The organism is Rhizobium sp. USDA 4016 (assembly GCF_056279705.1).
On record NZ_JBWCCY010000004.1, the window covers coordinates 3,786,597 to 3,975,000 of the forward strand.

169 protein-coding genes, 3 tRNA genes, 2 rRNA genes, 1 other RNA gene and 10 pseudogenes (2 of these 185 only partly in view) are annotated in these 188,404 nt (G+C 59.6%); 81 read left to right on the forward strand and 104 right to left on the reverse strand.

Annotated elements, in window-relative coordinates; translation table 11 throughout:
• The 4 genes from ACZ9DP_RS34585 to ACZ9DP_RS34600 all read right to left on the reverse strand — a co-directional run.
• A protein-coding gene (locus ACZ9DP_RS34585) for a type II and III secretion system protein family protein (protein WP_476205073.1) crosses the window boundary here: on the reverse strand, positions 1-292 show its 5' portion. It extends 1,214 nt beyond the left edge of the window; the window shows 292 of its 1,506 coding nt (coding positions 1-292); it begins with the start codon at positions 290-292; its stop codon lies beyond the left edge, outside the window.
• 10 nt (positions 293-302) lie between these two features.
• Positions 303-1,115 (reverse strand): Flp pilus assembly protein CpaB, encoded by an 813-nt coding sequence (cpaB, locus tag ACZ9DP_RS34590; protein WP_476205074.1) that lies wholly within the window; start codon positions 1,113-1,115, stop codon positions 303-305.
• Between the two features lie 110 nt (positions 1,116-1,225).
• Entirely contained in the window at positions 1,226-1,738 is a 513-nt protein-coding gene (locus ACZ9DP_RS34595; protein ID WP_476205075.1) for an A24 family peptidase, read from the reverse strand.
• A gap of 83 nt (positions 1,739-1,821) precedes the next feature.
• Positions 1,822-2,019 carry a Flp family type IVb pilin gene (locus tag ACZ9DP_RS34600; protein ID WP_283070301.1) on the reverse strand — a complete coding sequence of 66 codons (198 nt, stop codon included), beginning with the start codon at positions 2,017-2,019 and terminating at the stop codon, positions 1,822-1,824.
• Between the two features lie 413 nt (positions 2,020-2,432).
• On the opposite strand from ACZ9DP_RS34600, the gene ACZ9DP_RS34605 reads away from it, so the two are divergent.
• The 7 genes from ACZ9DP_RS34605 (at position 2,433) to ACZ9DP_RS34635 (ending at position 7,858) form a co-directional block, all read left to right on the forward strand.
• On the forward strand, positions 2,433-2,846 hold the full coding sequence (locus ACZ9DP_RS34605; RefSeq protein WP_194728655.1) for a pilus assembly protein N-terminal domain-containing protein: 414 nt from the start codon (positions 2,433-2,435) through the stop codon (positions 2,844-2,846).
• 77 nt (positions 2,847-2,923) lie between these two features.
• Positions 2,924-3,559, forward strand: coding sequence for a TadE/TadG family type IV pilus assembly protein (locus tag ACZ9DP_RS34610; protein ID WP_372414955.1), 636 nt, complete (start codon positions 2,924-2,926; stop codon positions 3,557-3,559).
• Positions 3,559-4,143: a TadE/TadG family type IV pilus assembly protein gene (locus tag ACZ9DP_RS34615; protein WP_283070299.1), complete on the forward strand. Its 585-nt coding sequence runs from the start codon at positions 3,559-3,561 to the stop codon at positions 4,141-4,143. The genes ACZ9DP_RS34610 and ACZ9DP_RS34615 overlap by 1 nt, the downstream gene beginning before the upstream one ends.
• Before the next feature lie 91 nt (positions 4,144-4,234).
• Positions 4,235-5,455 (forward strand): phosphopentomutase, encoded by a 1,221-nt coding sequence (locus ACZ9DP_RS34620; RefSeq protein ID WP_074066271.1) that lies wholly within the window; start codon positions 4,235-4,237, stop codon positions 5,453-5,455.
• Complete coding sequence (locus ACZ9DP_RS34625; RefSeq protein ID WP_476205076.1) at positions 5,452-6,420, forward strand: adenosine deaminase; 969 nt, start codon at positions 5,452-5,454, stop codon at positions 6,418-6,420. The genes ACZ9DP_RS34620 and ACZ9DP_RS34625 overlap by 4 nt, the downstream gene beginning before the upstream one ends.
• Before the next feature lie 109 nt (positions 6,421-6,529).
• On the forward strand, positions 6,530-7,159 hold the full coding sequence (gene upp, locus ACZ9DP_RS34630; RefSeq protein ID WP_022713305.1) for a uracil phosphoribosyltransferase: 630 nt from the start codon (positions 6,530-6,532) through the stop codon (positions 7,157-7,159).
• A 162-nt stretch (positions 7,160-7,321) separates the two neighbouring features.
• Positions 7,322-7,858 carry a TIGR02281 family clan AA aspartic protease gene (locus tag ACZ9DP_RS34635; RefSeq protein ID WP_476205077.1) on the forward strand — a complete coding sequence of 179 codons (537 nt, stop codon included), beginning with the start codon at positions 7,322-7,324 and terminating at the stop codon, positions 7,856-7,858.
• On the opposite strand, the gene deoA is transcribed toward ACZ9DP_RS34635, so the two are convergent.
• From deoA to ACZ9DP_RS34685, 10 genes and pseudogenes are all read right to left on the reverse strand, one after another.
• Entirely contained in the window at positions 7,859-9,166 is a 1,308-nt protein-coding gene (gene deoA / locus ACZ9DP_RS34640; RefSeq protein WP_476205078.1) for a thymidine phosphorylase, read from the reverse strand. It lies immediately after the preceding gene.
• Between the two features lie 2 nt (positions 9,167-9,168).
• Positions 9,169-9,945, reverse strand: a complete 777-nt coding sequence (gene deoC / locus ACZ9DP_RS34645; protein ID WP_074066267.1) for a deoxyribose-phosphate aldolase — start codon at positions 9,943-9,945, stop codon at positions 9,169-9,171.
• Positions 9,938-10,747, reverse strand: a complete 810-nt coding sequence (locus ACZ9DP_RS34650) for a purine-nucleoside phosphorylase (protein WP_476205079.1) — start codon at positions 10,745-10,747, stop codon at positions 9,938-9,940. Before ACZ9DP_RS34650 ends, deoC begins: the two co-directional genes overlap by 8 nt.
• Entirely contained in the window at positions 10,744-11,133 is a 390-nt protein-coding gene (locus ACZ9DP_RS34655; RefSeq protein WP_476205080.1) for a cytidine deaminase, read from the reverse strand. Before ACZ9DP_RS34655 ends, ACZ9DP_RS34650 begins: the two co-directional genes overlap by 4 nt.
• Before the next feature lie 3 nt (positions 11,134-11,136).
• Positions 11,137-12,108 carry an ABC transporter permease gene (locus tag ACZ9DP_RS34660; RefSeq protein ID WP_476205081.1) on the reverse strand — a complete coding sequence of 324 codons (972 nt, stop codon included), beginning with the start codon at positions 12,106-12,108 and terminating at the stop codon, positions 11,137-11,139.
• A gap of 10 nt (positions 12,109-12,118) precedes the next feature.
• The gene (locus tag ACZ9DP_RS34665) at positions 12,119-13,222 is read right to left on the reverse strand and encodes an ABC transporter permease (RefSeq protein ID WP_476205082.1); all 1,104 of its coding nucleotides are present in this window, start codon (positions 13,220-13,222) and stop codon (positions 12,119-12,121) included.
• Between the two features lie 7 nt (positions 13,223-13,229).
• Positions 13,230-14,741 (reverse strand): ABC transporter ATP-binding protein, encoded by a 1,512-nt coding sequence (locus ACZ9DP_RS34670; RefSeq protein ID WP_074070113.1) that lies wholly within the window; start codon positions 14,739-14,741, stop codon positions 13,230-13,232.
• Between the two features lie 71 nt (positions 14,742-14,812).
• Complete coding sequence (locus tag ACZ9DP_RS34675; protein WP_476205084.1) at positions 14,813-15,805, reverse strand: BMP family lipoprotein; 993 nt, start codon at positions 15,803-15,805, stop codon at positions 14,813-14,815.
• A gap of 174 nt (positions 15,806-15,979) precedes the next feature.
• A pseudogene (locus ACZ9DP_RS34680) lies at positions 15,980-16,162 on the reverse strand (hypothetical protein); the annotation flags it as partial.
• 115 nt (positions 16,163-16,277) lie between these two features.
• Entirely contained in the window at positions 16,278-16,595 is a 318-nt protein-coding gene (locus ACZ9DP_RS34685; protein ID WP_239596118.1) for a hypothetical protein, read from the reverse strand.
• 223 nt (positions 16,596-16,818) lie between these two features.
• Between ACZ9DP_RS34685 and ACZ9DP_RS34690 the strand changes: the two genes are divergently transcribed.
• Positions 16,819-16,908, forward strand: a tRNA-Ser gene (locus ACZ9DP_RS34690).
• Between the two features lie 41 nt (positions 16,909-16,949).
• Here the strand turns inward: ACZ9DP_RS34690 and ACZ9DP_RS34695 are convergent.
• Together ACZ9DP_RS34695 and ACZ9DP_RS34700 are read right to left on the reverse strand one after the other, a co-directional pair.
• Positions 16,950-18,194 (reverse strand): DUF763 domain-containing protein, encoded by a 1,245-nt coding sequence (locus ACZ9DP_RS34695; RefSeq protein ID WP_476205085.1) that lies wholly within the window; start codon positions 18,192-18,194, stop codon positions 16,950-16,952.
• A 115-nt stretch (positions 18,195-18,309) separates the two neighbouring features.
• Positions 18,310-19,350 (reverse strand): glutamine synthetase beta-grasp domain-containing protein, encoded by a 1,041-nt coding sequence (locus ACZ9DP_RS34700; RefSeq protein WP_074066260.1) that lies wholly within the window; start codon positions 19,348-19,350, stop codon positions 18,310-18,312.
• A gap of 407 nt (positions 19,351-19,757) precedes the next feature.
• Between ACZ9DP_RS34700 and ACZ9DP_RS34705 the strand changes: the two genes are divergently transcribed.
• Positions 19,758-19,949: a DUF2735 domain-containing protein gene (locus tag ACZ9DP_RS34705; RefSeq protein ID WP_039846570.1), complete on the forward strand. Its 192-nt coding sequence runs from the start codon at positions 19,758-19,760 to the stop codon at positions 19,947-19,949.
• Positions 19,950-20,003: 54 nt separating this feature from the next.
• Positions 20,004-20,975: a DUF72 domain-containing protein gene (locus tag ACZ9DP_RS34710; protein ID WP_476205087.1), complete on the forward strand. Its 972-nt coding sequence runs from the start codon at positions 20,004-20,006 to the stop codon at positions 20,973-20,975.
• Between the two features lie 6 nt (positions 20,976-20,981).
• Here the strand turns inward: ACZ9DP_RS34710 and pncB are convergent, their stop codons facing one another.
• The 7 genes from pncB to ACZ9DP_RS34745 all read right to left on the reverse strand — a co-directional run bounded on the left by pncB (position 20,982) and on the right by ACZ9DP_RS34745 (position 29,733).
• Positions 20,982-22,286, reverse strand: a complete 1,305-nt coding sequence (gene pncB / locus ACZ9DP_RS34715; protein ID WP_074066257.1) for a nicotinate phosphoribosyltransferase — start codon at positions 22,284-22,286, stop codon at positions 20,982-20,984.
• 165 nt (positions 22,287-22,451) lie between these two features.
• Complete coding sequence (locus ACZ9DP_RS34720; RefSeq protein ID WP_194728646.1) at positions 22,452-22,817, reverse strand: flagellar basal body-associated FliL family protein; 366 nt, start codon at positions 22,815-22,817, stop codon at positions 22,452-22,454.
• Positions 22,818-22,914: 97 nt separating this feature from the next.
• Positions 22,915-23,874, reverse strand: a complete 960-nt coding sequence (locus ACZ9DP_RS34725; protein WP_194728645.1) for a 2-hydroxyacid dehydrogenase — start codon at positions 23,872-23,874, stop codon at positions 22,915-22,917.
• A gap of 8 nt (positions 23,875-23,882) precedes the next feature.
• Positions 23,883-25,520 carry an ABC transporter ATP-binding protein gene (locus tag ACZ9DP_RS34730; RefSeq protein WP_074066254.1) on the reverse strand — a complete coding sequence of 546 codons (1,638 nt, stop codon included), beginning with the start codon at positions 25,518-25,520 and terminating at the stop codon, positions 23,883-23,885.
• On the reverse strand, positions 25,517-26,665 hold the full coding sequence (locus ACZ9DP_RS34735) for an ABC transporter permease (protein WP_074066253.1): 1,149 nt from the start codon (positions 26,663-26,665) through the stop codon (positions 25,517-25,519). Before ACZ9DP_RS34735 ends, ACZ9DP_RS34730 begins: the two co-directional genes overlap by 4 nt.
• Positions 26,665-27,750 carry a microcin C ABC transporter permease YejB gene (locus tag ACZ9DP_RS34740; protein WP_074066252.1) on the reverse strand — a complete coding sequence of 362 codons (1,086 nt, stop codon included), beginning with the start codon at positions 27,748-27,750 and terminating at the stop codon, positions 26,665-26,667. The genes ACZ9DP_RS34735 and ACZ9DP_RS34740 overlap by 1 nt, the downstream gene beginning before the upstream one ends.
• A 147-nt stretch (positions 27,751-27,897) precedes the next feature.
• Positions 27,898-29,733 (reverse strand): extracellular solute-binding protein, encoded by a 1,836-nt coding sequence (locus ACZ9DP_RS34745; protein WP_194728642.1) that lies wholly within the window; start codon positions 29,731-29,733, stop codon positions 27,898-27,900.
• Positions 29,734-30,029: 296 nt separating this feature from the next.
• On the opposite strand from ACZ9DP_RS34745, the gene mepA reads away from it, so the two are divergent.
• The 6 genes from mepA to ACZ9DP_RS34775 all read left to right on the forward strand — a co-directional run bounded on the left by mepA (position 30,030) and on the right by ACZ9DP_RS34775 (position 35,975).
• On the forward strand, positions 30,030-31,085 hold the full coding sequence (mepA, locus tag ACZ9DP_RS34750) for a penicillin-insensitive murein endopeptidase (protein ID WP_194728641.1): 1,056 nt from the start codon (positions 30,030-30,032) through the stop codon (positions 31,083-31,085).
• An 85-nt stretch (positions 31,086-31,170) separates the two neighbouring features.
• Positions 31,171-31,551, forward strand: a complete 381-nt coding sequence (locus ACZ9DP_RS34755; protein WP_022713281.1) for a methylglyoxal synthase — start codon at positions 31,171-31,173, stop codon at positions 31,549-31,551.
• 14 nt (positions 31,552-31,565) lie between these two features.
• Positions 31,566-32,591: a glucokinase gene (locus tag ACZ9DP_RS34760; protein ID WP_074066249.1), complete on the forward strand. Its 1,026-nt coding sequence runs from the start codon at positions 31,566-31,568 to the stop codon at positions 32,589-32,591.
• Positions 32,592-32,686: 95 nt separating this feature from the next.
• Positions 32,687-34,474 carry an ABC transporter ATP-binding protein gene (locus ACZ9DP_RS34765; protein WP_476205088.1) on the forward strand — a complete coding sequence of 596 codons (1,788 nt, stop codon included), beginning with the start codon at positions 32,687-32,689 and terminating at the stop codon, positions 34,472-34,474.
• An 18-nt stretch (positions 34,475-34,492) separates the two neighbouring features.
• A complete protein-coding gene (gene dapB, locus ACZ9DP_RS34770; protein ID WP_074066247.1) occupies positions 34,493-35,317 on the forward strand; it encodes a 4-hydroxy-tetrahydrodipicolinate reductase in 825 nt (274 codons plus the stop codon).
• A gap of 22 nt (positions 35,318-35,339) precedes the next feature.
• A complete protein-coding gene (locus tag ACZ9DP_RS34775) occupies positions 35,340-35,975 on the forward strand; it encodes a 2,3-bisphosphoglycerate-dependent phosphoglycerate mutase (protein ID WP_074066246.1) in 636 nt (211 codons plus the stop codon).
• Between the two features lie 50 nt (positions 35,976-36,025).
• Here the strand turns inward: ACZ9DP_RS34775 and phnF are convergent, their stop codons facing one another.
• Positions 36,026-36,763, reverse strand: a complete 738-nt coding sequence (gene phnF, locus ACZ9DP_RS34780; protein ID WP_194728637.1) for a phosphonate metabolism transcriptional regulator PhnF — start codon at positions 36,761-36,763, stop codon at positions 36,026-36,028.
• Between the two features lie 115 nt (positions 36,764-36,878).
• Between phnF and phnG the strand changes: the two genes are divergently transcribed.
• From phnG to phnN, 10 genes are all read left to right on the forward strand, one after another.
• Positions 36,879-37,355, forward strand: coding sequence for a phosphonate C-P lyase system protein PhnG (phnG, locus tag ACZ9DP_RS34785; RefSeq protein WP_476205091.1), 477 nt, complete (start codon positions 36,879-36,881; stop codon positions 37,353-37,355).
• Positions 37,355-37,963: a phosphonate C-P lyase system protein PhnH gene (gene phnH, locus ACZ9DP_RS34790; protein ID WP_283070273.1), complete on the forward strand. Its 609-nt coding sequence runs from the start codon at positions 37,355-37,357 to the stop codon at positions 37,961-37,963. The genes phnG and phnH overlap by 1 nt, the downstream gene beginning before the upstream one ends.
• Positions 37,964-37,966: 3 nt before the next feature.
• Positions 37,967-39,073 (forward strand): carbon-phosphorus lyase complex subunit, encoded by a 1,107-nt coding sequence (locus ACZ9DP_RS34795; protein ID WP_476205092.1) that lies wholly within the window; start codon positions 37,967-37,969, stop codon positions 39,071-39,073.
• Positions 39,070-39,948 carry an alpha-D-ribose 1-methylphosphonate 5-phosphate C-P-lyase PhnJ gene (locus tag ACZ9DP_RS34800; RefSeq protein WP_476205094.1) on the forward strand — a complete coding sequence of 293 codons (879 nt, stop codon included), beginning with the start codon at positions 39,070-39,072 and terminating at the stop codon, positions 39,946-39,948. Before ACZ9DP_RS34795 ends, ACZ9DP_RS34800 begins: the two co-directional genes overlap by 4 nt.
• Positions 39,945-40,721, forward strand: a complete 777-nt coding sequence (gene phnK, locus ACZ9DP_RS34805) for a phosphonate C-P lyase system protein PhnK (protein ID WP_194728633.1) — start codon at positions 39,945-39,947, stop codon at positions 40,719-40,721. Before ACZ9DP_RS34800 ends, phnK begins: the two co-directional genes overlap by 4 nt.
• A 12-nt stretch (positions 40,722-40,733) precedes the next feature.
• Positions 40,734-41,444, forward strand: a complete 711-nt coding sequence (gene phnL / locus ACZ9DP_RS34810; protein WP_476205095.1) for a phosphonate C-P lyase system protein PhnL — start codon at positions 40,734-40,736, stop codon at positions 41,442-41,444.
• Positions 41,441-42,058, forward strand: coding sequence for a DapH/DapD/GlmU-related protein (locus ACZ9DP_RS34815; protein ID WP_476205096.1), 618 nt, complete (start codon positions 41,441-41,443; stop codon positions 42,056-42,058). Before phnL ends, ACZ9DP_RS34815 begins: the two co-directional genes overlap by 4 nt.
• Positions 42,059-42,218: 160 nt before the next feature.
• Positions 42,219-42,914 (forward strand): DUF1045 domain-containing protein, encoded by a 696-nt coding sequence (locus tag ACZ9DP_RS34820; RefSeq protein WP_476205527.1) that lies wholly within the window; start codon positions 42,219-42,221, stop codon positions 42,912-42,914.
• Between the two features lie 11 nt (positions 42,915-42,925).
• A complete protein-coding gene (locus ACZ9DP_RS34825) occupies positions 42,926-44,065 on the forward strand; it encodes an alpha-D-ribose 1-methylphosphonate 5-triphosphate diphosphatase (protein WP_476205097.1) in 1,140 nt (379 codons plus the stop codon).
• Complete coding sequence (gene phnN / locus ACZ9DP_RS34830) at positions 44,062-44,661, forward strand: phosphonate metabolism protein/1,5-bisphosphokinase (PRPP-forming) PhnN (protein ID WP_476205098.1); 600 nt, start codon at positions 44,062-44,064, stop codon at positions 44,659-44,661. Before ACZ9DP_RS34825 ends, phnN begins: the two co-directional genes overlap by 4 nt.
• 6 nt (positions 44,662-44,667) lie before the next feature.
• Here the strand turns inward: phnN and ACZ9DP_RS34835 are convergent, their stop codons facing one another.
• Positions 44,668-46,947, reverse strand: a complete 2,280-nt coding sequence (locus ACZ9DP_RS34835; RefSeq protein ID WP_476205100.1) for a DNA translocase FtsK — start codon at positions 46,945-46,947, stop codon at positions 44,668-44,670.
• Positions 46,948-47,112: 165 nt separating this feature from the next.
• Positions 47,113-50,103 (reverse strand): DNA polymerase I, encoded by a 2,991-nt coding sequence (gene polA, locus ACZ9DP_RS34840; protein WP_476205101.1) that lies wholly within the window; start codon positions 50,101-50,103, stop codon positions 47,113-47,115.
• On the opposite strand from polA, the gene ACZ9DP_RS34845 reads away from it, so the two are divergent.
• The 9 genes and pseudogenes from ACZ9DP_RS34845 (at position 50,086) to ACZ9DP_RS34885 (ending at position 61,721) form a co-directional block, all read left to right on the forward strand.
• Positions 50,086-50,499: a hypothetical protein gene (locus ACZ9DP_RS34845; RefSeq protein ID WP_194728626.1), complete on the forward strand. Its 414-nt coding sequence runs from the start codon at positions 50,086-50,088 to the stop codon at positions 50,497-50,499. The two genes, polA and ACZ9DP_RS34845, sit on opposite strands and share 18 nt — an antisense overlap.
• A gap of 415 nt (positions 50,500-50,914) precedes the next feature.
• On the forward strand, positions 50,915-51,331 hold the full coding sequence (locus ACZ9DP_RS34850) for a MarR family winged helix-turn-helix transcriptional regulator (RefSeq protein ID WP_074066233.1): 417 nt from the start codon (positions 50,915-50,917) through the stop codon (positions 51,329-51,331).
• Positions 51,332-51,422: 91 nt separating this feature from the next.
• Positions 51,423-52,811: a M20/M25/M40 family metallo-hydrolase gene (locus ACZ9DP_RS34855; protein WP_476205103.1), complete on the forward strand. Its 1,389-nt coding sequence runs from the start codon at positions 51,423-51,425 to the stop codon at positions 52,809-52,811.
• A gap of 475 nt (positions 52,812-53,286) precedes the next feature.
• Positions 53,287-54,090: pseudogene (locus tag ACZ9DP_RS34860) on the forward strand (SH3 domain-containing protein); the annotation flags it as partial.
• A gap of 382 nt (positions 54,091-54,472) precedes the next feature.
• The gene (locus ACZ9DP_RS34865) at positions 54,473-54,766 is read left to right on the forward strand and encodes a hypothetical protein (protein WP_476205105.1); all 294 of its coding nucleotides are present in this window, start codon (positions 54,473-54,475) and stop codon (positions 54,764-54,766) included.
• Between the two features lie 60 nt (positions 54,767-54,826).
• Positions 54,827-57,112, forward strand: a complete 2,286-nt coding sequence (locus ACZ9DP_RS34870; RefSeq protein WP_476205106.1) for a transglycosylase domain-containing protein — start codon at positions 54,827-54,829, stop codon at positions 57,110-57,112.
• 278 nt (positions 57,113-57,390) lie between these two features.
• Positions 57,391-59,301 (forward strand): molecular chaperone DnaK, encoded by a 1,911-nt coding sequence (gene dnaK, locus ACZ9DP_RS34875; protein ID WP_476205108.1) that lies wholly within the window; start codon positions 57,391-57,393, stop codon positions 59,299-59,301.
• A gap of 78 nt (positions 59,302-59,379) precedes the next feature.
• Complete coding sequence (gene dnaJ / locus ACZ9DP_RS34880) at positions 59,380-60,522, forward strand: molecular chaperone DnaJ (protein WP_194728621.1); 1,143 nt, start codon at positions 59,380-59,382, stop codon at positions 60,520-60,522.
• A gap of 257 nt (positions 60,523-60,779) precedes the next feature.
• A complete protein-coding gene (locus ACZ9DP_RS34885; RefSeq protein ID WP_476205109.1) occupies positions 60,780-61,721 on the forward strand; it encodes an IS110 family RNA-guided transposase in 942 nt (313 codons plus the stop codon).
• Between the two features lie 343 nt (positions 61,722-62,064).
• On the opposite strand, the gene ACZ9DP_RS34890 is transcribed toward ACZ9DP_RS34885, so the two are convergent.
• The 3 genes and pseudogenes from ACZ9DP_RS34890 to ACZ9DP_RS34900 form a co-directional block, all read right to left on the reverse strand.
• The gene (locus ACZ9DP_RS34890) at positions 62,065-63,612 is read right to left on the reverse strand and encodes a DHA2 family efflux MFS transporter permease subunit (RefSeq protein ID WP_476205110.1); all 1,548 of its coding nucleotides are present in this window, start codon (positions 63,610-63,612) and stop codon (positions 62,065-62,067) included.
• Positions 63,596-63,815 (reverse strand): annotated as a pseudogene (locus ACZ9DP_RS34895) (isoprenylcysteine carboxylmethyltransferase family protein); the annotation flags it as partial. The gene ACZ9DP_RS34890 and the pseudogene ACZ9DP_RS34895, both read right to left, overlap by 17 nt.
• 36 nt (positions 63,816-63,851) lie before the next feature.
• Positions 63,852-64,244: a DUF2147 domain-containing protein gene (locus tag ACZ9DP_RS34900; RefSeq protein ID WP_194728619.1), complete on the reverse strand. Its 393-nt coding sequence runs from the start codon at positions 64,242-64,244 to the stop codon at positions 63,852-63,854.
• Positions 64,245-64,613: 369 nt separating this feature from the next.
• Here ACZ9DP_RS34900 and ACZ9DP_RS34905 point away from each other — a divergent pair, with 369 nt between their 5' ends.
• Positions 64,614-64,820: a hypothetical protein gene (locus tag ACZ9DP_RS34905; protein ID WP_039843519.1), complete on the forward strand. Its 207-nt coding sequence runs from the start codon at positions 64,614-64,616 to the stop codon at positions 64,818-64,820.
• An 80-nt stretch (positions 64,821-64,900) separates the two neighbouring features.
• Here the strand turns inward: ACZ9DP_RS34905 and ACZ9DP_RS34910 are convergent, their stop codons facing one another.
• Entirely contained in the window at positions 64,901-65,257 is a 357-nt protein-coding gene (locus ACZ9DP_RS34910) for a helix-turn-helix domain-containing protein (RefSeq protein WP_022713250.1), read from the reverse strand.
• 103 nt (positions 65,258-65,360) lie between these two features.
• Positions 65,361-66,404: a SagB/ThcOx family dehydrogenase gene (locus ACZ9DP_RS34915; protein ID WP_476205112.1), complete on the reverse strand. Its 1,044-nt coding sequence runs from the start codon at positions 66,402-66,404 to the stop codon at positions 65,361-65,363.
• A gap of 402 nt (positions 66,405-66,806) precedes the next feature.
• Here ACZ9DP_RS34915 and ACZ9DP_RS34920 point away from each other — a divergent pair, with 402 nt between their 5' ends.
• Positions 66,807-67,025 carry a hypothetical protein gene (locus tag ACZ9DP_RS34920; RefSeq protein WP_074066226.1) on the forward strand — a complete coding sequence of 73 codons (219 nt, stop codon included), beginning with the start codon at positions 66,807-66,809 and terminating at the stop codon, positions 67,023-67,025.
• Here the strand turns inward: ACZ9DP_RS34920 and ACZ9DP_RS34925 are convergent.
• Entirely contained in the window at positions 67,022-67,825 is an 804-nt protein-coding gene (locus ACZ9DP_RS34925) for a helix-turn-helix domain-containing protein (protein WP_074066225.1), read from the reverse strand. The genes ACZ9DP_RS34920 and ACZ9DP_RS34925 overlap by 4 nt on opposite strands.
• 165 nt (positions 67,826-67,990) lie before the next feature.
• On the reverse strand, positions 67,991-68,227 hold the full coding sequence (locus ACZ9DP_RS34930; protein WP_476205113.1) for a DUF2798 domain-containing protein: 237 nt from the start codon (positions 68,225-68,227) through the stop codon (positions 67,991-67,993).
• 218 nt (positions 68,228-68,445) lie between these two features.
• Here ACZ9DP_RS34930 and ACZ9DP_RS34935 point away from each other — a divergent pair, with 218 nt between their 5' ends.
• Positions 68,446-69,234: a YdcF family protein gene (locus ACZ9DP_RS34935; RefSeq protein WP_194728615.1), complete on the forward strand. Its 789-nt coding sequence runs from the start codon at positions 68,446-68,448 to the stop codon at positions 69,232-69,234.
• A gap of 4 nt (positions 69,235-69,238) precedes the next feature.
• On the opposite strand, the gene ACZ9DP_RS34940 is transcribed toward ACZ9DP_RS34935, so the two are convergent.
• On the reverse strand, positions 69,239-69,706 hold the full coding sequence (locus tag ACZ9DP_RS34940) for a hypothetical protein (protein ID WP_194728614.1): 468 nt from the start codon (positions 69,704-69,706) through the stop codon (positions 69,239-69,241).
• A 118-nt stretch (positions 69,707-69,824) separates the two neighbouring features.
• Between ACZ9DP_RS34940 and ACZ9DP_RS34945 the strand changes: the two genes are divergently transcribed.
• Positions 69,825-70,460 carry a trimeric intracellular cation channel family protein gene (locus tag ACZ9DP_RS34945; protein WP_022713243.1) on the forward strand — a complete coding sequence of 212 codons (636 nt, stop codon included), beginning with the start codon at positions 69,825-69,827 and terminating at the stop codon, positions 70,458-70,460.
• A 3-nt stretch (positions 70,461-70,463) separates the two neighbouring features.
• Here ACZ9DP_RS34945 and irrA read toward each other — a convergent pair whose 3' ends face one another.
• Positions 70,464-70,880 (reverse strand): iron response transcriptional regulator IrrA, encoded by a 417-nt coding sequence (irrA, locus tag ACZ9DP_RS34950; RefSeq protein WP_074066221.1) that lies wholly within the window; start codon positions 70,878-70,880, stop codon positions 70,464-70,466.
• A 298-nt stretch (positions 70,881-71,178) separates the two neighbouring features.
• Between irrA and fabA the strand changes: the two genes are divergently transcribed.
• The 3 genes from fabA to fabI are packed head-to-tail and all read left to right on the forward strand — an operon-like array spanning position 71,179 to position 73,788.
• Entirely contained in the window at positions 71,179-71,694 is a 516-nt protein-coding gene (gene fabA, locus ACZ9DP_RS34955; RefSeq protein ID WP_027510463.1) for a 3-hydroxyacyl-[acyl-carrier-protein] dehydratase FabA, read from the forward strand.
• Positions 71,695-71,753: 59 nt separating this feature from the next.
• Entirely contained in the window at positions 71,754-72,977 is a 1,224-nt protein-coding gene (fabB, locus tag ACZ9DP_RS34960; protein WP_476205115.1) for a beta-ketoacyl-ACP synthase I, read from the forward strand.
• A 4-nt stretch (positions 72,978-72,981) separates the two neighbouring features.
• Entirely contained in the window at positions 72,982-73,788 is an 807-nt protein-coding gene (gene fabI, locus ACZ9DP_RS34965) for an enoyl-ACP reductase FabI (RefSeq protein ID WP_476205116.1), read from the forward strand.
• 119 nt (positions 73,789-73,907) lie between these two features.
• Here the strand turns inward: fabI and ACZ9DP_RS34970 are convergent.
• From ACZ9DP_RS34970 to rimP, 11 genes and pseudogenes are all read right to left on the reverse strand, one after another.
• Positions 73,908-74,166: pseudogene (locus tag ACZ9DP_RS34970) on the reverse strand (nucleotidyltransferase); the annotation flags it as partial.
• 19 nt (positions 74,167-74,185) lie between these two features.
• Entirely contained in the window at positions 74,186-75,202 is a 1,017-nt protein-coding gene (locus tag ACZ9DP_RS34975; RefSeq protein ID WP_476205118.1) for a class I SAM-dependent methyltransferase, read from the reverse strand.
• 73 nt (positions 75,203-75,275) lie between these two features.
• The gene (gene pnp / locus ACZ9DP_RS34980) at positions 75,276-77,417 is read right to left on the reverse strand and encodes a polyribonucleotide nucleotidyltransferase (protein ID WP_074066216.1); all 2,142 of its coding nucleotides are present in this window, start codon (positions 77,415-77,417) and stop codon (positions 75,276-75,278) included.
• A gap of 338 nt (positions 77,418-77,755) precedes the next feature.
• Complete coding sequence (gene rpsO, locus ACZ9DP_RS34985) at positions 77,756-78,025, reverse strand: 30S ribosomal protein S15 (RefSeq protein ID WP_026283114.1); 270 nt, start codon at positions 78,023-78,025, stop codon at positions 77,756-77,758.
• A 156-nt stretch (positions 78,026-78,181) separates the two neighbouring features.
• Positions 78,182-79,032 (reverse strand): annotated as a pseudogene (locus ACZ9DP_RS34990) (alpha/beta fold hydrolase).
• A gap of 126 nt (positions 79,033-79,158) precedes the next feature.
• Positions 79,159-80,091: a tRNA pseudouridine(55) synthase TruB gene (gene truB / locus ACZ9DP_RS34995; protein WP_194728610.1), complete on the reverse strand. Its 933-nt coding sequence runs from the start codon at positions 80,089-80,091 to the stop codon at positions 79,159-79,161.
• 12 nt (positions 80,092-80,103) lie between these two features.
• Positions 80,104-80,511 (reverse strand): 30S ribosome-binding factor RbfA, encoded by a 408-nt coding sequence (gene rbfA, locus ACZ9DP_RS35000; protein ID WP_039843506.1) that lies wholly within the window; start codon positions 80,509-80,511, stop codon positions 80,104-80,106.
• A gap of 75 nt (positions 80,512-80,586) precedes the next feature.
• Positions 80,587-83,268, reverse strand: a complete 2,682-nt coding sequence (gene infB / locus ACZ9DP_RS35005; protein WP_074066214.1) for a translation initiation factor IF-2 — start codon at positions 83,266-83,268, stop codon at positions 80,587-80,589.
• Positions 83,269-83,367: 99 nt separating this feature from the next.
• The gene (locus ACZ9DP_RS35010) at positions 83,368-84,057 is read right to left on the reverse strand and encodes an RNA-binding protein (RefSeq protein WP_372415163.1); all 690 of its coding nucleotides are present in this window, start codon (positions 84,055-84,057) and stop codon (positions 83,368-83,370) included.
• Positions 84,054-85,658: a transcription termination factor NusA gene (gene nusA / locus ACZ9DP_RS35015; RefSeq protein WP_022713231.1), complete on the reverse strand. Its 1,605-nt coding sequence runs from the start codon at positions 85,656-85,658 to the stop codon at positions 84,054-84,056. The genes ACZ9DP_RS35010 and nusA overlap by 4 nt, the downstream gene beginning before the upstream one ends.
• A 59-nt stretch (positions 85,659-85,717) precedes the next feature.
• Positions 85,718-86,323 carry a ribosome maturation factor RimP gene (rimP, locus tag ACZ9DP_RS35020; RefSeq protein ID WP_194728608.1) on the reverse strand — a complete coding sequence of 202 codons (606 nt, stop codon included), beginning with the start codon at positions 86,321-86,323 and terminating at the stop codon, positions 85,718-85,720.
• A 234-nt stretch (positions 86,324-86,557) separates the two neighbouring features.
• Here rimP and ACZ9DP_RS35025 point away from each other — a divergent pair, with 234 nt between their 5' ends.
• The gene (locus ACZ9DP_RS35025) at positions 86,558-88,189 is read left to right on the forward strand and encodes an MFS transporter (protein ID WP_476205119.1); all 1,632 of its coding nucleotides are present in this window, start codon (positions 86,558-86,560) and stop codon (positions 88,187-88,189) included.
• Positions 88,190-88,201: 12 nt separating this feature from the next.
• Positions 88,202-88,657, forward strand: a complete 456-nt coding sequence (locus ACZ9DP_RS35030) for a GNAT family N-acetyltransferase (RefSeq protein ID WP_476205529.1) — start codon at positions 88,202-88,204, stop codon at positions 88,655-88,657.
• 5 nt (positions 88,658-88,662) lie between these two features.
• On the opposite strand, the gene ACZ9DP_RS35035 is transcribed toward ACZ9DP_RS35030, so the two are convergent.
• Positions 88,663-89,880: a lytic murein transglycosylase gene (locus ACZ9DP_RS35035; protein ID WP_476205120.1), complete on the reverse strand. Its 1,218-nt coding sequence runs from the start codon at positions 89,878-89,880 to the stop codon at positions 88,663-88,665.
• A gap of 168 nt (positions 89,881-90,048) precedes the next feature.
• The gene (recR, locus tag ACZ9DP_RS35040) at positions 90,049-90,654 is read right to left on the reverse strand and encodes a recombination mediator RecR (protein ID WP_039843500.1); all 606 of its coding nucleotides are present in this window, start codon (positions 90,652-90,654) and stop codon (positions 90,049-90,051) included.
• Between the two features lie 58 nt (positions 90,655-90,712).
• Here recR and ACZ9DP_RS35045 point away from each other — a divergent pair, with 58 nt between their 5' ends.
• Together ACZ9DP_RS35045 and ACZ9DP_RS35050 are read left to right on the forward strand one after the other, a co-directional pair.
• Entirely contained in the window at positions 90,713-91,342 is a 630-nt protein-coding gene (locus tag ACZ9DP_RS35045; protein ID WP_476205530.1) for an MOSC domain-containing protein, read from the forward strand.
• A pseudogene (locus ACZ9DP_RS35050) lies at positions 91,321-91,584 on the forward strand (Lrp/AsnC family transcriptional regulator); the annotation flags it as partial. The gene ACZ9DP_RS35045 and the pseudogene ACZ9DP_RS35050, both read left to right, overlap by 22 nt.
• Before the next feature lie 76 nt (positions 91,585-91,660).
• Here the strand turns inward: ACZ9DP_RS35050 and ACZ9DP_RS35055 are convergent.
• The 4 genes from ACZ9DP_RS35055 to ffs all read right to left on the reverse strand — a co-directional run bounded on the left by ACZ9DP_RS35055 (position 91,661) and on the right by ffs (position 94,672).
• The gene (locus ACZ9DP_RS35055; RefSeq protein WP_194728605.1) at positions 91,661-92,272 is read right to left on the reverse strand and encodes a LysE family translocator; all 612 of its coding nucleotides are present in this window, start codon (positions 92,270-92,272) and stop codon (positions 91,661-91,663) included.
• A gap of 34 nt (positions 92,273-92,306) precedes the next feature.
• Entirely contained in the window at positions 92,307-92,630 is a 324-nt protein-coding gene (locus ACZ9DP_RS35060) for a YbaB/EbfC family nucleoid-associated protein (protein ID WP_022713223.1), read from the reverse strand.
• Positions 92,631-92,651: 21 nt separating this feature from the next.
• Complete coding sequence (locus ACZ9DP_RS35065; RefSeq protein WP_476205122.1) at positions 92,652-94,529, reverse strand: DNA polymerase III subunit gamma/tau; 1,878 nt, start codon at positions 94,527-94,529, stop codon at positions 92,652-92,654.
• A 46-nt stretch (positions 94,530-94,575) separates the two neighbouring features.
• Positions 94,576-94,672, reverse strand: an RNA gene (gene ffs / locus ACZ9DP_RS35070) — signal recognition particle sRNA small type.
• An 89-nt stretch (positions 94,673-94,761) separates the two neighbouring features.
• Between ffs and ACZ9DP_RS35075 the strand changes: the two genes are divergently transcribed.
• The 5 genes and pseudogenes from ACZ9DP_RS35075 (at position 94,762) to ACZ9DP_RS35095 (ending at position 97,603) form a co-directional block, all read left to right on the forward strand.
• Entirely contained in the window at positions 94,762-95,172 is a 411-nt protein-coding gene (locus tag ACZ9DP_RS35075) for an HIT domain-containing protein (RefSeq protein WP_028739367.1), read from the forward strand.
• Positions 95,169-96,131, forward strand: a complete 963-nt coding sequence (nudC, locus tag ACZ9DP_RS35080; protein WP_476205124.1) for an NAD(+) diphosphatase — start codon at positions 95,169-95,171, stop codon at positions 96,129-96,131. Before ACZ9DP_RS35075 ends, nudC begins: the two co-directional genes overlap by 4 nt.
• Before the next feature lie 9 nt (positions 96,132-96,140).
• Positions 96,141-96,825, forward strand: a pseudogene (locus ACZ9DP_RS35085) (helix-turn-helix transcriptional regulator).
• Between the two features lie 169 nt (positions 96,826-96,994).
• Positions 96,995-97,126: a hypothetical protein gene (locus ACZ9DP_RS35090; RefSeq protein ID WP_257788093.1), complete on the forward strand. Its 132-nt coding sequence runs from the start codon at positions 96,995-96,997 to the stop codon at positions 97,124-97,126.
• A gap of 108 nt (positions 97,127-97,234) precedes the next feature.
• On the forward strand, positions 97,235-97,603 hold the full coding sequence (locus tag ACZ9DP_RS35095) for a VOC family protein (RefSeq protein WP_022713217.1): 369 nt from the start codon (positions 97,235-97,237) through the stop codon (positions 97,601-97,603).
• A 32-nt stretch (positions 97,604-97,635) separates the two neighbouring features.
• Here ACZ9DP_RS35095 and ACZ9DP_RS35100 read toward each other — a convergent pair whose 3' ends face one another.
• Both ACZ9DP_RS35100 and ACZ9DP_RS35105 read right to left on the reverse strand, forming a co-directional pair.
• Entirely contained in the window at positions 97,636-98,496 is an 861-nt protein-coding gene (locus tag ACZ9DP_RS35100; protein WP_194728601.1) for a prephenate dehydratase, read from the reverse strand.
• A gap of 11 nt (positions 98,497-98,507) precedes the next feature.
• Positions 98,508-99,263, reverse strand: coding sequence for a 3-deoxy-manno-octulosonate cytidylyltransferase (locus ACZ9DP_RS35105; protein WP_074066205.1), 756 nt, complete (start codon positions 99,261-99,263; stop codon positions 98,508-98,510).
• A gap of 155 nt (positions 99,264-99,418) precedes the next feature.
• Here ACZ9DP_RS35105 and ACZ9DP_RS35110 point away from each other — a divergent pair, with 155 nt between their 5' ends.
• A complete protein-coding gene (locus ACZ9DP_RS35110) occupies positions 99,419-99,997 on the forward strand; it encodes a c-type cytochrome (protein WP_074066204.1) in 579 nt (192 codons plus the stop codon).
• Positions 99,998-100,057: 60 nt separating this feature from the next.
• Here ACZ9DP_RS35110 and ACZ9DP_RS35115 read toward each other — a convergent pair whose 3' ends face one another.
• On the reverse strand, positions 100,058-101,005 hold the full coding sequence (locus ACZ9DP_RS35115; protein ID WP_476205126.1) for an AEC family transporter: 948 nt from the start codon (positions 101,003-101,005) through the stop codon (positions 100,058-100,060).
• Positions 100,986-101,225 carry a hypothetical protein gene (locus tag ACZ9DP_RS35120; protein ID WP_476205127.1) on the reverse strand — a complete coding sequence of 80 codons (240 nt, stop codon included), beginning with the start codon at positions 101,223-101,225 and terminating at the stop codon, positions 100,986-100,988. The genes ACZ9DP_RS35115 and ACZ9DP_RS35120 overlap by 20 nt, the downstream gene beginning before the upstream one ends.
• 201 nt (positions 101,226-101,426) lie before the next feature.
• On the opposite strand from ACZ9DP_RS35120, the gene ACZ9DP_RS35125 reads away from it, so the two are divergent.
• On the forward strand, positions 101,427-102,419 hold the full coding sequence (locus tag ACZ9DP_RS35125) for an adenosine kinase (protein WP_194728599.1): 993 nt from the start codon (positions 101,427-101,429) through the stop codon (positions 102,417-102,419).
• Here ACZ9DP_RS35125 and ACZ9DP_RS35130 read toward each other — a convergent pair.
• Positions 102,412-102,951, reverse strand: a complete 540-nt coding sequence (locus tag ACZ9DP_RS35130; protein WP_476205128.1) for an SH3 domain-containing protein — start codon at positions 102,949-102,951, stop codon at positions 102,412-102,414. The genes ACZ9DP_RS35125 and ACZ9DP_RS35130 overlap by 8 nt on opposite strands.
• Positions 102,952-103,137: 186 nt before the next feature.
• Here ACZ9DP_RS35130 and ACZ9DP_RS35135 point away from each other — a divergent pair, with 186 nt between their 5' ends.
• A complete protein-coding gene (locus tag ACZ9DP_RS35135) occupies positions 103,138-104,139 on the forward strand; it encodes a 2-hydroxyacid dehydrogenase (RefSeq protein ID WP_022713210.1) in 1,002 nt (333 codons plus the stop codon).
• On the opposite strand, the gene ACZ9DP_RS35140 is transcribed toward ACZ9DP_RS35135, so the two are convergent.
• The 7 genes from ACZ9DP_RS35140 to ACZ9DP_RS35170 form a co-directional block, all read right to left on the reverse strand.
• Entirely contained in the window at positions 104,136-104,609 is a 474-nt protein-coding gene (locus ACZ9DP_RS35140) for a GNAT family N-acetyltransferase (RefSeq protein WP_476205129.1), read from the reverse strand. The genes ACZ9DP_RS35135 and ACZ9DP_RS35140 overlap by 4 nt on opposite strands.
• Positions 104,606-105,430 (reverse strand): molybdopterin-synthase adenylyltransferase MoeB, encoded by an 825-nt coding sequence (locus ACZ9DP_RS35145; protein WP_074066197.1) that lies wholly within the window; start codon positions 105,428-105,430, stop codon positions 104,606-104,608. Before ACZ9DP_RS35145 ends, ACZ9DP_RS35140 begins: the two co-directional genes overlap by 4 nt.
• Entirely contained in the window at positions 105,427-106,551 is a 1,125-nt protein-coding gene (gene recF, locus ACZ9DP_RS35150; RefSeq protein ID WP_194728596.1) for a DNA replication/repair protein RecF, read from the reverse strand. Before recF ends, ACZ9DP_RS35145 begins: the two co-directional genes overlap by 4 nt.
• Positions 106,552-106,856: 305 nt before the next feature.
• On the reverse strand, positions 106,857-107,498 hold the full coding sequence (locus ACZ9DP_RS35155) for a PIN domain-containing protein (RefSeq protein WP_476205532.1): 642 nt from the start codon (positions 107,496-107,498) through the stop codon (positions 106,857-106,859).
• Entirely contained in the window at positions 107,428-107,874 is a 447-nt protein-coding gene (locus tag ACZ9DP_RS35160; protein ID WP_476205131.1) for a helix-turn-helix domain-containing protein, read from the reverse strand. The genes ACZ9DP_RS35155 and ACZ9DP_RS35160 overlap by 71 nt, the downstream gene beginning before the upstream one ends.
• Positions 107,875-108,118: 244 nt before the next feature.
• Positions 108,119-108,194, reverse strand: a tRNA-Ala gene (locus ACZ9DP_RS35165).
• Between the two features lie 147 nt (positions 108,195-108,341).
• Positions 108,342-108,725: a TIGR02300 family protein gene (locus tag ACZ9DP_RS35170; protein ID WP_022713204.1), complete on the reverse strand. Its 384-nt coding sequence runs from the start codon at positions 108,723-108,725 to the stop codon at positions 108,342-108,344.
• Positions 108,726-108,942: 217 nt separating this feature from the next.
• Here ACZ9DP_RS35170 and ACZ9DP_RS35175 point away from each other — a divergent pair, with 217 nt between their 5' ends.
• The 3 genes from ACZ9DP_RS35175 (at position 108,943) to rpsA (ending at position 111,748) form a co-directional block, all read left to right on the forward strand.
• On the forward strand, positions 108,943-109,230 hold the full coding sequence (locus ACZ9DP_RS35175; protein ID WP_476205132.1) for a hypothetical protein: 288 nt from the start codon (positions 108,943-108,945) through the stop codon (positions 109,228-109,230).
• On the forward strand, positions 109,227-109,871 hold the full coding sequence (gene cmk / locus ACZ9DP_RS35180; protein WP_476205134.1) for a (d)CMP kinase: 645 nt from the start codon (positions 109,227-109,229) through the stop codon (positions 109,869-109,871). Before ACZ9DP_RS35175 ends, cmk begins: the two co-directional genes overlap by 4 nt.
• Before the next feature lie 176 nt (positions 109,872-110,047).
• Positions 110,048-111,748 carry a 30S ribosomal protein S1 gene (gene rpsA, locus ACZ9DP_RS35185; RefSeq protein ID WP_022713201.1) on the forward strand — a complete coding sequence of 567 codons (1,701 nt, stop codon included), beginning with the start codon at positions 110,048-110,050 and terminating at the stop codon, positions 111,746-111,748.
• Positions 111,749-111,805: 57 nt separating this feature from the next.
• Here the strand turns inward: rpsA and ACZ9DP_RS35190 are convergent, their stop codons facing one another.
• The 3 genes from ACZ9DP_RS35190 to ACZ9DP_RS35200 form a co-directional block, all read right to left on the reverse strand.
• Positions 111,806-113,305: a hypothetical protein gene (locus ACZ9DP_RS35190; RefSeq protein WP_476205136.1), complete on the reverse strand. Its 1,500-nt coding sequence runs from the start codon at positions 113,303-113,305 to the stop codon at positions 111,806-111,808.
• Positions 113,306-113,539: 234 nt separating this feature from the next.
• Entirely contained in the window at positions 113,540-114,166 is a 627-nt protein-coding gene (locus ACZ9DP_RS35195; RefSeq protein WP_476205137.1) for a ribonuclease D, read from the reverse strand.
• An 85-nt stretch (positions 114,167-114,251) separates the two neighbouring features.
• Positions 114,252-115,061 (reverse strand): MerR family transcriptional regulator, encoded by an 810-nt coding sequence (locus ACZ9DP_RS35200; protein WP_194728594.1) that lies wholly within the window; start codon positions 115,059-115,061, stop codon positions 114,252-114,254.
• Positions 115,062-115,267: 206 nt separating this feature from the next.
• On the opposite strand from ACZ9DP_RS35200, the gene ACZ9DP_RS35205 reads away from it, so the two are divergent.
• Both ACZ9DP_RS35205 and ACZ9DP_RS35210 read left to right on the forward strand, forming a co-directional pair.
• Positions 115,268-116,548 carry a 4-aminobutyrate--2-oxoglutarate transaminase gene (locus ACZ9DP_RS35205; protein WP_074070105.1) on the forward strand — a complete coding sequence of 427 codons (1,281 nt, stop codon included), beginning with the start codon at positions 115,268-115,270 and terminating at the stop codon, positions 116,546-116,548.
• A gap of 21 nt (positions 116,549-116,569) precedes the next feature.
• Positions 116,570-118,051, forward strand: coding sequence for an NAD-dependent succinate-semialdehyde dehydrogenase (locus ACZ9DP_RS35210; protein WP_194728592.1), 1,482 nt, complete (start codon positions 116,570-116,572; stop codon positions 118,049-118,051).
• A gap of 45 nt (positions 118,052-118,096) precedes the next feature.
• Here the strand turns inward: ACZ9DP_RS35210 and ACZ9DP_RS35215 are convergent, their stop codons facing one another.
• The gene (locus tag ACZ9DP_RS35215) at positions 118,097-118,306 is read right to left on the reverse strand and encodes a SlyX family protein (RefSeq protein WP_039843476.1); all 210 of its coding nucleotides are present in this window, start codon (positions 118,304-118,306) and stop codon (positions 118,097-118,099) included.
• 168 nt (positions 118,307-118,474) lie between these two features.
• Here ACZ9DP_RS35215 and uxaC point away from each other — a divergent pair, with 168 nt between their 5' ends.
• Entirely contained in the window at positions 118,475-119,890 is a 1,416-nt protein-coding gene (uxaC, locus tag ACZ9DP_RS35220) for a glucuronate isomerase (RefSeq protein WP_476205139.1), read from the forward strand.
• The gene (locus ACZ9DP_RS35225) at positions 119,887-121,341 is read left to right on the forward strand and encodes a mannitol dehydrogenase family protein (protein ID WP_476205141.1); all 1,455 of its coding nucleotides are present in this window, start codon (positions 119,887-119,889) and stop codon (positions 121,339-121,341) included. Before uxaC ends, ACZ9DP_RS35225 begins: the two co-directional genes overlap by 4 nt.
• 181 nt (positions 121,342-121,522) lie before the next feature.
• Here ACZ9DP_RS35225 and ACZ9DP_RS35230 read toward each other — a convergent pair whose 3' ends face one another.
• From ACZ9DP_RS35230 to ACZ9DP_RS35260, 7 genes are all read right to left on the reverse strand, one after another.
• A complete protein-coding gene (locus tag ACZ9DP_RS35230) occupies positions 121,523-123,973 on the reverse strand; it encodes a GcvT family protein (protein WP_476205142.1) in 2,451 nt (816 codons plus the stop codon).
• A gap of 1 nt (position 123,974) precedes the next feature.
• Positions 123,975-124,850 carry a phosphotransferase gene (locus tag ACZ9DP_RS35235; RefSeq protein WP_476205143.1) on the reverse strand — a complete coding sequence of 292 codons (876 nt, stop codon included), beginning with the start codon at positions 124,848-124,850 and terminating at the stop codon, positions 123,975-123,977.
• Positions 124,851-124,919: 69 nt separating this feature from the next.
• Positions 124,920-125,996 (reverse strand): ABC transporter ATP-binding protein, encoded by a 1,077-nt coding sequence (locus ACZ9DP_RS35240; protein ID WP_074066184.1) that lies wholly within the window; start codon positions 125,994-125,996, stop codon positions 124,920-124,922.
• Positions 125,997-126,019: 23 nt separating this feature from the next.
• Entirely contained in the window at positions 126,020-127,093 is a 1,074-nt protein-coding gene (locus ACZ9DP_RS35245) for a Gfo/Idh/MocA family protein (RefSeq protein WP_476205145.1), read from the reverse strand.
• Positions 127,094-127,111: 18 nt separating this feature from the next.
• Positions 127,112-127,990, reverse strand: a complete 879-nt coding sequence (locus ACZ9DP_RS35250; RefSeq protein WP_372415170.1) for a carbohydrate ABC transporter permease — start codon at positions 127,988-127,990, stop codon at positions 127,112-127,114.
• A 1-nt stretch (position 127,991) separates the two neighbouring features.
• On the reverse strand, positions 127,992-128,954 hold the full coding sequence (locus ACZ9DP_RS35255) for a carbohydrate ABC transporter permease (RefSeq protein WP_039843468.1): 963 nt from the start codon (positions 128,952-128,954) through the stop codon (positions 127,992-127,994).
• Positions 128,955-128,959: 5 nt separating this feature from the next.
• Complete coding sequence (locus ACZ9DP_RS35260; protein ID WP_476205147.1) at positions 128,960-130,246, reverse strand: ABC transporter substrate-binding protein; 1,287 nt, start codon at positions 130,244-130,246, stop codon at positions 128,960-128,962.
• Between the two features lie 207 nt (positions 130,247-130,453).
• Here ACZ9DP_RS35260 and ACZ9DP_RS35265 point away from each other — a divergent pair, with 207 nt between their 5' ends.
• From ACZ9DP_RS35265 to ACZ9DP_RS35285, 5 genes are all read left to right on the forward strand, one after another.
• On the forward strand, positions 130,454-131,131 hold the full coding sequence (locus ACZ9DP_RS35265) for a TetR/AcrR family transcriptional regulator (RefSeq protein WP_074066179.1): 678 nt from the start codon (positions 130,454-130,456) through the stop codon (positions 131,129-131,131).
• A 132-nt stretch (positions 131,132-131,263) separates the two neighbouring features.
• Positions 131,264-132,412 (forward strand): Gfo/Idh/MocA family protein, encoded by a 1,149-nt coding sequence (locus ACZ9DP_RS35270; RefSeq protein WP_476205148.1) that lies wholly within the window; start codon positions 131,264-131,266, stop codon positions 132,410-132,412.
• Position 132,413: 1 nt separating this feature from the next.
• Positions 132,414-133,577 (forward strand): dihydrodipicolinate synthase family protein, encoded by a 1,164-nt coding sequence (locus tag ACZ9DP_RS35275; protein ID WP_476205149.1) that lies wholly within the window; start codon positions 132,414-132,416, stop codon positions 133,575-133,577.
• Between the two features lie 27 nt (positions 133,578-133,604).
• Positions 133,605-134,435 carry a sugar phosphate isomerase/epimerase family protein gene (locus tag ACZ9DP_RS35280; protein ID WP_476205150.1) on the forward strand — a complete coding sequence of 277 codons (831 nt, stop codon included), beginning with the start codon at positions 133,605-133,607 and terminating at the stop codon, positions 134,433-134,435.
• A gap of 37 nt (positions 134,436-134,472) precedes the next feature.
• Entirely contained in the window at positions 134,473-135,747 is a 1,275-nt protein-coding gene (locus ACZ9DP_RS35285; protein WP_476205152.1) for a Gfo/Idh/MocA family protein, read from the forward strand.
• Between the two features lie 2 nt (positions 135,748-135,749).
• On the opposite strand, the gene ACZ9DP_RS35290 is transcribed toward ACZ9DP_RS35285, so the two are convergent.
• The 3 genes from ACZ9DP_RS35290 to ACZ9DP_RS35300 are packed head-to-tail and all read right to left on the reverse strand — an operon-like array spanning position 135,750 to position 139,648.
• On the reverse strand, positions 135,750-136,760 hold the full coding sequence (locus ACZ9DP_RS35290; protein WP_476205154.1) for a hydroxyacid dehydrogenase: 1,011 nt from the start codon (positions 136,758-136,760) through the stop codon (positions 135,750-135,752).
• On the reverse strand, positions 136,757-138,610 hold the full coding sequence (locus tag ACZ9DP_RS35295; RefSeq protein WP_476205155.1) for a DUF2264 domain-containing protein: 1,854 nt from the start codon (positions 138,608-138,610) through the stop codon (positions 136,757-136,759). Before ACZ9DP_RS35295 ends, ACZ9DP_RS35290 begins: the two co-directional genes overlap by 4 nt.
• A gap of 9 nt (positions 138,611-138,619) precedes the next feature.
• Positions 138,620-139,648 (reverse strand): LacI family DNA-binding transcriptional regulator, encoded by a 1,029-nt coding sequence (locus tag ACZ9DP_RS35300; protein WP_476205157.1) that lies wholly within the window; start codon positions 139,646-139,648, stop codon positions 138,620-138,622.
• 139 nt (positions 139,649-139,787) lie between these two features.
• On the opposite strand from ACZ9DP_RS35300, the gene ACZ9DP_RS35305 reads away from it, so the two are divergent.
• Positions 139,788-141,077 (forward strand): ABC transporter substrate-binding protein, encoded by a 1,290-nt coding sequence (locus tag ACZ9DP_RS35305; RefSeq protein WP_476205158.1) that lies wholly within the window; start codon positions 139,788-139,790, stop codon positions 141,075-141,077.
• A 207-nt stretch (positions 141,078-141,284) separates the two neighbouring features.
• On the opposite strand, the gene ACZ9DP_RS35310 is transcribed toward ACZ9DP_RS35305, so the two are convergent.
• Genes ACZ9DP_RS35310 through ACZ9DP_RS35320 form a run of 3 tightly spaced genes read right to left on the reverse strand, consistent with a single transcriptional unit; the run spans position 141,285 to position 146,508 of the window.
• Positions 141,285-144,353, reverse strand: a complete 3,069-nt coding sequence (locus ACZ9DP_RS35310; RefSeq protein ID WP_476205160.1) for an efflux RND transporter permease subunit — start codon at positions 144,351-144,353, stop codon at positions 141,285-141,287.
• The gene (locus ACZ9DP_RS35315) at positions 144,350-145,435 is read right to left on the reverse strand and encodes an efflux RND transporter periplasmic adaptor subunit (RefSeq protein ID WP_476205162.1); all 1,086 of its coding nucleotides are present in this window, start codon (positions 145,433-145,435) and stop codon (positions 144,350-144,352) included. The genes ACZ9DP_RS35310 and ACZ9DP_RS35315 overlap by 4 nt, the downstream gene beginning before the upstream one ends.
• Positions 145,432-146,508, reverse strand: coding sequence for an efflux RND transporter periplasmic adaptor subunit (locus ACZ9DP_RS35320; protein WP_476205163.1), 1,077 nt, complete (start codon positions 146,506-146,508; stop codon positions 145,432-145,434). Before ACZ9DP_RS35320 ends, ACZ9DP_RS35315 begins: the two co-directional genes overlap by 4 nt.
• A gap of 124 nt (positions 146,509-146,632) precedes the next feature.
• Between ACZ9DP_RS35320 and ACZ9DP_RS35325 the strand changes: the two genes are divergently transcribed.
• Positions 146,633-147,250 (forward strand): TetR/AcrR family transcriptional regulator, encoded by a 618-nt coding sequence (locus ACZ9DP_RS35325; protein ID WP_476205164.1) that lies wholly within the window; start codon positions 146,633-146,635, stop codon positions 147,248-147,250.
• A gap of 255 nt (positions 147,251-147,505) precedes the next feature.
• Positions 147,506-147,715: pseudogene (locus tag ACZ9DP_RS35330) on the forward strand (SDR family oxidoreductase); the annotation flags it as partial.
• A 190-nt stretch (positions 147,716-147,905) separates the two neighbouring features.
• Here the strand turns inward: ACZ9DP_RS35330 and ACZ9DP_RS35335 are convergent.
• The 4 genes and pseudogenes from ACZ9DP_RS35335 to ACZ9DP_RS35350 all read right to left on the reverse strand — a co-directional run bounded on the left by ACZ9DP_RS35335 (position 147,906) and on the right by ACZ9DP_RS35350 (position 150,637).
• The gene (locus tag ACZ9DP_RS35335) at positions 147,906-148,190 is read right to left on the reverse strand and encodes a type II toxin-antitoxin system RelE/ParE family toxin (protein ID WP_476205165.1); all 285 of its coding nucleotides are present in this window, start codon (positions 148,188-148,190) and stop codon (positions 147,906-147,908) included.
• Positions 148,187-148,432 (reverse strand): CopG family ribbon-helix-helix protein, encoded by a 246-nt coding sequence (locus tag ACZ9DP_RS35340; RefSeq protein WP_372431957.1) that lies wholly within the window; start codon positions 148,430-148,432, stop codon positions 148,187-148,189. The genes ACZ9DP_RS35335 and ACZ9DP_RS35340 overlap by 4 nt, the downstream gene beginning before the upstream one ends.
• A 459-nt stretch (positions 148,433-148,891) precedes the next feature.
• Positions 148,892-149,284: pseudogene (locus ACZ9DP_RS35345) on the reverse strand (mobile mystery protein B); the annotation flags it as partial.
• A 168-nt stretch (positions 149,285-149,452) separates the two neighbouring features.
• On the reverse strand, positions 149,453-150,637 hold the full coding sequence (locus ACZ9DP_RS35350; protein WP_476205167.1) for a phosphatase PAP2 family protein: 1,185 nt from the start codon (positions 150,635-150,637) through the stop codon (positions 149,453-149,455).
• Positions 150,638-151,498: 861 nt separating this feature from the next.
• Between ACZ9DP_RS35350 and ACZ9DP_RS35355 the strand changes: the two genes are divergently transcribed.
• On the forward strand, positions 151,499-151,759 hold the full coding sequence (locus ACZ9DP_RS35355; RefSeq protein ID WP_476205534.1) for an adenylate/guanylate cyclase domain-containing protein: 261 nt from the start codon (positions 151,499-151,501) through the stop codon (positions 151,757-151,759).
• Positions 151,760-152,032: 273 nt separating this feature from the next.
• Here the strand turns inward: ACZ9DP_RS35355 and ACZ9DP_RS35360 are convergent, their stop codons facing one another.
• Positions 152,033-153,010, reverse strand: a complete 978-nt coding sequence (locus ACZ9DP_RS35360) for a nucleoside recognition domain-containing protein (protein WP_476205168.1) — start codon at positions 153,008-153,010, stop codon at positions 152,033-152,035.
• Between the two features lie 120 nt (positions 153,011-153,130).
• Between ACZ9DP_RS35360 and ACZ9DP_RS35365 the strand changes: the two genes are divergently transcribed.
• Positions 153,131-153,583 (forward strand): Lrp/AsnC family transcriptional regulator, encoded by a 453-nt coding sequence (locus tag ACZ9DP_RS35365; RefSeq protein ID WP_476205169.1) that lies wholly within the window; start codon positions 153,131-153,133, stop codon positions 153,581-153,583.
• Positions 153,584-153,839: 256 nt separating this feature from the next.
• Here ACZ9DP_RS35365 and ACZ9DP_RS35370 read toward each other — a convergent pair.
• From ACZ9DP_RS35370 to ACZ9DP_RS35400, 7 genes and pseudogenes are all read right to left on the reverse strand, one after another.
• Positions 153,840-154,084: pseudogene (locus tag ACZ9DP_RS35370) on the reverse strand (winged helix-turn-helix transcriptional regulator); the annotation flags it as partial.
• 109 nt (positions 154,085-154,193) lie between these two features.
• The gene (locus tag ACZ9DP_RS35375) at positions 154,194-155,201 is read right to left on the reverse strand and encodes a ScyD/ScyE family protein (protein ID WP_476205170.1); all 1,008 of its coding nucleotides are present in this window, start codon (positions 155,199-155,201) and stop codon (positions 154,194-154,196) included.
• Positions 155,180-155,914: a formylglycine-generating enzyme family protein gene (locus tag ACZ9DP_RS35380; protein WP_476205535.1), complete on the reverse strand. Its 735-nt coding sequence runs from the start codon at positions 155,912-155,914 to the stop codon at positions 155,180-155,182. Before ACZ9DP_RS35380 ends, ACZ9DP_RS35375 begins: the two co-directional genes overlap by 22 nt.
• A 22-nt stretch (positions 155,915-155,936) precedes the next feature.
• Positions 155,937-156,998, reverse strand: coding sequence for an ABC transporter ATP-binding protein (locus ACZ9DP_RS35385; protein WP_476205171.1), 1,062 nt, complete (start codon positions 156,996-156,998; stop codon positions 155,937-155,939).
• Positions 156,999-157,003: 5 nt separating this feature from the next.
• Positions 157,004-157,873 (reverse strand): carbohydrate ABC transporter permease, encoded by an 870-nt coding sequence (locus ACZ9DP_RS35390; RefSeq protein ID WP_476205172.1) that lies wholly within the window; start codon positions 157,871-157,873, stop codon positions 157,004-157,006.
• 2 nt (positions 157,874-157,875) lie between these two features.
• Positions 157,876-158,799 (reverse strand): carbohydrate ABC transporter permease, encoded by a 924-nt coding sequence (locus tag ACZ9DP_RS35395; RefSeq protein WP_476205173.1) that lies wholly within the window; start codon positions 158,797-158,799, stop codon positions 157,876-157,878.
• Positions 158,800-159,035: 236 nt separating this feature from the next.
• Positions 159,036-160,295 carry an ABC transporter substrate-binding protein gene (locus ACZ9DP_RS35400; RefSeq protein ID WP_476205174.1) on the reverse strand — a complete coding sequence of 420 codons (1,260 nt, stop codon included), beginning with the start codon at positions 160,293-160,295 and terminating at the stop codon, positions 159,036-159,038.
• 1,120 nt (positions 160,296-161,415) lie between these two features.
• Here ACZ9DP_RS35400 and ACZ9DP_RS35405 point away from each other — a divergent pair.
• Positions 161,416-162,087: a GGDEF domain-containing protein gene (locus tag ACZ9DP_RS35405; protein WP_476205175.1), complete on the forward strand. Its 672-nt coding sequence runs from the start codon at positions 161,416-161,418 to the stop codon at positions 162,085-162,087.
• Positions 162,088-162,279: 192 nt separating this feature from the next.
• On the opposite strand, the gene ACZ9DP_RS35410 is transcribed toward ACZ9DP_RS35405, so the two are convergent.
• From ACZ9DP_RS35410 to ACZ9DP_RS35440, 7 genes are all read right to left on the reverse strand, one after another.
• Positions 162,280-163,437 (reverse strand): glycoside hydrolase, encoded by a 1,158-nt coding sequence (locus ACZ9DP_RS35410; RefSeq protein ID WP_239597218.1) that lies wholly within the window; start codon positions 163,435-163,437, stop codon positions 162,280-162,282.
• Complete coding sequence (locus tag ACZ9DP_RS35415) at positions 163,412-164,584, reverse strand: polysaccharide pyruvyl transferase family protein (protein WP_183926743.1); 1,173 nt, start codon at positions 164,582-164,584, stop codon at positions 163,412-163,414. The genes ACZ9DP_RS35410 and ACZ9DP_RS35415 overlap by 26 nt, the downstream gene beginning before the upstream one ends.
• A gap of 39 nt (positions 164,585-164,623) precedes the next feature.
• Complete coding sequence (locus ACZ9DP_RS35420) at positions 164,624-165,802, reverse strand: polysaccharide pyruvyl transferase family protein (protein ID WP_074062619.1); 1,179 nt, start codon at positions 165,800-165,802, stop codon at positions 164,624-164,626.
• Between the two features lie 36 nt (positions 165,803-165,838).
• The gene (locus ACZ9DP_RS35425; RefSeq protein WP_239597216.1) at positions 165,839-168,517 is read right to left on the reverse strand and encodes a glycosyltransferase; all 2,679 of its coding nucleotides are present in this window, start codon (positions 168,515-168,517) and stop codon (positions 165,839-165,841) included.
• A complete protein-coding gene (locus tag ACZ9DP_RS35430) occupies positions 168,507-169,988 on the reverse strand; it encodes a DUF6212 domain-containing protein (RefSeq protein WP_239597213.1) in 1,482 nt (493 codons plus the stop codon). Before ACZ9DP_RS35430 ends, ACZ9DP_RS35425 begins: the two co-directional genes overlap by 11 nt.
• Before the next feature lie 182 nt (positions 169,989-170,170).
• Positions 170,171-171,418 (reverse strand): glycosyltransferase family 4 protein, encoded by a 1,248-nt coding sequence (locus ACZ9DP_RS35435; RefSeq protein WP_476205178.1) that lies wholly within the window; start codon positions 171,416-171,418, stop codon positions 170,171-170,173.
• Between the two features lie 44 nt (positions 171,419-171,462).
• A complete protein-coding gene (locus ACZ9DP_RS35440) occupies positions 171,463-172,035 on the reverse strand; it encodes a MarR family winged helix-turn-helix transcriptional regulator (protein ID WP_132553997.1) in 573 nt (190 codons plus the stop codon).
• Positions 172,036-172,230: 195 nt separating this feature from the next.
• On the opposite strand from ACZ9DP_RS35440, the gene ACZ9DP_RS35445 reads away from it, so the two are divergent.
• From ACZ9DP_RS35445 to ACZ9DP_RS35485, 9 genes are all read left to right on the forward strand, one after another.
• On the forward strand, positions 172,231-173,991 hold the full coding sequence (locus ACZ9DP_RS35445) for a type I secretion system permease/ATPase (protein WP_074062622.1): 1,761 nt from the start codon (positions 172,231-172,233) through the stop codon (positions 173,989-173,991).
• Positions 173,988-175,388, forward strand: coding sequence for an HlyD family type I secretion periplasmic adaptor subunit (locus ACZ9DP_RS35450; protein ID WP_183926737.1), 1,401 nt, complete (start codon positions 173,988-173,990; stop codon positions 175,386-175,388). The genes ACZ9DP_RS35445 and ACZ9DP_RS35450 overlap by 4 nt, the downstream gene beginning before the upstream one ends.
• 271 nt (positions 175,389-175,659) lie before the next feature.
• The gene (locus ACZ9DP_RS35455) at positions 175,660-176,319 is read left to right on the forward strand and encodes a calcium-binding protein (protein ID WP_239597206.1); all 660 of its coding nucleotides are present in this window, start codon (positions 175,660-175,662) and stop codon (positions 176,317-176,319) included.
• A 64-nt stretch (positions 176,320-176,383) separates the two neighbouring features.
• A complete protein-coding gene (locus tag ACZ9DP_RS35460) occupies positions 176,384-178,633 on the forward strand; it encodes a glycosyltransferase family 2 protein (protein ID WP_476205180.1) in 2,250 nt (749 codons plus the stop codon).
• A complete protein-coding gene (locus ACZ9DP_RS35465; RefSeq protein ID WP_476205181.1) occupies positions 178,630-179,469 on the forward strand; it encodes a class I SAM-dependent methyltransferase in 840 nt (279 codons plus the stop codon). Before ACZ9DP_RS35460 ends, ACZ9DP_RS35465 begins: the two co-directional genes overlap by 4 nt.
• Positions 179,466-180,728 carry a glycosyltransferase family 4 protein gene (locus ACZ9DP_RS35470; RefSeq protein WP_239597201.1) on the forward strand — a complete coding sequence of 421 codons (1,263 nt, stop codon included), beginning with the start codon at positions 179,466-179,468 and terminating at the stop codon, positions 180,726-180,728. The genes ACZ9DP_RS35465 and ACZ9DP_RS35470 overlap by 4 nt, the downstream gene beginning before the upstream one ends.
• Positions 180,725-181,456, forward strand: a complete 732-nt coding sequence (locus tag ACZ9DP_RS35475) for a hypothetical protein (RefSeq protein WP_074062627.1) — start codon at positions 180,725-180,727, stop codon at positions 181,454-181,456. The genes ACZ9DP_RS35470 and ACZ9DP_RS35475 overlap by 4 nt, the downstream gene beginning before the upstream one ends.
• Positions 181,457-181,542: 86 nt before the next feature.
• The gene (locus ACZ9DP_RS35480; protein WP_476205182.1) at positions 181,543-183,711 is read left to right on the forward strand and encodes a glycosyltransferase family 2 protein; all 2,169 of its coding nucleotides are present in this window, start codon (positions 181,543-181,545) and stop codon (positions 183,709-183,711) included.
• Positions 183,708-185,027 carry a glycosyltransferase family 4 protein gene (locus ACZ9DP_RS35485; RefSeq protein ID WP_239597196.1) on the forward strand — a complete coding sequence of 440 codons (1,320 nt, stop codon included), beginning with the start codon at positions 183,708-183,710 and terminating at the stop codon, positions 185,025-185,027. The genes ACZ9DP_RS35480 and ACZ9DP_RS35485 overlap by 4 nt, the downstream gene beginning before the upstream one ends.
• 243 nt (positions 185,028-185,270) lie before the next feature.
• Here ACZ9DP_RS35485 and ACZ9DP_RS35490 read toward each other — a convergent pair whose 3' ends face one another.
• The 4 genes from ACZ9DP_RS35490 to ACZ9DP_RS35505 all read right to left on the reverse strand — a co-directional run.
• Positions 185,271-186,227 (reverse strand): hypothetical protein, encoded by a 957-nt coding sequence (locus ACZ9DP_RS35490; RefSeq protein ID WP_476205183.1) that lies wholly within the window; start codon positions 186,225-186,227, stop codon positions 185,271-185,273.
• A 572-nt stretch (positions 186,228-186,799) separates the two neighbouring features.
• A tRNA-Met gene (locus ACZ9DP_RS35495) sits at positions 186,800-186,876 on the reverse strand.
• 110 nt (positions 186,877-186,986) lie between these two features.
• Positions 186,987-187,101 (reverse strand): 5S ribosomal RNA (gene rrf / locus ACZ9DP_RS35500).
• Positions 187,102-187,232: 131 nt separating this feature from the next.
• Positions 187,233-188,404, reverse strand: a 23S ribosomal RNA gene (locus tag ACZ9DP_RS35505) (it continues 1,771 nt past the right edge of the window).

Consider the following 188,404-nt stretch of genomic DNA (forward strand, 5'->3'; position numbering starts at 1 on the left):
AGATGCGGCGCGAGGTGCGCGTTACGGCATCCGCCATCGACGGATCGGAGACGAGGATATCATGTGCTTCTTCGGGCAGGTCGACGACGAGTGCCTTGTTGAGACCGAGTTTCAGGCGGCGGTGGGCGCCGGGACCAGTCCGCGAGATCTGGATGACGCCTTCCGATTCCGCATGCGCAATCCGTGCGCCAACGAGTGGCGCGAAGGCAGGAGGCGTCAGCCCCGAAACGACGATCGCCAGTGTGAGGAAGCCTGCGAGGAAAGATTTGGTGCGCCGCATTGTGTTGACCATTAAATTCCCCTCATTCGGCCTTTGGCGCACTGCTGTCTGTGACGATCGAACCGGACTTGATGACCTGAACCAACGCGCTTCCATTGTCTCCGTTCAGGAGATAATCGGCGGCACTCGTATCCTGCTCCTGCGCGTCGGCTACGGAACGCAAGGCAAGCGACAGCTTGTCGGCCATCTGTTGCGCGACCGTCAGAACCTTGGTTTGATCAGGCGTCAGTTCCAGGGTCGCCGTGGTGCCTACGACAGCCTTGGAACCATCGTCTTTTTCTTGGATCTGCTGATCGATGGCGAGCACGCGGACGTTGCTCAGCACGGCCTCGGTCAGGAACTTGTCGCTTCCCTGCGCCCTGCGGACCATGATGACGTCGACGCGGTCGTTCGGAAGGATGAAGCCGCCGGCGCCGGTTGCGACCGAGATTTCCGTTGCGACGGCGCGCTTGCCGGCGGGCAGAAGCGCCGAGAGTATACGGCTGTTGGAATCGGCGATTTTTTCCGGCCGGATCGGCTCGCCTTCGAAGATCGGCAGGCGGACCACCGCGCCCTGCATATCCTTGACCGCATCCGGCTTGTCGGCTTCGGTGATAAAGCCCTGAACGACAGCGCCCCGCGGCCAGGGCATCCAATGAACCGCCTTGTCGTCAATGCGGGCGCCGACCGGTAGATTGGCGCTCGAGACCAGCACATTGACCGTCGGTTCCTTTTCGACGACCGATTGCACCTGCGTGACGACACCGCCCCGCCCGGCAAGCTTCATCGCCAGAAAACCGGCGAGCCCAGCGGCAACGACGGCCACTGAAAGTATCATCAAACGGGCGGGCTTCATTATTCAGTCCTCGGGAGACGGCATGTTCACCCCGAAGAATGCTCAGGAATTGGTGTAATTATAGTTAACGGAACACTTACATTTTAAGTTAACGGACGTTTAAACCGCCGTTACTTCAACGTTTCCAGCGCATTGATCAGCATCGGCGAGTACGGGAACGCCATGAAGCCGCCAATCGCGATTGCGATGCCATAAGGAATCTTCTTTGCGAGCAGGAGTGAATTCGGAATAGGCAGACCGATAGCAAGGATCATATTGGATTGCGAACGTATCATCAAAATGAACAGCGTAAGAAAACCGCCGATCACGCCGACGCAGCCAATAAAGAAGATCAAGCTTTGATCGAAGCCGAACCAGAGCGTAGCAGCGCTGAGAAGCTTCGCGTCCCCTCCGCCCATTGTATTTAAGGCAAAGAGCGCGAAACAGGCGCATAACACGACGAGACCTGCAGAAAGATGCATGCCGATCACCGGAACTGACATCCCGGAAAGCGGCGCCACGATCAGAAATGAAATGACGAGAATAAGCGGTACACGGTTCGGGATTGTCATGGTGAACAGGTCAGAGAATGCCGCGATCGCGAGACAGAGAGGGAAAACCACAAAAATTGCTGCTGCGGTCATCCGCGCCTCCTGTGCGAAATATGAAAAGGCTCACCGCTTCGAGCTGTGAGCCTGATTTCATCACTCATTGCCACCGGCAACCATCACGGGATGGCGACGTTGCCCTTTGCGGCAGCACCGTTCATGGTCGTCGCAAGGCTGTTGAACGTGGCATTGATCTTGGTGCCGAGGCTGGTGGCGCCGGCGATGAGCGCTACGGAAATCAGCGCTGCGATCAGGCCGTATTCAATTGCGGTCGCGCCGGATTCGTCCTTCAGAAAACGGCTAAAAAGCTTGGTCATGGTCACTCCTAACTCCAGTTGAGGTTCAGCACGTCCGCCAACTGTTGCCGTTGATCGGATGCCACAACCTAGCGAGGGGCTGTTTCAATCGGCTTAAGGAAGAGGGTTACCAGATCGTAAATGCTAAAGTAGAAACTTCCATGGTAAGTATTACGTTACTCGGATATATTCAAATTTATCTATATTGCGAATCCTATAAAACATCTATCTTCGGGATGCACCAAAACATTACATAGGCTGCGTCATTACAGATCACGATGCCCCGGGAGATCCTCCTTGCCTGACCCAATTTGGATAAACACGTCCCATCATCAGGCAGGGCCGGCAATTCTTAAAGCTTCATTCACCATTTTTTTCCATTCTATCTTGAGATTTCTGCCGGACTCTGATCCGGATCCAATAAAGAGAACGCTATGCCATCGAGCGGCAAGACTATCTCCTTTACCGCGGCAGCCATCCTCGTGCTTTGCGGGCTTCAGGCTCCCGTGCGCGCCGAGGAAGACGTGCTGCGCGTCTATATGGATCACGCGCGTGTTTTGAAGCTCGACCGGCCAGCCAGCAAAGTGATCATCGGCAATTCCAAGGTTGCCGACGCGACCGTTGCCGATCCAAAGACCATCGTGCTGACAGGCCGCAGTTTCGGGACGACCAACCTGGTGCTGCTCGATGTCGATGGCAATGCGATACTCGACGAGACCGTCCTCGTTTCCATCGACGAAGGCAACACGGTTCGCGTCTACCGGCAGACCGATCGCTCCGTCCTTTCCTGCACGCCGAACTGCGAACAACACACGCAGCAGAACAATGCGGCAGATGCCGGCGGCTGACGCAGGATCGTCGTCATCCTTAAATTGTTGACCCGGCCTGAAACGGAAAATCAACGAACACACTTTACCATCGCTGCATGAACGTTCCATCGGATGGCGCCGTCGCGGCCAATGATCACCAGGCAGATAGCATGCCGCCCGGCAGGCGGGGCGGATGGCGGGCTTTTGCGCGCTCGCGCGACGGATCGGCAGCGATAGAATTTGCGCTGCTTGCCATTCCCTATTTCATGGTGATCTTCGCAATCCTGGAGACCTTCATCGCCTTCGCCGCGGAAGAACTGGTCTCCAACGCCGTCGACACGATGAGCCGCAAGCTGCGGACCGGACAGATCACCAATGTCGTCGGGCAGACGACCTATAAGGACCGGACGGCATTCCGGCAGAACTTTTGCGACGAAGTCTCGATCCTGATCCAGTGCTCCGCCACCGAGATCGCCACGCCGAACAAACTTTGGCTCGATGTCCGCACATTCAGCAAATTCTCCGATATCCCCGCCACCATTCCGATGAATGCGACGGGCCTCGATACGACAGGGATGCAATATTCACCCGGCGGCTCAAGCTCGATCAACATGGTTCGCGCCTACTACCACTGGCAGGTCGTCACCGATCTTGTCCGGCCCTATATCACCCCATACCGCACCGCCGACGGATCGAGGCTGAACGATTACCTTATCGTCGCCACAGCCGCCTTCCAGAACGAGCAATACTGATGGCGGCGAGCAGAACCCTGATACGGTTGAAAGAGAAGCTCGTCCGGCTCGGGCGGGATCGCAGCGGCGTGGGCGCAATCGAATTCGCCATCCTCTTTCCCGTCCTGGTGATGCTCTATATCGGCGCCTTCGAGATCACGATCGGACTGAACGTCAGCAAACGCACCAGCCGCGCTGCCGGCTCGATCGCCGACCTGATCACGCAACAGCAGAATGTAACCAGGAGTTCGCTGAGCGATATCAGTTCTCTTGCCGGCGCGATTTTCGCGCCCTTCGATACGACCGGCATGCAGATCAAAGTGACCGGCATCACCATCGATGCCGGTGCCAATGCCAAGGTTCTATGGTCTTGGGCAAACGACGCGACGACGGCGCCCTACGCGGCAAATTCCACCGTTACGGGCGTTCCGACCGACATGCAGAAGGCAGATAGCTTTCTCGTGCGGGCCGATCTCAGCATCCCTTATAAGCTTTTCGCATTCGGCCCCGATTTTCTTCCAGGCGACATGCAGGAACTCACCATCCGCCGCACCTACTATTACCGCCAGCGGCAGGGCGACAACGTTGCCTGCGGCGATTGCTGATCGCGATCCGTTGAAATTTGCCAAGCCTGCGGCAGCATTATATGCCTGAGCGGAATTGCGGCTTTTTAGCCGCCCAGCTTGATGGTTTGCGATGGCACGTGCATTTCTCTTCGTTCTTGATTCCTTCGGCGTCGGCGGCGGGCCGGACGCGGCGCACTATGGCGACGAGGGTTCGGATACGCTTGGCCATATCGCGGAATTTTGCGCGGCCGGCGCTGCCGACAGGCAAGGCTTGCGGTCCGGCCCGCTTTCGCTTCCCAATTTGTCGGCCCTCGGCCTGATGCAGATTGCCAAGACCGCGACCGGGCGCGCTCCAGCCGGCATGCCGGTTCCAGATAAAGTCTACGGCATTCATGGCTGCGCCAATGAGATCTCCCGTGGCAAGGATACGCCGTCGGGCCATTGGGAGATCGCGGGAACGCCCGTGACATTCGATTGGGGTTATTTCCCCACGGAAGGCGAGGCTTTTCCGTCGCAATTTATCGAGGCGCTCTGCAACGCGGCGGAGGTTCCGGGCATTCTCGGCAATTGCCACGCCTCAGGCACGGAAATCATCGCCCGGCTCGGCGAGGAGCATATCCGCACCGGCAAGCCAATCTGCTATACCTCGTCCGACTCCGTCTTTCAGGTCGCGGCACATGAGACGCATTTCGGTCTCGACCGGCTGCTCGGCTTTTGCCGCATCGCCCGCGCACTCCTCGACAGCCACAACATAGGCCGGGTAATCGCCCGGCCCTTCATCGGCGAAACTTCCTCAACATTCGAGCGCACCGGCAATCGCCGCGATTTCTCGGTGCCGCCACCGGAGCCGACGCTGCTCGATCGTCTCGTCAAGGCGGAGCGCAAGGTTCATGCCATCGGCAAGATCGGCGATATCTTCGCGCATCAGGGTGTTTCAAGGGTCATCAAGGCGAACGGCAACGACGCATTGATGGACGCGTCGCTCGCTGCAATGGAAGAGGCCAAGGACGGCGACCTCGTCTTCACCAATTTTGTCGATTTCGACATGGTCTATGGCCACCGGCGCGATGTGCCTGGCTATGCCGCCGCACTCGAAGCCTTCGATGCGCGGCTGCCGGACGTGCACCGCAAGCTTGCACCCGGCGATCTCGTCATCCTTACGGCCGACCACGGCTGCGATCCAACCTGGCGCGGCACGGATCATACACGCGAGCGCGTGCCGATCATCGCTTACGGTCCGGGGCTGAAGTCGCGCAATATCGGCATTCGCAGCACATATGCCGATATCGGCGAGACGGTTGCCCGGCATCTCGGCATCGCCGCCGGGCAGCATGGGAGAAGCTTTCTGTGACATCGCATTTGAAGAAGGTCGAGCTGCACTGCCATCTGGAGGGTGCGGCACCTCCGGCGCTGACCGAAGCCCAGGCGCGAAAATACAATACCGACATCAGCGCTTATCTCCGCGAAGGAACATATGTCTGGCATGATTTTGCGAGCTTCCTCGAATGCTACGACAAGGTTTCCGAGGTCTACAAGACCGACGAGGACTATGCGCTGCTTACCGAGACCTATCTGCAGGAGCTTGCGGGGATCGGTACGATCTATAGCGAACTCATCGTTTCACCCGACCACGGCGAGCGTATCGGGCTTGGTGCAGATGCCTACATCGCCGGCATCTGCCAAGGCATTCGCCAGGCCAGGGCAAAGAGTGGCATCGAAGCGCGGCTGATCGTCACCGGCGAGCGGCATTTCGGGCCGGAGCGCGTGATCGCGGCTGCGAAATACGCGGCCAAGGCCAACAACCCGCTGATCACCGGCTTCAACTTGGCCGGCGAGGAGCGCATGGGGCGCGTTGCCGATTATGCCCGCGCCTTCGATATCGCCCGCGACGCCGGTCTTGGCCTCACCATTCATGCCGGCGAAGTCTGTGGTGCCTTCAGCGTTTCCGATGCGCTCGACGTCGTGCGTCCATCCCGCATCGGGCATGGCGTACGTGCGATCGAGGACGCAGACCTCGTCAGGCGGCTTGCCGATCTCGGCACCGTTCTCGAGGTTTGCCCTGGCTCCAATATTGCGCTGAACGTCTTTCCCGATTTCGCTTCGCATCCACTGCGCAAGTTCAAGGAAACCGGCGTTCGCGTGACGATCAGTTCAGACGATCCGCCCTTTTTTCATACTTCATTGCAGCGCGAGTATGAGCTCGCCGCCGATGCGTTCGGTTTCAGCGACAGCGAAATCAACGAGCTGACGCGGACCGGCATCGAAGCGGCTTTCGTCGATGAAGCAACCCGCATGGCGCTGCTCGCCCGCCTTTGAACCGCCCGGGGCTTGAAGATCATGCCGTGAAAATCGCCTCCACTCTTGCAGTTGAGGCGCTTTCCATGAAAGAAACGTCCGATAAGAACAATTAAAGGAAGGCCAGGCCATGGAAGGCGTCATCGTCATCGATCACCCGCTTGTGCAGCACAAACTCACCATCATGCGGCGCAAGGAGACATCGACGGGCAGTTTCCGCCGGCTGCTCCGCGAGATCTCGACGCTGCTCTGCTACGAGGTGACGCGCGATCTCGAACTGACGATGGAAACCATCGAAACGCCGCTGCAGACGATGGAATCGCCGATCCTGGAGGGCAAGAAACTCGTCTTCGCCTCGATTCTGCGCGCTGGCAATGGGCTGCTCGAAGGCATGCTCGATCTCGTGCCTTCTGCCCGCGTTTCCCATATCGGTGTCTATCGCGATCACGAAACGCTGCAGCCTGTGGAATATTACTTCAAGGCGCCGGAGGACGTGGCAGAGCGTCTCATCATCGTCGTCGACCCGATGCTAGCGACCGGCAATTCCTCGATTGCCGCGATCGACAAGCTGAAGGAACGTGGCGCACACAATATCCGCTTCCTCTGCCTGCTCGCGGCTCCCGAAGGCATCAAGAATTTCCGTTCGGCGCATCCGGATGTGCCGGTCTTTACGGCAGCGATCGACAGCCATCTGAACGAAAAGGGCTATATCATGCCCGGACTTGGCGATGCAGGCGACCGCATGTACGGTACAAAGTAACTTCAGCTTTCCTTTACCAAATCCAAAGATATCGAAGGCCCGGAGCAATAATCCGGGCCTTTTTAACTTCGCCATTAGCGACTTATCAGCAATTGCGGCGTAGCGATCTTGAAGACTCAAGCCCCGCATGAGGCGTGGTTTATACAGGCAGGATTTCTGTTCATGCTCATGCGTATCGTCATTTTCGCGAGCATTATCGCCGCACTCGCCACACAAGTCCCCTCCTTCTTCGAAGACAACGGCGGCCAGCCGGCTACCGAGACCGCTTCGGTCAACATCGTCTCAACCGCGACCGACCAGCCTACGACACCCGCGCCGGTTCCCGGTAACGGCCGCATGCGCCTTCAGGCCAATGCGCAGGGGCACTATACAGGCGACTTCAAGATCAACGGCAGATCCGTGAAGGGCCTGATCGATACGGGCGCGACCTATGTGGCGCTCAACGAAAGCCTTGCCCGCCGTCTCGGCTACAGTGCCAATCAGCTCGATTTCCGGCACGCCGTGAACACAGCCAACGGCCAGACCAAGGCCGCACATGTCACGCTCGATCGCATGGAGATCGGCGGCATCCGCGTGCAAGGCGTGGAAGCCTTCGTGCTCAAGGACGATGCACTTTCGACGACTCTGGTCGGCATGAGTTTCCTGAAGAAACTCGAGTCTTATTCCGTTGCCGACGGCTCACTGAATCTGAAGCAATAATCAAATGCGGCCGGAAATGACCGGCGGCAGCGAAGGCGCGTTGCCGCAGATGCGGTAGCTCGACGCGATCGAGGCTGCTGCCTTTTGTGCCGCCGCCTCGCTTGCAGCATGCACGATCGCGAGCGTATCGCCCTTCTCGACACGCGTGCCGAGCGGCAGCAGAGCGGCAAAGCCGACCCGATGGTCGATCGTGTCTGCCGGACGGCGGCGCCCGCCGCCGAGATCGATAACGGCCATGCCGATCTCGCGCGCATTGCAAGCTGAAAGCCATCCGCTCTCACTTACGAGAACCGGCCTTTCGATCGGCGCTTTCACCAGATATTTTGCGGGCTTTTCGACAAAATCCACCGGGCCGCCCAGCATATGCACCATGCGGGCAAAAACCTCCGCCGCCTTGCCAGACGTCAGCGCCTCGCGGGCTTTCACTTCGCCATTTTTCAGAGACTGGCAAATACCGGAGCTCACCAGCATCTCGGCTGCGAAGGCCACAACGACGGCCTCGAGCCGGGTTCCAGCTTTTCTGCCGGCCAGGAAATCCAGGCAGTTCCATATCTCCACGGCGTTGCCCGCTGCGTCCGCCAGCGGCTGGTTCATATCGGTGATCAACGCGGAGGTCTTGATCCCTGCCCCATTTGCCACATCCACCAGAGATTGCGCCAAAAGCTTTGCCTGATCGTGATCTGCCATAAAGGCGCCGTTGCCGGTTTTCACGTCGAGCACCAAGGTCTGAAGCCCGGCGGCGAGTTTCTTGGAGAGAATGGAAGCGGTGATCAGCGGAATGGAATCGACCGTCGCCGTGACATCACGCACGGCGTATAGTTTGCCGTCGGCAGGCGCAAACGAGCCCGTCTGTCCAATGATGGCGCAGCCGGCTTCGTTGACGACGTTGCGGAAAAGAGCAGCATCCGGCTTGATTTGATAGCCGGGAATGGATTCCAACTTGTCAAGCGTTCCGCCGGTGTGGCCGAGGCCGCGGCCCGAGATCATCGGTACCGCAAGCCCGCAAGCAGCCGCAATCGGCGCCAGCATCAGCGAAACGTTATCGCCGACACCGCCGGTCGAATGCTTGTCGGCGATCGGATGATCGATCCCGGGCCACGTCAGCATGTCGCCGGAGCCCGCCATGGCGAGCGTCAGCGCGACGGTCTCCCCGCGCGACATGCCCTTGAACCAGACGGCCATCGCAAAGGCACCGATCTGCCCCTCTGATAACTCACCGGCGGAAAGGGCCGCGACGAACGACCGAATCTCATCCGTGGAAAGGACACCGCCATCCCGCTTTTGTCGGATGATCTCCTGCGGGATCATGCTCAATAGCTCGAGGCCTTGGCGGGCGCTGACTGGACGCCGCTGAGGACAGCGAGAATGTCATCGAGCAGGCCGGAGGCCCCAAAACGGAAGGTCGACGGCATCGGCCAATCCGGCGTCATGATCGTTTCGGCAAGGCTGAGATAAAGGGCGGCATCGGCGACCGAGCCAATGCCACCGGCCGGCTTGAAACCTACCTTGCGGCCGCTGTGGCGGATCGCGCGGATCATGATATCCGCAGCTTCGAGCGTCGCGTTCACGGCGACCTTGCCGGTGGATGTCTTGATGAAGTCCGCGCCCGCATCGATTGCAAGTTCGGACGCACGGCCAATGAGGCCGGGGTCCTTGATCTCGCCCGTCTCCAGGATGACTTTCAACAATACGCCACCGGTACATTCCGCGCGCACCGCCGTCACCATGTCGATTACGGCCTTTTCGTTACCGTCGCGGAATTTGCGGTAGGGAATGACCAGATCTATCTCATCCGCACCGTCCGCAATTGCCTCCCGAGTTTCAGCGGCGACATCGGCCACTTCCATTTCGCCGGACGGGAAGTTGACGACCGTTGCGATGCGGACCGGATGACCTTTGCCGAGAACCGTGCGGGCATGTGCCACGAAGCGTGGCCAGATGCAGATCGCGGCACTATTCCCGTAGGGCGTCTGCGCGCGGGCGCAAAGCGTATCGATCTGCTCTTGCGTGCAATCGTCCTTGAGATTGGTGAGATCAAGCAGCGACAGCGCGACAGCTGCCGTCTCCTTCTGCGAGTGATTATTCATTATCGCTTCCTCCACCCGCAATCATTTCCTTCAAGATTGCGGCGAGACGCGCGCCGCCGACGGGCGCCATGTCTTTTGTTTCTTCGTGGCTGAGTTCGGAACCCGTCATGCCAGCTCCATAATTGGTGATTACCGAAGCTGCGGCAACCCTCAAACCCAGCATTCGAGCGATGATGACCTCCGGTACGGTCGACATGCCGACGGCATCCGCACCGAGGAACCGCGCCATGCGGATTTCCGCAGGCGTTTCGAAGCTTGGTCCCGAAAACCACATATAGACGCCGTGAAAGAGCTTGATGCCAAGCTTCTCGGCCGCCTTGCGCATGGACACGGAAAGGTCGCCATCATAGGCGCTCGTCATGCCGACGAAGCGGCGGTCGCTTTCCTCGCCGATCAGCGGATTAATGCCGGAATAATTGATGTGGTCGGTGATCTGCATCACCGAGCCCGGCGCCATCTCCTCAAGCAGCGAGCCTGCGGAATTGGTTAAGAACAGCGATTGCACTCCAAGGCCTTTCAGCACCTCGATCGGCAGCCGCATGGCGTTGGCATCGCCTTGTTCGTAATAATGGACGCGGCCCGACAGCATGATGACAGGCACGCCGCCGAGACGACCGGTAACGACCTCGCCCGCATGCCCGGAGACGGCGCTGACAGGAAAGCCCGGCAGATCCCGATAGGGAATTCGCACCGCATCCGTCAGTTCGCTTACCAGCGAGCCAAGGCCGGAGCCGAGCACGATGCCGTGACGCGGCACGAGCCCACCGAGTTTGCCGACGAGCAGATCGATGGCGGCGCTCATCCGAGTTCGGCCACGAAGCTGAAGGGAAGAAGCTCTTCCATCGTCATGGTCTTCTTCACGCCCATCTCATCGCAAAGATAAATCTTCGTATCCTTCGACGCAAATTCAGAAATCTTCTGCCGGCAGCCGCCGCAAGGCGGGCAAAGCGGCAGCTTCTCGGCAATGACCGCCATTTCGACGATTTTCATCGCTCCGCCCATGATCATGGCGCTGATGGCCGTCGGCTCGGCACACCAACCCTGCGGGAAGGAGAGGTTTTCGATATTGGCGCCAGTATAAATCTTGCCGTCCTCGGCGCGGATCGCCGCACCGACCGGGAATTTGGAATAGGGCGCGTGGGCAAAGGCCATGGCTCCGCGGGCGGCTTCGAAAAGGTCGTGTGACAAGTTTCAACGCTCCTTCGTATAGGGGACGCCACCAGCCTTCGGCGGAGTTGCAACGCCGATGAATCCAGCAAGCAAGATGCAGGTGAGAATATACGGCAAAGCCTGGAATATCTGAACCGGTACTGCGCCGATCAGCGGCACCTGCTTACCCTGCATGAAGTTCGCCAGCGCATCGAGGAAGCCGAAGAGCAGGCAGGCGAACATCACCGGCACCGGTTTCCATTTCGCGAAGACCAGGGCGGCAAGGGCGATATAACCCTTGCCCGCCGACATATCCTTGATGAAGGCCGCCGACTGCGCGATCGCCAGATAGGTGCCCGAGAAGCCGCACAGAATGCCGGCGCACATGACGGCACGATAGCGCAGCCAACTGACCGAGATACCGGCTGTATCGACTGCTCCGGGATTTTCGCCGACTGCGCGAAGGCGCAGCCCGAAGCGCGTCCTGTAGAGGATCCACCAGGAAAGCGGAACTGCCAGGAATGCGAGGTAGGTCAGGATGTTGTTGCCGGAGATCACGTTCGAATAGAGCGGACCGATCACCGGAACCTCCCGCATCGCGTCTGCGCCCGGAAGCGTAATTGGCGAGAACCGGCTTGCCGGGGAGAGCTGCGGCGTGCGGCCGCCCTGACCGAACCAGGCCTGGCCAAGCACAATGGTGATCCCGGCGATGAAGAAGTTGATGGCAACGCCCGAGATAATCTGATTGCCCCGATTGGTGATCGATGCAAAGCCATGCACCAAACTCAGCGCGACAGAGCAGAGGATGCCCGCGACAAGGCCGAGCCAAGCCGAGTCGGTGATGTATGCAACGCAGGCGGCGGCAAAGGCCGCGCCCAGCATCTTGCCTTCGAGACCGATGTCGAAGATGCCGGCGCGTTCGGAAAAGAGGCCAGCAAGGGCGGTAAAGATCAGCGGGATCGAGAGTCGGATCGTCGAACTCAGAACGTTGATAAGGATGTCGTAGTAATCCATCGTCCGCCCCTCACTTGGCCTTGAACTGTTGGTAGACGCGGACGAGCGCCGGGCGGAACATATATTCGAGCGCGCCTGCAAAGAGAATGACCAGGCCCTGAATCACGAGGATCATTTCGCGGGTAATGTTCGGCATCTCGAAGGAGACCCAGTCGCCGCCCTGATAGAGGATGCCGAAAAGGATCGCCGCGAAGATGATCCCGACGGGATGATTGCGTCCCATCAGCGAGACGGCAATACCGACGAAACCGGCGCCGCCGACGAACTCGACCTGCAGGCGGGCGGAAGAGCCCATGACCGGGTTCAGCGCCATCATGCCGGCCAGCGCGCCAGAGAGCAGCATAGCGATCATGACCGTGCGGGCATAGGGAATGCCTGCATAGGAGGCGGCAGTGGGGCTGGCGCCGAGCGTGCGCATCTCAAATCCAAGCTTCGTTCGCCAGATGAGCAGCCAGACGAAGTAGGCAGCGACAAGGGCGATGATGAAGGAGACATTGAACGGCGCGGCCCCGAGCTTCGCACCGAAGAGGTTCATCACCCATCCGAGCTTCGGCAACTGGCCGCCTTCGAGGAAAGTGCGCGTTTCCGGCGCCATCTTGCCGGGGACGATCAGCACGTGGACCAGCAGGTAAACCATCAGCGCCGCGCCGATGTAATTGAACATGATGGTCGTGATGACGATGTGGCTGCCGCGTTTTGCCTGGAGGAAGGCTGGAATGGATGCCCAGGCGGCGCCGAAAAGGCCGGCACCGACGACGGCAACCGGCATGGTGACATACCAGGGCACGAAGCGGTCGAGCGCCAGCGCAACCAGTGCACAACCAAGTCCGCCGAGATAGGCCTGACCTTCCGAGCCGATGTTGAAGAGACCGGTATGGATCGCAACCGCGACCGAAAGGCCAGTGAAAATGAAGCTTGTGGCGTAATACAGTGTGAACCCAATGCCTTCGCCGCTGCCGAGCGCGCCCTCGATCAGCAAAGAAAGAGCACCAAGCGGACTTTCGCCGATCAGCCAGACGACAACGCCGGAGATCAGGAAGGCAACGATCAGGTTCAAAACCGGGATGAGACCGTAGGTGATCCAATTTGGAAGAGAAACAGAAGCAGTGCTCATTAAGGCCTCACGCGGCAATGCCGGCCATCATCAGGCCGAGGGTCTGTTCACCGGCATCGGGCGTCTTCTCGCCGACGACATGGCCGGCAAACATGACAAGGATACGGTCTGAAAGGGCGCGGATTTCATCGAGTTCGACGGAGACGAGCAGGATCGCCTTGCCCGCGTCGCGCATCTCGATGATGCGGCGGTGGATGAATTCGATGGCGCCGATATCGACGCCGCGTGTCGGCTGGCCAATAATGAGCACGGCAGGGTCGCGCTCGATTTCGCGGGAAACCACGATCTTCTGCTGGTTGCCGCCCGAGAAATTGGCGGTCTTCAGCCGCGGGTTCGGCGGGCGGATGTCGTATTTCTCGATCTTCTCCATGGCATCCTTGCGGATCGCATCGAGATCGAGCAGCGGGCCTCTGCTGTAGGCAGGCTTGCGGTGATAGCCGAGAACCGAGTTCTCGTATTCCTCGAACTTCAGCACGAGTCCCATATGGTGGCGGTCTTCGGGAATATGGGCTAGGCCCAGCTCGCGCAGTCGCGCCGCGTCGGCCTTGTCGATCGGCTGGCCATCAAGGAAAATCTCGCCGGAATGCGGCTTGCGGATGCCCGCGATCGCCTCCAGCAGCTCCGACTGGCCGTTGCCCGCCACGCCTGCAATACCGACGATTTCGCCAGCCCGGACATCGAAGGAGACGTTGTCGACCATCGTCACGCCGCGATTGTCCTTGACTGTCAGGTTGCGGACCGACAGCAGTACATCGCCGGGCGTCGCCTCGCCCTTCTGGACACGCAAAAGAACACGGCGGCCAACCATGAGTTCGGCGAGCTCTTCGACAGTTGTTTCCGCGGTCTTACGGGTCGCGACCATTTCGCCGCGGCGCATCACCGAGACGGTGTCGGTGATGGCCATGATTTCGCGCAGCTTATGCGTGATGAGGATGACGGTCTTGCCCTGGTCACGCAACACCTTGAGGATGCGGAACAGGTGGTCGGCTTCAGCCGGTGTCAGGACGCCGGTCGGCTCGTCGAGGATCAGGATTTCGGCGCCGCGATACATGGCTTTGAGGATTTCGACGCGCTGCTGCAGGCCGACCGGGAGCTGCTCGATCAGCGCATCCGGATTGACCTCGAGCCCGTATTCCTTCTCCAGCCGTTTCAATTCGGCGCGAGCAGACGCAACGCCCTTTGCCAGCAGTGCGCCGCCTTCGGCGCCGAGCATGACGTTTTCCAGGACCGTAAAATTATCGACCAGCATGAAGTGCTGGTGAACCATGCCGATACCGGTTGCGATCGCCGCCTGGCTGTCGCGGATGGTCACCGGCGTGCCGTTGACGCGGATCTCCCCGGCATCGGCGTGATAAAAACCGTAGATGATCGACATCAACGTCGATTTACCGGCACCGTTTTCCCCGATGATGCCGTGGATCGTGCCCTTGGCGACGGTAAGGTTGATGTCCTTGTTTGCGTGAACGGCACCGAATTTCTTATCGATGCCCACAAGTTCAATAGCGGGCGTGTCTGTCACTGCAGGCTCCAAATACGAAAAGGGCGTATGGCGGAAAAATCTGGCCGCCATACGCCCATCTCAGTCGCGGATCACTTCGGGCAAGAGTTGTCCGTCGTGTAATCGTGAACCTTGATGGTTCCTGCGATGATGTCAGCCTTTGCCTTGTCGACGGCGGCCTGCATTTCCGGCGTGATCAGCGGCTTGTTGTTATCGTCGATCGCAGCGCCGACGCCGTCTTCCTTGACGCCGAGAGCCTGCACGCCACCGGTGAACTTGTCGTTCTTCGTATCGGTGTAGGCGTTGTAGACGGCGAGATCGACGCGCTTGACCATCGAGGTCAGCACGGAGCCCGGATGCAGATGGTTCTGGTTGGAATCGACGCCGATCGAAAACTTCTTGTTGTCGGCAGCCGTCTGCAGAACGCCGAGGCCAGTCGCGCCTGCAGCGGCGTATATGACGTCGGCGCCCTGGTCGATCTGGTTTTTGGTGAGCTCGCCGCCACGAACCGGGTCGTTCCAGGCAGCACCGGTTGTGCCGGTCATGTTCTGAAAGACTTCGATGTCCGCCTTGACGGAACGGGCGCCCTGCTCATAGCCGCATTCGAACTTGCGGATCAAAGGAATATCCATGCCGCCGACGAACCCGACCTTACCGGTCTTGGAAGCCATGCCGGCGAGAACGCCGACGAGGAACGAACCTTCTTCTTCCTTATAGACGACCGAGCGGACATTTGGCTTGTCGACGATTGAATCAACGATGATGAACTTGGTGTCCGGGAATTCTGCAGCGACCTTTTCGATTGCCGAGGTCCATGCGAAGGACACGGCTACCACCGGGTTGAAACCGCGGCTTGCGAAGTTGCGGATCGCCTGCTCACCCTGTGTGTCGCCGGTCGGCTCGAAGTCGCGATAGGCTATGCCGGTTTCAGCCTTGAACTTCTCAGCGCCATTATAGGCTGCTTCGTTGAAGGACTTGTCGAACTTTCCGCCAGTGCCGTAAACCAGAGCCGGCTTGACGTCGGCAGCGAGCGCCGTCGTGGACATCGCGGCCACGGCCAGGAAAGAAAGAAGGGTTTTTTTCATAGTGCAGCCCTATTGTTGCTATTTGTCTGGGTCCTCCCGCAAGCCTTTGGCAGGCATGTCTGCGGAACCACCGGCCTCCCCCCGGAGGCCTGGCTGCGCGCATCCTTGCATGGCTCAAGGAAAAATTCACGAGAAATTTTTCGGCTGGTAAAAATTCCGCGTAGATGCTGAAAATCAGTCCAGATGGGCTGCTTTTTGCGCAAAATGCGCTGCTGGAATGCGATTTTTCGAACCAATCGGGCAGCTCACGCCGGTTCCGTCAAGACCGTAACAACCATCCGGCTTTTCCGCCAGATCCTGCTGGTAATAGTTCTCGGCATAGTAGAATTCACCTACCGGAGCGATCTCCGTGGTGATCGTCGACGTCAGCGCCTCTGGAACGTGTCGCGCACGCGCTCTGCCGTGGCTAGCTGTTGCGGCGTTGCCGTGGATGTGGGGTCTCAAAGCTGATACGCCAGGGTCGCGCGTTTTGTTACGCGGTAAAGCGGCCCGCCACCGGCGGCTTCTTGTAGCCGATCATCCAAAGCAGCAGCGCGATCACCAGAAAGACGGCAAAAGCGGGCTGCAGCATCAGCCATTGGAATACGAAGGCATAGAAGCGCGGGTGCACATAGTAGGAAACGGACGACTGGAGTGCCAAAAGCGACGAAGGGCTCAAATCCTGCCAGGCATCGCCCATGGGTGTTACCACGACTGCCGACGCCGCAACGGATTGAATTGAATCGATCGTTCCTGCCATCACGGCTACAGCAAGCGCGACAAGGCTAGCCAAACGCAACAAGAAACGCATCAATACCTCCGACGCCCTACCGCCGGATTTTCCGGTCAGCCGCGCCATTCTCCACCCTAGCCAATAAATAATTATCTCACGGCCAAAGCGCAATGGACAGCGCGCGCGGAGTTTTATCGGAAGAAGTCAAAAAACTGTTAGATTTAGGTTGATCAGCGAAAATTCATCGGTATATATCGCGCCGTTCCGACGATTTGCTCCTCTCCGGGTGCGAAACGCAAATGGACAGGTGGCCGAGTGGTTTAAGGCGCACGCCTGGAACGCGTGTGTACGTGAAAGCGTACCGAGGGTTCGAATCCCTCTCTGTCCGCCATTTCTTAATAAAATCAAAGACTTCCTACCGTATGAAGCGCCTTAAGGCGAATCCTCTTCCTCCCAGCCGAAGACGCTTCTGCCGCCCCAGTCGGGTGAGTTTCGGAATTCGCCGGCGACGATCTCCTTGAGGTCTGGGCCAGTGACATATCGCTCGAGCTGGCGGGACTGGTCGTCGAGGCGTTTCAGCGCCTGCAGTTCCTCCTCGCGGCCGAGCCTGCCCTTCTGCACGGCCGACTTCATCACCTTGATCGTCTCATCATAGACCTTCAGCGGGACGGGAAAGGGATGCCGGTCCTTGCCGCCGTGGGCAAGCGAAAAACGCGCGGGATCGGCAAAGCGGCAGGGCGCACCATGAACCACTTCGGCAACCATCGCCAGCGCCTGTACCGTTCGGGCTCCGACGCCGGGCACGAGCAGAAGCTGCTCAAAATCTTCCGGTCCGCGGTCGGCGGCGGCTGCAAGATTGCCATGCAGGCGCTTCATGTTGACGTCCTTTTCGCGGACGTCGTGATGGGCGGGCATGATGAGATGCGGCAGAAGCGGCTGGTCGGGCTGCGGCGCGGGCTTTGCGATATCGAATGCCAAAGCTGCCGCTTCGCGCAAAATACGATCCGGACCGAGCGTTGCTAGAAGATCAAGCTGCCCGGTGCGCGAACGCTCGGCACGCCTGTCGGCCAGATTGATGATATTGCCCTGGCTGCGGCCCTCTATTGCCGTGTGCGGCGAATTGACGAAGCTCTCGAGACCTTCCGAGAGCCAGTGATAGCGCCGGGCCTGACGCTTGTCACCATTCATGCCTTGCTGCACCACGACCCATTTGCCGTCATCCGTGACGATGAAGCCATGGAGATAGAGATCAAAGCCATCCTGAACGGCGGCGCTATCGACTTTCGCCACCAGCCTGCTCGCAGTCGCGAGCGCCCCGCCGTCGAAACCAACACGGTCACCGATCGCAACTAGTTCGCCCGGCGTCTTGCGCGAATGCGATCCGCGGCCACCGCAGACATGCAGGCCAAGCTCGCTTGAAAGCGGAGTAAGCCCGCGCTTGAGGGCGCCAAGCACGCTGGTGGTTATGCCTGACGAATGCCAATCCATGCCCATCACGGCCCCGAAAGACTGGAACCAAAAGGGATGCGCGAGGCGCCGGAGCAGTTCATCCCGGCCATAATGGTGCACGACTGTTTCGGTGATCACGGCGCCGAGCTTCGTCATCCGCTCGCCGAGCCACTTCGGAACTCTGCCGCCATGCAATGGAAGATCCGCGCTGCCTGCTCGTTGTGCCATGCTGCGACTATAGCGCGGCCGACGACGTGAAGGAATGTTTTCCTTGGAGACGCTTCGGCAAATAAAAAACGCCGGTTGCGAGGCAACCGGCGCCCTTGGGAGGAAAGCCTGAGGCTTAGGCAGCAGCCGAAGCGAAGCCGGAAGTCGGAACTTCCGAAATCGTCTTCAGGACCTGCGAAGCGATCTGGTAAGGGCAGCCCTGCGAGTTCGGGCGGCGATCTTCCAGATAGCCCTTGTAGTCGTTCTTGACGAAGGAGTGCGGAACGCGGATCGACGCGCCGCGGTCGGCAACGCCATAGCTGAACTTGTTCCACGGGGCCGTTTCGTGCTTGCCAGTCAGGCGCAGGTGGTTGTCCGGGCCGTAAACGTCGATGTGAGCCTGCAGGTTCTTGTCAAACTGCGCCATGAGCGCTTCGAAGTAGGCCTTGCCGCCGACTTCACGCATAAACTTGGTCGAGAAGTTGCAATGCATGCCCGAGCCGTTCCAGTCCGTGTCGCCGAGCGGCTTGCAGTGGAACTCGATGTCGATGCCGTACTTTTCGCAGAGGCGGAGAAGCAGGTAGCGAGCCATCCAGATCTGGTCGGCGGCGCGCTTAGAGCCCTTGCCGAAGATCTGGAATTCCCACTGGCCCTTGGCCACTTCGGCATTGATGCCTTCGTGGTTGATGCCAGCAGCCAGGCAGAGGTCGAGATGCTCTTCAACGATTTCGCGAGCAACGCTGCCGACGTTCTTGTAGCCGACACCGGTGTAGTACGGACCCTGCGGAGCCGGGTAACCCTGCTCCGGGAAGCCGAGCGGACGGCCATTCTCGTAGAAGAAGTATTCCTGCTCAAAGCCGAACCAGGCGTCTTCATCATCAAGGATGGTTGCGCGGCTGTTCGACGGATGCGGCGTGACGCCATCGGGCATCATGACTTCGCACATGACGAGAGCGCCGTTGCTACGGGCCGGGTCCGGGTAGACGGCAACAGGCTTCAGCACGCAATCGGAGCTGCGGCCTTCGGCCTGCATCGTGGAGGAACCATCAAAGCCCCAGAGCGGAAGCTGCTCAAGAGCAGGAAACGCGTCAAATTCCTTAATCTGCGTTTTGCCGCGCAGGTTCGGCGTCGGTGTGTAACCGTCGAGCCAGATGTACTCGAGCTTATACTTTGTCATTGGCCAGTCTCTCAAACGTAAGGGTGTGAGCAATTTCCGAAGCGACCGCTAAGCGCGTGCTTGATCACCACCGGATGCCAGATACCAAGCACGTGGCGTGCCAGTTTCGAGTAGACATAAAGGACTGCCATGAGACGGCGGCGGGAATCAACTTCAGACAATCGTCAACTTTCAACGAAAGCGAGGGTTTAGGGCCATGGAACTCATCGGCGCGCGGGACGTTTTTTTGATCTACACCCAACGCCTCAAAAAGATGCAGGCATTGCGGGGCATTTTATTCGATTTATCAAATGCTTATGAATCCCACAGTTATTGGCGCTTTTTTAGGCGATTTGCGCAAATGATGTGCACTCTGTTACTATAAATATCCGGGTAACCGGTGTGCGAAGATAATGGAAGGCAATTTGATGCCAGCAAATGTCCATCGCGAAACCGCGAAGATCTATCAGTTCCCAGTAAAATTCCGCAGGTCGGACGAACGCTTTGGTGCCCGCCAGCCGCTCGACATCGATCCCGATGTCTGCGACGCCGCCTTCGATACCTGGTACCACGAAGACGCCATCCGCGAAGCTGAAGAAAAGCGAAAACCGCAAGCCTGAATATCTGACCGACGCGGCGGGGGAACAAGCGGCCGCGCGGTCAGTTTGTCTTTCATGGCAAGGAACGGCACCATCCGTATCGGCATATCCGGCTGGACCTATGCGCCGTGGCGCGGGGTATTTTATCCTGAGGGCCTGCCGCAGAAGCGCGAATTGCATTTTGCCGCGCGCAGTTTTGCCTCCGTTGAAATCAACGGCACGTTTTACGGATTGCAAAAGCCTGACGCCTTCGCGCGCTGGCGGGAGGCGACACCCGACGGCTTTGTCTTCGCCGTTAAAGGTTCACGCTACATCACGCATCTGAAGCGGCTTCGCGACGTCGAGACGCCGCTTGCCAATTTCATGGCGTCCGGCCTCCTGCGGCTGGGGCCAAAGCTCGGCCCCATTCTTTGGCAGTTTCCGCCGACCATGAAATTCGACGCAGAACTTTTCGCGCGATTTCTGGCAATGCTGCCGAAAGATACGGATGACGCGGCAAAACTTGCAAAGCGGCATGATGACCGGCTGAACGGCCGTGACTGGCTGGAAAGCGATGTGCAGCAGCCGCTTCGTCACGCGCTGGAAATTCGCCACGACAGTTTTTGCGCCAAGGAATTCATCGAACTGCTGCGAAAACATCACGTGGGGCTCGTCTGCGCCGATACGGTCGAATGGCCGCTTCTGATGGATGTCACTGCCGACTTCGTCTATTGCCGCCTTCATGGATCCGAGGAGCTTTATGTCAGCGGATACGACGATGCGGCGCTCGATGCATGGGCCAAACGTATCGCGGCATGGGCGCGCGGACACGAGCCGGAAGATGCCAATCGCGTACTGCCGCCGCTCAAGACGTCAGCCAAAGGCCGTGACGTCTTCGTCTATTTCGACAACGACGTGAAGGTTTGCGCGCCGACAGATGCACGCTCGCTTGCCGAGAGGCTTGGCGTTGCCACGCCATTTGAGGAAGCGGCCATGTCAACAAAACCACGCAGAAAAAGCCGGCGGAGCGAAAAGGAGGAGGCGAGGCCGCACTGGCCCTCCCCGTAACCTTCATCAGACGAGAACCGTCTGCTCAGTGCGGTCCTCCGCGCCGAAGAACTTGAGGTAACGCTCGACCTCTTTCGGGTCTCCGGTTGCCTTATGAGGATTGTCGGAGAGCTTGACCGCGGGGCGGCCGTTTGCCTCGCTGACCTTGCAGACGATCGAGATTGGGTTGAGGCCGGAAATTTCGGTCGGCGCGCAGCCCGCAAAATCGTTGGTCAGGTTGGTGCCCCAGCCGAAGCTCATGCGAACACGGCCCTCGAAGTGCTTGTAGGTATCGATGATCGCGTCAACATCGAGTCCATCCGAGAAAATCAAAAGCTTCTGGCGCGGATCGCGGCCCATTTTCTTCCACCAATCGATGATCTTCTCGCCGCCCTCGATCGGCGGCGCACTGTCCGGGCGGAAGCCGGTCCAATCAGCGACCCACTCGGGCGCGTCACGCAGGAAGGCCGCGGTGCCGAAGGCATCCGGCAGGACGATCAGCAGGTTGCCGCCGTAGAGCCTGTTCCAATCCCGCAGGATCTTGTAGGGCGCGTTGCGCAACTCCTCGTCGGTGTCGGCAAGTGCGGCGGCTACCATCGGCAGCTCGTGGGCGTTCGTTCCTACCGCTTCCAAATCGGAATCCATAGCGAGCAATACATTGCTTGTGCCGGTGAAAGCAGGGCCGATACCTTCCTTCAGTGCCTCAACGCACCAGCGTTGCCACAGAAAGCTGTGGCGGCGGCGTGTGCCGAAATCGGAGATACGCAGGCCAGGCAATTCGCGCAGCCGCTCTACCTTTGCCCACATCTTGGCTTTGGCACGTGCATAAAGCACATCAAGCGTGAAGGGTCCGAGCGCCTTCATCGCCGAACGCGAGCGCATCTCGTTGATAATCGCAAGCGCCGGGATTTCCCACATCGTCGTCTCTTTCCACGAGCCATGGAAATCGAGCACGTACTGGCCGTCCTTCTTCGACAGCTCGTATTCCGGCAGCTGGAAATGAGATAGCCAGGCGAGGAACTCCGGCTCGAAAATCTGCGCACGGCCATAAAAACTGTTACCGGCGAGCCAGATCATCTCCTTCTTGGAGAGCCGCAGCGTGCGGGCATGATCGAGCTGAGCGCGCAGTTCCCCCTCGTCGATCTCCTCGGCGAGACGGACGCGCTTGGTGCGGTTGATGAGCGTGAATGTGGTGCTGACATCCGGATAAAGCTTCCAGATCATTTGCAGCATCAGAAGCTTGTAGAAGTCCGTATCGATGAGGCTACGGACGATGGGATCAAGCTTCCAGGCGTGATTGTAAACGCGCCTTGCAATATCTGTCTTGGCCATGCTCCATCCCGTCCCAATCCGGTCGGGTGCCGCAAAAGGCCAGCACACGACGACCGGCTCGTGCGCCTTCTTATCGAAAAATCAGCGGGTAATGTCCAGCGCAAATAAAAGCCCCGCCGCAGCCAGGCGGCAGGGCCTCTTTCAATGATCGCCTTGGACTGAAGCCTATTGCGCCGGCTGAGACGGCGCTGGTGTGGCAGGCGTCACGGGCTCAGCGTTCGGTGCCGGCTGCGTATTCGGCGTCTCCGTGGGAACCGCACCGCCATTCTGCGTGGTTGGCGGCGCAGCCGGTGCCGGCGACTGGGACTGCATTTCCTGACCGGGCTGCTGTGGCGCTACTTCATCGGCTTCGCGGTTGCCCCAGATCTCGACCGGTATCCAAACGACGAATGCAAGAATGAGCGCAACGACCAGAACCATCAGGATGCGGGCACCGGTGCGGCCCTGCTTTGCCTTCACCGCAGAGATCTGCTCTTCGGCATGCCGCTTTCCATCGGCGTTTTCCCAGCCCTTTTCCATCTGACGAGCCATCTTCGTCTCCCTTCGATGTCTCGCGGGCCGTATGCCGGCCCGCCTCAGAACTGTCGGTAGGAGCAACGGCTATGCGGCGGCATGGTTCCACCCCGCCTTAGTAGCCTGCCTTCCGGTCCACCACGAACTCCAGCGACTGACCGCGCTCGTAGCGGGCGATCTGTGCCTCGACATGGCGGAAGAGCGCATTCTCTTCGGAGATTGCGGCATCATGCGGGGTTATGAAGACACACTCCAAACCCCAGAGCGGATCGTCCGCCGGGAGCGGCTCGACCTCGAAGACGTCGAGCGAGGCGCCGCCGAGCACACCGCTTTCAATCGCCGCAACGATGTCGCGTTGCACCTGGCTCCTGCCGCGGCCGGCATTGATGAAGACCGGCTTTCCGAGTGCACCGCCCCGACGGAGCTTCGCAAACAGCCGCGCATTATAAAGGCCCGTGGTTTCCGGCGTTAGCGGCAGCAGGCCGACGAGGAAATCGGTCTTCGACAGGAAGGTATCGAGTTCGCTTGCATCGAAGGTTTCGATCCCCTCAAGCCGTTTGCGGCTTCGCGACCAGCCAATGACGTTGAAGCCCATGACCTTCAGCTTGCGAACGGCATCCTGCCCCAATACCCCAAGTCCCATAACGCCAACGGTGATTTCCGCAGCCTCCGGCGGCGCCATCTGGCTCCAGATCCGATCGCGCTGATGCCGGTCATGTTCGCGCTGCTGGCGCAGGTGCATCAGGCACTGCAGCACCACCCATTCGCTCATGCGAACCGTCAGGCTGCTGTCGACGAAGCGAACGATCGGCACGTCCGGCAACCCCGAAAGGTTCATGAAGCTATCGACGCCGGCACCGCCCGAGAAGATGACCTTCAAGTTCGGTGCGCGTTCGAACAGGTCGGTATCCGGCTTCCATAGCAACGCATAGTCGATCGCGCTCAAATCGCGGCTTTTGGCCGCCGGATCGGCAAGATTGATGCTGCCTCGATCCGGAAAGGCGGTTTTCAGAATACGGGCGATGCCTTCGGGGTTGAACTTCAAATCGATGAGAACAGGAGGTCTTGCGGGCATGATCTTTTTTACTGCTGGACGGCAGGCGTCGGCACTGCCTCGATATTGAAAGCGGCTGCCATCAGCGCCTTGGTGTAGTCGTCTTTCGGCGCGCGAAAAATTTCTGCAGACGGCCCCTGCTCCACCACCTTGCCGAAACGCATGACGATGACGTCGTTGGCGAGCGCCTTGACGACCTTCAGGTCGTGGCTGATGAAGAGGTAGGCCAGATCGTGCTTCTTTTGCAGGTCGCGCAACAGATCGACGACCTGCGCTTGGACGCTCATGTCGAGCGCCGATGTCGGCTCGTCGAGCATGACGAAGCGCGGCTTCAGCACCATGGCGCGGGCAATCGCGATACGCTGACGCTGGCCGCCGGAAAATTCGTGCGGATAGCGCCAGCGGGTCAGCGGGTCGAGGCCAACCTCTTCCAGCGCCCAGCAGACGCGCTGGTCCCGTTCTTCATGCGACTGCGAGCGCTCATGCACTTTCAGCCCTTCCGCGATGATATCGCCGACCGACATGCGCGGACTGAGCGAGCCGTAAGGATCCTGGAATACGACCTGAAGCTGGTTGCGCAGCGGCCGCATTTCGGTGAACGAATAGTCCGCTATATCCTTGCCGACGAAGCTGATGCGCCCCTTGGAGGAAATCAGCCGGGTGAGCGCCAGGCCAAGCGTCGTCTTGCCCGAGCCGGATTCGCCGACAACCCCGAGCGTCTGGCCGGCGCGCAGCGAGAGATCGATGCCGTCGACAGCCTTCACATGGTCAACAACCCTGCGCATCAATCCGGCCTTGATCGGGAACCAGACCCGGATGTCGGAGCCCTCCATCACCAACGGCTTGGACGGATCGGCAACAGGTGGCTCGCCGCGCGGCTCCGCGGCGAGCAGATGGCGCGTGTAGTCATGCTTCGGATTGCTGAAGACCTCTTCGACCGTGCCCGTCTCGACAATCCTGCCTTTGGTCATGACGCAGACGCGATCAGCGAATTTGCGGACGATGCCGAGATCATGGGTGATGAAGAGCAGCGACATGCCGTGCGCGCCTTTCAGCTTGCGCAGCAGGTCCAATATCTGTGCCTGAACCGTGACATCGAGCGCCGTCGTCGGCTCGTCGGCGATCAGCAGTTCGGGCCGGTTGGCGAGTGCCATCGCGATCATGACGCGCTGGCGCTGGCCGCCGGAAAGCTCGTGCGGATAGGCTTTCAGCCGCTTTTCCGGCTCGCGGATGCCGACTTGGTTCAAGAGTTCCAGCACCCGCGTGCGGGCCGCCTGGCCCGTCACGCCCTGGTGCAGATCGAGGATTTCGGCGATCTGCTTTTCGATCGTGTGAAGCGGATTGAGCGAGGTCATCGGCTCCTGGAAGATCATCGTGATGTCGTTGCCGCGCACCTCGCGCAGCGCCTTCTCAGATGCCTTGAGTAAATCCTTGCCCTTGAAGAAGATTTCGCCAGTCGGATGGCTTGCTGCAGGATAAGGCAAAAGCCGCAGGATGGAATTTGCGGAGACGGACTTGCCCGACCCGGATTCGCCGACCAACGCGACGACCTCGCCCTTGTTGATGTCGAAGGAGATGCGATCGACAGCCAGCGATGTTTCGCCGCTTTGATGGAAGGCGACGGAAAGATCGCGGACGGACAGAAGAGGTTCAGGCATCTGGCTCATGCGAAGGTCTTTCTCGGGTCAAACGCGTCGCGCACGGCCTCGCCGATGAAGATCAGCAGGGAAAGCATGATCGACATGGTGAAGAAGGCCGCCAGCCCCAGCCACGGCGCCTGAAGATTGGCCTTGCCCTGCGCGATCATCTCGCCGAGCGACGGCGAGCCGGGCGGCATGCCGAAGCCCAGGAAGTCGAGCGAAGTGAGCGTCGTGATCGAGCCGGACAGGATGAAGGGCAGGAACGTCAGGGTCGCCACCATGGCGTTCGGCAGCATATGGCGCCACATAATCGTCCGGTTATTGACACCGAGCGCGCGGGCGGCGCGGACATATTCGAAGTTGCGGGCGCGCAAGAACTCCGCGCGCACGACACCGACGAACCCCACCCAGGAGAAGAGCAGCATGATGCCGAGCAGCACAAAAAAGCCCGGCGGCAGGATCGCGGCGATGATCAGCAAGATGTAGAGCACAGGCATCGACGACCATATCTCGATGAAGCGCTGCAGAAGCAGGTCCGTCCAACCGCCGAAATAGCCTTGCACGGCGCCGGCCGTTACGCCGACAATTGCCGAGCAGATGGTCAATACCAAGCCGAAGAGCACGGAAACGCGAAACCCGTAGATGATACGCGCCAGCACGTCGCGCGCCTGGTCGTCGGTTCCGAGCCAGTTGAGATTGCCGTAGTTGCAATTGGGGTCGTTGACGCCTTGCGGATAGCCGGAGCAGCGCTCCTCCTTGCTCATCAGCCAGAACGGCGGCGTCGGCGCGGAATGCGGGATGTTGGAATTCACCGATCGATAGGAATAATGGATCGGCGGCCAGATCATCCAGCCATTGGCTTTGATCTCATCGGCGATCACATCCGAGCGGTAATCCGTTTCCGCCAGGAAGCCGCCGAACTTTTCCTCCGGATAATCCACCAGCACCGGAAACAGGATTTCACCCTTGTAGGATGCGATGATCGGCTTGTCGTTGGCGATGAATTCCGAAAACAGGGTGAGGACGAACAGCACCATGAACAGCCAGAAAGACCAGTAGCCGCGTCGGTTTGCCTTGAAATTCCGCCAGCGGCGGATGTTCGTTGGGGAAAGCAGGCCCTTGCGCGGCGGCTTGACTGGCGTGACAGACGTCGGATTGGCAGCCGTATCCATCAGACATCCCTCCGCTCGAAATCGATGCGCGGGTCGATCCAGGTATAGATCAGGTCGGAGAGCAGGCTGACGAAAAGGCCAAGCAGCGAGAAGATATAGAGTGTCGCAAAGACGATGGGATAATCGCGATTGACGACCGAGAGATAGCCGAGGCGGCCGAGTCCGTCGAGCGAGAAGATATTCTCGATCAGCAGCGAACCGGTGAAGAAGGCGGAAATGAAGGCGCCCGGAAAACTGGCGATAATGATCAGCATGGCATTGCGGAAGACATGACCATAAAGCACCTGCCGCTCATTCAACCCCTTGGCTCGGGCGGTCGTGACGTATTGCTTCTTGATCTCCTCGATGAAGGAATTCTTCGTCAGCAGTGTCGTTGTCGCGAAGGCGGAAAGCGAGAGCGAGATCAGTGGCAGCGTCAGGTGCCAGAAATAATCGAGCGGCTTTTGCCACCAGGCGAGCTGGTCGAAGTTATCCGACACCAGTCCGCGGAGCGGAAACCAGTCGTAGAACGAGCCGCCGGCGAAAAGCACGATCAGCAGGATACCGAATAGGAAGCTCGGCACGGCGTAACCGACGATAATGACGCCGGACGTCCACACGTCGAAGGTCGAGCCATCCTTCACCGCCTTGCGGATGCCAAGCGGAATGGAGATGGCATACGAAAAGATCATGATCCAGATGCCGAGCGAGACCGAGACCGGCAGCTTTTCCTTGATCAGATCGAGCACCGAGGTATTGCGGAAGAAGCTCTCGCCGAAATCGAAACGGATGTAGTTCCACATCATTTCCAGAAAGCGCGTCAGCGGCGGTTTGTCGAAGCCGAACTGCTTCTCGAGCTTGGCGATCAGTTCGGGATCGAGGCCTTGGGCGCCGCGGTAACTGGAACCACTGTCATCGAACTGCTGTCCGGCATCCCCGCCGCCGGAGAGGCGCTGGTCGGCACCATCTGCCTGGCCGGTCAACTGCGCGATGACCTGCTCGACAGGGCCGCCCGGTGCGAACTGGATGACTGTAAACGAAATTGCCATGATGCCGATAATCGTCGGTATCATCAGAAGCAGGCGTCGAAGTACGTAAGCTCCCATTAACGCTTGCCAGTCCCGCGGGCGATCACCGTCTTACGGCGTCCAAGCTTCCCCAATGCGATCTTCCTTTCAATCATTCTGTCGCGAACCCGTCCTTGATTCGCGGGTTCACTGTGAACGCTTCCCGGCCGGAATGGCAAGACGTCTTCACTTGCCGGCATTCGCTGACCACCAGACGGAGGGCATTCCAAGCGAGTATTCAGGCAGCTCGGGTGGGTGTGTGATCCCGTTCCAGTAGGCAACCCGCGAAGTTCTGGAGCCATAACTCGGAACGACGATGTGGTGGGCCAGCAGAACCCGGTCCAGCGCCTTGGTCGCGGCTACCAGATCCTCGCGATTCTTGGCAAAAATCACTTTCTTCACCAGCGCGTCGATACCGGGATCGCTGATGCCGCTATAGTTCTGTGAGCCATCGCGTTTTGCGGCATCCGAGCCCCAATACTCGGCCTGTTCGTTGCCGGGGTTCATCGACTCCCCCCATCCGCTGTAGATCACGTCGAAATCCCGCGACCGCCAGCGGTTGGTAAACTGCGAGGGCTCGATGCTGCGAACTGTCGCCTCGATGCCAATTTTCCGCAGATTTTGGGAGAAAGACAGCGCTATAGGCTCGATCGTCGGGCCGTTCAGCAATATTTCGAAGGAAAGCGCCTGGCCGGTTTTGACGCTCATCATCCGGCTGCCTTTCAGTTCGTAGCCCGCATTCTTGAGCATGCCGATCGCTGTACGGAGATTGTCGCGCAGTCTTGCCGGATCGCCGTTGACGGGGTTTTTGTAGGGCTCCGTGAAGACCTTCGGCGGAACGAGATCCTTTACTTCATTGAGAATTTCCAGCTCTCTTCCTTCCGGAAGTCCGGAAGAAGCAAGCTCGGTGCGGAAGAAGAAACTGTCGATACGGTCGTACGAGCCGTAAAAAATAGTTCGTTTCAGCTCCTCGAAATCAAAGGCGTAGTTCAGCGCTTGGCGCACGCGCTCGTCGGCGAATTTTTCCCGGCGAAGGTTGAAGATAAAGCCCACCATCACCCCGACCGTGCGCATTTCGTTTTCGACTTCCTCGCGCTTTACACGCCCGTCGGAAACGGCCGGAAAATTGTAGGCTGTTGCCCAGCGCTTTGCGGCATTTTCCCACCAGTAGTCGGTATTACCGGAGCGGAAAGCCTCGAACATCACGTCACGATCCGCATAATAGGTGTATTCGATGGCGCCAAAGTTGTTCTGGCCGATGTTTACGTTCAGGTTCTTGCCCCAATAGTCGTCCCGCAATTGATAGCGGATGGTGGAGCCGGGTGCGACAGAGGCTATTTTGTAGGGGCCAGAACCCATCGGTATTTCCAGCGTCGTTCGCGAGATATCGCGCGGCTTGCCGTCCGGCCCATTCGCCTTCCACCAATGCTCAGGAACGACGACGAGCTGCCCGACGATCTGCGGCAATTCGCGATTATTCGCCTCATCGAACTGGAAGGTGACTTCGCGCTCGCCCGTCTTTTCGACGGATTTGACATGCCGGTAATAAAATTCCTGCTGCGGGTCGTTCTTCGTCGCCTGCTGGAAACTGAAGACCACGTCCTCAGGAGTCACAGGCTGACCATCCGCCCACTTTGCCTCGGCTCGAAGGCGAAAAGTCGCGGAAGACATGTCGTCCGGATACTTTACCGCCTCTGCAAGCAGGCCATAACTCGACGAGACTTCATCGAGCGCAGGCGTCATCAGCGTTTCGAAAACGAGAGCTAGTCCGGCGCCTGCCTCTCCCTTAGCTAGAAGGGGATTGAGCGTATCGAAGCTGCCTTCGTCGGATAGACGAAGGGTTCCGCCCTTCGGCGCCTGCGGATTGACATAGTCGTAATGGGCAAAGCCGGACGGATGCTTCAGGTCGCCGACGGTGGAGATACCGGTCCGCCATCCATCCGCATCCTGCGCGCCGGCACTCCATGCAAACAGTGCGGAACCCACGGCGCATAAAACAAGCTTCGCCCTCAACGATACCATTCACCAAACCCCATGTTATTTTAGCTTTCACCGAGAAGAGAATACGGGAAATAGGGGCAAAAAACAGGAGAGTGTGCAGTTTTCGGCCATCTCGCAAAATTTTGACCGGATGGCAGCCGTTAGGGCGCGGCTTCCTCAAGCCGCCTTCGCAGTATGCCGCGCAGTTCCGAGACGTGCTGCGGATCGCCCGCTCCACGAATGCCATCCCGACCCTGCTGGCAGAACATCGATTCACCAAAATTGCTTTTCACGGTAGATTCGACGCAAATCACTCCGGCAGACATTCAGGATACCGCATGACATTCCGCCTCGCTCCGCCTTTCCAGACAATCGGCAGACTCGCTTTGGCGGGTATTATCGGTGCAAGCCTGATTGCGGGCGATGCGGGAGCACAGCAGAAACAGCCGAGTCCCGGCAGCGCCAAAGCGCTCTTCGGTTCGGCTTCGCTGCCCGCGCAGGGCCCGGCCAAACCGATCGGCTTTTATTCGAAAGGGTGCATGCTGGGCGGCGTTGCCTTGCCCGTGGATGGTCCGACATGGCAGGCGATGCGCCTTTCCCGCAACCGCCGTTGGGGCGATCCGGCGATGATTGCATTGCTTGAGCAATTGTCCCGCGATGCGCAACTGAAGATCGGCTGGCCGGGGCTGCTGGTCGGCGATATTGCCCAACCTCGCGGCGGGCCGATGTTCAACGGCCACGCCTCGCATCAGATCGGCCTCGATGCCGACGTCTGGCTGACGCCGATGCCTTCGCGCCGGATGACGGCGCAGGAGCGCGAAGATCTTCCCTTCACCACGACGCTGCAGAAGGGGAAGTTCCTGACAATCGACCCCAAGGTCTGGACGCAATCCCATGCCAAACTGTTGATGCTTGCGGCAAGCTATCCGGAGGTGGAGCGCATTTTCGTCAACCCCGCAATCAAGAAAAAGATGTGCGATACCTGGACGGGCGACCGCACGAACCTCGGCAAGCTGCGCCCGATTTACGGCCACGATTCGCATTTCCACATTCGTATGAAATGCCCGCCGGGCGCTGCGGCCTGCAAGCCGCAAGCGCCAATTACCGACGGCGATGGCTGCGGCAAGTCGCTGGCCTGGTGGTTCACCAAGGAGCCGTGGGCCGCACCGAAGCCCAATGCCCGGCCACCTAAGCCCCCGCGCGAAATGATGGTGTCTGATCTTCCCAAATCTTGCGCCGCCGTTCTGGATGCGCCGGCCGCTGCATCCATGGCGACGACTGATGGCGGCTCAGCCGCAACCGCCCTGACAGTCGCACCGGCCGTACCGGCAGCAGCCGGAGACCTTCTTCCTGCCGTTGGCCCGGTCCCCACCGACAAGCCCTTGGTGCAATAAGAGTGGAAATGCTTGTTTTTCAAATCGTGGGCTTGGTATAGAAGCGGCCAAATCGATTGAATTCACGGGATGGAGGTTCTTTTTCATGGCCGGCGGCAAATGCCTCGCATTGATTGCGCATGACCAGAAGAAGAATGAGATGGCGGAATTTGCCCGCCGCAACAAAGATCAGCTTTCCAAATGGAAGATCGTGGCAACCGGAACAACCGGCGGCCGCGTCCTCGATGCGGTGCCCGATCTCGATGTAACCCGGCTGAAGAGCGGACCGCTCGGCGGCGATCAGCAGATCGGCGCATTGATTTCGACCGGTGAAGTCGGCGCACTTATCTTTTTTGTCGATCCATTGACGCCGATGCCGCATGATGTTGACGTGAAGGCATTGATGCGGCTTGCGATCGTTTACGATATTCCAATGGCGCTGAACGAAGCGACCGCCGAAAAACTCATCCCGACTCTGCACGCCTAGACACGGAACCGGCTATGTCCATGCTCAACACCAGCGATGCCCACCTGCCTTTTCCGATCCTGATTGGCGATATCGGCGGAACGAATGCGCGCTTCTCCATTCTTGCGGACGCCTCGGCCGAGGCCGTCAATTTCCCGAACGTTCGCACAGCCGATTTCGGAACCATCGATGAAGCGATCCTGAAGGGCGTTTTTGCAAAGACGGACATGCGCCCGCGTGCGGCTATTCTCGCCGTTGCCGGTCCGATCAACGGCAATGAAATTCCGCTGACCAATTGCGACTGGATCGTCCGTCCTCACACGATGCTTGAAGGTCTCGGCATCGAGGACGTGATTGTCATCAACGACTTCGAGGCGCAGGCACTGGCGATTTCCGCGCTCGGTGAAAACGATCGCGAGCGCATTGGCGCTGCATCCGGAGAACTTGTCGCTTCCCGTGTTGTGCTCGGTCCCGGAACCGGCCTCGGCGTTGGCGGGCTCGTGCACGCGCAAGGCTCATGGATTCCCGTGCCGGGCGAAGGCGGCCATGTCGATCTCGGACCACGCAGCAAGCGCGACCTGGAAATCTTTCCATATATCGAGACGATCGAGGGCCGCGTCGCGGCCGAGCAGATCCTGTGCGGACGCGGCATCGTCAATCTCTACCGCGCGATATGCAAGGCGGACGGCATTGATTCCAAGTACCACGATCCGGCCGATATCACCTCTCATGCACTTGCTGGAACTGACAAGACGGCCGTGGAGACCATCTCGCTTTTTTCAACTTACCTCGGCCGTCTCGCGGGCGATCTGGCGATGATCTTCATGGCCAAAGGCGGCGTCTATCTTTCAGGCGGCATCTCGCAGAAGATCCTGCCGGCATTGAGACGGTCGGAATTCCGCGCTGCGTTCGAGGACAAAGCGCCGCACTCGCACTGGCTGAGGGCGATTCCGACTTATGTGGTGACTCACCCGCTTGCAGCTCTTGCCGGGCTTTCCTTCTATGCACGCCAGCCCGCAAGCTTCGGCGTCTCAACCGAGGGCCGCCGCTGGCGCCGATAGCGCCGCTCTAGCCAAAGGCGCGCCAACTCTTTATAGAGCCGCCCCAAGCGCGCGGCTCATGTGGCGCACGTAGTCCGAGACAGGAAGCTTTATTTTTGGAATCGTCCGCGAACAAAAAGCGCACCGTCAGCAGCGATACCATCACCGGCGTCTTGAAGCGCATCATCGCCGAAAACGGCCGTGATCATATTGGGGGCTATGCTTTCGCGATCAGCTGCCTCGTTGTTGTCGCACTTTCGACTGCGTTCACCGCCTGGATCATGAAGGTAATCATTGACGAAGCCTTCGCCAATCGCCGTGCGGATATGGTCTGGATCATTTGTCTTTCGATCTTCATCGCATTCGTACTGCGTGGCTTTGCGAGCTACGGCCAAGCGGTGGCTCTGTCTAGGATCGGAAACAACATCGTGGCGCGCTACCAGCGGCGCCTTTATGCCCACCTGATGACGCTGTCCGTCGGCTTCTACAACGAAGCCCGCTCGGCGCACATCGCAGCGCAAGTCAGCCAGAATGTCGGCGGCATCCGCGATGTCATGAATCTGACCATCACGTCGACTGCGCGAGACCTGCTCACTTTCATCGCGCTGCTCGGCGTGATGGTTTTTCAGGATCCGCTGCTAAGTCTAGCAGTCTTCATCTTGGCTCCGCCGCTCCTTTACGGCTTGCGATATCTGTCTAAGCGTCTGCGTCAGGTGACCAGGGAAGCGATTCATCTCAACAGCCATGTCTTGGGCGCAATGCAGGAAACGATCCAGGGAATTGCGATCGTCAAAGCCTTCACAATGGAGGGCGAACTGGTACGCAAGCTCAACAAGCTTGTCGGGGCTGCGGAAAACCGCGCAAATCGGATCGCGCGCCTCTCGGAGCGCAATGCGCCGATGACGGAGACCTTCGCCGGTTTCGCCGTCGCCAGCATCCTTGCCTATGCCGCTTACCGTTCGATCTATCATAACGTGCCGCCGGGCGCATTCTTCTCCTTCGTAACTGCATTGCTGCTCGCCTACGATCCGGCCCGCCGTCTTGCAAGACTGCAGGTTCAGCTGGAGCGCGCCGTCGTCAATGCCCGCATGATCTACGAACTGCTCGACATGGAGCCGCGTCAGCGCGATCTTCCTGATGCCAAGCCGTTGAATGTGACGGATGCCCGCATCGAATTCCGTGACGTGTCCTTTGCTTACAGTGCCGATCCGATCCTCAACAACGTGAGTTTTGTTGCAGAGGGCGGCAAGACGACGGCGCTTGTGGGCCCGTCCGGTGCCGGCAAATCAACGGTCATCAATCTCATTCCGCGCTTCTTCGACCCGAAGAGCGGGCAGATTTTCATCGATGGTCAGGATATTGCACACGTCACCAAACAGTCGCTTCGCCAGCAACTCGCCTATGTGTCGCAGCAACCGTATCTCTTCGAAGGCACGATCCGCGAAAACATCCGTTATGGGCGGCCGGAAGCGACGGACGCCGAGGTGGAAGAGGCCGCCCGGCTTGCCTACGCCCATGAATTCATCCTCGCGCAACCCAACGGCTACGACACATCTGTCGGCGAAAACGGCGTGACGCTGTCAGGCGGCCAGCGCCAGCGACTGTCGATCGCCCGGGCGCTCGTCCGGAAAGCGCCGATCCTGCTTCTCGACGAGGCTACATCGGCACTCGATACGGAATCCGAAGCGGCCGTGCAGAGGGCGCTCGATGAAGCGATGACCGGCCGCACCGTCGTCGTCATCGCCCATCGTCTTTCGACGGTCGTACGTGCCGACAAGATGGTCGTGATGCAGCAGGGCCGTGTCGTCGAAGAAGGCAATCACGAGACGCTTGCGAAGCGCAACGACGGACTTTACGCTCGCCTCAACAATCTTCAGCGGCCCGCCGCCTCGGATTCTTTTTGACACGGATTATGAGCTGACATGAGCGATGCTGCGATGAAGCTGGTGGTGGTTGGGGCAGCGGGTCGCATGGGACAAACGCTGATCCGGCTTATCGATTCCATGGAGGGTGTCACGCTGCATGCGGCCGTGGCCCGGCCCGGCTCGCCATTCGTCGGCAAGGATGCAGGCGAAATCGCAGGCCTTGGACCAAACGGCGTCACCATTGGGGACGACCCTCTCGCGGCCTTTCTTCATGCCGACGGCGTCCTGGATTTTACAACGCCCGCGACGACAAACGAATTTGCTGCACTCGCCGCTCAGGCGCGCATCGTCCATGTCATCGGCACGACCGGGTGTTCGGATGCGGATAATGCCAAGATCGCGGCAGCATCGCGTCATGCGCGTATCGTGAAATCGGGCAATATGAGCCTTGGCGTGAACCTCCTCAGCGTTTTCGTGGAGCAGGCTGCACGAGCGCTCGATGCTGCCGATTGGGATATCGAAATCCTCGAAATGCACCACAAGCGCAAGGTCGATGCGCCGTCGGGCACCGCCCTGCTTCTGGGAGAAGCTGCCGCCAAAGGCCGGAATATCGACCTGTCGTCGCAATCCGTGCGCGTCCGCGACGGCCATACCGGCGCGCGCGAGACGGGTACGGTCGGTTTTGCGACCCTGCGCGGCGGTTCGGTGATCGGCGAACATTCCGTTCTCTTCGCCGGAGAAGGCGAGATAGTATCGATGTCGCACAGCGCCGCTGACCGCTCGATCTTCGCGCGCGGCGCCATCAAGGCGGCGCTCTGGGCGCGCGACAAGAAGCCCGGCTTTTACTCCATGCTCGACGTGCTCGGGCTCTCCTCACATTGATCTTACTACGGAGGCATATTTCATGAGCGGCACCCTCGTCCTCGTTCGCCACGGCCAGAGCGACTGGAACCTGAAAAATCTCTTCACCGGCTGGAAGGATCCGGATCTCACGGAACTCGGTATCGAAGAAGCCAATACGGGAGGGCAGGCGCTTGCCGACTACGGCATAAAATACGATATCGCCTTCACGTCGGCGCTCGTGCGCGCGCAGCACACGCTGACGCTCATTCTCGACAAAATCGGCCAGCCGGACCTCAAGACGATCCGCGACCAGGCGCTGAACGAGCGCGACTACGGTGACCTCTCGGGCCTCAACAAGGACGATGCCCGCGCCAAATGGGGCGAGGAGCAGGTTCATATCTGGCGGCGTTCCTACGACGTCCCGCCTCCTGGCGGCGAAAGCCTGCGCGACACCGGCGCGCGCGTCTGGCCTTACTATCTCACCGAGATTCTGCCACGCGTGCTGCGCGGTGAAAAAGTGCTCGTCGCTGCCCACGGCAACTCGCTGCGTTCGCTGGTCATGGTGCTGGACCGCCTGACCAAGGAACAGATCCTGGCACTCAACCTCGCGACCGGCGTTCCCATGGTCTACAAGCTCAATGCCGACTCCACCGTCGCTTCCAAGGAAGTGCTCGGCGATATGTCCGGGGCGCATTAAGCCTTCGACATCTCATTCAAAAGCCGGGCTCGCTGCCCGGCTTTTTCAGTTCAATTCTCTATCGTGAACTGCACCCTGTCGGCTGCAAAGCGGCTGATCGAGTACTGAACCGGCACGCCGTCAAGATCGGTATTCATTGCCTTGGCGATGAGCAGGATGGCGCCCGGCGTCAATTCCAGCGTGGCGATGTCGTGTGAATCGGCGTGAGCGGCGGTAATCTCGGTCGTTGCGCGGACGTAATCCGGCAGGCCGAGTTCGGCAAAGGCCTTGGTGATCGATTCCGTCTTGCGATAGACTTCGTCGATACCGGCAAACCGGTCGGCCGGAAACCATGTCGTTGCGCAAGATACCGGCCGCTTGTCGGCCAGACGCAATGTTTCGAGACGGATCACCGCCGTCCCGGACCTAAGCCTCAGCCAGCGCGCAACGTCAGCATCAGCCCTCTCTTCCGCATGGTCGAGCAGCAGGCCGCGCATCTCGCGCGCCTGAGCGCCAATACCGGCAGTGAAGCGCGTACGCCGCGTGATCGGGAAATTCAGCCGCTCCTTCCGCTCGATCAGGGTGCCGCGGCCTTGCACTGCGCGCACGATACCTTCCTGAGCAAGGGCGGCAAGCGCGCTTCTGACCGTATGGCGATTGACGCCGAATCGCAGCGCCAGAACAGTTTCCGGCGGCACCATGCCGGTCTCGTCATACGCCCCGGCACTGATTGCGTCGCGAATACGGTCCGCGATCTGGCGCCAGAGCGCCACGCCCGTCTGTCTCTGTACCTGGTTCAGTCCGGCCATTCGTTCCCGCCCTGCACTTTCGCTTGAGTGATGTCACACGCTTGTCACGTCCTCACCTTAAGGCTACAAGTACCTTGTATGGTTGTCTATATCAATAGACATTTAGGGAACAGCGATGACATCAGCCAAACAGAAGAACCTTGCAACCCAGCCCGAGATTGACCGCAAGCGCGTTGCCGATCTTCTCGCGCGGGCTGAACGGCACGAACTCGTTGAAACCTTTGACGCACTCGCTGAAAAGCCAGCGGCTCAACCGGTGCGCGGGCCGGAAACCGGTCTCGTGATGGTGCGCGGCCGCATCGGCGGCGGCGGCGCCCCCTTCAATCTCGGCGAGGTCACGGTTACGCGCGCAACAATACGGCTTGGTTCCGGCGCCGTGGGTCATGCACAGGCGCTCGGCACGGACCGCGAAAAGGTAAGGCTTGCCGCGATCTTCGACGCACTGTGGCAGGACGATGCGATGAAGGATTTCGTCGAGGAGAGGCTGCTTTCGCCAATCGCGGCGCGGATCGCTGGGGTCGATCAGCGCAAGGCGGACGAGACGGCGGCGACACGGGTCGATTTCTTCACCATGGTGCGCGGAGACGACTGATGAGCCTCAAGACAGAAGCCCTGACGGGTGGTTTTGCCGAACCGGTCTTCCACGCCCAAAGCGTCTTCAAGACCATGATGGATGGCATGGCGCGCCCCGGCACGATCCAGACCATCGCGCCCGAAGTCGCGCCACCTGCGCCACTTGGCGTAGCCGCAGGCGCAATTGCGCTGACGCTGTGCGACCATGATACACCGGTCTGGCTATCTTCCGGGCTCGCGAAATCCGCAATGCTCGATTGGCTCGGCTTTCACACCGGCGCGCCCGTGGTGCCGGAAAGGGCCGAAGCCCGCTTTGCCTTTATTGAGCACGGCGTGACGCTTTCCTCGTTTGGACTCTTTGCCTTAGGCACGCAGGAATATCCTGATCGCTCGACGACGCTGATCGTCGAACTTGCAGGACTCGAAGGGGGCCGCCGGCTGGCCTTGACGGGCCCCGGCATTCAAGGCGTGAACGAGATTGCGCCTGTCGGCCTGCCGGAGGCGTTCCTGCGGCTCTGGGCGGAAAACCACGCCCTCTTTCCGCGTGGCATCGACCTCATGCTGACGGCAGGCAGCCGTTTCCTCTGCTTGCCGCGCACCACCAAGATCATCGCAACGGAGATGTGAGCCATGTATGTTGCCGTCAAAGGGGGTGAGGCCGCCATCGAGAATGCCCATCGCCTACTTGCCGACCGCCGTCGCGGCGACCGCTCGCTGCCTGCGATCGGCATCGACCAGATCGTCGCACAGCTGGCTCTTGCCGTCGACCGTGTCATGGCGGAAGCCTCGCTCTACGACCGCACGCTCGCCGCACTTGCCGTCCGTCAATCGCGCGGCGACATGATCGAGGCAATTTTCCTGCTGCGCGCCTATCGCACGACGCTGCCACGCTTCGGCTATTCGAAACCGCTCGACACCGCGGCGATGAAGATCGAGCGCCGCGTTTCGGCGACCTACAAGGATTTGCCTGGCGGCCAGCTTCTCGGTCCGACCTTCGACTACACCCACCGACTGCTTGATCCTTCGCTGCTTTCCGACGAGACCGTTGAAGAACCGGCGCAACGCCCTGCCGAAGCCGGCCGCATGATGCGCGTGTCGGAGATCCTTGGCCAGGAGGGGCTGATCGAGGCCGACGGCGATATGCCGGAGGATCACGAGATCGGTGACCTTACTCGTGAACCGATGGAATTTCCGATGAGCCGCGACCTTCGCCTGCAGGCGCTCGCCCGCGGCGACGAGGGCTTCCTCCTGGCACTCGGCTACTCCACACAACGGGGCTACGGCCGCAATCATCCCTTCACGGGGGAAATCCGCATTGGCGAGGTCGAAGTGGAGTTTTACGTTCCCGAACTCGGCTTTGCCGTGTCGCTCGGCGTTATCCAATTGACGGAATGCCAGATGGTCAATCAGTTCAAGGGTTCGGCCAAGGCACCGCCGCAGTTCACGCGCGGCTACGGCCTCGTCTTCGGCCAGAGCGAACGGAAGGCGATGTCGATGTCGCTGGTCGATCGCGCGCTACGCGCCGAAGAGCTCGGGGAAGACATCGCGGCGCCGGCACAGGACGAGGAATTCGTCATTTCTCACTCCGACAATGTCCAGGCGACCGGCTTCGTCGAGCACCTGAAATTGCCGCACTATGTGGATTTCCAGGCCGAACTGGACCTTGTCCGCCGCATGCGCCGCGACTTCGAGGCAAGCCGAGCCGGCGGCGACACCATCAAGGAGGCGGCCGAATGAGCGATCTTGCCAGCTACAACTTCGCCTATCTCGACGAGCAGACCAAGCGGATGATCCGCCGCGCCATCCTGAAGGCGATTGCGATTCCCGGTTATCAGGTGCCTTTTGCTTCGCGCGAAATGCCCATGCCCTATGGTTGGGGCACCGGTGGAGTGCAGGTGACCGCTTCGATCATCGGGCCGGACGACGTGCTCAAGGTCATCGACCAGGGCGCCGACGACACCACAAACGCTGTCTCCATCCGCGCCTTCTTCCAGAAGGTCGCAAACGTCGCGGTGACCACCCGCACCAAGGATGCGACGATCATCCAGACGCGCCACCGCATCCCGGAAGAAACGCTCGGAGCCAACCAAGTGCTCGTCTACCAAGTGCCGATCCCCGAACCGCTCCGCTTCCTCGAGCCACGTGAAACCGAAACGCGAAAGATGCATGCGCTAGAAGAATACGGCCTCATGCATGTGAAGCTCTATGAGGACATCTCCCATAACGGCCGCATCTCCAAGACCTATGCCTATCCCGTGAAGGTCGCCGGCCGCTACGTGATGGATCCTTCGCCGACGCCGAAATTCGACAATCCGAAGATGCATCTGTCGGACGCGCTGCAGCTCTTCGGCGCCGGCCGCGAGAAACGGATCTATGCCGTGCCGCCCCATACTGAAGTCGTCAGCCTCGATTTCGAAGACTACCCTTTCGAGATCCAGCGCTTCGGCAAACCCTGCGCGCTTTGCAGCGCGGAGGATGTCTATCTCGACGAAGTGATCCTCGACGACAAGGGCGGCCGGATGTTCGTCTGCTCCGATACCGACCATTGCGAAGACCGCCGCGAGCAGGGACATGCAGGCGAGATGCTTGCGCCGAAGGAGGCTGCGGAGTGACCGACACCCCTCTTCTCAAAGTCAACGACGTTTCGAAATTCTATGGCAATCGTATCGGCTGCCGGAATGCCTCTTTCGAGCTCTGGCCGGGCGAAGTGCTGGCCGTCGTCGGCGAGTCCGGTTCCGGCAAAACGACGCTACTCAATTGTATCTCGACGCGCCTGATGCCGACGACCGGAAGCGTCGAATATCATATGCGCGACGGAAGCTATCGCGATCTCTACCGCATGAACGAGGCAGAGCGTCGCTTCCTGATGCGCACCGATTGGGGTTTCGTGCACCAGAATCCGGCCGACGGCCTGCGCATGACGGTGTCGGCCGGCGCCAATGTCGGCGAACGGCTGATGGCGATCGGCGACCGGCACTATGGCAAAATCCGCTCGACTGCCATCGACTGGCTGGAGCGTGTCGAAATCGACGCCGGCCGCATCGATGATCAGCCCCGCGCTTTTTCGGGCGGCATGCGCCAGCGCCTGCAGATCGCCCGCAATCTCGTCACCAGCCCGCGGCTCGTCTTCATGGACGAACCGACCGGCGGCCTCGACGTCTCGGTTCAGGCGCGCCTGCTCGATCTGGTTCGAGGTCTCGTCAATGATCTCGGCCTTTCGGCCATCATCGTCACGCACGACCTCGCCGTCGCGCGTCTGCTCTCGCATCGCATGATGGTGATGAAGGATGGCTATGTCATTGAGCACGGTCTGACCGATCGGGTGCTCGATGACCCGCGCGAGCCCTACACGCAATTGCTCGTCTCATCGATCCTGCAGGTCTGAAAGGCAACAATCATGGCAACGCCCCTCGTCATTTCCGAAGTCTCGAAGAGCTTCACCATGCATTTGCGCGATGGCATCAAGCTGCCGGTCATCTCCGATGTCGCCTTCTCCGTTGCTGCCGGCGAATGCGTCGTCCTTGGCGGCCCTTCGGGCATCGGCAAGAGTTCCCTGCTCAAGATGATCTACGGCAACTACGCCGTCGACACCGGCCAGATCCTGATCAGCCACAAGGGCCGGGTTGTCGATCTTGGCGCTGCGGACCCACGCACCGTTATCGATGTCCGCCGTCATACGCTCGGCTATGTCAGCCAGTTCCTGCGCACCGTGCCGCGCGTTGCCGCGATCGATGTCGTTGCCGAACCACTGGTTGCCCGCGGAGTGGCCGCAGCCGGCGCTCGCGAAAAAGCGGCAGCACTGCTCGAAAAGCTCAATCTTCCCGAAGCGTTATGGCAACTGCCGCCTGCGACTTTCTCGGGTGGCGAGCAGCAGCGCGTCAACATCGCTCGTGGTTTTATCACAGAGCATACGGTGCTGCTGCTCGATGAGCCGACCGCTTCTCTCGATGCAACAAATCGCGCCGTGGTCGTCGGCATGATCGCGGAGAAAAAAAAGGCGGATGTTGCCCTTCTCGGCATATTCCATGACGAGGAGGTGCGAGGGGCGGTCGCCGATCGCATCCTCGACGTCCAGCAGTTTTCGCCGCGAAAGGCGGTTGCAGCATGAGCCGGAAGCTGGGCGACACGCCCTATATTCATGAGACCGCCTCCGTCAGCGATGCCAAACTTGGCCGTTATACGGAAATATCCGAACGCTGCCGGATCAGCGAAGTCGAATTCGGCGATTATTCTTACATCATGCAGGACGGCTCCATCTGGTGCGCGACGATCGGCAAGTTCGTAAATATTGCCGCCGCCGTTCGCATCAACGCGACCAACCATCCGACATGGCGTGCGACGTTGCATCACTTCACCTATCGCGCCGCGGACTACTGGCCGGATGCGAATATGGAGACGGAATTCTTCGAATGGCGACGTTCCAACCGCGTCGTCATCGGCCATGACGTCTGGATCGGCCACGGGGCCACCACCCTGCCCGGCGTCACCGTCGGCAATGGTTCGGTGGTTGGCGCCGGCGCCGTCGTCTCGAACGATGTCGCACCCTACACGATCGTCGGCGGCGTTCCCGCAAAGCTTATCCGTGAACGCTTCCCCAAGGAAATCGGTGAGCGGATGGACAAACTTGCCTGGTGGGACTGGGAGCATTCAAGGTTGCGCGCAGCGCTCGAGGATTTCCGGGCGCTGTCGGCCGAAGACTTCCTTTGCCGGCATGATGGCTAAAGCTCTGTTCACAAGGGCGCAGGCAAAGCTGAAAGTTCTATGTCGCCGCTTGATCATCATTCTGTCACGGAAATCTTTTAGCCGGGGAGCTTGCTTGCGGTCCGTCGCTAAATCGCTGACATTGCGGCTCCGCTCGACCATTTTTTCAGGACAAGAACTTTTGCGCTACGCCCTCTATTTCACGCCGCCAAAGAACGATCCCCTGACTGACGCTGCCTCCGTCTGGCTTGGGCGCGACGCATTTGCGGACGAAACTTATCCGGCTCCAGAGGAAGATGGGATGACGGCCGCAGAGCAGTTCGAGCTGACCGCCGATCCGCGCCGTTACGGCTTTCATGCGACTATAAAGGCGCCTTTTGCGCTTGCCTCTTCGGTCAACGAGAGAGACTTGATGGCTGTCGTCGAGGATTTCACCGGCCGAACACCGGCACTCGAAATCCCCGAACTTGTCCTCGGGCAGATCGGCCGCTTCTTTGCGCTCGTTCCGGGTTTTTTGCATGCGCCGCTTCAGGATTTCGCGGCAAGCGTGGTAAAGTCCTTCGAGCCGTTTCGCGCAGCGCTTTGCGAGGCCGATATTGCAAGGCGAAAGCCTGAAAAATTGACGGAAAGCCAGCGTGCCAACCTCATGCGCTGGGGTTATCCCTATGTAATGGAGGATTTCGGTTTCCACATGACGCTGACCGGCCAGGTGCCGGAAGAGCGCTCAGCACTGATGAAATCGATCCTGGAGAAGCGTTTTGCCTCCTTCATCGGCCGGCCGCTTTCCATTTCCGGCCTCGCGGTCTTCACCGAAGAAGAGCGCGGCGGGCCGTTCAAGATTCATTCCTGGCTGCCGCTTGCTGGCGCCAAACTCTAAGAGATCCGCAGATGACCACAGAGACAGTCCTTTCCAACGCCCGCATCGTTCTTGAAGACGAGATCGTGAGTGGCTCGCTTTTGATCCGCGACGGCAGGATTGCCGATATCTCCGAAGGCAATTCGGCAAACGGAGAGGATTTCGAAGGCGATTACCTGATCCCCGGCCTCGTCGAACTCCATACCGACCACCTGGAAGGCCACTATTCGCCTCGCCCGGGCCTGCGCTGGAACAAGACGGCGGCCATCCAGGCCCATGACGCCCAGATCGTCACCTCCGGCATCACCACCGTTTTCGACTGCCTGCGCATGGGCGCGGACGAGGACGGTGGCTTTGAACATGGCGAAATGCGCGAGATGGCTGACGCCATCCAGAAGGCCGAGCAGGAAGGCCGGCTTCGCGCGGAACACCTGATCCACCTGCGATGCGAAGTCTCGGCCGACAACGTCCTGGCGCATTTCGCAGACTTCGAGGACGATCCCTATGTCCGCCTCGTTTCGCTCATGGACCACGCGCCGGGCCAGCGTCAGTTCCAGACGATGGACCAGTACGTCTTCTACTATCAGAAGAAGCGCGGCCTTTCGGACGAGGCGTTCGCGCGCTTCATCGAAAAGCGCCTCGGCGAATCCGCTCGCAATTCGACGCCGCACCGCACCGCGATCGCCACGGTCTGCAAGGAGCGTGGTATCACCGTTGCGAGCCACGACGATGCGACACTTGCCCATGTCGACGAGGCGATTGAAAACGGCGTGCGCCTTGCGGAGTTTCCAACGAGCTTCGACGCCGCCAAGGCATCGCACGCGCACGGAATGAGCGTGCTGATGGGCGCTCCCAATGTCGTGCGCGGCAAGTCTCACTCAGGCAACATCGCCGCTCGCGATCTTGCAGAGCTCGGCGTCCTCGACGTGCTCTCTTCCGATTACGTGCCGCTCAGCTTGCTTTACGCACCCTTCATTCTTGCCGACGAGGTGGAGACCATTTCGTTGTCCAAGGCCATCGCGATGGTGACCGCCACGCCCGCGCGCACCGTCAGCCTCAATGATCGCGGCCGAATCGAGATCGACCTTCGTGCCGATCTTGTCCGCGTCTTCCGCGACGAGGGCGTGCCGGTGACCCGTTCCGTCTGGCGCGAAGGGCGCCGGGTCGCATGATCCCCTCGCACGAGCCACACTTGGTACCCGGCACAGAGCGAGGCATCATGGTCGTCGTCGTCGGCCCGAGCGGCGCCGGCAAGGACACGCTGATAAACTTGGCGGCAAAGCATTTTGCCGGCCGTCCCGACGTGCATTTCGTCCGCCGCGTCATCACACGGGACCGCGATGCCGGCGGCGAAGATCATCTGTCCGTTTCCGACGGAGGCTTCGTCTCTATGGAGCAATCCGGCAACTTCGCCGTATGGTGGGAGGCGCATGGCCTGAAATACGGCATTCCAGCAGAGGTTTCCGTCGCGCTCGCCAAGGGAGACCTGGTAATCGCCAACGGCTCCCGCTCGGCACTCCACCTCTTCCAGGCCGTTTTTCCCCGCCTCAAGGTCATCAACGTGACCGCCCGCCCGGAAGTGCTGGCAGGCCGCCTCGAAGCCCGCGGCCGCGAGACGCACGAAGACATTATGGCCCGCCTCGCCCGCGGCCCGCTGACCGTACGGGGCGACTACGACGTCACCGAACTGGACAACAGTAGCTCGCTAGAAGAAGCCGGGCGCAAGATCATCGAGACGCTCAACGGCTTCCTCACGAAAATTAGTTAGCCGGCTTCATTCTTCGCGCCCCGACACGATCTCACGTTTGCCGACATGATTCGCGGGACCGACGAGGCCTTCCTTTTCCATGCGCTCCACAAGCGATGCCGCGCGGTTGTAGCCGATGCCGAGGCGGCGCTGGATGTAGGAGGTCGAGCACTTCTTGTCGCGCAGCACGACCTTGACCGCCTGATCGTAAAGCTCGTTGCCGTCCTCGGACGCGATCGCGCTCTTGTCGAAGACGGCGCCCTCTTCCGGCTCGGCATCTTCCTCTTCGTCAGCCGTGACCGTCTCCAGATATTCCGGACGGCCCTGCGTCTTCAGATGCGCGACGACCTTTTCGACTTCGAGGTCGGAGACGAACGGGCCGTGGACACGGGAAATCCTGCCGCCACCCTGCATGTGCAGCATGTCGCCCTGGCCGAGCAGCTGCTCGGCGCCTTGCTCGCCAAGGATCGTGCGGCTGTCGATCTTCGATGTGACCTGGAAGGAGATTCGAGTCGGGAAATTCGCCTTGATGGTGCCGGTGATGACATCGACCGACGGACGCTGTGTCGCCATGATGAGATGGATGCCGGCGGCGCGCGCCATCTGGGCCAGTCGCTGGATCGCGCCCTCGATCTCCTTGCCGGCGACCATCATGAGGTCGGCCATTTCGTCGACGATGACGACGATATAGGGCATCGGCGTCAGGTCCATTTCCTGCTGCTCTTCGATCGGCGCACCTGTGCCCTTGTCGAAACCGGTCTGGACCATGATGTGGACCGTCTCGCCCCTTTCGCGGGCCTGCGCGACACGGCCGTTGTAGCCGTCGATGTTGCGCACACCGAGGCGCGACATTTTGCGGTAGCGCTCCTCCATTTCGCGCACCGCCCATTTCAGCGCCATCACGGCCTTCTTCGGATCGGTGACGACGGGCGTCAATAGGTGCGGGATGCCGTCATAGACGGACAGTTCCAGCATCTTCGGATCGACCATGATGAGACGGCACTGTTCCGGTGTCATGCGATAGAGCAGCGAGAGGATCATCGTGTTGATGGCGACGGATTTACCGGAGCCGGTGGTGCCGGCTACCAGCAGGTGCGGCATCTTCGCAAGCTCGGCGATCACCGGCTCACCGCCGATCGTCTTGCCGAGGCCGAGCGCCAGCTTGTAGCCGCTCTTCTCGAAATCCTGGCTCTCGATCATCTCGCGGAAATAGACCGTCTCGCGCATCGCGTTCGGCAATTCGATGCCGATGACATTGCGGCCGGGCACCACGGCGACACGGGCCGACAGCGCCGACATGGAGCGGGCTATATCGTCGGCAAGGCCGATGACGCGCGACGACTTCACTCCGGGTGCAGGTTCGAATTCGTAAAGCGTTACGACCGGACCCGGGCGGACATGAATGATCTCGCCCTTGATGCCGAAGTCCTCCAGCACGCTTTCCAGAAGCCCGGCATTCTGCTCGAGCGTTTCCTGCGGCATGATCTCCCCAAGACGCTCCGGTGGTTCCTGCAGCAGCGAGCGCGGCGGAAACTCGTAGCCGGATGGATCGATATTCGCCGGGATTGTCTTCTGCGTTACAGCCCGGGGTGCGGGCGCCAGGGGTGCAGCGGCCTGCACGCGAACCGGCATCGGCGCGATCGGCTGCGTTTTCGCGGTCACCGGTGGGGCGGCCGGTCGAGCTGCCGGAGCCACGTTCGATATAGACCTTACAGGCGCTGGAGCGGCCGTGGCCGTGGCTGGTGCGTCGGGCTTCTGCGGTCTCCCTCCCGGGCGCCATTCCATCACGCGGAAATGTTGGATGATCGATTCCGGCGTGACCTCAACCTTCGGCAGGAAAGCAACCGGGAGGGTAATCGGGGCCGCAGTCGCTTCCTCGAAGGCCATGACTTCCCAGAAGGCGAAATCGGAAATGTCGGTCAACTCGGACGAAGCGCGAAGTTCCGGCTCGACCTGAATTTCGGCGACATGTTCGGGATGATCGATCTCGGACACGGATGGAGCGGCTTCCGGCAGATAAATGTCGAACGGCACGTCAATCATCATCGGGGCGCTTGGCTCGACATCAACAGCCGGCCCTTCGCTGACGGTCTCCTCGCGAGACGACTGTTCCGATTCGGCCGGCGCGCGGCGTTTACTGATCAGGTTTTCCGGCGTGCGGGTAAAACGCACGTTCGGTGCAAGCGAGAAATTGCTTTGCCAAACCGGCGCTGCGGGAGCGACATTTATGTCATCACCCGCATGCTGTACGTCTATTTCCGAGGAAAAATCACCGGCATCCGTCAAATTCGTTCTGGGAAAACGCATGCGACCCGCTACTCACTCAATTTCTGACCCAACCGGATTAGAAAATGAAGGTTAACAAGTTCCTTCCAGCCGCATCTAAACGGCACACCTCTGGAACCAAAAACCTAGATTTGCCAACGAGTTAAGTCATCAAGAAAAATCTTTGGGGCCGGAAGGACGAAGCGCTCAGTGCGCTTGGTCCCAATTGGTCGCGGCGCGCGCATCGACCTTCAACGGCACGCGCATTTCAAGCGCCGGCATGGCGGCGTTTTCCATGACGGATACAATGATCGGCATCGCCTTTTCGACGTCGGCATCTTCGACTTCGAAGATCAGTTCATCGTGCACCTGCAACAGCATGCGCACCCGATCCGCAAGGCCGGCTTCGGCGAGTGCCGGTTCGATCTTGATCATTGCCCGGCGGATGACATCGGCTGCCGAGCCCTGGATCGGTGCGTTGATCGCAGCCCGCTCGTTGAAGGCGCGCACCGAAGGATTGGAGGAGCGGATTTCCGGATAGTTGATTCGCCGCCCGAAGATCGTTTCGACATAGCCTTTGTCGCGCGCCATCTGTTTGCGGCTGTCCATATAGTCGCGAATGCCGGGGAAACGCTCGAAGTATTTCTTGATGTAGTCACCCGCTTCCGAGCGCTCGATCGAGAGCTGGTTGGCAAGGCCAAAGGCGGAAATGCCGTAGATGATGCCAAAGTTGATCGCCTTGGCGCGGCGGCGCACTTCGGCCGGCATGCCATCGACAGGAACGCCGAACATTTCGGAGGCCGTCATCGCGTGAATATCGATGCCTTCGGCAAAAGCCTGGGTCAGCTGTGGAATTTCCGCGACATGTGCGAGCACGCGCAGTTCGATCTGGCTGTAATCGGCCGAGATCAGCTTATGCCCGGGCGTGGAGATGAAAGCGGTGCGGATTTTCCGGCCTTCCAGCGTTCGCACCGGAATGTTCTGCAGGTTCGGCTCGGACGACGAAAGCCGCCCTGTCGTCGTCGAAGCCAGCGAATAGGAAGTGTGGACGCGCTTCGTCTGCGGATGCACGTAACCCGGCAGCGCATCTGTATAGGTGGATTTCAGCTTGGTCAGCTGGCGCCAATCGACGATCTTGCGCGGCAGCTCGAAACCCGCGGCGGCAAGATCTTCCAGCACGCTTGCCGAGGTCGACCACTGCCCGGTCTTCGTCTTGCTGCCCCCGGCAAGCCCCAGCTTGCCGAAGAGGATGTCGCCAAGCTGCTTCGGCGAGCCGATCGTGAACTTCTCACCCGCCAACGCATAGATTTCGTCCTCCAGGCGCGCAGCGCCTTGCGCCAGCTCACCGGAGAGGCGGGACAGGATCTGACGGTCGACCGTGATGCCGCGTTCTTCCATGCGCGCCAGTACCGGCAGCAGCGGGCGCTCCAGACGCTCGTAGACAGCCGTCAGTTTTGCTGCGGCAAGTCGTGGCTTCAGCACCATCCAGAGCCGCAATGTCACATCGGCGTCTTCGGCAGCGTAATGCGTAGCACGGTCGATATCGACAAGGTCGAACGTGACATTCGCCCTGCCGCTTCCTGCGATATCCTTGTAGGCAATCGGCTTATGGCCGAGAAATTTCTCTGAGAGCGAGTCCATCCCGTGCGCGCCGGTGCCGGCGTCGAGCACGTAGGACATCAGCATCGTATCGTCGAAGCTCTTTGTCTCGACGCCATATCGCTTCATCAGCAGATAGTCATATTTCAGGTTCTGCGCGACCTTGAGGACGGACTCGTCTTCGAGCAGCGCCTTCAGCCGCGGCAGCACATCCCGCATCGGTATCTGATTGTCCGCAAGCCCGCCGCCAAGGAGATCGCTGACGCCGTTCTTATGGCCGATTGGGAGATAGGCGGCGCGGGTCTTGACGCCCGCCGGGTTCTTGTCGTTGTCGGCAATCGCCATCGAGAACCCAACCAGCTCCGCCTGCATCGCATCAAGAGAATTGGTTTGGGTATCGAAGGCGACCAGGCCGGTTGCCCGCGCATCGCCAATCCATTTGTCGAGCGTCGCGAGATCGCGGATCGTCACGTAGGTAGAATGATCAAATGGCAGCACTGCAAAGGCTTCGGCGCGCGCCTTGGCAAGTTCGGCGGGCGTAAAGCCTTTGCCGGCGGGCTTGGCCTTGACGGGAATCGGAACGGCAGCGCCCTCGACATCCGGTATGCCGCCCGCAACCGGCTCCGGTTCAGCGGCATCGAGATCGGGGCCGTGCGCAGCAGTACCCCACTCGACTTTTACGTCGGCCGCCTCGATGGCACTGGCATCGCAATTGCAGGCCTCCGCCACACGGCGCGTCAGCGTCGTGAATTGCAGCGCCTTCAGGAAGCCGATCAACTTCGGGCCGTTCTGCACTTCGAGAACGAGGTCGTCCAGACCAAGCACCAGCGGCACATCAGATCGCAGCCGAACCAATTCGCGCGAGAGCCTTGCCTTGTCGGCATTCTCGAGAATCGCCTGGCGGCGCTTTTCCTGCTTGATCTCATGCGCACGGTCCAGCAGCGTGTCGAGATCGCCGTATTCTGCAAGAAGCTGCGCGGCGGTCTTCGGGCCGATACCGGGAATACCCGGGACATTATCGACCGAATCGCCGGTCATAGCCTGCAGGTCGATCATCTTTTCGGGCGGTACGCCCCATTTCTCGATGACGTCCGGGATGCCGATCTGCTTGTCCTTCATGCTGTCGTACATGTGGACGTTCGGCGTCACAAGCTGCATCAGATCCTTGTCGGAGGAGACGATCGTCACATCGGCGCCGGTCCCTTCCGCCTGCCTGGCATAGGTGGCGATGATATCGTCGGCCTCGAACCCTTCAGTCTCGATGCAGGGCAGGTTGAAGGCGCGCGTCGCCTCGCGGATCAGCCCGAATTGCGGTATCAGCTCATCCGGTGGTGCCGAGCGATTGGCCTTGTAAGCATCATACAAATCCTTGCGGAAGGTCTTTGCCGAGTAGTCGAAGATAACTGCAAGATGCGTCGGCGTGACGCCGACGGAGGTGTCACGCGCATCGGTCAGCAGCTTCCAGAGCATATTGCAGAAGCCAGAGACTGCGCCGACCGGCAAGCCGTCGGACTTGCGCGTCAGCGGCGGCAGGGCGTGAAACGCCCGGAAGATGAAACCCGAACCGTCAATAAGGAAAAGATGATCGCCTTTTTTCATGGCTGCATGGATAGCGTGGCGGAATGGAAACGTCCATTGCACATGCAGTTTGCGGTACTATTTATTGCTGACCCCTCGCCTTCGGAAAGAGCTGCCTCTGGAAAAGCGCAGGTGCGCGGCCGCCTATGCCGTACCATGGCAACGTCATTGCCGGCTCCTACACACGACGGCCCTACGGCTGTCTTTCGCAAAGTGCTCTTCGCGCCGGTGTTCCTGCTGGCGATCAAGGTCTGCGAACCTTTTTTTCCGCAGCATCTGGATCGCATACGAAGCTTCGGTAGCCAAGCAGAATTCCAGCTGCTGAACGCCCTACTTCTTTCCGCCTTTTTGATATCGGTCGGCCCTTACGAGGCACCTTGGCATCATTGCGCTGATCTGCGCCCTTTGGAGGCATGACCATATTGATTGCCGGATGGAACCTTGCGTTTTTCTGGAATGATCGCCGGAGGGCGCGGGAATTAGTGCTTCACCGAACTGTTACCAATTTGTAATTGTCGGCTCGGCCGGCTTCCCTTGAAAAACCACATTCGCGGTCACAAATCAGGTGTACCGGCGTTTGATCGCGCCGAGGGTCTGATTAACGGCTTGTCCCCCGCCGCATCAGGCTTGGACAAAGGCCTTATCCCCCTCTCCGGGCCTTTGTCCCCATTTTCAAGCCGCCATGGCCAACCTCCAGGCCATGGCGGCTTTGTTTTTTGGCGAAGATGCACATTTATGAAGCTAAAGGACAAGTTTTAATCCATCGCATGCGATTTGTTGCATTGTTTCGCGTCAGTTTTTGAGCCTAACTGCAATCATGGGAGTTAACAGGATGGATTCGGGAGCATACCTTGCCAGCCAGTTGGCCAAGGGTTTTGCCCGCTCGCTGCAGCAGCGCGCGGCGCGGCTTGGTTTTTCTCCCGGGCAATTCCCGATCCTTCTCGAACTTTGGGCGGAAGACGGCCTCACGCAGAAGCAATTGCTCGAACGCGTCGATATCGAACAGGCGACGATGGCCAATACGCTTGCGCGCATGGCGCGCGATGGCCTCATCGAGCGCCGTCCCCATCCTTCAGACAAACGAGCGCAACTGATCTTCCTGACGCCCAATGCGCGGGCCATCGAAGATGAAGCGGTCAAGATCGCACGTGAAGCCGATCTGGCGCTTTTCCAAGGCTTCAAGACCTTCGAACGCGAACTGATGCTGGAATATATCCGCCGCCTCCTCGAAAACGCGAAGAAAATCTGACCGTCTACGCCCTCCCTTGTTTCGATTTTTCTTCCTCGAAACGTCCCCGCCTTTGGTCTATCGTCCGGCCGAATCTCGAAAGGAGTCGGAAATGACAGAAGTAACCCCGGTGCTTTCGCGCGCCGATCAGAACCTCGGTTCAAGCCTGGACAGATTGTTCGAGTTGCTGCGCATCAAATCGATCTCGACTGACCCGGCGTACAAAGTCGAGTGCCGCACCGCTGCCGAATGGCTGGTCGCCTATTTGAAGACACTGGGTTTCGAAGCTTCCCTTCGCGATACTCCCGGTCACCCGATGGTCGTTGCGCATCATGCCGGCGCCAGCGCGGATGCGCCGCATGTGCTGTTTTACGGCCACTACGACGTTCAACCGGTCGATCCCATCGAGCTTTGGGAAGACGATCCCTTCGAACCAGCCGTCAAGGACATGAGCAATGGCCGCAAGATCCTGACGGGCCGCGGCACCGCCGACGACAAGGGCCAGCTCATGACCTTCGTCGAAGCTTGCCGGGCCTATAAAGAGGTCAACGACGCGCTTCCTTGCCGCATCACTATCCTTTTCGAGGGCGAAGAGGAATCCGGCTCGCCGTCGCTCAAGCCCTTTCTGGAGGCAAATGCGGCAGAACTGAAGGCCGACTATGCGCTTGTCTGCGATACCGGCATGTGGGACCGCGAGACCCCGGCGATTGCTGCTGCCCTTCGCGGCCTTGTCGGTGAAGAAGTCGTCGTTACGGCGGCCGACCGCGATCTGCATTCCGGGCTTTTCGGCGGCGCGGCAGCCAATCCAATCCATGTCCTGACAACAGCGCTTGCCGGTCTCCACGACGAAACCGGCCGCATAACACTCGAGAAGTTCTATGAAGGCGTCGAGGAAACGCCTGCAAACATCAAGGCCTCATGGGAAAAGCTCGGCCAGACCGCTGAGGACTTACTGGGCCAAGTCGGCCTTTCGGTGCCGTCGGGTGAAAAAGGCCGTTCCGTTCTGGAACTCACCTGGGCGCGCCCGACGGCTGAAGTCAACGGCATATGGGGCGGCTATACCGGCGAGGGCTTCAAGACAGTGATTGCCGCCAAGGCGTCGGCCAAGGTTTCCTTCCGCCTCGTCGGCAAACAGGATCCGGCAAAGATTCGAGAGACGTTCCGAAACTATGTCCGCTCGAAGATTCCGGCCGATTGCTCGGTCGAGTTCCATCCCCATGGCGCTTCGCCGGCAATTCACCTTGCCTATGATTCTCCGGTGATCACGAAAGCGAAGAACGCGCTTTCCGACGAATGGCCCAAGCCCGCCGTCGTTATCGGCATGGGCGGCTCGATCCCGATCGTCGGCGATTTCCAGAAAATGCTCGGCATGGAATCGCTGCTCGTCGGCTTCGGCCTCGCAGATGACCGGATCCATTCGCCCAATGAGAAATACGAACTCGCCTCCTACCACAAGGGCATCCGCTCCTGGGTGCGCATCCTCGACGCATTGGCAGCTTGAACAAAAAAGCGTGCCTCGCGATGATTTACGCGGGGCACGCATTCAGACAAAAAACAAAGGCCGGATAAACCGGCCTTCATCATCCGCTTCGCTTCAATGCCAGTACATCCGTGGTCAAGGAAAAGGCGGACTTTGCAGCCAAGATTGATCCCGAAAGGTTAACACGCCGTTAAAGCGCCCCAGCAGTCGGAATGATATGGAAAACGGCAAACGCTTAAGGCGCGCACAGCATCCACTTGGCTGCGATCTGTTGAGCGTCAAATCGATCGCTCCGCCACTTTCAAGGCCCAGAGCCCCGATTCTTCCGTTCAAGCTGCGTTCATGCAACACGCGCTATAAACCATTGGAAGACTAGTCGAATGATTGCCGGCTAACGAAAGTCGGCGAGCCTCCGACTATGCCCGGAACCGGCAAAAGCCGGAGTAAAAACAAATACCGGATGTGGCATAACGCTGCCTCCCAGGGAGTTGAAAACGTGAAACGCACCCTCTTGAAAATTGCCGCGACCGGTATGCTCTTGTTTGCTCCGGCGATCGCTCAGGCGGCAGAAGGCTTCGCGACGACGAACGTCAATATGCGGGCCGGCCCAAGCACTGCATATCCGGCGGTCACCGTAATTCCGGCCGGCGAATCCATCGAAATCTACGGCTGTCTTGCCGACGTGCCATGGTGCGACGTGGAGTTCTACGGCGGCCGTGGCTGGGTGCACGGCGGATATGTCCAGGCACTTTATCAACAGCGCCGCGTTTATGTCGGGCCTCAATATTATCGCCCGCTCGGTATTCCCGTCGTTGCCTTCAGCTTCGGCAGCTATTGGGATCGTAACTACCGCGACCGTGACTTCTATCGCGACCGCGATCGCTGGCGCCGCGGACCGGACTTCGATCGCGACTCGGATCGCCGTGAAAGACGCCGGGACTTTGACGATCGTCGGGATCGCCTGCCGGACTTTGACCGTGATCTGCGCCGCGGCGATCGCGATCGCGATCGCGATCGCGATCGCCGGAACTTCGAACGTCGAGACGATGATGGCAATCGCGTCATCCGCCGCGGCGACGACAATCGTAACCGCAGCGATCGTGACAACGACCGCCGGAACTTCGAACGTCGAGGCGATGATGGCAATCGCGTCCGTGGCGACGATAATCGTAACCGCCGAGGTGGTGACAACGACCGCCGGAACTTCGAACGTGGAGGCGATGATGGCAATAATCGCGTCCGCGGCGACGACAATCGTAACCGCCGAGGTGGTGACAATGACCGCCGGAACTTCGAACGTGGAGGCGATGATGGCAATAATCGCGTCCGTGGCGACGACAATCGTAACCGCGGCGGTGGTGACAATGATCGCCGCAGGCCGCAGCGAGGTGCCTGCCAACCGGGCGAACCGGGTTGCCGGAACTAACGTGACCCAGGGGCGGCAGAGATGCCGCCCTTTCTTTTGCGATAGGCTGCATAGAAAAAGCCCGACGCTCCAAGACGGAGGCGCCGGGCCTGATTTCGATCGGCCGTGTTGAGGGGAGACGACCGATCCATAACGGGACTTGAGGGCTGTCCCGCTATATAAGGAAACTAGCGGGACAGCTAAAGGTTCCAAATTACCAAACGGAAGCTTTGCGATCAGAGCCTGCCACGAGTTCACGCATCTCTGCAAACGGACCATGCAGCATTTTCAGGCGGCTTTCCTCCATCTTGCTCAGCCGATGCTGCCGGGCAAACTCATGGATGCTCCAGATCTCGCGAAGACAGGTCTCGTCTATTCTCTTAAGGTCAATGCTCATATTAAATGCCTAGCTACTACGCTTATTGCTTTTTTCTTCGGCGTAAGGTTGCGCGATATATGTCAGTTTCGTGACAGCCGCAACGAATGGCAGCCATGCGCAAACGGCAGGGCTGAAGCGCCGTCGGGACCGCTTGCCTGCAGTCTTAACCACCCCTTAAATCGCCGTATTTAAAGTCCACCCGGATGATTGCGCAAAGAGCGCTTGCGACATATGGGGTGCGGCCGGTCCACCATGGCAGGTAGGGGCAGATCACGCGATAGAATCGAACCGTCCTTCAGCGGCCGTAGCCGCTTTGAAGAGGACGACGATTTCTCGCTGGATGACGACGATCGTATCGCGGGCCGACGCGGAACCAAACGTTCTTCCTCGGACGCAACAAGAACCCGCGCACCCGACAGGAAAAGGCGCAGCAGACGCGAGCCGCCGGAACGCCAGGATGGCGGTCTCTTCAGCTTCATCCGCCGCGTGGTCTATTGGTGCATCGTTCTTGGTATTTGGGCCGGCATCGGCGCAGCTGGGCTGGTTTTCTACTACGGCTCGCGCATGCCGAGCGCCAGCACCTGGGCGATCCCTGAACGGCCGCCGAACGTCAAGATCACATCTGTCGATGGCAGCGTGATTGCCAATCGTGGCGCCACCGGCGGCGAGGCGCTATCGCTCGATCAGATGTCGCCCTACATCCCTGAAGCGATCATCGCGATAGAAGACAAGCGCTTCTACTCGCATTTCGGCGTCGACCCAATGGGGCTTGCCCGCGCCGTCGTCAACAACCTGACGGGCCAGCCGATTCAGGGTGGCTCCACCTTGACGCAGCAGCTCGCCAAGAACCTCTTCCTTTCGCCGGATCGCACTCTGGAGCGCAAGGTGCAGGAAGTGCTGCTCTCTTTCTGGCTCGAGCAGAAATATACGAAGGATCAGATCCTGGCGATGTATCTGAACCGCGTCTTCTACGGCTCGAATGCCTACGGCGTCGAGGCCGCCGCCCGCCGCTATTTCAACAAGTCCGCGCGTGACGTGAACCTCGGGGAAGCGGCTTTGCTCGCCGGTCTCGTCAAGGCGCCGTCACGTCTCTCTCCGGCCCGCGACCCAGACGCCGCAAACGCCCGTGCCCAGGTCGTACTGCAGGCCATGCGCGACCAGGGCTATATCACCGACAACGAGGTGAAGACGGCGATGACGCAGACGCCGTCCAAGGCGAAGAGCTACTGGTCGGGCGCTGGTCAATATGTGGCCGACATGGTTATGGACGAGCTACCCGGGCTGGTCGGCGAGGTGAAAGAGGACCTCATCGTCGATACGACGATCGACAAGGGGCTGGAAAAAAAGGCTGAGCAGTCGCTCAACGACATTCTCGGCAAGGACGGCGCAAAGCTCGATGCGTCCCAGGCCGCCCTCGTCTCGATCGACGGGACTGGCGCGATCCGAGCGCTTGTCGGCGGCAGGGATTATGCCGAAAGCCAGTTCAACCGCGCGGTCAAGGCGAAGCGCCAGCCGGGCTCCTCTTTCAAACCTTTCGTTTATGCCGCCGCACTCGAAAAGGGTCTGACGCCCTATTCCGTCTTCAACGACGCACCGATTCGCATCGGCAACTGGACGCCTGAAAATTATGAAAAGAAATACAATGGCGAGGTGACACTCGCGACCGCGCTTGCGAAGTCGTTGAATACCGTCGCCGCCCAGCTCGTCATGTATGACGGGCCGGAGCAGGTGATCAAGCTTGCGCACCGACTCGGCATCGAGACCGAGCTGCAGCCGAATGCCTCGATCGCGCTTGGCACGTCTGAAGTGTCGCTCACGGAGCTCACCGCTTCCTACGCCGCCTTTATGAACGGCGGCTATAAGGCAACCCCGCATGTGATCCGCCGGGTGACGACCGCCGAGGGCAAGGTTCTCTATGAGAACACATATGACAACCCGCCGCGCGTTGTTTCTGAAACGGTCGCCGCCAACATGAATGCCATGATGATGGGCACGATCGAGACCGGCACGGGCAAAAGCGCCAAGATTCCTGGCTGGCAGGCGGCCGGCAAGACGGGCACGACCCAGAATTCGCGCGATGCGCTCTTCGTCGGTTTCACCAGCAATCTGACGACCGGTGTCTGGTTCGGCAATGACGACGGCACGCCGATGAAGAAGGTTACGGGCGGCGGCCTGCCTGCGAAGGCATGGCAGGAATTCATGATTGCCGCGCACAAGGGTCTTTCTTCAGCTCCGCTTTTCGGCAACGGCCAGTTCATTGCGGACCCGAATGGGTTCGGCAATCAGCCGATGGCGCAGGCTGAACCGCAGCCGATGCAGGAGCAGCCGACAACGATCGGCGGCATCATTTCCGGCGTTTTCGGAGGTGGGAGCAGCACGGAGGCGCAAACATCGTTTCCACCGGCACCCGGTCAGCAGCAACAGGCCGTGGCCGTCCAGGGAGGACCGATTCCACCGGGAGATGTCGGCAGCCCTGCGGCCACCTCTTCCGTCCAGCCGCGCCGCACCACGCTGCTTGACCTGATCATGGGCCAATGAGCGAAGCCGCTCATGCTCGGTGCAAGCCGGCTTTGGTAAGTCCACGGAGATGCGAAGGACGGCGGACTTTTTTCGCTCACTGTAGAAAGTGAATGCAACACGTTCGTTTTGCTGGATTTCGGGCTCATTCTCGCCTTGCAGTCAAGAAAACCGCTCCTTATATACGCCGCATCACCGCAATCACGATTGCGTTAATTCCGAAGACCCACATCCCGTAAGGGGCTGTCAGGGAAATGCCTTCTCGGGGTTCCGACAGCTTGCTTCAAGGAGTAAATGACATGGCAAAAGTAATTGGTATCGACCTCGGAACGACAAATTCCTGCGTCGCTGTCATGGACGGCAAGGACGCGAAGGTCATTGAGAACGCGGAAGGCGCGCGCACGACTCCTTCCATGGTAGCATTTACCGACGACGGCGAACGCCTTGTCGGCCAGCCGGCAAAACGCCAGGCCGTCACCAATCCGACGAATACGCTCTTTGCCGTCAAGCGCCTGATCGGCCGCCGCTACGAAGATCCGACCGTCGAGAAGGACAAGGGTCTTGTCCCTTTCAGTATTTCGAAGGGTGACAATGGCGATGCTTGGGTCGAAGCCAATGGCAAGGCCTATTCGCCCGCGCAGGTCTCCGCGATGATCCTTCAGAAGATGAAGGAAACGGCTGAATCCTACCTCGGTGAAAAAGTCGAGAAGGCCGTCATCACGGTTCCGGCATACTTTAACGACGCGCAGCGCCAGGCAACCAAGGATGCTGGCAAGATCGCGGGTCTTGAGGTTCTGCGTATCATCAACGAGCCGACCGCAGCGGCCCTCGCTTACGGGCTTGACAAAAAGGAAGGCAAGACGATTGCCGTCTACGACCTTGGCGGCGGTACCTTCGATATTTCGATCCTCGAAATCGGTGACGGCGTCTTCGAAGTGAAATCCACCAACGGCGACACCTTCCTCGGCGGTGAAGACTTCGACATGCGTCTCGTCGAATACCTCGTTGCAGAGTTCAAGAAGGACAACGGCATCGACCTCAAGAACGACAAGCTCGCACTGCAGCGCCTGAAGGAAGCTGCCGAAAAGGCCAAGATCGAGCTCTCGTCCTCGCAGCAGACCGAAATCAACCTGCCCTTCATCACGGCTGACGCTTCCGGCCCGAAGCACCTTACGCTGAAGCTGACGCGCGCCAAGCTCGAAAGCCTGGTCGACGACCTCGTGCAGCGCACGATCGCGCCCTGCAAGGCAGCCCTCAAGGATGCCGGCGTCACCCCGGCTGAGATCGATGAAGTCGTTCTCGTCGGTGGTATGAGCCGCATGCCGAAGGTTCAGGAAGTCGTCAAGCAGCTGTTCGGCAAGGAGCCGCACAAGGGCGTCAATCCGGATGAAGTCGTTGCGCTCGGCGCTGCCATCCAGGCCGGCGTTCTGCAGGGCGACGTCAAGGACGTCCTGCTGCTCGACGTGACCCCGCTGTCTCTGGGCATCGAAACCCTCGGTGGCGTCTTCACCCGTCTGATCGAGCGCAACACGACGATCCCGACCAAGAAGTCGCAGACTTTCTCGACTGCCGATGACAACCAGCAGGCCGTCACCATCCGTGTTTCGCAGGGCGAGCGCGAAATGGCTGCCGACAACAAGCTGCTCGGCCAGTTCGACCTCGTCGGCCTGCCGCCGGCGCCGCGCGGCGTTCCGCAGATTGAAGTTACCTTCGATATCGACGCGAACGGCATCGTGCAGGTTTCGGCCAAGGACAAGGGTACCGGCAAGGAACAGCAGATCCGCATCCAGGCTTCCGGCGGCCTTTCGGACGCCGACATCGAAAAGATGGTCAAGGATGCAGAATCGCATGCCTCGGAAGACAAGAAGCGCCGCGAAACCGTGGAGGCCAAGAACCAAGCCGAAAGCCTGGTTCACTCGACGGAAAAATCGCTGAAGGATTACGGTGACAAGGTTTCCGAGGCCGACCGCACCGCGATCTCCGATGCGATTGCGGCTCTGAAGTCTGCAGCCGAGGCGACCGACCCGGACGCCGAGGATATCAAGGCGAAGACGCAGACCCTCATGGAAGTGTCCATGAAGCTCGGTCAGGCGATCTACGAAGCCCAGCAGGCGGAAGCCGGTACGGCAGATGCTTCGGCAGGTGATGACAATGTCGTTGATGCCGACTACGAAGAAGTCAAGGACGACGACCGCAAGAAGTCCGCATAATCCGCGGCGAAGCGGTTATGCTAAACACTGCAATCCGGCTGCCCGAGGGCAGCCGGAAATCCATTTCCGGGGTTTAAATTGGCAAAAGCGGACTTTTACGAAACTCTGGGCGTCGCCAAAACGGCGGATGAAAAAGAGCTGAAAAGCGCCTTCCGCAAACTGGCAATGAAATATCATCCGGACAAGAACCCGGACGATAAGAGCGCCGAAATCAAATTCAAGGAAATCAACGAAGCCTATGAAACGCTGAAGGACCCGCAGAAGCGTGCGGCCTACGACCGTTATGGTCACGCAGCCTTCGAGCATGGCGGCATGGGTGCTGGCGGCTTCGGCGGCGGTGCGGGCTTCGCCGGTGGCGGCGGCTTCTCCGACATCTTCGAAGACATATTCGGCGAGATGATGGGTGGTGGCCGGGGACGGCAGCGCTCATCCGGCGGACGCGAGCGTGGTGCCGACCTTCGCTACAATATGGAAATTTCGCTGGAAGAGGCCTTCTCCGGCAAGACGGCGCAGATTCGTGTTCCAACCTCGATCACTTGCGATATGTGCTCGGGTTCCGGCGCCAAGCCCGGCACGCAACCGAAAACCTGCGGCACCTGTCAGGGCTCCGGCCGCGTTCGCGCGGCGCAGGGCTTTTTCTCGATCGAACGAACCTGCCCGACCTGTCATGGCCGCGGCCAGATCATTCCCGATCCATGCCCCAAGTGCCATGGCCAGGGCCGCGTAACAGAAGAGCGTTCGCTCTCGGTCAATATTCCGGCTGGTATCGAAGATGGCACGCGCATCCGCTTGCAGGGCGAAGGCGAGGCCGGCGCGCGCGGCGGACCGGCGGGCGATCTCTATATCTTCCTGTCGGTGAAGCCGCACGAATTCTATCAGCGCGATGGAGCCGACCTCTATTGCGCCGTTCCGATCTCGATGACGACGGCAGCGCTCGGCGGCACTTTCGATGTGGCGACGCTCGACGGCACGAAGTCGCGCGTCACCGTTCCGGAAGGCACACAGGCCGGCAAGCAGTTCCGCCTCAAGGGCAAGGGCATGCCGGTGCTGCGTTCCAGCCAGACGGGCGATCTCTACATCCAGATCCAGATCGAGACGCCACAAAAGCTCTCGAAGCGGCAGCGCGAACTGCTCCAGGAGTTCGAGCAGCTTTCCTCGAAGGAGAACAACCCGGAATCGACAGGCTTTTTTGCGCGCATGAAGGAATTCTTCGAGGGATAAGGACTGGCACGCAAACACAGCGCAGGTTGAAAGCCGGGTTTCATCCCGGCTTATACATTTGAGGCCGGAACATCGTAATGATGTTCCGGCCTCGTTTGTCATTGGGGTGGTTGCAACATCCCAATGGCGTTGCGCAAAGCGGTTGGGCCTCCCGGCCTGAACTTTCGTTCGCAAAAAAGCAGAACCCTTTGCGCATTTCGAGGCTTCGTCGAACCGTTGAGAGAGCTTTGCGCTCGCGTATAAGGGAGACCAGCCTCATGACTTATACTAACCGTTTTGTCGGCATCGACATATCGAAATCATCTTTTGACATCTGCCTTCTGCCCGATGAGCAGTATGCGACCTTTGCCAACACGGCTGCGGGCACTGCCGAAATGATCGCCTTCCTTGCGGCTTTCGACGATATCAAGCGCCTGGTTCTGGAGCCGACCGGTGGCTATGAGCGTCGTGTCGTGAAAGCGCTGCAGGCAGCGGGCCTGCCTGTCGCGCGTGTCAACGCCAAGCAAATCAGGCAGTTCGCTCGCGCCGGCGGTCAGCTTTCCAAGACCGACAAGATCGACGCCTTCGTTCTGGCCGACTATGGACGGCGCATGGAAACACGCCTGCTTTGCCAGCCCAGCGTCGAGCAAGCCGAGCTGACCGATCTGGTGTCACGCTACAAGCAATTGTCGCACATGATCGTCCAGGAGAAGAACCGCCGGGAAAAGCTGAACGACCGGACGAGGGATTGGATCGAGCAGACGCTGCAGTTCTTGCTCAGCCAACGGCAGGCCGTGGTGGACGCCATGACGGCCTGTCTTGCATCGGACCCAGAATTGTCAGCCAAAGCCGACGTGCTGATGTCGCTGAAGGGCATCGGCCTGCGCACGGCATGCTTTCTTCTCGCAGGTCTGCCCGAACTGGGGCTGATGGAGAAGGGGCAGATCGCCAAGCTGGTTGGCGTCGCGCCACTCAACCGAGACAGTGGCCTGATGCGAGGCAAGCGCATGATCGCGGGAGGAAGGCAACCAGTTCGAGACGCGCTGTACATCGCCGCTCTGCCAGCCATTCGCTTCGATCCCGCCATGAAGGCCTTTTATACAAATCTCCGAAACAGGGGCAAACCCGCCAAGCTCGCTCTTGTCGCCGTCATGCGAAAGATGATCATCACCTTGAACGCAAGGATGCGAGAATACCGCGCAGCGTCCCTTGACGCCTAACACCGTTGCTTTTTTCATGCCCTGCAAGGGGTCGCCCAGACATGTTCGCTCACGTTAGTCGAGGAAACGCTCCTCCCGATGCCAGTTCTGGGCATCCATGCTGGGTGCAGTCTCGGTTGGTTAGGCAGACGCAGCGACTGACCCTCAGGTCATGATAGTGCTTCCCGTTCTGGAAGAACTCCTTCAGGCGCCCGCTTACGACAAAGCGCAAATCAGGATCGGCGGGTGCGTATCTGCGATCGAAAACCTTGTGGATGCAGCACGAAGTAGAAGCTCATTGCTGGCCTCGTGCTCACCGCCGGCTCCATGGGCTCTGATGTGCGCGCATCACGCGGGACCTCGGTCACGACTGCGTCGGCAAAACAGGCTTTGCAAAAGGGAGGCATATGACAGCGCATGCCGTGATGATTGCGACCATCATCCACGCTTCGTTGAGCGCTTGGACGGTTGCCGCGGTCTGAACAAGGGGGTTCAATATTGCTGTCGTGTCCGCATCAAAAGCGCCAGTGTGGCCGGCAACGATCTGGGCCGGCGCGCCGATGAATTCGGCAGCCTCCAAATTCCCTGCCTGCAAGCGATCCCAGAGCTTTTGTCCAAGCGGCTCCGAGCGGGTATATAGTATGGTATCGATGAGCGCGATCCCAATTGCGCCGCCAAGGTTTCGCATCAAATTGAACAGACCACTTGCATCTGGAACACGCTCGGGCGGCAGCGTGCCGAGCGCCAGACGGGTCGGCGGCAGAAGGCAAAACATGATGGAGACGCCTCTTATGATCTGTGACCAGAACATTGCGTCATAATCTGAGCGAGGGTTTTGCGAAGCACTCATACCGATGCCGATTGCAAAGAGCGCGAAGCCGACCGCGGACAGCAGGCGGGGGTCCATTCGCTTTTCGAGCGCAACAGCAATTGGCGCTGTACATAATTGCGCGATGCCGGTTACGAGCATTGTCATACCGATTTCGAATGCGTTATGTCCTCTGACAAAGGCCAGAAACACAGGCATCAGATAGACAGAACCGAATAGACCGAAGCCGAGGATGAAGCTTAGCGTCGAGCCCACCATAAAGTTTCGATCTTGGAAATTATGAAGCTCTACCAACGGCCGGGCCCGGTGGAGCGATCGCCATATGAATGCCAATGCTGATAGGGCTGAGACGGCGAACAGGCCACTGTCATATGCTGACATCCAGCCGCTCGTGGGCGCTTCCTTCAATCCAAGCTCCAGCGTAATCAGAGCGACGGCCATCGTGACCAATCCTACCCCGTCAAGCCCGCGAAGTTCCCAGACGTCGACGCGCTCTTGAGGGAGCGATCGCATTGCAACAAGAGCGGCAAGAATTCCAGGAATGATATTGATCAAGAAAAGCCAATGCCAGGAGTAGGTCTCTGTCAGCCAGCCACCGACAATCGGCCCGACAGTCGGAGCGAGGACGGCAAGAACGCCGGCAATGGTCGTGGCAAGGGCTTGGCGCTCGTTTGGAAACAGAATGAACACCGCCGAGAAGACAGAGGGTATCAGCGTTCCGCCTGAAAAGCCCTGCAGAACCCGCCAGGCGACGAGTTCACGGAAGCCGCTGCTGATCGCACACCCCGCCGACGCGATCACGAACAGGACCAGCGACGTCACGAACAGCCATCGCATGGTGAGAAAACGCGTCAGGAACCCGGTTAACGGGATGGCGACTACCTCGGCAATCAGATAGACGGTCTGAATCCAGCTCATCTGCTCGGGATCGATGTCGAGAGCAGCCTGGATCGTTGGCAACGACGTCGCCACAACTTGCACATCCAAGATCGCCATAAACATGCCGATGCACATGGCGAAGAAACCGATCCAAATGACGCTCTGGCGGCGATCGGAAAGATCAGAATCAAGCCGGTTCGGCATGGGACAATCCTGCAAGTGCGGCATTCTCGGCCTTGACGCGAATAGTCACAATGATTGCATTGGCGATGGAAAACAGAAGTGCATAAAGTGGCAAAACCGAGTGGGAGTGCCGCGATCTCGCCCATCACGACAACATAGTTCGGATAGCGCAAGAAGCGATACGGGCCCTTGGAAACAATCGTTCCGCCCAGCGCCACAATGATGCTCGGAAAACAAAACGGTCTGATGATAGCGCTATCTCAGTTCAGGCGGGTCCAAATCTGGGTCTTGCACAATACGCTCGTCGCGCAGCCCCGGAGTTTGAGGCTGTTTCCCGATACGGTGAGCCTGCCGCTATAGGTTGTTTTGGTCCGGGGATCTGTGAGCCGGCCGGTATATGTATCCGCCCTGCCTGAAAAGAAACCGATCTGCTGTCCCGCATATCGCCCGCTCTTTGCCACAATGCAATAATTCGCTCCGCAATGGTCGATCACCGACGTCTCGCCGTTTTCCGTCTTCCAGGTTCCCACCACTGTATCGGCACCACTCGCGACGCTGGCTATCAATATGAAGATTGTTACAAAAACAGTCCTGATCGTCACTTGGAAACTCCCATTGCGATCTCTGCTGATATGTAACGGCAATAGCGTCATCGAGTTCCTCGGACTTCTGATAGGCTATAGTGCAAAATGTCAGTGCTCTCACCGTCGCGACTGAGCGTGATTTTTGATCGGATGATCCCCAAGCTGGCCGTGATCGAAGCACGCGCGCCGCTTTGGAGCCTAATTTTGGAGCGGCCGATAGACAGTAAACCGCCACCCGGCACATGGCGGCATGTCTCAAAACCACACGAGTCCAGAACCGCTCCGTAGAGCCGGCCATTTCTGTTCCAATTTGAAACAGAGAAAGCCGGCAATACGTCCTGCGTTAACGCAGGCTGCGGATGCCGCTTGCAACCTGCTGAAATGCCATCACTACTACCCGCATAATTCTGGGGAACAAACCAATTGAAGGTCACTTCCATGACGGCAGCAGCCTCCTTGTCCTTTCAGCCGGATGACGTCGACGTCCTTGCCGGCGCGCTTTATACTTGGTGTGCCGAGCGCAACATCAAGCTCCGCAGCCAGCAGGGCCTTTCGATCGCCAGCATCGCGATCGACCTTTATCACGCCGGGCATCACACGCAGGACGACTTGCTTGTCGCGCTGCACGAGCGCGAACTTCATTAGAATCCCGAAACAAAAAGAAACCCGCCTGCGGCGGGCATAAGGTACCGGGATACTCTTTTGCTATCGCCGGAATCGGAGCGTCAGGCAGCCTTTTCCGCGCTCATCAGCGTCAGAATGGTTTTGACCGCTTCCTTGCCCGCGGGCGAGTGAAGCCTGTCATAATTGACAGCCAGTTCATAAGCCTCGGGGCTTAGCGCAACTTTTGACGGGAATTGCGACGTTTCCGCGCCTTCAAAGAGTGCGGAGATCTCAACGCCAAGAAAGACCGCGATCTGGTGCAACTTGCTGGCGGAGACCCGGTTGGTGCCTTTTTCGTATTTCTGAATTTGCTGGAACGTCAAACCAAGAGCTTCCCCCAGCTCCAGTTGCGAGACACGGCGGCGGGCGCGGAGCTGTCTGACATTGCGACCGACGAGGATATCTACGGGATCAGGCACCTAGCATTCCCTCATATATTAACGAATTGCTAACGATACTATGCCGGTTCTTGAGCAGAACTCAACCCGATAGTTGCAAAATTCAACCGACTTTTTTTGGGCTTTACGCTACGTCAGGGAAACCAAGCGTCAGTGCGTAGATCGGCGCATGAGCAGGATTGCGCAGACCAACCAATTCGCCTATCCGCGTATGGCTTAGAGCCGCGGTTGGGCAAGCCGTCATGCCGTGCGCCGTGGCCGAAAGCATGATGTTTTGCCCAATGTGCCCGGCCTCGATCAAAACCACGCGGTAGGCGTTGGCATCGCTATATTTCCACATGCTGCGGTCCATATGGGCAACGAGTACGATCATGCAGGGCATGGTATCCGCCCACTCCTGGCCGCCCACCAGATCGCCGAAAGAGGGCGAAGCGTCCGATATCTTTGCCAGCGAATGCTCGAAGGCCGAATAGTGATAGATTCCTGGCGCCAGCCCGTCGACCGCCTTCACAAAAACATAGGCTTCATAAGGGTTGCGTGCGCCGCCCGACGGTGTCATCGACAGCGGCAGCGTCACCACCGAATTTCGTGCAGTGCCTGTAATCCCGAGGCCTGCGAAAAGCGCTTCGGAGAGCGCGTGCAATGACACGGCTTTCGTAAGGCCCTTGCGTTGAGTCCGCCGCCTCGCCATCAGCTCCAGCAAGGAATTTCCGGAGGGTTCGGCGGATAGCGAAATGATATCGCCTTGCTCCGAATTGAGGCTGTAGAGCTCGATCTCGCCATCGCTTGCGAGCGCAGCGCGCTGCAGATCTTCGGCCTCATTAAGGGACATGTAATCGGGGTCCTGAACGCAAAAATGCATCAGGGCGGCGGGCACGCCCCACTTCCAATGCTGACGGAAGGCCTCCTCCCGCATCTCAAGTTCGGATCCTTCGACGACAAGTGCGGACATCTCGACAAGCGCCACAAGCGTTTCATCGAGTTCGTCCTCACTATGGCCGGGCGCTTGATCGCGGATCGCGGCGCGATCACTCCACTCGGCAATAGCGCGCAAAAAATCCAGAAGGTCCGGACTGCACTCGAAGACAGCCTTGGTGAGGAAATTACAGGCTACGAACTCGGCACCATCACTATGGAAGACGAGCGTGCGGGAGGAACGATAGCGCATCGCAGAAAAATGCCCGCCGCAACTCATTCGCCCGGCAGGCATCTCATCGCTTAATCGATGCGGAACATCATGCCGCGGCTGACAAAAGTCGGCTTAGCCTTGGCTGCGGTAACCTTAAGGTTCGGCTTGCTCTTCTTCTGCATGCTCCATCTCCTCGGTTCGAAAGCAATCGGTGTTGATCGCAGCCCGAACAATGAGGCGCCAACTGAAAATATTCGATTAATTCGCAAATATTAGTTTGATACATCACAGTGGCGTATTGCTTCAATTTAAGTCAAAATCCGGGAATTTCTGAATTAAAATCGTTATTTTTGTGTTTATACAGAAATATCTAGCCGAAAAACGTGAATTATGCCAATCATAATGCGCGAATGAACTCGACAAGACGCCGGAGAAAGCACGATGGCCCATAAAAAGACTGCACAAGCCGAACAAACGCTGAATTTGGATGATGGGGTCGGCGACTATACGATCGACATGCTGAACACGCTGATCGCGCAAAGCCGCAGCGCCCGGCAGCCGATGCTGACCTACCTCTTGTCTATGGCGCTGATCGAGGCGCACCGCGTCAACGTCGATCACGCGCCCGCGACCCATGAAGCCGGGCTGTCGCTCAACTAACCGAGATCGCGTGTGACCGAAGAGATGAAATCGGCACGCTGCTGGGTAATCATGTCCCGTACGATCCGCGGAACGGCCTCATCGGCCGTTCGGTAGACTTTCGCGAGGCGCAGCGCCGTTCTGAGGTTTATCTTCGTGCTCAGCGGCACCATCACAACGGCGCTGAAGGACGGTCCAGCGGGCGTAAAAATCATGGCGTGCCCTCCAAGCAGCTTCTCGGAGAATGGCAGCCACCGAAGGCGCATCAGCGTCGGCTCTTGTGTACCAATCTGATTGGCTGCGACGAAGGAAAGGCAATTGAGCCGCTCGACGACGATGCCTTTGTGATCGCCGGTGAAGCGGGACCAATATTCGCCCTTCTTGATCGCTCGATTGGTAAGACGCCGGAAAGTCGTGGCGCTTCCCTGCTTGGCAATAACAACAACGGCACAAAGTAGGCTCTCCGGCGTACCAGGGATCGTCATGTAAGCATGATAAATGCCGGGTGCGATACCGGCGGAAGGATCGGCAAAGAGGAGCGGTTCCAGGGCATCCCTCGCCGCAGACAAGATGCGTTGCGCCGATGGACGGCCGTGGTCCAAATCGACCGCAACCGGCCGCTGGTACATCTCTTCCTCGGTCACACCGAGATATTCACAGATCCTCTTTACAGAGGCCCGGCCCGGTGCGCGCCGTGCCTGAAGATAGGATTCAATCTGCGAGCGGCCGATTTGCATACCGCGCGCCGCAGCGCTGATGCTGCCTGCCTTGGCAAGGCAGAGGCGCCGCAGATTTTCGGCGAAATTCTCAAGTGCAGACATGTCCGCGATGGCTTCCAGGAGATGAGTCGGCCTCAAACTAGCGGCTCAAAAGACGGAACACAAACGGGTGGCAAGACAAATCCGGGGATGATCCGATTGAGCCTGATCTGCGCGGCGGCGATACACAGTGCAGGCAGGCCATGTGCTCTGCCGGTATTTTTTTCGTTATGATTCAACGATGAATGAAGCGATGCGCCGGACAGCCGGCGTGACCCGCAACAGCACCGGAAAAGCGGCGACCCAAGACAGCACCCATGCGGATGGCCACATGGCAAAAGCAAGCGGGCCAACGCCCTGCATGGCGACGATACTGATGGCGGAGACGACGCCTGTCATCAGCATCGACAAGATAAACGGCACGGCAATCGTGTTATTGCGTGTGGAGAGTTTGCCATAGGGCATTGAATTTCTCCGTAAGATATCGGCCGAACCAATGCGAATGCCCAGGTGGCGGATTGCGCGTTGATTGACGTAAACGCTTACGGAGCTTTGCTTGAAGCAACGGTGTTCCTATGCCGAAAGCCCCATCCCAATACAAGCTTTTGATCGTGCCACGCGTCCGTCATTCCCGTCACAATCGAATCGGATAAGATGCCGCTGGTTTTGACATGGGGGTATCATTGTTTCTGTTCTCGAAGTTAGTCTGGGTCTTCGGCCAGCCGCTATCGCTGGTGTTCTTCCTAATTCTCTTCGCATTCCTTGCCGTCGTTCTCCGCTTCAGGAGCCTCGCCGTATTTTTCTCGGCGCTCGGCACACTGCTGCTCTTCGTCATCCTTTTCACCACAACAGGCAATTACCTCCTCCAGGATCTGGAATTGCGGTTTCCAAAGCCGGACCGTGATCCGGATAATTTGCAATGCATGATCGTTCTCGGCGGCGCGTTTGAAAATGAAGTGAATACGACCAGCCACGGAATCGAGTTCAATGCAGGCGCGGACCGTTTTATCGAAGCGCTACGGCTGGCGCAGCGATATCCGCAATCGCGTATTCTGATTTCCGGCGGGGATGGCTCGATGTCTGGAAAATATGAAGGCGATGCGGCCGCCTCGGCGCGCTTCTTTCCGCTTTTCGGGATTGCGCGTGAACGGCTTGTCGAAGACAGAACATCCCGCACGACCTTCGAAAATGCGATTAATACCAAGGAACTGCTTGCAAGCCAGGGACTTTCGAACTGCCTGATGATCACATCCGGCTATCACATGCCGCGTTCGGTCGGCATTTTCCGCAAGCAGGGCATCGATGTCGTGCCGTGGCCGACGGATTTCCGGACGGATGGTCATGTAGCGCTGGGCATCGACTTCACGCAGCCGAGCCTCAATGCCCTGAACATGGCGACCGCCGTGCGCGAATGGTTCGGTCTCGTCGGCTATTACTTTGCTGGTCGAACGTCCGAGCTCTATCCAGCCTGAAGCATTATTTCTTTGAAATGGTGACAAACTTCGTGCCGCGAACACGCGCCGTTACGATGCAGGGACCGCCATCGGTGCGATCGCAGAAGCGCGGATGCATCTTCATGGCCAGCACCATATTGCCAAAGCGCTTGATGAAATCGTAGCCGTAAATCTGCGCCGTCGCGATCATGAAATAGCCGCCCTCGGCCACCTGCAGGTAGAAATTATAGGTGCAGCCATCGTCGTTGCACTGCGGCCCCTTCTTTCCGTCGCAGGTCAATTCGCCCTCATTGACCACGGCGTCGATAAGGCCGTCATTGTTGATGTCCTGGCGCGTGATGTAAGCGTCGGAAAATTCGGCCTTCGTGCATTGCTCGGTGAAATGCTTCTTCTCGTAGATTTCCGGGTCCGAGATCAGCGATTGCTGCGCAGAGGCCGACTGAGCCACAAGGAGGGCTATGAAGTTCAGGACGATGAGAAGCGCTTTCACGGCTTTCCTCTTTTGTCGGATGGACACTGACAGGCGCCCATTCTGGACGATCCGCCTTGCGCCGCCCTTGCCGCCGTGATTCAGTTCAGTATCGTCTGCCGGCTCTGGGGGCCAATCAATGTCTCTGCTCGTCTATCTCGATTATGCTGGCATCGCACTCTTTGCCGCGACGGGTGCACTCGCCGCCTCGCGCAAGCAGCTCGACCTCATCGGCTTCCTTTTCTTCGCGATGGTAACAGGCACCGGCGGCGGCACGGTGCGCGATATCGTGCTTGGCCGCGTGCCGGTATTCTGGGTGCTGAACCCAGCCTATATCGTCATCTGCTGTCTGGTAGGCATCGTGGTTTTCTTCACCGCCCATCTCGTGGAGTCGCGTTACCGGCTGCTGATCTGGCTCGATGCGGTGGGCCTCGCCGCCTATTGCGTCATGGGTGCGGCCAAGGGACTTGCCGCGACAGGCTCGCCGACGATCGCGATCGTGACGGGGACACTGACGGCAACCTTCGGGGGCGTGTTGCGCGATCTGATGGCTAACGAGCCTTCCGTGCTCCTGAGACCCGAAATCTACATCACTGCGGCACTCTTCGGTGCGGGCATCTTTACTGGTGCAACTGAACTCGGCCTGCCGCTTTATGGCGCATCCGCCCTTGGCGTTGTCGCAGCCTTCGCCGTACGCGGCGGCGCATTGTGGTTCGGATGGACGTTCCCGACCTACAGGCATAAGCCCGGTCGCCACCCTGACGATGTCATGTGAAATTCAGCGCTTCGGGCGCAGGCGGATTACAACGTCGACATGGGCGATTTCCATGCCCTGCGGCGGCTCCGGTAGATTGCCGATCGTCAAGTTGCTGACCGGAATATCCAGCACTTCATTATCGCCTTCGACAAAGAAGTGATGATGATCGGAGACGTTGGTGTCAAAATAGGTCTTGGCGCTCTCGACGGCGAGAACACGGATCATGCCGGCTTCGGTAAACTGGTGCAGCGTGTTGTAGACGGTCGCCAGAGAAACCGGGACGCCGGCGGTAACTGCTTCCTCGTGCAGTTCCTCGACAGTCAGATGCCGGTCGCCTTTCGCAAAAAGCAGATCGCCGAGCGCAACGCGTTGACGCGTCGGTCGCAGGCCTGCGCTGCGCAGTCTGGCTTCGATTGCGATCGGGGCTGCAGCCGCCATAAGGGAAGAACTCCGGTTATTCTAGCGTCAATCAATCAGGTTTCCTAAGCCATATATCTTTTGCGCGGAAGCCTTTCAATAGTTCCAATGGGGACAATGGCCCTCGAAACGCCGGAAAATCGGGCTTTTGACGCAATTGGGTCTGGCCGGGGCCTTGGCCTTCCTGTATGCGACCACCAAATAAGGCGACAAGTCAGTTCAAGGGCGGGGTAGAACTAGCCATGGTTATGCTTCATTTTCCTTGGAACTTGGACTAAACACTCACTCCATTGGCACGTGCGGGGGAAACAGAATTTTGATGACAACGAAACAATCCAGCTTCACCTATGAGGAAATCCTGACCTGCGGCCGCGGCGAAATGTTCGGCCCGGGTAATGCGCAGCTGCCGCTGCCGCCGATGCTGATGTTCAATCGCATTACGCAGATTTCCGAAGACGGTGGACCGCATGGCAAGGGTTTCATTCGCGCCGAATTCGACATCACGCCGGACCTCTGGTTCTTCCCCTGTCACTTCATGGGCGATCCCGTGATGCCGGGCTGCCTCGGCCTTGACGCCATGTGGCAGCTGACCGGCTTCTTCCTTGGCTGGCTGGGCGAGCCTGGCAAGGGCCGTGCAATCTCTACCGGCGAGGTGAAGTTCACCGGCATGGTGACGCCGAAGACGAAGCTTGTCGAATACGGCATCGACTTCAAGCGCGTCATGCGCGGCCGTCTCGTTCTCGGCATCGCCGATGGCTGGATGAAGGCCGACGGTGAGGTCATCTACAAGGCTACCGATCTGCGCGTCGGCCTTTTCCAGGAAAAGGCCGCCTGACTCTACCGGGCGAAACGGCCCGGTATTCCAAGATAGAAAAAACGAAAAGGTCGAAACACATGAGACGGGTAGTTGTCACGGGTCTGGGCGTTGTTTCCTCGATCGGCAAAGATGCCGCTGAGGTCACGGCCTCGCTGCGCGATGCCAAGTCCGGCATTTCCTTCTCCAACGATTTTGCCGAGCATGGCTTCAAGTGCCAGGTCTGGGGTCGTCCCAGCCTCGATCCGACCGATCTGGTCGATCGCCGCGCAATGCGCTTCCTATCGCAAGGCGGCGCCTGGAACCATGTGGCCATGAAGCAGGCGATTGCCGATTCCGGTCTCGAAGAATCCGTGGTCAGCGGCAACGAACGCACCGGCATCATCATGGGCTCCGGCGGTCCGTCCACCCGCACGCTGATCGAAGCTGCCGAGATCACCATCAAAAACAACAGCCCGAAGCGCATCGGCCCGTTTGCCGTGCCGAAGGCAATGTCGTCCACGGCATCGGCGACACTTGCAACCTGGTTCAAGATTCACGGCGTCAACTACTCGATCTCGTCGGCCTGCTCGACTTCTGCGCACTGCATCGGCAATGCCGCAGAAATGATCCAGTGGGGCAAGCAGGACGTGATGTTCGCCGGCGGTCACGAAGACCTCGACTGGACCATGTCCAATCTCTTCGACGCCATGGGCGCGATGTCTTCCAAGTACAACGACACACCGGAAATGGCTTCGCGCGCCTACGACGTCAACCGTGACGGCTTCGTCATCGCTGGCGGTGCCGGCGTTCTCGTTCTTGAAGAGTTGGAGCGTGCCAAGGCACGCGGTGCGAAGATCTACGCCGAGATCGTCGGCTACGGCGCGACCTCCGACGGTTACGACATGGTCGCTCCTTCCGGCGAAGGCGCCGTGCGCTGCATGCGTCAGGCACTCTCGACGGTGAAGGGTGATATCGATTACATCAATACGCACGGCACCTCTACGCCGGTGGGCGACAGCAAGGAAATCGGCGCGATCCGGGAGGTCTTCGGCGACAAGATGCCTCACATCCAGTCGACCAAGTCGCTGACGGGTCACTCGCTGGGTGCAGCCGGCGTCCAGGAGTCGATCTATTCGATCCTGATGATGCAGGAAGGCTTCATCGGCGAAAGCGCCCACATCAAGGAACTCGATCCTGAATTCGATGGAGTGCCTATCGTCCGCAAGCGCATCGACAACGCCAAGATCGACATCGCCCTCTCCAACTCCTTTGGCTTCGGCGGCACCAACGCGACGCTCGTTTTCCAGCGCTACAACGGATAAGAACATGACCGCAATCATGCAGGGTAAGCGCGGGCTCATCATGGGCGTCGCCAACAACCATTCTATCGCCTGGGGTATATCAAGGGCGCTTGCAGCCCAAGGTGCCGAGCTTGCCTTTACCTATCAGGGAGAGGCGCTTGGCAAGCGGGTGAAACCGCTCGCAGCGGAAGTCGGCTCGGATTTCGTCGTACCCTGCGACGTCGAAGACATTGCCTCAGTCGACGGCGTTGTCGGTGCAGTCGAGGAGCGTTGGGGCAAACTGGATTTCATCGTCCATGCCATCGGCTTTTCCGACAAGAACGAGCTGAAGGGTCTCTACGCGGATACGACGCGCGAAAACTTCACCCGAACGATGGTCATCTCCTGCTTTTCCTTTACGGAGATCGCCAGGCGCTGCGCACCTCTGATGGCCGAGGGCGGTTCGATGCTGACGCTGACTTATAACGGTTCCACACGCGTCATCCCGAACTACAACGTCATGGGGGTCGCAAAGGCTGCTCTGGAGGCCTCCGTGCGCTATCTCGCCGCCGACTACGGTCCGCGCGGCATCCGCGTTAACGCCATCTCCGCAGGCCCGATCCGTACGCTGGCCGGCGCCGGCATTTCGGATGCCCGTGCAATCCTCTCCTGGAACCAGCGGAATGCTCCCCTCCGCAAGTCGGTCAGCATCGATCAGGTCGGCAATTCCGCCCTCTACCTGCTCTCCGACCTGTCCGCAGGCGTGACCGGCGAAATCCATTTTGTGGACGCCGGCTACAACATAACCTCGATGCCGACGCTGGATACGCTGCGCAAGGCAGATGTAGAGTAAGCGAGGCAGATTGGTCGCCGGCGACGCCTGTTGCTCCAGGCGGCAGGACACCGGTTTTCTATCAGCGAAACGGCCGCAGCGGGTATCTGCTCTGTTACTGGACAGAGTTCGGAAAGCCGTCAGTTGTCACCGCTTTCCCTCTCCAATTCCGAAAGGCGCTGCTTACAAATCGCCGCGACAATCTGGTGCAAAGGGTTCGGTCCGCTCAAGGAGCCAGCCAAGCGTTTCTTCGGTCGAAGTGCTTCGGGTAGCGCCCCTTCACATGGGCTTCGTTGAAGATATACCAGGCTGTATAGCGGTGCTCATCGCGCGGCCAGGCGTCAATCAGCGGGCGGTCCTGTTCTTCTCCAGTCCCCGGAGGAAATTCAGGTTGTGGGATGCGGACTGGCCGTCTTTCTTATTTCTTCGCCCACAGCACTTTGAAGCGTGCGTTTCGGCAGGTTTCGCCGCTTTCCTTGAAATTTGCAGCAAGCACCGGCTCGTAGGGCAAACCGCGATTGGCGACGAGCATGAGACGGCCGCCACCGCGTAGCGCCGATGCAGCCGTCTTTATCATTGCTTGGCCGAGCGAAGGCTCCGCCGCGTGTCCTTCATGAAAGGGCGGGTTCATGACGATCAGATCGTACTTGTCCTTGACCGGTTCGGCCGCCAGATCGTGCCAGAAGAAGCGTGCCGGTGCGTTCGGGCAGTTCTCTGCCAGATTGGCCTTGGCGGCCTCCAAAGCCGCGTGGTTGGCCTCGTAGAGGTCGAGGCGCTCGAGGTTCGGCGATTTCTCCGCAAGCTCGACTGAGAGATAGCCCCAGCCTGCGCCGAAATCGGCCGCGTCGCCGGTGAAATTTGTCGGAAGGCGCGAGGCGAGCAACTCCGAGCCGTCATCGATGCGGTCATGCGAGAACATGCCGGCTGAAGCATTGAAGCGTCCGTCGACGCGCACCGGTGGCTTGGCGAATTTCGAAACAGCTTCGCTGACGTCCTTCGGCCGCGTAAACCAGAATGCAACACCGTGATATTTCGGCATGTGCTTGATATCGAGGCCGAAGCCTTCCAGATGCTTGCGCAGCGGCTGGATGCCGTCTTCCTTGCCACCGGCAACGACGATCAGGCCACCGGCCCTCAAGCGGGAAAGTGCTGCAGCGATATTCGCTTCGTTCTCGCCTTTGTGCTTCGTGCAGAGCACGAGCGCCACATCATAATCTTCGCCCTCGATCTCAGGCGATGCTTCGATACGCTGCGACAGAAGCTGCCTGTAGAGCGGCCGGAAGCCCTGTACGGCGCTGAGGGACGCGGCAAAGCCCTCCGGCAGCACAAAGCCTGCTTCGGCACCCAGGAACAGCACGCGCGAACCCTCGCGCGGCGGATCAATGGTACCGCTCGCAAAGGGATGGAGCAGGGTCTTCAGCGTTTCGCGGCTCATGATCTCTTCTCGACTTCATACAAAAAGGGCGCGAGAAAAATCCCGCGCCCATGAACGGTTGGAAAGGCGCGGCTTACTCAGCCGCCTCCTCCTTCTTCTTTTCGGCAGCCGGGAGTTCCTGGCCAGTCGTCTGGTCGACGACCTTCATCGACAGGCGGACCTTGCCGCGCTCATCGAAGCCGAGGAGCTTGACCCAGACCTTTTGGCCTTCCTTGACGACGTCCTGCGTCTTGGCAACGCGCTCGGAAGCCAGCTGCGAAATATGGACGAGACCATCACGGGCGCCGAAGAAATTGACGAAAGCGCCGAAGTCAGCGGTCTTGACGACCGTGCCTTCGTAGATCTGGCCAATCTCCGGCTCGGCGACGATCGAATGGATCCACTTGCGGGCCGCTTCGATTTCCTTGCCGGAAGACGATGCGATCTTGACGGTGCCGTCGTCTTCGATGTTGATCTTCGCGCCCGTCTTTTCGACGATTTCGCGAATGACCTTGCCGCCGGAGCCAATGACTTCGCGGATCTTGTCGACTGGGATGTTCATGACTTCGATGCGCGGAGCGAATTCGCCGAGCTGGCCGCGGCTTTCGGAAATGGCCTTCGCCATCTCGCCGAGGATGTGCAGACGGCCACCCTTCGCCTGATCCAAAGCGATCTGCATGATCTCTTCGGTGATGCCGTGGATCTTGATGTCCATCTGCAGCGAGGTGATGCCTGCTTCCGTGCCGGCAACCTTGAAGTCCATGTCGCCGAGATGGTCTTCATCGCCGAGGATGTCGGAAAGAACGGCGAAGCGCTCTTCCTCCTTGATCAGGCCCATGGCGATCCCGGCGACCGGCTTTGCGAGCGGAACGCCTGCATCCATCAGCGCCAGCGACGTACCGCAGACGGTTGCCATCGAGGAGGAACCATTGGACTCGGTGATTTCCGAGACGACGCGGAGCGTATAGGGGAACTGCTCAACCGACGGCAGCATCGGGTGGATGGCGCGCCATGCAAGCTTGCCGTGGCCGATCTCGCGGCGGCCCGGGGAACCCATGCGGCCCGTTTCACCGACCGAGTAGGGCGGGAAGTTGTAGTGCAGCATGAAGTTTTCCTTGTACATACCCGTCAAGGAATCGACGTACTGCTCGTCTTCGCCGGTGCCGAGCGTGGCAACGACGATCGCCTGCGTTTCACCGCGGGTGAACAGAGCCGAACCGTGCGTGCGCGGCAGCAGGCCGACTTCAGCGACGATCGGGCGAACAGTCGCGAGATCGCGGCCGTCGATGCGGCTCTTGGTGTCGAGAATGTTCCAGCGAACGATCTTTGCCTGCAGGTGCTTGAAAATCGCGCCGACTTCTTCGGCCGTATATTCGGCTTCGCCTTCTTCCGGCAGGAAGTGCTCCTTTACCTTCGCCTTGACTGCATCGACAGCGGCGTAGCGATCAGCCTTCTGGGTGATCTTGTAGGCTTCGCGAAGTTCGGCTTCTGCAAGGCCAAGCATTTCGTTTTCGAGAGTCGAATAGTCTTCCGGTGCAAAATCGCGAGGCTCCTTGGCGGCAACTTCAGCGAGCTTGATGATCGCTTCGAGAACCGGCTGGAAGCCCTTGTGGCCGAACATGACGGCGCCGAGCATGACGTCTTCCGGAAGCTCTTTGGCTTCAGATTCGACCATCAGAACCGCGTCATGCGTGCCGGCGACGACGAGGTCGAGGCTCGATTCGTCCATCTCGTCGAGATGCGGGTTCAGGACGTATTCACCATTGATATATCCGACGCGCGCGCCGCCGACCGGACCCATAAAGGGAACGCCGGAGAGCGTCAGGGCGGCCGAGGTTGCGATCATCGATAGGATGTCCGGGTTGTTCTCCAGGTCATGCTGGACGACAGTCACGACGACCTGCGTGTCGTTCTTGTAGCCTTCCGGGAAGAGCGGACGGATTGGGCGGTCGATCAGGCGGGAAACGAGGGTTTCGTTTTCGCTCGGACGGCCTTCGCGCTTGAAATAGCCGCCGGGGATCTTGCCGGCCGCGTAGGTCTTTTCCTGGTAGTTGACGGTGAGCGGAAAGAAGTCCTGGCCTGGCTTCGGCGCCTTGGCGGAAACGACGGTGGCGAGAACCACGGTTTCGCCGTAAGTCGCGAGAACGGCACCATCAGCCTGACGGGCGATCTTGCCAGTTTCGAGCTTCAGCGGGCGGCCAGCCCACTCGATTTCCACGGTATGGGTATCGAACATATGTCTTGTCCTTCGATGCGGGAGCGCGCGCCGTCGCGGAAAGCGCAGCGCACAGTCGACCGCAATTGGTGTGACGTATCATGGGCAAGACAACGGGAGGCTTTTCATCCCCAGCTTCCTGAGAAACCGGACCAAAGCCCTCCTTGAAAGACTTTGGCCGAAAGCATCCGGCAATCCTGCCCCATGACAGGTCAACGGTTGGTTTGGCAGAACCGGCCCATCCGGGTCCACCGTATTTCCTCCACGCGAAGATAGGGCGCGGCGGCAGAATTTCATGGGGCCATCGGCCACTCAAAAGCATCCGGCGGGCGTCCATAAGGAACGCCCGCCGGAAATCATTAGCGGCGGATACCCAGGCTGGTGATCAGCTTGGTGTAGCGGCCTTCGTTCTTCTTCTTGAGATAGTCAAGAAGCGAGCGGCGGCTCGAAACCATCGTCAGCAGGCCACGGCGGGAATGGTTATCCTTCTTGTGACCCTTGAAGTGTTCCGTCAGGTTGTTGATACGCTCGGTCAGGATCGCAACCTGAACTTCCGGAGAACCGGTGTCGCCTTCGAACGTTGCGTATTCCTTAATGAGAGCCGTCTTGCGCTCAGCTGTAATCGACATCGGATGTTCCTTTCTATGAGAGGAGATTAGGTCGCCAAAAGCCGGGATGTCGTCCAGCTTCGGCCGCGAATGCACTCAGGTCCTGCCTGATGCTGGCGCTGCCTATAACCCAAATGAGCCTCGATGGAAAGGGGCCTGCACCAGATGGCGGATTTATCACTTGCCCGCCATCGCGTCACGGATCATCGCATCGTACCCTTCGGGATCCTGCAGCATTGCAAAATGGCTGGCATCCTTCAGAATGACGAGCTTTGCACCGGGGATCTCCTTCGCCATCCTTTCGGTGTGATCGAGCTTGATCGCTTCGTCGTGATCGCCGATTGCCAGGGTGACGGGCACGGTAATCTTGCCGAGGTCGGCAGCAGTCCAGGCGGGCTCACTCATCCACATCGCCGAAATCTGGTTGACGAATGCGTCATATTCGTTCGGTGTCGGCGAGAGCTTCTTGTAGGCCTCGCCCGCGGACTTGATTTAGTCGCTGAACGTTTTGTTCGTCATCACGTCCGGCTTTACGCCCTCCGTCGTCACATTGGCAGCCTGCGCGATGAGACGCGTCAACTTCTCGGGATGCTTCATCGCCATGTCGATGCCGATGATGCCTCCATCCGACCAGCCGACAAGCGTGACCTTGTCGAGCTTCAGATAATCGAGCAGTGCGACATAATCGGAGGTCATGAGATCATAGCCGAAAGGCTGCCCGCTGCGCGTCGAGCGTCCGTGCCCGCGGCTGTCGGCGACTATCACAAGATGGTCTTTGGCAAATCCTCGACCTGACGGCCCCAGACATCGGCACTGCCGAGGCCCCCATGGATGAACAAGATCGGGTCGCCCGCACCGTACTCGGCGTAATACATCTTGATGTCGTTTACTGGCGCCATGCCGCTCGTCTTCGCCGGCGACATGGGAGGGAAGGCGGGCAACTCCGCCCAGCGCTCGGCCGACTGGGCGCTTGCGGCCGCGAGAACGGCCGAAAAGAACATCGCGACTGCGACCGCAACTGCGCGCATGACCTGCTCCTCAAGCTGGGCGGCCTTCATAGCCGCAAGGAGGAGAAACATAGCTCAAGGGGGATGATTGACAATTACCATCCGTAACTCCGGCGCGGTCGCGTTCCCGGAAAGACGCATTGCGACTCAAACGAAGACGCGCTTCGGGCGGAACTCTCCCTGACCGATCTCGCCGATCGCGATGAGCTTTCCGCGTGCCGTCGCATAGGCTTCGCTTTCGGCAACCGGCGCATCACGGCCACGCACCAAGATGGGATTGCCCATCCTCAGGCGATGTGCCTGATCGTCGTTGACGGCAAGGTGTGGCAGTGAGGACAAGGCTTCGCTGGTATCGATCAGCAGGGCGTCGAGCGCGGCAAGACGCTCGTCCATGTCTTCAAGTTTCTCAAGCGCGACGAGGCTTGCGAGCGCCACCATGCTGTCTTCGCCAAAAGGTGCCACGAAGGTCCGGCGTAGCCCGGAAATATGGCCGTAGCAGCCGAGCTCGCGGCCGAAATCGCGAGCCAGGGCGCGTACATACGTGCCCTTGCCGCACTCGACTTCGAAATGCGCGGTATTCTCATCCAGGCAGGCAAGCAGCGTCAGGCGGAAAATCTCGACTTCACGGGAAGGAATCTCGACCGTCTCGCCGTCGCGCGCCAGGTCATATGCGCGCTCGCCGGCGATCTTGATCGCGGAAAACTGCGGCGGCACCTGGCTGATGACACCGGTGTATTTCGGAAGAAGATTGCGGATCTGCTCCTCTGTCGGGCGCTTGTTGGAACTCCGAGTCACCTCGCCTTCGAGGTCGTCGGTTGCGCGCTCCTCCCCCCAGGTCACTTTGAATTCGTAAATCTTGCGGCCGTCCATGACATAGGGAACAGTCTTCGTCGCATCGCCCAGCGCAATCGGCAGCATTCCAGACGCCAGCGGGTCGAGGGTGCCGGCATGACCGCATTTCTGCGCCTTGAAGAGCCACTTGATCTTGGAGACCGCCTCCGTCGAACCGAAATCAACGGGCTTGTCGAGGATCAGCCAGCCGGAAACCGGGCGGCCTTTGGGTTTGCGTGGTTTGGACATTCGCTTCTTCTGCTATTGTTCTTCAGTGTCGCCGTCGAGGTCGCGCTGGACTTCGGGCGAGCGCAGCAATTCGTCGATCTTCTTATAGTTGTCGAAGCTCGTATCGTCGCGGAAACGGACCTCCGGCATGTATTTCATCTGCCGAAGCTGCGGGCCGAGACGGCCGCGGATGTATTTTGCGTTGCGGTTCAGCGCATCGATGACTGCGCCGTGATCGGAAATGCCAAGCGGCGTCACGTAGGCTGTCGCGATCTTCAGGTCCGGAGACATGCGGACTTCAGAGATCGAAATGACGGTCTTTTCGATCACGTCATCGCGCACTTCACCACGCTGGAGAACCTGCGTGATCGCGGCACGCACTTGTTCGCCGACGCGCAGCATGCGTTGCGAAGGTGCCGAGGATGTGGGTTTTGTTGCCATTATTCTCTGCCCAAAAAGGTTCGGGCGCCGGCCTCTGATGATCCGGCGCCCGTCGAAAATACCAGTCTCGCGCCGTCAGAGCGTGCGGGTGATGTGCTCGACGCGGAAGCATTCGATCGTGTCGCCCGCGCGGATGTCTTCGTAATTCTCGAAGGCCATACCGCATTCCTGGCCGGAATGCACTTCCGAGACTTCATCCTTGAAGCGCTTGAGTGTCTTGAGCTTGCCTTCGTGGATGACGACGTTGTCGCGGATGAGGCGGACGCCGACGCCACGCTCGACCTTGCCTTCGGTAACGCGGCAACCCGCGACCTTTCCGACCTTCGTGATGTTGAACACCTCGAGGATCTCGGCATTGCCGAGGAAGGTTTCGCGCCGCTCCGGAGAGAGCAAGCCGGACATCGCTGCCTTAACGTCATCCACGAGATCGTAGATGATGTTGTAGTAACGGATTTCTATGCCCTGACGCTCGGCGAGCGTACGCGCCTGCGCATTCGCACGAACGTTGAAGCCGATGATTGCAGCACCGGATGCTTCCGCAAGGGAGATATCCGACTCGGTGATGCCACCAGCCGCAGAATGCACGATACGAGCGCGGACTTCGTCCGTTCCCAGCTTGTCGAGCGCACCGGCGATTGCCTCGATCGAGCCCTGCACGTCGCCCTTGACGACCAGCGGGAACTCCTTGACGCCAGCCGTCTGAAGCTGGCTCATCATCTGTTCCAACGAGCCGCGCTGGCCCGAATGGCGGGCAGCAGCCTTGTCGCGGGCAAGCCGCTGACGGTACTCGGAAATCTCGCGGGCGCGAGCTTCGTTTTCGACAACGGCGAACTTGTCGCCCGCCTGCGGCGTGCCTGAGAGACCCAGAACCTCAACCGGAGTGGCCGGCCCCGCTTCCTTGACATGGTTGCCCTTGTCATCGACGAGGGCACGCACGCGGCCCCAGACATCACCAGCGACGATAATCTGGCCGGGGCGCAGCGTACCCTTCTGAACGAGGACCGTAGCAACGGAACCGCGACCGCGATCAAGCTGAGCTTCGATGACTGTGCCTTCCGCGGTGCGGTCCGGGTTGGCCTTCAGATCTAGGATTTCCGACTGCAGCAGGATCGCCTCAAGCAGCTTGTCGAGGTTGGTGCCGTTCTTCGCCGAAACCTCGACGTCGAGAACCTCACCGCCCATGGACTCGACGAAGACCTCGTGCTGCAGAAGTTCGGTGCGGACCTTCTGGGCATTGGCCGTCGGCTTGTCGATCTTGTTGATCGCAACGATGATCGGAACGCCTGCCGCCTTGGCATGGTTGATCGATTCGATCGTCTGCGGCATCACGCTATCGTCGGCAGCGACGACGAGAACGGCAATATCAGTCGCCTGCGCACCGCGTGCACGCATTGCCGTGAAGGCGGCGTGGCCGGGGGTGTCGATGAAGGTGATCTTCTGACCGTTCTGTTCCACCTGATAAGCGCCGATATGCTGCGTAATGCCGCCGGCTTCACCGGCAACCACGTTCGCATGGCGGATGGCGTCGAGCAGCGAGGTTTTGCCGTGGTCGACGTGACCCATGATGGTGACGACCGGCGGACGCGAGACCTGTTCGCCGCCTTCATCCGTCACATTGAAGATGCCGAGTTCGACGTCGGATTCAGAAACACGCTTGACGGTATGACCGAATTCACCAGCGATGAGTTCTGCCAGATCGGCGTCGATGACGTCGCCTGGCTTCATCATCTGGCCTTCCTTCATCAGGAACTTGATGACGTCGACGGCGCGTTCGGACATGCGCTGCGACAGTTCCTGAATGGTGATGGTTTCCGGCAGAATGACTTCGCGGGAAATCTTCTCGCGCGTTTCCTGCATCTGGCTGCGGCGGAACTTCTCCTGGCGACGACGCATAGCGGAAAGCGAACGGCCGCGCGCATTGCCGTCGTCATCGACATTTGCCGTCGTGATCGTCAGCTTGCCGCGGCGGCGCTCCTCTTCGGTCTTCGGACGCGTCGTCACCGGCTTTGCCGGTTCCGGACGAACGACCCTACCACGGGCAGGAGCCCCACGAGGAGATCCGCGCTCTTCCTCCTCACCTTCCGGACGGCGGCCACGGACTGCGGGTGCAACCCCAGCTGGAGCCGGACGTGCAGAAGTAGGCGCCGACGTCTCGGGACGGCGCACGGCCGGCGCCGGGCGCGGAGCCTCAGCCTGGACCTCAACTGCTTCGGGCGCAGGAGCCTCCTCGACCGGCGCAGAAGGACGGGCGGCCTCTTCGGCTGCACGTCGGGCTGCTTCGGCTGCTTCCGCTTCGCGGCGGGCGGCGTCTTCGGCTGCACGGCGCTTTTCTTCTTCAGCCCGGCGGACTGCATCTTCTGCATCACGGACCTGGGCCAGCGCTAGCGCGCGCCGTCTGGCGTCCATTTCCTCAGGCGAAAGATGGTTCAGGACAACCGGACGCGGGCGGTCCTGCTGGCGAGGAGCCTGCGAAGCCGGTTGCTGCGGGCGCGGAGGCTGGCCGCCCGGCTGTTGGATGCGAGGTGCAGGCGCCTGCGTTGCCGCCGGAGCGGGTTCTGCCGCGCGGGGCGCTGGAGCCGGCGTGGTCGGGCGATCGTCTTCGGGGCGCATCGGGCGCCGCTTGCGCGTCTCGACAACGACCGCCTTGGTGCGGCCACGGCCCATATCCTGGCGCACGGTGCCCTGGCTTATCCCCGATGGCTTCAGGGTAAGCGTCTTCTTTGCTCCAAGCGTCTTGTCGTCATTGCTATCTGTCATTCGTTCCCGTTCCTTCGGACAGGGAGCGATGACGTCATCAAACCCTATCGTTCAAATACTTTTCGATCAATGATGGGCCGGCCGGTGCCGGTCGCCGCATCATTGTTTTTGCTGGCCAGCGCCGCCTGGTGCCCGGGATTGACCGCCGCTGCGGTACTTTTCGAGCATCTTTGCGCGCTTCACTACACCCTCACCTGCCTGCCCTGCAAGCACTGCGGCATGGATAAAAGCATTCTGGCCCATCACGCCTTCCATTTCGCTCTCCGAGAAGAGCCGGAAAGAAGGTATTTTCTCCTCGGTTTCCATTCCGAGGTGCCAGGCCTTGCGAGCCTGGTCGATTTTTCTCACGCCATCGTCCGCGGCATCCGTCGAATGGAACACGGCGAGTGCTGCTCCGCTTCTGACTGCGGCATCCACTTTCGAGGAGCCGCTGACGAATTGGCCCGCCTTGCGCGCCATGTTCATCATCTGCATCAGCTGCTGTGCGAGCAGCCGGTCGACGGTTTCACCGAGATCGGCTGCTGCCTTCACATCCGCCTTCAATGCGCGGGCGAAAGACTTCTTCGCCACCGCCTTGTCGACCAACGCGCGATCAAGCTTGACCCAGCAGCCGCGTCCCGGAAGCTGACGCTTCAGATCGGCGATCACCGTCCCGTCGGGCGCTGCAACGAAGCGGATCAACTCATCCGGCGATCCGCTTTCACGCGTCACGATGCACATGCGGCTGTTCACGTCATAACCTGCAAGATCATCATCCTCAGGAGAAGCGTGCACCTCCGCGATCATTATGCTTCCTGCTCGGCAGCGTCGGCTTCGACAACTTCAGCGTCCTTCGCAAGATCCTCCTCGGTGATCCAGCCGGCAGCAAGGCGTGCCTGGACGACCATCTGCTCGGCCTCGACACGTGAAACGTCGAACTTCGAGAAGAGGCCTTCGAACTTCTTGGTTTCGCCGTTCTTGCGCTCTGTCCAGCCGACGAGATCGTCCGCCGCGCAGCCCGCGAAATCTTCCAGCGTCTTGATGCCGTCTTCGCCAAGCGCAACCATCATCTGGGCGGTCATACCGTCGATCTGACGCAGTTCGTCGGAAACGCCGAGCGCCTTGCGCTTCTCGTCCATCTCCGCTTCGAGCTTCTCGAGATATTCGCGAGCGCGCTGCTGGATTTCCTGCGCCGTCTCTTCATCGAAGCCGTCGATCGACGAAATTTCGTCGAGGTCGACGTAGGCGAGTTCTTCAACGGCGGCAAAGCCTTCGGAAGCCAGAACCTGGCCGACCATTTCGTCAACGTCGAGCGCATCCATGAAGAGGTTGGTGCGTTCGTTGAATTCCTTCTGACGGCGCTCGGATTCTTCGGCTTCCGTCATGATGTCGATATCCCAGCCGGTCAGCTGCGACGCGAGGCGCACGTTCTGACCGCGACGGCCGATCGCCAGCGAAAGCTGCTCGTCGGGAACCACGACTTCAATGCGTTCTGCATCTTCGTCGAGAACGACCTTGGCGACTTCAGCCGGCTGCAACGCGTTGACGACGAAGGTCGCCGGATCCTGCGACCAGGGAATGATGTCGATCTTTTCGCCCTGAAGCTCGCCAACGACGGCCTGGACGCGCGAACCGCGCATACCGACGCAGGCACCGACCGGATCGATCGAGCTATCGTTCGAGATGACAGCGATCTTGGCACGCGAACCCGGGTCGCGGGCGACCGAGCGGACCTGGATGATGCCGTCGTAGATTTCCGGCACTTCCATGGTGAAGAGCTTGACCATGAACTGCGGATGCGTACGCGACAGGAAAATCTGCGGACCGCGCTGTTCGCGGCGGACGTCATAGACATATGCGCGAACGCGGTCGCCGTAGCGGACGTTTTCGCGCGGGATCATTTCGTCACGGCGGATGATACCTTCGCCACGGCCGAGATCGACGATGACGTTGCCATATTCGACGCGCTTGACGGTACCGTTGACAATTTCGCCGACGCGATCCTTGAATTCGTCGAACTGCCGGTCGCGCTCGGCTTCGCGAACTTTCTGGACGATGACCTGCTTGGCCGACTGGGCGGCAATACGGCCGAAATCCATCGGCGGCAGCGGATCAGCGATGAAGTCGCCAAGCGCTGCGTCGGGGTTGCGGTCGCGGGCCAGCTCCAACGGGATCTGCGTGGAGTAGTCTTCTGCCTTCTCGACGACTTCGAGCAGGCGCTGCAGGCGAATTTCGCCGGTCTTCGGATTGATATCGGCGCGGATGTTCGATTCCGTGCCGTAACGGGAGCGCGCCGCCTTCTGGATCGCATCCGCCATCGCGGCAAGCACGATTTCACGGTCGATGACCTTTTCGCGCGCCACTGCATCTGCGATCTGCAGAAGTTCGAGCCGGTTCGCACTAACTGCCATTGTCTTATCTCTCCGTCTTGGCCTTGCGGGTTCCCGTCCCTGGAGCCGTAGTTGATCGGTTATTCTTCGTCGTCCGCCTCGTTCTGGTTCGCTGCCTGCGCTTTCGCGGCCTTATCGGCGCGCAGCGCATCGCGAATCAGATCGTCGGTCAGAATGAGCTTCGCATCGCTGAGCGCCGTGAAGGGAATGGTGACCTTCTGCTCTTCGCCATCGGCAACCTGGTCACGTTCGAGCGTGAAACCATCCGCGTCCGCTTCGATGATCTTTCCGCGAAAGCGCTTGCGGTTGCCGATCATGATCGACGTTTCGCACTTCACAAGGTGCCCCTGCCAACGGGTGAAATCGGATTTCCGCACCAAAGGACGGTCGATACCGGGCGAAGACACCTCCAGATGATACTCCCGATCGATCGGATCTTCCACATCAAGAACCGGAGAAATGGCCATCGAGACCTCTTCGCAGTCTTCTACGCTCATCGTGCCATTGTGGCGCTCTGCCATGATCTGCAGCGTAGCGCCGTTCTGGTTGAGCATGCGCACGCGGGTCAGGCGGAAGCCCATGCCGACGAGCACGGGTTCGATGATGTCGGCAAGGCGCTGGTCAAGCCCGGTTTCGGTAATCAACCGCGGCTCAAGTTCATTGTCTGCGTTCGTCGGATCCGACAAGCGATGCGCTCCTCGCAATTTTCATGCATTTAGACGATCGCGCTAATAAAAAAGAGCGGGTCCTTGCGGCCCACTCTTCATCGCACGATCAAGAATTTGAGTGGCATATAGGCCTGTTTTTACGAAATTGCAAGCTCTCGACTCAAATGCGCCGCGGAGGCGCAATCGCGCCTAGCCACGGTCGAGCTTCATCATATATTGGAGCCGAGGGAAATTTAGCAAGCGGGAGGAATCGTGCCATCCAATTCATCAACGCTGGCGCCGCTGAAGCATGAAACCTACCGCACAATCTGGTTCGCAAGCCTCGCCTCGAATTTCGGCGGGTTGATCCAGGCGGTAGGGGCCGCGTGGATGATGACGACCCTCACCGCTTCCGAGGACATGGTGGCGCTGGTCCAGACCTCGACAGCGCTTCCCATAATGCTGTTCTCGCTCATCTCGGGCGCGCTCGCCGACAATTTCGACCGGCGGCAGGTGATGCTGACGGCGCAATTCCTCATGCTTGCCGTCTCGACGATCCTCACCGCCTGTGCCCTGCTCGGCTGGATCACGCCCTGGCTGCTCCTGTTCTTCACCTTCCTGATCGGCTGCGGCACGGCACTCAACAACCCCTCCTGGCAGGCCTCCGTCGGCGATATGGTGCCGCGGGCAGACCTGCCGAACGCGGTGACGCTGAACAGTATGGGCTTCAACATGACCCGCAGCGTCGGCCCCGCCATCGGCGGCGTCATTGTCGCGACGGCGGGTGCCGCCGCTGCCTTTATGGTGAATACGCTCAGTTATTTTGCGCTCATCTACGCACTCACGCGCTGGAAGCCATCGCTGCCCGCTTCCAGCCTTCCGCGCGAAAGCCTCGGGAGTGCGATCTCCGCCGGTCTTCGATATGTCTCGATGTCGCCCAACCTTGAAAAGGTACTTATCCGCGGCTTGATCTTCGGCGTGGGCGCGAGCTCGGTGCTCGCGCTCCTGCCGATCGTCGCAATCGATCTCGTCGCCGGCGGGCCACTGACCTACGGCTTCATGCTCGGCTCCTTCGGCATCGGCGCAATCGGCGGCGGGGCGCTCAATGCGCGGCTGCGCGAGATGTTCAGCAGCGAGACCATCATCCGCTACGCCTTTGCCGGTTTTGCCATCAGCATGGTGATTGCCGCGTCGAGCCCGTTTGCCGTGCTCACCTCGGCGGGGCTGCTCGTTTCAGGCGCGTGCTGGGTACTCGCGCTTTCGCTGTTCAACACGATCGTACAGCTTTCGACGCCGCGCTGGGTCGTCGGCCGGGCGCTGTCGCTTTATCAGACGGTCACCTTCGGCGGCATTGCCGGCGGCAGCTGGCTTTGGGGTGTGGCCGCCGATCGCTTCGGCGTTTCGAATGCGCTTTATGGCTCAGCCGCAGTGATGCTGATCGGCATCGTTATCGGCTTTCGCTTCTCGATGCCGGCCTTTGCCTCGCTTAATCTCGACCCGCTCAACCGCTTCATAGAGCCCGCGCTTGGGCTCGACATCACGCCCCGCAGCGGGCCGATCGTCATTCAGGTCGATTATCAGATCGGCGATAGCGACCTGCCCGAATTCCTGAAGCTGATGGGTGAACGGCGCCGCATCCGCATCCGCGACGGCGCACGCAACTGGGCACTGATGCGCGACCTCGAAAATCCCGGCACCTGGACCGAAACCTATCACACGCCGACCTGGGTCGAGTACATCCGCCACAACCAGCGCCGCACGCAGGCCGATGCGGAAAACGCCGATCGCCTGCGCGCCCTCCACCGCGGCAGGGCAGCGCCGCATGTTCACCGCATGATTGAGCGGCAGACCATCCCGCCATCCGACGATGTGTTCCACAAGGCGCCGATCGATCTTCACCACTGATGCAATGCGATGATCCACGCATTCCGAAAAGCCCGCGAAACCGACCTTGTCGACATCATCCGGCTGCTTGCCGACGACGATATCGGCCAAGGCAGAGAAGTCGTCGCCAATCCCGTCGATGGGCGCTACCAGACAGCCTTTGCCGAAATCGACGCAGATAAAAACCAACTGCTGGCGGTTGCCGTGGATCAAAAGCATCACGTCGTCGGCTGTTTGCAGCTCTCGTTCATTCCCGGACTGTCGCGCACCGGCACGTGGCGCGGGCAGATCGAGAGCGTAAGGATTGCAAGGGAAGCGCGCGGCAGCGGGCTGGGGACCGAATTCATCGAATGGGCGGTAGAGACATGCCGTGCGCGCGGCTGCAAGCTCGTGCAGCTCACCTCGGACAAATCCCGGGCGGATTCCATCCGCTTCTATGAAAAGCTCGGCTTTACTGCGAGCCATGAAGGTCTGAGGCGTAACCTATAGGACGGTTACTTCAGCTTGCCCTTCATCGAAGCATCGGGAAAACAGGTCGGTTGCATACCGTTCTTTTCCTGCCACTGTCCGATCGAACGGCGGGTCTTGTAGCCCGGCAAGCCGTCCGATCCGCCGACGTCGTAGCCTTGGCGCTCCAGTGCTTTTTGCATTGCCGCCACATCGGATCGCAGCATTTTGCCGACATCGCCCCAAGCACCCTGAAAGGCGCCGGAGCCATAAGCGATCCGGTCGGCGAGGTTGCCGATATAGAGCGCATAGAGATCGGAGTTGTTGTATTCCTTGATGATGTAGAAGTTCGGCGTGACGATGAATTCCGGCCCATCCCGCCCCGCCGGCACAAGCATCATACCCGCAGCCTTCATTTCGCCGGATGGAAAGCCCTCGCCGGACTTGCGATTGATGCCGAGCGAAGCCCAGTGCGAAAGCGGCTGTGCGATATCCGGTCCCTCCTGTGCGCAGGAAACCGCCGCCGGGATCGTCACCTCGAAGCCCCAGTCACGATTTCGCTGCCAGCCTTTCTTAACAAGATAGTTGGCTATGGATGCCAGTGTATCCGGTACGGACGTCCAGATATTGCGGTGCCCGTCACCATCGAAGTCGACCGCATATTTCAGATAGCTGGTCGGCATGAATTGCGGCTGGCCGAGCGCTCCCGCCCAAGAGCTCCTGAAGCCCGCCGGCGTCACGTCACCGCCGTCGAGAATGTGAAGCGCCGCGATCAGCTCGACCCGGAACATTTCCTTGCGAGTCGACATGAAGGCCTTGGTCGCCAGCACCTCGATCGCCGAATTCGGGATCTTCGCCGCGCCGAAGCCCGTCTCACGGCCCCAGATCGCCAGTACGATCGAGCCCGGCACGCCATAGGTCTTTTCGATGCGCTTCAGCGTCGAGGCATATTGCGAGGCAAAACCGCGTCCGGTTGCCGCCAGCTTCTTCAGCCGGTCCTCGTTAAAATACGGACCGGGCGAAGAAAACTCCGCCTGCGTCTGCTTGCGCTCTTTCGCCGGTGGGAATCCGGGAGGCGCAAGATCGGGAAGACTCCAGTTGAGCGCGATGCCCTTGAATGCGGCCTGCAGCGTCTTTTCTGAAATGCCGGCCTTCTTCGCATCAGGGCCAAGATCGCTGATGATCCATTGCTGGAATTGTCTTTCAACCGCCGGCCTGTTCTGGGCAAGCGCAGGAAGAGGGAGGAGAGCGAAAAAACATGCCAAAGCAATGGCCCAACGGCAAATGCTGCCCCACTCCGCCCTGCTGGATCTCTCTCCGACAATGGGGGAGATCGGCAGGACGCGCCCTCGCCGAGCTCCATCTGATCTCCCCCCTCGTAGGGGGGATGTCACAAAGTGGTAGAGGGGGGTGTCGTCTCGCATTTTTCCTCCTCAGATCGCAGTCCTTGCCCTCAAGGCGGCAGCCAATGTCCCTTCGTCGAGGTAGTCGAGTTCACCGCCGACCGGCACGCCATGCGCCAACCGCGTGATCTTCACGTCCAATCCCGTCAGCTGGTCCGTTATATAGTGCGCTGTGGTTTGGCCCTCGACGGTCGCGTTAACGGCGATGATGAGTTCGCGAATACCGCCTTCCCCGATGCGATCGATCAGCCCGCGAATGTTCAGGTCATCAGGCCCGATGCCATCGAGCGGCGAAAGCGTGCCGCCGAGTACATGATATGCTGCGTTCATCGCTGCGGCGCGTTCCAATGCCCAGAGGTCGGAAACATCCTCAACGACGATGATGACGGAGTGGTCGCGGCGCTCGTCGGTGCAAACGGTGCAGGGATCGACGGTATCGACATTGCCGCAGCGCGAGCAGACCTTCACCTTGTCATAGGCCTCACCCATCGCGGTCGACAACGGTCCGAGCAGTTGGTCCTTCTTCTTGATCAGGTGCAGCGCCGCGCGCCGCGCCGAGCGAGGCCCGAGGCCCGGCACCTTCGCCAGAAGCTGGATGAGTTTTTCGATTTCGGGGCCGGTGACTCGCTTTGTCATGTGCCGTTCTTAGCCCATATGTTGCCAAAACGGAATCGCGGAAAGAGTCGACCATATGATGAAAATACGTGCCGTCTGCATCGCCAATCCCGAGCGGCTGCCCGGCAAGAAATACAAGACGGGTATCTACAAGCATGCCGTCAACGGCGCCGTGATCATCGACTCCGAAGGTCTCGTCGGCGACGCCATTTGCAACCGCGAGCATCACGGCGGTGTCGATCAGGCCGTCTATCTCGAAGGATCGCTGACACTCGACTGGTGGGCGGGAGAGCTCGGGCACCCGATCGAGCCCGGCACGTTCGGCGAAAATCTTGTGATCGATGGCCTCGACAACCGCGCAGTTTCAGTTGGCGATCGCTTGATAACGGGCGAGCTCGTTCTCGAGGCGACGTCGGCGCGCATTCCGTGCGCGACCTTCGCCGCCAAGATGGCCGATCCGAAATTCGTGAAGCGCTACACCAAGGCCAGCCGCCCCGGCATTTATTGCCGGGTTATCACTGGTGGGGTGGCGGAGGCCGGAATGCCCGTCGAATACGTGCCTTACGGAGGTCAGAAGGTGACGATGCCCGAGATGCTCGCAACATTCGGCAAGTTGCTCTCCGCCGAGGACCGTGCGCGGTATCTCGCCGCGCCCATCCATTACAAACTGCGCCGCCTTCTGGAAGCGCAGCTCTCGGACTTGCAATGATGGCGGTCATCAGGCTGCCAACCAAGCGCGAGCACTTACGCCCCTACTTGAAGCAATTTTCCGAGATGCCGCAGGTGATTGAGATGCTGCGGCTGACGGCAGAAGACTGCTCCAATCTCTCGCCCGTTGGAACTTGAATCCATTGTCGACAGCATTGCGCGCCAGGGCGCGGTCACGACTTCGCTCGTGCTGCGCGGCGAACCGCCATAGCCGTTGGTCGCGACCTGTTGCGACTGACCTAAAGCCGCTCCTGACCGGATTCGACAGTCCGCTGCTTGTTGCCGAAAGCGATGTTCTGGATTTTCGCCCTGAGGTGACTCAGCGCATCGCGATTGCGACGGCGGCACCGGCCATGGTTCCGGCGCTGGCACGGTTTGCGATCCTGATCGCACGGCGGCTTTTTAGGAAGCCGCGGGCTTTTGCGGCAAGCAGTGCCCAGCTGACGTCGATCAGAATCAGTACAACGAACATGGTCGCGACGAGTTCTGTCCAGCCAACAATCGTCACCGAATGGATATCGATGATCGAAGGCAGCAGGGCGACGTAGAACATCATGATCTTCGGATTGCCGAGCGTCACCGTCATGCCCGCAAAGAAGAGCTTTGCGGCGGATTGCCCTTCAGGCAGCTTTTCCTCGCTCGCATCATACGAGGCGAACCACATCTTCCAGGCGAGATAGAGCAGATAGCAGACACCGAGCCACTTGATGGCGACAAAGGCCAAATGGAAGGTTTCGGCAACGGCGGCAAGGCCAGCCACCGCACAGGTCAGCCAGATCGCTTCGCCAATCCACATGGCGGCGAGGAATGGCAGAACATCCCGGGCGCCCTTCGACAATACGCGGGCGACAAGCGCCGCAACGCTCGGTCCCGGCGAACCGGCGGCCATGAAGAGAGCGCCGGCAAAAACAAGGAGACTGGTCAGCGTCATCGGCGCTCTCTTCCCGCGTAGATCGCTGCAAAGCTCAGAACGGCATCTTGAAGCCGGGCGGGATTGGCAGGCCGGCGGTCAGCGCCTTCGTCTTTTCGGCTGCAGCGGCTTCCGCCTTGTCCTTGGCATCCTTGTGGGCGGCAATGATCAGATCCTCGAGGATCTCGACATCGTCTTCCTTGAAGAGCGACGGGTCGATCTTCAGGCTCTTCAGTTCGCCCTTGCCGCTCATGACAACGGTCACGAGACCGCCGCCCGCCTTTCCTTCAGCCTGGAGCTCGGCTATTTCCGCCTGCATCTGCTCCATCTTGGCCTGCATTTCCTTGACTTTGCCCATCATGCCCATGAGGTCGCGCATCGTCTGGTTCCTTCTTCAACTTCAGAATTCTATGTCGTCGCCGGGCAGAATGTCACCCTCTTCGGATTCAGCGACTGCAGGCGGCTTCGCCTCGCCTTCCTCCTCCGGTTCGGGTGCCCTTACCCGGACGTCGATGATCTTTGCGCCCGGAAACTGCGCCAGGATTGCCGCCACATCCGGATCCTGCCGGGCGTCGCTCACCTGCTGCTCCTTGGCCTTGGCTTCTGCCTCGACCATCGTCGGGTCGCCGGCCTCGCGGCTGAGGCTGACGATCCAGTGTATGCCGGTCCATTCCTTCAACTTCACGGCAAGCTCGTTGAGCAGTGTCGCCGGCGCCCCGTCGGTAAGGTTAACGTCGAGACGGCCGGTCTCGATCTTCACGGGCCGCACGAAATTGCGCACGAGTGCTTTCAGCTTCGGGTCGCGCTTTTCCGCAGCGAGATTGACGATATCGGCGATCGAATTGACATGAACGAGCGGCTTGGGCGCTTCCGCTGGCTTCGTCTCGATGCGGCCTGCCGTCTGCGTCAGCTGCGGATCGGGATCGGGTACGGCACGCAACATGGCCGGTCCCCCTGAAGGCTGCGGCCTCGGCGTGCTCTCCGTCGCGCGTACGGCTACCGCCGACTGATATGGTACACGGACACCATTGCCGCTACCGGTACCCGACGGCGTAGGCGAAGGACGCGAACCGCTGCCGTTTTCGGAGAGCTCGGCAAGGCGACGCGCGGCATCTTCGGGCGACGGCAGATGCGCGGCATGCGCCAACCGTATCAGCACCATTTCCGCCGCACCGGCCGTGCGCGAAGCGCTTTCGGTTTCCGGAATGCCCTTCAACAACATCTGCCAGATCCGCGACAGCGTCGTTACCGCAATCCCTTGAGCGAACTCGGAAGCCCTGGTTCGCTCGACTTCGCTGAGCGACGGGTCATTAGCCGCGTCCGGCACATATTTCAGCCGGGTAACGAGATGGGTGAAATCGGCAAGGTCGGTCAACACGACGACGGGATTTGCGCCCGCCTCGTACTGCGCCTGAAATGCGGCAAGCGCTGCGGCGACATCGCCTCTGGCAACATGCTCGAAGAGATCGACGATGCGAGCACGATCGGCAAGGCCCAGCATGCCGCGCACCGCTTCCGCCTGGACTACACCGCTACCATGGGCGATTGCCTGGTCAAGCAGCGAAAGGCCGTCACGTGCCGAGCCTTCAGCGGCGCGCGCGATCATCGCCAGCGCATCCGGCTCCGCATCGATGCCTTCCTTCGCTGCGATGGTTGTAAACAAGCCGACCAGATCCGCCGCGCTGATGCGGCGGAGATCGAAGCGCTGGCAGCGCGAGAGAACGGTAATCGGAACCTTGCGGATTTCGGTGGTCGCAAAAATGAACTTCACGTGCTCCGGCGGCTCTTCGAGCGTCTTCAGCAAGCCGTTGAAGGCCTGTGTCGAAAGCATGTGTACTTCGTCGATGATATAAACCTTGTAGCGCGCAGACACCGGCCGATAGCGTACCTGCTCGATGATTTCACGGATATCGTCGATACCGGTATGGGAGGCGGCGTCCATCTCGATCACGTCGACATGGCGGCCTTCCATGATCGCCTGGCAATGCTCGCCCGGCACGCGCAGGTCGATCGTCGGCTTGTCGATCTCGGGCGTCTTGTAATTCAGCGCGCGCGCCAGAATACGGGCTGTCGTCGTCTTGCCGACGCCACGGACGCCGGTCAGCATGTAGGCCTGCGCAATGCGGCCGGTCTCGAAGGCGTTGGTCAGCGTGCGGACCATCGGCTCCTGGCCGACCATGAGGTCCGTGAAATCCTTGGGGCGGTATTTGCGTGCCAGCACCCGGTACCCGGTGCCCGTCGAGGCGGCATCTTGTGACTGTCGCTCGGTGTCGCTCATCGCCCTGCTTATCGCCCGGAACGCCGGGCATTTGGAAGAGAGAAGGGTGGGAGGCTGGCACGATGACCCGTGCCGGGCTCGTTAGGGCTGCTTCCTTCCGGACCTGACCCGGTTGGCGAGTGGCTCGTCCACCACCAACCTCCCGGATGCACATATCGGCAATATCGCCATCAAAAGCAAGCCAAGCTCAAAAAAAACTGCTAATCATAGGAAAAATATGGAGGAATGCCTGTTGGACGATTTCATTCTCGACCGTCGGCTGGAGAGCGATAGCGACAGCGTCATGCAGACGGGTCTGTGTGATCTCCGATTATCGAAGGACGCCCGCTGGCCGTGGCTGATCCTGGTGCCACGCAGGGCCAACATGACGGAGATCTTCGAACTCACGCCGCTCGATCAGGTGCTTCTCACCTTCGAAACCGAAATGACCGCGGCTGCGCTGAAGAAGATCACCGGTGCCACAAAAATCAACATCGGGGCCCTTGGCAATATCGTCCGTCAGCTTCATGTTCATGTCATTGCCCGCTTCGAAGGCGATGCCAACTGGCCAGGCCCCGTGTGGAGCTTCGGTAAGGCCGAGCCCTACGAAGCGGGCAAGAGAGATGAATTCATAGCGAAGTTGCGGGAAGCCCTTTCATCATGAACCGTTCGCTTTTCGATTCGGATGTCCCACATCCGGAGCCCAGCAATCTCACCGCCTTTGCCGCAAACGACCTCAACCGCGATTCCGAACATCGCGACGAGCAGTCCGTCGAAAATGCACTGGCGAAGGACGGCACGCATATCTTCGCCTTCGCCAAGGACAAGCTTGTCCTGAAGCATGATGGACAAGTGCTCGATCCGCTGTTTGCCCGCTACGAACTGCAGGAACTGCAGCCACATTGGGACGAGTCGATCCTGCTCGGCTACCGCAAGACGGGCGAACCGCGGCTTGCCGTTCCCGTCGGCATTCCGGCCGAGGAACTTGAAAGCCACTACAAGCCCGCCGACGGCCGGACGCTCTACCGCGACCAGCTCGTCGATGACGTTCTGCTTGGCGAATTCGCCCAGGCCGCAAGCCTCATCCGCTGGAACGGCGACAACCGCTTCTGCGGCCGTTGCGGTAGCACGATGGAGATGCGCATCGGCGGCTACAAGCGGGTTTGCACGGCCTGCGAACACATGATCTTCCCGCGCACCGACCCGGTGGTCATCATGCTGACGATCGATGAACAGCGCGACCTTTGCCTGCTCGGCCGCAGCCACCATTTTACGCCGGGCATGTATTCCTGCCTCGCCGGCTTCGTCGAGCCCGGCGAAACGATCGAAAATGCCGTGCGCCGCGAGACGCTGGAAGAATCCGGTATCAAGACCGGCCGGATTCGCTACCACGCGTCGCAGCCCTGGCCGATGCCGCATACGCTGATGATCGGCTGCTATGCCGAGGCGAAATCAGCAGAGGTCCACCGCGACGAATCGGAACTGGAAGATTGCCGCTGGTTCACCCGCGAGGAAACACTTGAAATGCTCGAACGCCCCGGCGCCAACGGCCAGGCTTCGCCGCCCAAAGGCGCTATCGCGCACCGCCTGATGCGCGATTGGGTGGAGTGGAAAAAGCAATAGGCTGATGTGATGGCGCGCTCGGAACGCCTTCTGACCCTGCTTCAGACGTTGCGGCGCTACCGACGGCCGGTGAGCGGTGCCGTCCTTGCTACGGAAACAGGCGTCAGCATCCGCACGCTCTATCGCGATATCGCCAGCCTCCAGGGGCAGGGGGGCCCTGATCGAAGGCGAACCCGGCATCGGCTACGTCTTGAAGCCCGGCTTCATGCTGCCGCCGATGATGTTTTCGCAGGACGAGATCGAGGCATTGGTCCTCGGTTCGCGCTGGGTCGCCCGCGCCGCCGATCCGCGTCTTGCTGCTGCCGGCGCCGATGCACTGGCGAAGATTGCCGACGTCCTGCCACACGAAATGCGCGATGAAATCGAGACCTCGACGCTTCTCGTTCACCTGCGTCCGCCCGTTGCCGACAAGGCGGATCTTGACGCCATTCGCAAGGCGATCCGCAGCGAACGGATTCTCAAGCTGACCTATTCCGACGAGAGCGGAACCGTCTCCGTCCGCAATATCTGGCCCTTTGCGCTCAGCTACTTCGAGCAGGTCCGCGTCGTGGTGGCGTGGTGCGAACTGCGGCAGGATTACCGTCATTTCCGCACCGACCGGATCGTCGAAATGAGACCCCAAGACGTACGTTATCCGCGCCGCCGCGCAGTGCTTCTCAAGGAGTGGCGGGATCAGCAGGAAATTTCGTCTTAGCCTCGACGCTACTGCCATAAACTGACAGTGGCCAGCGCTATTATCGGGACAATCCCAAACTGGAGGACCGATGATGACGAGCTTGAACCTCACCCGATCGACATGCAGAAATCGCGTGGTCGAGGACACGACTACGCAAGCGAGATACCCCCAATCTCTGATGCTGCGAATGATGCTGAACGCATCGCGCAAGATGGTGCGGAGCCGCTATCCTCAGCTCGATCTCGATGCGATGTCCGATTACATGAAGCGCGATATCGGGTTCATGGACTGGAACCACCCACACCACGAGAGCAACTGAATTCACTAAACCGTCTAACCGACGTAGCGCCGCCGCATCAGCGGCGGCTTTAGCGCTTGCCGTCGCGCTGAATCTGCGAAACCTTTTCCAAATACGAGGGACACCGATATGACCAGCCCGAACCTCATCATTCTTTACGTCAAGGATCCTGCCGAAAGTGCGATCTTTTACAAGGATCTGCTCGGCCGCGAACCCGGGGTAGCCGCGCCGAATTTCGTCGCGTTCCCGCTCGACGGCGGCTTCACGCTCGGGCTGTGGCGGCGCAGCACGGTCGAGCCGCAACCTTCCGCGATCGGCAATCGCGGCGAGGTCGCCTTCATGGTGGCTGGCGAAAATGCCGTTGCCAAACAATACGAGGATTGGCGAAAGCGCGGTCTGCCAATTGCTCAGGAGCTGACCGATCTCGATTTCGGCCCGACCTTTGTCGCGCTCGATCCGGACGGCCACCGGTTGCGCGTCTGCGAACCCGACAAGTGAAAGAGCAGGAAGGGCGCCGTCGGCGCCCTTCCTCACTTGTGCAGTTGGCCGCGCATCGGGTGGCCCCTGTAGACCCCGAGAATGCGGACATTCTCTGAAAAGAACCGCAACTCTTCCAAAGCCCGGCGCACATGGGCATCGTTCGGATCGCCTTCGATATCGGCGTAAAACTGCGTCGCCACGAATTTGCCACCCAGCTGATAGCTTTCGAGCTTCGTCATGTTGATGTTGTTCGTCGCGAAACCACCCAGAGCCTTATAGAGCGCGGCCGGAATGTTGCGGACGTTGAAGACGAAGGTCGTGACGATCTTTTCTTCCTTGGAGCTGCGGTTTGCCCATTCCTCGTCGCGCGAGAGCACGACGAAGCGCGTAACATTGCTCTCGGTGTCCTCGACATTTTCGGCAACGATGTCGAGGCTATAGAGTTCGGCGGCAAGACGCGGCGCAAGCGCCGCCATGGTTCGGTCGCCGGTTTCCTTGACGAGCTTCGCGGCACCTGCCGTATCTCCCGCAATCACCGGCTTCCAGCCATTTGCCCGCACGATCTTGCGGCATTGACCCAGCGCGTGGATGTGGCTGTGCACGGTGCGTATTTCGTCCTTCGCGACTCCGGGCAGCACCATCAGCTGAAAACGGATCGGCATGAAGTATTCGGCGATGATGTGCAGCCGCGACTCCGGCAGGAGGTGGTGGATATCGGCGACTCGGCCCGCGATCGTGTTTTCAATCGGGATCATCGCAATATCGGCATCACCATTGTCGACCGCCATGAAGGCGTCTTCAAATGTCTGGCAAGGCAACGGCTCCATTGTCGGGAACATGTCACGGCAGGCCATGTCGGAGTTCGCGCCGAATTCGCCTTGAAACGAGATTCGATTGGTCTTGATGTTCATGACGATGTCCTTCATGCCTTCCTTGCCGAAAGAATGCGGCGGGCTTTATCGAGATCGGCCGGCGTATCGACCCCAAGCGGAACGGTTTTAACGATCTCCACGTCGATGCGCATGCCGGCTTCGAGCGCGCGAAGCTGCTCCAGGGATTCGCGCTTCTCAAGGGCCGACGGTCCGAGCGAGACGAATTTCTCGAGCGCAGCCCGGCGATATGCATAGAGGCCGATATGGTGATAGAGCGGCCCTTGGCCATAAGGTGCTGTCGCGCGGGTGAAATAGAGCGCATGAAGACGCGTTTCGGAGAGCGGAGACCCCACGACCTTGACAACGTTCGGATTGGTCCTCTCTTCCTCATCAGTGATCTCGACGGTGAGCGTCGCGATATCGACGGTCTCCTCTTCCAACGGGCGCAATGCAGCGCGGATCGTTTCGGGATCGATGGTCGGTAGATCGCCTTGGACGTTGACGACGATCCTGGCGCTCGCGTCCGGGTCGACCTTGTGCAAGGCTTCGAAAATGCGATCGGAGCCGGATTGATGATCCTTGCGGGTCATAACGACTTCGAAGCCGGCCTTCGAAACCGCCTCGAAAACCTCCTCGTCGTCGACCGCGATGACGACACGGCCGATCTCCGCTTCCTTCGCTCGCAAAGCGACCTGGACGATCATCGGCAATCCGCAAATATCGGCCAGCGGCTTGCCGGGAAGGCGGGTGGACGCCATGCGGGCGGGGATCAGAACCAGCACGTCATCTAAATTTGAAGCAGTCATCGTTCGGACCTTCTATTCCAGGCGGGAAAGTGTCAAAAAGTCTCACGTACAAGACCATTTAGACAGTTGCAACGAACTGCCAAAAGACATAGGTTCCGCGCGATTTCAAGATGGTGCCTATTCAGGGTCTGCCGACTGCACGGGGAGCATTGCAGATGAATTCTTATGTCAATATGGGCGTTGGGGCGCTGCTCGGAACGATTTTCGTCCTGATGTCAGTCTCGATCGCGTCCGAAGGGATCTTCCACTCCGAAGCGCCGGAGAAGGAAGGTTTCGCCATCGTTGCGGAAGAGGCACCCGCTGCCGGCGGTGGCGAGGCTGCACCTGCAGCAGCTGTGGTTCCGATCGCCAAGCTTCTTGCCAGCGCCGATGCCAAGGCAGGCGAAACGGTATTCAAGAAGTGTCAGTCCTGTCATGACGTGACCAAGGGAGGGCCAAACAAAGTCGGCCCGAACCTCTATGGTCTCGTCGATCGTCCGATCGCTTCGCATGAGGGCTTCGCCTATTCCTCCCCCATGAAGGATTTCTCCAAGGGCGGCAGCGAAAAGTGGACCTTCGATCACCTGAACCACTTCCTGCTGGCACCGAAAAAGCAGATTCCGGGCACGGCCATGGGCTTTGCCGGTCTGCCGAAGGAACAGGACCGCGCGAACGTGATCCTTTACTTGCACACGCTGGCAGACGCACCGGTTCCGTTGCCGGATCCGAACGCGCCCGACACCGTTACGCAGTAATCGTTCAAAGCTTTCCGACGGAATCGAGAGCCCGGCCGACGCCGGGCTTTTTTGTTGCGATCAGGCGCCGAGCAGGTAGGCCCAGAGCGAAACCGAAATGGCGCCGAGTGCTGTCGTGACCGTGATGGTGGAGGCCGCGAGGCTGTGGCCGACGCCGAAACGGTTGGCGATCAGCCAGGCGTTGACGCCGGTGGGAACAGCGGCGATCAGCACCAGCGCCGCGGTCCAACTGCCGGTCAATCCAACCAGATGGCTTGCGGCCCAGACGCAGCATGGAAGCAACACCAGTTTGAAGGCAGATGTGACGCTGGCAATGCCGACATTGCCGGAAACGCCATACTTCTCGAGCGCCATGCCCAGAGATACCAGGGCCACAGGCCCAGCAACGCCCGCCAGTTGGTCGACAATGGACGCCACCGGCAGCGGCATTGGAAGACCTGCAAGGTGAACCGCGGCACCTGCGACAAGACCGATAACGAGCGGATTGCGGACAAGATTGAGACCGATCTGGCGAAAGAGTTTCAGCATGCTGCGTTCGCCTTTGCCCGCAATCTTCCGCTCCGCCCGCTCCATCATGATCGTGCCGATGACCATCATGACCGGCAGATGCACGGCGATGAGGATGGAAAGCGGTACAAGGCCCTCATTGCCGACCGTGCGTTGAACAAGCGGCAGACCGACGAAGATCGTATTGGCAAATGCCGACGAAACGCCGGCAAGCACGCCGATGCGATCATCACGGCCAAAAAAACGGGTCGCTGCGATGTGGCCCGCCGTCCAGGTCACCGCAACGCCGGAGAAATAAGCGATCCAGAGACGAAATGGCGAAGCGCCATGAAAATCCGCTTCGGCAATCGTGCGGAAAAGGAGCAGTGGGACGGCAATCTTGAAAACGAAATCGCTCAAGGCGTCGCCGACATCTGCCTTCAGCAGTCCAGTTTTGACGATCAGCCAGCCGATCAGGATCATGATGAAGATGGGAAGGACGTCAAAAATGATGGCTATCATGCGGAGGGATGCCTTGCGCGGGGATACCCTGCTCTAGCAGCAAAACTTCTTCGTTGACAAATGGATTGGCAAAAGAGGCGCGCAACGAACCGGACGGCAGGAACAAAAAAAGCGGGCACTGCCCGCTTTTCCGCATCCGGACTGGCCGGACACCCGGTTCCGGTGCTGCCAGTTCATCCGTGGTCAGCGCCTGCTCCGGTACACAGTCGAAGGGCATCATCCCTTCTCATCCGGCCGCAACCCAAAGGCTGCTCATGCCGGTCTGCTTATGATCGTGTCTAAAAGCTCAAGGTGACAACGACATGACGGATCGACGGCATTTGCGAAGAAATGGGCAACTGGCGGCGTTTTTTCTTCCAAAGCCCGGAAATTCCGGTAAGACCGGATCCCGGCTATCATCTAATCCGGAACCTTCCCTTTCATGACAAAATTCGATGTTCTGACTGTCGGCAACGCCATCGTCGATATCATCGCGCGCTGCGACGACCAGTTCCTCATTGACAACAATATCACCAAGGCGGCGATGAACCTTATCGACGCCGCCCGCGCCGAACTTCTTTATTCGCGCATGGGGCCGGCGCTCGAAGCTTCAGGCGGCAGCGCCGGCAATACGGCAGCGGGCGTTGCAAGCCTCGGCGGCAGGGCCGCCTATTTCGGCAAGGTAGCGGAGGATCAGCTCGGCGAGATTTTCGCGCACGACATCCGGGCACAGGGCGTACATTACCAGACGAAACCAAAGGGCACGTTCCCACCGACCGCGCGCTCGATGATCTTCGTCACGGATGACGGCGAACGCTCGATGAATACCTATCTCGGCGCCTGCGTCGAACTCGGCCCGGAGGATGTCGAGCCCGAGGTCGTGGCACAAGCCAAGGTGACGTACTTCGAAGGCTATCTCTGGGATCCGCCGCGCGCCAAGGAAGCGATTCGCGAATGCGCCCGCATCGCCCATGAGAACGGCCGCGAAGTCTCCATGACGCTTTCGGACAGCTTCTGCGTCGATCGCTACCGCGCGGAGTTCCTCGACCTCATGCGCTCCGGCACTGTCGACATCGTGTTTGCCAACCGGCAGGAAGTACTCGCGCTCTATGAGACGGACGATTTCGAGGTGGCGCTCAACAAGATCGCCAAGGATTGCAAGATCGCGGCCGTGACGATGAGCGAAAACGGCGCCGTTATGCTGAAGGGCAACGAGCGCTGGTATGTCGATGCGATCCGCATCAAGGAAGTGGTCGATACGACCGGTGCCGGCGACCTCTTCGCTTCAGGCTTCCTCTATGGTTACACGCAGGGACGGACGCTGGAAGATTGCGGCAAGCTTGGCTGCCTTGCAGCTGGGATCGTCATTCAGCAGATCGGGCCGCGGCCGATGAAATCGCTTTCCGAAGCCGCCCGCGACGCGCAGCTTATTTGAAAGCTTCGCCCGGATAAGCGCCCCAGATTTCCGACTGCGCCACCCAACCTTCGGCGCTGTCGGCTTCGGCATGACACCAATCGCCGTTGCATTCGGCGATATGGATCATCACACCCGGCTCCAGCTTGGCAACCACGGTCGCTGACGACTGCGGCTCACGGCGCATGTTGACATAGACGAACTTGCCCTTGCCCTTCATCCACGGGGCGGCAATCGCCGCGCGCTGACTTGACAGCAGCGATTGGTTGACCCAACCTTCCGTGCCATCCGCATCGCGGATACGGCGCCAGTTGTCGTATTCTTGGATGATTTCGACCGGCAGGCCGGCTTTCAGATACATCCACGACGCGGCATAATCCGTTCCCGGACCGATGCGCAGATTGACGCGCTTGGACTTCAGCGAGACGAACCGCGGAAGCGGCAGGCCGCTCGGCCCCTTTGCCACCTGCGCATACGCGGGTTCGACGGCTTCCCCCGCAAACATCAGACCAACCGCAAAGACGAGGCAGACGTTCAAATATTTTCCACGCATGGAGATTTCCGTTCGCTCAAGTACGCCAGCAGATCCAGCCTGCTTGCCGCCGGGCTTTGACATTCACCTAACGCTACCCGCGAGTTTTGTTTGTCTTCGCGTGTGGGTCTGGTAGAAAATGCCCGAGACGGGAAAATTATCCCCCGTCTTGGTTAAAGACCTCTGAACAAGGCATGGCCGGCCGCGATGACATCAAAGAAAAAACCGAAGGTTTACATCACCCGGAAACTGCCGGATGCGGTGGAAACGCGCATGCGGGAACTTTTCGACGCCGAGCTCAATATCGATGATTCGCCACGCTCCGCCTCTGAACTCATCGAGGCCGTAAAGACAGCCGACGTCCTGGTGCCGACGGTGACGGACCGCATCGATGCCGCTCTTATCGAGCAGTCCGGGCCGCAAATGAAGCTGATAGCGAGCTTTTCGAACGGCACCGACCACATCGACGTCGAGGCGGCAGCCCGCAGGGGCATTACCGTCACCAACACGCCGAATGTTCTGACCGAGGACACGGCCGACATGACCATGGCGCTGATCCTCGCCGTGCCCCGGCGCCTCGGCGAAGGTGCACGGGTGCTTACCGACAAGCCCGGCGAATGGGCCGGATGGTCGCCGACCTGGATGCTCGGCCGGCGCATTCACGGCAAGCGCATCGGCATCGTCGGCATGGGCCGGATAGGCACGGCCGTCGCGCGCCGCGCCAAGGCATTCGGCCTGTCGATCCACTATCACAACCGCAAGCGGGTGAGCCCGGCGACCGAGGACGAACTAGAGGCGACTTATTGGGAAAGCCTCGACCAGATGCTGGCACGGGTCGACATCGTTTCCATCAATTGCCCTTCGACGCCCGCAACCTTTCACTTGATTTCCGCTCGCCGCCTCGCGCTGCTGCAGCCGACAGCCTATATCGTCAACACGGCGCGCGGTGACGTCGTGGATGAGAGCGCCTTGATCAAATGCCTGAGGGAGGGAAAGATCGCCGGCGCCGGCCTCGACGTTTTCGAAAACGAACCTGCCGTCAACCCGAAGCTTGTCAAACTTGCGAACGAGGGCAAGGTGGTGCTGCTGCCGCACATGAGTTCGGCAACGATCGAAGGCCGCATCGATATGGGCGACAAGGTGATTATCAACATCCGCGCCTTCATCGACGGCCACCGACCGCCGAATCGCGTACTGCCCGGCCGCTAAACGGCGAGAACCTTGCGCATTTCGATATAGGTGACCCGATCGAAACCCGGATGAGATTTTTCGGCCGTCTTCGCAAAGCCCCAGGCGGCAAAGACTGAATGGTTGCCGGTCAATTCGATGCGCGTATCGAGCCGCAGCGCAGATAGCAGGCGCTCTCTCGCAGCCGCCTCGGCTACCTGCAGCAACAGCCTGCCGATACCCCTGCCCTGCGCCTCCGGCGCGACCGCGAGTTTGCCGAGATAAAGACATCCCGGCTCAGGCCTCAAGAACATGCAGCCAAGCAAATCCTCGTCTTCAAGCACGACGTAGCCGATCTCGTTTAGGGTCTTCTCGGCAAGCGATTGCGGTGTCAGGCTCAGGGCCGAAGACGGCGGATTGATGCGGCCATTCATATAGGCGAAGGACGAGAGGATTAGTTGCAGCAACTCGTTCCAGCGGTGAAAATTCTCATCGATCCGGACGATGTTCATGAAACGCTCGGCCCTTGCGCGCGGCGGCGCTTGTAACGGACGCTGTCGAAACGGGCAGAAAGCGCATCGTAGAGCAGCAACCGGCCGATAAGCGGTTCGCCGGCGCCGGTAATGAGCTTGATCGCCTCCATCGCCATCAGCGTGCCGATGACACCGGTCAGTGCTCCTATGATGCCGGTTTCGGCGCAGGCCGGAATGAGGCCCTCCGGCGGGATTTCCGGAAAGAGATCGCGATAGGCGGGGTTGAGCGCGCCATCTTCGGCTCGTTCGTAAGGTTTCAACACAGTCAAGGAACCGTCGAAACGGCCGACAGCGCCGCTCACGAGCGGAATTTCCGCTTTCTCAGCGGCATCGGCTGCGGCGTAACGCGTCTCGAAATTGTCCGACGCATCGATCAGCAAATCGAAGCCAGAAAGGTGCCGGCGGGCGGACTCCGACGAAAAGCGCTCTTCGAAGCGGATGATGTTCACATGCGGATTCAGCCGGGCGATTGCAAAGGCGGCGCTTTCCGTCTTCAGTTCGCCAATTGTGCCGGAGTCATGGATGACCTGCCGCTGCAGATTGGAGAGCGAAACGCGATCGTCATCGGCAATGCCGAGTGTGCCGATCCCGGCAGCTGCCAGATATTGCAGAACAGGTGCGCCAAGCCCGCCCGCGCCGATTACCAGCACACGCGCGGCCTTCAGTCTCTGCTGACCCGCCCCGCCGATCTCAGGCAACAGAATATGACGCTGATATCTTGCGATTTCTTCCGGGCTCAAAGGTTCCATGGACGCAATGCTATCATGGCCTGAAGGCGCGGGGAAAGCGGCATCCGTCATTCGAAGACCCGGCCCTCGGCAACAGTGAAGAATTGAGCGCGGTCGCCGAGGAGAGAAAACATCGAGCGATCGGTGCCGGTCATGAAGGCCTGGCCGCCAAGCGCATCAATGAGATCGAAGAGCGCGCCGCGCCGGGCCTCGTCGAGATGGGCGGCGATTTCGTCGAGAAGCAGAATCGGCGCATGGCCGGTGAGATTGGCGACGAGCTTGGCATGGGCGAGGATCAGGCCGACAAGCAGCGCCTTCTGTTCGCCCGTCGAGCAACGCTCCGCCTCCATCTGCTTTTCGCGGTGCCGGACCAGCAGATCGGCTCGGTGCGGGCCGTCAAGCGTGCGGCCGGCGGCCGCGTCGCGATAGCGGTTTTCAGCGAGCATCGCGGCATATTCATCTTCCAAGTCTACGGAAGGGCGCGCGAACTGGCCATCCATGAAACCGGAAAGCTCGAGTGTGGCGGAGGGGAAAGGCGAGGTTTCGCGCGTTTCCTCTATCAGGCGGGCAAGCAGGCCGAGCATTTCCTCGCGTGCAAGCGCCATGGCGATGCCGAGGCTTGCCATCTGCTCTTCGATGCCCGAGAGCCAGGCGGGATCGAAACGGCCGTCGTCCAGTAGCTTGTTGCGGCTGCGCATGGCGCGCTCGAAATCGGTGGCGCGGCGACCGTGTGCGGGATCGAGCGACAGCACGAGGCGGTCGAGAAAGCGGCGCCGGTCTGAAGATCCGCCGGCAAAAAGGCCATCCATGGCAGGCGTCAGCCAGAGCACGCGCAGATGATCCGTCAACTCGTCGGCCGTCTTTGCCGGCGTGCCGTTGATGCGCAGCTTGCGGCTGGTATTTTCATCGCTAGCATCAATGCCAGTCCCGATTTCGACCTCACCTTCCATGCCGTCAAGCTCGACGAAGATCGAAAACCCCGCGGAGGCCCCGACCCGCGTGACATCTGCATAGGTGGCACGGCGAAGACCGCGGCCAGGCGAGAGGAAGGAAACCGCCTCCATCAGATTGGTCTTGCCGGCACCGTTATCCCCCGTCAGCACGACATGCCGCCCGTCGAGCACGAGCGAAGCCGCCGCGTAGTTACGGAAGTCGGTCAGCTTCAGACGGGAAAGGGAAACCTTGTGGGGCATCGAATATCCGGATTCGGGGCATTGGGGCAGAGCTATGCCGAACGGCAGTTCATGGCAAGGGTCGGGTATGAGACTAGCCGCTTTAAACTGCGGGGCAGCTGCTAGAATGGTTTGCTTGGGAAACGACAACACGCCGACCAGCACCGAATATTAACGTGAAATCTGGAGATCTTGGTGGAGCTATCGAACCGACGCGCGTGACTGGGTGCGAAGCGGTAACGAACACGAGACGGGGTTGTTTGTCGACAACGGCCGGATCAGCTATGCGGCGCCACAAACTTAAGAGTTCCCGTTGCAGCTCTTTGCTAAATCGCAAAAAGATATTCCCGCAGTTCGGCTACGGTCTTGGGTAACCCCTGACGCTCTAGTGTTTCTAAATATTCGGATGCCGTCTTAGGCGGGTTTTTCAAACGAGTTCGACAATGTTGCGCGGCGATTATCACGCCGGCATTGTTCAGGCCAAATTGGTGATGGATGAAATCGTCCGGGTGGAGGACTTCGATATCGTACTGTGAAACGGTCTTCCTAGGAAAGTCTGAGAGATTAAACGTGACTATGGCGTCGCTCGCTGAGACTATCGCCGCTGCCAGGACATGCCGATCGTCTGGGTCCGGAAGCGCAAGCGCAGGCACAAGATCACTATAGCCATCGACCACACTGTCTGGCACCGCTGCGTTCATCAAATCCTTGGTGCGACCGAGTTGCTCAATTGTAAGGTCGTCACGGTTTTTCAGTACGTTTCGTGTCCATTCATCGTGGATCTCATCTGACCACTTTGCTCTGAATTGTCCCGCCGCAGCGAGTTCCATAAGGAAATCTCGCAGCGGCGCGGGATACAAGACGCAAGCATCAAGGATGACTGTGTAACTAGACTTCTTAATAGCCCATCCCCAAATCTTGGGCCTGACTCGCCAGCTCGTCCATGAGCCGTTTTCTTTCGTCCTCAGCCTTTCGACGGAAACCGTCCAGGTCGCTAAACTTTATTCGGCGATGGCTTCCAACCATATGGAATGGGATTTTCCCCTCTTCCAAAAGTTTGATCAGGTAGGGCCGCGACACATTAAGATGATCTGCCGCCTCCTGAGTTGTCAGCTCAGCATGGACGGGTATCAAAGTTACAGCATTACCCTGAGCCATTTCAGTTAGGAGATGATACAGTAACTCGCTGACAGCCTTGGGAAGCTTTAGGAGCTCCCCGCCATCAACTTGAACTCGAAGTTCAGCACCTTCATGCTTCGCACGTGAAATGTAGCGACTGGCCTCGGCGGCCAATTCAGTATCGTCCGCCGACGGCAGGATTGGGCGGTCTAGCAGTTGCGACATTGGTGACATCCTTTTTTTATAATTTTTAGGAGGATATAGCAGTGCGAATCAGTATTCGCAATATCCGCAATAACTGCAATATCCGCAACCCGTAAACTTTTTGTGATGATCAATGGTTCCACTTACGAGATTAGGCCCCTGATAGCTGGCGAACAACAACGCGGCTCGGAGAACTACACAAGAAGTCGCTCGTACTTCCCGTTGCTTGCCCACAAATTCGTAGTCGGGTTTTGCTTGGATAATTTGGTGGAGCTAAGCGGGATCGAACCGCTGACCTCTTGCATGCCATGCAAGCGCTCTCCCAGCTGAGCTATAGCCCCATCAGGGTGGTCCGGTATTTTGCCGGTCCTGGGATACTCCGTGGCATATGCCTGGCGGAGTGGCGGCTTCTTACTTGCGGTTTTCGCAGATGGCAAGCCCAAAAAAACGGCCCGGAGACTTTTTGTCGTCCGGGCCGCGCTTTACGATCAGACTTCGTCTTCGTCGCCGGTGACGCCGATGATGTCGCTCATGTCGTCGTCTTCATCGTCTTCGTCGGCTTCGAGGAAGGTATCGTCGTCATCGCCTTCGATTTCGACGTCGTCATCGCCGATATCTGGGATATCATCGCCGGATGCGCCTTCATCAGCGTCTTCCAGCGATACGAGTTCGACTTCGGTGTTTTCGGTATCGACTTCCTGAACCTCATCTTCTTCGGCGATCTCGGCTGCTGCGGCCGAGGTTTCCTGGAAGAACGACAATGGGTAGGACTTTCCGGTATAAGGAGAAACGATCGGATCCCGGTTCAGATCGTAGAATTTCTTGCCGGTTTCCGGATCGGTACGCTTGGTTCCAAGTTCCGCTTTCGCCACTATAAGCCTCGTGAGAATGGCCGAATGCTAAATTCGGCAAATGCCGTTCAAACCGGCGTTTCATCGGAATTTATAAGCCGGTCCCCATAATCGTTGCGGCCAACGATGTCAAAGCTAAAACTTCGCGCTGCAATCAGTATGGTGAAATGATCGTCAGATGACCGGTAAATAACATTGTGTTAGGTAGCGCCGGAAACGATAAATCATCGAGAAACAGATGTATCAATCACCCCATTTCAGGGAAGATGATCTGGCGACAGAGCACCAGCTGATCCGCGCCCATCCATGGGTCGTCGACGCACCTGAGGATTTTATCCGAGCGCAACTGAAAGGCATCATCGGCGTCGAACTCGAGATTGCGGCGATCGAAGGCAAGTGGAAGGTCAGCCAAAACAGGCCGGTCGCAGGTCGCGAAGGCGTGGCGACAGGCGTCGGCGGGACGACCGGTGAGGCCGAGATGCTGGATCTTGTGAAGCGCTCCGGCAGGCTGGAAGGAAACCATTGAGCAAGACATTTACAATTGCCATCGACGGACCCGCAGCCGCGGGCAAGGGCACCCTTTCGCGGCAGATCGCCGATGAGTACGGCTTTCATCATCTCGATACTGGCCTGACTTATCGAGCGGCTGCGAAGGCGTTGCTCGACGCCGGCCTGCCGCTCGATAACGAGCACGTCGCCGAAAAGATCGCTCGCGAGGTTGAACTGGCCGACCTCGAACGCGATATACTTTCAAAGCATGAGATCGGCGAAGCCGCCTCAAAGATTGCCGTCATGCCGGCCGTACGCCGGGCGCTGGTGGAGGCGCAGCGGCGGTTTTCGGAAAAGGCTCCGGGAACAGTGCTCGACGGACGTGATATCGGCACCGTCGTCTGCCCGGATGCGCCGGTGAAGCTTTATGTGACGGCTTCCCCGGAGGTGCGCGCCAGGCGCCGCTACGAGGAGATCATCGGCAAGGGAGGAACGGCGGATTTCGATGCGATCTTCGAGGACGTGAAGCGGCGCGACGAGCGCGATATGGGACGGGCCGACAGCCCCTTGAAACCAGCGGAAGAAGCACACTTGCTTGATACGTCGGAAATGAGTATAGAGGCCGCGTTTCAAGCTGCGAAATCGATCATCGACGCAGCATTGAGCCGAAATAACTGAATTCGAGCGATCGTTCCGTGCTTTTGCCGGGAAGCGCTTTATTAAAAGCCTGAAATTCCGTCCAAGCGCCGGATTGCTTCCTTGCAAGGAGGCGGACTGGGTTCAGGCCCGTTTAACACGAACCAACCGGCGCATACGTGGGCCTTGTCAGTATCAAAGGTCACGCAGGAGATTTTATGTCAGTAGCTACTCCCTCTCGCGAGGATTTCGCGGCCCTTCTCGAAGAGTCCTTTGCCAAGAACGATCTGGCTGAAGGCTATGTCACCAAGGGCATCGTCACCGGCATCGAAAAAGATGTCGCCGTTGTCGACGTCGGCCTGAAGGTCGAAGGCCGCATCGCGCTCAAGGAATTCGGCGCGAAAGCCAAGGATGGTTCGCTGAAGGTCGGCGACGAAGTTGAAGTGTATGTCGAGCGTATCGAAAACGCGCTTGGCGAAGCGGTTCTGTCGCGCGAGAAGGCTCGCCGCGAAGAAAGCTGGATCAAGCTTGAAGCAAAGTTCGAAGCCGGCGAGCGCGTCGAAGGCGTAATCTTCAATCAGGTCAAGGGCGGCTTCACGGTCGACCTCGACGGTGCGATCGCCTTCCTGCCGCGTTCTCAGGTCGATATCCGTCCGATCCGCGACGTTTCCCCGCTGATGCACAACCCGCAGCCCTTCGAAATCCTCAAGATGGACAAGCGCCGCGGCAACATCGTGGTTTCGCGCCGTACGGTTCTGGAAGAGTCCCGTGCCGAGCAGCGTTCTGAAATCGTTCAGAACCTCGAAGAAGGCCAGGTTGTTGACGGCGTCGTCAAGAACATCACCGATTACGGTGCATTCGTTGACCTGGGCGGCATCGACGGCCTGCTGCACGTCACCGACATGGCATGGCGCCGTGTGAACCATCCGTCGGAAATCCTGAACATCGGCCAGCAGGTCAAGGTTCAGATCATCCGCATCAACCAGGAAACCCACCGCATCTCGCTTGGCATGAAGCAGCTCGAGAGCGATCCGTGGGATGGCATCCAGGCCAAGTATCCGGAAGGCAAGAAGATTTCCGGTACAGTCACGAACATCACCGACTACGGTGCGTTCGTCGAGCTGGAGCCGGGCATCGAAGGCCTGATCCACATCTCGGAAATGTCCTGGACCAAGAAGAACGTACACCCCGGCAAGATCCTGTCCACGAGCCAGGAAGTCGAAGTCGTCGTCCTCGAAGTCGATCCGTCCAAGCGCCGTATTTCGCTCGGCCTCAAGCAGACGCTGGAAAATCCGTGGGCAGCATTCGCCCGCAATCATCCGGCCGGCACTGAAGTTGAAGGCGAAGTCAAGAACAAGACCGAATTCGGCCTGTTCATCGGTCTCGACGGCGACGTTGACGGCATGGTGCATCTCTCCGACCTCGACTGGAACCGTCCGGGCGAGCAGGTCATCGAAGAGTTCAACAAGGGTGACGTCGTCAAGGCAGTTGTTCTCGACGTCGACGTCGAGAAGGAACGCATCTCGCTCGGCATCAAGCAGCTCGGCAAGGATGCGGTTGGCGAAGCAGCTGCTTCCGGCGACCTGCGCAAGAATGCAGTCGTTTCCTGCGAAGTCATCGCAGTCAACGACGGCGGCATCGAAGTGAAGCTCGTCGACCACGAAGACATCACTTCGTTCATCCGCCGCGCAGACCTCTCGCGTGACCGCGACGAGCAGCGTCCGGAACGCTTCTCGGTTGGCCAGGTTGTTGACGCCCGCGTCACCAACTTCTCCAAGAAGGACCGCAAGATCATGCTGTCCATCAAGGCGCTGGAAATCGCAGAAGAGAAGGAAGCTGTCGCTCAGTTCGGTTCATCCGATAGCGGCGCTTCGCTCGGCGACATCCTTGGCGCGGCTCTGAAGAACCGCGGCGAGTAATCGTCAAGCCTTTGAAATCAAGATCCCGCTGGAGCGATCCGGCGGGTTTTTTGTTGCTTATTCCCAGCCGGCCATGCGCTGATAGAGTGCGTAAACCGGATCGGCGACGGTATTGCCTGATGCTGTGGCGTCGACCTCGGGCAGATCCTGCGGCGCGACACCTTCCGCTCGTTGCTCGCCTTCAGCCTCTGCGTCCTGATGCTCGCTGCCTGTGTTGGCCTGCTGCTCGCCCTCGGAGCCACTGCCTTCGTAGTCGCGACGATGCATTTCGCCGTCGCGGCGTGGGGCACCGTCCTTGGCGAACTGGTAAGGATGCTGGGCGTATGGCATCCCATCAATTGGCTTCAGCAAACCTGACTTCTGCACGGCCTCTGCAATATCGGCAGGAAGAACCTGCGGCTGCGCGACGATGTCTTTCTGCTGGTGGACAATCTGCGTGGAATCGGCAACCGGTAACCGCGCAGTCACCACTGTCTGCTGCAGCTTCGCAGGGACCGCGGCTTCGGAAATGTCTGCCGGCGCCGGCTCTGCCTCGGCTACCATGTCGCCGGCTGGCCTCTCGGTTGTCCCCGGCACCGCTGCCAAATCGTCCAGGAGTGTTGCCGTTTCCTGCTCGCCGATGATTGCAACGATGAGCTCCGAAGCTTCTTCGGTCATCGAGGCAAGAACACCGGTCCAGACTTTCGGAATAACCGGCTCCGAAGGATCGGAGCGCACCGCCGGGATCTGAGCTTCAACGTCTATTGGCTCGTCGATCAACTTCGGCGTATCCGCCGAAACCGGATCCTCGGCCTGCACGTCAACCGCATCACGGAATTCGAGAGGGTTGTCCTCTGCGCGCGCAGGCTCTTCAAATGCCGCCTCGACGATTTTGACCGGTTGCTCCGCCAATTCGGCAATGAGCACAGCTGGCGCAAGCGGCAACGCTCTCTTGGTTGGCATGGAGGCCTGAGTTTCCCGTACGGGCGATTGCTGCGCCTTTGCGATTGGCAGCAGTTTCTCTTCCTGGATTGCGATGTTTGGCCGTGCTTCCGGGCGCAGAGGCGAAGCATCGTTCTGGCGATAGGAGCGAACGACGGCGCGGGCCGCCAGATCACGATCCTTATAACGGATCGTTTCCAGATAGGCGATCACGCGGGCTGCCTCCGGACCGGCCGGATTCTTCAGTGCCTCAGCAATCAACCGCAGCGGCAGAGTATGACCGGCGCCCGCGAGCTGGGTCTCGATCTCGTTGATCCGGGCGGCCGGAAGCTTCTGGATCGCTTCTGCGAGACGCGATGCAAAAGCGAGATTGCTTTCCAATTCCCGGCGCGGCAGCGGCAGCGCGCGGGAGGCGGCATTGATGGCATCGAGCAGCGCGTCGAACATGCGCTCGCGAGCGGCTGCGAGAAGGATATTGAGCTTGCCGGCAATCGCTGAATTGAGGTCTGTGGCTTCGACTGCCTGGACAGGCGTCGGCGCAACGACTGAACGACCGAGCCCGTTGGCAACGATCACCGCAGTTTGGCCGTGGGAGGAAAGGCTTGCATTTGACGCTGCACGAACCGGAGTCAACATGGCATGCTCCTTTTGTCGCAAAGTGACGATGGAAGCAGATCACAAGAGGACCGCGCTCATCCGGCCCCTCGCATTCTCCAGCAGATCCTCCTGTCCGCATGGCGCGTCATCGCACCGTCGAATGCATAGAAATTAGCGATAATCTTACCGAAGTCTCGTTAATGAAACGCTAACGGCCGGGCGGGGATGAAATCCCGCCCGGCCGCCGCAGGCGTGTTTTTGGCCTTAAAGACTTCAGCTATGGGCGAAGATATCCGCTTCTTCCCAGCCGAGCAGATCGAGTTTGGCGCGGGTCGGCAGGAATTCGAAGCAGGCGGTTGCGTGGTCGATGCGGCCGTCGCGGATCAGCCGCTCGGTCAGCTTGTCGCGCAACGCATGCAGATAGAGCACATCGGAGGCGGCATATTCGAGCTGCGCCGGCGACAGGGTCGCCGCTGCCCAATCCGACGACTGCTGCACCTTGGAGATGTCGACGTCGAGCATTTCCTTTAGATTGTCCTTCAGGCCGTGGCGATCCGTATAGGTGCGGCATAGGCGCGATGCGATCTTGGTGCAGAAGACCGGCGCCGTAGTGACGCCGAAGGTGTGGAACAGCACAGCGATATCGAAGCGTCCATAATGGAATATCTTCTGGCGAGCCGGATCGGCGAACATGGCGACGAGGTTGGGCGCTTCCTTCTGTCCGGCGGCAATGCGGATGACATCGGCGGTGCCGTCGCCCGGAGAAAGCTGCACGACGCAGAGCCGGTCGCGGCGCGGCACGAGGCCGAGCGTTTCCGTATCGATCGCGATCGCACCTGTATAACGGGCGGCGTCCGCCTCTGAAATATCGCCTTCGTGGTAACGGATGGTGGCGGCCATGGCTGTCTCTTATCGTTTCAATGTCTCACGTCGCGCTATAGCGCAAAGGCAGCCGTAGCGATACCGCTTTAACGTTCTTCGAGAGTTAGAATGTCGGTGGCGTATTGATCCACAGGAGCACGGTCTCGCCATCGTGACGATTGCGCCAGGAATGATAGCGGCGGCTTTCGAAGTAGAGCGAGTCACCGGGGCCGAGATCGAAGAACTGATCGGAATCGAGAACGAGTTCGAGGCGGCCGGAAAGCACATGCATGAATTCCTCGCCTTCATGCCGGTAGGCGCCTTCGCTGGCAGCCCCCGGTGCCAGCACGAAACGATGGCAATCCATCATCCGTCGGCCTTCGGCCAGCAGTTGCACCGTAACGCCGGGCGTCGTCTGCGGCCAGGTGCGCCATTCGCCGGAACGGATGATTGCGGTAACGTCTTCGCTCTCCTCGCCGGAAAGGCGCGAGACTGTGGTGCCGTAATATTCCGCGAGATCGTGCAGCGTCTTGAAGCTGACGCCCTGCGACGTGCGCTCCAGCGTCGACAGGGTCGAAGAGGTGATGCCCATATCGCTCGCCACCTGCTCCAGCGTCTTGCCCGCCGCATGGCGAAGACTGCGGAGCCTGCGGCCGATGTCGGAAGTGCTGCTGCTCTCGGCGGATTCGGCCGATGGCTCCTCGCTTTCCAGTGCCTCGCGGATCGCCGCCGGATTGAGGCCGCGCTCGACGCGATACCACGAAATCCGCTTCAGACGGGCGACATCCTCGGCGCTGTATTGCCGATGCCCTGTTTCCGAGCGGCCGGGAACGAGCAGGCCCTGGCTTTCCCAGAGGCGCGCCGTGGAGGCGGAAATGCCTGCCAGCCTTGCCGCTTCGGCCACCTTGTAGCGCACCGGACCATTGTTGTTCATCAAGCAATAAATCCCTGATTCCGTTTTGTTTTAGGCGCTGTGCGCGTCAGAATCTTCTGTCGCGAGCATCCATCAAAAAGCGTGATGTTTGAAGCAAAAAATGCCGCTTGATTTCCTGCAGGAAAAATGTAGGAATTTTCTAAATGCCTTGCAGAAATTATGCAAGATAATTCCTCGACCCTTTCCAGCGCAGGAGCGCGAGCACGATGAACACGATCACCCTTACGGACCGGAAGAATGCCGCAATTTCGCGCGGCGTTGGCATGACCACGCAGATCTATGCCGACCGAGCGGAGAATGCCGAGATCTGGGACAAGGAGGGACGCCGCTACATCGATTTCGCGGCCGGTATCGCAGTGCTCAACACGGGCCACCGCCATCCGCGGGTGATCGCCGCGGTAAAAGATCAACTCGATCACTTCACCCATACCTGCCATCAAGTCGTGCCTTATGAAAGCTACGTGCATCTCGCCGAACGCCTGAACGCGCTGACGCCCGGAAACTTTGCCAAGAAGACGATCTTCGTGACGACGGGCGCCGAGGCCGTCGAAAACGCCGTGAAGATAGCGCGTGCTGCGACCGGCCGCTCCGCCGTCATCGCCTTTGGCGGCGGCTTCCATGGCCGCACCTTCATGGGCATGGCGCTGACCGGCAAGGTCGTGCCCTACAAGGTTGGCTTCGGCGCGATGCCGGGCGATGTTTTCCACGTGCCCTTCCCCGTCGAGATGCATGGCGTGTCCCTTGAACAGTCGCTTGCCGCCCTGAAGAAGCTCTTCGCCGCCGATGTCGATCCGCAGCGCGTGGCCGCTATCATCATCGAGCCGGTTCAGGGCGAAGGCGGTTTCTATCCGGCGCCGGTCGCATTCATGAAGGCGCTACGCGAACTCTGCGACCAGCACGGCATTCTGCTGATTGCCGACGAAGTGCAGACGGGCTTTGCACGCACGGGTAAGATGTTTGCGATGGACCACCATGAGGTCGCGCCCGACCTGATGACCATGGCAAAGAGCCTTGCCGGCGGCTTTCCGCTGGCTGCCGTCACCGGCCGCGCGGAGATCATGGATGCACCTGCCCCTGGCGGTCTCGGCGGCACCTATGGCGGCAACCCGCTCGGCATCGCCGCGGCGCATGCCGTGCTCGACGTCATCAAGGATGAGGATCTCTGCAACCGAGCCAACCAGCTCGGCAGCCGCCTGAAGCAACGGTTGGAATCTCTGCGCGACAAGGTGCCGGAAATCGTCGACATCCGCGGCCCGGGTTTCATGAACGCCGTCGAGTTCAACGACAAGGCGACAAAGCTGCCGAGCGCGGATTTCGCGAATAAGGTCCGCCTGATCGCGCTGGAGAAGGGTCTCATTCTTTTGACCTGCGGCGTGCACGGAAACGTCATTCGCTTCCTTGCCCCGATCACCATCCAGGACAATATCTTCGTCGAAGCGCTCGATATCCTCGAAGCCTCTATCCTTCAAGCAAGTGCGGGCAAGTAACCGCCCTTCGGAGTAAATGACATGTCATTCACGACTGCACTGACCAAGCATGTGCCCTTTTCCTCGCCGTTCCTCCGCGACTTAGGATACATCAACGGCGAATGGACGAGGGGCGAAGCAACGAAAACCTTCGACGTTTTGAACCCGGCCACAGGCGAAGTGCTCGCCTCGCTGCCGGACATGGGTACTGCCGACACCCGCAAAGCCATCGACGCGGCCTATGCGGCGCAACCTGCATGGGCAGCACGTCCTGCAAGGGAGCGTAGCGCTATCCTGCGCAAGTGGTTCGACCTGATGGTTGCCAACGCCGATGAGCTGGCGGCGATCCTGACTGCGGAAATGGGTAAGCCTTTTCCTGAGGCGCGCGGCGAGATCCTTTATGCCGCCGCTTATATCGAATGGTATGCGGAGGAAGCCAAGCGCATCTACGGCGAAACGATCCCTGCTCCTTCCAACGACAAGCGCATGATCGTTATCAAACAGCCGGTCGGAGTCGTCGGCACCATCACGCCTTGGAACTTCCCGGCAGCGATGATCACCCGCAAGATCGCTCCGGCGCTGGCTGTCGGCTGCACGGTTGTTTCGAAACCCGCCGAGCAGACCCCGCTCTCGGCGATCGCGCTTGCGGTTCTTGCCGAACAGGCCGGCATTCCGGCTGGCGTTTTCAACGTCATTGTCGGCGAAGACGGTCCGGCGATCGGCAAGGAACTTTGCAGCAACGACAAAGTGCGCAAGATCAGCTTTACCGGTTCGACGGAAGTCGGCCGCATCCTGATGCGCCAGTGCGCCGACCAGATCAAGAAGGTGAGCCTCGAGCTCGGCGGCAACGCACCCTTCATCGTCTTTGACGATGCCGATCTCGATGCCGCCGTCGAAGGTGCGATCGCCTCCAAATACCGCAATGCCGGCCAGACTTGCGTTTGCGCCAACCGGCTCTACGTCCAGTCAGGCGTCTACGACGCATTTGCGGCCAAGCTGGCATCAAAGGTCGAAGCCATGTCCGTCGGCGACGGCTTCGAGGCAGGCGTCACGATCGGCCCGCTGATCGACGCGCAGGGCCTTGCGAAGGTCGAAGATCACGTCAGCGACGCGCTTTCCAAGGGCGCCAGGGTGCTGACCGGCGGCAAGCGCATCGAAGGCGCCGGCACCTTCTTCACGCCGACCGTATTGACCGGCGTTGCCCGCGGCATGAAGGTAGCACGTGAAGAAACTTTCGGTCCTGTTGCTCCACTCTTCCGCTTCGATACTGTTGAAGAGGTGATTGAACAGGCTAACGACACCGAATTCGGCCTTGCCGCATATTTCTTCGCCGGCGATCTGAAGAAGGTCTGGAAGGTTGCCGAAGCGCTGGAATATGGCATGGTCGGTATCAATACCGGCCTGATGTCCACGGAGACGGCGCCTTTCGGCGGCGTCAAGCAATCCGGACACGGCCGCGAAGGTTCGCGCCATGGCGTCGACGATTATCTCGAAATGAAATACCTCTGCATCGGCAATCTCTGAGCCGAAAGTAAAAGGGCGCCGGCGACGGCGCCCTTTTACTGCCAGTCAATAGTGCGGCGGACGGGTGATCGCCGGGGCTTCGAGGGATTGCTCCTCAAGGGACAGAAAGCGTTCCGTCAGCCGGTCGAGCTTGGTGCGCATCTGCTCGACGACCTTCCATTGCTCCGCGAGTTGATCGGAAAGCTCGTCGATCGTCTTTGCCTGATGGGCGACCATTTCCTCAAGTTTGGTGATTCGACCCGTCTCGTCGGACATCGGTTTTCTCCCGGCAATTTCTGCCTTTCCAAAGCGGAAATAAGTCTTTGCGTCAATGCTTTCGAGGCTCGCAAAAAACGATTCCGAAAGTGAACCGTTTAGTTACTAATAGGGCTTGCCGTCCTTGCCCAGGTGGGATAGGCCCTGTCTAATCAGGGAGGAAATCTGATGGATGTAGGAAACGGCTTTCTTCATCCGGACCGGCTCTTTCCGGCCGATCCGGCAACGCGAACCATCGCGCGCGAGCTTTACGAAGCGGTTCGCAATCTGCCGATTGTCAGCCCGCACGGGCACACCGAACCTTCGTGGTTTGCCGAGGACAAGCCTTTCGAGGATGCGGCTTCGCTGCTTGTCATTCCCGATCACTATCTTTTCCGCATGCTGCACAGTGTCGGCGTCAAGCTCGACGATCTCGGCGTGCCGCGGCTCGACGGCAAGCCGGTCGCGGAGGGCCGGGCGATCTGGCGGGCATTTTCTGCACAGTATCACCTTTTCCGCGGTACGCCTTCCAGTCTTTGGGTCGATCATGCGATGTCGGCCGTGCTTGGCTGCGACGAACCGCTGACCCCTGATAATGCCGATAAGCTTTACGACCACATCAACGCACAATTGGCGCTGCCCGAGTTCCGCCCGCGCGCGCTGCACAAGCGTTTCGGTATCGAGACGATTGCGACGACGGAAGGCGCGCTCGACCCGCTGACCCATCACCAGAAGATGGCGGCTGAGGGCTGGATCGGCCGCGTGCGCACCACATACCGGCCGGACAGCGTCACCGATCCGGATGCCGTCGGTTTCCGTGCCAATCTCCTGCAATTCGGCGAAATCACCTGCACCGACATTACCCGGTGGGATGGCATGGTCGATGCGCACCGCAAGCGCCGCGCCTATTTCCGCCAGTTCGGCGCAACGGCCACGGACCACGGCGTGCCGACGGCCTTTACCGCCGATCTCCCGCTCGCCGACAAGCAGGCGCTGCTCGACAAAGCCCTGAGAGGTCCTCTTTCTGGGGCAGATGCCGAGCTTTTCCGTGGCCAGATGATGACGGAGATGGCCGGCCTCTCGGCCGAAGACGGCATGGTGATGCAAATTCATGCCGGCTCCCGCCGAAACACCGACAGCGGCCTTTTCCAGACGCGCGGTCCGAACATGGGCGCCGACATTCCGACACGCACGGACTGGGTCGGCGGCTTGAACGCTCTGCTGTCGAAATACGGCCATGCGTCCGGTCTCAGGGTTCTGCTCTTCACACTCGACGAGACGACCTATGCCCGCGAACTGGCACCGATGGCCGGGCACTGGGAGTGCCTGATGATCGGCCCGCCCTGGTGGTTCCATGACAGCCCGAACGGCATTCGCCGCTATCTAGACCAGGTCGTTGAAACGGCCGGCTTTGCCAATCTCGCCGGCTTCAACGACGATACGCGGGCACTGCTTTCAATCCCCGCCCGCCACGACGTCTGGCGCCGCGAGGTCTGCCGCTTCCTGGCGCAGCTCGCAGCCGAGCACCGGATTTCAAAGAAGGATGCCGAGATCGTCGCGCGCGAACTTTCCTATGACAATGCGAAGAAGGCATACAAGTTGTGACGGATCGACTGCAAAACCTGACGGGCCTCGCGCCGACGGCAAAACTTCCGGCCTATGACCGAAGCAAGCTGAAAAGCGGCATCCTGCATCTCGGCCCGGGTGCCTTTTTCCGCGCGCATTTTGCACCCTTTACCGATGCGGCACTTGCGGCCGCCGGCGGCGACTGGGGCATTGAAGTCGCAAGCCTGCGCACCGCCGATGTCGCGGATCACCTGAACGAGCAGAACGGCCTCTATACGATGCTGATCCGCGATACGTCGGGAACGACAGCGCAGGTGATCGGCCCGATCCTGAAGGCGCATGTCGCAACGCGAGACCCGGCAGGGCTGCTTGCCCGCCTGGAAGATCCGGCAATCCGCATCGTCAGCCTGACGGTGACCGAGAAGGCCTATGGTCTGGATACCCTTACCGGCGGCCTCGATCTCAACCATCCCGACATCGCCGCCGATCTTATCCATCCGCAAACGCCGCGCGGCGTTGTCGGCTATCTTGTCGAAGGGCTAGCGCGTCGGCGTAAAAAGGGTATTGCGCCCTTCACGCCGCTAAGTTGCGATAACCTGCCGAGCAACGGCGCAGTCCTCAAGCGCCTGGTTCTCGAATTCGCGAGCCGCGTCGATCCTTCGTTGCACGACTGGATCGAACAGACCGTACCCTTTCCCTCCACGATGGTGGATCGCATCACCCCGGCCAGTACCGACGTTACCTATGCCGATGCCGAGCGCCTGACGGGGCGGCAGGATCTCGCGGCGATCGAGACCGAACCCTTCACGCAATGGGTGATCGAAGACCATTTCGCCAATGGCCGCCCGGCCTGGGAGAAGGCTGGCGTGCTGATGGTCGAGGAGGTCTCGGCCTACGAGAAGATGAAGCTTCGCATGCTGAACGGGGCGCATTCCCTGCTCGCCTATCTCGGATATATAGGTGGCTATGAATACATCCGCGATGTCATGGAAGATGCCGGGTTGGCAGCGCTTGCGCGGCGGCATATGAGCGCGGCAGCTGCGACCCTCGATCCCGTTCCAGGGATCAATCTCGAGCACTATGCGGAAGAACTCATAGCGCGCTTTGCAAATAAGGCGATCGCGCACCGCACCTATCAGATCGCCATGGACGGGACGCAGAAACTGCCGCAACGTCTCCTGGAGCCGGCAACGGAAGCGCTTGCTCATGGCAGCAAGGCGGAGACTTATGCAATCGCAGTCGCCGCCTGGATGCGCTATGCGCTGGGCGCCGACCGGAACGGCAAAAGTTACGAATTGCGTGATCCGAGAGCTGGTGAAATCGCAGATCTCCTTACAGATGTCCCGCGAAACGGCGCTGCGGTAGCAGCGGCGCTTTTCGGCCTGCCTGGGCTTTTCCCAGCGGCACTGGCGAAAAACGCCGCCTGGACCGAGGACGTGGCGAACAAGCTGGAGATTCTGATCCAGGATAACAGGCTGCCGTTGATTTGAGTGGGGGCGCGCCGCGTTACTCCGCCGCCACTTCGCCCAGGTCATTGGGCGCTGAAGGCTCCTTAAGCGGGTGATTCACGGTGAGACGCGCCCTGGCTAGGCTCCTGTCACAAGGACAGGAATGAGGAGAGAGTTGGGCGCTTGCCAAAATCTGGCAGTACAGCCGCATTGCAAACACCTATTAAGCCTTGATGCGCTTCATCTCCGGATCATAGAGCGGCTTCAGCGACACCGTGCAGGGAATACGCTCCCTCGCAACGTCCAGTTCATAAGTTCCCGACAACATGAAATCCTCGGTCACGCCGTCGGGATTGCGGATATAGCCGTAGCCGATCGGTTTGCCGATCGTGTAGCCGAAGCCGCCGCTGGAAAGCCAGCCGACACGTTTGCCATTCCGATAAATGGTTTCGCGGCCGAGAAGGACGGTCTCCGGATCGTCCGGCACGACGCAAGCGAGCATCTTTTTCACACCGCCTGAAAGCTGGCGCTCGATCGCCTTGCGACCACGGAAGTCGATGTTCTTCTTCGTTTTGACTGCCCCGGCGAGCCCCGCCTCGATCGGTGTATGATCTGGGCCAATATCCGAACCCCAGGCGCGATAGCCCTTCTCCAGACGGCAGCTTTCGATGGCACGGTAGCCGGCATTGACGAGACCGAAACCACTACCGGCAGCCATCAAGGCATCATAGACCGTCGTTGCATATTCGACGGGGACATGGAGTTCATAGCCCAATTCGCCGACATAGGTGATCCGCAACGCTCTGACGGGGCAGCCGACGATGCCGATGGTCTTTACCCGGCTGAACGGAAAGGCGGCGTTGGACACGTCACTGGTAGTGACTTTCTCAAGGACAGCGCGGGAATTCGGCCCCATCAGGGAAAGAACCGAATGGGCCGATGTCACATCGACAAGCTCGGCCCGCATATCTGCCGGAATATTGCGGGCGATCCAATCGAAATCGTGAGTGGCAAAGCCGGTGCCGGTAACGATGTAGAATTCGTTCTCGGCGATGCGGGCGACGGTGACGTCGCATTCGATGCCGCCCTTGTCGTTCAGCATCTGCGTGTAGGTGAGGGATCCGGCGGGCTTGGCGACATCATTCGAGGCGATCCACGAAAGAGCGGCCTCCGCATCCCTCCCCTTCAGAACAAACTTTGCAAAAGATGTTTGATCGAAGATGACAGCCGCTTCGCGCACGGCCTTGTGCTCGCGGCCGACGGCATCGAACCAGTTCTGACGGCCGTAGGTATAGACGTCCTTCGGCTCCTCGTCGGCAAAGAGATCGGCGAACCAGTTCGGCCGCTCCCAGCCGAGCTTTTCGCCGAAGCAGGCGCCCTGAGCCTTGAGGCGATCGTAAAGCGGCGACTTGCGGCAGGGGCGACCACTCGAATGCTCTTCAAAAGGCCAAGCCATCGTATAATGCTTGCCATAGGCCTCCAGCGTGCGAGTACGCACCCAGTCGGTATCGAAGTGGGGGCGGCCGAAGCGGCGGATGTCGACCGGCCAGAGATCATAAGGCGGCTCACCTTTGGCGACCCACTCGGCGAGCGCCATGCCGGCACCGCCGCCCGAGGCTATGCCGAAAGCGTTGAACCCGGCGCCGACGAAGAAATTCCTCAGCTCCGGCGCTTCGCCGAGAATGAAATTGCCATCCGGCGTGAAACTCTCCGGTCCGTTCAGGAGCTGTTTGACCCCCGCCTTCTGCAAGCCTGAAACCCGCTCCAGCGCCTGCTCCATGATCTGCTCGAAGTGATCGAAATTGCTGTCGAGCAGCGTGTAATGGAAACCTTCCGGAATGCCGTTCACCGCCCAGGGGATTGGATTTGGCTCATAGCCGCCCATGACGAGCCCGCCAACTTCTTCCTTGTAGTAGGTGAGGCGATCCGGATCGCGCAGCGTCGGCAGATTGGAAGGCACGCCGAAGGATTCGGTGATGATGTACTGATGCTCGACGGAGACGAGCGGCACGTTGACGCCGAAACGAGCAGCGAAAGCCCGGGTCCACTGACCGGCGCAGACGACGACGCGTTCGCATTCAATGCGGCCTTTTTCGGTGATGACGGCGCGGATCTTTCCTTTGTCGATTTTCAGGTCGAGAACTTCCGTATCCTCGAAGATCGAGACGCCGGACATCCGGGCGCCTTTCGCCAGCGCCTGCGTGATGTCGGAAGGATTGGCCTGGCCGTCGGTCGGCAGATAGGCTGCGCCCACAAGGTCGTCGATCGTCATCAGCGGCCAGAGCTCGAAGGCTTCCTGGGGAGTGAGCAATCGCATGTCGAGGCCGAAAGATTGCGCTGTCGTTGCCTGGCGCTTCACCTCCGTCCAGCGCTCTTCATTGCAGGCAAGCCGCAATCCACCGTTCATTTTCCAGCCGGTGCCGAGACCGGTTTCGGCTTCAAGTTTTTTGTAAAGATCGACGGAATAGCCAAGCAGCTGGGTGATGTTGGCGCTGGTACGCAGCTGACCGACGAGGCCCGCCGCATGGAAGGTGGTGCCGGAGGTGAGCTTCTTGCGCTCGAGCAGCACCGTATCCGTCCAGCCGAGCTTGCCCAAATGATAGGCCGTCGAGCAACCGACGATGCCGCCGCCGATGACCACAGCTTTCGCCGTCTTCGGTAATTCCTTCGCCATATTACTGGTCCTGTTCAAATGCCTTGTAGGCACGCTCGAAGCGCGCGAGGTTTTCGACTGTGTAGGCCGCATAATTAAAATCGATGGTCGAATGGATCTCGGAGACCATGCTCCAAAGCGTTTCGCGGAGCAGAGATGAACATTTCATGGCGCTATAGCGCTGCCAGAGATCCCGCGTGAGCGGCCGGCCGAAATAGGTTTCCAGCATTTGCCGCTCGGCACCTTCCGAAAACTCGTTGTTCGAGGCGAGGCCGCCGAGATCAAAGAGCGGCGTGTTGAAACCTGCGTAGTCCCAATCGATCAACCAAAGACGCTTGCCGTCATCAAGGAAGTTCGCGGCGAGAAGGTCGTTATGGCCGAAGGCGATATCGAAAGGCCCGGCGGTCTGCTCGAGGCGTTCGGCCTTTTCGAGCAGCGCGGGAAGCATCGGCGCATAGTCGCTTTCTGCGGCAATCAGAGTGGCCGCATAGTCGCGGATGACATGGAAGACCCAGAAGATCATCGCCTGGCCACGGAAATGAAGGGCGATGTCATGATGGCAGGCGCGAACCAGTGGCACGATGCGTGCGAGCATTTGCGCATCCTGGATGTCTTGCGCCGTCAGAGCCCGCGCCTCGATGAAATCGAGGACGAGCACGCCGGGCTCATGATGGATGACAGCAGGCGAAAGCCCGGCAGCGTGGGCTGCCTGGCTCGCTGCAAGCTCGTTCTGGCGACTGATATGATGAACCGGGATATCGGCGCCGAGGCGCACGACGCGGCGCGATATGCGATCGGTTACGAGATAGTTCCGGTTGGTAATGCCGCCGGCAATCGGTGCGATTTCGATCGGGCCTTGCCAGATGCCGAGTGCATGAATCCTATCTTCAGGCGTCACGCTTTCCCCCTCGCAACCCACCTGCAAAGGATGGGCCAGAGCAGGCTTGGCTGTCAAGCAGAGCAGGCTTTATATCGTGGCGCCCGAAGCATCGAAAACATGACAGCGGGCGGGGTCGAAGGACGCCGTCACATTCGTGCCGCGCTCAACCTTCTGCTGACCGTCCAGAGCCACCGTCAGGTGCTGGCCGTCCGGCGTCTTCGTATAGAGCATGGTGGCGCCGCCAAGGTTTTCGACCAGGTCGATGTCGACGGTCGCAAGTGCAATGCCGCCATCGGCCACGGACAAGTGTTCCGGACGGATGCCGAAGGTAACCTCCTGATCGGCCGAACCTTTCAAGCGACGTGGCAGGCGGATTGAATTGCCGCAGACATTGATCGTCGTGTCGCCGTCATTGACGCGCTCGATCTTCGCCTTCAGGAAGTTCATCTTCGGACTGCCGATGAAGCCTGCGACGAAGCGATTTGCCGGATGGTTATAAAGGTCGAGCGGAGCGCCGACCTGCTCGATGCGGCCCGAATTCAGCACCACGATCTTGTCCGCCATGGTCATGGCTTCGACCTGATCGTGGGTGACATAGATCATCGTGTTGCCGAGATTACGGTGCAGGCGGGAAATTTCGACGCGCATCTGAACACGCAGTTCCGCATCAAGGTTCGACAACGGCTCGTCGAAGAGAAAGATGCGTGGCTCGCGCACGATGGCGCGGCCGATCGCGACACGCTGGCGCTGACCGCCGGACAGGGCCTTCGGCTTGCGCTCCAGAAGCTTCTCGATCTGCAGGATTTCAGCGGCGCGGCGCACCTTCGGTTCGATCTGGGCCTTCTTGTATCCAGCCGTCTCAAGACCAAAGGCGAGGTTCTTGTAGACCGACATATGCGGATAGAGCGCATAGGACTGGAAGACCATGGCGATGCCGCGCTTGGCAGGCGCCACTTCGTTCATGCGCTCGTTGTCGAGCAGCAGGCCGCCGCCTGAAATCTCCTCGAGGCCGGCGATCATGCGCAACAGCGTGGACTTGCCGCAGCCGGACGGACCGACGAAGACCACGAACTCGCCGGGATCGATCGTGAGGTCGATGCCATGGATGACATCCAGCGACCCGTAGCGCTTCTCGACCTTCTGAAGAACGACACTTGTTGCCATCTTCTAAAACCTCTCCTGGTCCGTTATCTCGTTTTTGCACGCCAGTCGGCGTATTTAGGGCTGTCGCGACCGATGGGCAGCGCTATGTCCGCGCCGCTGTCGGACGATTGATAGATTGCTGTTACCAGTTCCAGCGCACGCCGGGCATCGGCGCTGGTGACCGGCAGCGGACCATGACCGCTGAGGTAATCATGAAAGCGGGCCATTTGCGTGTTGAACCGCGACGCAACTGGTCGCCAGTCGCCAACCGCAGCGTCGATCCTTGCCTGCACTTCGTCATTTGCGGCGATGATCTGCCACGGCCCCTTGCCCGGCGCGTAGGGATCGTGGTTGCTTTCGAAAGTAACGTTCTCGAAATGCAGCCGCAGCCGGCTGATCTGCTGCTGCGAACCCAGCGTGCAGGAAAGCGAAACGAAGGCGCCGTTCTGCATCTGAAGGCTGACGGAGGCGCAATCTTCCACCTCGATGTTATTGACGCGCGTGGCAACCCTGCCAAAAACGCGGGCGGCCGGACCTGCGAGGTGGAAGAGCATATCGTGCAGGTGCAGCGCATGCGTTACGAGTACGCCGCCGAGTTCAGTCGCCCATTTGCCGCGCCAGGGAACCGCGTAATATTCGGGCTTGCGCAGCCAAAAGGTCTCGACAGCGCCCATGTAGAACTTGCCGGCTATGCCTGCGTCGATGATGTATTTCGCCTTCTGGATGCCATCGCCATAGCGATACTGAAAGATCGGCATCAAAGCGCCCTTGGCACTTTTTTCAGCCTCCACGATCTCATCAACAGCGGCGAGGGAGCCGGTGAGCGGTTTTTCGCAGACGACATGCTTGCCCGCCGCAAGAGCTGCCACGACCTGTTCACGATGAATGCCGGGTGGCGTGCAGATGTCGATGATGTCGATGCCGTCGTCGCCCAGAAGCTCCGTAAAGGAGGTCGTACGCTTCTCAATTCCAAACTCGTCGCCGACGGCTTTCAGGCGCTCCTCATTGAGATCGCAGATGGCTGCGACCCTGAACTTATCCGGATGCGGCAGGTAGCCCTCGACGATGTGAGAACGCCCGATACCGCAGCCGACGATGGCAACAGTCTTGATGCTCATGTCACTTTCCCATCCGCATCAGCGCTTCATGCCGGTCGTGGCGATGCCTTCGATCAGCAGGCGCTGGAAGAAGAGGAAGAAGAAGAAGACGGGCACGAGCGAGAGCGTCGACATGGCGAATAGGCCGCCCCAATCCGATGCACTGGTCGAGTCGACGAAGGTTCGCAGACCGAGCTGGATCGTGTACGTGTTCATGTCATTCAGGTAGATCAGCGGACCGAAGAAATCGTCCCAGGTCCAGATGAAGGAGAAGATTGCGGCTGTCGCCAACACCGGCAGCGATAGCGGCAGCATGATCTTCCAATAGATGCGCCAAGCGCTGCAGCCGTCCATCATCGCGGCCTCATCCAGTTCGCGCGGAATGCCGCGGAAAAACTGCACCATGAGGAAGATGAAGAAGGCGTCGCTTGCCAGGAACTTCGGCACCACCAGCGGCAGGATGGTATTCACCCAGCCGAGGTTCAGGAAGAGCACATATTGCGGGATCAGCGTCACGTGATAGGGGATCATCAGCGTGCCGAGCATGATCGCGAACCAGAAGTTCCGGCCAGCAAAGCGCAGGCGCGCAAAGGCGAAGGCAGCGAGGGAACAGGCAATGACATTGCCGACCACCGTCAGCACCGAGATCACCAGCGAGTTCCAGAAGAACCGACCGAAGCTGACATCGAGGCCGACCCATCCACGAAGATAGGATGAGAAATCAATGGACGATGGAAAAATCGACGTTGACGTGAAGATTTCGTTTTCCGGCCGCACCGAAGCCGAAACCATCCACAGCAACGGATAGAGCATCAGGAGCGAGCCGCCGATCAGCAGGGCATGGACCAGGATCGAGCCCGGCAGGCTACGCTTGTTGACGTCCGAGGGCGGCTGCGGGGCGGTGACAATGGCAGTCATCTCAGTCATCGTAGTGCACCCAGTAACGCGAGGACAGGAACGAGAAGGCGGTGAAGATCGCGATAATGATCACTAGGATCCAGGCAAGCGCCGAGGCATAGCCCATGCGGAAGTTCCCGAAGGCTTCCTGGTAGAGATAAAGCGTATAGAACAGCGTCGAATTGATCGGGCCGCCGGTGCCGCCGGAGATGATGAAGGCGGGCGTGAAGGCCTTGAAGGCGTCGATCGTCTGCACGACGGCGTTGAAGAAGATGACCGGCGTCAGAAGCGGCAGCGTGATCTTGTAGAACTGCCGGAACTTCGAGGCGCCGTCGAGACTGGCGGCTTCGTACATGTCCTGCGGGATCTGACGCAGACCGGCAAGGAAGATGATCATCGGCGAGCCGAACTGCCAGACGCTGAGCGCAACCAGCGTATAGATTGAATAGTTCGGATGCGAAATCCAGCTCGGTCCCTGAATGCCAAATTGTGCAAGTGCCGCATTGACCAAGCCGTCACCGGCAAAAAGCTGGCGCCAGAGGACGGCGATCGCCACGCTCGCGCCGAGCAGCGAGGGCAGATAGAAGATAGCGCGATAGATTGGTAGGCCTTTGATGCCCCGGTTCAACGCCAGGGCAACCATCAGCGCAAAAGCAAGCTTGAAGGGCACGGCCAACATCACGTAGGTCAGTGTGACCGACATCGCCGAGGCGAATTTCGGATCGGCAGTGGCGATGCGCACGTAGTTTGCCGCGCCCACCCAGCCCGGCGACCTCAACATGTCGAAGTCTGTGAAGGATAGGTAGAGCGACATCAGGGCAGGTCCGAACGTCAGCCCGAAGAAACCCAGAAGCCAGGGCAGCAGGAAGAGATAGCCTGGAGCATTGGCATTCCACAGCCGCCTGAACCGGCTGTCGGCCACCGCCCCCCGATACCGTTCTACCGTCGCCGCCTCTGCAGGCATCGTGCGCATCGCATTATTCATATGGATCAGCCCCGCGCGAGAATGCTCGTAAGTTCGTCCACGAGCTGCTTGGCGCCGTCTGCCGCTGTCAACTGCCCGAAGCCGACCTGCTCAGAGATGTTTCGAAGCGTGAACTCGCCCTCACCGGCACCCGCAGGCGGCGGTGGCGGCAACTTGCCGGCGAGATCGCCGAGGCCGGAGACGTATTCCAGCGGCACTTTGCCGACAGCGTCGAGCTTGGCTGCCACGACCTCACGCATCGCTGCCGATTCCGGAATGCCGCGTTCAACACCCAGCGCCAGCGCGGCATCCGGGTTCGTGACGAAGAAGTTCACGTAATCGACTGCCTGATCGACCACTTTCGACTGAGCTGAAACCGAGAAGAACATCGAAGGCTTGCGGTAGTGGCCGCCCTTCGAGTCCTTTGTCACTCGCATGTGGTTTGCCAGAGTGAGCTTGTCCTTGTTCATCTGCTGATATGCCACGAATTGGTTCGAGTGCGCGAAACCAGCGGCAGACTTGCCAAGGGTCAGCGTATTGGTCTCGATGTCGTTCTTGTCCAAAGCCTGAATGTCAGGCGGAACGCATGCACCGCTTTCACGGAACTTGTTCCACATATCAAACCATTCGGATGCCTCTTCGACGCCAAAGCCAATCTTCGCATCAGCAGTATAAAGCGCCTTTCCGCGTTGGCGGAGGTAGTTTTCGAAAAGCGGCTCCCCACCACTGCCATCGGCCATTCCGAACATGCCTTTACGCTTGCCGGCCTTGGTCAGTTCGGCTGCCATCTTGCCAAACTCTTCCCAGGTCGTTGCCTTGGTCGGAAGATCGATGCCCGCTTCCTCGAACGCGGTCTTGCTCAGCATGGTTGCCGCCGAATTCGCACCCAGACTCACGCCATAAAGATGTCCATCGACGCTGCCGCCCTCGATCTGCGCCTTGTCAAAGTCACCTAGATTGAGCTTCGACGGCATGTAGGAATCGAGAGGCGCAAGTGCGCCGCGGCGTGCATACTCGACGATGTAACGGTAATCCATCTGGATAACATCGGGGGCATTCTTGCCAGCGACCTGCGTCGCGAGGCGAGGCCAGTAATCACCCCAACCGAGATACTCGCCGGTTATCGACGTACCCGGATTCTTCGCTTTGTAGAGTTCCGATACCTTGTTGGTGCGGTCTGCACGTGGCTGGGATCCCCACCACAGCAGGCGCAGGCGTGTATCCTGCGCAAAGGCACTGGAACCCAGTGCCGAAAGCGAGAGAAGCGTTGCCCCGCCCGCCATGAAGTTACGTCTGCTTACGCGTAGTGTCATCTGTTTTTCCTCCTCCCTTGGGGAGCGCCTCCACACGCTCCTTGCTGGTTTCTCTTGCAACAAATAACTAATTGGTTACAAGCTATGGACAAGCATCGGGCCTGTCAAGCGGTGATAATTTCGCGAGGTTCTCCTCCCAGATTGTCGCTTTTACAATCTCGCACCGAAGCCTTATGAGCGCAACAGAGCGTCTGGGGAGATGAGCGGATGGATAATAGCGGCGAGACCGGGGAAAAGAAAAAAGCCAAGCGGGTGGCCGGCGAACGCGTATTGCAACGCGACCCCGAAAGAACCAAGGCTGCGATCCTGGAAGCAGCTACCCGCGAATTTGCCGAAAACGGCATGGGCGGGGCGCGCGTCGACGCAATTGCCGAGCGGGCCGGCACCAATAAGCGCATGCTCTATCACTATTTTGGGGACAAGGAGCAGCTCTACCTACGTGTGCTGGAGGAGGCTTATGTCGGCATCCGTACAGCGGAGCGTGCCCTGCATATCGGCGACCGCAGCCCGGAAGAAGGAATCGGCGAACTTGCTCTCTTCACCTGGCGCTATTTCCTCAAGCATCCGGAGTTTTTAAGCCTTCTCGGTACGGAAAACCTGCACCGCGCCCGCTGGCTTCGCCAATCCGTCCGGCTCAAGGAATTGCATTCTCACCTGATCGGTGAGCTTGCGCGGGTTCTTGAGCGTGGCAAGAAGGAAGGCGTCTTCATCGAGAACGCCGATCCCCTTCACGTCTATCTGACGATCGCGTCGCTCGGATACTTCTACCTTTCGAACCAACATACGCTTTCGACGATCTTCGGGCGCGAACTGATTGAGCCCTCAAATCTCGACAGTTGGGAACAGCATATCGTCCACGTGACCCTCGCCTCGATCAAGCGCTGAAAATTCAAAATTTGAATTGACTATTGACAGCCCCGCTTCCGATCTGCCATCAAGTAACCGTTTAGTTACTGGCTTGGGAGGGCCGGGCAACGCCCGCTCCCGCCGTTCGATAATTTGGCAGGGAGAAATGAGATGGCTCGTCTGGGGATCATTTTGCACGGCGTTACAGGCCGCATGGGCTACAATCAGCACCTAGTGCGATCGATCCTGGCCATCCGCGACCAGGGCGGTTTGTTTTTGAAATCCGGCGAGCGGCTGGAGATCGACCCCATCATCGTCGGCCGCAACCGCGACAAGATGGAAGAGCTGGCGAAGAAGCACAACATCAAGCGCTGGTCGACAGATCTGGACGGAGCGCTCGCCAACCCGGACGATCAGATTTTCTTCGATGCCGGAACGACCTTGATGCGCGCCGAGCTGCTTTCCAAGGCACTCGATGCCGGCAAGCACGTCTATTGCGAAAAGCCGATCTCCGACGACCTGCAAGTGGCCATCGACCTTGCAACGAAAGCGCGAGCCTCCGGCCTCAAGCACGGCGTCGTGCAGGACAAGCTCTTCCTGCCGGGTCTTCGCAAGCTGGCGCTGCTGCGCGATTCCGGTTTCTTCGGCAAGATTCTCTCGGTGCGCGGCGAGTTCGGCTATTGGGTTTTCGAGGGCGATTGGGGCGTTCCGGCGCAGCGGCCGTCCTGGAACTACCGCAAGGGCGATGGCGGCGGCATTATCCTCGACATGCTCTGCCACTGGCGCTACGTGCTCGACAATCTTTTCGGCGAGGTGAAAGCGGTTTCCTGCCTCGGCGCAACGCATATCGGCAGCCGCGTCGACGAGCAGGGCAAGGCCTACGACTGCGATACGGATGATGCCGCTTATGCTACCTTCGAGCTTGAAGGCGGCGTGATTGCGCAGATCAATTCGTCCTGGGCCGTGCGCGTGCGCCGCGACGATCTCGTGACCTTCCAGGTGGACGGCACGCACGGTTCTGCCGTCGCCGGTCTTACGAAATGCTGGACGCAGCATCGCGTCAATACGCCGAAGCCGGTGTGGAATCCGGACCAGCCGCAAACGATCGACTTCTACCAGACCTGGGACGAGGTGCCGGATACGCAGACATTCGACAACGGTTTTAAGGTGCAGTGGGAAATGTTCCTGCGCCATGTCGCCGAAGACGCCCCATGGCCCTACGGCCTAGAGGCGGGCGCCAAGGGCGTCCAGCTTGCGGAGTTGGGCCTCAAATCTTGGGCCGAGCGCCGCTGGCTCGACGTTCCGGCATTGGAGTTCTGATATGCAGACGATCAATCTTCCCCTCGACGGCAGGATCGCCCCCTATACGCTGACCGGAACGCCAATCGAGCTCAAGAAGCGTGACGCGAAAGACTTTCCGCGCGTGGTCTTTGCCGCTGCCCATGTCGTCGCCGACCCGCTGGCGGACAACGATCCATGGCTGACGCCTGCCATCGATTGGGAACGGACCCTCGCCTTCCGCCACCGCCTTTGGGACCTCGGCCTCGGCGTTGCCGAAGCGATGGACACGGCGCAGCGCGGTATGGGACTTGGCTGGCCGGAAGCGCGCGATCTCATTCGCCGAGCGCTTGCCGAAGCACGCACTCGCAAGGATGCGCTGATCGCCTGCGGCGCCGGTACCGATCATCTGGCTCCCGGTCCCGACGTGACGATCGACACGATCATCAGGGCCTACGAAGAACAGATCGAAGCTGTCGAGGCAGAGGGCGGGCGCATCGTCCTGATGGCAAGCCGCGCGCTTGCGGCCGCTGCGAGAGGGCCGGACGATTACATCCGCGTCTATGACCGCATCCTGCGGCAGGTGAAAGAACCGGTCGTCATCCACTGGCTGGGCGAGATGTTCGACCCGGCGCTGGAAGGGTATTGGGGTAATCCGGATCACATCAAGGCCATGTCCACCTGCCTGCAAGTGATCGAAGCCAATGCCGCAAAGATCGACGGCATTAAGGTTTCCCTGCTTTCCAAGGAGAAGGAAATCGCAATGCGCCGGCAACTGCCGAAGGGCGTGCGCATGTATACCGGCGACGACTTCAACTATGCGGAACTGATAGCCGGCGACGAACAGGGGCACTCCGACGCCTTGCTCGGCATATTCGATGCGATTGCTCCGGCCGCCTCCGCCGCTATGGAAGCACTGGGCCGCAAGAGCAACCGCGAGTTCTTCGACTTGCTCGATCCGACCGTTCCGCTTTCACGTCACATCTTCAAGGCACCGACGCGCTTCTACAAGACCGGCGTCGTCTTCCTTGCCTATCTCAACGGCCTGCAGGACCACTTCACGATGATCGGCGGGCAGCAGAGCACGCGTTCACTGACGCATCTCGCGGAGCTTTTCCGGCTGGCGGACAAGGCGCGCGTTCTTGCCGATCCCGATATGGCGGTCAACCACATGAAGCGGGTGCTCGCCGTTCATGGCGTTTACTGACGCCGATCGGGAGCGGGAGGAATTCATATGCAGATCGAAGGACTTTCGATCAATCTTGCGACGATCCGTGAACAATGCGGATTTGGCGAAGCCGTCGATATCTGCCTGAAGCACGGCATCACCAGGATCGCACCCTGGCGGGAGCAGGTCGCGAAAGTTGGGCTCGCCGAGGCCGTTCGCATCGTCAAATCGAACGGATTGAAGCTGACCGGCCTTTGTCGCGGCGGTTTCTTTCCGGCGGCAAACGAGGCGGGATGGCAGAGGAACCTCGACGACAATAGGCGCGCAATCGATGAGGCTGCCGCACTCGGCGCCGATTGCCTCGTGCTCGTCGTCGGCGGGCTGCCGGGCAGTTCCAAGGACATCGGCGCAGCGCGCCAGATGGTGTTCGACGGTATCGCTGCGGTATCGCCGCATGCAGAAGCCGCCGGCATGCCGTTGGCAATCGAACCCCTGCATCCGATGTATGCGGCGGACCGAGCCTGCGTGAACACGCTCGCCCACGCGCTCGATATGTGTGAGCAGCTGGGCGAAAACGTCGGCGTTGCAATCGACGTCTACCATGTCTGGTGGGATCCGGATCTCGCCAACCAGATCGCGCGCGCCGGCCAGATGAAGCGCATCTTCGCGCATCATATCTGCGACTGGCTGGCACAGACAAAAGACATGCTAACCGACCGCGGGATGATGGGCGATGGCGTGATCGATCTCAAAGGCATCCGGCGCATGATCGAGAAGGCAGGCTTCTTCGGCGCGCAGGAGGTCGAAATCTTTTCGGCAGAGAATTGGTGGAAACGGCCAGCGGACGAGGTCATCGCGACCTGCGTCGAGCGATACCATAACTGCTGCCAAGCATAGTTCGATACATTTCAGCACGCATGAGGAGGATCATTCGATGGAGAAACGCCGTTTTGCACTGATCGGGACAGGAAATCGCGGAACCACCATGTGGGGCAAAGAACTGCTCGCCGGTTGGCGCGAACATGTCGATCTCGTCGCGATCGTCGAAAAGAACTCTCTTCGCGGCGAGCGCGCCCGCACGATGATCGGCAGCAATGCGCCGATCTACGAGGATATCGATGCGATGCTGACCGAGGTCAAACCGGACCTTGTCATCGTCTGCACGCCGGATCACACGCATGATGCGATCGTCGTGCGGGCGCTGGAGGCCGGGATCGATGTCATCACCGAGAAACCGATGACGACCGCAGTCGACAACATTCGCCGCATCATCGACGCCGAGAAGCGTACCGGCAGGCGCGTCGACGTGTCCTTCAACTACCGCTATGCGCCGACCGCAGCCAAAATCAAGGAATTGCTCAATTCCGGCGAGATCGGCCGCGTCAGTTCGGTCGATTTCCACTGGTATCTGAACACGAAACACGGAGCCGACTATTTCCGCCGCTGGCACGCCTATACCGAAAATTCCGGCAGCCTCTTCGTCCACAAGGCAACGCACCATTTCGATCTGCTGAACTGGTATCTCGACAGCGATCCCGAAGCCGTGACGTCCTTCGCCGACCTACAGAATTACGGCCGCAAGGGCCCCTTCCGCGGCCCACGCTGCAAGCTCTGTCCGCACACGCATGAATGCGACTACTATCTCGATCTGGAGGCAGATCCCTTCCTGGACACACTCTACGAGGAACCGTCGAAGATCGACGGATATTTTCGCGACGGCTGCGTCTTCCGCGAGGATATCGACATTCCGGACACGATGGTCGTCAGCATCCGCTATCGAAACAACGTGCATGTCTCCTATTCGCTGAACACCTTCCAGCCGATCGAAGGCCACCATCTGGCATTCAACGGCACCAAAGGCCGAATCGAAATCCGCCAGCATGAAGCCCAACCCTGGGAGGTGAAGAAAGAGGATGAGATCCTGCTGATCCGGAATTTCCCCAATGGGAAGGAGGCGGTCGAGCGTATCATCGTGCCGCATTCCTCCGGCGGCCACTACGGCGGGGACGACCGGATGCGCAATATGATCTTCAAACCGGACATGCAGGACAGGCTTCATCAGCGTGCGGGAACGCGTGCCGGGGCCATGTCGGTGCTTTGCGGCATTGCAGCGCTTCAGAGCTCCCGCACCGGCAAGGTCGTCAATCTCGCCGATCTGATGCCCGAGCTTGCCAATGACGACTCACCGAATTCCCGCAGGGTTGAATAGGCTCAGGCCATCTTTTCGAGATCCGCGAGGGTGACGCCGTAACGAAGCGGCTCGCCCTTTAAGAAACGTTCGATCTCGTCCACCGCCATTTCGCCGAGGCGCATGCGCTCCAGTCCGACGGCGCCTGCAATATGGGGCGTCAGGAACAGATTCGGCAGATCGTAAAAGGCCGATGAAGGCTCGGGGATTTCCGGGTCGGTGACATCGATGATGGCATCGATGCGGCCGGTTGCAAGCGTCGCCAGCAGCGCAGCTTCATCGATGATTGCGCCCCTAGCCGTGTTGATGAGCGTTGCGCCGTCCTTCATCAAAGCCAGCCTGTCCGCATCGATCATATGTTGCGTGGAAGGCAGGGACGGCGCGTGAAGCGAAATGATGTCGGAAACCCTCATGAGCGTATCCAGATCGACCTTCTCTGCTCCAAGCCCCTGGGCATCAGCCATGCTAATCGTCGGATCGAAAAGGACAAGCTGGTAGTCAAACGGCTCCAGCAACTCGATGACGCGACGGCCGATCCGCGATGCACCAATGATGCCGACTGTGCGCCGGTAGTTGCCGATCGCCAAACGCTGCATCGGATGGGTGCGGTCACGGTTGCGGTCTGCCACGTAACGGTCGCGGAAGCGGAAAACCTGTTTGCCGGCAAAGAGAATGGCTGCGAGCGTAAACTCCGCGACCGGTGTGGCATTGGCTTCCGCGGCATGGCTGACCGCAATCCCGGCCCTGAAAATCTCTTCACCGATAATGCCTTTGACGGTGCCGGCCGCATGAGCGACAATCTTCAAACGCCTCGCTGCGGCAAGCACCTCACAGCCCACCTGCGGCGCCCCCCAGCCTGTAATGAGGATTTCCGTCTCCGGGAGCACGCGCCGGGCGCGCTCATCAGAGAAATTCTGCAGCGGCTCGCGGTCGAGCAAGCGGCCGATGACTTCCAGGCGTTGAAGCAACTCATCCGACACGACATGTTCCGTGCGCTCCGGATGCATGGCAAGCGCGATGCCGGGACGGCTCATGGCATCTGTCCCGGCGCGACAATGGCGCTGACCGTCACGCCGTGTTCCTTCACCTGCTGTTCCAAAGCTCCGATGTCCGGGACAACAGGGCGCTTCACCCAAACCCCGGAAACAGCTTGCGGATCATTGACTGCGAGCACTGCCGTGATCAGCACGGTCTCACCTGCGGGGATTTCGCCGCGCAACTGCGGCACCAATGTCTTTGCAACAATGAGGTTCGTATTCGGCAAGGCCTTCTGCGCAAGGCCGGTGCGCGTCACGGTCGAGCCAAGATCGGCGATGCCGGAAAAATCACTCTCGCCGATGACATGCGCGGTACCTGCTTCTGCCGAAAGCGTATCAAGATCGAAATCCCGTTTGGCGATCGCGAAGCCTCCTTCGGACGTCTGCAGCGCACGTGGCGTATTGATCCTGTGAACGCGAATATGCCAGGGCGCTGCCGGTACGAGCCATGTTTCGACCGAGACATCCTTGAACGGCGACCACTTCGAATAAAGCACGTTGCCGGCAATCTTGGCTTCCGCATTCGTCTCGCGAACTCGGTAATGCAATCCATCGTCGCTGAAAGCCAGCGCCGAATCAAAAGCGCCGCCGGCGAAATTTCGCTCGTCGGCCTCAACACTGAATCCGTAGCGCGCTGAATATGCGAATTTTGCGTATTTTTCCGTTCCAAAACGCATCTGCAAATTTTCCTGGCCGGAAGAAAGCGCCACGACATCGCCGCCCGCCCGTATCATGACCATGCCCGGATGGCGCTGCGGGGAGACGGCGACCGCTTCCGGCGCCGTTTCCTTTGACGTCCAGAACGGATGATCTGCTGGAATTGCGAGCGGCAAGAAGGCCTTGAAAGCCCAATAGGGCGAGCCTGCAGAATTATAACTCTCCGACATCAGCAGATTGGGATAGCCGAAACCGATTGAAAGGATGCCGTCTCGGTTCGTCATCGGCTTATCCCTCCACCAGCGCAGATGCTGGAGGCAAAGATGCTTGACTTCACCCCAGGGCAAAGCTTCGAGGTCGGCGAAGGCAAGCGCCGACCAGAAACCTGCGCAGGCGAAACGGTATGTCAGGCTGCGGCCGAAGGGGATCGTCGCACCATCGGCTGCAAACCAGTTCTTGAAATCCTTCGCAAAGAGCACTGCCCGTTCGCGGTATCGCTTGGCATAGTCATCATCGACAAGCTTCGAATAAATCAGGCCGTAAAAGTGCATCGCGAAGGGAATGTAGTGATCGATACGGCGGACATTGCCGTCGCGATACCAGCCATCGCCGATATAGAAGCCCTCCAGCTCTTCCAGATATTGCCTAGTGAGGCTGCGATCGAAATCCGCACCCAATCGGTCAAGCGCGATATCGACGAAAATGCGGAAGAACTTCCAGTTGTTGTCGGCGTAGTCAAACTGGCGTGCGTGTTTGAGATAAGCGATGATGTTGTTCCGGGCATGCCCATCGAGTGGCTCCCAGATCTTTTCCGGGACAAGCGCCAGCGCAAAACCGAGCGCGGCAAGCTCCACCATGCGCTGGTCGCGGTCGTTGACCGTGCCCCAATATTCCGGATGCTGCGGGTCGGCGCCATTAGCGAGACCTTCGGCGAAACGTTCCCAATGCTCGAACCGGCCGTTTCCCGCACCCAAAGGAGCAAGACCCCACAGAGGCCGGGCGAAGCCTTCCAGATCGGCCGCGGCACGATCGAAATGCGCGCCGGCGCCATCCAGCCGCACGCGGGCATTGCCCTTCGAAAAATAGGGCAGCAGTGGATCGAAGAGATCGAGAAGCGCGCGGCCCATGTCCTCGCGGGTTTCGAGCGGGTTGCCTGCAAGCGGATTGGCGCTGGCCGGATCATAGGTCATCGGAATCACTCATGAGGTTGCAACATCAGATACGGTGCCCCCGGCAACGGGGATGACCCCGTGGCATACATGACGGGCGGGGGCCGCCCGGTCGCGGAAACGGGACATCATCAGACCGATCGCCTCCCGCCCAAGCGCCGCACGATCGACGCGCATGGTGGAAAGCGGCGGATTGGTCATCAATGCGCAGGGCAGATCGTCGAAACCGACGATCGCGAAGTCTTCCGGCACCCGAAGGCCAGCTTCCGTGACGGCTTCCAAGACACCGACTGCGATAAAATCGTTCATGCAGAAGGCGGCACTGAACCCGGCGCTCTCCGCAAGAATCGCCGCCGTCAGCTCATGCGCCTCGCGGCTGGCACTGCCATGAAACGTCATCGGCACAAGCCGGCCTTCGGCATCCGGGACCGAGGTTATCGCCGCCTCGAAACCGCGAACACGCTCGCGGATCGTATTGCGGTGGGAACCGGTCAGATGGAGGATGCGGCGGTGACCGGCCTTCAGCAGCCGCTGGGCAGCCTGGAAGGCACCGAAAAAATTGGAAGGCGAAACACCGTCGAGGCGGAGCTGAGGATCCGTCCCGTTGACGAGGACAACCGGAACCTTCTCGTCGTCGATCCAGCCGCGCAAAGCCCCACTCGGATCGATGCCGACGAGAAAGAGACCCTCGGCACGCGCCGACTTCAAATAGTCTCGAATGACCTCCGGCGTCGCGCGGTCTTCCCGGATGAGGCGAACCTCAAACGACATGCCGTGCTCGGCTGCCGCCGTACGCAGACCCTCGACGATGGACTCGTAGAAAACGCTCAGTCCGCCCGTGACCCCATCGCTGGCAATCAGCGCAAGTCCGCCCGGAACCGCTTCCGGAGCAGACCTCACCTGGTATCCATGCTCGGCCGCCACCCTCAGAATATGCTCGCGCACGCTCTCGCTTATGCCTGGCTCATTGGCAAGCACGCGTGAAACCGTCGAAACGGAGACGCCTGCCAAGGCTGCGATGTCGGCCTGACGCGGCCGTCTGGGTTTGATTTCGTTCATAACTCAAACATATGCAAATCATGCAAATTTGCAATGAGAATATAATTTGTTGCAAACCGAAATTATTTGCGTACTCTACCCGTGACATGCTCGAGAACCGTTGGAGGACGGCACGGGCAGGCGACAAAGGAGGATCATCATGCAGATCAATCGACGTTCATTTCTGATGGGCTCGGCCGGTGTGGCTACGGGCATCGCATTCGGCGCGGGTAGTGCCATCCCGGCATTTGCCGGAGACGCGCAACTGCGTGCCATGTGGTGGGGTTCTAACGACCGCGCCAAGCGTACGCTGGAGGTTGCAAAGCTCTATCAGACCAAGACGCCGGGCGTCACGATCGTCGGCGAGTCGCTCAGCGGCGACGGCTATTGGACGAAGCTCGCGACGCAGATGGCTGGCCGCGCGATTGCCGATGTGTTCCAGCTCGAGCCCAGCACGATCTCCGATTACTCAAAGCGCGGCGCCTGCATGCCCCTCGACGAGTTCGTTCCCTCGGCTCTCAAGGTCGACACCTTCGGCAAGGATATGCTGAAGCTGACGACCGTCGACAGCAAGCTCTATGGCATCGGCCTCGGCCTTAACTCCTTTGCGCTCTTTTTCGATCAGACCATCTTTGAAAAAGCTGGACTTCCCTTGCCGACGCCGGACCTCACTTGGGACGAATATGCCAAACTGGCCGTCGAGCTTACAAAAGCTGGCGGCAAGGACAATTACTGGGGCGGCCCTTACGGCGCGCGCTATGCCTATGTCTTCGATGCCTGGCTGCGCCAGCGCGGCAAGAGCCTTTACGCCAATGGCAGCCTGGGCTTCGACGTCGAGGATGCCAAGGAGTGGTACAGCTTCTGGGAGGACCTGCGCAAAAAGGGTGGCACGGTCGCGGCGGATGTACAGACGCTCGACCAGAACACCATCGACACCAACTGCCTGGCGCTTGGCAAATCGGCGATCGGCATGGCTTATTCAAACCAGCTCGTCGGCTATCAGCTGATCTCGAAGAATAAACTGGCGATCACCATGCTGCCGCGCGAAAGGAAGGGTGGTCCCTCCGGCCATTACTACCGTCCCGCGCTTATCTGGAGCATCGGAGCGACGACGAAGAACGGCGAAGCGGCCGCCAAGTTCATCGACTTCTTCGTCAACGACATCGACGCCGGCAAGATCCTCGGAGTGGAACGGGGCGTACCAATGTCGGCGACCGTCCGCGAGGCGATCCTGCCGAACCTTAACCCGACGGAGCAGGATACCGTCAAGTACGTCGACCTTCTTAAGGATCAGGTCGGCGATTACCCGGCACCTGCCCCGCTTGGCGCGACGGAATTCGACCAGCGCGTCCTTCGGCCCCTCGCTGACGAGCTCGCGTTCGAACGCACGACGCCCGCCGATGCCGCCGCTCGCCTGGTGGAACAAGGCAAGGCAACGATCAGAAGCTGAATCCAGGTTTCTCCTCCCGCAAAGCCCGCCGTCGTGAACTGACCCCTGACCGTTGATGTCCAACTTTCAGGGGTCAGTTCAGCGTGGCGGGCCTCTTGATTGAGCGTTGGTTGCGGGGCGTGAAGCCAAGAGACTTATAACCTCCGGCCCCGCCGATAGGCGGCGCGCGCCGCGGCGGAGGGCGACCGTAAACGGGTTCCCCGAACGCTAGGATTGTGCGGGTTTCCGCTCCCCCAGATTCTCTCTCCCTACCCGGAACCACGCCACATAGAGCGCCGGAAGGAAAAGAAGCGTCAGTGCGGTACCGACGACAATGCCCCCCATCATGGCGTAGGCCATGGGACCCCAGAAGACTTCCCGGGAGATTGGAATGAGCGCCAGGGTCGCGGCCGCCGCAGTCAGCATGATCGGACGCATCCGGTGCTCCGTCGCCTCGACGACGGCGCGCCATGGGGGCACGCCTTCGCTCCGAAGCTGTTCGATTTGCACGACCAGGATGACAGAGTTCCGGATCAGGATCCCTATCAGCGCGAGCACGCCAAGAATTGCGACGAATCCCATGGGCGCGTTACTGAAGAGCAGTGCTATAACCACACCGATGAGTGCCGTCGGAGCCACTGCGAACACCAGGAACAACCTGCTGAAGCTTTGCAACTGGATCATGAGGATCGTCGCCATGGCAAACAACATCAGCGGCGCGACCGCAGCGATCGGTCCTTGCGCCTTCGCGCTTTCCTCGACGGAACCGCCGTTGGCGATGCTGTAGCCGGCTGGAAGACCTTTGCGGAACGCATCGACTTTGGGCTGCAGTTCGGTGACGATAGTCGCCGGCTGTGTCGGCCCGACGACGGCAGCCTTGATGGTGATTGTCGGCGTGCGGGTGCGACGCCAGATCGTCGGCTGCTCCAGCTCGTAGCGGAAATTGGCAACTGCCGAGAGCGGTACCGATTTGCCGTTTGAGCCAGGCAGCTGAAGGTTCTGCAGCGTCTCGATGGAGCCGCGCTCCGAGGTTTGGGCCCTGCCGATCACATCTATGAGATAGATGTTGTCCCTGATCTGGGTGGCCGACGATCCCTCCACGATCCCGTTAAGGGTTGTTGCAATGTCTTGCGACGAGACGCCCAGTTGCCGCGCCTTGTCCTGCAGAACGTCGACCTTCACGACACGCGACGGTTCATTCCAGTCAAAGGTCATGTTGGAGAGCAGCGGATGCTGGCCGACGATGCCCGCAAAGTGCTGGGCGATATCGCGAACCTTCTGGATATCCGGCCCGCTGATGCGATATTGCACAGGCTTGCCGACCGGAGGCCCGATGTCCAGGAGCTTTACGAAAGCATCGGTCCCGGGGAAGGTTTTCGTCAGATAGTCCTGCAGTTCGCTCTTGACCTTGTCGCGAACATCAAGCCCCTTGGTCACGATGACGGTCTGCCCGAACGACACGTCGGGCGTCTGAACATCGAAGGACAGGATGAAGCGGGGAGCACCTTGTCCGACATAACTCGTCCAGTGCTCTATATCCTTATTGTTCGCGAGCATCTCCTGCTCGAACTTGGCCATCTGCCTGTTCGTCTCGAAGATCGAACTGTTGTGCGGCAAGTTCCAATCGACGATCAGTTCGGCCCTGTCCGAGGAAGGGAAGAACTGCTGTTGCACAAGGCTCATTCCACCGATGGAGAGCGCGAAGGCAACGACTGTCGCGCCGATGGTGATCCAGCGCCACCGCATGGAAAGGTTCAAAAGCCACGAAAAAGCTCTCGCCAGCCGGCCTTTCTGATTATGATGCGACTTCATCGTCTTCGGAAGGATGCTCACGCCCAAAAGTGGCGTGAACAACACTGCGACGATCCATGAGACCAGGAGCGAGACAGCAATCACCACGAAAAGCGTGAAGGTGAATTCGCCCGCGGCACTGTTATTCAAGCCGATGGGAATGAAGCCGGCGACCGTTACAAGCGTGCCCGTGAGCATCGGGAAGGCCGTAGACGTGTAGACATGTGTTGCTGCTTTTTTCAGATCGTCACCTGCCTCGAGCCGGGCGACCATCATCTCGACGGCAATCATCGCATCGTCGACGAGAAGGCCAAGCGCAATGATCAGCGCGCCGAGCGAAATACGCTGCAGCGAAATGCCCGAATAGGCCATGACGAGGAACGTGATCGCCAGAACGAGCGGGATCGAGATTGCGACGACCAGGCCCGCGCGAACGCCTAAGCTGATGAAACTGATCGCAAGGACGATGACGACCGCTTCGAACAGAGCGCGCGTGAAGCCCGAGACAGCTTCGTCGACGACGTGAGGCTGATCGGAAACGCGCTGGACATCCACGCCGATCGGCAGATCGGTCACGATGCGATCCATCTGCTGGTCGAGCGCCTTGCCGAATTCCAGCAGATTTGCCCCGGTCTTCATGCCGATGGCGAGGCCGATCGCGGGCTGACCGTTATATCTGAACAGCGACGACGGAGGATCGACATAGCCGCGTTTGATCGTGGCAACATCGGTCAGCGGAAAGAACCGGTCATTGACACGCAGATTGATCGACTTGAGGCTTTCCTCCGATGTAAACTGACCGCCGACGCGCAAGGCGATACGCTCGGGGCCGGCGTCAACGAAACCCGACTGAGTGACGGCGTTCTGCGCCTGCAGCGTCTCGATAACCGATTGCTGGTCGATACCAAGGGCCGCAATCTTTCGGGTCGAAAATTCAAGGTAGATCGCTTCGTCTTGCGCACCGATAATGTCCACCTTGCCGACATTGGGAACGGTCAAGACTTTTGCGCGGGCGTCCTCGACAAGGTCGCGAAGCTGGCGCTGCGTGAGCCCGTCGCTGGTGAAGGCGTAGATATTGCCGAAGACGTCGCCGAAGCGGTCGTTGAAAAACGGCCCCACGACGCCGCTCGGAAAATCTCCCTTGATATCGTCGATCATGTTGCGGACGCGCACCCAGGTTGGGTTGACATCCCGGGCCTTGGTGGTCGGCAATAGCTCCACGAAAATCGTTGTCCGTCCAGCAACCGTCTCGCTGCGCGTGTAGTCAAGCGACTCCAGCTCTTCGAGCTTCTTCTCGATACGGTCGGTAACCTGCTTGGTCACTTCCTCGGCGGATGCACCAGGCCATTGCGCCTGGATGATCATGGTCTTGATGGTGAAGTCCGGGTCTTCTTCACGGCCCAGACCGATGTAGGAAAACGCGCCGGCAAGAATGAAGACGATCATGAAATACCAGACGAGCGAACGGTGCTCGAGCGCCCAGTCGGAAAGATTGAATTTTTTCACGGGTTTTCCCCTTGATCCACCCTGACAGCCTGGCCGTCAGTAAGCTTGTGAACACCAGCAACGACGACGCGTTCGCCCGGATTGACGCCTTCAGCGATGCGAATGTTGCCTCCTTCCGCAACGTCTCCGTCCATCTTGATCGCCCGAATGGAGACCTTGCCGGCCGTCGTATCGACGACCCAGACGTTCGGTTTCCCATCCTTCATCAGCACCGAGGACGAAGGGAGCAGGATCAGTGGCTGGGCGGCAATGGTCGCAGTTGCCGTCACGACCGCGCCCAGGCGAAACGCCGCCGGCGGGTTGACGAGCGTTATCTTCGTGCGGCGTGTACGGGTCGTCGTCTCGGCTTCGGGTGCAATTTCTCTAACGACACCGCTCGCGCGAATGGTTGGATCTAGCTGGAGGGAGACCTCGAAGGGTGATCCCACCTTGAGGCCGTCGAAGCTCGCATCCGGTATATCAATGACCGCATCCCGCTGATCGGGACGGGCAATGGTGGCCATGCTCTGGCCTGCGGCGACAACCTGGCCCACTTCCGCAGAGGTGGCCGTCACAACGCCATCGAACTCTGCGCGAAGCTGCGCATAGCTCAATTGTTCTTCGGCCTTGTCCAGATTGGCCTGCCCTTTTGCAACGGCAGCAACGGCACTCCGCCGCCCCAGTTGAGCCTCCTCGAAAGCGGCCTCGCTTCCAGACCTTGTTTCGGTCAGACTCCGTTGCCGCTCTTCCGTGGAGACAGCATTTGTCAGCTGTGCCTGCGCATTTGAGAGCTCGGACTGCGCGCTTCTGAGCGCAAGCTCTAGCGCCAGCGGATCAATGGCGGCAACGACGTCACCCTTCTTGACGATGTCGCCGACGCTGACCTTGCGGGCTATCACCCGTCCGAGGACGCGAAATCCAAGTTCGGTCTCGATCTTGGCCTCGACTGTGCCTGGCAGGCTCAGGGACGACGCCGCTGTTGATTTGGCGACAACGGAAAGAACGGGGCGGGGCGGTTCCTCACGCGCTTCATCCTGCCTCTGGCAAGACGACAGCAGCAATGGCCCAAGGAGCAGCAGCCCGGGTGTTACACGGATACTCATTTCGCGGCTTCCTTGTCATATGAGACGACCTCGTTGGGCCGTAGGAATTTGGTACCATCGGATACGACGATTTCACCTGGAGACACGCCCGTGCGCACGGCGAACCGGCCGGTCCCATAGCTGGAAACATCAACCGGCCGGATGGACACGCTGGAGGACGACGGGTCCACGACCCAAACGGCAGGCTGGCCACCCTTCGAGGCCATTGCCGACCATGGCAGTTCGATTGTGTCCTGTGTGATGGAACGGAAAGAGCCGACGACAGGAGCGCCAAGCGACATGTCCGGCGCCCCTTCGAGACCCACTTTCACCCTGATCGTTCCGGTCGATGGGTCGATGGTTGGCGAGATCTCGCGTACAGCCGCATCTACTTTCCGGGATGGAGTCGAAAGCAGGCCAACCGTAACTTTGTCCTCAAGCTTTCGTCCGAGATAGAGGGATTCAAAGACGTTGAAGACCGCGTCACGCGGTCCTTCATGGGCAAGCGTGAATATCCGTTGCGCAGCCTGCGCGACCTGGCCGATCTCGGCGTTTCGCGCCGTGATCACGCCGTCGGCATCGGCGCGCAGCTCCGTATAAGAGAAAGCGTCTCGCGCCGTGTCGAGCTGGGCTTGCGCCGATTTCAGGCTTCCTTGGGCCGTCAGCAGCGCCTCCTGGGCTTGGTCAAGCGCGGCACGGGTCGTGACCTGAGCCTTAAAGAGATTCTGCTGCCGACCGAAGGCCAGCTGGGCTTGCGTCTGCTGGGCTTGAGCTGACTGCAGGTTCGCTGTGGCGACATCCAGATCGGCCTTCTGTTCCTCAGCGTCGATGCGCGCAAGCGCCTGCCCTGCCTTTACGAACGCGCCGACATCGACAAGGCGCTCGACGATCCGTCCGCTGACCCTGAAGGACAGGTCGCTCTGCACACGGGCGCTTACCTCGCCGGTGATGAAGTTGATTTCGCCGACAGGTGCAGTCTTCACGACGACAGTCTCCACCCTCTTGGGCTTCACCTCATTCGTGGCCTGCTTTTCGCATGACGAAAGCGCGACTGCGCCTATGGCCAGCAAGGCGGCGACAAGGATAGTTCTCATGAATTGACCTCTTGCATCCGTTCGCGCGATCGATATAATTGACTGACTCATTAGTCAATAGAAGTTGCGGGAAAATTGCCTGATGCCGAGCCGCGGAATGACAAGGACCGCTCAAAGGTGAGACATGCCTGATACGAAGAAACTGACGCGTGCGGAGCAGAAAGCGCGCCGTCCTGCACAGATTCTCGATGCGGCCTTTGAGGAGTTCGTGGAACGCGGCTACGTGGCGACACGCGTTGAAGACATCGCTGACAGGGTCGGAGTAACGAAGGGGACGATTTACGTTTACTTCGACACCAAGGAGCAGCTTTTTGAAGCAATGATCCGGCACATCTCCGTGCCGTTTGAAGATCTGCTGGCTAGTGCCCATGAGCTAAGCGGAACATGTTCGGAGCGGCTCGAGGGCCTTATAGCGATGCTCTACGATCGCATTGTCGAGAACCGCAGATTGCGGGAACTGATGAGGTTCGTCATCGCGGAAGGATCACGGTTTCCCCAAGTCGTCGATCGGCACCACGAAGAGTTCATCGACCCACTCAACGCTTATTTGCAATCCCTCATCGATGAGGGTGTAAAACACGGGGAGTTCCGGCCGGCGCCAGCGGCATTCGCCGACGCGGTAGTGGCTCCTGCCATCGCCATGCTGATTTTCAAGCTCGTCTTCAATGATCGAAGAGCGCTGGATAAGACGACGTACCTGGAAGCGCATGTCGATCTCATTTTGCATGGTCTAATGGCTTGACCGCTTCATTCGCCCAGAACTAAGCGCCAACTCAGGGCTGCTGCTGCGTCTTATCCCATAAATGCACGGTCGTTGAATTTCCGGCTCTTGGCGGTTGTCGCCGCTGAGGTCCAAGTCTCGAAGACGATTGCAGCGTGAAGTCCGTACGTTTTCTTTCGTTGGTTGAAGTTCATTATGCGGTGGGAATCTCGCGCCGGTAAGCTTCTCGGACACCTTCCAGAGCCGTGCTGCGACGTCGCGGCAATAAGGGTCGGCAACGCGGGCTTTCGTGTGTTCGGAACCAGCCGTCGCACTGTCGCCGAAAGGACCGACGGCGTTACCAAGCTGACTTGTGAGGTGACTGATGACGTGTCCGTGGCGAAACTGGTCGAAGAAGTTTTGGCCGAGGCCGGGCGAATCGACCTGCTTGTCAACAATGCCGGCATTTGCCCGCTCGGCGGCGCGGAGGAGTCCTCGACTGACCAAGGCTCCGAAGAGGCGTTATGCGGCGGGGAAGATGGCGCGCCAGTTTCCTGCGCCGTTCGTCCCCGAATCCGCATTCGACAAAAGCCTGCGGAAGCAGAACGCGTTGGCGCAGTAGCGTCCACATCGATAAAGATTAGTTCGCCCGACATGCTGATGATCTGAACCGGCTTCAGGATGTACGGCGGTTTTGTCAGAATGCCTGCGGCCATCGCTGCTGCGCGTGCATGACGGTAATAATCTCAATATCCCGGCCCACGCGGTAGGGAATAATATAAGGAATATCGGCCAACACCACTTCACGGGTCCCCTTGATGCGACCCGGTCGCCCACTTGCCGGTAATTCCGCGAGCATATCCACGGCCGTCACAATCCTCGCGACGACGCGCGCCGCCGGATTGTCCTGCTCGATATGAGCGCCGATTTTATCAAGCCGACGCAACGCCCTCAGCGTCCAACGAATGCGCTTGCCACTCATGATTGACGGGCGGACTTGACGTACTTTCCGATGACTCTCGCTACATCTTCATCGCTGGCGAATTCACCCCGATCGGCCTCAGCCAACCCGGCTTCGATCTCGGCAAGCTGCCACTCCTGCTGTTCAACGAAAGCCTCAATGGCTTCAGCAGCCATGTAGGAGCGGGATCGGTCAAGCTTTTCCGCGATCTGATCGAGCTTGCTTGCGGTTTCATCCGAAACGCGCACGGTGAATGCAGTCATGGCACCTAACTTTCCTTGGTTCACTAGGATTATTGGTGAACCAACGTGGTTCGTCAAGGTTCTGCTCAAATCCGGCATGGACTTGCACCAGCCGATGCCGCGCTTGCCGCGCACTTCGATTTCAAAGATGCGCTGAGGCGACTCCGGTACAGGCGAGCGCATTGCGATTGCAGCGATGTCGAGAATATACCGAGGGGTTCGTCGGGGTTTCGAAATGTGTGAGGTGCGTCCGAGGCGTCTCAGATCGGTGGATGTTTGCCCGATCCGACAGAACGCGAGCAACGGTCCACCGCAGGGCCTCGACTTAACGGGCGCGCAGTTCGCCGGTATCCGCGAGTACGCCGCCCCCAACCGAACGGCTCGCCGCCGAGCCGCTCGATCAGAAGGTCGGCCATCAGGCGCGTGACGCCCATTGCCGTTCGGAAAGGGATGAATGGCGACCAACCGGTGATGCAGCCTCACGGCAATTTCATCCGGCGGATAGGTTTCGTGCTCGACCCAATAGCGCACATCGTCGAAAAGCGTCGCGATGTCGGGCTGGATGCGATAAGCGTCGACCCCGATATTCCGCGCCATCGTGCGGCAAGTCCCCGCCCATTTCCACACATCGCCGAACATGCGCTTGTGCAGCGTCAGGGCGAAGTCGATGCTGAGGACGTCCTGTGGCTTGCGCCCGCGCCGCCCACGCCGCCCACGCCGCTCCTGCCCCACGATATTCTCCTGCTCGGCCTCATTGAGAACGCCGCGATACGTGATCCAGCTTTGCAGAAGTCCTTCGCGTTCCCCAGGCTCAAGCGGCGTTGCGTCTTCTGGCTTTGCAAAGAGGTCGCTCACGGGGAAAGCAATGGTCATGTGACGCGCCGCATCCGCATCGATTGAGAAACGTTGCTGCCTCGCACGTCGGCTGCTGAGTGAACGCAGCGTTCCATCGAGAACCCCTCGCTTGGGATTGCGACATTTCAGGAGAAGGCGCCGGCGGTCATCCGCTGGCAGCGGATCAAACAGGCCTCCTCCCTTCCGCTAGTCTGCGCCGTCTTTTTTTGCCCGCTCGATGAATTTCCCGGCGACCGCTTTGCCAAGTGCGGCACCGGCCCGGTTGTCCATTTCATAGTGGATGCCGGCCCAGATGCGGGAATCGCCCGCCTCCTTGCCGACCGTGCGGATGAACTCCGCCCGGTCGGGGAACAGGTAGGAAAGCACCTCACATCGGGCAGTCGACAACGCGGAGTGGTTCGACGGATAACTGGGATGGGCGGGCACTGCGAACAGGGGAGTGATGCTCGGATCAAGCATGTTGGGTCGCAGGTACCAATAAGCGTATTTCCCGTCGTTGCTTGCAATGTAGGCGTCGTAGTAGACCGTTGCGAGCATCGCGTAAGCCCGTGCGGCGCGCGGCGGGTTCGAATCCGTCTTGTCCTCGAACATCCACTTGCTGGCATAGTCATACCAGTCGACGAACAGGCCGGATGGGCTTTGCCAGTAGAACGCCTTGTAGTTGTTGGGGAATTTTCGCTCAAACCGCCGGACTGCCTCCGTCTCGGCCTTCACGGTCGCAGACTTGCAGTCGGGCGGAGTCGGTGGCCTGAATTCATCGGCTGCCTCGAGCAGAATCGGCTTCCAGTTTGGCATGTTTGCATTGGCGGGTTTGGCTCCGACCCACATGCATGGCCCGGTCGGCACCGTGCCGGTCCAGACGGCATCGGAGCCGTCGGCCTTTGCCAGCGCAATCACTTGCTCTGCCACGCGTCGCCCCAGCGCCAGGCCGGCGGAAGAGTCGCTTGGGAACTGGACACCGGCAAGGACACGCGACTGTGCGGCTTCTTCGGCCATCGCCTGGAACGACGACGCCTCGTCCGGAAAGAAATAGGCAAGAACGGTCGCGGCGGCGGCGGCGGCTGCCGCGTGTTCAGATGGATAAGCGGGACTCCGAGGCGTAGGTAGCGCAGTCGGCAGTGTCGTATCCACCTCGCTCGGGCGGGGGCGATTGTAGAAGTATTTCGACTCCCAAGCCGCGACGGTGGCGTCGTAGACCGCCATCGTCAAATAGGTGTAGACGCGATGCGCATTGGGGATCGTCTGGTTTGCGAGAAGACGGTGGTTGACCAGGTCGATCCATCGATAGCCCGGCGAGCCGGCGTCCCAGAACGTGATCTTGGCGGCGACCTGCGCATCGTTCTTCGCGACAAGTTCGCGGACCTGCTCCAACTCGGTTGCGGAAGTATCCGGTGGGGGCGGGACTCGGAAGTCTTTGCCCGACGTGATTACCCACGTCTTCCACGTTCCAGCGTTTGGCTCTATCTGATCCGATTGGGCGAAAGCGAAGTTCCCTGACAAAAGGATTAGCGCGCAGGCCCTGCTAAAGCCGCTAAGCATGTTCGACCCCCCATAGTTGATCCCCGGCCCAAAGACCGAAGGTTTTCTGTTTTGACGGCCATTCCATTTTCTATATTAGCAAACCCTAATTATACCGCGAAGGGCTGCGAAGTGAAAAGATCAAAAATGACCGCAGGTCGCGGTATGAAAAGTCAGGGCCGAAGACCGCTGTCTTCCTGATTTGCACCCGCAGCGTCGCTGTGACGACGCTCAGCAGTAAATCCTTCGCCAAAGTCGGACGGATATCCCGGTCTCGACCATCCTGCCCCCTTCGACAACTCTGTTCAAATGCCGCTCGATTAGCTTCTGAAGCGACTCAGACACCATCGATCGCTTCAGAAAGGGAAAATATTCATAGGGACTAAACAATGTGAAAAGCCATCGGCGGCCCCTTCCAGCGTACCGATCGAATGGGTCGCTCGGAACAATCTGATTGCTCGCAGCGAATGGAAAGTCCTTTCCTGACTACCTCCCTTCGATCTAAAGAGACTGACGTAGATTTAGCGAAGTGAGGATGGTCGCCACGTTTCGAACTAAGGCCGAGGTCCGCAATTGGCCGCCGCTCATAAAGCCCCTTGAGGCTTCTTGGCGTCTGACCGCTTACCACCCGAAGCGGCCGTTCCACCTACAAATTGAAGTGCCGGACGGGGCCAACTCCGGTGGCGACTGCGCGGCCATGCGATCGGCTTCGGCATAGGACCGACGATGGGATGGGCGACGGTCGACCGAATTGGTTTGAAGAGCGCTGAGTACACTGCGATCGGCCATTTCGTGAACCTAGCATCGCGATTGTGTTCATCCGCCGATGATCGGCAGATCCTCGTCGACAACGCCGTGGCGCAATCCGTGCGTGGCAAAATTTCAATGGTCGCTCTCGGTGCGCGGCAGCTCAAAGGTTTCGACGAGCAAATATCTGCTTACGAGGTCGGAGCGCGAAGCGGAAGGAAAGGTTAGGTGGGTCGTTAGAGGAAGGTTTGCGCCGATTGTGTTGAAAAACTCCAAAATTGGGGCTTAGCGAAAAGTCGGCCCATTCGCGATCTAAGCGAATATTGCTGCTCGATGCCGCCTCAATTCCGCTACACGGCTCACACGCTGCTTGATGGCAGAATAGGCAGGTCCCCACGTCAATTTTCTGTGTCGGCCTCTACGGCCCTCCAAAAAATCAGACGTTGTAGAAAACGGACTTTTCAACAGCATCGGCCCCAAGCAGTCGCTGCAGGCAATAGCTTAGCCGCCTTCTGACTGGGCGTGTGGCAGCCGGAATATTTGCGCAAAGAATGTCTCATCAGACAGGCGGCCAAGCAGAGCGCCAATCGCTGCGGTTGCCGCTACGGCGAAGGCCAGACGACCTCCAAGAACGCCGTAGACATCAGCGCCAAGCGAGATCACCAAGATCGTGTCCTCAATCACGCTATGTGCGAAGCCCATGAACACGCATGACAGAAAGACCTGGCGCGGTGATATTGCGCCCGACCGCGCCTCGCGGATCAGAAGACCGGCACCGTAGGAAATCCCTAGGAACAATCCGACAGCGGTGAGCTGCTCTGCTTCGCCGCGGATGCCGGCAAGGCGCAATATGGGCGACAGGGCCTTCATCATCAGATCCAGCATCCCGGTCGCGCGCAGGAGCTCAAGGCTCCAGGACAGAACGACAAGGATCGCAAGCATCCAGATCATGGTCTCGCCGAGAGCACAGAAGTACTCGGCCCAACCGACCGTGGCATTCATCGGGATCCAGGTCGGGTTGGCGGGAGCCGACAACCAACCCGTGGCCACCAGAACATGATGCAGGAGAAAGGCGTAGAGCAAGCCGCCCAAGATGCGCAGCAGCGTCGTTGCAATCATCCCCGGTCCCGCCTTCTGAATGATCTTCTGCTCGATCGGCAGGCCATGCGCGAATAGGATGAGCGCCGAGAAAACCGTGATGTCCGCCACGCTCAGCGAGGATGTGGGAACCAGCGTAAAAATGAGCGGGATGGCGCCCCATATTCCGACGAGCATTCCCGTCAACCAGGCCAGCCCAAATTCCGGGGGCAGGCCAACCAAGTCCATGACAGGCGCAAACGCGGGCGCCACGGCCTTGATCACTCCCATCCTCGCCAACAACTCCGTCAGGAGCGTGATGGGAACCATGATCCGGACGAGCACCCAGTAAATTTCGAGTGTTTCCCTGGTTTTGCGTAAAATGGGCATCAGGAACGGCATACGAGACCTCCGGTACAGTAGTCTCAATCTGCTAGCCCCGGCTGCTTCGAATTTGTGGTCAAAGATTGCAGATCTGTGCAATTTTATTGCAAAGGCGTGATTGACGGATAGGCTGAGCGAATGGATCGGATCGACCGGAAGCTTTTGAATCTGATGCAGCGCGACGCCTCGCGCACCAATGTCGACATGGCCGAGGAAGTGGGCCTGTCGCCCTCCAGTTGTCTGCGCCGTGTGCAGCGACTGCGCAAATCAGGCATCATCGACAGAATTGTCGCGATCCTTAACCCCACCAAGGCCGAACGCAGGATCAAGGCCCTGATTACGGTCGAGTTGAAGCTGCACGGCGAGCAGCATATGCGCCGCTTTCTGAAAATCGCAGTTGCCGAAGAGGCCGTTTCACAGGCCCATGCCGTGACGGGCGAAACCGATGTCGTTTTGATGCTGCGCCTGCGCGACATGGAAGAATTCGACGCCCTCTGCGAGAGGCTGTTTCGCGACCAGACCAACGTTGCCCGCTTCTTCACCATGATGATCATCAGAACCGCCAAGGAAGAAACGGCGATTTGGCTATGATCGGATGCCGTTTCCGGGTTACTGACCGCAATTGGCGCCATAAGCGGAAACTATTTCCGATTCAACGCCGTCTTTCTATCCTCCCAGGTGCTGATCTTGGGCAGGATTTGAACCTGCGGCCCTATGAGCCGAAATTCTACTTCTCTGCGCTGGCCGCTTTTTCATCCAGTGCAGCCAAGTCCTCCATAAAGAGGGCAAGGGCGCCTGGCCATAACCGACCATAGCTCCACCATGTGGGACGGGTTATTCCGGTGCGGCGATGCGGACGTGTTCCGATCGGAGCACCGGTCGTGCGGTCGATCGTGACAGGATCAATCTCCGTTCCAGTCTCGGCGTAAAGCCGACGGGTTATAATTGTCGGAGCGATGCCAAGGCTTTTCCGAAACTCATCAAAGCGGGTGAGCCCAGCATGGGCGTCCCGCAGCATCAGAATACTCATGCGTCCCCTACCAACGCGAGGCTACGGGCGATCAGGCATGGCTGGTCCGAAAGATTCTGCATGTGATAGTTACTTACTCTCAAATTGATAGTAACCCAGTTTGCATCGATGTTCGCGACAAAAATGAAAACTGAGACAGATGAGTAAGAGCTTGCCACGTAGACTGGTATGTTAGCGAGCAGATTCGCGTGTCAGCAAATGGAGGTTGCCGCCTAGGTCGGAAACGACAAGCCGCCGCTCGTCCCAGACGAGCACGGACACGGGTCGGGTCAGGCCGTCGAGAATGATCTTGCGGTCGAGTGTGAGTTTATTGAGCTTCAGCAATCGCCCGCTACCCTTCTGGAAACCTTCTTTCTGGTTGTAAGTACCGTGTTCGAGGACAAGCATCTCGCCATAATTGTCGAAGGCTATCCCCACGGGTGCATTGAGTCCTTTCACGTCAAGCTGCGGCTTTGAGGCATCGCCGGCCGCGGGAATCGAAACGATCTTTCCAGCACCGGCAAGGAAGGGAAAGCCGCCGAACAGCGCGATATAGAGGCGACCGTCGCGAAGGGCGATGCCAGTCGGCACCGCGTCGACTTCGTAGCTGTTGCCTTCCGCGAATTCCGTTGGCGAAAGGCTGCGCAGCGCTGCGGCCGCCTCCCCCATGCGGCGGAATGCCATGAGCGTGCTTTTCCGGCCGTCCGCCTGCACGCGTTCGACACTATTTCGAGCAGAGTCGATCACGTAGTAGGTTCCGCCCGCCACGATGAAATCGAACGGATTCCAGAAATCGCTGCTGATGACGCGGGCCTGACCGGCGGCGTCGATCGCCACGAGAGCGTGGTCGAACGGACCCTCGTCAGAATTGACCGGCGTCCATCCCTGGGCAACGACAAGGACATCGCCGACGCGGACCACACGATAGGGACCAGTCGGGTCGCCGATCACGTCGAGCCCATGAGGAAATACGGGACCGAATGCGACAAGCTTGCCGTCCGTCCCGCGCCGGTAGAGCCGGCCACTCGCGAGATCGCTGACAAGCAAGCCACCGCCATCGCGGGACACACCTGCGAAGGCGGCGCCCGGCGTGTTAAAGGTCTCGAGCGTGTAGCCAGGCGCAACTGTCGGCTCGGCGCCGGCACCGGCTACCAGGAACAGAAGACTAGAGACGATAATCAAGGCGTGGAACGAACGCATCGGAAGCCACCATTGGCTGAGAACCGGAATTCCGGATCATAGGCGAGGCGATAGGTCGTCGTAAGGTGGTTTGGATCGCTGTTCCAGGAGCCGCCGCGAAGCACTCGGTACAGCCCGGCGCTCCTTTCCGCGGTCCCACCTTCATACGGCGCGTAAAGATCGCGGGTCCACTCCCAGACATTGCCGACAAGATTGAGGACGCCTTCGCTGCTTGCGCCGTCAGCGAAGGACTCCGCCGGCGCGGTCATCGGATACCCGTCGCGCGCGTCGCCAGAGCAGCAGGCATCCGCTCCGGAATTTGCGCGTACATCGTCCGGCAGGGCCCCGCCCCAAGGAAAGGCGTCGCCATTCGTTCCTCGTGCCGCCCGCTCGTATTGCTGCTCCGACGGCAGGACCAACCCATAGTGACGGCAAAAGGCATCGGCGTCTTCCCAACTCACCCCGACCACCGGCCGGTCGTCCAATCCGAGGAGCGGGTGATTGGCGTAGAAGGCAGAACGATGACCGGTCGCCTTGATGAAGCGCCCATATTGCCGGTTCGTGATCTCCGTGCGGTTGATCGCGAACGGTCGCCCCTGAAGCACGCGAGCCGGCCGTTCGTTTTCGGGACCATTGTCGCGGCCGAAGACGAACGGCCCTGCCGGAATCTCGATCAGCGGATTGCCGACGATGGGGTTTATATCGGCGGCAGTTGCGTGCGATGCCGCCGTCATCACGATTGCCGCCACCCAGATGTCAGACGTCAACACGAGCTTGTGTCTCTCCATTGAACAGAAACACGCGATCGGTGGCGACCTTGACGCCGATCTCCCGGTCGATCTGGCCGGTAAAATTCTTGTCGGCACGCAAGGTCATGAGTTGACCGCCCAACCGCAGACTGACAAGCGTATTCTCGCCGGTGAGTTCCACCGAGTAGATCGGCGCGACCAGATTGACGTCGGCATCCTCGACCCCTGCCACAAGAACATCTTCCGGACGGACACCAAGGACGGCTTGCGAAATGTTGGCCCGGCCGAAGCCGCCGACCCGGAAGCCGGCGCTTGTGAACACACCCTCCTTCACTTCCCCCGGAATGAGGTTCATCGGCGGCGAACCGATGAAGCCGGCCACGAAGAGCGTGTGCGGATCGTTGTAGATTTCCCTCGGCGTTCCAAGCTGCTCGATCACGCCCTTGTTCATCACCGCCACACGGTGGGCAAGCGTCATGGCCTCTATCTGATCGTGGGTGACATAGATTGTCGTGACCTGCAACTCGTGCTGAAGATGCTTCAGTTCGGCTCGCATCTGGGTACGAAGCTTGGCGTCGAGATTGGACAGCGGCTCATCCATGAGAAAGACGCGTGGCGTGCGCACGATCGCGCGGGCGAGTGCGACGCGCTGGCGCTGGCCGCCGGATAGCTCCTTCGGCAGACGCGACAACATCGTGTCGAGTTCGACGCGCCGCGCGACCTCGGTTATTCGTCGCTTGCGTTCGGCAGGCTCCACTTTGCGGATCTTCAGCGGGTAGCCGATATTGTCCTCGACCGTGAGGTGCGGATATAGAGCATAGGACTGGAAGACCATCGCGACGTCGCGATACTTGGGCAGGACACCGTTGATGCGATCCGCGTCGATGTAGATATCGCCCGACGTGGCTTCCTCGAGGCCTGCGACCATGCGCATGGTCGTCGTCTTGCCGCACCCGGAGGGGCCGAGCAGAACGAGAAACTCCTGGTCTCTGACTTCGAGGTTGAAATTGTTGACGGCGACGAATTCACCGAACTTTTTGCAGACGTTCTTGAAGGTGACGGACGCCATAGACCTCAACCCTTGATCGCGCCGAGGGACAATCCCCGGACGAGATGCTTCTGAACGATGAAGGCGAAGATGACGATTGGCACGCAGGCCATGAAACCCGCCGCACTGATTTCGCCCCAATGGGTCTTGTACTGCGTCACCCGCCCGGCAATGCCGATCGGGAGCGTCTGCGATTGCTCCGTCAACGTGATGATGAGGGACAGCAGGAACTCGTTCCACGAGATGATCAGGCAGAAGATGGCGGTGGCAGCGAGACCAGGCCGGGCAAGCGGCAGGGCCACGTGCAGGAATGCGCCCCAGCGCGTGTCGCCGTCGACCATCGCCGCCTCCTCCAGCTCGACCGGTAGGTCCTGGAAATAACTCTTCATCATCCAGGTCGCAAACGGCAGGTTGAAAGCGGTGTAGGCGATGATCAGAGCGGATTTCGTGTTGAGCATGTCGAAGTAGTTGAAGAACAGGTAGAGCGGAATGATGCTGACGATGGGCGGCATCATGCGCGTCGACAGGATCCAGAAGGAAATCTGCTTGCGCCATTGCCAAGGATAGCTGAACCGCGCCAGGGCATAACCGGCCATCGTGCCGAAGACGAGGGACACGATGGTCGTTCCCATCGCAACGAGGAAGCTGTTCAACGCGTAACGCAGGAACGGACGTTGAATGAAGGCTTCGTCGTAGTGCTTCAGCGTCGGTTGCCAGGGCAACCACTCCGGCGGCACGGCGAAAATGTCGATATCGAACTTGAACGAGTTCGCCGCGATCCAGTAGATCGGGAAAAGCGTGAGAACCAGCGCGACAAAGATCGCCAGATATGCCGACAGGCGAACGAGGACCTCCCTGGTGCGGCTGCGCACGCGTATGGTTATCGCCGTCGCCATGGTCACTCCGCCAGCCGCATGCGTTTCATGAACCACGTGCTCAAAACGATCGTCACGAACAGCACGAACAGCGATATCGCCGCCGCGTAGCCTGGATCGGCGAAGCGGTAGGCGACCTGATAGATATAGAGGCTCAGCACCTTGGTCCGGTCGGCCGGTCCGCCGCCCGTCAGGATGAACACCAGATCGAAGAGACGCAAAGCATCCATGACGCGCAAAAGCACGGCAATGGCAATGACAGGCTTGAGGAAGGGCAGCGTCAAGTCCCAGAACTGCCGCCAGGACGAGGCGCCATCAAGTTCGGCTGCCTCGTATGGCTCGACCGGCAGACTGGCAAGGCCCGCCAGCATCAGCAGGAAGATGAACGGCGTCCACTGCCAGACATCGGCGACGATGATCGAAAACATTGCCAGATCCACGTCGCCCGCCCATGCCTGCAAGGGAAGACCGAGACGGTACATGATTTCGTTGAGAACGCCGAATTGCGGCTCGTAGATGAGCTTCCAGGTGATCGCCACCGCGATTGGCGGTAGCATCATCGGGATCATCAGCATCGTCTTCAGAAATGTCATCCGGCGGATATATTTGTCGAGCAGCAGCGCCAGGCCGAGACCGAGAAGGAACTCGGCCGTCACCGCCGAGATGGTGAACACGGCGGTGTTCAGCAACGCGACATGGAATTGCTGGTCGGACAGAAGCCGCAGGAAATTACCGGGACCGACGAAGTCCCATGGCACATCAGGATTCGGGCTGATTTTGTGAACCGCCGCATAGAACATGTAGATACTGGGAAAGACCGTCAGCCCAAGCAGGATGAGCATCGTTGGCGCGAGCATGAGAACGCGCAAATGGCGCTCTGCCCACCACTCCAGAGCGCCACCTCGCCGATCCGGCCCAGTCAACGTAGCATTCGCGGACGTCAACATCGGTCGCTCCCCCTACAGACGCGCAAAAAGGACGCCATAACACTTCGAATGGCACATGATCCTTTCCGAAGATCGATTCCGATTTTCGGGGTCATGCGCTGAAACCCTGCCCCGGCGCCTGAACATCAGGTTTCAGGGCCACCAAAGGCCATTGCCGGCACCGTCGCGGGAGCGAGATTCGAGAACGCCGCTCGCTGCTGCATGATCCCGAAAAGTCCGTAAAAGATCATGCGCGCCTATTTGAGGCCGGTAATCTGCTCGACCGCCGCCTGCGAGTTCTTCAACGCCTCTTCCGGCGTGATCGTGCCTGCGACGGCCTTGGAAAGCTCGATGCCGAAGGCATTCTCGATCTCCGGCCACTTCGGGTGACGTGGACGCGGGGTCGAGGCCTGGATTGCCTCCATCAGCACCGGATAGTGCCGGAACTTCTCTTGGCTAGTCAGTTCCGGATCGGTGAAGACCGAGGTGCGGACGGGTGGATTGCCGCGTGTGGCGGAAATCTTGATCTGTTCGGCCGAGGTCGCCCAGACCGTGAAGTCGAAGGCTTCCTGCTTGTTCTTGGACGCCGCCGTAATACCCATGGTCCAGTGGCCGATTTCCGAGCTTCCCGGCTTGGTTCCGGCGGGAATGGTGCTGTAGGAGATCTTGCCGACCATTTTCGACTGGCTCGGGTCTTCAAAGGTGGCAACCCAATTCGGCCAGTTGATCGACGAGGCCGCCGCGCCAGCAGCGAGTGCCGTGCCGACCTCATTGGCATTGTAACTTTCGACCCCCTTCGGCGAAATGTCTCTCAACGCAATGAACGTTTTCATCGCGGCCGCCCCCTCCGGCGTGTCGATCGTTACCTTGGTCCGGTCGGCATTGAAGAGATCGGCGCCATAGGACCAGAAGATCGGCATGAAATCGGCGACCACCGGGTTGCCCTGACCGCCGCGGAAGACGTAACCGAAGTAACGGCCGCCGCCGCTGTCGGTCAGCGCCTTGCCCGCCTTCAGCACGTCATCCCAGGTCTTCGGGGACTCGACGCCAGCTTCCTTGAACTTGGCGGCGTCATAGAAAAACATCTGTGCATTTCCCACATAGGGCAGGCATACATAAGGTCCCGTATTGTAGGGGTTGCGGCAGATCGCCAGCGACTTCGAAAGGAAATCGCTATCTGGTCCTTCCATTCCGGCCGACTTGAAGTAAGCCGTCATATCCTCCAGGTGCCCGTTCTCGGCGAAAAATGGAACCCACGGATCGTCTATCAGGATGATATCGAAGACACCGGATTTGGTGGCGCCGGCATTGGCGCCTTGTTCGAAAACATTGGCATAAGGCGCCTGGACGATCTCCACCTTGGTGCCTTTCAACTTCGAATAGTCGACGGCCGCGGCCCTGAGGCCGTCTCCTTCGCTGCTTGACGGTACGAGGATTGTGAGGTCGGCCCGTGCCGCTCCGTTGACCGCGAGTACGGACGTTGCGATAGCCAAGGTGAGAAACAATTTGCGAAGCATTGTACACCTCCCATTTCGAGCTGTTATCCAGGGGCCTTTTTCATAGGGAACCTCACCCTTCCGGCATGACGGAAATGCTATTTCGACACCCATGCGAACACACTCTGCGACAAAATCAAAACGTTGTTCGGTATTCCTCCTCGAACCGGCCCTGTTCCAGGCGTTGATTTTATCACATCAGGAGCTTTATTTAGAAATGTATATTAGCATCTTGTAGATTTTCATTCTGGGCCTCCCCCTATTCTTTTAAACGCAAAAATCCTGTCTGTTCTGGGATAGGCTTGCACTATCTGGTTGCTGGGCGAAAGATTACCGTCCCAGGCACGCGATGCCAATGGCGACCGCATCAAGGGACTGCGCGACATCGATCCGGTAAAGGCGGAGATCGTGCGCCGGATTTTTCAGATGCATAAATTGGTCCATGGTTGCCTCCATCAGATGTTAGGACCCGGTTCCCAATCGTGAGCCCGTTTTCCCATCTTATTGGGGGCAACCACCCCGGCCAGCCATCATCTTACAAGAACGGCCTGGGGCGATCGCGCCGCCATTACCCCATGCTCTATGACCAAGCACGGTAGCAGACATAGAGGATTACCACCTGCGATAGTTCCTGGATCGCTTAGTCGCGGATAAAGCGGCTGACCTGCCATCGCCAGATGGGGTGTATGCATCGCTGACCGGGGATTTGTGCTGGCCGTGTGTTGGGAGATTCCGAACGCAAAAAGGGCTCCGAGTTTCCTCGAAGCCCATTGAATTTGTCGTAAGCTTTGGTTGCGGGGGCCTGATGGCGCGGAGACTTGTAGATTTTACCCTATGGCAATCGAGCCGCAGGCCTTCCACGGTTTTCTGTGTTTGAAGCGAATAGTCACGGCGTTAACGCGCGAGGTGCGAATGTTTTTAAACGGCGCATGAACTGGTTGACGTGACGATCAAATTCTTCGTGGCCCTTTGCTAAAATGCCATCAGATTTATTCACCTGGTATTTCACCGAAGCCCTTAACGATAGCGACCACTGTAAAAGCTCCGTTAACCGATGACTCTGCAATTTCGTTGTCGCCAGGCCGTAAACGCCCCACATATCAAGATAGCAATGCTCCGCGCCCTTGCCTCTGCGACTGGAGTGACCGTGGTCGTTTGGGCACTGAGCCAGCTTGTTCCCGAACCTCCATTTTGGGTGGAATTGACCGGCGTGGCGTTAATTTCGGCTGCTGTCACATTCGGGTTTCAATTGGCAATCTGTCTGCGCAGCGAAGCGCTTCGTGATACCCGAAAAGAACTTCAGCACGCGCTCCGTCACGATCCCGTCACGGGTACATTGCGCGCCAGCGAATTTGCGAACTCAGTTGAGCAAGCGATAGACCGCAGGCGCGTGAGCAGCACGGAAAACCCTGATGGCGTCATGCTCGTTCTCAGTGTCGGTAATTTCGATGAGATCGGTCGTCGCTATGGTCCGCAATGGGCCGATACGCTGCTTCAATCGATTGTTCGGATCGTGCATTCTTCCCTGCGCTATGGTGATCTCGTCGCCCGCCTTGCCTCCGACGAACTCGGCATCTATTTGCCCGGCACAACAATGGAAAATGCCAGCAATATCTGCGAGCGCATCCGCGCGCGGGTACAGGAAACCACGTTCACAGCCGGACAAGAGCGTCAGATATCGGTGACGGTGCGGCTTGGCGGTACCAGGGTCGAGGACCAGGCCGACTTTCAGGCACTCCGCCAGGCTGCTAACCGCGCCGCCCTGGCGGAGGAAGAAGCTGGCCCACCCCTATTCCGGGAGCTGTTCTCGTGAACGAGAGGCTTTAGCGTCTGCCGCGAGTAATAGGGCTTTACGGTCTTCAGACCAGAGCTGCCTCCGGCGGACGTCGTCTTATCCCTAACGGGGACGGATAATGTAACCAGTTGTGTATCCGCAGACCTTCCGTCACCGTTTCCCATCGCGGCCGCGCGGACCTCGGCTACGGGAACGGACAGACTTGACCCGTCATCTCGCTACCCCGCCGCTGTTCGCTTCGGTGGCCGCAACGCCGGCCGGGCTCAGGGCGCCGCAACGCCAGACGCTATAGACCGGTTGGGTGTCCCAGTCATAGTAGAAGGCAGCTTTCAGCCTTCCCTTCTCCATCAGCTCCGCGAAGCTGCGGCGCACGGCACGGACCGCCACTTCCCGCTCGCGATCATCGACCGGACAGGAAAGCTCGGTGTTGGCAATGCCCCATTCGCTCACCCAGCACGGCTTGCCTTCCCCTTCAGGCCGGCAAAAGTCGAGAAGCCTCGTTACATAGCGCGCAAGCGCTGCATCATTCTTGCGCCCCGGATAGAGATGGATGCCGTAGCCATCGACCAGCGCATCGATCCCCCGCTTGCGCAGGAGTGAAATGAACTCGCCCGGTTCGAGCCGTTCCATGCCGCGGCGGTCGGCCTCGCCAGTGCCGACGTCGGAAAGTCCGGCCGAAATCAGAAGCGCGTCGCGGCTATAGACCGTCGCCCGCAATTCTTCCCGGGTGATGCGGAGGGCGCCGACATATGCGTCGAGCCCGCGTTCGAAGGCCGAGCGATTTGCAAGTTCCGAAACGTTGCGCGGCGTCTGCCGTCCGGGTTTTTCGTAGACGGCGAGGTCGCCATTGTAAGCGCTGTAGTTTATTTCATTTCCAGGCTCGACGCCGTCGATGCGGATGCCCATTTCGTCGATGCGGCGAAGCGCCGAGCGCAACTGCGCTCGGTAGAGATCGAGATCGAGATCCGAAAGCCGCTGAACATCCCAGATGCGGCCGAAACCGGTGCGGGGACGTGCCTGCGAGGAATAGTAATCTTTATTGCCGAGCTGGATCTCGAGGAGGATTTTCAGCCCCAGCCGGTCCGCGATTTCGAGCGCGTCAATGCTCTTGTCCACCGGCCTCGACAGCGAAAGCCGGATATGGGTGATGCCGCTTGCCGCGATCTCCTTCAGCACGCGCTCCTGATCGGCGCGGGAAACCCAGGCCAGATTTACGCGGTTAATGCCGATGCGACCGGGAAGCGGCTCATCCGCGCCCGCTGGTGGAACCGGGATAAAGGCCCAAACCACTGCCAGCGCGCAAGCAAGGAGCACGCGCGTCTTTGCCGGCGCCCTCATCCGCTCAAAGTCCGATCTGCCCCAGAGCATTGCGGAAATTCGCCTCGCAAGCGGAGTAACGATCGATCACGGTCTGCGTGTCGATCTTGCCGAGGAAGTTGGCAAGATAGGAACGCTTGTCCGTCTCCCTGTTCCAGGTGGCTGCCTCGATATAGGGGAAGCCGATAAATTCGAGCATCTCCCGCATCCGGTCGTCGACGGCGATCATGAGGGCAGGCGTGCCGGCCTGCATGCCGATGATGCAGCCGTGAAAGCGGCGGCCGAAGCAGAGATCGCGCGCCGACATCGCCCCGCGCCACTGGTTCGTATCGAAATAGATCAGCAGTTCGTATTTCCGCTGCCATTTCTCCGAATGCTTGTATTCCGTCCCTCCCGTGATGCGCCCGCTCGACCGGTCATAGACTGTGTCATTGTCGTCGCCTGTCAGGGAGAGGCTGTAGGCAACCACTTCGTCCTGGACGACATAGCTTGCCACGCTGTCGGGCTTGAGCAGCGCATGGGCATCCACGATCGTATCGGCAACGCTACCGAGATAGCCGCCGAAGGCGATCCTCTGGGCCTCCGCCAGTCCCGGATTGGCAAGTGCCGAAAGCGAGCGCTTCATGTCGTTCGGCGAGAAGTAGAGCGACGGGCAGCCCGTCGGCTTGACGAACTTCATCCCCTGCTCCCTGAGGAATTCGGCGGTGAAGTAGCCACGCGTGAGGAAGAAGCTTTCCTTGTTCCTCAACACCTCCAGGAACTTGATCGTGCCGGCCGGCAGCTGATCCTTGAGGCCTTCCTTGCGCTGGATACCGATGCCCATCACCACAATCGGCATCTTCAGCTTCGCGAAGATCTCCGCTTCCAGATCAGCGGAATAGCCGGGGCGCAACAGATTGGCGGAGGCGAAGACGCATAAGTCGAACTCGCGGTTCACGCGCTCGTAAAGCTCGTTCGAGTCGCGATGGTTGGCGAGATGCCAGAACGGCAGATAGGTGACGTCATGACCGCGCAGGCTCTCAGCCGCTCCTTCGCCGATCAGATAGTTGCCGGTGTTGGCGATCTTCCTGACCTGCGAGATCAGGCCCTTCCTGGTCCTGGTCTCGTCGAAATAGGGCCGATGGATGACGGTCGTGCCTGAGACGTCCGCAATCGTCCGCTGCAGATAGGATGGAATGCCCGTAAGCAAAATACGCATAACTGTCCTCTGAACCGAAAAGTGATGGCCCTCTGGCCGCTATAGACCAATGCCGATTTCACGAAGCGTAGTGCGGAAGGCGCGCTCGCGGTCGGAATACCGGTCGACAAGTTCATTCGTGTTGAGCTTTGCCAGATGATCGGCCACGAACTCGGCGCGGTTCTCCGCCTTGTCGACCTCGGTGATGTCGACGGCCGGTAGGCCGGTGAAGCCCAGCATCTCGCGCATGCGGTCGTCCACCGCCACCATCAGGCTCGGCACGGCCGCCTGCATGGCGATGATCGAGCCGTGGAAACGACGGCCGAAATTGAAGTCCATCGACGAGGCCCAGGCGCGCCACTGGTTGGTGTCGAAGAAGGTGCGAGCCTCGAACCGCCGCCTCTCCCGCTCGGTGCCGGGATAGGCGATATCGCCGATCATCAGGCCCGACGCGGAATCATAGACGCGCCCCTCGTCGTTAGGCTCCACCTTCATATCGAAGTGGAGGAACTCGTCCTGCACCACGTATTGCGGCACGGTTTCCGGCGGGGTCAGCGCATTCGCATCGAGGATAGCATCCTGATTGCCGCCGAGGTAGCCTGAAAAGATTGTCCGCGCCTTGCCGATATTGACGCTCGACAGCTTCCTCATGGACCGGCGCATGTTGGCCGGCATGAAGTAGACGGAAGGGCAACCGGTCGGGCGCACGAAGGAGAAGCCCTGGTCCTTTAAGAAGCCGGCAGTTTCGTGGCCGCGTGTCAGGAAGTAGTGCTCACGCTCCTTCAGGATGGCCAGAAGCCGCTTCGTTCCCTCCGGAAGATTGTTCTCAAGGTCCTTGCGGTTCTGCAGGCCGATGCCCAGCATGACGATTGGCATGTTAAGCCGGCTTAGGACATCCGCCTCTGCGTCCGCGGAGAGGCCTTTACGCAAGAGGTTCGCGCAGGTGAAGACGCAGATGTCGAAGTTGGCGTTAAACTCGTCGAACCCATTGCCGTTCTTGCTCAAATTGTAGAGATGCCAGAAGGGAACTTGCTTCGCATGTGGCGCGAGCGCATGCAGGGCGCCCTCACCGATGAGGTAGTTCCCGGTATTGCTGATGTTGCGCAGCTCCTGCAGAAACTCTTCCTTCGTTTCCGGCTGCTTCTGTCGCTCCGCATAGGAGACGGACAGGCCGTGGGCGCCGTTGGCAAGGCGCGTGTAGTGACCGGGAATACCCGTCACGAGAATTCGCGGACGCATTCGACTAGACCTTTCTGTTAAGAAGCGGCGCGGCAATCAGCCAATTGCCGCGACCACGGGATTTGCCGCCGCCTGCTCGCGAAAGACCGCAGCGCGCGACAGTGACGAATTCTTCACGGACCGATCGCTCCACGAGATAAAATCCGAGAAAGAGGAAGCCCATGACCGGCGTGCGGCGGTCCTGATGCAACCCTCCATGAGCGGAGCGAGCCTCTCGCGATTGCGGGCGATCTCTTCGATGATCCGCGCCACCTCCCTCACCACCTGAGGATCGGAAGGCGCGTTGATGAGTATGCCGTCCTCGCCATCGGAAATGAGCTCGTCCACCGCACCGACCGCAGTCGCGATGGGCACGCAGCCGAGTTGCTGCGCCTCGGCGATCATCAGCGGCGCGCCTTCCCATCGAGAGGGCATGACGAGAACGTCAGCCCAGCCCAGCGCCTTGATCAGATCCTTGCTCGCGAAGACGGGCGAGCGCACGTCGACGCCCAGGTCCTTCAGCCGTTCGCTCCAGGAGACCCTGGAATCGGCGAGGATTTCTCCTCCGATGGCCCGGGCTTCGAAGTTGACCTTGGAGTCCCGCAGTTCCGCGAGCGCTGCCGCCAGCCGGTCTATACCCTTCTGCTGATCGAACCGGCCCATGTAGAGAAGCCGCAAGCGGTCATCCCTGCGCTCGATCCGCCTGACGGCCAGAACCTCCGCCAGGGTCTTGGGCGGTACCGAGAAGCTCGCTCCGTTCGCAACGGCGAAGATTTTCTCGTGGGGGACGCCGTAGCTGTGCAGATAGATCTTGAGCTGTTCGGAGCAGGTTAGGAAGGCGTCGTAGCAATGCTCGTGGGCAATCGCTGCGAAGGGCTGGCCGGCAGGCCTTTTGAAGGCCGTGCTGTCCACGACGTGGAGATAGCATGCCGTGCGCGTGCCTTCGGAGCGCAGTCGCGCGATGAGGGGATGGACGGCCATCACGTGATTGTTGATGACCAGGTCGAAGCCGGAAAGCTGTCCCTTCAGCGCCTCCCAGTCGACGGAATGCCCCTCGTCGATGAAGTCCTGCCCCAGGAATGAGCCCGACCCTCCCCAGGCTGGAACTCCCGCGTCCCAGAAGTGAATGTAGTCGAAGCTGGAATCGAACTCATCGATGACATCCATCCTTGACGTGCCGAGCACGAAGAGATGGGTTTCGTAACCCGCCACTTTCAATTCCCGGGCGGCCGCATAGACGACCTTTTCGGCTCCTCCGAACGAGGCATTCGGCACGAGAAGCGCCACGGTCCGCTTGCCCTCGCTATGCCCGAGCGGCAGGACTGGTGATCCTCCGACTTCCTTGCGCAGCGCCTTGTAGAGATCAGTGTAGGGCACGAGCCGGGCGGGACGCCAGGTCCACCGCCTTCCCGCCGTCTCGCGCAGTGGGCTCATGGCAATCGCGTTGACGCAGTTGATCATCACCTGCTGAGGCGTGATGAGAGAGCGGCGCGGGAGGCTTCTTGGAAAAGGGAAGTGCACTTTCAGAACGGTCGATGTCGGCCATACCTGCTGGCTTCCGATCGAGGCGAACCAGTCCACAGCATTGTTCTGGACCACCTCCTGGACGAGCCGGATCGAAAGGAAAACGAGATCCGCGGGGCCGAGTTTTTGTCCGCCAGCCCCATGAACGATCGGCTCGATCTTGCGCTGGGCGGCATCGTTGGCGAGTTGGACGAAGACGACGTTGCTGTTCTCGCTCAGGCGCTCAAGATGGGCAAGCACGTTCGGCAGCATGCGCGAACGCCGCAGAAGGTCGAGCGCCGCGCCGCTTCCGGCGACCAGGAACGGCGGGAAATGTTCATTGTCGGGCTCGCCGATATTGCCCCAGAATGCCGGGATGATGTCGTCGAGGCGAAGCACCGTCGGTGGCTTGGTAGGATCAGTGAAGAAGGAGATCGCCGTATCTTCCGTTCGCGCAAACAGGTAGCGCGGGCACTCCTCGTGCTCGAAATCCACCAGCATCGGGCGCTGGAACAGCGGCCTGTGGCGCTTGCGCAGGAAGCTTACCGACGTGGCGCGGTCTCGATTGGCCTCCTTGAAGCGGCTCTCCGCCCTCAGCCTGTACTCGAAGACCGTGTCATGGCAGGGCGTGCCGACGAAACCATGCTCGATGCAGGACAGCCAGAACTCCCAATCCTCGAAGCCGTTCTGCCTGTCGTCGTTGAAGCGAACGCCTTGCTGAAAAACATCGATCGAGATCATCGATCCGGTATCGCAGATGTTGTCGGTGATACAGTGGACCAGTCGTGAATAGCGGTTGCCGTAGTGAGCGCGCCAGCTTACCGAAAAAGTGTCGATATTCGTGTAGACCCACCCGCAGCCACTGGAGAGGAGGTGCCGGTAAAGCGTCTCGATGGTGCCGGGAAGGACGCGATTGTCGGCGTCGAGGAAATAGACAGCCTTCGTCTCTGGAAAGCGCTCGAGGACGAAGTTGATGGCGCGATTACGCGCGCCACCCGGACCGGCGTTTTGGCCGAACACGACATGGACGCAAGGATGGGCCGCGGCGTAGAGCAACAGTTGATCGAACGTCTCGTGCCGTGGATCTCCGTCGACCGAGACGACAATGACGATCCGGCAGCTGCTAACATTCGAGGCAAATACCGACTCGATCGCCTCCAGGGCAAGTGCCGCGTGACCGTAAAGGGGCATGGCCACGGCGATCAGGTCCGTTGGCTCCCTGTTACTGGACATCGGCGGCCTCCGTAAACTGTTTGACCAACCTGAAGCCGGACACCTTGAGCCAGGAGAAATCGACCGAATCCGTGACTGCGCGGCTGAGAATCATCAGGTCCATCGGGCCGCGTGCAGGCTCGTCCAGCTGGATGTTGATGTTGACGACCTCACTGGAGCTGACTTCACGCCATCCGCTGAAGAATGCCGACGGTTTGGCCGCGCCCTTTCGCGCAAGCTCGGCCACTTCGGAACGCGCATTTGAATTGGCCGGTGCGATCAGGAAGCTGACCGCCGCGGGCTGACCTTCGGGATGATCGATAAAGGCGCTCGCCGAGAAGGATATCGTCCCGGGCTCGACGGCGCGACTGACCGCGCCTGCCGATATGCCGCTCGGCAACGGGTGGCAGACAACAGCATGCTCATGCTCGAGGAAGCGCACCGTCTGGAATTCCGGCACGATCGGCGTGACCGAAACGTCCGCGATCTGGCTCAACGTAGAAACCGCCAGGCGATAATCGACAGTGTACTGGCCTTCGAGCAGGCTGCTGGGCGCAATCATGTTGGGTGTTCTGGCGGGCTTTACCCCGGGCAGTCCCGTAAACACTTTGAACGCCAGCGGGCGCAGGTCGAGATCCGGATGCGGGAGTTCCGACCGCGCCGAATAGCGTTCGCCGGCGATCGGATAGCCGAGAGAAAGGCCGACGGTCTCCGGTCCGGTCGCCGAGATCCGCAGCCGAAGCGTGCGTGCAGCCCCTCCGCAGGCCCGGGGCAGCGAGAAGAAATTCCAGTTCGGCACGAGTTGCGCATAGGGTACCGTCCACTCGGCGACTCCTTCGCCGCTCTCGAGGTAGCTCAATACGACGACAAGCTCTCCGGCGATCCTGGGCACCGAGTGCAGGTGAAGGGCAAACCCTGCCACGCCAAGGCTGGATATTGGCAGCAGTTGCTCGACGAAGGAGGCGGCAAGCAATTGCCCGATCCCCTCGTCCTTTGGATCGGCGTAGGGATCATGGGAGAAAACTTCAGAAACCGGCTCCCAGTTTCGCGCCTGGAACGCATCTTCGAGCGCCCGGTAGTTTTCCAGCAGCGTCTCGCGTTCCCGGCGCAGGATCGCAAGTTCCGAGGTGATTGAGGCGCTGTATCGGGCAAGCCGGCCCACGCCGCCCTCGGTCAGCGCCCGCAGAAGCGGAAAACTGTCCGACTTGTTGACGGGATCAAGCCGCTGCATGGGAACCCCGGGGACAGTTCCCAGTGGTCCAAGCAGCGCCAGACGCTCCCGCAAATCCGCCTCGCCCTCTTCGGAAAAGGCAACGGCGATCAATGGAAAAGCATTCTCCAATGTCGCTGGGGGATGGCCATCGACATCGAGGTAAACAACCAGATGCTCGATATCGCTCCCTTCGAAGCATGATCGATCCCGGTCCGATGCCGCTATTAGCTTTCTCGTCACCAGTCGTTTCCCAATGCCGGAAGACGTCAATTCTTGCACGCGCGGCCTCTGAAGAATTATCACGGAACAAAAAGCAAAGACGCCGAATATTCAGATATTTATCCAAATCATACCGCGCCATACACAGGGAGCCTAACAACTAACGTTGCAGTGCACAATAATAAAAATCAGCCGCTGCAAAGAAAAATATTTCATATATACTTTAAAAATCAAAGTAATAATCATGAGTTCATCTCTGCATTGCGGCGAAGTAACTTTCCAGTCAGTTTCTCAAGAAGATACTGTTGGCGATCGAGGCAGTCCGTGAGCCGAAAACGCCTCTCCACTGTCCGGCGCGCCGCGGCACGCATCCCAAAATGCCGTTCGGGACTCTTCAGGGCGCCGAGAATGGCCTCAGCGAGTGCGTCCGTATCGAAGAACGGCACCAAAAGGCCGTTCCGGCCGGAGCGTATAACCTCCCGGACGGGCGCTGTGTCCGATCCGATGACCAGGGCGCCGCACGCCATCGCCTCCAACATCGACCACGACAAAACGAACGGATAGGTCAGGTAGAGGTGCGCGGCCGAGATCTGGAAAAGCTGGCGCAAAACCGAATGCGGCACCGCGCCGGGAAAGAGGATATTCTCCCGCGGTATATCCAGGGTTTTGAGGAGATGATCCTTCCACGCCCCGCCGCCGGGCGGCGGCACACCATAGCTGATGCCATCCCCTCCGACGAAAACGAACAAAGCATCGGGGCGTTGGCGCACAACCTTGGCGGCAGCCTCCAAGACCTGTGGAAATCCGCGATACGGCTCAAGGTCGCGCGCGACAAAGGTGACAATGGGAGAACGACCGGCGCTGAGCACACGCCCGTCCGAAAGCGTGACCGTAGTTGATGGGTCCGGTCGAAACCGCGCCGTATCGATCCCCTCGTGGCATACCGAAATGCGCCCGCGGGCGTCGGCGGGGTACAGACTTCTCTGCCAATGGGTGGGGCTAATGCCGGCCTCGATGGCCTCAAGGGATAGGAGCTGCGCGATGTTGCGCAGCCGCAGCCTCTTGCGCGTTTCCAGATCGGGCTGATCGTCGGGGGAAAACCCGATGTCCGCCCCTTCCGATCGGTAGAAGAACTCGCAATACCCCAATGCGGGCACCCGCGGCAGCACGTCCTTCAAGAACATCATGCTTCCCCAACCGATATGGCCGACGACAACGTCGGGTACCAGCCCTTGCCGCGCCATGACGTCGAGCGTTTCGGCAACGCGATGGCCGATTCGCGCATGGTGATCGGGAGTACCCATGTGTCTCGCCATATGCGGATCTGCACGCGGACCCGATTCTGCTCGATGTCGAACGACGCGAACGGATGGGATCTTCTGGTCTATGGTCTCGGTGATGAGGCTAACCTCATTTCCCGCCTGCGCGAGCTGAGCGGCCAAGGCAGCGAACTGACCGAAACCCCGACGATGAACAAACGCCACGTGCATCGCGTCTAGCCCGCCCCTGCAAGGTGCACGGCATCACTCACCGCTCAGACGCCGTACCGTGAGGCGCTGCCCCAGGCCAGCTCGAGCTGGTGCAGCGTCTGGAAAGCCGTCTCAAGCATCCGCTGGTCCTGGTCGCCACGATTCACCGCACGCTCATAGGCCATCGCCGCGTCGCGCAGATTCGCCCTGAGCTGGCGTCCCTTCTCTGTCAGTTTGATGCGCGCCGACCGCTTGTCGCGCTGGGAGGCAACGCGATCGATGTAGTCGCCATCGCCAAGCTGCTTCAGATAATAGGAAACGTTGGAGCCGACATAATGCCCACGATCCAGAAGCTCGGCGACCGACAGTTCCGAATCGCCGATTGCCAGCAGAATCATCGCCTGCGCCGGCCCGATATCGTCTACACGAAGCTTGGTCAGCTCCGCGCGGATCAGGCCCGAGAAGCGCCGGCTTGCCCGCTCCATGAGGCGAGCGAGCTCGAAATACGTAACCTGCTGGAGGTCCCCAAGCTCGGCACCCTGAGGAAGCCGGGGGTCTGTTTGTACTGTCTGGCTTATTCGAAGACTCGGATCGTCATTCAGTTCCGCCAGCAAACTGAACACATCATTTTCTTTCATTCGACTCTCCGTTTTAAGAAAATACTTCAAAATTTGAAGTAATATTCAAATACGCTCATCACCATCAATCACCATGAGCTTGCACAAGTTCGTCGTTTTGTGCCAGATTGGTCGAAGCAATACTATCCTTAGGCTCAGTTACAACCAAATCTGTCCTCCAACAGATGGATCTAACGTTAACTCGAGGCAAATTTCATGCGTGAGTCAGTTCATAATGAGACAATAAGCAAAGGGAAAACCGGGGGAGGCCAAAAACAGGACAGTCCAAGGTTGCTAGTGATACAAGCAAAGCGTGTATTCTTGTCAGGGTTGCTTTATGCAGCGGCACTGAGCGTGTGTCTGAATCTATTACAACTGACGATGCCTCTGTTCATGCTGCAGGTTCATGACAGGGTACTCAACAGTCAGAGCATGGACACACTTGCAATGCTCACCATCTTGGCCGTCGGCGCCCTTGTGGTGCTCGGTGTTCTGGAATTCATCCGTGCCCTCTCTTTCCAAGCCATCGGAGGCGCGCTCGTGCGCCGGATGAACATGCCTGTCCTGGCGGCCGCCGTTCAGGCTTCTGTGGATCAGGGCCTGTCGCGCGCGACCCAGTCGCTTCGGGACATCGCAGAACTGCGAAGCTTCCTGACCTCGTCAGCGGTCAGTGCGCCCCTAGATGCTGCCTGGTCACCGATTTTCCTCGGCGCCCTTTTCCTTTTGCATCCGCTTTTTGGTCTTATCGGAACCGTCTCCGCCGCATTGCTCATTTGCGGCGGCCTGGTCACCGACATGTTGACGCACCAACTCACCAAGGAGGCGAACCAAACAAATATCGAGGCCGTGTCCAGGATTGGCGCTTCGCTGCGACATGCCGAGGCCATCGAGGCGATGGGCATGCTGCCAGCTCTGGCGAATCGTTGGCGCGCCCTTCAACTGCAGGCTCTCAGTGCCTTTGAAACGAGTGGGTGCAGGAGCAAGGCGATGTCGTCCATCACCCGCAGCCTGCGCTATTCCATCCAGATCATGACGCTGGCAGCCGGAGCCTATCTGGTGCTGGAGCAGGAAATCACGCCCGGCGCCATGATGGCATCGAGCATTCTTGTCGGGCGCCTATTGATCCCCTTCGATTCGATCATCGAGAATTGGCGGCAATGGGTGCTGGCGATCGCTGGCTGGCGTCGCCTCGAGGCCCTTCTCAAGGCGGATCTTGCAATCCGCCAAACGATGCCCACGCCGCATTCGTCGGGCGACATCGTGGTCGATAAGCTCGTCTACGCCGCTCCGGGGCTGGATGTGCCCATCATCAAGGGCATTTCTTTCTCCCTCTCTCCGGGCGAAGTTCTGGGCGTGATCGGTCCGTCCGCGGCCGGCAAATCGACACTCGCGCGGCTGCTGGTCGGCATCTTGCGCCCCACGTCCGGCGGCGTCTTCCTCGACGGCAACAATACCTATCTCTGGGAGCGTGGCTCGTTCGGTCAGGTGGTCGGATATCTGCCGCAATCCGTCTCGCTTTTGGAAGGCACCATTCGAGAAAACATTGGGCGAATGGCCGACAGCGATCCCTACAAGGTGCTGGAGGCGGCGCGATTGGCCGACATCCATGAAATGATCGGACGCCTGCCACTCGGTTACGACACACCCGTCGGCGACGGACATCTGACCCTTTCGGGAGGGCAGCGGCAGCGCATAGCGTTGGCGCGCTGCCTCTACAACCAGCCTCGCCTCATCGTGCTCGACGAACCGAACGCAAACCTGGACTCGATCGGCGAGCGGGCCCTTATCCGCGCGATCGAGCGTGCGCGCGACGACGGCGCCATCGTTATCATAATCGCTCACAGGCCAGCCATCATGCAGGTCGCCGACAAGCTGCTCGTGCTCGAAAACGGCCGCATCACACAGTTCGGACCGCGAACGGCCGTGGTGACAACCACGATGCCGGGCGAACCACACCGCGAGGTAGCCGCAATATGACTGAAAAGAGCCCTCTTGCGGTCCGCTCCGATCTTTCAGAACGTCGCCTCCAGCGGCATCAGCCGGCATCGCGGGATGTTGGCTACTCGAACTTGGAATTCGACCGGTTTGATAGCCGTTCGCCGCTTCGTCGTCTTGTCGTTGCGGGGCTCGCCACGGTCCTTGTGTCCTTCGGTGGATTTTTTGCCTGGGCCTTTTCGGTCGAGCTCAGCAGCGCGACGGTCGCCAACGGCACGGTCATCGTCGATTCGAAGCGAAAGACTATCAGCCATTTCGAAGGCGGCGTGATGAGTCTACTGCTCGTTCAGGAGGGCGACAAAGTTTCCGCCGGGCAGCCCCTGATCGCGTTGGAGGATACGCGCGCCCGTTCCAGCCTGCAGTCACTCCAAATCCGACGTATTGGCCTGATCGCAAAACTGGCGCGATTGAAAGCCGAGCAGACTGACATGCCGCAAATCAGCTTTCCACGCGATTTGGGTGACAGCCGGGACGATACGGTCGATGACGCCGTCAGGGCGGAGACGATATTTTTCGAAAAGCGTCGCGAGACCAAGGTCGGACGCGTCGAGGTCCAGCAAAAGACCATCGAGGAGCACCTCGAACAAGCAACGTCGCTCGGCATCCAGATCCAGGCGACCGACCAGCAAATCGATCTCATGAAAGAGCACCGGACGGCGACGGAAACGTTGACGAAAAAAGGCGCGGCACCGCGCACGCAACTCATCGAGATCGACTCCAAGCTAAGTGAGCTTGCGAGGGAACGGGGCGAACTCGTCGGCAACAAGGCCCAGGCAGAAAAAGCCGCAGCAGGCGCACAGCTTGCGCTGACCGGGATCGAAAGTGACTTTCAGTCGACGATTGCCGGCGAAATCACCACGGCACGCATCGATCTGGCGGACGTCGAAGAGCAGATCGTCGCTTCGAAGGACGTGCTGCGGCGCCTTGAGATTCGCTCTCCGCAGGATGGCATCATCAGCAACATCTTGCTGCGCACCCCTGGCAGCGCGGTCACGCCCGGCCAGCCGTTGCTCGAGATCGTTCCGGAAAATGAGCCCCTGCTGGTCGAAATGCGCGTCAATCCTCGCGACATCGACAGCATTTCCGTGGGCTCGCATACGCAAGTGCGGCTGACAGCCTATAATCAGCGCTCCCGCCTGCCGATGGAAGGCACCATTACATATGTCGCCGCGGACCAGTCGGTAGATGAAAAGTCAAACAGTGCGTTTTTCGTCGCGCGCGCCAAACTCGATCCGGCATCGCTCAAGGCAAACCCGGATGTCCACCTCTATCCCGGCATGCCCGCGGAGGTGCTGATCATCCACGAGTCACGCCGTGCGATCGACTACCTCACTTCTCCCGTCCTCGAGAGCTTCAATCGCGCGTTCAGGGAAGACTAGATTTAAAGGAAACTGAAATGCTGCATAGCAGAAATTATTTCAAATTTTGAAGTTATTCAAAAGTAAAATATTTGCATATTACTTTATTATCCCGGACATTATCGAAACAATGTGCCAATAATATTCAATTTGGGAAATATATTTCTCAAGACAGGACATTTTAGATTCAAGATATGTTGCACTTCGGTTTTTTGCAGTGCACATTTCAGGCGCGAAATCGTCGCACCCTGCGCCGAGACGCATGAATATCAAATCCGAAGAGGAGAGGCAGATGGCCACATTGGAAGGCGGAGCATACGACGATGCGCTGTTCGGCTCCCGCTTTAACGACTTCATTCGCGCCCATGGGGGCGCTGATTTCGTGAGCGGCGGCAACGGGCACGACCTCGTGTTCGGTGACGACGGTGACGACCTGCTGTTCGGCGGAAAGGGAAACGATTCCCTGTTCGGCGGCGATGACAGCGACTTGTTGAACGGTGAAAACGGGAACGACAACCTCGTCGGCGGCTGGGGTGATGATCTTCTATTCGGCGACAAGGGCAACGACACCCTGCTCGGCGGCCAGGGAAGCGACCTCCTGTCCGGCGGCAAGGGCGCCGATATACTTTATGGCGGCGATGGTGCTGACATCATTGATGGCGGTGCTGGCAACGACGTCCTGGCAGGCGGTGCTGGCCACGACATCTTTGTCTTCGACGGCGGCGGCGGGAATGACGTCATCCTCGACTTTAACGCTGGCGAGGATCTGCTGCAGATCTCGAAGGGCATCAATGGCCTCGACGTGTCTTCGCCCGAAGACCTGGCCTCGCGTGTCACGCAGGTGGGGGGCAATGTCGTCGTGGATCTCGGCCATGGCGATACGCTCACATTGGTAAATGTCGATGCCGACGACATCCATGCCAATCCCGAGAACTACTTCACCGTTCACTGAATATGACTTCTGTGCGCCCTGCCTCCTCCCGTGGGGCGCGCAACTCCGATCCAGAGGATAGCGTGTGACGTTCGACGAATCGATAGACGCCACTGGCGTTTTCAGAAACGCAAAGATCTTTCGGCTCGGCGCGGAGCTGGCCGTCCTTATCTGGGATCTCCCCCCGTCCCTTCCCGCCACCACAAAGTGCCTGTTGTCCATGGACCAGTCACCGATACCGCTCGTCAGCATGATGCTGCCTCTTGGCAACGGAAGGCAACGAATGTTCTGGGCGATGAGACCGGAAAAGCAGCCGGTGAGTGTCGGCATTTGCACGGAACACGGCAGCACCGCCGAAACCATCGTGATGCATCCGGCGCGCACGCTGGTGCCCCTCGATGTGGAGACACTGTTTGCGGATCTCGCGCCGGATGCCCGCATCAAGTTCGTCAACAACCTGCTGACCGTGTGGCGAAGCGCCTTTCGCATCGCCAGCGACCATCTTTTCAACATGGTGGTCGAAGACGCCCTTCACGCGCTCGTGCCCCAACCGCAGGCCGCCAGCATCGTCTGCCAGATTGCGCGGGGAAGCCATCTGATTGAGACGGCTATCAATCCGGATCTTGGCGACATCACAGCGATCTATGCGATCGGCGCAGCTTCGATTACACGCATGGCCGTAAGACTTGTTCGCGGACGCAACGCGAAAAACGGCATGCAATCGTGCCATTTCATCGCAGAAGTGCCTTCCCCTCCGTTTCTCATCGTCCTCCTGAGCAAGAACGGCGTCGCCATTCGCCAGCTTGCTGACAGCAAGCCTCGCCATCCCAGTCTTCAGAGTTGGTGGGGCAAAAACCTTGAGGCGGTGGAACTGCGCGAAATGATTGTCCGTCGACTCGCCACGTTGCCGGAAAGCGGCGCCGCCACGGCGATCGACCTTCAAGTTCGTGCACCACTGGCGTCAAGTCGGATTGCCAAGTCATCGATGCATCCGTCCGGCGAGGTCGATCTCGCTCTGGCGCTCGACGACGGTCTGCTTGCCGGCGGCTGGTTCCATGCGCCGTCATCCGCGTTCGCCGGCATCGACTACGTCAAGGAGGACGGCACGGCCGTGCCGCTCGACGCCAACAGCTACGAATTTCCGGCATGGGCGCAAGGGGAGGATGAGAAGAGCAAGACCGATGTGACCGGTTTCGTTGCCTGGGTCCCGCTGCCGGAATCCCCCGGGCCGCTCCTGCAACCGCGATTTCAGATGCGCCTTGCCTCGGGAGCGGTCAGGCCGCTGATACCGACGCCACAGCCTTTCGAGCCCGCGACACAACGAAACCATGTCCTGCGCGCCGTGCCGCCACAGCATGCGGTCGACGGTGCCTTCCGCACGATTCTCGCCCCTGCCCTGCAGGACATAGAACGACGATTGGGCAAGACCATAGAGGTCGACAGCACGAAGGACTACAGCTTGCCCAAAAGCGCACCCCTCGTTTCCATTGTCGTGCCCCTCTATCGGGTTCTCGATTTCCTGCGCTTCCAACTGTCGGGGATGGCCACGGATCCATGGCTCGCAGCCAACGCGGAGGTCATCTATGTCCTCGATTCACCGGAAATCCAGGATCAGACGGAGCACCTGCTGGGCGGCCTGCACCTCCTGCACGGGCTGCCGATGAAGTTGGTGGTTATGAATCGCAACGGCGGCTATGCGCGTGCTTGCAATGCCGGCGCGCGTTTTGCACGCGGCGCCATACTGGTCATGCTCAATTCAGATGTCGTGCCTTGCGCGCCAGGCTGGCTTCAGGTGTTGTCGCGAGCGCTTTTGAAAAGGAACGAGCTGGGTGCCGTCGGCCCGAAACTGATCTACGAAGACGGATCGCTGCAGCACGCTGGACTGTACTTCGGCCGCGACCAGCGCGGGATCTGGCTGAACCACCATTTCCACAAGGGCATGCCTGGCGACTACGTGCCTGCGCAACAAGCCCGCGACGTCCCTGGCGTTACCGGCGCTTGCCTTGTGACCCGCAGAGACACCTACGAGCGCGTTGGCGGGTACACCGAGGACTACGTGATCGGCGACTACGAGGACAGCGACCTGTGCCTCAAGATCCGTCGCGTCGGGCTCCAGATTGCCTATGAGCCGGCAGCGTGCCTGTATCATTTCGAGCGTCGCTCGATCCGCCGCAGCCAGGACTACATGCGCGGCGTTGCAAGCCAATACAATTCATGGCTGCACACGCAGCGCTGGGAGGAGGATATCGCCGAACTGATGGCGAACCTGTTCGATAGGGACCACGATCGACCCGCCGCGGCGGGTGTGAGAATCCGGAAGAGGAACGCAGCGTGACTCATGCGGCACTCCTGCACCCCACCAAGCCGGCCCAGCTAATCGATGAAGACCGTGTTCGCTGGCTAATCGAATCTGTTCGGGGCAATCGTTTTCTTCCGCAACCGGAATCCACCAACGTCTTCGTGGGAGACGGGGATTTTCGCGCGATAGGAGCGGAGTTTCTCGGTTATTTCATTCGCATCGGCGGCCTGCGCGAAGACAGCCGCGTTCTCGACATCGGGTGCGGCATCGGCCGGATGGCCGTGCCGCTTACCCAATATCTCGATCCGAAAACGAGCCGCTACGATGGTGTCGATCCAGTCGAGAGCGGTATTGGCTGGTGCCAGCGCACGATTGCGCCTGCCTACCCCAATTTCGCCTTCCGGCAACTGGACATCGCTCACGAGCTGTACAATCCGAACGGCAAGATCAGCGGGATGGCCTTGACGCTTCCTTTTCCGGATCGCCATTTCGACTTCGTCATCATGACGTCCGTGGTCACTCATCTGCCGCCCGCGGAGGTCCTTGTCTACCTCGCCGAGGTCTGCAGGATCCTGTCACCCGGCGGGCGCCTGTTCATGACCGCGTTCGTGGTCGACCGGATCGCGGCGGCAAACGAACACGGGCGGCGCGATCCGCGTCTCCCCTTCCGCCGCTATGGCGAAAGCCCATGCTGGTTCGTACCCAACCAGCCACCGCTTGCCGCGGTCGGTTTCGAAGACGGCTTTCTGGACAAGGCGCTCGAACGGGCCGGCCTTTCCGTCGCTTTGAAATCGCTTGGCCATTGGCGCGGCACCAACGCGGGCCACCATCAGGACTTCATCGTGGCGAAGCGCCGGGGAAATGGTCGATGAGCAAGCGTATTCTGGTGGCAGCCCACAACCATCCGTCCCTTCACCCGGGTGGAACGGAGATATTTGCTCACGACTTGTTCCGCGCCTACCAGCGCGAGGGGCACGAAGCCCTGTTTCTCGGCGCCACGAACCAAATTCACCGCGAAGCCAGACCGGGCACGAGCTTTCAGAGCATCGGCTCGGCGGGAGATGAGGTCCTGCTGTGGTCCGGACACTTCGATCGCTTCTTCATGAGTCAGATCGACCTTTATGGTGTTGTGCCGGACATAGCGGAGTTGCTGCGCGATTTCCGGCCAGATGTGGTTCACCTCCATCACCTGCTGCTGCTTGGCGCCGAGTTCCCTCATATCGTCCGCCGCACCTTACCCCACTGCCAGATCGTCATGACGCTCCATGACTACTATCCCATTTGCCACCACGAGGGCCTGATGGTACGCACCGGCAGCAAGGAGCTTTGTCACCAAGCAAGCCCGGACCGCTGCCATGGCTGTTTCAAGGACATTCCGCTCGATCGCTTTGCCTTGCGCGAACGCCACCTCAAGGCCCTGCTGAGCACGGTTGACCACTTCGTCTCGCCAAGCGCTTTTTTACGGGAACGCTTCGTGCGGTGGGGACTGGACGAAGGTGCGATTAGCATCATTCCCAATGGTATCCCCACCCGAAATGCCGGCGCGCGAAGGGAGCTGCTCCAGGGCGGAAGACCGGTCTTCGGATATTTCGGAAATCTCAACCCCTGGAAGGGGGTGACCGTATTGCTCGACGCGGCGCGCCAGCTTCTGGCCGATGGCCTTGATTTCGAACTCCGCATCCATGGCGGAGCGCCTTTCCAGAGCGAGGCCTTCGTCGATGAGATCAATCGGCGCTTTGCCGAAACGTCAGAATCGGTGCAGTCCAGAGGCCCCTATCGACGCGAAGATATTGGCGATCTGGTGGCCGCGGTCGATTGCACCATAGTTCCTTCCGTCTGGTGGGAGAACGCGCCGCTTGTCATTCAGGAAGCCCAGGCTCAAGGCCGTCCGGTCATCGCCAGCAATATCGGAGGAATGGCTGAGATGATCGAGCATGGCGTCAACGGCCTGACTGTTCCACCCAACGATGCCCGAGCGCTCGCCGCGGCGATGCGGAACATAGTGGAAGAGCCGAACCTGCTGCACCGGCTCTCCGAAAACGCTCGCAAGCCCGACGACATCGACACGACCGCCCGCCGCTACCTCAAGTGGATGGAGACGGCACAGGCTCAGGCATTGGAGAGCTTATGACCAGTCCCGCTGAACGACCGGATGCCGCATCCGAACAGGACAACGCCAAGCCGATGAACGGCCGGGTGGATGCCGTTGACATGGGCCGGATCTTCGGCTGGGCATTCGACCCGATGGCGCCGGATCAACGGCTGACCATTCGTGTCCTCCTCGATGGCAAGGTGATTGCCGAGGCTGTTGCCGACCGCAATCGTCCCGACTTGCGTCGCAACGGTATCGGCGACGGCAAACACGCATTTGAGATCGCGCTGCCCGATCCCGTCCATTCTCGGGCGAACGATATTGTCGTCATGGCGCGGAATGGAAGCGGTTCCGAGCAGGCCCTGCGCGTTCCCCAGCCAGACGAGCAGGCGGCCGAGGCTCTTATCGCCGCACCGCTGGCGAAAGTGCTCGATAAGCTCGATTTGCTGATGGCGGCGCAGCGGCAGTTGCAGGTCTCACAGCGCTCGCTGCAGCGCGCACCGGAAATCGACGCCGACAAGACCGAGACCGCCGGGCCCACCGATGTCAGCAAGGCCGTCGAAAGCCTCAAGGTGGATATGAGCCAACGGCTGAATGATTTCGACGTCCACCTGATGCGGCTGGATGGAGTTGTGGCAGGAATGGAGAAGAACCTGAATGCGTTGCGGAAGCGTGCGAACGGCGAAATAAAGCCCCTGCTGCTGCTGCTGTTCGTTCTCGTGGGATTTGCCGCGGGCGCCAGCCTTACGCTGGTTGCCAGAATCTGATCCAGGGAGGGTAAAGCGTGCTGGTGAGAGAACAATCCCCCGCTGTCATTAGTCCCTCGGCAGGCGGGCATGGGGCGAGCAGGGCAATGCGTTTTGGAAGGGTTATCGGTTGCCGCGTCGACGAGACAACCTGGCTGATCATCGGCCTCGGCCGTGTCACGGCCGGCGACGTGGTGGTCGGCCTCGGTGAGGATCAAGCAGTCACGTCAAGCTTGTTTGTCTCGGAATGGCGATTGGCCGCATCCTCACCGCGGGCCAAGCACGGCTTCGCGGCGCTCCTTCCGGATGTGGGGACGGACCTGGCCATGACCACGATCCGGTTCGGAGAGGAGGAGACGGGCGCACGCTACGTCTTTGCGCCCCGGCTTGCCTCCCCGGAGGAAGCAGCCGCGCTTGTGGTCGAGTCCGCGGGATCTCAGTCAGCCGCGGTCGTCGACCAGCTCGTGGACGCTCTGATGGTCGGCAATGTCACCCGCCGCAAACTTCTGACCATAGCGGCGCTTTTGCAGTCGGCCCACGCCAGCGATGGGTTTATCGAGTTGATTGGCGAGAGCCATGATGGCGCGACATTCCTGCAGGGCTGGAGCCGCGCCATGGCGCCGGGGCCTTGCCGGGTGTCCGTGGTCGGCAACGTGACACCGGTGGTCGCGGAGTGCGGTATCGCCATCTTTCCTCGCCCGGACGCACCCGATGGCGCCTCTGGTTTTGTCGGCCTTCTCAAGTCCAGCCAGGCTGCCCTCGGCCTCGACATCGAAGGTCTGGTCTTTCGGGGGCGCGCCGGTTGGAGGTATGTTGCGGTCCACCCTCGAAAGCGCATCGCCGGCCCTCTGGAAACGCCCGAACATATCAGGTCGGTTCTGCTGCGGACCCATGGCGCGCCGGACGTGCTCCTGTCCCTGCGAGCAGCCGCCAACAGTTTTGAGGGCAAAGAAACGGTCTCCAGCCTGCCGTATCCCGTCCGGATGGGTATAGACAGCACATTTGAGGCCGATGGAGGAAACCTTCTCGTCTCCGGCTGGCTTTATGACCCCGACGGCCACGTCGCAACGGTAAGACTGCGTCGAGGAGATGCCGCCGCTGGCCTCGACGAACGCTGGGCGCGCTTCGATCGCCCCGATGTCACGGACAGTTTCAACGACCAGCAGCACTTCACGCCGAGCTTTCGGAGCGAACAGAGCGCGCATGGCTTCGTCGCCCACGTCCAATTGCCCAATGAAGATCCTGGTGCGCCCCTCTACTTCGAACTAACCCTGCACGATTCGCGCCGTGCGTTTCTGCCAGTGAAACCAACGCGGGTTTCTGCGCGCTTGGCGGCATTGCGCCAGATCGGCTCCATCGATCCGGCAAACTGTGCGCTGCCGGCGATAGTCGATTCACAAATTGTCCCGTTCCTCGGACAATCCGGAAGGTTAACGCCGGTTATCGAGACAACCCTCGATGCCGGCTCCTTCGATGAGGAAAACAGCCCGCCAATCGTCATCGGCGCCGGGGAGGGCGAGGAGGACATTTCCCCGCTGCTGGCCTTGCTTGCGCTCGATCCGGAGACGCGGCACACGCCGATCGTGATCGCCATGCCCGCGGAGCGGTTTCGCAGGCAGGCTGCTCGCCTCAGGGAACTCGCGCGGTTCTATAGCCTTTCGGCCAGGCTGGTATCGGTGAAGGGAACAGGCGACGTCCACGACATGCTGGAAGCCGGCACGCAAGCACTCTCCTGTGAAACGGTCGTGTCGCTCTCCGCTTCACTGATCCCGCGCGGGAAAGGCTGGTATGGCAAGCTCTTGGCCACGGCCGCGACGCTCAAAGGAAGCATTGTCTCGCCCGTCCTGGTTTACGAGGACCATTCCATTCGCTGGGCCGGAAGCTGGATCGATGACGGCAACTGCGACGAACCGGTCGTGGGCCGCTTTGCTGGATATCCTCTCAAAGCGGTTGCCGAGATGAAGCTGACCCGTATCGCGGCGGCCTCGCTCGAGTGCTGCGTCATGCCTCGCGATGCCCTGTTGCGCGCCGGCGGCTTTTCCGGCGGCTATCTGGGCGCGCAGGAAAAGGGTCTGGATCTCGGCCTCCGTCTCAGCCGCTCCGGGTTTGACTCCTATTTGCTGCCATCGGTGCAGATGTGGGGCTGCGACGACGCAGGCAACGGTGATAGTCCAGCGATGGCGGCTCTGGTGGAAGAGATCGATCGAAAGATCTTCAAGAGCCAATGGTTGCCTATCCTCACCGTTGAAAAGCAACCGGAAAGGAGGCCCGCATGAGCGAGCAGCTTCGCGTCCTTGTCGTCTCGCATGCGCATCCGACGGTTTCGCTCGGTGGGGCGGAAATCGCCTCTTACAACCTGCATCGCGGCCTGAACGCATTGCCTAACGTGCAATCGGTTTACCTGGCCCGGGTCGGCCATCCGGTCCCGCGACATGCCTCGTCCGCGCTGATGAGCCTTCGCCTTGCCGAGGATGAGTTGCTGTTCCACGCGGACGACTACGACCATTTCTTTTTGTCCAATGGCGATACCCAGGCAATCAGCCGAGACCTGTTGCGTTTCGCACGCGATCTCAGGCCCCATGTCGTGCATTTCCATCACGTTCTGGGCATTGGCCTTGAAGCCCTCTATGCCCTTAGAGAAGCATTCCCGCACACGGCGATACTCGTCACGTTCCACGAGTACCTTTCGATCTGCCACAATCACGGGCAGATGGTAAGACGGCCTTCCGGTCAGCTCTGCGAAACAGCGTCCCCCGTCGCCTGCCACGGCTGCTTTCCCGACATCCCCGTCTCACGCTTCCTGAAGCGAGAGCTGTTTGCGCGCGGGATGCTTGGCCTTGCCGACGCTTTCGTCTCCCCCAGCCGGTTTCTGGCGGAGCGCTACGTCGCATGGGGGATCGAAAAGGACAAGCTCAGCGTGATCGAGAACGGCATCACCGTAGAAACAGCTGCGCCCGCGCGAGAAGCCCAAGGTACAAGCCCGCGCCGCAACCGCTTTGCCTATTTCGGACAAATGACGCCGTTCAAGGGGGCCGACCTCCTGATCGACGCCGTTTCGCGCATCCCGAAGGAGATATGGGGCGAAGACTCCTGCCTGATGATCTTCGGCGGCAACCTCGAGCGACAGCCGATCGAATTCCAGGAGCGGATGAAGAAGCTCATCGCAGACGCAGGCCACCGCGTCCGTTTCTACGGCGCTTACCAGAACGCGGACCTGCCGCGTCTCATGCGTTCGGTCGACTGGGTGGTTATGCCGTCCGTCTGGTGGGAAAACTCGCCCATCGTGATCCAGGAGGCCCTGCTCCACCGTAGGCCGATGATCTGCTCCGACATCGGGGGGATGGCCGAGAAGGTGCGTGACGGAAAAGACGGCCTGCACTTTCGCGCAGGCAGCAGCCAGGACCTCGCGGACCGCATCGTCGAAGTCTTGGATGATAGTCAAATCTGGGGGCGGCTGCGCGTTTCCATGCGACAGCCCGCCGACCGCCTCGCCTGCGCGCAAGAACACGTCAAACTCTATCGCGCGCTGCTGCGGCGGAAGCTGGATGCGGCGATGACCGAGAGCCCCCCGCTTCTCGCGCACTCGCTTTAACGAGGCTGGCCCTGTGAAGCGCTGAAAGCGCTTCGACGAAGAGAGGTTCGATCAACCGAACTCTTGAGAAGCCGTTCGCAAGGTCGCACGGAAGGCTCCCTACATGCACACGAAAGTCCGCAAGACCATCATCCCGCCGCCGGTTTGGAACAAGGATGCTGCCGGCAACCATGAGCGTTGGACCTGAAATAGCTGTCACTCTTCAGCAAGGCCATCTTGTCGAGTGGCTCGGCAACATTCGGATCACAATTGCGCGGCGTCCTCCGCCCCGAGGCGGCGCGCGATACGGCCGTCCAGTTCCGCTAACCGGCGGGCGAAACCAGGATTCTCCGGCTGATATGTCATGGCGTCCACAAGCATGGTGCGCGCCGTCGCAAGCTCACCGTCGAGAATGTGGCGGTTGGCCCGATGATAGAGGAAGTTTGCTCGCTCGACCGCAGAGAAAGCCGATCCGAAGCGTGCATGAAACCGGTCGGCCCAGGCCCGATGCCGGGCGATCGCCGTCACAGCGATCTGATAGGGCCGCATCGGCGCCATGACTCGGGCTGTGCGAGCCAGAGCGCGTAGACCCGGAAGATCGTCTTCGCGGCAGGCTTCGATCAGCGACAGGGCGCGTGCCGTTCCGGTGAACGCCCGAACGGTGCCATGGCCTGTCATGTGGACCGGCACGAGGTGCGTCCTCGCCTGCAGCGTCGCGATTCGAACCGCGTGCTGGTGATCGACGGCGTGGAACGGATCGAAGAACAGATAGGCCCGGCCAGTTGCGTGATCAGGCGCGATCCCCATATTGGCGTGGAGGCCGGGCGAGAAATGGCTTGCAAACCTGCCATCGAAAGGAACGGCCTTCGGATCGATCGAGATCTGAGGGCAAAAAGCGATGGCAACGGCAGCGTTGAAGCGCCTTCGGTACCGCAACGCCGCGTAGCCGCCCTGCGAGTGCCCGTAAAGGATCCGCTCCGGTGCTGCGCGGAGGATGGGCGCGGTCGCCTCGACCGCCTTGACGACGCTCGCCGCCGGAAACCAGTTCGGCCGTCGGCTGATGAAGCCAAGCGCCGAAACGTCAGCTTTCTCGCAGAACCGCTGCCCCCAGAAGCGGCTGCCGTTCGCCTTCATTTCCATCTCGTTAAAGGTGACGAGAAGATAGGGAGATGATCCTGAATGGTGTATCACCTCCAAATTCTCATCTGAAAATACGAGCATGCGGCGATCCATCAGCAATTACGGAAAAATATACTTCAATATTTGAAATATACTGTCGATAATGAAAATATGCGTAAAAACAGACTTGAAATCAACTCCGGATTTATACCCGCGCGTGACGTTATATTTCTTAATCGCTTACTCCGCGTTACAGAAGAGGCTTATCCAGCTTGCCGAGGTATTACCCACGTCCAGCGTTCACGCATGACGTGTCTCTCCCGCACGCGGCTTTACTTGAGAAGAGAGAGACAGGCCTAGTTGCGACGACGCAGGAAAGCCCTCCGGTGAGGACGCTTAGGCCCTGCAACGCAGCAAGCAGCAACTGGAGCAAATGATCGACGCCTTGCCCATCAACAATTCCAGGGAATCAGGTGACGTTGAACATCACCAGCCTGCCATGACCGCCTCCTTCAGAGAATTTGCAGAACCTTCAGCACACTACCGGCAAAATGTCCGTCTTGGCGGCTGAGGTGGCTCTGGTCTTTCGAGGGTTGGCCAACCCGATTTTCGGGCATTTGAACGCAAAAAGGGCTCCGAGTTTCCTCGAAGCCCATTGAATTTGTCGTAAGCTTTGGTTGCGGGGGCAGGATTTGAACCTGCGGCCTTCAGGTTATGAGCCTGACGAGCTACCGGGCTGCTCCACCCCGCGTTATTGTTTTTTTGAGCGGAACGGACCGCTGTTGTTGCGGCCGGTTTATATCGGCTTATGGCCGTTGTTTTGTTTTGAGAAGATTGTGATTTTGTTGTTGCGTTTTGCAGACCTGGCGGCGACCGACTCTCCCGCGTCTTGAGACGAAGTACCATGGGCGCTGGGGCGTTTCACGGCCGTGTTCGGAAAGGGAACGGGTGCAGCCACCCCGCCATAACCACCAGGTCAGCGAAGCGCAACGATTTGAGAAGCTGGTGAAGTTTTCACTTCGTTTTGTTGAACACGTCATTGGCGGGGAAGCGCTTGTATGCTGCTTCTTATCGCCTGGCTCATTTTGATGAGCATTGTCAATGAGAACGATCAAGCCGATCGAGCTATTAGTACCGGTAAGCTTCATGCATTGCTGCACTTCCACACCCGGCCTATCAACGTGGTCGTCTTCCACGGCTCTGATAGGGAACACTCGTTTTCAGGTGGGTTTCCCGCTTAGATGCCTTCAGCGGTTATCCCTTCCATATGTAGCTACCCTGCTATGCCCTTGGCAGGACAACAGGTCCACCAGAGATATGTCCATCCCGGTCCTCTCGTACTAGGGACAGATCCTGTCAATATTCCTACACCCACGGCAGATAGGGACCGAACTGTCTCACGACGTTCTGAACCCAGCTCACGTACCGCTTTAATTGGCGAACAGCCAAACCCTTGGGACCTGCTCCAGCCCCAGGATGCGATGAGCCGACATCGAGGTGCCAAACAACCCCGTCGATATGGACTCTTGGGGGTCATCAGCCTGTTATCCCCGGCGTACCTTTTATCCGTTGAGCGATGGCCCTTCCACGCGGGACCACCGGATCACTATGACCGACTTTCGTCTCTGCTCGACTTGTCAGTCTCGCAGTCAGGCGGGCTTATGCCATTGCACTCGACGACCGATTTCCGACCGGTCTGAGCCCACCATCGCGCGCCTCCGTTACTCTTTCGGAGGCGACCGCCCCAGTCAAACTACCCACCATACACTGTCCCGGATCCGGATAACGGACCGCGGTTAGACATCCATGACGATAAGGGTGGTATTTCAAGGATGGCTCCACGGAAACTGGCGTCCCCGCTTCAAAGCCTACCACCTATCCTACACATGCCGACACGAATGCCAGTGTAAAGCTATAGTAAAGGTGCACGGGGTCTTTCCGTCTGACCGCAGGAACCCCGCATCTTCACGGGGAATTCAATTTCACTGAGTCTATGTTGGAGACAGCGGGGAAGTCGTTACGCCATTCGTGCAGGTCGGAACTTACCCGACAAGGAATTTCGCTACCTTAGGACCGTTATAGTTACGGCCGCCGTTTACTGGGGCTTCAGTTCAAAGCTTGCACCTCTCCCTTTAACCTTCCAGCACCGGGCAGGCGTCAGACCCTATACGTCGTATTGCTACTTCGCAGAGCCCTGTGTTTTTGATAAACAGTCGCTACCCCCTGGTCTGTGCCACCCCATCCTGGTTGCCCAAAATGGGGTCACGCTTCTTCCGAAG

What these genes read in the sequence shown, in the direction of transcription:
- cpaB (WP_476205074.1), bottom strand. Translation starts at nt 1,115, where the DNA reads ATGAAGCCCGCCCGTTTGATGATACTTTCAGTGGCCGTCGTTGCCGCT.
- ACZ9DP_RS34595 (WP_476205075.1), bottom strand. Translation starts at nt 1,738, where the DNA reads ATGACCGCAGCAGCAATTTTTGTGGTTTTCCCTCTCTGTCTCGCGATC.
- ACZ9DP_RS34600 (WP_283070301.1), bottom strand. Translation starts at nt 2,019, where the DNA reads ATGACCAAGCTTTTTAGCCGTTTTCTGAAGGACGAATCCGGCGCGACC.
- ACZ9DP_RS34605 (WP_194728655.1), top strand. Translation starts at nt 2,433, where the DNA reads ATGCCATCGAGCGGCAAGACTATCTCCTTTACCGCGGCAGCCATCCTC.
- ACZ9DP_RS34610 (WP_372414955.1), top strand. Translation starts at nt 2,924, where the DNA reads ATGAACGTTCCATCGGATGGCGCCGTCGCGGCCAATGATCACCAGGCA.
- ACZ9DP_RS34615 (WP_283070299.1), top strand. Translation starts at nt 3,559, where the DNA reads ATGGCGGCGAGCAGAACCCTGATACGGTTGAAAGAGAAGCTCGTCCGG.
- ACZ9DP_RS34620 (WP_074066271.1), top strand. Translation starts at nt 4,235, where the DNA reads ATGGCACGTGCATTTCTCTTCGTTCTTGATTCCTTCGGCGTCGGCGGC.
- upp (WP_022713305.1), top strand. Translation starts at nt 6,530, where the DNA reads ATGGAAGGCGTCATCGTCATCGATCACCCGCTTGTGCAGCACAAACTC.
- ACZ9DP_RS34635 (WP_476205077.1), top strand. Translation starts at nt 7,322, where the DNA reads ATGCTCATGCGTATCGTCATTTTCGCGAGCATTATCGCCGCACTCGCC.
- deoA (WP_476205078.1), bottom strand. Translation starts at nt 9,166, where the DNA reads ATGATCCCGCAGGAGATCATCCGACAAAAGCGGGATGGCGGTGTCCTT.
- deoC (WP_074066267.1), bottom strand. Translation starts at nt 9,945, where the DNA reads ATGAATAATCACTCGCAGAAGGAGACGGCAGCTGTCGCGCTGTCGCTG.
- ACZ9DP_RS34650 (WP_476205079.1), bottom strand. Translation starts at nt 10,747, where the DNA reads ATGAGCGCCGCCATCGATCTGCTCGTCGGCAAACTCGGTGGGCTCGTG.
- ACZ9DP_RS34660 (WP_476205081.1), bottom strand. Translation starts at nt 12,108, where the DNA reads ATGGATTACTACGACATCCTTATCAACGTTCTGAGTTCGACGATCCGA.
- ACZ9DP_RS34665 (WP_476205082.1), bottom strand. Translation starts at nt 13,222, where the DNA reads ATGAGCACTGCTTCTGTTTCTCTTCCAAATTGGATCACCTACGGTCTC.
- ACZ9DP_RS34675 (WP_476205084.1), bottom strand. Translation starts at nt 15,805, where the DNA reads ATGAAAAAAACCCTTCTTTCTTTCCTGGCCGTGGCCGCGATGTCCACG.
- ACZ9DP_RS34685 (WP_239596118.1), bottom strand. Translation starts at nt 16,595, where the DNA reads ATGCGTTTCTTGTTGCGTTTGGCTAGCCTTGTCGCGCTTGCTGTAGCC.
- ACZ9DP_RS34695 (WP_476205085.1), bottom strand. Translation starts at nt 18,194, where the DNA reads ATGGCACAACGAGCAGGCAGCGCGGATCTTCCATTGCATGGCGGCAGA.
- ACZ9DP_RS34700 (WP_074066260.1), bottom strand. Translation starts at nt 19,350, where the DNA reads ATGACAAAGTATAAGCTCGAGTACATCTGGCTCGACGGTTACACACCG.
- ACZ9DP_RS34705 (WP_039846570.1), top strand. Translation starts at nt 19,758, where the DNA reads ATGCCAGCAAATGTCCATCGCGAAACCGCGAAGATCTATCAGTTCCCA.
- ACZ9DP_RS34710 (WP_476205087.1), top strand. Translation starts at nt 20,004, where the DNA reads ATGGCAAGGAACGGCACCATCCGTATCGGCATATCCGGCTGGACCTAT.
- pncB (WP_074066257.1), bottom strand. Translation starts at nt 22,286, where the DNA reads ATGGCCAAGACAGATATTGCAAGGCGCGTTTACAATCACGCCTGGAAG.
- ACZ9DP_RS34720 (WP_194728646.1), bottom strand. Translation starts at nt 22,817, where the DNA reads ATGGCTCGTCAGATGGAAAAGGGCTGGGAAAACGCCGATGGAAAGCGG.
- ACZ9DP_RS34725 (WP_194728645.1), bottom strand. Translation starts at nt 23,874, where the DNA reads ATGCCCGCAAGACCTCCTGTTCTCATCGATTTGAAGTTCAACCCCGAA.
- ACZ9DP_RS34730 (WP_074066254.1), bottom strand. Translation starts at nt 25,520, where the DNA reads ATGAGCCAGATGCCTGAACCTCTTCTGTCCGTCCGCGATCTTTCCGTC.
- ACZ9DP_RS34735 (WP_074066253.1), bottom strand. Translation starts at nt 26,665, where the DNA reads ATGGATACGGCTGCCAATCCGACGTCTGTCACGCCAGTCAAGCCGCCG.
- ACZ9DP_RS34740 (WP_074066252.1), bottom strand. Translation starts at nt 27,750, where the DNA reads ATGGGAGCTTACGTACTTCGACGCCTGCTTCTGATGATACCGACGATT.
- ACZ9DP_RS34745 (WP_194728642.1), bottom strand. Translation starts at nt 29,733, where the DNA reads ATGGTATCGTTGAGGGCGAAGCTTGTTTTATGCGCCGTGGGTTCCGCA.
- mepA (WP_194728641.1), top strand. Translation starts at nt 30,030, where the DNA reads ATGACATTCCGCCTCGCTCCGCCTTTCCAGACAATCGGCAGACTCGCT.
- ACZ9DP_RS34755 (WP_022713281.1), top strand. Translation starts at nt 31,171, where the DNA reads ATGGCCGGCGGCAAATGCCTCGCATTGATTGCGCATGACCAGAAGAAG.
- ACZ9DP_RS34760 (WP_074066249.1), top strand. Translation starts at nt 31,566, where the DNA reads ATGTCCATGCTCAACACCAGCGATGCCCACCTGCCTTTTCCGATCCTG.
- dapB (WP_074066247.1), top strand. Translation starts at nt 34,493, where the DNA reads ATGAGCGATGCTGCGATGAAGCTGGTGGTGGTTGGGGCAGCGGGTCGC.
- ACZ9DP_RS34775 (WP_074066246.1), top strand. Translation starts at nt 35,340, where the DNA reads ATGAGCGGCACCCTCGTCCTCGTTCGCCACGGCCAGAGCGACTGGAAC.
- phnF (WP_194728637.1), bottom strand. Translation starts at nt 36,763, where the DNA reads ATGGCCGGACTGAACCAGGTACAGAGACAGACGGGCGTGGCGCTCTGG.
- phnG (WP_476205091.1), top strand. Translation starts at nt 36,879, where the DNA reads ATGACATCAGCCAAACAGAAGAACCTTGCAACCCAGCCCGAGATTGAC.
- phnH (WP_283070273.1), top strand. Translation starts at nt 37,355, where the DNA reads ATGAGCCTCAAGACAGAAGCCCTGACGGGTGGTTTTGCCGAACCGGTC.
- ACZ9DP_RS34795 (WP_476205092.1), top strand. Translation starts at nt 37,967, where the DNA reads ATGTATGTTGCCGTCAAAGGGGGTGAGGCCGCCATCGAGAATGCCCAT.
- ACZ9DP_RS34800 (WP_476205094.1), top strand. Translation starts at nt 39,070, where the DNA reads ATGAGCGATCTTGCCAGCTACAACTTCGCCTATCTCGACGAGCAGACC.
- phnL (WP_476205095.1), top strand. Translation starts at nt 40,734, where the DNA reads ATGGCAACGCCCCTCGTCATTTCCGAAGTCTCGAAGAGCTTCACCATG.
- ACZ9DP_RS34815 (WP_476205096.1), top strand. Translation starts at nt 41,441, where the DNA reads ATGAGCCGGAAGCTGGGCGACACGCCCTATATTCATGAGACCGCCTCC.
- ACZ9DP_RS34825 (WP_476205097.1), top strand. Translation starts at nt 42,926, where the DNA reads ATGACCACAGAGACAGTCCTTTCCAACGCCCGCATCGTTCTTGAAGAC.
- phnN (WP_476205098.1), top strand. Translation starts at nt 44,062, where the DNA reads ATGATCCCCTCGCACGAGCCACACTTGGTACCCGGCACAGAGCGAGGC.
- ACZ9DP_RS34835 (WP_476205100.1), bottom strand. Translation starts at nt 46,947, where the DNA reads ATGCGTTTTCCCAGAACGAATTTGACGGATGCCGGTGATTTTTCCTCG.
- ACZ9DP_RS34845 (WP_194728626.1), top strand. Translation starts at nt 50,086, where the DNA reads ATGATCGCCTTTTTTCATGGCTGCATGGATAGCGTGGCGGAATGGAAA.
- polA (WP_476205101.1), bottom strand. Translation starts at nt 50,103, where the DNA reads ATGAAAAAAGGCGATCATCTTTTCCTTATTGACGGTTCGGGTTTCATC.
- ACZ9DP_RS34850 (WP_074066233.1), top strand. Translation starts at nt 50,915, where the DNA reads ATGGATTCGGGAGCATACCTTGCCAGCCAGTTGGCCAAGGGTTTTGCC.
- ACZ9DP_RS34855 (WP_476205103.1), top strand. Translation starts at nt 51,423, where the DNA reads ATGACAGAAGTAACCCCGGTGCTTTCGCGCGCCGATCAGAACCTCGGT.
- ACZ9DP_RS34865 (WP_476205105.1), top strand. Translation starts at nt 54,473, where the DNA reads ATGCAGCATTTTCAGGCGGCTTTCCTCCATCTTGCTCAGCCGATGCTG.
- ACZ9DP_RS34870 (WP_476205106.1), top strand. Translation starts at nt 54,827, where the DNA reads ATGGCAGGTAGGGGCAGATCACGCGATAGAATCGAACCGTCCTTCAGC.
- dnaK (WP_476205108.1), top strand. Translation starts at nt 57,391, where the DNA reads ATGGCAAAAGTAATTGGTATCGACCTCGGAACGACAAATTCCTGCGTC.
- ACZ9DP_RS34885 (WP_476205109.1), top strand. Translation starts at nt 60,780, where the DNA reads ATGACTTATACTAACCGTTTTGTCGGCATCGACATATCGAAATCATCT.
- ACZ9DP_RS34890 (WP_476205110.1), bottom strand. Translation starts at nt 63,612, where the DNA reads ATGCCGAACCGGCTTGATTCTGATCTTTCCGATCGCCGCCAGAGCGTC.
- ACZ9DP_RS34900 (WP_194728619.1), bottom strand. Translation starts at nt 64,244, where the DNA reads ATGACGCTATTGCCGTTACATATCAGCAGAGATCGCAATGGGAGTTTC.
- ACZ9DP_RS34905 (WP_039843519.1), top strand. Translation starts at nt 64,614, where the DNA reads ATGACGGCAGCAGCCTCCTTGTCCTTTCAGCCGGATGACGTCGACGTC.
- ACZ9DP_RS34915 (WP_476205112.1), bottom strand. Translation starts at nt 66,404, where the DNA reads ATGCGCTATCGTTCCTCCCGCACGCTCGTCTTCCATAGTGATGGTGCC.
- ACZ9DP_RS34920 (WP_074066226.1), top strand. Translation starts at nt 66,807, where the DNA reads ATGGCCCATAAAAAGACTGCACAAGCCGAACAAACGCTGAATTTGGAT.
- ACZ9DP_RS34925 (WP_074066225.1), bottom strand. Translation starts at nt 67,825, where the DNA reads ATGTCTGCACTTGAGAATTTCGCCGAAAATCTGCGGCGCCTCTGCCTT.
- ACZ9DP_RS34930 (WP_476205113.1), bottom strand. Translation starts at nt 68,227, where the DNA reads ATGCCCTATGGCAAACTCTCCACACGCAATAACACGATTGCCGTGCCG.
- ACZ9DP_RS34945 (WP_022713243.1), top strand. Translation starts at nt 69,825, where the DNA reads ATGTCTCTGCTCGTCTATCTCGATTATGCTGGCATCGCACTCTTTGCC.
- irrA (WP_074066221.1), bottom strand. Translation starts at nt 70,880, where the DNA reads ATGGCGGCTGCAGCCCCGATCGCAATCGAAGCCAGACTGCGCAGCGCA.
- fabA (WP_027510463.1), top strand. Translation starts at nt 71,179, where the DNA reads ATGACAACGAAACAATCCAGCTTCACCTATGAGGAAATCCTGACCTGC.
- fabB (WP_476205115.1), top strand. Translation starts at nt 71,754, where the DNA reads ATGAGACGGGTAGTTGTCACGGGTCTGGGCGTTGTTTCCTCGATCGGC.
- fabI (WP_476205116.1), top strand. Translation starts at nt 72,982, where the DNA reads ATGACCGCAATCATGCAGGGTAAGCGCGGGCTCATCATGGGCGTCGCC.
- ACZ9DP_RS34975 (WP_476205118.1), bottom strand. Translation starts at nt 75,202, where the DNA reads ATGAGCCGCGAAACGCTGAAGACCCTGCTCCATCCCTTTGCGAGCGGT.
- pnp (WP_074066216.1), bottom strand. Translation starts at nt 77,417, where the DNA reads ATGTTCGATACCCATACCGTGGAAATCGAGTGGGCTGGCCGCCCGCTG.
- rpsO (WP_026283114.1), bottom strand. Translation starts at nt 78,025, where the DNA reads ATGTCGATTACAGCTGAGCGCAAGACGGCTCTCATTAAGGAATACGCA.
- truB (WP_194728610.1), bottom strand. Translation starts at nt 80,091, where the DNA reads ATGTCCAAACCACGCAAACCCAAAGGCCGCCCGGTTTCCGGCTGGCTG.
- rbfA (WP_039843506.1), bottom strand. Translation starts at nt 80,511, where the DNA reads ATGGCAACAAAACCCACATCCTCGGCACCTTCGCAACGCATGCTGCGC.
- infB (WP_074066214.1), bottom strand. Translation starts at nt 83,268, where the DNA reads ATGACAGATAGCAATGACGACAAGACGCTTGGAGCAAAGAAGACGCTT.
- nusA (WP_022713231.1), bottom strand. Translation starts at nt 85,658, where the DNA reads ATGGCAGTTAGTGCGAACCGGCTCGAACTTCTGCAGATCGCAGATGCA.
- recR (WP_039843500.1), bottom strand. Translation starts at nt 90,654, where the DNA reads ATGACAAAGCGAGTCACCGGCCCCGAAATCGAAAAACTCATCCAGCTT.
- ACZ9DP_RS35045 (WP_476205530.1), top strand. Translation starts at nt 90,713, where the DNA reads ATGAAAATACGTGCCGTCTGCATCGCCAATCCCGAGCGGCTGCCCGGC.
- ACZ9DP_RS35055 (WP_194728605.1), bottom strand. Translation starts at nt 92,272, where the DNA reads ATGACGCTGACCAGTCTCCTTGTTTTTGCCGGCGCTCTCTTCATGGCC.
- ACZ9DP_RS35060 (WP_022713223.1), bottom strand. Translation starts at nt 92,630, where the DNA reads ATGCGCGACCTCATGGGCATGATGGGCAAAGTCAAGGAAATGCAGGCC.
- ACZ9DP_RS35065 (WP_476205122.1), bottom strand. Translation starts at nt 94,529, where the DNA reads ATGAGCGACACCGAGCGACAGTCACAAGATGCCGCCTCGACGGGCACC.
- nudC (WP_476205124.1), top strand. Translation starts at nt 95,169, where the DNA reads ATGAACCGTTCGCTTTTCGATTCGGATGTCCCACATCCGGAGCCCAGC.
- ACZ9DP_RS35090 (WP_257788093.1), top strand. Translation starts at nt 96,995, where the DNA reads ATGATGCTGAACGCATCGCGCAAGATGGTGCGGAGCCGCTATCCTCAG.
- ACZ9DP_RS35095 (WP_022713217.1), top strand. Translation starts at nt 97,235, where the DNA reads ATGACCAGCCCGAACCTCATCATTCTTTACGTCAAGGATCCTGCCGAA.
- ACZ9DP_RS35100 (WP_194728601.1), bottom strand. Translation starts at nt 98,496, where the DNA reads ATGAACATCAAGACCAATCGAATCTCGTTTCAAGGCGAATTCGGCGCG.
- ACZ9DP_RS35105 (WP_074066205.1), bottom strand. Translation starts at nt 99,263, where the DNA reads ATGACTGCTTCAAATTTAGATGACGTGCTGGTTCTGATCCCCGCCCGC.
- ACZ9DP_RS35110 (WP_074066204.1), top strand. Translation starts at nt 99,419, where the DNA reads ATGAATTCTTATGTCAATATGGGCGTTGGGGCGCTGCTCGGAACGATT.
- ACZ9DP_RS35115 (WP_476205126.1), bottom strand. Translation starts at nt 101,005, where the DNA reads ATGATAGCCATCATTTTTGACGTCCTTCCCATCTTCATCATGATCCTG.
- ACZ9DP_RS35120 (WP_476205127.1), bottom strand. Translation starts at nt 101,225, where the DNA reads ATGATGCCCTTCGACTGTGTACCGGAGCAGGCGCTGACCACGGATGAA.
- ACZ9DP_RS35125 (WP_194728599.1), top strand. Translation starts at nt 101,427, where the DNA reads ATGACAAAATTCGATGTTCTGACTGTCGGCAACGCCATCGTCGATATC.
- ACZ9DP_RS35130 (WP_476205128.1), bottom strand. Translation starts at nt 102,951, where the DNA reads ATGCGTGGAAAATATTTGAACGTCTGCCTCGTCTTTGCGGTTGGTCTG.
- ACZ9DP_RS35135 (WP_022713210.1), top strand. Translation starts at nt 103,138, where the DNA reads ATGACATCAAAGAAAAAACCGAAGGTTTACATCACCCGGAAACTGCCG.
- ACZ9DP_RS35140 (WP_476205129.1), bottom strand. Translation starts at nt 104,609, where the DNA reads ATGAACATCGTCCGGATCGATGAGAATTTTCACCGCTGGAACGAGTTG.
- ACZ9DP_RS35145 (WP_074066197.1), bottom strand. Translation starts at nt 105,430, where the DNA reads ATGACGGATGCCGCTTTCCCCGCGCCTTCAGGCCATGATAGCATTGCG.
- recF (WP_194728596.1), bottom strand. Translation starts at nt 106,551, where the DNA reads ATGCCCCACAAGGTTTCCCTTTCCCGTCTGAAGCTGACCGACTTCCGT.
- ACZ9DP_RS35160 (WP_476205131.1), bottom strand. Translation starts at nt 107,874, where the DNA reads ATGTCGCAACTGCTAGACCGCCCAATCCTGCCGTCGGCGGACGATACT.
- ACZ9DP_RS35175 (WP_476205132.1), top strand. Translation starts at nt 108,943, where the DNA reads ATGTATCAATCACCCCATTTCAGGGAAGATGATCTGGCGACAGAGCAC.
- rpsA (WP_022713201.1), top strand. Translation starts at nt 110,048, where the DNA reads ATGTCAGTAGCTACTCCCTCTCGCGAGGATTTCGCGGCCCTTCTCGAA.
- ACZ9DP_RS35190 (WP_476205136.1), bottom strand. Translation starts at nt 113,305, where the DNA reads ATGTTGACTCCGGTTCGTGCAGCGTCAAATGCAAGCCTTTCCTCCCAC.
- ACZ9DP_RS35195 (WP_476205137.1), bottom strand. Translation starts at nt 114,166, where the DNA reads ATGGCCGCCACCATCCGTTACCACGAAGGCGATATTTCAGAGGCGGAC.
- ACZ9DP_RS35200 (WP_194728594.1), bottom strand. Translation starts at nt 115,061, where the DNA reads ATGAACAACAATGGTCCGGTGCGCTACAAGGTGGCCGAAGCGGCAAGG.
- ACZ9DP_RS35205 (WP_074070105.1), top strand. Translation starts at nt 115,268, where the DNA reads ATGAACACGATCACCCTTACGGACCGGAAGAATGCCGCAATTTCGCGC.
- ACZ9DP_RS35210 (WP_194728592.1), top strand. Translation starts at nt 116,570, where the DNA reads ATGTCATTCACGACTGCACTGACCAAGCATGTGCCCTTTTCCTCGCCG.
- ACZ9DP_RS35215 (WP_039843476.1), bottom strand. Translation starts at nt 118,306, where the DNA reads ATGTCCGACGAGACGGGTCGAATCACCAAACTTGAGGAAATGGTCGCC.
- uxaC (WP_476205139.1), top strand. Translation starts at nt 118,475, where the DNA reads ATGGATGTAGGAAACGGCTTTCTTCATCCGGACCGGCTCTTTCCGGCC.
- ACZ9DP_RS35230 (WP_476205142.1), bottom strand. Translation starts at nt 123,973, where the DNA reads ATGGCGAAGGAATTACCGAAGACGGCGAAAGCTGTGGTCATCGGCGGC.
- ACZ9DP_RS35240 (WP_074066184.1), bottom strand. Translation starts at nt 125,996, where the DNA reads ATGGCAACAAGTGTCGTTCTTCAGAAGGTCGAGAAGCGCTACGGGTCG.
- ACZ9DP_RS35245 (WP_476205145.1), bottom strand. Translation starts at nt 127,093, where the DNA reads ATGAGCATCAAGACTGTTGCCATCGTCGGCTGCGGTATCGGGCGTTCT.
- ACZ9DP_RS35250 (WP_372415170.1), bottom strand. Translation starts at nt 127,990, where the DNA reads ATGACTGCCATTGTCACCGCCCCGCAGCCGCCCTCGGACGTCAACAAG.
- ACZ9DP_RS35255 (WP_039843468.1), bottom strand. Translation starts at nt 128,954, where the DNA reads ATGAATAATGCGATGCGCACGATGCCTGCAGAGGCGGCGACGGTAGAA.
- ACZ9DP_RS35260 (WP_476205147.1), bottom strand. Translation starts at nt 130,246, where the DNA reads ATGACACTACGCGTAAGCAGACGTAACTTCATGGCGGGCGGGGCAACG.
- ACZ9DP_RS35265 (WP_074066179.1), top strand. Translation starts at nt 130,454, where the DNA reads ATGGATAATAGCGGCGAGACCGGGGAAAAGAAAAAAGCCAAGCGGGTG.
- ACZ9DP_RS35270 (WP_476205148.1), top strand. Translation starts at nt 131,264, where the DNA reads ATGGCTCGTCTGGGGATCATTTTGCACGGCGTTACAGGCCGCATGGGC.
- ACZ9DP_RS35275 (WP_476205149.1), top strand. Translation starts at nt 132,414, where the DNA reads ATGCAGACGATCAATCTTCCCCTCGACGGCAGGATCGCCCCCTATACG.
- ACZ9DP_RS35280 (WP_476205150.1), top strand. Translation starts at nt 133,605, where the DNA reads ATGCAGATCGAAGGACTTTCGATCAATCTTGCGACGATCCGTGAACAA.
- ACZ9DP_RS35285 (WP_476205152.1), top strand. Translation starts at nt 134,473, where the DNA reads ATGGAGAAACGCCGTTTTGCACTGATCGGGACAGGAAATCGCGGAACC.
- ACZ9DP_RS35290 (WP_476205154.1), bottom strand. Translation starts at nt 136,760, where the DNA reads ATGAGCCGTCCCGGCATCGCGCTTGCCATGCATCCGGAGCGCACGGAA.
- ACZ9DP_RS35295 (WP_476205155.1), bottom strand. Translation starts at nt 138,610, where the DNA reads ATGACCTATGATCCGGCCAGCGCCAATCCGCTTGCAGGCAACCCGCTC.
- ACZ9DP_RS35300 (WP_476205157.1), bottom strand. Translation starts at nt 139,648, where the DNA reads ATGAACGAAATCAAACCCAGACGGCCGCGTCAGGCCGACATCGCAGCC.
- ACZ9DP_RS35305 (WP_476205158.1), top strand. Translation starts at nt 139,788, where the DNA reads ATGCAGATCAATCGACGTTCATTTCTGATGGGCTCGGCCGGTGTGGCT.
- ACZ9DP_RS35315 (WP_476205162.1), bottom strand. Translation starts at nt 145,435, where the DNA reads ATGAGTATCCGTGTAACACCCGGGCTGCTGCTCCTTGGGCCATTGCTG.
- ACZ9DP_RS35320 (WP_476205163.1), bottom strand. Translation starts at nt 146,508, where the DNA reads ATGAGAACTATCCTTGTCGCCGCCTTGCTGGCCATAGGCGCAGTCGCG.
- ACZ9DP_RS35325 (WP_476205164.1), top strand. Translation starts at nt 146,633, where the DNA reads ATGCCTGATACGAAGAAACTGACGCGTGCGGAGCAGAAAGCGCGCCGT.
- ACZ9DP_RS35335 (WP_476205165.1), bottom strand. Translation starts at nt 148,190, where the DNA reads ATGAGTGGCAAGCGCATTCGTTGGACGCTGAGGGCGTTGCGTCGGCTT.
- ACZ9DP_RS35340 (WP_372431957.1), bottom strand. Translation starts at nt 148,432, where the DNA reads ATGACTGCATTCACCGTGCGCGTTTCGGATGAAACCGCAAGCAAGCTC.
- ACZ9DP_RS35360 (WP_476205168.1), bottom strand. Translation starts at nt 153,010, where the DNA reads ATGCCGTTCCTGATGCCCATTTTACGCAAAACCAGGGAAACACTCGAA.
- ACZ9DP_RS35365 (WP_476205169.1), top strand. Translation starts at nt 153,131, where the DNA reads ATGGATCGGATCGACCGGAAGCTTTTGAATCTGATGCAGCGCGACGCC.
- ACZ9DP_RS35375 (WP_476205170.1), bottom strand. Translation starts at nt 155,201, where the DNA reads ATGCGTTCGTTCCACGCCTTGATTATCGTCTCTAGTCTTCTGTTCCTG.
- ACZ9DP_RS35380 (WP_476205535.1), bottom strand. Translation starts at nt 155,914, where the DNA reads ATGACGGCGGCATCGCACGCAACTGCCGCCGATATAAACCCCATCGTC.
- ACZ9DP_RS35385 (WP_476205171.1), bottom strand. Translation starts at nt 156,998, where the DNA reads ATGGCGTCCGTCACCTTCAAGAACGTCTGCAAAAAGTTCGGTGAATTC.
- ACZ9DP_RS35390 (WP_476205172.1), bottom strand. Translation starts at nt 157,873, where the DNA reads ATGGCGACGGCGATAACCATACGCGTGCGCAGCCGCACCAGGGAGGTC.
- ACZ9DP_RS35395 (WP_476205173.1), bottom strand. Translation starts at nt 158,799, where the DNA reads ATGTTGACGTCCGCGAATGCTACGTTGACTGGGCCGGATCGGCGAGGT.
- ACZ9DP_RS35400 (WP_476205174.1), bottom strand. Translation starts at nt 160,295, where the DNA reads ATGCTTCGCAAATTGTTTCTCACCTTGGCTATCGCAACGTCCGTACTC.
- ACZ9DP_RS35410 (WP_239597218.1), bottom strand. Translation starts at nt 163,437, where the DNA reads ATGCTCTGGGGCAGATCGGACTTTGAGCGGATGAGGGCGCCGGCAAAG.
- ACZ9DP_RS35415 (WP_183926743.1), bottom strand. Translation starts at nt 164,584, where the DNA reads ATGCGTATTTTGCTTACGGGCATTCCATCCTATCTGCAGCGGACGATT.
- ACZ9DP_RS35420 (WP_074062619.1), bottom strand. Translation starts at nt 165,802, where the DNA reads ATGCGTCCGCGAATTCTCGTGACGGGTATTCCCGGTCACTACACGCGC.
- ACZ9DP_RS35425 (WP_239597216.1), bottom strand. Translation starts at nt 168,517, where the DNA reads ATGTCCAGTAACAGGGAGCCAACGGACCTGATCGCCGTGGCCATGCCC.
- ACZ9DP_RS35435 (WP_476205178.1), bottom strand. Translation starts at nt 171,418, where the DNA reads ATGCACGTGGCGTTTGTTCATCGTCGGGGTTTCGGTCAGTTCGCTGCC.
- ACZ9DP_RS35440 (WP_132553997.1), bottom strand. Translation starts at nt 172,035, where the DNA reads ATGAAAGAAAATGATGTGTTCAGTTTGCTGGCGGAACTGAATGACGAT.
- ACZ9DP_RS35445 (WP_074062622.1), top strand. Translation starts at nt 172,231, where the DNA reads ATGCGTGAGTCAGTTCATAATGAGACAATAAGCAAAGGGAAAACCGGG.
- ACZ9DP_RS35450 (WP_183926737.1), top strand. Translation starts at nt 173,988, where the DNA reads ATGACTGAAAAGAGCCCTCTTGCGGTCCGCTCCGATCTTTCAGAACGT.
- ACZ9DP_RS35455 (WP_239597206.1), top strand. Translation starts at nt 175,660, where the DNA reads ATGGCCACATTGGAAGGCGGAGCATACGACGATGCGCTGTTCGGCTCC.
- ACZ9DP_RS35470 (WP_239597201.1), top strand. Translation starts at nt 179,466, where the DNA reads ATGAGCAAGCGTATTCTGGTGGCAGCCCACAACCATCCGTCCCTTCAC.
- ACZ9DP_RS35475 (WP_074062627.1), top strand. Translation starts at nt 180,725, where the DNA reads ATGACCAGTCCCGCTGAACGACCGGATGCCGCATCCGAACAGGACAAC.
- ACZ9DP_RS35480 (WP_476205182.1), top strand. Translation starts at nt 181,543, where the DNA reads ATGCGTTTTGGAAGGGTTATCGGTTGCCGCGTCGACGAGACAACCTGG.
- ACZ9DP_RS35485 (WP_239597196.1), top strand. Translation starts at nt 183,708, where the DNA reads ATGAGCGAGCAGCTTCGCGTCCTTGTCGTCTCGCATGCGCATCCGACG.
- ACZ9DP_RS35490 (WP_476205183.1), bottom strand. Translation starts at nt 186,227, where the DNA reads ATGCTCGTATTTTCAGATGAGAATTTGGAGGTGATACACCATTCAGGA.